This window comes from Roseivirga sp. BDSF3-8, from assembly GCF_041449215.1.
Lineage (GTDB): Bacteria > Bacteroidota > Bacteroidia > Cytophagales > Cyclobacteriaceae > JBGNFV01.
This window is the reverse complement of sequence record NZ_JBGNFV010000001.1, coordinates 3,033,358-3,264,043: the sequence shown is the minus strand read 5'-3', so window position 1 is coordinate 3,264,043 and position 230,686 is coordinate 3,033,358. Positions and strand designations below refer to the sequence as shown.

The 230,686-nt window shown below is 49.0% G+C and carries 209 protein-coding genes and 1 pseudogene (2 of these 210 running past the window's edge); 78 read left to right on the top strand and 132 right to left on the bottom strand.

Features of this window, described 5'->3' with window-relative positions:
• The 4 genes from AB9P05_RS13680 to AB9P05_RS13665 all read right to left on the bottom strand — a co-directional run.
• On the bottom strand, positions 1-173 hold the start of the coding sequence (locus tag AB9P05_RS13680; protein WP_371909384.1) for a GAF domain-containing protein. It extends 691 nt beyond the left edge of the window; the window shows 173 of its 864 coding nt (coding positions 1-173); its start codon is at positions 171-173; its stop codon lies off the left edge, out of view.
• Between the two features lie 4 nt (positions 174-177).
• Positions 178-774: a chemotaxis protein CheB gene (locus AB9P05_RS13675; protein ID WP_371909383.1), complete on the bottom strand. Its 597-nt coding sequence runs from the start codon at positions 772-774 to the stop codon at positions 178-180.
• 21 nt (positions 775-795) lie between these two features.
• Complete coding sequence (locus AB9P05_RS13670; RefSeq protein ID WP_371911359.1) at positions 796-1,620, bottom strand: protein-glutamate O-methyltransferase CheR; 825 nt, start codon at positions 1,618-1,620, stop codon at positions 796-798.
• Between the two features lie 389 nt (positions 1,621-2,009).
• Complete coding sequence (locus tag AB9P05_RS13665; protein ID WP_371909382.1) at positions 2,010-2,525, bottom strand: cytidine deaminase; 516 nt, start codon at positions 2,523-2,525, stop codon at positions 2,010-2,012.
• A gap of 145 nt (positions 2,526-2,670) precedes the next feature.
• On the opposite strand from AB9P05_RS13665, the gene AB9P05_RS13660 reads away from it, so the two are divergent.
• Positions 2,671-4,023, top strand: a complete 1,353-nt coding sequence (locus AB9P05_RS13660) for a saccharopine dehydrogenase C-terminal domain-containing protein (RefSeq protein WP_371909381.1) — start codon at positions 2,671-2,673, stop codon at positions 4,021-4,023.
• Here AB9P05_RS13660 and AB9P05_RS13655 read toward each other — a convergent pair whose 3' ends face one another.
• Positions 4,024-4,758 carry a tRNA1(Val) (adenine(37)-N6)-methyltransferase gene (locus AB9P05_RS13655; protein WP_371909380.1) on the bottom strand — a complete coding sequence of 245 codons (735 nt, stop codon included), beginning with the start codon at positions 4,756-4,758 and terminating at the stop codon, positions 4,024-4,026.
• Positions 4,759-4,897: 139 nt separating this feature from the next.
• Between AB9P05_RS13655 and AB9P05_RS13650 the strand changes: the two genes are divergently transcribed.
• The gene (locus AB9P05_RS13650) at positions 4,898-5,518 is read left to right on the top strand and encodes a DUF4136 domain-containing protein (protein WP_371909379.1); all 621 of its coding nucleotides are present in this window, start codon (positions 4,898-4,900) and stop codon (positions 5,516-5,518) included.
• A 62-nt stretch (positions 5,519-5,580) separates the two neighbouring features.
• Here the strand turns inward: AB9P05_RS13650 and AB9P05_RS13645 are convergent, their stop codons facing one another.
• The 7 genes from AB9P05_RS13645 to AB9P05_RS13615 form a co-directional block, all read right to left on the bottom strand.
• Complete coding sequence (locus AB9P05_RS13645; RefSeq protein WP_371909378.1) at positions 5,581-6,096, bottom strand: GNAT family N-acetyltransferase; 516 nt, start codon at positions 6,094-6,096, stop codon at positions 5,581-5,583.
• A 10-nt stretch (positions 6,097-6,106) separates the two neighbouring features.
• Complete coding sequence (gene murA / locus AB9P05_RS13640) at positions 6,107-7,414, bottom strand: UDP-N-acetylglucosamine 1-carboxyvinyltransferase (protein WP_371909377.1); 1,308 nt, start codon at positions 7,412-7,414, stop codon at positions 6,107-6,109.
• Positions 7,414-8,037 (bottom strand): DUF4290 domain-containing protein, encoded by a 624-nt coding sequence (locus AB9P05_RS13635; RefSeq protein WP_371909376.1) that lies wholly within the window; start codon positions 8,035-8,037, stop codon positions 7,414-7,416. The genes murA and AB9P05_RS13635 overlap by 1 nt, the downstream gene beginning before the upstream one ends.
• A gap of 101 nt (positions 8,038-8,138) precedes the next feature.
• Positions 8,139-10,460, bottom strand: coding sequence for an ATP-dependent helicase (locus AB9P05_RS13630; protein ID WP_371909375.1), 2,322 nt, complete (start codon positions 10,458-10,460; stop codon positions 8,139-8,141).
• A 131-nt stretch (positions 10,461-10,591) separates the two neighbouring features.
• The gene (locus AB9P05_RS13625; RefSeq protein ID WP_371909374.1) at positions 10,592-11,569 is read right to left on the bottom strand and encodes an ABC transporter ATP-binding protein; all 978 of its coding nucleotides are present in this window, start codon (positions 11,567-11,569) and stop codon (positions 10,592-10,594) included.
• On the bottom strand, positions 11,566-12,672 hold the full coding sequence (locus AB9P05_RS13620; RefSeq protein WP_371909373.1) for a FecCD family ABC transporter permease: 1,107 nt from the start codon (positions 12,670-12,672) through the stop codon (positions 11,566-11,568). The genes AB9P05_RS13625 and AB9P05_RS13620 overlap by 4 nt, the downstream gene beginning before the upstream one ends.
• 43 nt (positions 12,673-12,715) lie before the next feature.
• Entirely contained in the window at positions 12,716-13,357 is a 642-nt protein-coding gene (locus AB9P05_RS13615) for a hypothetical protein (protein WP_371909372.1), read from the bottom strand.
• A gap of 111 nt (positions 13,358-13,468) precedes the next feature.
• On the opposite strand from AB9P05_RS13615, the gene AB9P05_RS13610 reads away from it, so the two are divergent.
• Positions 13,469-13,678, top strand: coding sequence for a hypothetical protein (locus AB9P05_RS13610; RefSeq protein WP_371909371.1), 210 nt, complete (start codon positions 13,469-13,471; stop codon positions 13,676-13,678).
• Here the strand turns inward: AB9P05_RS13610 and AB9P05_RS13605 are convergent, their stop codons facing one another.
• Positions 13,679-18,670, bottom strand: coding sequence for a C25 family cysteine peptidase (locus tag AB9P05_RS13605; protein ID WP_371909370.1), 4,992 nt, complete (start codon positions 18,668-18,670; stop codon positions 13,679-13,681).
• A 262-nt stretch (positions 18,671-18,932) separates the two neighbouring features.
• Positions 18,933-19,757, bottom strand: a complete 825-nt coding sequence (locus AB9P05_RS13600; RefSeq protein WP_371909369.1) for a purine-nucleoside phosphorylase — start codon at positions 19,755-19,757, stop codon at positions 18,933-18,935.
• A 211-nt stretch (positions 19,758-19,968) separates the two neighbouring features.
• On the opposite strand from AB9P05_RS13600, the gene AB9P05_RS13595 reads away from it, so the two are divergent.
• From AB9P05_RS13595 to AB9P05_RS13585, 3 genes are all read left to right on the top strand, one after another.
• The gene (locus AB9P05_RS13595) at positions 19,969-20,682 is read left to right on the top strand and encodes a pirin family protein (protein WP_371909368.1); all 714 of its coding nucleotides are present in this window, start codon (positions 19,969-19,971) and stop codon (positions 20,680-20,682) included.
• A gap of 215 nt (positions 20,683-20,897) precedes the next feature.
• Positions 20,898-21,554, top strand: coding sequence for a YceI family protein (locus AB9P05_RS13590; protein ID WP_371909367.1), 657 nt, complete (start codon positions 20,898-20,900; stop codon positions 21,552-21,554).
• A 186-nt stretch (positions 21,555-21,740) separates the two neighbouring features.
• The gene (locus AB9P05_RS13585) at positions 21,741-22,265 is read left to right on the top strand and encodes an NADPH-dependent FMN reductase (protein WP_371909366.1); all 525 of its coding nucleotides are present in this window, start codon (positions 21,741-21,743) and stop codon (positions 22,263-22,265) included.
• 5 nt (positions 22,266-22,270) lie between these two features.
• Here AB9P05_RS13585 and ftsZ read toward each other — a convergent pair whose 3' ends face one another.
• The 14 genes from ftsZ to AB9P05_RS13515 form a co-directional block, all read right to left on the bottom strand.
• On the bottom strand, positions 22,271-23,848 hold the full coding sequence (ftsZ, locus tag AB9P05_RS13580; RefSeq protein ID WP_371909365.1) for a cell division protein FtsZ: 1,578 nt from the start codon (positions 23,846-23,848) through the stop codon (positions 22,271-22,273).
• A 108-nt stretch (positions 23,849-23,956) separates the two neighbouring features.
• A complete protein-coding gene (gene ftsA, locus AB9P05_RS13575) occupies positions 23,957-25,258 on the bottom strand; it encodes a cell division protein FtsA (protein ID WP_371909364.1) in 1,302 nt (433 codons plus the stop codon).
• Between the two features lie 60 nt (positions 25,259-25,318).
• On the bottom strand, positions 25,319-26,080 hold the full coding sequence (locus AB9P05_RS13570; RefSeq protein WP_371909363.1) for a cell division protein FtsQ/DivIB: 762 nt from the start codon (positions 26,078-26,080) through the stop codon (positions 25,319-25,321).
• The gene (murC, locus tag AB9P05_RS13565) at positions 26,067-27,464 is read right to left on the bottom strand and encodes a UDP-N-acetylmuramate--L-alanine ligase (protein ID WP_371909362.1); all 1,398 of its coding nucleotides are present in this window, start codon (positions 27,462-27,464) and stop codon (positions 26,067-26,069) included. Before murC ends, AB9P05_RS13570 begins: the two co-directional genes overlap by 14 nt.
• Before the next feature lie 79 nt (positions 27,465-27,543).
• Positions 27,544-28,641, bottom strand: coding sequence for an undecaprenyldiphospho-muramoylpentapeptide beta-N-acetylglucosaminyltransferase (murG, locus tag AB9P05_RS13560; protein ID WP_371911358.1), 1,098 nt, complete (start codon positions 28,639-28,641; stop codon positions 27,544-27,546).
• Between the two features lie 39 nt (positions 28,642-28,680).
• Positions 28,681-29,844, bottom strand: coding sequence for an FtsW/RodA/SpoVE family cell cycle protein (locus tag AB9P05_RS13555; RefSeq protein WP_371911357.1), 1,164 nt, complete (start codon positions 29,842-29,844; stop codon positions 28,681-28,683).
• Positions 29,844-31,226, bottom strand: a complete 1,383-nt coding sequence (gene murD, locus AB9P05_RS13550; protein ID WP_371909361.1) for a UDP-N-acetylmuramoyl-L-alanine--D-glutamate ligase — start codon at positions 31,224-31,226, stop codon at positions 29,844-29,846. The genes AB9P05_RS13555 and murD overlap by 1 nt, the downstream gene beginning before the upstream one ends.
• Entirely contained in the window at positions 31,226-32,437 is a 1,212-nt protein-coding gene (mraY, locus tag AB9P05_RS13545; protein ID WP_371909360.1) for a phospho-N-acetylmuramoyl-pentapeptide-transferase, read from the bottom strand. The genes murD and mraY overlap by 1 nt, the downstream gene beginning before the upstream one ends.
• A 9-nt stretch (positions 32,438-32,446) precedes the next feature.
• Positions 32,447-33,913 carry a UDP-N-acetylmuramoyl-L-alanyl-D-glutamate--2,6-diaminopimelate ligase gene (locus AB9P05_RS13540; RefSeq protein WP_371909359.1) on the bottom strand — a complete coding sequence of 489 codons (1,467 nt, stop codon included), beginning with the start codon at positions 33,911-33,913 and terminating at the stop codon, positions 32,447-32,449.
• Positions 33,910-36,003 carry a penicillin-binding protein gene (locus AB9P05_RS13535; protein ID WP_371909358.1) on the bottom strand — a complete coding sequence of 698 codons (2,094 nt, stop codon included), beginning with the start codon at positions 36,001-36,003 and terminating at the stop codon, positions 33,910-33,912. Before AB9P05_RS13535 ends, AB9P05_RS13540 begins: the two co-directional genes overlap by 4 nt.
• A gap of 1 nt (position 36,004) precedes the next feature.
• Positions 36,005-36,385, bottom strand: coding sequence for an FtsL-like putative cell division protein (locus AB9P05_RS13530; protein WP_371909357.1), 381 nt, complete (start codon positions 36,383-36,385; stop codon positions 36,005-36,007).
• On the bottom strand, positions 36,385-37,296 hold the full coding sequence (gene rsmH / locus AB9P05_RS13525) for a 16S rRNA (cytosine(1402)-N(4))-methyltransferase RsmH (protein ID WP_371909356.1): 912 nt from the start codon (positions 37,294-37,296) through the stop codon (positions 36,385-36,387). Before rsmH ends, AB9P05_RS13530 begins: the two co-directional genes overlap by 1 nt.
• Positions 37,297-37,320: 24 nt before the next feature.
• A complete protein-coding gene (gene mraZ, locus AB9P05_RS13520; RefSeq protein ID WP_371909355.1) occupies positions 37,321-37,764 on the bottom strand; it encodes a division/cell wall cluster transcriptional repressor MraZ in 444 nt (147 codons plus the stop codon).
• Between the two features lie 251 nt (positions 37,765-38,015).
• Positions 38,016-39,239 (bottom strand): CaiB/BaiF CoA transferase family protein, encoded by a 1,224-nt coding sequence (locus tag AB9P05_RS13515; protein WP_371909354.1) that lies wholly within the window; start codon positions 39,237-39,239, stop codon positions 38,016-38,018.
• A 106-nt stretch (positions 39,240-39,345) separates the two neighbouring features.
• Between AB9P05_RS13515 and AB9P05_RS13510 the strand changes: the two genes are divergently transcribed.
• From AB9P05_RS13510 to AB9P05_RS13490, 5 genes are all read left to right on the top strand, one after another.
• Positions 39,346-40,614: a TlpA disulfide reductase family protein gene (locus AB9P05_RS13510; protein WP_371909353.1), complete on the top strand. Its 1,269-nt coding sequence runs from the start codon at positions 39,346-39,348 to the stop codon at positions 40,612-40,614.
• Positions 40,615-41,330: 716 nt separating this feature from the next.
• A complete protein-coding gene (locus tag AB9P05_RS13505; protein ID WP_371909352.1) occupies positions 41,331-41,642 on the top strand; it encodes a hypothetical protein in 312 nt (103 codons plus the stop codon).
• Between the two features lie 844 nt (positions 41,643-42,486).
• The gene (locus tag AB9P05_RS13500) at positions 42,487-43,803 is read left to right on the top strand and encodes a DUF3103 family protein (protein ID WP_371909351.1); all 1,317 of its coding nucleotides are present in this window, start codon (positions 42,487-42,489) and stop codon (positions 43,801-43,803) included.
• Positions 43,804-43,807: 4 nt separating this feature from the next.
• The gene (locus tag AB9P05_RS13495) at positions 43,808-44,518 is read left to right on the top strand and encodes a hypothetical protein (protein ID WP_371909350.1); all 711 of its coding nucleotides are present in this window, start codon (positions 43,808-43,810) and stop codon (positions 44,516-44,518) included.
• Between the two features lie 139 nt (positions 44,519-44,657).
• Entirely contained in the window at positions 44,658-45,368 is a 711-nt protein-coding gene (locus AB9P05_RS13490) for a hypothetical protein (protein ID WP_371909349.1), read from the top strand.
• 218 nt (positions 45,369-45,586) lie between these two features.
• Here the strand turns inward: AB9P05_RS13490 and AB9P05_RS13485 are convergent, their stop codons facing one another.
• From AB9P05_RS13485 to AB9P05_RS13475, 3 genes are all read right to left on the bottom strand, one after another.
• A complete protein-coding gene (locus AB9P05_RS13485; RefSeq protein WP_371909348.1) occupies positions 45,587-45,832 on the bottom strand; it encodes a hypothetical protein in 246 nt (81 codons plus the stop codon).
• 177 nt (positions 45,833-46,009) lie between these two features.
• Positions 46,010-46,603: a hypothetical protein gene (locus tag AB9P05_RS13480; protein WP_371909347.1), complete on the bottom strand. Its 594-nt coding sequence runs from the start codon at positions 46,601-46,603 to the stop codon at positions 46,010-46,012.
• Between the two features lie 89 nt (positions 46,604-46,692).
• The gene (locus tag AB9P05_RS13475; protein WP_371909346.1) at positions 46,693-47,667 is read right to left on the bottom strand and encodes a polyprenyl synthetase family protein; all 975 of its coding nucleotides are present in this window, start codon (positions 47,665-47,667) and stop codon (positions 46,693-46,695) included.
• A 66-nt stretch (positions 47,668-47,733) separates the two neighbouring features.
• Between AB9P05_RS13475 and AB9P05_RS13470 the strand changes: the two genes are divergently transcribed.
• From AB9P05_RS13470 to AB9P05_RS13460, 3 genes are all read left to right on the top strand, one after another.
• Positions 47,734-48,609: an alpha/beta hydrolase family protein gene (locus AB9P05_RS13470; RefSeq protein WP_371909345.1), complete on the top strand. Its 876-nt coding sequence runs from the start codon at positions 47,734-47,736 to the stop codon at positions 48,607-48,609.
• 85 nt (positions 48,610-48,694) lie between these two features.
• A complete protein-coding gene (locus AB9P05_RS13465; RefSeq protein WP_371909344.1) occupies positions 48,695-50,395 on the top strand; it encodes an ATP-binding protein in 1,701 nt (566 codons plus the stop codon).
• Between the two features lie 58 nt (positions 50,396-50,453).
• Positions 50,454-50,702 carry a hypothetical protein gene (locus AB9P05_RS13460; RefSeq protein ID WP_371909343.1) on the top strand — a complete coding sequence of 83 codons (249 nt, stop codon included), beginning with the start codon at positions 50,454-50,456 and terminating at the stop codon, positions 50,700-50,702.
• A 526-nt stretch (positions 50,703-51,228) separates the two neighbouring features.
• Here the strand turns inward: AB9P05_RS13460 and AB9P05_RS13455 are convergent.
• The 3 genes from AB9P05_RS13455 to AB9P05_RS13445 form a co-directional block, all read right to left on the bottom strand.
• Entirely contained in the window at positions 51,229-52,134 is a 906-nt protein-coding gene (locus AB9P05_RS13455) for a flavin reductase family protein (protein WP_371911356.1), read from the bottom strand.
• Positions 52,135-52,139: 5 nt separating this feature from the next.
• Positions 52,140-53,414, bottom strand: a complete 1,275-nt coding sequence (gene fahA / locus AB9P05_RS13450) for a fumarylacetoacetase (RefSeq protein ID WP_371909342.1) — start codon at positions 53,412-53,414, stop codon at positions 52,140-52,142.
• 599 nt (positions 53,415-54,013) lie between these two features.
• Entirely contained in the window at positions 54,014-54,295 is a 282-nt protein-coding gene (locus AB9P05_RS13445) for a putative quinol monooxygenase (protein WP_371909341.1), read from the bottom strand.
• 373 nt (positions 54,296-54,668) lie between these two features.
• Here AB9P05_RS13445 and AB9P05_RS13440 point away from each other — a divergent pair, with 373 nt between their 5' ends.
• Complete coding sequence (locus AB9P05_RS13440; RefSeq protein WP_371909340.1) at positions 54,669-55,178, top strand: GNAT family N-acetyltransferase; 510 nt, start codon at positions 54,669-54,671, stop codon at positions 55,176-55,178.
• Positions 55,179-55,372: 194 nt separating this feature from the next.
• Here the strand turns inward: AB9P05_RS13440 and AB9P05_RS13435 are convergent, their stop codons facing one another.
• From AB9P05_RS13435 to AB9P05_RS13420, 4 genes are all read right to left on the bottom strand, one after another.
• A complete protein-coding gene (locus AB9P05_RS13435) occupies positions 55,373-56,569 on the bottom strand; it encodes a serine hydrolase domain-containing protein (RefSeq protein WP_371909339.1) in 1,197 nt (398 codons plus the stop codon).
• A gap of 113 nt (positions 56,570-56,682) precedes the next feature.
• Positions 56,683-57,729, bottom strand: coding sequence for a VWA domain-containing protein (locus AB9P05_RS13430; protein ID WP_371909338.1), 1,047 nt, complete (start codon positions 57,727-57,729; stop codon positions 56,683-56,685).
• Positions 57,726-58,631 carry a hypothetical protein gene (locus AB9P05_RS13425; protein WP_371909337.1) on the bottom strand — a complete coding sequence of 302 codons (906 nt, stop codon included), beginning with the start codon at positions 58,629-58,631 and terminating at the stop codon, positions 57,726-57,728. The genes AB9P05_RS13430 and AB9P05_RS13425 overlap by 4 nt, the downstream gene beginning before the upstream one ends.
• Positions 58,624-59,514, bottom strand: a complete 891-nt coding sequence (locus AB9P05_RS13420) for a DUF58 domain-containing protein (RefSeq protein WP_371909336.1) — start codon at positions 59,512-59,514, stop codon at positions 58,624-58,626. The genes AB9P05_RS13425 and AB9P05_RS13420 overlap by 8 nt, the downstream gene beginning before the upstream one ends.
• A 39-nt stretch (positions 59,515-59,553) precedes the next feature.
• Here AB9P05_RS13420 and AB9P05_RS13415 point away from each other — a divergent pair, with 39 nt between their 5' ends.
• Both AB9P05_RS13415 and AB9P05_RS13410 read left to right on the top strand, forming a co-directional pair.
• On the top strand, positions 59,554-60,063 hold the full coding sequence (locus AB9P05_RS13415; RefSeq protein WP_371909335.1) for a DUF4296 domain-containing protein: 510 nt from the start codon (positions 59,554-59,556) through the stop codon (positions 60,061-60,063).
• Positions 60,064-60,221: 158 nt separating this feature from the next.
• Positions 60,222-62,624, top strand: coding sequence for an endonuclease MutS2 (locus AB9P05_RS13410; protein WP_371909334.1), 2,403 nt, complete (start codon positions 60,222-60,224; stop codon positions 62,622-62,624).
• A gap of 1,239 nt (positions 62,625-63,863) precedes the next feature.
• Here the strand turns inward: AB9P05_RS13410 and folB are convergent.
• The 3 genes from folB to AB9P05_RS13395 are packed head-to-tail and all read right to left on the bottom strand — an operon-like array spanning position 63,864 to position 65,948.
• The gene (folB, locus tag AB9P05_RS13405; RefSeq protein ID WP_371909333.1) at positions 63,864-64,223 is read right to left on the bottom strand and encodes a dihydroneopterin aldolase; all 360 of its coding nucleotides are present in this window, start codon (positions 64,221-64,223) and stop codon (positions 63,864-63,866) included.
• 1 nt (position 64,224) lies between these two features.
• Positions 64,225-65,022: a DivIVA domain-containing protein gene (locus AB9P05_RS13400; RefSeq protein ID WP_371909332.1), complete on the bottom strand. Its 798-nt coding sequence runs from the start codon at positions 65,020-65,022 to the stop codon at positions 64,225-64,227.
• Complete coding sequence (locus tag AB9P05_RS13395) at positions 65,019-65,948, bottom strand: WD40 repeat domain-containing protein (RefSeq protein WP_371909331.1); 930 nt, start codon at positions 65,946-65,948, stop codon at positions 65,019-65,021. Before AB9P05_RS13395 ends, AB9P05_RS13400 begins: the two co-directional genes overlap by 4 nt.
• Before the next feature lie 94 nt (positions 65,949-66,042).
• Here AB9P05_RS13395 and AB9P05_RS13390 point away from each other — a divergent pair, with 94 nt between their 5' ends.
• Positions 66,043-66,678: a 4'-phosphopantetheinyl transferase superfamily protein gene (locus AB9P05_RS13390; RefSeq protein ID WP_371909330.1), complete on the top strand. Its 636-nt coding sequence runs from the start codon at positions 66,043-66,045 to the stop codon at positions 66,676-66,678.
• A gap of 140 nt (positions 66,679-66,818) precedes the next feature.
• Positions 66,819-67,361 (top strand): thioredoxin family protein, encoded by a 543-nt coding sequence (locus AB9P05_RS13385; protein WP_371909329.1) that lies wholly within the window; start codon positions 66,819-66,821, stop codon positions 67,359-67,361.
• 544 nt (positions 67,362-67,905) lie between these two features.
• Here the strand turns inward: AB9P05_RS13385 and murI are convergent.
• Together murI and AB9P05_RS13375 are read right to left on the bottom strand one after the other, a co-directional pair.
• Positions 67,906-68,721: a glutamate racemase gene (gene murI / locus AB9P05_RS13380; protein WP_371909328.1), complete on the bottom strand. Its 816-nt coding sequence runs from the start codon at positions 68,719-68,721 to the stop codon at positions 67,906-67,908.
• 620 nt (positions 68,722-69,341) lie between these two features.
• Complete coding sequence (locus AB9P05_RS13375; RefSeq protein WP_371909327.1) at positions 69,342-69,749, bottom strand: hypothetical protein; 408 nt, start codon at positions 69,747-69,749, stop codon at positions 69,342-69,344.
• 413 nt (positions 69,750-70,162) lie between these two features.
• Between AB9P05_RS13375 and AB9P05_RS13370 the strand changes: the two genes are divergently transcribed.
• The 8 genes from AB9P05_RS13370 (at position 70,163) to AB9P05_RS13335 (ending at position 81,910) form a co-directional block, all read left to right on the top strand.
• Entirely contained in the window at positions 70,163-71,422 is a 1,260-nt protein-coding gene (locus AB9P05_RS13370) for a hypothetical protein (RefSeq protein ID WP_371909326.1), read from the top strand.
• Between the two features lie 404 nt (positions 71,423-71,826).
• Complete coding sequence (locus tag AB9P05_RS13365) at positions 71,827-72,252, top strand: very short patch repair endonuclease (RefSeq protein WP_371909325.1); 426 nt, start codon at positions 71,827-71,829, stop codon at positions 72,250-72,252.
• Positions 72,249-73,493 carry a DNA cytosine methyltransferase gene (locus tag AB9P05_RS13360; protein ID WP_371909324.1) on the top strand — a complete coding sequence of 415 codons (1,245 nt, stop codon included), beginning with the start codon at positions 72,249-72,251 and terminating at the stop codon, positions 73,491-73,493. The genes AB9P05_RS13365 and AB9P05_RS13360 overlap by 4 nt, the downstream gene beginning before the upstream one ends.
• 26 nt (positions 73,494-73,519) lie before the next feature.
• Entirely contained in the window at positions 73,520-74,986 is a 1,467-nt protein-coding gene (locus tag AB9P05_RS13355) for an ATP-binding protein (RefSeq protein ID WP_371909323.1), read from the top strand.
• On the top strand, positions 74,980-77,739 hold the full coding sequence (locus tag AB9P05_RS13350; RefSeq protein WP_371909322.1) for a Z1 domain-containing protein: 2,760 nt from the start codon (positions 74,980-74,982) through the stop codon (positions 77,737-77,739). Before AB9P05_RS13355 ends, AB9P05_RS13350 begins: the two co-directional genes overlap by 7 nt.
• Positions 77,717-78,715 carry a PD-(D/E)XK motif protein gene (locus tag AB9P05_RS13345; protein WP_371909321.1) on the top strand — a complete coding sequence of 333 codons (999 nt, stop codon included), beginning with the start codon at positions 77,717-77,719 and terminating at the stop codon, positions 78,713-78,715. The genes AB9P05_RS13350 and AB9P05_RS13345 overlap by 23 nt, the downstream gene beginning before the upstream one ends.
• A 4-nt stretch (positions 78,716-78,719) precedes the next feature.
• The gene (locus AB9P05_RS13340) at positions 78,720-81,044 is read left to right on the top strand and encodes an AIPR family protein (protein ID WP_371909320.1); all 2,325 of its coding nucleotides are present in this window, start codon (positions 78,720-78,722) and stop codon (positions 81,042-81,044) included.
• A 221-nt stretch (positions 81,045-81,265) separates the two neighbouring features.
• Positions 81,266-81,910: a hypothetical protein gene (locus AB9P05_RS13335; RefSeq protein WP_371909319.1), complete on the top strand. Its 645-nt coding sequence runs from the start codon at positions 81,266-81,268 to the stop codon at positions 81,908-81,910.
• A gap of 281 nt (positions 81,911-82,191) precedes the next feature.
• Here the strand turns inward: AB9P05_RS13335 and AB9P05_RS13330 are convergent, their stop codons facing one another.
• From AB9P05_RS13330 to AB9P05_RS13320, 3 genes are read right to left on the bottom strand one after another with little or no spacing between them, the layout of a single operon-like run.
• Positions 82,192-82,497 (bottom strand): DUF6156 family protein, encoded by a 306-nt coding sequence (locus tag AB9P05_RS13330; protein WP_371909318.1) that lies wholly within the window; start codon positions 82,495-82,497, stop codon positions 82,192-82,194.
• Positions 82,498-82,556: 59 nt separating this feature from the next.
• The gene (locus tag AB9P05_RS13325) at positions 82,557-83,054 is read right to left on the bottom strand and encodes a hypothetical protein (RefSeq protein ID WP_371909317.1); all 498 of its coding nucleotides are present in this window, start codon (positions 83,052-83,054) and stop codon (positions 82,557-82,559) included.
• A complete protein-coding gene (locus AB9P05_RS13320; protein WP_371909316.1) occupies positions 83,051-83,620 on the bottom strand; it encodes a hypothetical protein in 570 nt (189 codons plus the stop codon). The genes AB9P05_RS13325 and AB9P05_RS13320 overlap by 4 nt, the downstream gene beginning before the upstream one ends.
• A gap of 447 nt (positions 83,621-84,067) precedes the next feature.
• On the opposite strand from AB9P05_RS13320, the gene glpK reads away from it, so the two are divergent.
• A complete protein-coding gene (gene glpK / locus AB9P05_RS13315; RefSeq protein ID WP_371909315.1) occupies positions 84,068-85,564 on the top strand; it encodes a glycerol kinase GlpK in 1,497 nt (498 codons plus the stop codon).
• Between the two features lie 133 nt (positions 85,565-85,697).
• Positions 85,698-87,266 (top strand): glycerol-3-phosphate dehydrogenase/oxidase, encoded by a 1,569-nt coding sequence (locus AB9P05_RS13310; RefSeq protein ID WP_371909314.1) that lies wholly within the window; start codon positions 85,698-85,700, stop codon positions 87,264-87,266.
• Between the two features lie 331 nt (positions 87,267-87,597).
• Here the strand turns inward: AB9P05_RS13310 and AB9P05_RS13305 are convergent, their stop codons facing one another.
• The 8 genes from AB9P05_RS13305 to AB9P05_RS13270 form a co-directional block, all read right to left on the bottom strand.
• Positions 87,598-88,587, bottom strand: coding sequence for a phosphotransferase (locus tag AB9P05_RS13305; RefSeq protein ID WP_371909313.1), 990 nt, complete (start codon positions 88,585-88,587; stop codon positions 87,598-87,600).
• A 635-nt stretch (positions 88,588-89,222) separates the two neighbouring features.
• Positions 89,223-90,089 (bottom strand): IS3 family transposase, encoded by an 867-nt coding sequence (locus AB9P05_RS13300; protein WP_371911355.1) that lies wholly within the window; start codon positions 90,087-90,089, stop codon positions 89,223-89,225.
• Positions 90,086-90,400: a transposase gene (locus AB9P05_RS13295; protein ID WP_371909312.1), complete on the bottom strand. Its 315-nt coding sequence runs from the start codon at positions 90,398-90,400 to the stop codon at positions 90,086-90,088. The genes AB9P05_RS13300 and AB9P05_RS13295 overlap by 4 nt, the downstream gene beginning before the upstream one ends.
• 417 nt (positions 90,401-90,817) lie before the next feature.
• Entirely contained in the window at positions 90,818-91,576 is a 759-nt protein-coding gene (locus tag AB9P05_RS13290) for a hypothetical protein (RefSeq protein ID WP_371909311.1), read from the bottom strand.
• Positions 91,563-92,834 carry an APC family permease gene (locus AB9P05_RS13285; protein WP_371909310.1) on the bottom strand — a complete coding sequence of 424 codons (1,272 nt, stop codon included), beginning with the start codon at positions 92,832-92,834 and terminating at the stop codon, positions 91,563-91,565. Before AB9P05_RS13285 ends, AB9P05_RS13290 begins: the two co-directional genes overlap by 14 nt.
• 334 nt (positions 92,835-93,168) lie before the next feature.
• Positions 93,169-93,759: a hypothetical protein gene (locus AB9P05_RS13280; RefSeq protein WP_371909309.1), complete on the bottom strand. Its 591-nt coding sequence runs from the start codon at positions 93,757-93,759 to the stop codon at positions 93,169-93,171.
• Between the two features lie 59 nt (positions 93,760-93,818).
• Positions 93,819-94,442 carry a LysE family translocator gene (locus AB9P05_RS13275; protein WP_371909308.1) on the bottom strand — a complete coding sequence of 208 codons (624 nt, stop codon included), beginning with the start codon at positions 94,440-94,442 and terminating at the stop codon, positions 93,819-93,821.
• Between the two features lie 4 nt (positions 94,443-94,446).
• Positions 94,447-96,000 (bottom strand): GH3 auxin-responsive promoter family protein, encoded by a 1,554-nt coding sequence (locus AB9P05_RS13270; RefSeq protein WP_371909307.1) that lies wholly within the window; start codon positions 95,998-96,000, stop codon positions 94,447-94,449.
• A gap of 160 nt (positions 96,001-96,160) precedes the next feature.
• On the opposite strand from AB9P05_RS13270, the gene AB9P05_RS13265 reads away from it, so the two are divergent.
• The 4 genes from AB9P05_RS13265 (at position 96,161) to AB9P05_RS13250 (ending at position 99,394) form a co-directional block, all read left to right on the top strand.
• A complete protein-coding gene (locus AB9P05_RS13265; protein ID WP_371909306.1) occupies positions 96,161-96,835 on the top strand; it encodes a YggS family pyridoxal phosphate-dependent enzyme in 675 nt (224 codons plus the stop codon).
• Between the two features lie 126 nt (positions 96,836-96,961).
• Positions 96,962-97,126 carry a hypothetical protein gene (locus AB9P05_RS13260; protein ID WP_371909305.1) on the top strand — a complete coding sequence of 55 codons (165 nt, stop codon included), beginning with the start codon at positions 96,962-96,964 and terminating at the stop codon, positions 97,124-97,126.
• A 138-nt stretch (positions 97,127-97,264) separates the two neighbouring features.
• The gene (locus tag AB9P05_RS13255; protein ID WP_371909304.1) at positions 97,265-97,780 is read left to right on the top strand and encodes a DUF4199 domain-containing protein; all 516 of its coding nucleotides are present in this window, start codon (positions 97,265-97,267) and stop codon (positions 97,778-97,780) included.
• A gap of 912 nt (positions 97,781-98,692) precedes the next feature.
• Complete coding sequence (locus AB9P05_RS13250; protein ID WP_371909303.1) at positions 98,693-99,394, top strand: hypothetical protein; 702 nt, start codon at positions 98,693-98,695, stop codon at positions 99,392-99,394.
• Here the strand turns inward: AB9P05_RS13250 and AB9P05_RS13245 are convergent.
• Both AB9P05_RS13245 and AB9P05_RS13240 read right to left on the bottom strand, forming a co-directional pair.
• Positions 99,383-100,240, bottom strand: coding sequence for a polysaccharide deacetylase family protein (locus AB9P05_RS13245; protein ID WP_371909302.1), 858 nt, complete (start codon positions 100,238-100,240; stop codon positions 99,383-99,385). The genes AB9P05_RS13250 and AB9P05_RS13245 overlap by 12 nt on opposite strands.
• Before the next feature lie 184 nt (positions 100,241-100,424).
• The gene (locus tag AB9P05_RS13240; RefSeq protein WP_371909301.1) at positions 100,425-100,967 is read right to left on the bottom strand and encodes a peroxiredoxin-like family protein; all 543 of its coding nucleotides are present in this window, start codon (positions 100,965-100,967) and stop codon (positions 100,425-100,427) included.
• Between the two features lie 186 nt (positions 100,968-101,153).
• On the opposite strand from AB9P05_RS13240, the gene AB9P05_RS13235 reads away from it, so the two are divergent.
• Positions 101,154-101,768, top strand: coding sequence for an HAD family hydrolase (locus AB9P05_RS13235; RefSeq protein ID WP_371909300.1), 615 nt, complete (start codon positions 101,154-101,156; stop codon positions 101,766-101,768).
• 179 nt (positions 101,769-101,947) lie between these two features.
• Here AB9P05_RS13235 and AB9P05_RS13230 read toward each other — a convergent pair whose 3' ends face one another.
• Positions 101,948-103,105 (bottom strand): proline dehydrogenase family protein, encoded by a 1,158-nt coding sequence (locus AB9P05_RS13230; protein WP_371909299.1) that lies wholly within the window; start codon positions 103,103-103,105, stop codon positions 101,948-101,950.
• A 176-nt stretch (positions 103,106-103,281) separates the two neighbouring features.
• On the opposite strand from AB9P05_RS13230, the gene AB9P05_RS13225 reads away from it, so the two are divergent.
• Both AB9P05_RS13225 and aroB read left to right on the top strand, forming a co-directional pair.
• The gene (locus tag AB9P05_RS13225) at positions 103,282-104,421 is read left to right on the top strand and encodes a chorismate mutase (protein ID WP_371909298.1); all 1,140 of its coding nucleotides are present in this window, start codon (positions 103,282-103,284) and stop codon (positions 104,419-104,421) included.
• A 15-nt stretch (positions 104,422-104,436) separates the two neighbouring features.
• Positions 104,437-105,474: a 3-dehydroquinate synthase gene (aroB, locus tag AB9P05_RS13220; RefSeq protein ID WP_371909297.1), complete on the top strand. Its 1,038-nt coding sequence runs from the start codon at positions 104,437-104,439 to the stop codon at positions 105,472-105,474.
• A 54-nt stretch (positions 105,475-105,528) separates the two neighbouring features.
• On the opposite strand, the gene AB9P05_RS13215 is transcribed toward aroB, so the two are convergent.
• Positions 105,529-105,780: a YtxH domain-containing protein gene (locus AB9P05_RS13215; RefSeq protein WP_371909296.1), complete on the bottom strand. Its 252-nt coding sequence runs from the start codon at positions 105,778-105,780 to the stop codon at positions 105,529-105,531.
• Positions 105,781-105,952: 172 nt separating this feature from the next.
• Between AB9P05_RS13215 and AB9P05_RS13210 the strand changes: the two genes are divergently transcribed.
• The 7 genes from AB9P05_RS13210 (at position 105,953) to AB9P05_RS13180 (ending at position 112,350) form a co-directional block, all read left to right on the top strand.
• The gene (locus AB9P05_RS13210) at positions 105,953-107,200 is read left to right on the top strand and encodes a 3-phosphoshikimate 1-carboxyvinyltransferase (RefSeq protein WP_371909295.1); all 1,248 of its coding nucleotides are present in this window, start codon (positions 105,953-105,955) and stop codon (positions 107,198-107,200) included.
• 62 nt (positions 107,201-107,262) lie between these two features.
• Positions 107,263-108,204 (top strand): 3-oxoacyl-ACP synthase III family protein, encoded by a 942-nt coding sequence (locus AB9P05_RS13205; protein WP_371909294.1) that lies wholly within the window; start codon positions 107,263-107,265, stop codon positions 108,202-108,204.
• 78 nt (positions 108,205-108,282) lie between these two features.
• Positions 108,283-108,714: an antitoxin Xre/MbcA/ParS toxin-binding domain-containing protein gene (locus tag AB9P05_RS13200; protein WP_371909293.1), complete on the top strand. Its 432-nt coding sequence runs from the start codon at positions 108,283-108,285 to the stop codon at positions 108,712-108,714.
• A 3-nt stretch (positions 108,715-108,717) separates the two neighbouring features.
• Positions 108,718-109,170, top strand: coding sequence for an RES family NAD+ phosphorylase (locus AB9P05_RS13195; protein ID WP_371909292.1), 453 nt, complete (start codon positions 108,718-108,720; stop codon positions 109,168-109,170).
• Positions 109,171-109,269: 99 nt separating this feature from the next.
• Complete coding sequence (locus AB9P05_RS13190; RefSeq protein ID WP_371909291.1) at positions 109,270-110,175, top strand: DUF6585 family protein; 906 nt, start codon at positions 109,270-109,272, stop codon at positions 110,173-110,175.
• 34 nt (positions 110,176-110,209) lie between these two features.
• Positions 110,210-111,112 (top strand): hypothetical protein, encoded by a 903-nt coding sequence (locus AB9P05_RS13185; RefSeq protein WP_371909290.1) that lies wholly within the window; start codon positions 110,210-110,212, stop codon positions 111,110-111,112.
• Positions 111,113-111,159: 47 nt separating this feature from the next.
• On the top strand, positions 111,160-112,350 hold the full coding sequence (locus AB9P05_RS13180; protein WP_371909289.1) for a nitrate/nitrite transporter: 1,191 nt from the start codon (positions 111,160-111,162) through the stop codon (positions 112,348-112,350).
• A 287-nt stretch (positions 112,351-112,637) separates the two neighbouring features.
• On the opposite strand, the gene AB9P05_RS13175 is transcribed toward AB9P05_RS13180, so the two are convergent.
• The 8 genes from AB9P05_RS13175 to AB9P05_RS13140 form a co-directional block, all read right to left on the bottom strand.
• A complete protein-coding gene (locus tag AB9P05_RS13175) occupies positions 112,638-112,973 on the bottom strand; it encodes a nucleotide pyrophosphohydrolase (protein ID WP_371911354.1) in 336 nt (111 codons plus the stop codon).
• Positions 112,974-112,981: 8 nt separating this feature from the next.
• Positions 112,982-113,434: a D-aminoacyl-tRNA deacylase gene (gene dtd / locus AB9P05_RS13170; protein WP_371909288.1), complete on the bottom strand. Its 453-nt coding sequence runs from the start codon at positions 113,432-113,434 to the stop codon at positions 112,982-112,984.
• On the bottom strand, positions 113,431-113,925 hold the full coding sequence (locus AB9P05_RS13165) for a hypothetical protein (RefSeq protein WP_371909287.1): 495 nt from the start codon (positions 113,923-113,925) through the stop codon (positions 113,431-113,433). Before AB9P05_RS13165 ends, dtd begins: the two co-directional genes overlap by 4 nt.
• A gap of 12 nt (positions 113,926-113,937) precedes the next feature.
• Positions 113,938-114,633: an oxidoreductase gene (locus tag AB9P05_RS13160; protein WP_371909286.1), complete on the bottom strand. Its 696-nt coding sequence runs from the start codon at positions 114,631-114,633 to the stop codon at positions 113,938-113,940.
• 1 nt (position 114,634) lies between these two features.
• The gene (locus AB9P05_RS13155; protein WP_371909285.1) at positions 114,635-115,630 is read right to left on the bottom strand and encodes a metal-dependent hydrolase; all 996 of its coding nucleotides are present in this window, start codon (positions 115,628-115,630) and stop codon (positions 114,635-114,637) included.
• Positions 115,631-116,245: a thioredoxin family protein gene (locus AB9P05_RS13150; RefSeq protein WP_371909284.1), complete on the bottom strand. Its 615-nt coding sequence runs from the start codon at positions 116,243-116,245 to the stop codon at positions 115,631-115,633.
• Between the two features lie 42 nt (positions 116,246-116,287).
• The gene (locus tag AB9P05_RS13145; RefSeq protein WP_371909283.1) at positions 116,288-116,707 is read right to left on the bottom strand and encodes a YkvA family protein; all 420 of its coding nucleotides are present in this window, start codon (positions 116,705-116,707) and stop codon (positions 116,288-116,290) included.
• 96 nt (positions 116,708-116,803) lie between these two features.
• On the bottom strand, positions 116,804-117,325 hold the full coding sequence (locus AB9P05_RS13140; RefSeq protein ID WP_371909282.1) for a hypothetical protein: 522 nt from the start codon (positions 117,323-117,325) through the stop codon (positions 116,804-116,806).
• A gap of 100 nt (positions 117,326-117,425) precedes the next feature.
• Between AB9P05_RS13140 and AB9P05_RS13135 the strand changes: the two genes are divergently transcribed.
• A complete protein-coding gene (locus tag AB9P05_RS13135; protein ID WP_371909281.1) occupies positions 117,426-117,746 on the top strand; it encodes a HesB/IscA family protein in 321 nt (106 codons plus the stop codon).
• Positions 117,747-117,781: 35 nt separating this feature from the next.
• Here AB9P05_RS13135 and AB9P05_RS13130 read toward each other — a convergent pair whose 3' ends face one another.
• The 7 genes and pseudogenes from AB9P05_RS13130 to AB9P05_RS13100 form a co-directional block, all read right to left on the bottom strand.
• On the bottom strand, positions 117,782-118,609 hold the full coding sequence (locus AB9P05_RS13130; RefSeq protein ID WP_371909280.1) for a hypothetical protein: 828 nt from the start codon (positions 118,607-118,609) through the stop codon (positions 117,782-117,784).
• 185 nt (positions 118,610-118,794) lie between these two features.
• Entirely contained in the window at positions 118,795-119,238 is a 444-nt protein-coding gene (locus AB9P05_RS13125; protein WP_371909279.1) for a lipocalin family protein, read from the bottom strand.
• A 65-nt stretch (positions 119,239-119,303) separates the two neighbouring features.
• Positions 119,304-119,861 (bottom strand): annotated as a pseudogene (locus AB9P05_RS13120) (ATP-binding cassette domain-containing protein); the annotation flags it as partial.
• Between the two features lie 82 nt (positions 119,862-119,943).
• Positions 119,944-120,723, bottom strand: a complete 780-nt coding sequence (lpxA, locus tag AB9P05_RS13115) for an acyl-ACP--UDP-N-acetylglucosamine O-acyltransferase (RefSeq protein ID WP_371909278.1) — start codon at positions 120,721-120,723, stop codon at positions 119,944-119,946.
• Positions 120,720-122,114 carry a bifunctional UDP-3-O-[3-hydroxymyristoyl] N-acetylglucosamine deacetylase/3-hydroxyacyl-ACP dehydratase gene (locus tag AB9P05_RS13110; RefSeq protein ID WP_371909277.1) on the bottom strand — a complete coding sequence of 465 codons (1,395 nt, stop codon included), beginning with the start codon at positions 122,112-122,114 and terminating at the stop codon, positions 120,720-120,722. Before AB9P05_RS13110 ends, lpxA begins: the two co-directional genes overlap by 4 nt.
• On the bottom strand, positions 122,104-123,162 hold the full coding sequence (gene lpxD / locus AB9P05_RS13105) for a UDP-3-O-(3-hydroxymyristoyl)glucosamine N-acyltransferase (RefSeq protein WP_371909276.1): 1,059 nt from the start codon (positions 123,160-123,162) through the stop codon (positions 122,104-122,106). Before lpxD ends, AB9P05_RS13110 begins: the two co-directional genes overlap by 11 nt.
• 36 nt (positions 123,163-123,198) lie before the next feature.
• Complete coding sequence (locus tag AB9P05_RS13100) at positions 123,199-124,431, bottom strand: HD domain-containing protein (protein WP_371909275.1); 1,233 nt, start codon at positions 124,429-124,431, stop codon at positions 123,199-123,201.
• A gap of 83 nt (positions 124,432-124,514) precedes the next feature.
• On the opposite strand from AB9P05_RS13100, the gene AB9P05_RS13095 reads away from it, so the two are divergent.
• The 3 genes from AB9P05_RS13095 to AB9P05_RS13085 are packed head-to-tail and all read left to right on the top strand — an operon-like array spanning position 124,515 to position 127,738.
• Positions 124,515-126,074, top strand: a complete 1,560-nt coding sequence (locus tag AB9P05_RS13095) for a PglZ domain-containing protein (protein ID WP_371909274.1) — start codon at positions 124,515-124,517, stop codon at positions 126,072-126,074.
• Positions 126,067-126,519 (top strand): tRNA (adenosine(37)-N6)-threonylcarbamoyltransferase complex ATPase subunit type 1 TsaE, encoded by a 453-nt coding sequence (tsaE, locus tag AB9P05_RS13090; protein ID WP_371909273.1) that lies wholly within the window; start codon positions 126,067-126,069, stop codon positions 126,517-126,519. The genes AB9P05_RS13095 and tsaE overlap by 8 nt, the downstream gene beginning before the upstream one ends.
• Positions 126,512-127,738 (top strand): alanine dehydrogenase, encoded by a 1,227-nt coding sequence (locus tag AB9P05_RS13085; protein WP_371909272.1) that lies wholly within the window; start codon positions 126,512-126,514, stop codon positions 127,736-127,738. Before tsaE ends, AB9P05_RS13085 begins: the two co-directional genes overlap by 8 nt.
• A gap of 61 nt (positions 127,739-127,799) precedes the next feature.
• Here AB9P05_RS13085 and tnpA (AB9P05_RS13080) read toward each other — a convergent pair whose 3' ends face one another.
• The 3 genes from tnpA (AB9P05_RS13080) to AB9P05_RS13070 all read right to left on the bottom strand — a co-directional run bounded on the left by tnpA (AB9P05_RS13080) (position 127,800) and on the right by AB9P05_RS13070 (position 129,428).
• Entirely contained in the window at positions 127,800-128,246 is a 447-nt protein-coding gene (gene tnpA, locus AB9P05_RS13080) for an IS200/IS605 family transposase (protein ID WP_371906921.1), read from the bottom strand.
• 157 nt (positions 128,247-128,403) lie between these two features.
• Complete coding sequence (locus AB9P05_RS13075) at positions 128,404-128,844, bottom strand: hypothetical protein (protein ID WP_371909271.1); 441 nt, start codon at positions 128,842-128,844, stop codon at positions 128,404-128,406.
• Positions 128,845-128,852: 8 nt separating this feature from the next.
• The gene (locus tag AB9P05_RS13070) at positions 128,853-129,428 is read right to left on the bottom strand and encodes an RNA polymerase sigma factor (RefSeq protein WP_371909270.1); all 576 of its coding nucleotides are present in this window, start codon (positions 129,426-129,428) and stop codon (positions 128,853-128,855) included.
• Positions 129,429-129,592: 164 nt separating this feature from the next.
• Between AB9P05_RS13070 and AB9P05_RS13065 the strand changes: the two genes are divergently transcribed.
• Both AB9P05_RS13065 and AB9P05_RS13060 read left to right on the top strand, forming a co-directional pair.
• The gene (locus AB9P05_RS13065) at positions 129,593-129,931 is read left to right on the top strand and encodes a DUF6249 domain-containing protein (protein WP_371909269.1); all 339 of its coding nucleotides are present in this window, start codon (positions 129,593-129,595) and stop codon (positions 129,929-129,931) included.
• Between the two features lie 161 nt (positions 129,932-130,092).
• Positions 130,093-134,562: a CheR family methyltransferase gene (locus tag AB9P05_RS13060; RefSeq protein ID WP_371909268.1), complete on the top strand. Its 4,470-nt coding sequence runs from the start codon at positions 130,093-130,095 to the stop codon at positions 134,560-134,562.
• Positions 134,563-135,383: 821 nt separating this feature from the next.
• Here the strand turns inward: AB9P05_RS13060 and AB9P05_RS13055 are convergent.
• The 3 genes from AB9P05_RS13055 to AB9P05_RS13045 form a co-directional block, all read right to left on the bottom strand.
• Positions 135,384-138,029, bottom strand: coding sequence for a valine--tRNA ligase (locus AB9P05_RS13055; RefSeq protein ID WP_371909267.1), 2,646 nt, complete (start codon positions 138,027-138,029; stop codon positions 135,384-135,386).
• Positions 138,030-138,222: 193 nt separating this feature from the next.
• Positions 138,223-138,672, bottom strand: a complete 450-nt coding sequence (gene tnpA, locus AB9P05_RS13050; RefSeq protein WP_371909266.1) for an IS200/IS605 family transposase — start codon at positions 138,670-138,672, stop codon at positions 138,223-138,225.
• Between the two features lie 320 nt (positions 138,673-138,992).
• Positions 138,993-139,202 (bottom strand): hypothetical protein, encoded by a 210-nt coding sequence (locus AB9P05_RS13045; protein ID WP_371909265.1) that lies wholly within the window; start codon positions 139,200-139,202, stop codon positions 138,993-138,995.
• Between the two features lie 466 nt (positions 139,203-139,668).
• Here AB9P05_RS13045 and AB9P05_RS13040 point away from each other — a divergent pair, with 466 nt between their 5' ends.
• Both AB9P05_RS13040 and AB9P05_RS13035 read left to right on the top strand, forming a co-directional pair.
• Complete coding sequence (locus AB9P05_RS13040; protein ID WP_371909264.1) at positions 139,669-140,031, top strand: VOC family protein; 363 nt, start codon at positions 139,669-139,671, stop codon at positions 140,029-140,031.
• Positions 140,021-140,470: a septal ring lytic transglycosylase RlpA family protein gene (locus tag AB9P05_RS13035; RefSeq protein WP_371909263.1), complete on the top strand. Its 450-nt coding sequence runs from the start codon at positions 140,021-140,023 to the stop codon at positions 140,468-140,470. Before AB9P05_RS13040 ends, AB9P05_RS13035 begins: the two co-directional genes overlap by 11 nt.
• Before the next feature lie 17 nt (positions 140,471-140,487).
• Here the strand turns inward: AB9P05_RS13035 and AB9P05_RS13030 are convergent, their stop codons facing one another.
• The 4 genes from AB9P05_RS13030 to AB9P05_RS13015 form a co-directional block, all read right to left on the bottom strand.
• Positions 140,488-141,096 carry a hypothetical protein gene (locus AB9P05_RS13030; protein WP_371909262.1) on the bottom strand — a complete coding sequence of 203 codons (609 nt, stop codon included), beginning with the start codon at positions 141,094-141,096 and terminating at the stop codon, positions 140,488-140,490.
• The gene (locus AB9P05_RS13025; protein ID WP_371909261.1) at positions 141,089-141,574 is read right to left on the bottom strand and encodes an RNA polymerase sigma factor; all 486 of its coding nucleotides are present in this window, start codon (positions 141,572-141,574) and stop codon (positions 141,089-141,091) included. Before AB9P05_RS13025 ends, AB9P05_RS13030 begins: the two co-directional genes overlap by 8 nt.
• 10 nt (positions 141,575-141,584) lie before the next feature.
• Entirely contained in the window at positions 141,585-142,004 is a 420-nt protein-coding gene (locus AB9P05_RS13020) for a hypothetical protein (RefSeq protein ID WP_371909260.1), read from the bottom strand.
• Positions 142,005-142,179: 175 nt separating this feature from the next.
• Positions 142,180-145,629 carry a pyruvate carboxylase gene (locus AB9P05_RS13015; protein WP_371909259.1) on the bottom strand — a complete coding sequence of 1,150 codons (3,450 nt, stop codon included), beginning with the start codon at positions 145,627-145,629 and terminating at the stop codon, positions 142,180-142,182.
• A gap of 302 nt (positions 145,630-145,931) precedes the next feature.
• On the opposite strand from AB9P05_RS13015, the gene AB9P05_RS13010 reads away from it, so the two are divergent.
• From AB9P05_RS13010 to AB9P05_RS12995, 4 genes are all read left to right on the top strand, one after another.
• A complete protein-coding gene (locus AB9P05_RS13010; protein ID WP_371909258.1) occupies positions 145,932-146,441 on the top strand; it encodes a nuclear transport factor 2 family protein in 510 nt (169 codons plus the stop codon).
• A 519-nt stretch (positions 146,442-146,960) separates the two neighbouring features.
• The gene (locus AB9P05_RS13005; RefSeq protein ID WP_371909257.1) at positions 146,961-147,329 is read left to right on the top strand and encodes a hypothetical protein; all 369 of its coding nucleotides are present in this window, start codon (positions 146,961-146,963) and stop codon (positions 147,327-147,329) included.
• 83 nt (positions 147,330-147,412) lie between these two features.
• Positions 147,413-148,393, top strand: coding sequence for a hypothetical protein (locus tag AB9P05_RS13000; RefSeq protein WP_371909256.1), 981 nt, complete (start codon positions 147,413-147,415; stop codon positions 148,391-148,393).
• Positions 148,394-148,496: 103 nt separating this feature from the next.
• Complete coding sequence (locus AB9P05_RS12995; RefSeq protein WP_371909255.1) at positions 148,497-149,954, top strand: L-lactate permease; 1,458 nt, start codon at positions 148,497-148,499, stop codon at positions 149,952-149,954.
• 176 nt (positions 149,955-150,130) lie between these two features.
• On the opposite strand, the gene AB9P05_RS12990 is transcribed toward AB9P05_RS12995, so the two are convergent.
• Positions 150,131-150,616, bottom strand: a complete 486-nt coding sequence (locus AB9P05_RS12990) for a hypothetical protein (RefSeq protein ID WP_371909254.1) — start codon at positions 150,614-150,616, stop codon at positions 150,131-150,133.
• A 290-nt stretch (positions 150,617-150,906) separates the two neighbouring features.
• Between AB9P05_RS12990 and AB9P05_RS12985 the strand changes: the two genes are divergently transcribed.
• From AB9P05_RS12985 to AB9P05_RS12970, 4 genes are all read left to right on the top strand, one after another.
• Entirely contained in the window at positions 150,907-151,701 is a 795-nt protein-coding gene (locus AB9P05_RS12985; RefSeq protein WP_371909253.1) for a DUF4846 domain-containing protein, read from the top strand.
• Positions 151,702-151,747: 46 nt separating this feature from the next.
• Complete coding sequence (locus AB9P05_RS12980) at positions 151,748-152,119, top strand: DUF2237 family protein (RefSeq protein ID WP_371909252.1); 372 nt, start codon at positions 151,748-151,750, stop codon at positions 152,117-152,119.
• Positions 152,120-152,247: 128 nt separating this feature from the next.
• Positions 152,248-153,561, top strand: a complete 1,314-nt coding sequence (locus tag AB9P05_RS12975) for an amidohydrolase (protein WP_371909251.1) — start codon at positions 152,248-152,250, stop codon at positions 153,559-153,561.
• Positions 153,562-153,595: 34 nt separating this feature from the next.
• Positions 153,596-154,426: a DUF4393 domain-containing protein gene (locus tag AB9P05_RS12970; RefSeq protein WP_371909250.1), complete on the top strand. Its 831-nt coding sequence runs from the start codon at positions 153,596-153,598 to the stop codon at positions 154,424-154,426.
• 522 nt (positions 154,427-154,948) lie between these two features.
• Here the strand turns inward: AB9P05_RS12970 and AB9P05_RS12965 are convergent.
• From AB9P05_RS12965 to AB9P05_RS12955, 3 genes are all read right to left on the bottom strand, one after another.
• The gene (locus AB9P05_RS12965) at positions 154,949-155,419 is read right to left on the bottom strand and encodes a hypothetical protein (protein WP_371909249.1); all 471 of its coding nucleotides are present in this window, start codon (positions 155,417-155,419) and stop codon (positions 154,949-154,951) included.
• A gap of 68 nt (positions 155,420-155,487) precedes the next feature.
• Positions 155,488-156,105, bottom strand: a complete 618-nt coding sequence (locus AB9P05_RS12960; RefSeq protein WP_371909248.1) for a hypothetical protein — start codon at positions 156,103-156,105, stop codon at positions 155,488-155,490.
• Between the two features lie 46 nt (positions 156,106-156,151).
• On the bottom strand, positions 156,152-156,670 hold the full coding sequence (locus AB9P05_RS12955) for a hypothetical protein (RefSeq protein ID WP_371909247.1): 519 nt from the start codon (positions 156,668-156,670) through the stop codon (positions 156,152-156,154).
• A 128-nt stretch (positions 156,671-156,798) separates the two neighbouring features.
• Here AB9P05_RS12955 and AB9P05_RS12950 point away from each other — a divergent pair, with 128 nt between their 5' ends.
• Positions 156,799-156,918 carry a hypothetical protein gene (locus AB9P05_RS12950; RefSeq protein ID WP_371911353.1) on the top strand — a complete coding sequence of 40 codons (120 nt, stop codon included), beginning with the start codon at positions 156,799-156,801 and terminating at the stop codon, positions 156,916-156,918.
• A 1,392-nt stretch (positions 156,919-158,310) separates the two neighbouring features.
• Here AB9P05_RS12950 and AB9P05_RS12945 read toward each other — a convergent pair.
• Positions 158,311-158,547: a pentapeptide repeat-containing protein gene (locus tag AB9P05_RS12945; protein WP_371911352.1), complete on the bottom strand. Its 237-nt coding sequence runs from the start codon at positions 158,545-158,547 to the stop codon at positions 158,311-158,313.
• 406 nt (positions 158,548-158,953) lie between these two features.
• On the opposite strand from AB9P05_RS12945, the gene AB9P05_RS12940 reads away from it, so the two are divergent.
• The gene (locus tag AB9P05_RS12940; RefSeq protein ID WP_371909246.1) at positions 158,954-159,295 is read left to right on the top strand and encodes a hypothetical protein; all 342 of its coding nucleotides are present in this window, start codon (positions 158,954-158,956) and stop codon (positions 159,293-159,295) included.
• A 21-nt stretch (positions 159,296-159,316) separates the two neighbouring features.
• Entirely contained in the window at positions 159,317-159,607 is a 291-nt protein-coding gene (locus tag AB9P05_RS12935; protein ID WP_371909245.1) for a hypothetical protein, read from the top strand.
• A 71-nt stretch (positions 159,608-159,678) separates the two neighbouring features.
• Here AB9P05_RS12935 and AB9P05_RS12930 read toward each other — a convergent pair whose 3' ends face one another.
• The 11 genes from AB9P05_RS12930 to AB9P05_RS12880 form a co-directional block, all read right to left on the bottom strand.
• On the bottom strand, positions 159,679-160,194 hold the full coding sequence (locus AB9P05_RS12930) for a hypothetical protein (protein ID WP_371909244.1): 516 nt from the start codon (positions 160,192-160,194) through the stop codon (positions 159,679-159,681).
• A 42-nt stretch (positions 160,195-160,236) separates the two neighbouring features.
• The gene (locus tag AB9P05_RS12925; RefSeq protein WP_371911351.1) at positions 160,237-160,449 is read right to left on the bottom strand and encodes a helix-turn-helix domain-containing protein; all 213 of its coding nucleotides are present in this window, start codon (positions 160,447-160,449) and stop codon (positions 160,237-160,239) included.
• Between the two features lie 352 nt (positions 160,450-160,801).
• The gene (locus tag AB9P05_RS12920; protein ID WP_371909243.1) at positions 160,802-161,116 is read right to left on the bottom strand and encodes a hypothetical protein; all 315 of its coding nucleotides are present in this window, start codon (positions 161,114-161,116) and stop codon (positions 160,802-160,804) included.
• Positions 161,117-161,131: 15 nt separating this feature from the next.
• Positions 161,132-161,626, bottom strand: a complete 495-nt coding sequence (locus tag AB9P05_RS12915; RefSeq protein ID WP_371909242.1) for a hypothetical protein — start codon at positions 161,624-161,626, stop codon at positions 161,132-161,134.
• 78 nt (positions 161,627-161,704) lie between these two features.
• Complete coding sequence (gene mscL / locus AB9P05_RS12910; RefSeq protein WP_371909241.1) at positions 161,705-162,202, bottom strand: large-conductance mechanosensitive channel protein MscL; 498 nt, start codon at positions 162,200-162,202, stop codon at positions 161,705-161,707.
• Between the two features lie 129 nt (positions 162,203-162,331).
• Positions 162,332-162,850: a DUF1579 family protein gene (locus tag AB9P05_RS12905; RefSeq protein ID WP_371909240.1), complete on the bottom strand. Its 519-nt coding sequence runs from the start codon at positions 162,848-162,850 to the stop codon at positions 162,332-162,334.
• 63 nt (positions 162,851-162,913) lie between these two features.
• Positions 162,914-163,855: a hypothetical protein gene (locus tag AB9P05_RS12900; RefSeq protein ID WP_371909239.1), complete on the bottom strand. Its 942-nt coding sequence runs from the start codon at positions 163,853-163,855 to the stop codon at positions 162,914-162,916.
• Positions 163,856-163,863: 8 nt separating this feature from the next.
• Positions 163,864-165,465, bottom strand: coding sequence for a SusD/RagB family nutrient-binding outer membrane lipoprotein (locus AB9P05_RS12895; protein WP_371909238.1), 1,602 nt, complete (start codon positions 165,463-165,465; stop codon positions 163,864-163,866).
• Positions 165,466-165,477: 12 nt separating this feature from the next.
• Complete coding sequence (locus AB9P05_RS12890) at positions 165,478-168,789, bottom strand: SusC/RagA family TonB-linked outer membrane protein (RefSeq protein WP_371909237.1); 3,312 nt, start codon at positions 168,787-168,789, stop codon at positions 165,478-165,480.
• Positions 168,790-169,082: 293 nt separating this feature from the next.
• Positions 169,083-169,700 carry a response regulator gene (locus tag AB9P05_RS12885; protein ID WP_371909236.1) on the bottom strand — a complete coding sequence of 206 codons (618 nt, stop codon included), beginning with the start codon at positions 169,698-169,700 and terminating at the stop codon, positions 169,083-169,085.
• A gap of 65 nt (positions 169,701-169,765) precedes the next feature.
• Positions 169,766-172,699 (bottom strand): two-component regulator propeller domain-containing protein, encoded by a 2,934-nt coding sequence (locus tag AB9P05_RS12880; protein ID WP_371909235.1) that lies wholly within the window; start codon positions 172,697-172,699, stop codon positions 169,766-169,768.
• A 419-nt stretch (positions 172,700-173,118) separates the two neighbouring features.
• Between AB9P05_RS12880 and AB9P05_RS12875 the strand changes: the two genes are divergently transcribed.
• Positions 173,119-174,642 carry an IS1182 family transposase gene (locus tag AB9P05_RS12875; RefSeq protein WP_371911331.1) on the top strand — a complete coding sequence of 508 codons (1,524 nt, stop codon included), beginning with the start codon at positions 173,119-173,121 and terminating at the stop codon, positions 174,640-174,642.
• Positions 174,643-174,972: 330 nt separating this feature from the next.
• Here the strand turns inward: AB9P05_RS12875 and AB9P05_RS12870 are convergent, their stop codons facing one another.
• Entirely contained in the window at positions 174,973-175,227 is a 255-nt protein-coding gene (locus tag AB9P05_RS12870; RefSeq protein ID WP_371909234.1) for a hypothetical protein, read from the bottom strand.
• A gap of 39 nt (positions 175,228-175,266) precedes the next feature.
• Between AB9P05_RS12870 and AB9P05_RS12865 the strand changes: the two genes are divergently transcribed.
• On the top strand, positions 175,267-175,524 hold the full coding sequence (locus AB9P05_RS12865) for a hypothetical protein (RefSeq protein ID WP_371909233.1): 258 nt from the start codon (positions 175,267-175,269) through the stop codon (positions 175,522-175,524).
• A gap of 402 nt (positions 175,525-175,926) precedes the next feature.
• Positions 175,927-176,103, top strand: a complete 177-nt coding sequence (locus AB9P05_RS12860; protein WP_371909232.1) for a hypothetical protein — start codon at positions 175,927-175,929, stop codon at positions 176,101-176,103.
• 350 nt (positions 176,104-176,453) lie between these two features.
• On the opposite strand, the gene AB9P05_RS12855 is transcribed toward AB9P05_RS12860, so the two are convergent.
• From AB9P05_RS12855 to AB9P05_RS12825, 7 genes are all read right to left on the bottom strand, one after another.
• Complete coding sequence (locus tag AB9P05_RS12855; RefSeq protein WP_371909231.1) at positions 176,454-177,296, bottom strand: alpha/beta hydrolase; 843 nt, start codon at positions 177,294-177,296, stop codon at positions 176,454-176,456.
• Between the two features lie 187 nt (positions 177,297-177,483).
• Positions 177,484-178,302, bottom strand: coding sequence for a hypothetical protein (locus AB9P05_RS12850; protein ID WP_371909230.1), 819 nt, complete (start codon positions 178,300-178,302; stop codon positions 177,484-177,486).
• A gap of 86 nt (positions 178,303-178,388) precedes the next feature.
• Positions 178,389-178,661, bottom strand: coding sequence for a Txe/YoeB family addiction module toxin (locus AB9P05_RS12845; RefSeq protein ID WP_371909229.1), 273 nt, complete (start codon positions 178,659-178,661; stop codon positions 178,389-178,391).
• Positions 178,662-178,676: 15 nt separating this feature from the next.
• Positions 178,677-179,471, bottom strand: a complete 795-nt coding sequence (locus AB9P05_RS12840) for a hypothetical protein (RefSeq protein ID WP_371909228.1) — start codon at positions 179,469-179,471, stop codon at positions 178,677-178,679.
• Positions 179,472-179,520: 49 nt separating this feature from the next.
• Positions 179,521-179,904, bottom strand: a complete 384-nt coding sequence (gene crcB / locus AB9P05_RS12835) for a fluoride efflux transporter CrcB (RefSeq protein WP_371909227.1) — start codon at positions 179,902-179,904, stop codon at positions 179,521-179,523.
• A 30-nt stretch (positions 179,905-179,934) separates the two neighbouring features.
• Positions 179,935-180,105 carry a hypothetical protein gene (locus tag AB9P05_RS12830; protein WP_371909226.1) on the bottom strand — a complete coding sequence of 57 codons (171 nt, stop codon included), beginning with the start codon at positions 180,103-180,105 and terminating at the stop codon, positions 179,935-179,937.
• A gap of 285 nt (positions 180,106-180,390) precedes the next feature.
• A complete protein-coding gene (locus AB9P05_RS12825) occupies positions 180,391-180,837 on the bottom strand; it encodes a hypothetical protein (RefSeq protein ID WP_371909225.1) in 447 nt (148 codons plus the stop codon).
• Between the two features lie 132 nt (positions 180,838-180,969).
• On the opposite strand from AB9P05_RS12825, the gene AB9P05_RS12820 reads away from it, so the two are divergent.
• Positions 180,970-183,786: a WD40/YVTN/BNR-like repeat-containing protein gene (locus AB9P05_RS12820; protein WP_371909224.1), complete on the top strand. Its 2,817-nt coding sequence runs from the start codon at positions 180,970-180,972 to the stop codon at positions 183,784-183,786.
• Between the two features lie 87 nt (positions 183,787-183,873).
• Here the strand turns inward: AB9P05_RS12820 and AB9P05_RS12815 are convergent, their stop codons facing one another.
• The 9 genes from AB9P05_RS12815 to AB9P05_RS12775 all read right to left on the bottom strand — a co-directional run bounded on the left by AB9P05_RS12815 (position 183,874) and on the right by AB9P05_RS12775 (position 191,367).
• A complete protein-coding gene (locus AB9P05_RS12815; RefSeq protein ID WP_371909223.1) occupies positions 183,874-184,590 on the bottom strand; it encodes a hypothetical protein in 717 nt (238 codons plus the stop codon).
• A gap of 129 nt (positions 184,591-184,719) precedes the next feature.
• Positions 184,720-185,406, bottom strand: coding sequence for a hypothetical protein (locus AB9P05_RS12810; RefSeq protein WP_371909222.1), 687 nt, complete (start codon positions 185,404-185,406; stop codon positions 184,720-184,722).
• Positions 185,407-185,417: 11 nt separating this feature from the next.
• On the bottom strand, positions 185,418-186,167 hold the full coding sequence (locus AB9P05_RS12805) for a hypothetical protein (protein WP_371909221.1): 750 nt from the start codon (positions 186,165-186,167) through the stop codon (positions 185,418-185,420).
• A gap of 11 nt (positions 186,168-186,178) precedes the next feature.
• Positions 186,179-186,997 (bottom strand): hypothetical protein, encoded by an 819-nt coding sequence (locus AB9P05_RS12800; protein WP_371909220.1) that lies wholly within the window; start codon positions 186,995-186,997, stop codon positions 186,179-186,181.
• On the bottom strand, positions 186,994-187,485 hold the full coding sequence (locus AB9P05_RS12795; protein WP_371909219.1) for a hypothetical protein: 492 nt from the start codon (positions 187,483-187,485) through the stop codon (positions 186,994-186,996). Before AB9P05_RS12795 ends, AB9P05_RS12800 begins: the two co-directional genes overlap by 4 nt.
• A gap of 528 nt (positions 187,486-188,013) precedes the next feature.
• On the bottom strand, positions 188,014-188,517 hold the full coding sequence (locus AB9P05_RS12790; RefSeq protein WP_371909218.1) for a hypothetical protein: 504 nt from the start codon (positions 188,515-188,517) through the stop codon (positions 188,014-188,016).
• Positions 188,518-188,660: 143 nt separating this feature from the next.
• A complete protein-coding gene (locus AB9P05_RS12785; protein WP_371909217.1) occupies positions 188,661-189,734 on the bottom strand; it encodes a hypothetical protein in 1,074 nt (357 codons plus the stop codon).
• 438 nt (positions 189,735-190,172) lie between these two features.
• The gene (locus tag AB9P05_RS12780) at positions 190,173-190,358 is read right to left on the bottom strand and encodes a pinensin family lanthipeptide (RefSeq protein WP_371909216.1); all 186 of its coding nucleotides are present in this window, start codon (positions 190,356-190,358) and stop codon (positions 190,173-190,175) included.
• Positions 190,359-190,503: 145 nt separating this feature from the next.
• On the bottom strand, positions 190,504-191,367 hold the full coding sequence (locus AB9P05_RS12775) for an SDR family NAD(P)-dependent oxidoreductase (RefSeq protein WP_371909215.1): 864 nt from the start codon (positions 191,365-191,367) through the stop codon (positions 190,504-190,506).
• Between the two features lie 349 nt (positions 191,368-191,716).
• Between AB9P05_RS12775 and AB9P05_RS12770 the strand changes: the two genes are divergently transcribed.
• Together AB9P05_RS12770 and nuoL are read left to right on the top strand one after the other, a co-directional pair.
• On the top strand, positions 191,717-192,061 hold the full coding sequence (locus tag AB9P05_RS12770) for a cytochrome c (protein WP_371911350.1): 345 nt from the start codon (positions 191,717-191,719) through the stop codon (positions 192,059-192,061).
• A 55-nt stretch (positions 192,062-192,116) separates the two neighbouring features.
• Complete coding sequence (nuoL, locus tag AB9P05_RS12765) at positions 192,117-194,231, top strand: NADH-quinone oxidoreductase subunit L (protein ID WP_371909214.1); 2,115 nt, start codon at positions 192,117-192,119, stop codon at positions 194,229-194,231.
• 304 nt (positions 194,232-194,535) lie between these two features.
• Here the strand turns inward: nuoL and AB9P05_RS12760 are convergent, their stop codons facing one another.
• Positions 194,536-195,444: an SDR family oxidoreductase gene (locus AB9P05_RS12760; protein ID WP_371909213.1), complete on the bottom strand. Its 909-nt coding sequence runs from the start codon at positions 195,442-195,444 to the stop codon at positions 194,536-194,538.
• 187 nt (positions 195,445-195,631) lie between these two features.
• On the opposite strand from AB9P05_RS12760, the gene AB9P05_RS12755 reads away from it, so the two are divergent.
• Positions 195,632-196,105, top strand: coding sequence for a hypothetical protein (locus AB9P05_RS12755; protein WP_371909212.1), 474 nt, complete (start codon positions 195,632-195,634; stop codon positions 196,103-196,105).
• A gap of 318 nt (positions 196,106-196,423) precedes the next feature.
• On the opposite strand, the gene AB9P05_RS12750 is transcribed toward AB9P05_RS12755, so the two are convergent.
• The gene (locus tag AB9P05_RS12750; RefSeq protein ID WP_371909211.1) at positions 196,424-197,170 is read right to left on the bottom strand and encodes a hypothetical protein; all 747 of its coding nucleotides are present in this window, start codon (positions 197,168-197,170) and stop codon (positions 196,424-196,426) included.
• Between the two features lie 190 nt (positions 197,171-197,360).
• Positions 197,361-197,552 (bottom strand): hypothetical protein, encoded by a 192-nt coding sequence (locus AB9P05_RS12745; RefSeq protein WP_371909210.1) that lies wholly within the window; start codon positions 197,550-197,552, stop codon positions 197,361-197,363.
• 121 nt (positions 197,553-197,673) lie between these two features.
• Between AB9P05_RS12745 and AB9P05_RS12740 the strand changes: the two genes are divergently transcribed.
• Positions 197,674-197,940, top strand: a complete 267-nt coding sequence (locus AB9P05_RS12740; RefSeq protein ID WP_371909209.1) for a hypothetical protein — start codon at positions 197,674-197,676, stop codon at positions 197,938-197,940.
• On the opposite strand, the gene AB9P05_RS12735 is transcribed toward AB9P05_RS12740, so the two are convergent.
• The 7 genes from AB9P05_RS12735 to AB9P05_RS12705 all read right to left on the bottom strand — a co-directional run bounded on the left by AB9P05_RS12735 (position 197,933) and on the right by AB9P05_RS12705 (position 210,664).
• A complete protein-coding gene (locus tag AB9P05_RS12735) occupies positions 197,933-198,748 on the bottom strand; it encodes a hypothetical protein (RefSeq protein ID WP_371909208.1) in 816 nt (271 codons plus the stop codon). The genes AB9P05_RS12740 and AB9P05_RS12735 overlap by 8 nt on opposite strands.
• Complete coding sequence (locus tag AB9P05_RS12730) at positions 198,745-199,380, bottom strand: hypothetical protein (RefSeq protein ID WP_371909207.1); 636 nt, start codon at positions 199,378-199,380, stop codon at positions 198,745-198,747. Before AB9P05_RS12730 ends, AB9P05_RS12735 begins: the two co-directional genes overlap by 4 nt.
• Positions 199,367-203,113 (bottom strand): fibronectin type III domain-containing protein, encoded by a 3,747-nt coding sequence (locus tag AB9P05_RS12725; RefSeq protein ID WP_371909206.1) that lies wholly within the window; start codon positions 203,111-203,113, stop codon positions 199,367-199,369. The genes AB9P05_RS12730 and AB9P05_RS12725 overlap by 14 nt, the downstream gene beginning before the upstream one ends.
• A gap of 762 nt (positions 203,114-203,875) precedes the next feature.
• Complete coding sequence (locus tag AB9P05_RS12720; RefSeq protein WP_371909205.1) at positions 203,876-205,765, bottom strand: amidophosphoribosyltransferase; 1,890 nt, start codon at positions 205,763-205,765, stop codon at positions 203,876-203,878.
• A gap of 6 nt (positions 205,766-205,771) precedes the next feature.
• Positions 205,772-207,331 (bottom strand): NADH-quinone oxidoreductase subunit N, encoded by a 1,560-nt coding sequence (locus AB9P05_RS12715; RefSeq protein ID WP_371909204.1) that lies wholly within the window; start codon positions 207,329-207,331, stop codon positions 205,772-205,774.
• Between the two features lie 4 nt (positions 207,332-207,335).
• Complete coding sequence (locus AB9P05_RS12710; protein WP_371909203.1) at positions 207,336-209,066, bottom strand: NuoM family protein; 1,731 nt, start codon at positions 209,064-209,066, stop codon at positions 207,336-207,338.
• Between the two features lie 818 nt (positions 209,067-209,884).
• Complete coding sequence (locus AB9P05_RS12705; protein WP_371909202.1) at positions 209,885-210,664, bottom strand: murein L,D-transpeptidase catalytic domain family protein; 780 nt, start codon at positions 210,662-210,664, stop codon at positions 209,885-209,887.
• Positions 210,665-211,199: 535 nt separating this feature from the next.
• Here AB9P05_RS12705 and AB9P05_RS12700 point away from each other — a divergent pair.
• The 4 genes from AB9P05_RS12700 (at position 211,200) to AB9P05_RS12685 (ending at position 221,578) form a co-directional block, all read left to right on the top strand.
• Positions 211,200-214,694, top strand: a complete 3,495-nt coding sequence (locus tag AB9P05_RS12700) for a reprolysin-like metallopeptidase (RefSeq protein WP_371909201.1) — start codon at positions 211,200-211,202, stop codon at positions 214,692-214,694.
• 78 nt (positions 214,695-214,772) lie between these two features.
• Complete coding sequence (locus AB9P05_RS12695) at positions 214,773-215,552, top strand: enoyl-CoA hydratase-related protein (RefSeq protein ID WP_371909200.1); 780 nt, start codon at positions 214,773-214,775, stop codon at positions 215,550-215,552.
• A gap of 133 nt (positions 215,553-215,685) precedes the next feature.
• On the top strand, positions 215,686-217,278 hold the full coding sequence (locus AB9P05_RS12690) for a CHRD domain-containing protein (protein ID WP_371909199.1): 1,593 nt from the start codon (positions 215,686-215,688) through the stop codon (positions 217,276-217,278).
• A 199-nt stretch (positions 217,279-217,477) separates the two neighbouring features.
• Positions 217,478-221,578, top strand: a complete 4,101-nt coding sequence (locus AB9P05_RS12685) for a tetratricopeptide repeat protein (RefSeq protein ID WP_371909198.1) — start codon at positions 217,478-217,480, stop codon at positions 221,576-221,578.
• Positions 221,579-221,600: 22 nt separating this feature from the next.
• On the opposite strand, the gene AB9P05_RS12680 is transcribed toward AB9P05_RS12685, so the two are convergent.
• From AB9P05_RS12680 to AB9P05_RS12670, 3 genes are read right to left on the bottom strand one after another with little or no spacing between them, the layout of a single operon-like run.
• Positions 221,601-222,419, bottom strand: a complete 819-nt coding sequence (locus AB9P05_RS12680) for a DUF3108 domain-containing protein (RefSeq protein WP_371909197.1) — start codon at positions 222,417-222,419, stop codon at positions 221,601-221,603.
• A 54-nt stretch (positions 222,420-222,473) separates the two neighbouring features.
• Positions 222,474-223,505 carry an aminopeptidase gene (locus AB9P05_RS12675; protein ID WP_371909196.1) on the bottom strand — a complete coding sequence of 344 codons (1,032 nt, stop codon included), beginning with the start codon at positions 223,503-223,505 and terminating at the stop codon, positions 222,474-222,476.
• Entirely contained in the window at positions 223,502-224,635 is a 1,134-nt protein-coding gene (locus AB9P05_RS12670; RefSeq protein WP_371909195.1) for a hypothetical protein, read from the bottom strand. Before AB9P05_RS12670 ends, AB9P05_RS12675 begins: the two co-directional genes overlap by 4 nt.
• A 184-nt stretch (positions 224,636-224,819) precedes the next feature.
• Here AB9P05_RS12670 and recA point away from each other — a divergent pair, with 184 nt between their 5' ends.
• Positions 224,820-225,860, top strand: a complete 1,041-nt coding sequence (gene recA / locus AB9P05_RS12665; protein WP_371909194.1) for a recombinase RecA — start codon at positions 224,820-224,822, stop codon at positions 225,858-225,860.
• A gap of 69 nt (positions 225,861-225,929) precedes the next feature.
• Here the strand turns inward: recA and AB9P05_RS12660 are convergent, their stop codons facing one another.
• Positions 225,930-227,180, bottom strand: coding sequence for an ABC transporter permease (locus tag AB9P05_RS12660; protein ID WP_371909193.1), 1,251 nt, complete (start codon positions 227,178-227,180; stop codon positions 225,930-225,932).
• Between the two features lie 118 nt (positions 227,181-227,298).
• On the opposite strand from AB9P05_RS12660, the gene queA reads away from it, so the two are divergent.
• The 3 genes from queA to AB9P05_RS12645 all read left to right on the top strand — a co-directional run bounded on the left by queA (position 227,299) and on the right by AB9P05_RS12645 (position 229,419).
• The gene (gene queA / locus AB9P05_RS12655; RefSeq protein WP_371909192.1) at positions 227,299-228,345 is read left to right on the top strand and encodes a tRNA preQ1(34) S-adenosylmethionine ribosyltransferase-isomerase QueA; all 1,047 of its coding nucleotides are present in this window, start codon (positions 227,299-227,301) and stop codon (positions 228,343-228,345) included.
• A 109-nt stretch (positions 228,346-228,454) separates the two neighbouring features.
• Positions 228,455-228,643 (top strand): hypothetical protein, encoded by a 189-nt coding sequence (locus tag AB9P05_RS12650; protein WP_371909191.1) that lies wholly within the window; start codon positions 228,455-228,457, stop codon positions 228,641-228,643.
• A 107-nt stretch (positions 228,644-228,750) separates the two neighbouring features.
• The gene (locus AB9P05_RS12645; RefSeq protein WP_371909190.1) at positions 228,751-229,419 is read left to right on the top strand and encodes a 2-C-methyl-D-erythritol 4-phosphate cytidylyltransferase; all 669 of its coding nucleotides are present in this window, start codon (positions 228,751-228,753) and stop codon (positions 229,417-229,419) included.
• A 73-nt stretch (positions 229,420-229,492) separates the two neighbouring features.
• On the opposite strand, the gene AB9P05_RS12640 is transcribed toward AB9P05_RS12645, so the two are convergent.
• Both AB9P05_RS12640 and AB9P05_RS12635 read right to left on the bottom strand, forming a co-directional pair.
• The gene (locus tag AB9P05_RS12640) at positions 229,493-229,714 is read right to left on the bottom strand and encodes a DUF2795 domain-containing protein (protein ID WP_371909189.1); all 222 of its coding nucleotides are present in this window, start codon (positions 229,712-229,714) and stop codon (positions 229,493-229,495) included.
• Between the two features lie 224 nt (positions 229,715-229,938).
• Positions 229,939-230,686 carry the 3' portion of a DUF349 domain-containing protein gene (locus AB9P05_RS12635; protein ID WP_371909188.1) on the bottom strand. 554 nt of this gene lie beyond the right edge of the window, so only the last 748 of its 1,302 coding nucleotides appear in the window; the start codon falls outside the window, past its right edge — the gene reads right to left on this strand; its stop codon occupies positions 229,939-229,941.

The window sequence follows — 230,686 nt, the reverse complement described above, 5'->3', positions numbered from 1 at the left end:
ATATTCAGTCTGCTCAGAAAGGGGTCTACCTCAGCAATCTCGCTAAGATCTACCACACTGGTTTCTGTTACCAAATCGTCCGGCAGGGTATACATAAAGTAAGCCCCGGCCACGATGCCGGCAATAAAAAGCAGGATGAAAATAAGGCTCAGACTTTTGCTTAGGGCCTTCATATGATCAACTTTTATAACACTTATCTAATTCGAGCAGAAAGCTGATGATCTCATCTACTTTCAGCGTATAATCTATTTCTGTGAGCTTAAGGGCGGCCGCGGGCATGGTTTCGATCATGCACTCTGCCGGGTCCTGTACTATGGTCAGTCCGCCCCTGTCTTTGATGCGTTTCATCCCCATAGCGCCATCACGATTGGCTCCCGAAAGCAGGATTCCGATGAGCTTATTGCGATAAACATAAGCCGCCGTCTCCAGTGTGATGTCTATACTTGGCCTGCTGTTATTGACCATTTCCTCTGTACTCAATGAAAAGGTATGGCCAAGTTCCACGCTCAGGTGGTAGTTTGCAGGGGCCAGGTAGACATTCTTCTTCTTTACCGGTTCTTTATCATAAGGCTCCTTTACAGCATTTATGCTTTTAATAGAAAGGGCCTCTACAAAGCCATTGCGAACATGCTTAAGCCGGTGAAGGCACATGATAATGGGTAGGGTGAAGTCCTCAGGAATCGACGACAGTATGCGCGTAATACCCTGAAAGCTTCCGGCCGACCCGCCTATCACGATGGCCTTGTACTGATTATTAACGTTAAATCGTCCCATTGCCGGGCTTTAAGCTTGTTCTTAGTCTTTTATCTTTTTATAGATTTTTTCTTCGTTGTTTACCACGATAAACTTATTGGCTATCTCACACCATATGAGCGACTCCTTTGAGCCAATACACAGGTAGCTGTAGCGGAAAAGGCTTTCGTGAATTTTCTTAAGCACCACATTCTGAAGTGTCTGGTTAAAGTAGATCATGACATTGCGGCACAAAACGAGGTCGAACTTATTGAAAACCACACCCCGTACAAGGTCATGCTCACGCCACGAAACATTATTCACGAGGCTTTTATCCATATACACTTTTCCGTTATCTTCCTTGTAGTAGTCCTTTAGAGAACTCTTTCCCTGGAAGCGGATATAGTTCTTCTCATTCAGGTCCATGTGCTTTAGCTGGTACTCACCGGATTTAGCACGATCCAGAATGGCACGGTCAATGTCAGTGGCTATAATCTTCGCCTTGTGATGAATACCCATCTCTTTCAGCAATATCGCCATAGAAAACACTTCCTCACCACTGCTACAGCCAGCATGCCAGATAGATATCTGGTTATGGTTAAGCAGGATATTCGGTATCACCTGGTCGCGAATTTCCCTCCAGAAGCTGGGGTCACGGAACATCTCAGTAACATTCACCGTGAGCTCTTCAAGAAATGTATTGAAAAAGCCATCCTCTTCCCTGATCTTTTTAATCAGAAGGTCTACTGAAGGAATTTTATATAAATCCAGAATACGGGATACGCGCCTTTTGAAAGAGGAAATAGCATAATTGGTGAAGTCGTAATTGTGGTACAACTTAATTACCTCTGTCAATCGCCTCAACTCCGATATTTCGATCTCATGCATCTTGTTGCCCGTTTGCGGTACACCCGCGGTTCGATTTATACTCATTCTTATCTTAAGTCGAGCCCCGAAGCGAGCGAAAACTCTATATGCCGATGCTTACTTCGGAAGGCTTACGTGCAAAAATTGTTGATTCGATAGTAAAAAACCGTGTAATAATGGTGCATATATCACAATGGAAGGTTTTGTTCACATTGAGGAAATGAGGGGGAATAGAATGTCTGCGGCCCGTATGGTACAGGCCAAAACGTCAGGAGGAAGGGAAATGATTATAGCTAAATCTTCTTTTTACAAAAGATATTACATTTCCTGACTTGGAGCAACACATAAATAACCCATTGTAAAACACTGGCTACTACGGGGTTAATAAGAGCCAGCAACTGATGGGGAGATTAACCGATAGACTTCAGGTCGTTTTTAGTAAAGGAAAATGGCAAAAGAAAGGATGAGGAAGGAATACAGGCGTATTTATTCTCACTGGTATAGAACCATACCTCAAGAGGGCTGTCTTGTCGTACTTCATACTCCAGCAGACTTTGCCTGCAAATGCCACAGGGCGTAACAGGTACCGGAATATTACCTGAATCAGGAATAGCCACGATAGCAATCCGCATCATTTTAACTCCCGGATGCAGCGTACTTGCTTTAACCAGCCCTACCCGTTCAGAGCAGATGCCCGCAGGAAAACTGGCATTTTCCTGATTACTTCCCGTAACCACCTGTCCGTCTTCCATCGCAATGGCTGAACCAACGCGGAATGAAGAATATGGTACGTACGACTGGGCGGTTGCCTCCCTGGCACTGGCAAAAAGCCTGCTTATTTCTGCAGGCAGGTCTTCTTCGCTATATAATGTATAGGGTACATTCATTGCTTTGCTATCCGCGCCAGTCTTCTCATCTTTCATCATATTACCTTTAATAAAGTAAAAGGAAGTTATTGTACGGAAATAGGAGCGAATGGTTGCCTTTAATTTTGCAGCCTTTAAAAAGAGGGGTTTATTTGCCCGTCCGGCAAAATATCCCAAAATTGAGAGCCGACGAAAACAGGACCCAATGAAAAACATAGTGATATTCGGAGCCGGTAGATCCAGCTCTGTACTAATTGACTATTTGCTACAGGAAAGCGAAAAAAACAACTGGCAAATCACTCTCTGCGACCAATCGGAAGAACTGGCACTGGCTAAACTGGCCGGTAACAAAAACGGCACCGCCCAGGGCCTGGATATTCATGATGAGAATACCCGCGATGTGCTCATCATGAAGGCCGACCTGGTAATATCCATGTTACCGGTGTTTTTGCACACAGATGTCGCCAAATCATGCCTGAAACACGGAAAAAACATGCTCTCGGCAAGCTATGTGAATGAGGATATCCGGGGTATGGAAAAGGCGGTGAAAGATGCCGGTCTACTGTTCATTAAAGAATGTGGCCTGGACCCCGGAATAGATCATATGACAGCCATGCAGGCCATAGATGAAATCAGGGCAAAAGGGGGACGGCTTACTGGTTTCAGGTCATACACCGGCGGACTTATCGCACCTGAATCTGATAATAACCCCTGGCACTATAAATTCACATGGAACCCTCGTAATGTGGTACTGGCAGGTAAAGCAACAGCCCGTTATCTGCGGCACGGTAAGTATAAGTATATACCTTACCATCAACTATTTACCCGAACCGACCGAATGAGCGTGGAAGGATATGGTGACTTCGACGGCTATGCTAACCGGGATTCCCTTGCCTATCGGGAATTATATGGCATACAGGATACCACCACTATATTGAGAGGCACACTGCGGAGACCAGGGTACTGCCAGGCATGGCAAACGCTGATAGACCTGGGTATGACGGACGATTCATTTGAGATAGATTCGACACCGGACATGACTTATCGCGAATTTACTAACCTGTTCCTCCGCTACGATGAGGGCATGACGGTAGAGCAAAAAGTATGTGCGACTACAGGTATTGATGAAAACGGGGAAGTATTTAATGCCCTTCGCTGGCTTGGGCTTTTTGAAGAAAAGCCACTCCCTGTGGCCAAGGGCTCTCCTGCTCATATCCTGCAGCATATCCTGGAAGAGAAATGGACACTGAAGCCCGAAGATAAGGACATGATTGTGATGCAGCACATATTTGATTATGAACTGGAAGGGGCTGTACACCGGCTCACCAGCTCTATGGTGGTGCAAGGGGATGATCAGGTACGTACCGGAATGGCAAAAACGGTGGGTCTGCCACTGGGGATAACAGCCAAACTGATGCTGGAGGGCCGCATATCATTGAAAGGGGTGCACATTCCAATCCACAAAGAAATATATGACCCCGTACTCGCCGAACTGGAAACACTCGGAATGAAATTTACAGACCTGCATGAGATAGTTGACGAACCACAAACTGCCTGATTACAGCTTAAGATAAAAAGGCTTCAGGTAGCTTATATAGCGCGGATGATAACCGCCTCCTGCATCATGAATTATGATTTTTTCAGTGCGGGGGGCGGTTTTTTCTTTTTTAAACTCAGCCGCTACCCGCCACCGGGCGCTTGTCTCTTTCTGATGAATGTGCCAGAAGGAGGCGGGGTAGAGACCTGCCCTTTCGGCTAGGGGAAGAAAGATATCCATCTGAACGGAGGGGTAAATAACGAAAAAGCTACCTGTGAATTTCAGAAGCCTGTAAGCAATCGCAGCGAGTTCTTCATATCCAAGGCTAGTAGTGTGCATGGCCCGGGTTCGAGGAGCATTATTTTTATTTTGCAGGTACTGGTGATAAAAGGGCGGATTGGAAAAAATAAGTTCGTAAACCTCCTTAGCAGACCCATTTGAAAATTCTTTAATAGATTGGTTATATACCTTCACCCTTCTTTGCCAGGGACTGATTTGTATATTTTCACCTGCCTGCACGGCAGCCTCTGAAAATATCTCCACAGCATCAATATCAGCACCCATGCACTCCTGAGCTACCATGAGCGAAAGCAGGCCTGAACCCGCCCCAATGTCCAGCGCGGAAAAGGAGGAGGGTCCAGCATAAAAATGCTGTCCGATGATGGCTCCGAAAAGACAGGCTTCAGTGGTCACGGGAAGCCCCGATTTATCATGATAAACCCGGAATTGCTTAAAATCGAAATAGGGCGTAGGCATGGCTATATAGCGGAAAAGACCCGTTTTTTGAACTTCAAAAGACTTAAAACCAAGCTAATAGAATCAACACATCTTAAACAAATCATAAGCTAGGCTGTTGAAAGTACATATAGCGAATGTCTAATTTAAAGTCGTGATTATGAAACGAAATTTTTTAACCTTTTTAGTAATGGTAATGGCTATTCCGGCCATGGCACAAGATAAGACTATGAATCCTGCAGACCTTGACGTTGAAGTAAGGTACCTGGAGAATGGAGACTTTGAAGACTATGACACCTATAGCTTTATTACCGACATGGGAAATATGAACCAGGACAGCTGGTTAGCTATGAACGGTATACCTAGTGCTATGATAGAAGATGCCCTGGAGCATGAAATGGACGCCAGTGGTATGGCTAATGCAAACGGCCAGAATGCTGATGTCATTATTAACTATCATATGTTTGATAGCGAGTATGAAACACAAGCTTACATGGCTACCGAAGATGCCGTATTTTTATGGATGAGCGATAGCTATGCTGATAAAGCTACTCTTAATGAGGGTACTATAGTAATGAATGTAGTAGATGCTAATACCGGTGAAGTAGTGTGGGAAGGATATGCCTTAGGTGTAGTCGATGACAATGGCAGTCTTAGCGAACAGAGATCACAAATTCGTATGGGTGTAGCCCAACTTACCGAAAGATTTCTTGCCTTCCGTAATCTCGGTCCCACTGTAGCCGGTGAGAACGGAAGACCTTTCAAGTCAAATGATTACTAATCATCTAATATTTCACTGATTAAACATCAGGTGTAAGGGAGCATCTCAAACGGGGTGTTCCCTTATTTTTTGATCATGGCATAAATCAGCTCATCCCCTAACCTGCCATCCTTGACCACGTGTCTTTCCAACCTGGCTTCCAGATGAAAGCCACATTTGGTTAATACTTTACCTGAAGCCTTATTCCAGTCAAAACAACAGGCATATACCCTGATAGGGTCAAACTCTTTCCAGATGTAACTTACCATCGCCCTCACAGCACAGGTAGTGATGCCTTGTCCCCAAAACTCTTTTGCCAGCCAATAGCCCAGTTCGATACTATTAGCATATACGTCCTTTTTCAGGAGGAAGCCCACACTGCCTGCCGCACGGCCATTTACCTCAATGGCATAGTTGCAAAGTGGTTTTTGTGAATTGCTGAAGTTGATATACTGACGGGCATCGCCTTCAGTGTAAGGATGGGGAAAATGATTCCGCAGATTAGCCCAAACAGCCTTGTCATTCGCATACCTTACCAGATCCCGGACATCGGCTAATGTCCAGGGCCTGACGGTACATTTATCCAGTTCCAGCCTCACAGGGCAAATCCTATTCTTCTCTTTCGATCCTGGCACCCAGTGCCCTGAGTCGTTTATCGATATGCTGGTACCCGCGGTCTATCTGCTCCACATTATAAATGGTGCTCGTGCCACTGGCTGACATAGCCGCTATCAGTAGGGATACACCGGCACGAATGTCGGGTGAGGTCATGGAAATGCCTCGCAGAGGCTGCTTGCGATCCAGGCCGATAACAGTAGCCCTGTGAGGGTCACAAAGTATGATCTGCGCGCCCATGTCAATAAGTTTATCCACGAAGAAAAGCCGGCTTTCGAACATTTTCTGGTGGATGAGTACAGTACCTTTGGCCTGAGTGGCTACTACGAGGACTATGCTAAGCAAATCTGGCGTGAAACCAGGCCAGGGAGCATCCGCAATCGTCATGATGGAACCATCTATGAAGGTCTCTATCTCATAAGACTCCTGTGCAGGCACGAAGATATCGTCTCCTCGGATCTCCAGCTTAATACCTAATCTCCTGAAGATGTCAGGTATCATACCCAACTGATCCACCCGTGCGTCTTTGATAGTGATCTCGGACTGGGTCATGGCAGCCATACCAATGAATGAACCGATCTCGATCATATCGGGAAGCATAGTATGCTCCGTACCGCCGAGGTATTCCACACCTTCAATAGTAAGCAAGTTACTGCCTATGCCACTGATCTTAGCTCCCATCCTGTTGAGCATCTTACAGAGCTGCTGAATATAGGGCTCACAGGCAGCATTATAGATAGTGGTTTTTCCCTTTGCCATCACGGCAGACAGCAGTACGTTTGCCGTACCGGTTACCGAGGCCTCGTCCAGCAGCATGTAAGTGCCGCGAAGGTCGGAAGCATCTATGGTATAGAAACTGTCAGAAGAGTCATAATCAAAACGTGCCCCCAGTTTCTGAAACCCCAGAAAATGAGTATCCAGGCGGCGGCGACCAATTTTATCTCCTCCTGGCTTGGGTATTTTTCCTTTGCCAAAGCGCGCCAGTAGCGGGCCCAGTATCATGATGGACCCACGTAGTGAAGCAGCTTTTTGCTTAAACTCAGGTGACTCCAGGTAGGTAACATCCACGTTAGCAGCAGTGAACCGGTAGGACTCTTCACCCACCTTTTCCACCTGCACACCCATATCTCCCAAAAGTTCTATGAGCTTATTGACATCGCGGATGTCAGGGATTTTATGAATGGTTACGGGTTCGGGAGTGATAAGCACGGCACAGAGTATTTGTAGTGCCTCGTTTTTCGCTCCCTGTGGTACAATCTCGCCTTGTAAGCGGCTGCCGCCGTGTACTGTGAATGTTGCCATTAATTATGTCTTCTTCGCTGTTTTCCTCCGGACTTACGCTGGTAGTTCTTATGGTGACTTCTGTTTCTTTGTGAATCAAAAAGGTTGCCCTTATTCAATAATTCCTCATTCAGGTCAAGCTTACCTCCGGACAACTTACGGAGGTCGATCAGGATTTGCTTATCGTCACTTACCTCGCTGTTGTAAGCTGAGTAAAATGTCTTCATAAGCTTTCCTATCTGGATTATAGCCTGCTCTTTTTCCTGGGGGTCCTCTAGCTTTATGGCTTCCTCGATAAGTAATTCGATGTTTTTACCATAGTGCTTGTATTTGATATTGTAGAGGTTGTAATCCACACGCTGAGGCCTGCGGCCCAGCACCTCCTCTTCCGGCATGGGGTAGGGGCTGTCTACTTCCAGATCAAAGCCCGACATGATGTACAGGTCATCCCACAGCTTTTGCGCATACTCCGGAGAGTTTTGCATAGCAGGGTTTATCTGCTTCATCAGCTCAATAATGGTATACGCATAGCGGGTGCGCTTTTCGCGATCCTCCAGCGTTTTGATGTACTTAACGAGCCTTTGCACATTGCGTCCGTACTCTTTAAGTATGAGGTTAGATTGTTGGGTATTATATTCGAACATTAGGATATCATCCGGTTATGGTAGTAAGCAAAAATATAAAAATAATGTTTGGCCCTCCTAAAAATAGGGGAGATGCGGGCAATTAGTACTCCTATTTATCCCTAATCTACTATTCTGAGACGGGCAAAACTAAGTAGCAGTGTTTTTTCTCCCGCTTCTTCAAACAGCACACTGGCCTTTCTGTTGGCTCCGGCCGTGTCCATTTTGACCACAGTACCCATACCGAACTTGGCATGTTCCACACGCTGGCCTTCTTTCAGGTTAGAGGTATCGCTCGGGGTAAAGTCAGCACTTGGCTTATAGCGGGCGTTATTCGTCTGTTTTGCACTGCGGTTATTCTGGTGGTCACGTTGAGCCCCCCTGACCAGGTTGCGGGCATATCCGCTACCTTCAAAGCTTTTGCCAGCGGTGGCCCCACCCGGCAGCGTCCCTCCCCGGCGCAGCATACCGGCAGGACTTACCGTACCGCTACGGCGGTTAATTCGCACAAACGAAGGGTCTATTTCTTCCAGAAACCTGCTCGGCTCACAATTTTTCAGCCGGCCAAACCGGTAGCGAGAGAGGGCGTAGGTAAGAAACAGCTTATTCATAGCACGCGTAATAGCTACATAAAAAAGCCTCCTCTCCTCTTCCAGGTCAGCACGGCTTTCGAGCATCATCTGGCTTGGAAAGAGGTCTTCTTCCAGTCCTACTACAAACACGTTTTTGAACTCAAGGCCTTTAGCCATGTGAATGGTCATAAGGGTAACCTTCGGCAGGCCATCGTCCTTTTTCTTCTTATTATCGGCGTCTGTCAGCAGCGCTACCTCCTGCAGGAATGCTCCCAGACTCTTGTCTTCATTTTCAGGATTATCCACATATTCCTTAATGGCATTGAGGAGTTCCTGTACGTTCTCGTATCGGTTAAGCCCCTCCACCGTCTTGTCTTCGTAAAGCTCACGCAGCAGACCCGATACCTTGGCTACATGACTGGCCATCTCAAAGGCATCTTTGCGCTCCGTCATACTGCGGAAATTGTCTATCATTTCGGCAAATGAGGCAACAGCATTGGCTGCACGACCAGACATGTAAGCATGCACATTGGTGATCACATCCCACAGGGGCCGGTTATTCTCAAAGGTCGCATTTACGATCTTATCAACCGACGTCGCGCCTACCCCCCTCTTTGGCAGATTCACGATCCTGCGGAAGGCCTGCTCATCCAGCGGGTTTACCACAAAGCGTAAGTAAGCCAAAAGATCTTTTATCTCACGGCGCTGGTAAAAAGATACTCCTCCGATGATCACGTAAGGTATATTGCTGCGTCGCAAGGCCTCCTCTATCGCACGGGACTGGCTATTAGTACGGTACAGTACGGCAAAGTCATCGTAGCTGAGCTGCAGATTATTCTTTTCTTCAAAAATCTGGCTTGCCACAATCTTTCCCTCCTCATTGTCACTGGTAGTCTTAACCACCTCCACCAGTTCACCATCTGTATTAGCCGTCCATACATTCTTAGGAAGCTGGGCGCTGTTTTTGGCAATGACCGAGTTGGCTGCGTTTACGATATTCTGGGTAGAACGGTAGTTCTGCTCCAGTTTGATCACTTTTAGATCAGGATGATCTTTCTCAAAATTCAGGATATTCTGAATATTAGCCCCGCGGAATGCATAGATACTCTGGGCATCGTCCCCCACCACACAGATGTTCTGATGCACCTTGCTGAGGGTACGGGTGATCATGTACTGAGTAAGGTTAGTATCCTGAAACTCATCCACCAGAATATATTTGAAGCGGTGCTGATAGCGGTGCCTCACGTCATCATGATCACGCAGAAGTACGTGCATGTTAAACAGCAGGTCATCAAAGTCCATGGCACCCGACGTAAAGCAGCGTTCCTGGTAGGTTTTATATATTCTGCCTATTTCAGGTCTCATAGCCGCCTCGTCATCTGCCCGGTAAAGCGGGTTACGGACATACTCCTCCCAGCTTACCAGGTTATTCTTAGCCCCCGAAATACGGGACAGCACAGCGTTTGGCTTATACAGCTTATCATCAAGCCCCATTTCTTTTACTATAGCCTTGATAAGTGACTTGCTGTCGTCGGTATCGTAAATAGTGAAGTTATTAGGATAGCCTATCCGGTGAGCATCATGCCTGAGGATACGGGCAAATACGGAGTGAAAGGTCCCCATCCAGAGGTTACGCGCGTCACTGCCCACCACCCTTTCTATCCGCTGCTTCATCTCGTTAGCAGCCTTATTAGTAAAGGTGAGCGACAATATGGAAAAAGGATCAACATCATGAGCTTTCATGAGGTGCGCTATGCGGTAGGTAAGCACCCTTGTCTTACCCGAACCGGCACCTGCTATAATCATGCAGGGACCTTCCACATTGACTACGCCTTCTCTCTGAGGTTCATTTAGATGTTCGAGATATTCCATACGCCTTCTTTCGATCCGCAATTTACATTTTTTCCGGCCAAACCCTTACCGCCGGATGCTCTTAGAGCGAGTGTAACTATGATAAATGTGAAAATAATGAATAGATCGCGACATGCACAGGAATACCACAATCATCCTGAATTTTTCAAAAAACTCAGCAGGGAGTTAATTGATGTAAAGGTCTCTCTGCCAAAGCAGCTACTTTCGAGCACCAGTGACAGGTGACCATCTTTTTTGCCTGCTTCAATAATACCTGTGGTGGCAGGCAGGTTCTCCCCCTGCCGCCTGAGTGCCTGGACCAAAAGCCGTTTCAGGTGGTCCGGCCCCCTCACCTCCAGTCCTTTCGTATCATTCACCGGATAGTGTCCATGGACCAGCGTGCCCTCGGGTAAATCAAATGCCCGCTCCAATATACCAGAAAGAAGCATATCTTCTGGCAGGCCCGTAGTTATCCGGCCATTGTGCAGGAGCCAGAGCCTATCGGCCACGGGCAGGGCCATTTCCAGATCATGGCTGGCATAGATTACCGCCAGCCCCGTTTCCATGGCCAGTTTTCTAAGCATAGTAAAAGTACCTGCCTTACCTGGCCAGTCAAGAAAACTCGTAGGCTCATCTAACAGCAAAATGGCTGGCTCCTGGGCCAGAGCCCTCGCTATCATTACCCGTTGCCACTGCCCATCACTGAGCGTATAGGTAAAATGCCCTCCCAGGTCATCACAGCCAGTGATTTGCATCACCTTTTCCACCACTGCACGATCATGAGATGTAAGCCTGCCAAAGGGCCCCGTAAAAGGGTAACGGCCTAGTGCCACCAGCTCATGTACGCGAAGGTGACCCGCGGCAATACGCTCGGTGGTCACTATAGCAAGTTTGCGTGCCAGTTCACGCGGACTCATGTCATTCAAGCGCTTTCCCTGAACAGTCACCTGCCCCGCGAGAGGCTTTTGCATACCAGCCAGTGTGCGCATGAGAGTACTTTTTCCGGTGCCGTTACGTCCTGCTATACAGGCAATATTTCCCTCCGTCACGCTGAGGTTTACAGCCTCCAGTAATGGCGCCTTAGGCGGGTAGCCTACCGTAATATTTTCTACATGTACCACTTCTCTCATAGCCAACCTCCTTTCCTGCTCTTCAGTAACACCCAAGCCGCTACCGGAGCCCCCGCCAGAGCAGTGGCCGCATTTACCGGAAGGGACTGGCTGGCACCTGGCCACTCAGCAAGCAAGCCGCAGGCCAGTGCGAGGGCTATGCCCATAAAGCACGTAGCCGGCACAAGCCAGCGATGATCAGAAGTGTGAAACAGCGCACGGCATAGGTGAGGCACAGCAATACCTATAAACCCTATGGGCCCCGCATAGGCAATGACAGCTCCGGCGAGTATGCTCGCCCCAGCCATAATAATTAATCGGGTACGGGAAAGTGATACACCCAGCGAACGGGCATAACGCTCACCAAGCAAGAGGGCGTTCAGGGGCTTTATGGCCAGTATACAAAGAAACAGACCTATTGCTGCGGCAAGAGTAAAAAAGGGCAACTCAGCCCACCCTGCTTTATTAAAACTGCCAAATCCCCACTCAACGAAAGCCCTCGTTTCGCGTTCGTTACCAAAATAGACAAGCACCGTGACGAGAGCCCCTATCAGAGCACCGGCTATCACCCCGAATAAGAGCACAGTAGTCATATCCTTTACCCTGTAGGCTATGGCAAGCATAAGTCCCAGCATACCAAAGGCTCCGAGTGCAGCCCCGGAAATGGTACTTAGATTAGAGACCCACTCCACTCCCGCTTCACCAAAATAGGCCATTCCCGGCACCATCCATATGGTAAGAGCCACCCCCAGCGTGGCCCCGCTGGAAATACCAAGGGTAAAAGGACTTGCCAGGGGGTTTCTGAAAAGGGTTTGTAACTGCAGGCCGGCCAGCCCCAGACACAGACCTACCAGAGAAGCCGTTAGCAACCTCGGAAGCCTGATATTCCTTACGATGATATTCCAGGAAGCATGCTCACTGTCTTCTCCCGTTAGTATGCTAATGAGAGTACCGAAAGGAATGTCCACAGAAGCCCATAACAACGTAATAAGCCCCAGCATAAGGCAGCATATTATCAGCAGAGCGAGTCGCAGGACTCTGCTGCCTGATAAAGTTGAGCCGTACGGTCCTTCAGCTACTGCTTTTTGCGTTTTGTTGTATGAGGCAGGTTTGGATTCATCCATTGAATGGACAATCAGGGTTAATGCAGGGGATGATTATGCTTTCTTAGTTTCCGGGAAGAGTTAATCGGCCATCGCGAAACAGCATGAATGTTTCACACGCCATAGCACCATCATCTCCATAAGGGCAGGTCCGGTAGGTATTTTCAAACACCCCTTGGGTGATCACCACCCCCTCTCCATGACAGACAGGACACTTTACCTGCTGCCCTTTTTCACACGGGGCAGCTACGGAGTATTCTTCTGTAGAAGGCTCCGTTAAAGTCGAAACTTTTACCAATCCCTCCTTTTCCTGGCGAAGGCCACTTTCGGCTTTTTCAATAAACTTACCTGCTTCTGTAGAGTAACGTCCCTGGCTACCTTTCAGCTCCAGGTACTTGTATAGCCAGCTAAGGCTTTGTGAATATTTTTTGAGGTAGTAACTATTGCGCCCGAAGTGATAGCAAAGCTCAGGAGGTAACACTTCCAGCTGGTCCATAGCCTCCAGGAAATACCCGTTGGCTTCCGTATACTTACCTGCATCAGTCAGCGCGATAGCCTTATCCATTTTGGTCAGGGCTTCGGTTTTCTCAAGCCGGTAAGGGTCATATGGCAACCTACCCGGCTCGGTAGTCTGGGCAAATACTGCTGAACCTGAAACTAACAGTACAGAAACAAGCAGAAGGAACCGCGTGTATTTTAGAATCATAATCTGTAAAATCATTACCGCCGGTAATACAACAAAGACCGTACCTCTTCAGGATAAGTTGCCAACAATACCCCGGATACCTCAGTTATAGCAACAGTAAAGCATTAACATATGGAAAACGTAAGCACAATCATACTAGCCATACTGGCCGCGGCCATCCCCGTGGTCATCATTTTCTTTGTCATTTACCGCATTCGCCGAAAACGAGAGGACGGTACGGAGCGGCAAAACAGAAAACATGCAAACAATCCCACTGAAAAACTCAAATCAGTAAAAGAATCACGGTTAGAAGAGAAAGGAGCCTCAGGAAACAATTCCTGATCAGCGGATCAATACGATCTTCCCTATCCTGTCCGTGACGTCTTCACCGGACTCAGGACTACCCTGAGGAAGTTCAGCACCGTCTTTAAGTACAGTGAATCGGTAAATATACAAACCTGCGGGCAAATATTGCCCGCTTTTATTTTGCCCTGACCAATTCAGTGTCATCGTCCTGTCACCTGCCAGGCTGGTAGCAGGGTCATTCATCTCAATCTCATAAACTTTCCGCCCCTGCATATCCATTAATTCCAGCCTTACCTGATCAGGTCCACCTGCCCCGGTGACCCGTATAGGAAAGTGGATATCCTTACTAAAAGGATTTGGATAAGGTGCCATATATAGCACCGAAGGTTCGGAGTCTACCCTGAACCTGACCTCATAAGGCTCAGGCCCCAAAGCATTCCCTGCCGCATCAGATCCTATAAACCGCAACACGTAGGTACCGTCAGCCAGTACAGGGCTTTGATAAGAAACGGTAAAGGGGCTGTTTATTGTGGCGCCGGTCCAGTTCACTGCCGGGTCTGAAAAGCTGATCTTGGTAAATGAACAGCTATCGCAATCAGCCTTCAATAGCAACTGAGTACCCAGCGTATCCTGCTTAAGCCAGGCCTTATTTTCATCATATAGCATGATGTTTATCATCGGATCCGGCCGCACAAAGTCCATGTCACGGATATTTCGACCATCAAAAGTGATGTCCAGTACAGGCTGAAACTCATCACCCGCTACATGGATGGCATCTATCTGGTTCAGCACATTATTATTATAGTTCTGCTCGGGCTGCCTGCCGGAGTTAGCCTCGGTTTTGAGGTTATTAGTGCCAGCCATGTGCCGCGTATCCCAGGTGAGAGCAAAATCCACCGTGTCATATGCTGCAGGGGGTGAAACGCTGATTTCCTGGATGGCAGTCCGGCCACTTGTGGTATTATAAAGGGTAGCTTTTACGTAAAAAGGATCCGGGAAAGGCCTTTCCGTAAGATTCACAAATCTAAACCCCGTTTCAACTGAACGCCCCTCCTGTACTGCCTCAGACGGGGCAGCAGGCATACCGGTAAGGATTATCCCTTCAGGTGCAGGGGTGTAATCTACTAACCACATAGCTGGCTGGGGTGCGGACAGCTCTACGCTATCACTTGCCGTAGCCTCCAGACGAATGTAGGGGTAATCTCCCGCTTCAAGCTCAAGCGGATAAGTACCCAGGTTCTGGTAAGTATTCAGCAAGCGCTCATTAAACGCTGAGTCCACCCCGTATACACGTAATGATACATTATCATTTGATTCCTGCTTCCACCGTGCGGTTAGCTTCTTCCATTCCAGTGCAGGACCTATCAGAGGGCTGTACAGTGTGCCTGTATCACCGCTGCCCGTTATGATCGCATCCAGTGTGATCTGCTGCTCACTGGGAGGTAGGGCTGTATTTTCATCTCCCAGGATTACCTGGGCCGTGCCTGCAGCAGCTCCCTTTTTACCCAAAATGATAATAGGCTCATTTCGGTCGAAGGCTTCAAGCTGGGCAGGAGATACCCCTACGGAAGCTAACCTGTTCAGAACGGACTGCGGAAAATCCTCCCTGGGACCACTGGTAGAAAACATCACCACCTGGTCCCCTGTCTTTAGCGCGTCAAAATAAGTATTGATATAGGGAGTATTCACCACATGGTCAGAAGTGTAAGAAGCAATCACCTGGGGGAGGCGACCGCAGGCACTGCTATACACCACCTCATCGCCCATCGGCAGGTAGGGCCTGGCCGTATTACGGTCAAAAGCTATCAGATGGTAGGCATTCATGGCACATAGCCGGTTTTCTATTATATAAGCCAGGTTATTAATAGTAACCTCCACTCTATCAGGGGCCAGTTCCGGGTGGTATCTTCCTTGTGTAGTCACCTGCAGAAAAGTCTCAGCAGGCCGGAAAACCCAGTTCTGCTGAAAATTACGAGGAAAAAGACCTTCTGTAGTATTTTCACTGAGCTGGGGAAATGCCAGTTGGGCCCATCCCTCCGGACCATTACCAATATAAGAGAAGCTGCTGCTCGTCCACTCGTTAACTTCACCCTCGCGCGTCTCAGCAAATTTTGTACGCCAGTAATAAACCGTACTATCTTCAGTTACCGGCAGATTCATATCCATAAAGGCGAGTTGCTCACCGGTCACCGTTTCGCGAACCTTTAACTGGCTGTTGAAATTACTGCTGGTATCTATTTCAAAAATAAACCCCCTGCTATCGGCCTCAATAGCCCCCGACTGAGTAATCAGGCGCACCTGTTGCTCGTTTACAATAGCATAAGGGTTTGGCAAAAGATTAAGCGTACCCCTGCGAGGAATAAACACCTCATATACAAGGTCATTATTATTTTCATTAAGCTCGCTGATCTGGTCCTCCGCGTCGATGCTCACCTCAAAGCGGTTAGTTCCAAAGTTATTCGTTTGCGAGGCATCCACCTCTATATACAGAGTATCGGAATAGAAAAGCGGGCTGAAGGTGTATTCTTCCACAGGTAAACGAGTGTTGTCGCTCAGGGTACGGGTTACCTGTACATTTAGTGAGTCAGCTACCGCCCGGCCGTAGTTATGTGCCGGCACAGCAAGCACAAATGATTCATCATCTGCAAAAACCCCATCTCCCCCTTCAGAAGTCACAAAGGCCTGATCACCCTCCAGGTGATAGTCCGGAGAGGAGGCACCGAATATCCGGTAGGCAGGGTCACCCTGCAATACAATCTGCTGAACCTGAGCCCTTGCCTGCTCCAGGGGAGGGGCAAGCCTTAAAAAGCGACTGCTCACCTCTTTTTTTACATCCCCGATGCCCTTATGGCGGAACGCTTCGTCGGTAAATGCCACCTGGTAGAAAATGTCACTGTATAACCTGAGCAGGCTGGCGTAGCCCAGGTCACTATGAGCCATAAAGGCCATAGCCCCTTTATCCTTGGCCTGCAGCCAGTCTTCACCAAAGGTATAGTTAGTATTAAAGATATCACCCGCCTCACATCCATTGACCAGAAATACCGGGTACTTGCCCTTATTATTATAGCCAAGAACAGGATCTGTCACATACCCGATTTCAATATCAGTAACCGCCGGTGCTGAGTGTCCGAAAAAGGTCACCATACCCAGCCCTTTATTCACCTCATCAGATATATTGATGGCCTCAACCGTATTATTCGTTTTTTTACTGATGGTCGTTACCCTCCCTCCTAGGAAAGTACCCTCGGCAATGTCCTCAAACTGCTTTACGTAGTCCAGAAATATTGATTGCTCCTCATCGATACCACCGCTCAGATGCAATATGTCCTTACGCCACAAAAAAGCGTAGGGCTTCGCTTCCATCTCCCTAACCTTATCGAGGTAATGCGCCACCTCAGCGGGGCTGTTAGCATTCAGCCGGCCCGTAGGAATGGCTGCTTCCACCGTCGTGCTGCCAAGCCCTGCCGAAAAAGCATCATCAGAACCGGGTGAACCCGCAGTGGGCACAAACTCCCTCCTTTGGTACAATGCTGGCTCATCACGGTAAAAGATTCTTCTGCCCTGGCTCCGGTAGAAGGTATGCCAGTTCATGGATTTACCGACGATGAACAGATACCTCGGATCAGAGTTTTCGTAGAGGTATTTTACAAACCGGAATATAGCAACCGGCGTGCGCTCTCCATAGCTAAAGGCATTGTACAGATCATTGATATCTGCCACCAATACCTTATGCCCACCACCCTCGGGTGATTGCCTGTATGAGGCATAAGCTTCTATGACATCCCCGTATGATCCTCCCGGTTGCATCAGATCTTTGTGGGTAAGGATAATAAAACCCGCAGTACTGAGGTCGTACACAGGAAAGCTCACCTTCTTCAGCACAGGAACTTTATATCCGGGCCCGGAGCTAAGTATCCTGCGTCCGTTTTCAGTTTGCCTGATCACCGCATTGAACGAACTGTTTTGGTCGTTCAGTCCTATACGGCTTATGTTATGAGGATCCGTAATATCAAATAACCTGACCCCGGTAGGGCTGCTGCCTACTGAAAGGTAACTTTTACCATTGGCATCAGCAGGCAAATTGAATACATAACTATCCCTGCCTGCCATATCAGGTTGCTGAGGCATCACCACCTCAATATAGGAGACCCCAATAAAGTCACCAACGGTAGAGTTGACCCGGACAGTCACCTGAAGGCTTCCCCCTGAAAAATCCGAACGGCTCAGGTCAGTTTCATAAAGATGGCTTCCATAGCCCGTAAAAGTAGTATTTCCGCTGCTATTACCTGCCCTGATGGTCACATCGTGTGGATTGCTGGACTTTCCCAGCATTTTCACCCGCAACTTAGGAACAGGTCCGCCGCCGGCAGGAGCATGCAGGGAAGGGATGGTATAAGTGAAGGACTGACCGTTACCTATTGAATTGGCCTGCCACCCTTCTCCATCATCAAATACTGTAAGCAAGGTACGACCCGTGGTATTTTCAGGATAATGAACACCAAAGTTGTAAAACTCATGGTAGCTCTCCACCACCCTGTGGCTATGATATGCCACAGGAGGCAAACCTGCCGTATTATTTTCCTTATAGTAAGGCATACGCCGCCCATTTTCCGGCAAGAGGCTATAAGTCAGAAAATAAGCAGTGGTATCAGAATAGAGGTTAAAGTCAGGGTTCGCCTGGGATGCCTCGTTTTTATAGAGCTCTGTATCAAGTGTGCCATCATTCTTCCTCCCGTAAAACTCTACGTAATCAGATGGATCAAGGCGGGCATCTTCCTGACCCTGTACATGGATAGCAACCTCCTCACCACGGTGATACAGCCTGATCCGGCGGGGATCTGTCCCCAAAGGAAAACCCACCTGCATCAGGTCGTTATACGTAATGCGATGAATGCCATCAGCAGCAGTACTTACCTTAAAGTATTGCTGGTTAGGGTCTATCCACTCATTACCATACTGCCTCCCTAGCACTACACCTCCTATGAGACACAGAAACCAGGTTATGCCTAATGCCTTTACTTTGCCCATACTTTATACTCAATGCCGGAATCTGTACCCGGTAATTGCTTATCTATCTATTCAAAAAACGTGTCAGCCATAATAGACAGGTGATACCATCTTCACTAATTGCTGCTGCAGACACACAATTTCTTTACAAATATACCTCCTGCATCGTTCCGGTGCACAGATAATTAAAAAACCGGACCCTCCGCAGCATAAAGGCGCCACAGCCGGTCCGGCATTTAATAACGTCATCTTTTCTAAAAAAAATCTGGCAATTGACAGAATCTTAGTCCGTCTGTAAGGATATCAGCTCTTCCATGATTTTTTTCATACCAGGCTCTGCCCCCATCGCTGCTTTGATGACCTCCTCTACCGTTACTTTCCTTATCTTCTCAGGCGTACATAGGTCTGTAATTACCGACAACGCAAAAACCGGAAGCCCCATATGCCTCGCTACGATATTTTCAGGTACAGTAGACATGCCCACCGCATCAGCCCCTATGGTTCGCAGGTACTTGTACTCTGCCCTAGTCTCCAGGTTAGGGCCGGGTACTGCCACATAAACACCTTCATGAGCCCTTATACTGTACTTCGCAGCTATTTCCAGTCCCTTATCGATCATGGTCCGGTCATAAGGATCACTCATATCCGGGAAGCGGACACCAAATTCATCCTCATTAGGCCCCGTCAGCGGATTTTCAGGCTGCAGGTTAATGTGGTCATTGATGATCATAATATCGCTGATGTTATAATCAGGACTCAGCCCACCAGCCGCATTAGAGATAAATAGCCTGCGTATACCCAGTAGTTTCATGACCCGTACAGGGAAGGTCACCTGCTGCATCGTATAGCCTTCATAATAATGAAAGCGCCCTTGCATCACTACAAGCTTATGGCCATTAAGCACACCAAAGATAAGTTTGCCACTATGACTCTCCACTGTGGAAACAGGAAAGTGAGGAATGTCTTCGTATGATATACTGTGATAGATATCAATATCATCAAGAAGCCTTCCCAGGCCGGTGCCCAGCACTACCCCCGTATCAGGAACAAAAGAGCCTGTTTGGTTCTGTAAAAATTCTGTGGCTTCACGGGCTTCTTTAAGCAGCATATTCCTTATATCGTTATTGTAATTTCTTAAAAACTGTGAACCAACCCCTTGGTTTGGAACAGGACTCAAATATACGGCTGAGTGATCACTTTGTAAATGATCCGGGACATAATTGCCAACCCGGTTGCCCCACCACTGAAATTGTACAAAATAGAGAAACTAAAATTTTACATGTACGTACACATAAGCAGAGTAACAAGAATCTGAAGTTATGAAAACTATTGAATATAAATCCGATACGAGGGGAGCAGCAAACCACGGCTGGCTCAATGCGAAACACACCTTCAGTTTTGCCAACTACTATGATCCTTCGCGCATGCACTTCGGAGCCCTTAGAGTATTCAATGATGATATCGTTCAGGGAGGCACGGGCTTTGGAAAGCATCCGCACGATAATATGGAGATTGTCACCCTGGTGCTGGATGGAAGGCTTCGTCACAAAGACAGCACAGGCCACGAGGGCGTAATATCCCCCGGTGAAGTGCAGTTTATGAGCGCCGGCACAGGCGTATATCACTCAGAGATGAATGCGTCGGAAAAGGAGCAGGTAAATTTGCTGCAAACCTGGGTGTTTCCTAAAAAAAGAGACATAGAGCCACGCTATGGTCAGAAGAAGTTTGATTTTGAAGGTCAAAAAAACAGCCTCGTGGAAGTAGTATCACCTGACGGGAACGCTCCCTCACTTACCCTGAATCAGGATGCGTGGTACCATGTGGGTTACTTTGATAAGCAGACAGAATTAAGCTATGAACTGCATGGTTCAGGCAATGGAGTCTTTGCCTTTGTCATAGAAGGTCAAGCTGAAATTGCAGGCAAAAAGCTGGAAAAACGTGACGCACTAGGAGTCTCTGAAACTAATGACATTCTACTGAAGGTAAGCGAGAATACCAGACTATTGCTTATTGAAGTTCCAATGAAGTTTTAACCCAATGCTAAAACCGGATGGGTCCGGCCTGGATAGGCCCGGCCTGGATGGGTCCGGCCTGGATAGGCCCGGCCTGGATGGGCCCGGCCTGGATAGGCCAGTCTCATCCGGTTTACCAAAAAAAAACAGCAGAATCTCAGGGAATATTAGGTCAGAAAATCGTTTATGGTAATATGAATGCTACACCATTTTTTGAACTGGGGAATGAAAAGAGGATGAAGAAGAATATACTATTCCTTGTATTACTGGCATTTTCAGTAACCGCTATTTTTTTAAATTTTAACACCCCTGAGAATAGCCGGAGCTCAGATTTCCGGCACATGTCCTTCACAGGATTGTTTCAAGAAGACTCATATCAGGTAGACGCTGAGGCATCAGAAGTAAAATGGACAGGCCGTAAACTAACAGGCAACCATACAGGCACTGTCAAAATTAAGTCCGGCAATCTCAATGTGGATGGTGATAAGCTTGAAGGGGGCATGTTTATCATTGACATGACTAGCATGGAGAATGAAGACATAGAAGACCCAGACTCCCGCGCCAAGCTAATGGGCCATCTCAGAAGTGAAGACTTTTTTGGTACCGCCACCCATCCCGAAGCAAAACTGGTAATTACCAATGTCACATATGAGGAAGAAACGGAACAGTATCGGGTAACGGGAGACCTGACCATAAAAGGCAAAACAAACAGCATCACCTTTCCTGCCGGGCTGAGCAATAATGGCAACACAGTGACCGCCTCTGCAGATATAACGTTTGACCGGACCAAGTGGGATGTACGCTACGGCTCAGGCAGTATATTTAAAAGTCTCGGAGATAAAGCAATCTACGATGATGTGGATATCTCCGTAAGATTAGTGGCCCGGCAATAATTCCAATACTTACCATTCCCCTTTATTTACCCCTCTAAATATAGTATTCCTCTACCGGAAACCTGCCCGGTAGGTTTTTTTCCATAGATCACTTTTACTTCTATAGTCTCCCCCCTAAACCCGCTAAGAAAAAGCGTCCTTACTATTTTATTTTCAGGAAAAAATATACTGCCTTAAATTAGCGGCATGTACACCATTATCTCAGGAACCAACCGCAATAACTCAGTATCGGCAAAGGTAAGTGAAATGTATCGTGATATACTTAAGGATCACGGCATTGAGGCCAATATTATCTACCTCACAGACCTCCCGGATGACTTCCTTTTTTCTGCCCTTTACGAGAATACAGGCAAACACAAAAAATTTAATGAGTTCACCAAGGTGGTAAACGAATCTGAGAAATTCGTATTTGTAGTCGCCGAATACAACGGCTCCTTCCCCGGCGTACTCAAGGCTTTTATTGATGGCCTGGACTATCAGTCCAGTCTTAAAAACAAAAAATGCGCCCTGGTAGGAATATCGGCAGGAGACCAGGGGGGAGGTTTAGCCCTTAGCCACCTGACCGATATCCTTAATTACCTGGGCATGCATGTACTCGCTCTCAAACCCCGCATGGGAAAGATTGGGAGCGCGTTGACAGAGAACAAAATTACAAACCCTCTTTACAAAGATTTGCTATTAACGCAGGCTGAACAGCTAATCGGTTTTTAGCCCCATCAGTCCACATTATCGTGCAGGAAACGGTTGTTTCCCAGTATCTCGTTATCATCGTTCAGGTTAAACCGGGACACCTGGCTTTCACTTGAGTGGGGAGGTTCGCTAAGGCGCACATTCCTTCTCAGGTAAGCAGGTACTTCCAGTTTTTCTCTGAATTTTTCTGTGTTGTTCTCTTTTGCGGGCATCCCGTGCGAAAGCCCTTTAAGCCGCTGCACACGCTCCCGTGCCTGGTCAGCCAGACGGCGGCGTTTCATCTCCAGGTAGTCCTCATCAGCCTGGGTATTCTCCACCTTCTCATCATCGCGTGAGTGGTCAGACTCTTCGATGATCTCATACTCCTCTCCCAGCTCTATAAAGTTGCGGGGCTCAGGCTGAGACTCCTGTCCGGCTTCAGCCCTGGCGTCTCTGCCAGACTCGTCTGCCGATGCACGGGGTGAATCAAACGTATAGGTGCTCCCTGTTCTTGGCCGCTCTTCCGCCTGAGCAGAAGATGAAGTGGACGCTTTCTCCGCTTTTTCTTCCTCAAAAAGACTGATCTGCTTATTGCTCTCCAGGTCATAGACCTTACGGCCCGCGTTAGCCCCCTGGTCATCACTGCGGTAGTCACTGTCAAAGCCCGTAGCAATCACCGTAACACGCAGGCTATGACCCAGATCCGTATCTATACCGTGACCGAATATTACCTCAGCATCGTCACCCGCTTTATCCTGGATGTATTCAGTGATCTCCGTAAGCTCATCCATCTGAAGTTCAGCCTCTTCACCGGACATGATACTAAGCAGGATTTTCTGAGCACCATGTATGTCCTTGTTATTAAGAAGCGGAGAAGCAAGAGCCTCTTCGGCAGCACGCAGGGCACGGCCGTCTCCATCAGTTTGAGAGGAGCCCATTACAGCGGCACCGGCCTCTTTCATTACTGTTTTAACGTCCTCAAAGTCAACGTTAACGTAGCCGGGCACAGTAATGATTTCAGCGATGCCTTTAGCAGCAGTAGTGAGCACGTTATCAGCCTGGGCAAAGGCACTGCTGATCGAGAGGTTCCCGAAGATCTCCCTCAACTTATCATTGAGAATGACCAGTACGGTATCGCAGTTCTCTCTCAGCTCACGAATACCCAACTCCGCTGCTTTCATTTTTTTTCTTCCTTCAAATCCGAAAGGAGCCGTTACAATACCCACAGTCAGGATATCAAGTTCACGGGCCACCTTGGAAATGACCGGTGCCGCACCCGTACCGGTACCACCACCCATACCAGCAGTGATGAATACCATTTTGGTGTTTTCGCTCAACAGGTCGCGAATGTCTTCCTTGCTTTCCAGCGCGGCATTTTTTCCCTTTTCAGGATTGGCTCCGGCTCCCAGACCTTCCGTCAGGTGAGTGCCTATTTGCAGTCTGTTAGGTACAGGACTGCTTTTCAGAGCCTGGGCATCGGTATTACAGACGATAAATTCTACGTCTTTGATACCTTGGTTATACATGTGGTTGACGGCGTTACTGCCACCGCCACCTACGCCGATCACTTTTATAATGGATTTGTGATGATCTGGCAGGTCGAATTGATAGCTATTCTCTGTCATGTCTTCGAATTAGGTTTGTCTGTTCAGGACTGTCTATGCATTTAAGGTTTAGTAATCCCGGAGCAGGTATTTAACCTCCTTACCTGGTCCCGGGACGTTTTTTTACGATTAATATTCTTCGTCTATATCGTCAGTAAGCAGCTCCTTGGTCTTATCCAGTATGCGCTTGAAGAAGTCTCCTCCCCCGCTGCGCGCACGTGCCCGTGTATTTTCCCCTACGCTGGACTTACGCTCCTGGTAGCGGTTCTCACGCTCATCTACCGAGCGGAATCCGGTTAGTACCAGGCCTACGGATGTGGCATACATAGGGCTCTTAACCAGTTCCAGCTTAGTCTTACCCAGGTGTTCGTTAGGGTAGCCTATACGCGCATCCATTCCCGTCATGTACTCAAACAGGTGCTTCACAAAGTTAAGCTGTGAGCCACCTCCTGTGATGACCAGTCCCCCGGCAAGCTTGTTCTCATAGCCACTGGTGATGATCTCACTGTGTACATGCTCGATAATTTCCTCCATACGAGCCTCAATGATGTGAGAAAGGTTGCGTACGCTGATCTCTTTAGGAGGCCGGTTACGCAGACCGGGTATACTTACGATCTCATTAGGGCTGGCCTCTTCAGCTATAGCCTTACCAAACTTGGTCTTGAGCAGTTCCGCCTGGTGTTGCATTACCATGCAGCCCTGCTTGATATCTGAAGTAAGGATATTGCCTCCGAAAGGAATAACTGCGGTATGACGGATGATATTTTCATGGAAGATCGCAATATCAGTCGTACCACCTCCTATATCTACCAGGCATATACCAGCCTCTTTCTCCTCATCACTAAGCACGGCAAGGCTGGAAGCAAGGGGCTCCAGTATGAGGTTCTCCACCTCAAGGCCCGCCCTCTTCACACACTTATGAATGTTATTGATAGCGTTTGTCTGTGCCGTGATGATATGGAAATCCGCCTCCAGTTTCACACCAGACATACCCACAGGGTCCCGGATACCCTCCTCATAATCCACGATATAATCCTGTGGCATCACATGAATGATCTCGCTGCCGGGAGGTATCACTATACGATACATGTCCTGGTTCAGGCGATTTACGTCTTCCACCGTAATCTCATCATCCGTACTGGCACGCGTAATACTGCCGTGGTGAATAGAGCTTCTGATGTGCTGACCGGCAATGCCGACATTGACCACTTTGATGTCAATGCCTGAGGTACTCTCGGCCTCGGCTATGGCCTTTTCGATCGCGGTTACCGTGCGATCGATGTTGGTAACGATGCCACGAATGACTCCGTCTGAGACAGCCTTGCCCATGCCCAGTACTTCCAGCTTGCCAAACTCGTTTTTCCGGCCCACGATCGCGCAGATCTTAGTGGTACCGATATCTAGTCCGACTACTATTTTTTCCTGTTGCATAAATTGTTAGGTATTGATTGAGTGACTGTGGTAGCTGCGATTCTACGGCAAGCCCTCTTTTTATTCACAAACTATTTGATTCTCGTACTTAAGACTCACTCGCTCGTAGTGATTCCATCCTTTACGGGGCAGTACGTCTTTATAGAAAATCCGCAACTTTTTCAGCTTCTGGCGGTATCCGGCTGCGGTCCCGAATTCCACTATTTGCTTCGTTACCTGAGGATAAAGTATCATCTCTCCCTCACGGTCAATTTCCAGCCCGGCTACCTGCGCCACCCAAAACGGGTCGCGGTCAATATAGCTGAGCATATCCACCAGCTCTTTACCGGTTTCAGTATCGAGCTTCTTCACGATCAGTTCAGTGACCCCGCTTCCCGTAATCACCGGCACCCGGGCAGTAAAACGGGCACTTACCGGAAGCAACTCACCATCTGCACTGATGTAGGCATCCGGGCCGTCAGCCCGCATAAGCCGGGCAAGCGGTCTGTTCTGCTGTACCCTGATCACCAGGTTACCCTTCAGGTCCTTGTATACCTGAGCATCCTTCACAAAATCATGTGTTCTGATCTGCGCCTCCAGGTCTTTAAGCTTCACATTTTCCAGGCTGACACCAGTATTCAGCTGCCCCTCACCATTCTGGATAAGCGCATGTACATCCGCCTCCTCCACAAAATAGTTATCGTAGGCCTTATCTATCTCCACGAAAATGTTGTTCACCGTAGTGCCTTCAGCCTTCTTCTCCACAAACCCAATGCTACCGCTAAGCAATACCAGCAGCAGTAGCGCTTTAAGTACGTTTCCGGTTTTCTTATTGAGCTTCATCTATTCCTTCTGTTAAGCATTCCCTGATCACAGGTACAAGCCGGTCTATATCTCCGGCCCCTATCGTAAGTACCACACCCGAGGCGTTAGCAAGAGCACCTTTAAGGTCACCGGCCGACACCCTCTTTTTCTCCGGAGCCGTGATCCCCTCCATCAGCATGTCACTTGACACACCCGGAATAGGCTTTTCTCTCGCGGGATAAATATCCATAAGCAGCACCTCATCGGCCAGGCTCAGGCTGTGGCTAAAGCCTGAGGCAAAGTCACGGGTACGGCTGTACAGGTGGGGCTGAAAAATAGCCGTCACCTTCTTACCGGGATACAATGCCCTGACAGACCTGAGCAGTGCAGTGATTTCTCCGGGGTGGTGAGCATAGTCATCTATGTACACCACCTTGTCTTCATTTACGATGTATTCAAAGCGTCTCTTTATGCCCCTGAAGGACCGTATAGCGCTTCTTATAGCCTCTTCCTGTACGCCCAGCTCCAGCGCTACCGCTATGGCCGCAGTAGCGTTTTCCACATTGTGAAAGCCGGGCATGTACAGCTCCAGGTCTTTTATCTGCCGGTCATACACCTGCACATCAAACAGGCAGCGCCTGCCCTCCGGGCGAATGTTCTCTGGCCGGATGAGATCGTCCTCCCTGCCATATGTTTCCGTATGCACCCAGCCCGTGCGGCCCTTGAGTGCCGAGGCTCCCGGCCCCAGCAGTATCCTCCCCTGGCTATTTACCCTGCCGGCAAACTGCAGGAAAGCCTCCTTCATGTGCTCATGGTCACCATAGATATCCAGATGATCGGCATCCGTACTCGTGATCACAGCGATGTTAGGCACCAGCGTCAGGAAGCTGCGGTCAAATTCGTCAGCTTCCACCACGATCGTGTAGGGCAATTCCTCATCCCGGCTCAGCAGGAGGTTAGAACTGTAGTTCTGAGAGATCCCCCCCATGAAAGCAGCCGTAGGGTGTCCCGAGTCATATAGCAGATGACTAATCATAGTGGAAGTAGTAGTCTTGCCATGAGTACCCGCTACAGCCACCGTCGGGTGACCTTCAGTGAGTGCACCAAGCACCTCAGAGCGTTTATAGATGGCATATCCATTCTCCCTTAAAAAATTAAGCTCCAGATGATCACCAGGTACTGCCGGTGTGTATACCACCAGCGTCTTATCCTTCTGATCTTTCACCTCCTGCGGAATCCGGTCCGGATGATCTTCGAAGTGAACCCTGATCCCTTCAGCCTCCAGCGCATCCGTAAGAGCACTTGCCGTACGGTCGTAGCCGCTTACGCGTAGTCCGTGGGCATTAAACCAGCGGGCCAGGGCACTCATGCCAATGCCCCCTATGCCTAAGAAGTATGCGATATGGTAGTTACTCAGTGTCAAGGTTTCCTTTTTAAAAAAAGTAGTGTCTCTTCGTGTTAAATAAGTAGTGTGTCTCTCCGGTCTGTGTCTCTATATTCTTCTATCTGTTTCTGTATCTATCCGCCAGCTTCAGCACCTCATCCGCAATCCTCTCGTCTGCATCAGGCATAGCCAGTTTTTTCAGGTTTTGGCTGAATGTCTCCTGCCTCTTAGCGTCATTTAGCAGAGCGATGGCCTCATCGGCCAGGTTCTTCACTGCTTCACCATCCCTCACCATAGCGGCAGCCCCTTCCTCTACCAGCGACTGAGCATTTTTAGTCTGATGGTCCTCAGCCACATTGGGGCTCGGTACGAATACCGTGGGCCTGCCCGTCAGGGCAATCTCACTGATACTCAGCGCACCCGCACGGGATACCACCACATCAGCCACCGCATAGGCAAGATCCATCTCCCGGATGAACTGCCTCGGGTGAATGTGGCTGCGCATTGCCTCCGGCAAACGCTGCTCCATCTCCTCAATGTAGAACTTACCGGTCTGCCACAACACCTGAACATCATGACCTTTGAGCTTTTCAGCCCCCGCCAGGATGCCTTCATTCAGGGTACGGGCTCCCAGGCTGCCCCCCAGTACCAGTACGGTCTTTTTGTCAGGATCAAGGCCAAAAGCTTTCATGCCTTCAGCTCTTTTCTCCTCCGATATGCGAATATCCTTCCGTACCGGATTGCCCGTAAATACGATCTTTTCAGGCGCAAAAAACTTGTCCATGCCCTTATGAGCTACACACACAGTCTGCACCTTAGGTCCCAGCAGCTTATTCGTAAGGCCGGCAAAGCTGTTCTGCTCCTGTACCAGCGCCGGTATCTTACGCCCCGTAGCCGCATAGAGTAGCGGTCCGCTCGCATAGCCCCCCACCCCTACCACAGCATCTGGCTGAAACCGGCTCAGTATACCGCGCGACTTCATGATGCTACTCATCACCTTCAGTGGGAAAGACAGATTGTCCAGCGTAAGCCGGCGCTGAATACCGCTGATCCAAAGACCCTCTATCTCATACCCGGCTTCGGGTACCTTTTCCATCTCCATGCGCCCCTTGGCTCCTACAAACAGGATCTCCGTATCTGCATGCCGGGCACGCAGCGCATGGGCGATGGCAATGGCAGGATATACATGTCCCCCCGTGCCCCCTCCGCTGATGATGATGCGATATGGTCGGTTCGTTGCGATTCCTTTATTTATTTATGCAGCGGCCGCCTTTACTGAAGGCACCTCCGCCACGTTTCCTGATTCTTTATTTCTGTTTTCGCGGCTCACACTCAGAATAATACCGAGAGAAAGACCGGTAAACAGCAGGCTGGTCCCCCCCATGCTCACAAAAGGCAGGGGAAGCCCCGTAATGGGGCCAAGCCCTACGGCTACGCCCATGTTAACCATGGCCTGTATCACCAGCGCAAAGCTTAACCCTGCCGAAAGCAACCCGCCGAAAGTACCTTCACTCTGGGCTGCGATCACCATGCCTCTGTATAAGAGAGCAAGGTAGAGAAACAGCAATACCCCCCCTCCGAACAGTCCGTACTCCTCTAATACAATAGCAAAGATGAAGTCGGAATAAGGGTGTGGCAAAAAGTTGCGCTGGTCACTATGGCCGGCGCCCTTGCCAAATATGCCTCCCGTAGCAATGGCTATATAGCTCTGCTCTGCCTGGAAGGGAATATTATCATCATCCCAGAAAGCCAGCACACGGTTTACAAGCGTAGTACCGCGCTCACCTACGCTAAAGGCTACGCCCCCCGCCATAACCCCCACCAGCATAAGCATCGCAAGGTACTTTACAGGTACCCGGCCTATGAACATCAGCAGCATACAGGTAGCAAACAGCAGAATGGCCGTGGAGAAGTTACTCAGGGCAATGAGTCCGCAGATAACGCCACACCACAGCAGGATGGGAATAAGCGACTCGCGCACATCCCCTATATTATTTTGCCGCTTACTGAGCATACTGGCCAGGTTTGCAATAAGGGCCAGCTTCGCAAGGTCGGATGGCTGAAAGGCCTGATTGATTACCGGTATCGTGATCCACCGTGAGGCCTCGTTCAGGTTCGTTCCGAACTTATAAGTAATAAATAGCAAAGGCACAGAAAGCCACAGCGCCATCCTCGATAAACGGCTGTAGTAGCGGTAATCCAGCTTATGCGCGATCCACATAGCAAAAAAGCTGACAAACACCAGCATGCTATGCTTGATGAGGTAATGCTCCGTATTGCCCTGCATCTTCTTATAGGCAAGCGTACCCGTAGCGCTGTACACCACCAGTACACTGAGTATCGCCAGACCAAATACGATAAACCAGATCACAGGATCTCCCTGCAAATGGCGGTCCGTCCAGCTTTTCACCCGTGTCATCATTGCTCCCTCCTTTCTTCTTCCATCATCCTGTTCACAACAGCCTTAAACTGTTCCCCACGGTCTTCATAGTTTTTAAAAAGGTCGAAGCTGGCACAGGCCGGAGACAGCAATACCGCTTCCCCCTCAATAGCCAGAGCTGCCGCCTTTTCTACAGCTTCCTCCATAGAAGAAGCCTCCTCTATCCTTTCCAGCTTTCCGCCGAAGTAGCCCTTAAGCTTGGCATTATCCTTACCCAGGCATACCAGTGCCTTTACATTATTAGCCACCAGCCTGTCCAGCTGGCTGTAATCATTGCCCTTATCCACCCCGCCGGCTATCCATACCACAGGCTTGCTGAAGCTGTCCAGGGCATACCATACAGAATCCACATTAGTGGCCTTACTGTCATTGACAAAGCTCACCCCCGCAATAGTACCCGCATCTTCCATACGGTGGGGTACACTGCGAAAGCTACGCACAGCCCCCGGTATACCTGCTTTAGGCGCACCGGCTATACCGGCAGCCAGCACGGCAGCCATGGCATTCGTCGTATTGTGTCTTCCTTGCAAAGGCAGGTCGGATACAGGCATAATCAGTTCGTTTTTGTCCACTCCCCATTTGATCTTCATGGTCCCTTCTTCTACAAAGGCACCACGGCCAGAGGCCACATCCCCGGGGGTGGAGTAGGACACCGGGTATATAGTCGCCGGAATGTCCCTATGGCTGGTTTCATTTCTTGTCACCTCATCATCATGCACATAGATGAAGTGGTCATTAGCTGTCATATTCCGGACAATGCGAAACTTAGAAGCCGTATAAGCTTCCATGCTTCCCTCATAGCGGTCCAGATGGTCAGGCGTGATATTCAGCAGTATGCCTACATCCGCCTTAAAGTCATACATATCATCGAGCTGGAAGCTACTCACCTCCACCACATACCACCCCGGTTGCTCCTTCTGCGCTACCTGCCTGGCCAGGCTCGTCCCTACATTACCTGCCAGCGCCACCGACTGCAGGTTCTCCTTCAGCAGGTGGTACGTAAGCATAGTAGTCGTCGTCTTACCATTCGTACCCGTTATGGCCACGAACCTCGCCTTTGTATAGCGGGCAGCAAACTCCAGCTCCCCTATCACAGGCGTTCCCCTTTCCCGCAGCTTTTGCACCACCGGCGCATTAGGGGGAATACCCGGGCTCTTAATCACTTCATCAGCATTCAGAATAAGGTGCTCCGTGTGCCCGTTCTCCTCGAACATGATGCGCTCATCCCCCAGCTCGGTTTTATATTTTTCGGCAATAGGTCCCCGGTCAGATACGAAGACATCGTAGCCGTTGGCTTGTGCCAGCAGCGCCGCGCCCGTTCCGCTTTCTCCTCCTCCGAGTATGACCAGCCGTTTTTTCATTATCTCAGTTTCAATGTGACCAGAGCCAGGATAGCGAGGATAATCCCCACCGTCCAGAACCTGGTTACGATTTTGCTCTCATGCAGTCCCCTTTTCTGATAGTGATGATGAAGAGGAGACATCAGAAATATTCTGCGGCCTTCGCCGAATTTCTTTTTCGTGTATTTAAAATAGCTTACCTGCGTCATCACAGAGACCACCTCTATCAGGAATATCCCACAGAGCACAGGCAGCAATAATTCCTTGCGTATACACAGGGCCAGCACCGCAATGGCACTGCCAATAGCCAGGCTCCCGGTATCACCCATAAATACCTGCGCCGGGTAGCTGTTAAACCACAGGAAGCCAACGCACGCGCCTACAAAGGCAGTACAGAAGATCACCAGTTCACCCGTATTGGGGATAAACATGATGTTCAGGTACTCCGAAAAGATCATATTACCCGACAGGTAGGCAAATATCGCCAGTGCCAGCCCGATAATCGCCGAGCTGCCTGCGGCCAGACCGTCTATCCCATCAGTGATATTAGCCCCGTTAGACACGGCCGTCACGATAAATATCACTGCCAGCACGTAGATGATCCACGTATAATCTTCCGGCACAAAGGGAATCAGGTTATAGTCAAACTCATTGTCCTTCAGGAAAGGCAGCGTGGTTTTAGTGCTCTTTACATCCTCATAAGGAATGGAGCTGATAATCTGTCCTTCATCTACGGATACAGGTTCAGCAAACTCCCTGATAACAACATCATTATGGAAGTATAGCGTGAGGCCTACTATGAGGCCGAGGCCTATCTGGCCTACAATCTTGAATTTGCCCGCCAGCCCCTCTTTATTCTTTTTAAAGACCTTGATATAGTCATCCAAAAAGCCCACCAGGCCCATCCACGTGATGGATACCACCATGAGAATGATGTAGATATTGTCCAGCCGGGCAAAGAGTAAGACAGGGATAACCACCGCCGCAATGATGATGATACCCCCCATCGTAGGCGTACCCTTCTTCTCCATCTGGCCATGCAGGCCGAGGTCACGTATGGTCTCCCCAACCTGCTTGCGACGCAGAATATTAATCAGTGACTTGCCGAACAGAATAGTAATGACCAGCGAAAAGAAAGCTGCCATACCAGCACGGAACGTAATAAACTGAAAGACGCTGGCGCCTATCAGGTCATATTCACGGTCTAAGTAGTCAAATAGATAATACAGCATTCTTTACTCTTATTCGGACGATAGCCTCGCCAATACGTCTGCAATTACTTTTTTATCATCAAAATCGTGACGTATGCCATCGATCTCCTGGTACGTCTCGTGGCCTTTACCCGCCACCAGTACGATATCTCCCGCCTGCGCCATGCCCAGAGCAGCCTTAATGGCTTCCCTGCGGTTTGTAATGGACATCGCCTTACGGTAGTTGGAGGCACTTACCCCCTCCTGCATGTCTTTTATGATCCTTTCAGGGTCTTCCGTCCGCGGATTATCCGAAGTAAGAATGACCTTGTCGCTAAACCGGCAGGCTATCTCAGCCATCAGGGGCCTCTTAGCCTTATCACGGTCCCCGCCGCAGCCCACCACAGTGATCACCTGCTCATTAGTGGTACGCACCTCCTTAATCGTAGCAAGCACATTTTCCAGTGCATCGGGCGTGTGCGCATAATCCACTATGGCCGTTATGCCCAGCTTATTAGGCACATGCTCAAAGCGCCCCGGAGCTGGCTTAAGCTCGCTTAAAGCCGTAAGCACCTCCTCAGGGTCTTCCCCCAACTCCACCGCCACACTGTAGACAGCCAGCAGGTTATAGGCATTGAAATCGCCGATAAGGCGGTACCACCCTACCTTATTATCAATATCCAGCTCCAGCCCCTCAAGTGTGTTACTCAGCACCCGCGCCTTGTAGTCACTCATAGACTTCAGGCTGAATGATTTTTTAGAGGCTTTAGTATTCTGAAGCATCACATTCGCCCGGCGATCATCGGCATTTACCAGCGCAAAAGCGCCTTTAGGCAGTTCATCAAACAGCTTCTTCTTCGCCTTGATGTACTCCTCGAAAGTACCGTGATAGTCCAGGTGGTCATGGCTTATGTTAGAGAAAACTGCCCCTCTAAAGGCCAGCCCGGCCATACGCTCCTGCACCAGGGCGTGCGAACTGGCTTCCATAAATACATGGGTGCATCCCTCCTTGGCCATGCGGTCCAGCAACTCATTTAGCTGCAGCGCGTCCGGCGTGGTATGCGTGGCTTTGACCTCCTCCGTACCTATGCGGTTCACCACCGTGCTCAGCAGGCCGCACTTATATCCCAGCTTACTGAAAAGCCGGAAAAGCAGGCTTACCGTGGTAGTCTTACCATTAGTACCCGTGACACCGATGATAGAAAGCCGTGAAGAAGGGTTGTTATAATAGTTAGATGCGATGAGCCCCAGCGCCTTTGCAGAGTTCTCCACCTCTATCCACGTAACCCCTTCCTTAAGATCAGCAGGCAGTTCTTCACAGACGATCGCTGAGGCACCTTTTTCCAGTGCCTTATCTATATAGAGGTGCCCGTCAGTAGCCGTGCCGCGTACAGCCACGAATAAATCGCCTTTGTTCACAGCCCGTGAATCAAAGGTAATTCCGGTGACAGAATCATTCATGTCACCGGATACCGATTTAAGCGAAACTCTATATACTATGTCTTTAAGCGCCATCATCCGAGGCTCAGCTTTATTACTTGTGTCTTATCTATTTGCTGGCCGGGCAGGAGACTTTGCGTCCTCACCCTTCCATTACCGTTAAAGTGTACCTGCAGCCCGCAGTTTTCCAGCAGGTATACAGCGTCCCGCAGCGTCATCCCCCTTACGTCAGGCACTATGCCCTTGCGCACATTATGCGTCGCCAGCATCACCGTATCCCCCTCAAGCTTAGTATGCACCCACTCTTCCGTACCCGGTGCCACCACCTTATCTATTCCCATTTCCCTCGTAATACGGAGCAGGTCATCCCGGCGACCTGCCCTCATCACAGGCCAGGTGCTGGTATCTGCCACAAACTCCGTAGGAAGCGGCGGGTGTAGCTGCACGTTACGGGCGAATATCTTATTGGCAATCTCTTCAAATACCGGAGCCGCCACGTCACTACCGTACTGGTTGTATCCCTTAGGCTCATCGATCACCACAATGCAGCTATAGCGGGGCGCCTCCGCAGGGAAGTACCCTACAAACGAGGTATAATACTTCCGTGAGTAGCGTCCGTTTATCAACTTCTGAGCAGTACCCGTCTTGCCCGCTATTTTGTAGTAGGCATCATTGATATTCTGCGCCGTGCCGTACTCCACCACCGCCTCAAGCATACGACGTACCTTTTTAAGAGTCTCGCGGCTACAGATAGAGCTGTTGATCACAGCCGGTTCAAATTCCTTTTCCAGCCGGCCGTTGTTAAACAGCTTTTTGACAATGATGGGCGTGATCATTTTCCCGTCATTCGCTATCGCATTATAAAAGGCCAACGTCTGCAGAGGTGTCTGCTCTACCTCATAGCCATGTGATATCCACGGGAGCGAAATACCGCTCCATGTCGGGTCACCCGGCGTCTTTAGCTTTGGCACACCTTCACCCACCATCTGGAATCCAAGAGGCCTGTCCAGCCCCATATCCTTTATGTAGTCCATGTACCGCTGAGGATTAAGTCCGAAGCGGGCATCCACCATTTTAGCAATGGCAATGTTAGAGGAATAAGCAAAAGCCTCCTCTATACTAATCTTGCCATATCCACCCGGCTTATGGTCGCGCATGGTCTGGTTATGGAACATGTACTTGCCATCACCGGTATCAATACTGTCGTTCAGGTTCAGGTGACTGTCTTCCAGCAGCGCGATCATGGAGGCAAGCTTAAAGGTAGAACCGGGCTCACGCACCCCCTGCACCGCATAGTTATACCGCTCCACATAGTACTCCTTATCGTTTAGCGACAGGTTACTTATAGCCTTGATCTCCCCGGTCTGCACCTCCATCACCACCGCGCAGCCATATTCGGCCCGGTGGGCCGTCAGGTGCTTAAGCAGGGAAGTCTGCACCACATCCTGCAGGTTTATATCCAGAGTGGTCTCTATGTCCAGCCCTTCAATAGGTTTTACCTCGCTGCCATCAAATACCGGCTTCCAGTTACCTCCGGATATTTTCTGATACAGAGCCTCCCCGTCTCTTCCGCTCAGCTTCTCATTAAAGCTGTACTCCAGGCCCGCACCGTATTCATTTTCATTGAGATAGCCGATCGTACGCGCAGCCAGGCTTCGGAAAGGTTTAAATCGCTGCTCATCTTTTTGGAAGATGACCCCACCTTTGAGTCTGCCCTTACGGAAAATAGGCCACTCGGCCATTTTCTTCTTGTCCACATAGTTTATCATGCGCCGATTCAGCACTAAATATTCCTGGTTTTTAGCACGGGCATTTACAATGCGGCGCTTATACTCCTGCGGGCTGCGGTCACCATAGTAGCGGCTCAGATTCAGGCACAGGCTGTCTATTCCATTCCGGAACATCTCATCGTCTGCGATAGTGGGGTCAAAGGCCACCCGGTAAAAGGGAAGGCTCGTAGCGAGCAGGCTGCCGTTATCAGAATATATATTTCCCCTGGTAGCCCGTACCGTCCGGAACTTAAGACCGATATTCTCCGCCTTCTGACGCCACCTTTCGCCCTCCACCTGCTGTATATGCACAATGCGGAACACGATGGCTCCCGCAAACAGCACAATCAGCAGAAAAGCGATGCGTACACGTAGTAATATGGACTTCTTAATATTCACCTTATTGCACTACCAGTTTTTTAGGTGGCTCCGGGCTTTCTATCAGCCCTATATCTTTTACCCTTTTAGCGACACTGCTAAGTTTACTTTCTACCTCATAGTCGGCCTTCATGGTCGTATAGTCAGCCTTCATGTCTTCCACCTCCACCTCCAGCACATTCACCTTGCGGGTGGTGCGCTCAGCGTAGTGGGTATTCCAGATATAAAAAACGAGCAGAAACGCCAGGAACATCCCATACGGCATAAACTTCACAGGCACACCCTGCTCAAAGAGGGCCCCTATTTTCAGTGCGCGCTCTATAGAGCCGAATATGCCGCGGCCCAGGCCACCACCCCCTCCGTTGCTCTTTTTCTCTTTTTTCTTAAATCTGTTTTCAGCCATTATGCTCCTGTCTTCTCAGCCACCCTCAGCTTTGCACTACGTGCGCGCGGGTTAGCCTTTACCTCTTCTTCACCAGCCATCACCGGCTTTCGCGTGATGGCGCTCAATGGTTTATCCACATTTCCGTACACGTCTTTCTCCACCTCGCCATGGAACACCCCTTTGTTGATGAAGTTTTTCACCAGGCGGTCCTCCAGCGAGTGGTAAGACATAACGACAAGTCTGCCTTCCGGCGCCAGCATTTCTGCTGACTGCTCGAGCAGGTCTTTCAGCGCCCCCATCTCATCATTAAGCTCTATGCGCAGGGCCTGAAATACCTGGGCATAGTAGCGAAACTCCTTGCGGCGCGGTGCATAGCGGTCGAGAATACGTTTAAGGTCGGCGACAGTGACGATAGGCTCATTTACCCGTGCCGCCACTATGGCCGCAGCCAGCGTTTTGGCATTTCGCACTTCACCATACATACCGAGTATGCGGTGCAGGTCCTTCTCATCATACTCCTGCAGCAGGTCGGCGGCCGTTTTTTTCATGCCCTTATCCATGCGCATGTCCAGCCGGGCATCGAAGCGGGTACTGAAGCCCCGGTCCGCATCATCTATCTGGTGACTGGACACCCCCAGGTCGGCCAGCAGACCATCTATCTGGTCTATCCGGTGCAGTCTCAGGTAGCGCTTGAGGTACCTGAAGTTGGCCGGCGCAAATATGAGGCGCTCATCATCTATTGCCTCTGCATTGGCTTTAGCATCGGCGTCCTGATCAAAAACCACAAGCCTGCCGCCCTGCAACTGCTCCAGTATAGCACGGCTGTGCCCGCCACCTCCAAAGGTGACGTCTACATAGGTGCCGCCGGGCTTAAGGGCCAGCCCCTCAAGGCATTCCTGCAGCATGACGGGATTGTGATACGCTTCCATACTTATTAAAGAACCTTAAGGGCGCTATTCGTCCAGAAACTTTTGCGCCAATTGAGACATCTCCTTCGGATCCTGGATGAGATACTCCTCATACTTATCCGGGTTCCATATTTCCACCCGCTTACCGGTACCTACCACTATCGCCTCCTTATCAAGACCGGCGTACTGCAGCAGAGCTTTGGGTATATTCAGACGGTTATTGCTATCAAGTTCCACCTGCACATTTCCCCTGAAAAAATTTCGCTGCAGCTTACGGTATTCTTCATTGAACTCGTTAAGCCCGGCAATTTTGGCAAATGTCTTTTTATACTCGACCATCGGATACAATACAAGGCAAGGCTCGAAGCCACGACGGAGCACGAGCTCATCGCCATTGCTGTCGGGCAGGCTGGACTTTATCTTAGCCGGTAGCGTCAGACGCCCCTTGCTGTCCAGTTTGCACTCATATTCACTTGTAAAAAATGCCATGGTCCTGTTTGTGGCCACTCCGTCGGGAATGACATCTGCAAAGCTAATTATTTAACTTCCAAAAGTCACCACTTTCCCCCACTTCTTACCACTTTTTTAGAAAAATAACATTTCACCCCCTCAAATCCAATGTAAAGAGAGAAAAGTTTTGGGCTAAATGGCTGAAAATTAAACAGAGAGGCAGAATCTGGGGGTCATCGGATTACAGGAAAGAGAATTGGATTTATGGCAATTTAATTGGTAAAAAAGGGCTATTTAATTACTTTTTCGTCAAATAAAGTACGTACCTCTTCAGACGAAAACCCCAGACTATCAAGTAAAACGTCCTTAGTATGGGCACCTAGGGAAGGTGGTGGGGCAATGTGGGAGATATTTTCCAAATCTGTAGCTGACTTACCAGATGTAGCAATAAAATGAGGCACGCCGGTGAGCCCTTTTTTTTCTCCCGGAGTCGTTTCCAGAAGAAGCTTTTTACCATACGTCTGCATCACATCCGGCATATCACGCACGATACCCGCAGGTACCCGCGCAGCGGTCAGGCGATTCAGCAAGTCTTCCCCCTCGCACCGGCCAATGGCAGGCATTAACTCCGCCAGCAGCTCTTCGCGGTGGCGTACACGCAGGGTATTGGTGGTAAAAAGTGGGGACTGTGGGAGAAAGTGGAGGCCCAGTACCTCACACAGCGAGCCAAACTGCCGGTCGGTACCCACCGCAAGGATCACCTCCTTCCCATCAGCCGTGGTAAAGGTATCACCGTAAGGAGCAATATTCGGGTGCCGCGAGCCTTCCTTTTGCGGCACATGCCCTGCCACCAGCCAGTTAGCCGCCTGGTTGACAAGACTGGAAACAGCAGCATCCACCAAAGACACCTCCACCTGGCCACCCTCACCGGTGCGCTCCTTTTGCAGTACCGCTAGCAGCAAGGCCTCCTTAAGCTGGTGTGCCGCCAGCACATCCATGAGCGCCACTGGCATTTTCGTAGAGGGGCCACCAGGCTGCCCGTTCATGTACATAAAGCCCGCCTCCGCCTGCACCAGTGCATCAAAAGCAGGCCGCCCCTCCCCTGCATCTCCAAAGCCGGTGATACGGCCAAAAATAATGCCGGGCTTATGCTCCCGCAGCGTCTCATACCCCATACCCAGCCGGGCCGCGGTCGCATCAGTGTAGCTGCTCAGCACAATATCCGAGCACTGTACCAGCCGGTAAATAATGTCGCGTCCCTTCGCCTGCTTCAGGTCGATCGCGATGCTTTTCTTTCCCCAGTTGATGGAGCTAAAGTAAGCGCTCCTGTCATCTCCCGTATCCTCTGCCGGCAGCTTCCACTGCCTCGTCATATCTCCCCCCGCAGGCAGGCTCTCCACCTTGATCACCTCCGCCCCGCACTCGGCAAAAAACTGTCCTACAGCAGGCCCTGCCAGAACGGATGCCAGCTCTAGCACACGGTAACCCTGCAGGGAATCAGAAAAGTTAGCCATACGACATATTGGGGTTTAAAGGGCCAATTACGGCAATTTTTAAGAATTTTATGTATCCTTACAACTTGGTTTGCACGTAAAAAAGCTAAACAGACACGTATACATCATGACCTTTCAGCGCTTACTTCCTTTCCTTTCCCTTTTTATAATAACTACCCTGCTCACAGCCTGTGGCTCCGAAAGCCAGCAGCAAGAAGAGGAAGCCGCCATATTACCGGCTGAAGGAATGTGGCGCGGCGTGTTGAAGACTGAGCCTGAAACCATCCCCTTTCAGTTTACCCTCACCAAAGCAACAGGCAGTACCTATAAAGTTGAGCTCGTAAACGGAGAGGAGCGCATAGAGACAGAGGCCACCCTCACCCCAGGCGACAGCCTCATCATCCCTATGCACATATTCGATACCAGCCTCGAAGCCGTGCTCACCGGCGAGGGGCATATGGAAGGCATATTTGTGAAAAACTACCTCGACAATTATGAAATAGCCTTTGAGGCAGAAGCCGGGGTAGACGAGCGCTTTGTAAGGCAGACCGACCCCAGCGGTATGCCCCAGGGCAAATATGCCGTAACCTTTACCGAAGAAAATGGCGAAACCTATGAGGCCGTAGGGGTATTTGAGTCCACAGGTGATGAGCTCTCCGGTACATTTCTTACCACTACAGGCGACTACCGCTACCTGCAGGGCACTATGGCAGGTGATAAGCTGCTGCTAAGTGCCTTTGACGGAGAGCACGCCTTCCTCTTTACAGGCAAAGTATCAGGTGACAGCCTCACCGACGGGCACTTTTATTCAGGACGCCACTATCACGCTACCTGGACAGGCGCCAAGGATGCAGAGGCCTCCCTGCCAGAGCCGGAATCACTCACCTACCTGAAAGAAGGCTATGACCAGATAGCATTCACCTTCCCCGACCTCCAGGGGGATATGGTCACCCTCGAAGACCAGCGATTTGATAATAAGGTCGTCATCCTCCAGCTATTTGGTACCTGGTGCCCCAATTGCATGGATGAGACGAAGTATCTGGCTGAGTGGTACACGGAAAATCAAGACCGGGGCGTGGAGATCCTTGGCCTCGCCTACGAAAAGAAAGCCGACTTCGAGTACGCAAAAAACAGGGTCAAGAAAATGACCCAAAGAATGGACGTACCATACGACTTCGTGATAGCGGGCACCTCCGATAAAAAAGAAGCGGCAAAAACCCTCCCCATGCTTAATCACGTGATGTCATTCCCTACCACCATCTTTATAGACCGCCAAGGCCGCGTACGCCGCATCCATACAGGCTTCAGCGGCCCCGGCACCGGCGAGTACTTCGAGCGTTGGAAAGAAGACTTCAACAGGTTTATGGATAAGTTGATTGCGGAGGAAAAAAGTTAACCAGATGCATTATTCACGCTAATAGGCTTAAATATTCCAACCATATCACAGCAATTCAGGCAACTTTTAGTGATAGTGTATCGTGTAAATAATATAAACCAAATTAAAAGAAAATGACTAAAGCCAAATTAAAACTCAACCAACTACGCGTAAAAAGCTTTAAAACGGGGGCCGTTGATTTCAGAGGAGGAAGCGAAAATTCTGTAACTTTCTGTATGAATCAACAGGCGGAGCCCTGTTACTCGGGGACCCTTTTAAGGTGCCACTTATCTGCATGCATTTGTGATTAATAATTGATCACCTAATCTCCGTAAATATTAATAGGTAGTGGAACTATACATCAGACTACACTGCCTTTTTTGATTCACGGTGAATGCTTCAGCGGCCCAGGCACCGGCGAGTACTTCGAGCGTTGGAAAGAAGACTTAAACAGGTTTATGGATAAGTTGATTGCGGAGGAAGGGTAAGACCTGTTGCAGGTTCCGCGCCATAATGTAAACAGCCTTATGTATTTGCTAAGCACCATATTGCTCCTTTAACTATCAGCCGAAGACGGACAGGATCATGCTTATTACAAACAAGCTATAGAACATATAGTACGTACCCCGCAGTACCAAGAAATCATAAACCAATCAGCCTATTCAGTTGCTCCGGAGATAGGCTCCTATGACATATGGAATGATTTGTTTGCCAGAGAGTTGGGAGATACCTCTTCCATGTGGAAGTGTACCCAATACTCACACGATACCATAGGCACAGACACTTCGCTGCAAGCATTGGGCACCAGGAAAAAAGCAAAGACACTGGTTACATTTTCACCTATCGAAAATCGGCATTTTATAGTGAACCTATCATATCATACTAAGAAGGTCGCTCACTATGAGATGAATGCCTCCTCCTTGTATGATCTCAATTTTCTATTTCAGATAGAGGGTCAGAATATTATGGAAAAGGGATATTCGCTTACTTTACACGGTAGAGTTGATGATCATATAATAGAAGACGACTTTATAGAGGATTTATTCTGACTTACCCCCTTCCATATCCATAGCCGTCAAGTTAAGAACTTAAACAGCTCAAAAATAGCACATTAGTAATTCCCCACCCTCTGGGAGGGGACGGTTCAAAAAGGCTACAGCACTTTTTGAACCACAGGGTTGGACCGGCATTCCGGCGGGACCGAAATTAGAATTTACCGTTCCTGGCTGCTTTAAGAAGCATTCTGCACGGACCAGCCCCAAAAAGCTCTGCGGCTTCTTGCGCCCTCCTATGCTCCGCAGGAGAGGTCCGACTTTCGGGGAATTGGTGCTTAGCTTCACGGCTATGCTTCCATAACCCACCATCCATATTTCATAAATAGTCATTACCCCCGCCAGTCAGATACTTTTACATTTCAGTATTTTTTGTACTTTTACCACATCAGGCATTCAGCCACCAGGCTATTTTACACCTGCCTTTCACCCTATCCACCTCTCTTCTCCTTCGCTTCTCCAACGGTTCTGCTTCGCTACTCCTTCGCTATGAATATAGCATGAGTCCACCCTCGCTAAGGAGCAGGCCTACTCAGCATATACCATACAAGGTTATTGCATTTTTCTAATCGTGGCACAGCCCCTTCATCTCACCCCTACAGGCCCCCGCTGAGCTACAGCATATTCATTGTTCTTGTACCATGAGACTATTTTAAAAGGGCTGAAATAAACTGTGTAAGCCCCTCCCTAAAAGACTATAAGTACCTGGCTATCCATAAAAAAACAAGCACCATTGCCTCCCCCTAGCCGTAGATTATACAAAAAAAGGGTAAAACCACTATTACCTTGTATTTCCCCCGTGAAATACTGATATTGTTATACCAAAAATATAAATAATATAATGCTATTCAACCAGCCTATTAAAAAGATCACCCTGGCCGTACTGGGGGTCATTATAGCCTTTGGCTGTCAGGAAGAATTTCAAGAACCAGCCACCCCCAACCCCCTCCCTGCCGCCACTTACACCACACAAGACAGAGGCTATGCCCTGGCACAAGCACTGGCAACCGCTATGGCAAGCCAGGAGCTAAGGCATTTTGTAAAGCAAAAGATTGATCAGCGCTTTGACGGAGACGCAAACTTTCTGTATGCCCTGCAGGAGCAGCAGCCGGTCAGCGAAGGCGAGGCCCTGCGTAGCCTTACCTTTGGGCAGGCGCTGTTTGGTAAAGACCAAGCAGGCCAGCGCCGCGCCCGTAGCCTGGAGGCAGAACCCCTCCTTCAGATAGCCTTACGCAAGCCCCCAGGGGTCACAAAAGACTGGGACCCGGCGCGTGAGCACCCTGTCGTCGTCTACCTCCCCTATGGCACAGATGCCCGCCGCGTAAGCACCCTGCCCGCCTTTGACAGCCAGGGCCACTATATAGACTTTCAGGTAGATAAACTGCCCACCGAGCCCATACTGGTGATAAGCCACAATGAGCGGGTAAGGCCTGTACCCCGCCACCACGTAGATAAGCTACGTCACCAGGCAGCACAGGGCCAATTAGCCCCGGATGATGGCTGCATACTCACCACCGACCCCATACTGGTAACAGACGATGCCTACTACTACATGACTACAGACCTCAACTGCGGCGGCACAGGTGGCTATGTACCCGGCGGCCTCGATGGCGGTTCCGGCACCAACGACACCCAGGACGACTGCGACCGCGACGGCAGCCCCCTCTACGACCACATCAGCCGCGTGAAGTTTGTGAATATGAAAGAGTTTAAAGCAGCAGAAAACTATTTGGACGGGGCTCCTGAGGTTTACTTCTTTGTTTTTACCGGGTCAAATCAGGCCCATTTACAGTCTTTTAGGAAAAACATACCCCTCGTTGACCGAAGTGAATGGAAAGACTGCCCTCTGCTTAGCGACTGCTATACCGAGTGGCATTATCCCGATTTGGAAGTGATGTTCTGGGATAAAGAAGAGTTTGGTGAAATACTGGAATATCAATGGTTCGAAGCAGATAATGGTGACCCGATCAAATTTACGACTACTGTAAACAAAGAGCTTGATGATGGCACCACATTGAGTAGTACGTTAGAAGTAACTGTATCAGATAACGATTATAACCTTGGGAATGCCCTTGTTTACTTTTGTGAGGATGCTACTCAAGCAGCCTACAAGTTAAATGAGACAGGGAGCTTAGACTTTGCACTTGAACTAAGATAATCCTATGAAATATTTATCAGCTATACTGTTTATCCTATTTACCTGGCAAACGGGCAATTGCCAGCAATTACAGATAGGCTCAGGGATGGTTTTGGCAGAAAATGAGTATTATCCTGCTACAGCGCAAATAGATTCAGTTATCGTATTCAGGAGAAACTATCATGGCGGCAAACAATTGGTACCCTTCTTACGGTATATATCCCCTGCCATTGGACATTTCACCTTTTCAGGTGGGGTAAGCTACTATGCTAACCATGCAGGCTTATCAGCATATAAAATAATTGATTCTTCCACCCGATCAGGTATCAAAACCACCACTATCGGCATTAAATCGCTTGAAGTCCCTTTAATGGTTAACTATTCCCTTTTTCCCGAATCTGATTTAACCTTAAAGATTTTCGCGGGTGTGATACCTGTGTTTTCACACATCAATTTCGATCCTGTTTACAAGGGCGACAATAGTTCTATAGACTTTCCACAGAAGGTAGCAGATGTGCTTAACAAAGCAGGCACCCTGCCAAAACGATATTATACCGACTATCAGTATGGGGCAAATATCAGCTATAAGCGCTTTGGGCTGGATGTGTTTATACAACAGAACCTCACCTCCAATATCAATAACAACCTGAAGATATGGGATCAGGAGGCGCTTTTTACCCGCAAGAATGAGACACTGAGACTCTTACTATCTTATACGCTACCCTTAGGTAACTAAAACCCCACCGGAAAATAGTAGAGCCCGGGTATGCTGGTAAAAACTAATAGCAATAAATCAGATAAGCAGTGTACTTTACAATAGATACTTTATACCGAAATAGCCAGCATCTACTTTGCATTAGAACTTAGATAATATCATGAAATACTTATCGGCTATAGTTTTATTCATTCTGATTACACAAACCTGCCTTGGGCAGAAGCTGCAATTTGGTATGGGTGTCCCACTCTCCGAACGTGAATATTATCCGGCCGTAGCCCAAATTGATTCGGTAGTAATCTATAGGCGGGACTATTATGGGAAAGGTGAATTTACTCCCTTTGTACGTTTCACTATGCCTCTTTATAAAAACATTTCATTATCAGGAGGACTGACTTATTGCTCAACCTCTGCTGGCATAACAGCCTATAAGCAACTAGGCCCAAATAGCCGAACAGCCGCTACCGGGACGCTGGCGGGCCTTAGATCATTCGAATGCCCGGTTTTGGTGCACTATGCCCCTTTTGGCGAATCTGACTTTAGCATAAGTGTATTTGCCGGTATCATACCCGTATTTGCCACCGTAACCTTCGATGCACGGTACCAAGCTCTGGAAAACCCTATGAACAGGCCACAAGAAGTGGCAGATGTGCTTAACAAAGCAGGCACCCTGCCAAAACGATTTTATACCGACTATCAGTATGGGGCCAATGTCAGCTATAAGCGCTTTGGGCTGGATGTGTTTATACAACAGAACCTCACCTCTAATATTAATAACAACCTGAAGATATGGGACCAGGAGGCGCTTTTCACTCGCAAAACGGAAAGCCTGAGACTCTTACTATCCTATACGATACCATTAGGAAACTAAAACCCGCTAGAAAATACTGAGGGCCGGCCATCCCCGGAGGGGCATATTTTTAGATGCCCCGGGCGGCTTATCAGCGCTCAACCCAGATCAAGGATGGATCGCGTGCCGACTGCCTGCCGGACGTAAGGGGCAAAAGATGAGTCTTTCCCATCCATATCATATCAGGAGGGGCCTTCAAGCACAGGTAGGCAGCTACTTGTCAGGAGTAAGGTTTATACCTATAGGCCCTCACGCATTTCAGTAGAATAGACACTCCCCTCTTTTGGTTCGAATCTAATCTCAAGGTATATGATTTGGGTGGGGTCAATGTCTGTCTCATACACCTCCTTTACGAGATAATAGAATGCAGAGGAATCCACCTTATCAGGCGGCCCGAGCTCTTCGATTACTTCACTCCGGGTAAGTCCTCTCAGGGCGGCTCCGGTTATTAGATCATCCAGCATATTATAGCGGACATCAGTCATTAGCCAGTCCGTCACGCCAGGGCGCTTCCATTCCCTTGCATTGAAGGGCTTTTTTTCCTGCCCATGTCCGCAAGTGTCCCAGGGCCAGGCAAGCCCACAGCCCCATTATAACTAAGTCACGCTTCATCATTCGTATACTGCCGTAGTAGTGAGCCACTTCTCTCCTGCCAGATTACCTTATAGCAATCTGTTTAAAGGCTCCGGCTGAGGATCATAGTCCCCCTCCATAATACGGTTGATCCGTGGCTGAAGTACCCACAGGCCTATACCAAACATCATGATGAAAATAAACTCCCCTGAATACTCGCCAAAGCTCAGGCCACTTTGCCGTTCTATAGACTTAATGGTCTTGGCGGCTATCCTCACGCCCTGGATCCAGCTAACGAAACTAAACACACATACAGCCAATATGATATACCCAAAGCCATTAGGCAGAGAAAAACCAGGCGCAAAATCACCACCACTATTAGAATATATAACACTGAAAAGCATCGCTAAAAAAAGTATCCCCAGGCATACCATGGGCACGAGGTACATGGCGCGAAATGCCGTGAGATCAATCTCGCTACCCAAGGGAAGCTTGTCGTTTAGCCCGGAAAACACACTATATACCCAGAACATTATCGTAAGCTGGGACAAGAGGTAAGCAGCAGGAAATAATATGAAGGCGTAGCTATTAACCAGAACCAGAAGCGAAACGAATATCGCAGGGGCGGTGATAAGTAAAAACACCTGCCAGTGCTTCATTCTCAGCATGTAATCGATCATCATATCTTATTTATTCCGGCTATAAAAATAGCATAATGGCAAGTACCATAAGGAAATAGGTAAGAAAACGAGAGGAAAAGTATAATTTAAAATTACTTAGTACGCTCTATGGTGAAGGTAACCAGGTCACCTAGTGACTTCCGGTAGATATTGTCAGGGAATCGCTCGAGCATGGCCATCGCGTCACGGTAGTACTGTTCCATAATGCCTTCGGCATACGTAAGTCCACCCTGTTGCTTAACAAAGTCTATCACTTCGCGTACCACCGCATTGCTGTCACTTTTTTTCTTTATCAGCTTAAGTATATGCTTGCGGTCAGTCTTATCGGCTTTATTGAGGGCATGGATGAGCGGCAGGGTCATCTTTTTTTCACGAATGTCTATGCCACGGGGCTTACCTATCTCATTGTTGCCGTAGTCGAAAAGGTCGTCCTTTATCTGAAAGGCCATGCCGATCTTCTCGCCAAAGTCGCGCAGGTGCTGCACGGTTTCTTCATCGGCACCGGCACTCGCTGCACCCACCGCACAGCATGAAGAGATAAGAGAGGCAGTCTTCTGGCGGATAATGTCGTAGTAGACCTCCTCAGTAATGTCCAGCTTGCGCGCCTTTTCCATTTGCAGCAGCTCGCCTTCGCTCATTTCACGCACGGCATTAGACACGATACGCAGCAGGCTGAAGTCGCCATGATCCACAGAGAGTAGCAGCCCGCGGCTGAGGAGGTAATCCCCTACAAGTACCGCGATCTTATTTTTCCAGAGAGCATTAACAGAAAAGAATCCGCGACGATAGCCCGCATCATCCACCACATCATCGTGAACCAGGGTCGCAGTATGGAGCAGTTCGATAAGAGCGGCTCCGCGGTATGACGCCTCCGTGATATCGCCCACTACTCCTGAACAGAGAAATACGAACATCGGGCGCATCTGCTTTCCTTTGCGCTTTACGATGTAACTCGTTATTTTGTCCAGCAACAGGACCTTGCTCTTCATAAACTCCCTGAACTTCTTTTCGAAGTCGGTCATTTCAGAAGAAATAGGGGCCTGAATGTCTTTTAGTTTAAGCGTCATTTATCGCTCGCAATTATACGACGAAATAAGCATAACCAAAACCGCTAAACCGTAAAAAACCCCGTTTTGTCCAACTATTCAACATCACCCTCGATCGTCCGCAGTGGTAACCTCAGCCTGACCGGCACCAAACATGGCAGGGCATTTCTGTACGACTTCCGCTTTGTTCCTACCGGCCAGCCAAAGCCCATCGTCATCTTTGTGCACGGATTCAAAGGCTTTAAAGACTGGGGATACTTCAATATGATGGCCGACCATATGGCTACCCACGGGCTGGTAGTGGCAAAACTGAACCTCTCACATAATGGCACCACACCAGACAGCCCCGTCGATTTTGCCGACCTGGAGGCTTTTGGGCAGAACAACTTCGGCCTGGAACTTGATGATCTCGGCCAGCTTATCGATACACTTACCGATACCGGCAGCAGGCTACCCGATAATGAAGCAGATAAATCAGGCCTGCACCTGATAGGCCACAGCCGGGGCGGTTCGCTCGTCCTGCTAAAAGCAGCGGAAGATAAGCGCGTGAAAAAGGTAGTGACCTGGGCGGCGGTGCATGACCTGGCTAAGCGCTGGGGTAGCGACTTTCTTGATGAGTGGGAAAAGAAAGGCGTGCAGTACATCCCAAACGCCCGCACCGGGCAGGAAATGCCCCTTTACTATCAATTAGTAGAAGACTTCAAAGCAAATGAACCCCGCTACAGCATACCCCACCTGCTGCCTAACCTGGAGGCTCCCCTGCTTATCGTACATGGTACAGCCGACCCCTCGGTAGATGTGGAGGCAGCAAAGCAGCTTAAAAAATGGAAACCCACGGCAGAGATGGCGTTAGTAGAAGGCGGCGATCATGTGTTCGGCGGAGGCCACCCATGGGAGGAAAACGAACTTCCCGGACCTGCTGCGGATGTCATAGAAAAAACCATCGCTTTTCTCACTAGGTAACCACCAAAAATGGGCTTTACATAGCGTAAGGACCATATTGATGAGCCTATTTAAACCATTGATAAAGAGTGATGGTTGTACCTGAATGGTAGGTTTTCGTATCCCCCCCTGGCTTTACCGGCTGGTGTGCTACACGCTTTTCCTTACCCTGCTGGTTCTGCCGGTCCGGGCACAGGAAACCCCGCAGGTAGTACGGGTGGGTATCTATGAAAATGAACCCAAAATTTTCATAGATGAAGACGGAAACCCTGCAGGTTTCTTTGTGGACCTGCTCTTCCACCTCAGCCATAGGCTAAACTTCGAAATACAGTATGTAGAAGTGACATGGGATGAGGGCATGAGCCTCCTTAAAAAAGGGCGTATTGACCTGATGCCTGATGTAACAGTGACTCCTGAGCGGCTGGAGAAATACGTTTTTAACGAGGTAGCTATACTGGAAAACTGGGCCAGCCTGTACATTCATGCAGATGCCGAGCCCTCGTACTACACCCTGCAGGACATTCATCATAAGTCTATAGCAGTGATGGAAGGTGATGGCAACCTGCTAGACCTGAAGCAGGAACTGGGCAAAGATACCAGCCTGGTAAATTTCATCGAATTATCGAATTATCAGAAGACTTTTGCCGCGGTAGAGGACGAAAAGGCAGATATGGCACTGGTTAGTTACTATTTCGGCATCTACCGCCGGGCAGACTTTGATGTGCAGCCCCTGCAGCTGGTTATTAACCCCAATACCGTCCACTTCGCAGGCAGCCCCGGCCCTATACGCAGCCTTATCGGCAAAATAGACCAGGAGCTGGTAATCATGAAAAGGGATGAAGACTCTGCTTACTACCGGCTTTTGGACAAGTGGCTCACCCGGGATAACTACTTCAGGTTTCCCAGATGGCTAAGCTGGCTCCTGGCCGGCATGGTTACCAGCCTGCTGATATTACTTATCGCTATCCTCGCCCTGCAGGTTCGGTTGAGAAGAAGAAAAGGTGAACTGTCACGGATCAATAAAAAGCTTACCCAAAACATCCGGGTGAAAACCAGAATAGAAGAGAGCCTGCGCAACCGGAATCAGGAGCTTGCCAAAACGAACGAGGCCATGGACCAGCTCATATACCAGGTATCGCATAACCTTCGGTCGCCTATTGCGTCAGTGCTGGGCCTTATAAATATCCTGCGCCTGGAACTGCCGAATGAGGCCATAACCGGTCAGCCAATCAGTAAAATGGAGAGCAGCATGCAGCGGCTCGACACCATTATCAGTGACATACTTGACTACTACCGTAACTCTCGCATGGACATAGCCCTTAATGAGGTGGATCTAAAGGAAATGGCCAGCGATATATTTGAGAGCATGGCACACGTACATGCCGCAGGCCGGGTAAAAACAGAGATAAGTATATCACAGACCATCCCCCTCTATACAGATAAACGCAGAATAAAATCCATACTTCATAACCTTATCAGCAATGCCCTGAAGTACGCTGATCAGGCCCGGGATAATCCCTACGTAAAAGTAATTGCCGAGATCACACCTACTTACGCAGACATCCGGGTAGAAGATAACGGACTGGGCATAGCCCCGGATCAGCAGGATAAAATCTTCTCCATGTTTTACCGTGCTACCACCCAGGGACACGGGGCAGGGCTGGGCCTGTATATCATAAAAGAGACCATAGAAAAATTGGAGGGGCGGATAACGGTTGACTCTGTCCCAGGCAGAGGCACTACCTTTACCTTTCGCATACCCAACCTGCACCAGACTCAGGAGGTACCAGAAGATATATCCCTCTGAATTGTGTTATGTATATTGAGCTCCCACCAGGGATTAATCAAGAAACTATTGCTGAAGTATGTTCGGACTATTCAGAAAAAAGAAGAAGCAAAACAGTCTGCCTGAGTTATTTGACCTTAATGAGCAAAGGCTGCACGAAGGAGACGAAGTAATGGCCCATCGGTATGAATTAGGCAAGTCTGTGGTAGTACTGGAAGACAATACGTATTTTTACAGGTCAGTTGAAACCGGTAAAATGATCCGGTTTAACCTGATGATAGATGCAACCACACAGCGACAAAAGGTGGAAAAAATCCAACGTAACTGAAACTTTCTCCTGTAAAAACCCTACCAAACAGTACATAATTTACAGTAAAACAATCAGATAATTTCTCCCCGAATAGTCATATCTAATTAAACTTTACCAAATCTAAAAACCCAGGCCAAAATGCAGCCAATAAATGTTATTTATCGTAGGGTTTCAGGCAATTATGCATTCGAAAGACTAGCAAGATTAAATTAAGATAAATTGAAGACTACTTTTTCTTACTTTTGTCTAAGTTACCCAGCAGGTATTATTTCCTTTTCATAATCAAAGGATTACACTAACTATGCATTATCAAATAAATGATTTTTGATCAGGGAAATATCTCTCCAGAGTCATTTATATTTTTTTGCACTAAAAAGTTGCAAAAATTTTAATTATATTACCTTTAAGAAATCTATTCTTATTAGATAAAAAGTCTGATCTGTTCTGGCAAACAGATTAGAAATGGCTTCAATTTAAAGTTCATTAGGTTAAATGGAAGGCTATAATCAGTAATGATCATAGCCTTTTCCTTTTTATATACCCTCTATTTCTGAACTTCAGGGTCTTGTAGCAGCACCTGCCATGCCTGGGCAGTCTCCCCTTTCTCCAGGTACTTTTGAGCCAGTTTGTGCAATTCCCTTCTGTATGTAGAAGCCGTATTACCAAAGCGGTTCGCCATCTCTTTCACTTCCGGATCCTGTGCCATGGCCTTCACCTCATCATCAGAAGGCAATCGCTCCACATTACCAAGACGCCCCAGGTTATTTCCCGTAAGTACATCACTGTAGCGGATGGGCTCAGGTATACCATCCACACCAATCCCCTTGGTTTGCAGAGGCTTTTCTATTTCAAAGATACTGTCCGGCGTGGAGCGGCAGTAATAGTTACCTCCCATCCGTGACACAGCATCAAGCTTATAAGGATCTATCCGTTTGTTCTCATCCAGGATGTCCTCACGAATATGGGCAAGCACCACCTCACAGATAACGAGGTTACCGGCCCCGCCATCCTGCCCCGTCTCTATCACTTCTTTTACCACACACTCAAAGCTGGCGGGGGCATCTTTTACCCGCGGAGGCTTTACCCGCTGGCTGGGGGCTTCCTCAAAGCCTGCTTTCACAAACTCGTTCACGCCCTTATCATACTCCGTACTCGCCAGGCTCATCTGCTCCACCATGGGGTAGTTCGCAATATTGATGACCACCTCCGGTACCTCGCGAATATTTTCCAGCGTGTGCTTTATTGTGTTGTCACGCACCCGGCGCGCCGGTGAAAACACCAGGGTGGGCGGGTTGGCCCCAAAGCAGTTAAAGAAACTGTAAGGGCTCAGGTTTACGTTTCCGTCCTTATCTATCGTACTCGCAAAGGCAATAGGCCGGGGGGCAATCGCCCCCAGCAGGTAGCCATGTACTTTGGCTACGGCCTCTTCTTTTGGATCAAACGTCAGCATACCCATCACTCTGCAGGTAGTACTTTACTACGCACCTCACCAAAGCCAATACGCAGGCCGTCCTTTTCACAGTGGCCGCGCATGATCACCGTATCACCATCATGGATGAAGCGGCGCTCAGTACCGTCAGGCATCTGCACCGGTTTCGTGCCCTTCCAGGCTATCTCCAGCATACTACCAAATGCGGACTCCTCCGGGCCACTGATGGTACCGGAAGCATACATATCGCCTACCCCAATGTTACACCCATTCACCGTATGGTGGGCCAGTTGCTGGTTAATGTTCCAGTACATGTGCTTAAAGTTACTGTGGCACACTACTTTTTCCTCGCCTCCGTCGGGCTGTATACCTACTTCCAGGTCAATGTCGATATTTTTCTTCCCGGACGTTTTCAGGTAAGGCAGGGGCTCAGGGCGCTGCTCCGGACCTGCCACACGGAAAGGCTCCAGCGCATCCATAGTCACCACCCAGGGGCTTACCACAGAGGAGAAGTTTTTGCCCAGGAAGGGACCGAGGGGAACGTACTCCCACTTCTGTATGTCACGGGCCGACCAGTCATTAAACAGCACCATGCCGAAGATGTAGTTTTCGGCCTCATCGGCAGCAATGGACTCACCCATGGCTGTGGCCTGGCTGGTGATGAAGGCCATCTCCAGTTCAAAATCCAGGCGTTTCGTAGGGCCGAATGACGGCTGCTCCTCATCGTCATTCTTCGTCTGGCCTTTGGGACGCTTAGTAGGCGTACCGCTTACCACAATGGATGAAGCGCGGCCGTGGTAGCCTACAGGCAGGTGCAGCCAGTTAGGCATCAGGGCATTGTCCTTACCCCGGAACATGGTACCCACGTTGGTGGCATGCTCGCGGCTGCTGTAAAAGTCCGTGTAGTCCCGTACAAACACAGGCATAAGCATCTCTACATCAGCCTGCTTCAGCAGAAACTTGTCGTACACCCCGGGTGCAGAGGCCAGCTCATCGTTGCTGTCCAGCAGCAGTTGAGAGACACGCTCACGCACGTCGCGGGTGATGGCCTTGCCCAGCTCCATGAAGGGGTTCAGGTACTGATTTTTGAAAATACCAGCCGGCAACTGGCCTATATTAAAGTATCCGGCCTCCTGTACGGCAGCGAGGTCCAGCACATACTCACCGATGGCTACCCCGATACGGGCATCGCCTCCGCTTACGCGGAACACGCCGAAAGGCAGGTTTTGGATAGGGAAATCACTGTTTGGTTCTACGGTGACCCATGACTTGCGGCTTGGGTCGTTGGCTTTGAGCGTCATAAGCTATGGAAAAAATTTTGGGTTCTATACCTGGATAACGGCCCGCAGGCCGGAAAGTCCCAAAGTTATAAAAAATGAAGGAGGATGACAGCAGACGCAGCCTGGGGGAAGTAATGAGTGAAGGATTGAATAACAGAAAATCATCACCCGTAGAGGCGCGATTCATCGCGACTTGTCCCGTATACCAGAAAATCAGATTGAAAAACAGCGCAAAAGCTAGTCCCCCTTTCGGCAGTAATTTCCAATTCAACCTACACCGCTGTCCGATAGGGGCGGTCCCGCAATCGCGGCATACGCAAATGGGTAACAAGTGAATGTTGAAGTAGAGAATGGTGAATAATTGAGTAGCAGAATTATAGAGTGTTGAGTTATGAGTTTTTAGTTGAGAGCGTTAAGTTTTAAGTAACAGAGTTATTGAACAACAGGAAATTACACCCTGTAGAGGGACGATTTATCGCGACTTGTCCCGTATAGCAGAATGATGGGAAATAAAAACAGAACTATTGATTAGTAGAGTAATTGAGTTGTTGAACAACAGAAAATCATCACCCGTAGAGGCGCGATTCATCGCGACTTGTTCCGTATAGCAACAGTCAACCTTATTTTTTCACACCGCCAAGCACAATGGTCTCAACGCCTTTCTTCGGAGGACCATCCATCAGGGGCATGGCTCTGCCGATCAGCTCATGGACGCCCGGGTAGTTCAGGGAATTATCATGGTCTTCTTTACTATCCCACACTTCGGTGATTCGCACCAGGTCGCGCTCTTCAGCATCAAGGGCTACCAGGTAGAGGTGGCACCCTTTGGCGTTTTGCATCAGGTCGGAGGCCTCCTTAAGAATTGCAGCGAGCTCCTCTCCTTTTCCATTTTGAGCTTTCATAGCTCCTTGTAGTCCGTAATAGCGCATGTGGGTATGGTTATTTCTCCGGCAAGATACGTTTTGAATTTTGAATGAGAGAAGGATTGAATGAGAGAATTATAGAGTGTTGAGTTATTAGTTTTTAGTTGGGAGTTTTAAGTAATAAAGTTATTCAATGAAAATTACCACTCGTGGAGGCGTGCCATAGGATGCCTATGTTACGATTTATCGCGACTTGATGAGTTTGGCAAGAGGCAAGGTTAATAGGCAACAGAGTTTGAGTCCACTGGTGCCTTGATGGGTTTTCGTGCCATTTTTTGTTCTTTCTGAGGTATCAGGTATAGGTTTGGTAAGGTGAAAGTCTTACTATAAAAAAAACAGACATGAAACGCATATGAAGATCAGGCAGGAAAAAGCGGAGGACCAGTCTTTTGTCTACGAGGTGAATGAGGAGGCTTTTGGGCGGAAGGACGAAGCCGGGCTGGTCAATGCCCTGCGAAAAGATCAGGCGTTTATTCCGGAACTGTCGCTGGTGGCTGAAAATGATGGACAGCTAGTGGGCCACATCCTTTTCACGCGCCTTGAGATCATACAGGAGGGCCACACCTACCCGAGCCTGGCCCTGGCTCCGATGGCTGTACTGTCGGCCTGCCAACACAGTGGCATAGGCAGCAAACTGATTAAAGAGGGGCTGAAACGTGCCCGTCAGGCCGGGTACCGCTCGGTGATCGTACTGGGCCACGAAAGCTATTACCCCCGCTTTGGCTTTGAGCCAGCCTCGCGGTGGGGCATCAAAGCCCCCTTTGAGGTCCCGGACGCTGCCTTTATGGCCCTGCCTTTAGCTGAAGACGGGCTGGAAGGCGTAAGCGGCACCGTTCGCTATGCTGCTTCTTTCGGCATATAGCCAAAAAATATCCTTGGTTAAGCAGCCTAGGCGAAAGGGTTCCCTGGTCAGGACAGCAACTTTACCGTGCCTCATTCCTACCTATGGTATAAAGAAAAGCCCCTTCTCGCAGCAGGGTTCCAAAAAGGTAACTGCTTACGGAAAGGGGCTTGGACTAATTTCAATTGGTGCAGTCCGGAGACTGAAACGGCACCTTACTCATACACCACATCCAGTATGCGACCGATCATATCGGGGGTATTGAAGGGAGGAGTTGACTGATTGAAGTGAGTAGCAATGAACACCTTGTTTTCCGGATCATAGGCCAGGTCTGAGCCAAAGAATCCGCTGTGGCCGTAAAGCACACGGGGGCCGTCTTTACCCGGCAGCTTGTATTGGAAAATACCCCGGCCATAGTCATCGCCTCCTACACTCGTGGCCAGTGAGGTGTCCAGCATCTTTTCCAGCGTGCTTTCATTCTCAAACAGTTCCCCGTTCATCAGGGCTTTGATGTAAGTAACCATGTCTTCTGTGGTAGACACAAGGCCGCCCCCACCCCACTCATATGAGGTATTCACATTCTCAGTGATGTTCATATCAAAGTAGTAGGCATCTGTACGGCGGCCGTCGGTGATGGCCTCTTCGTAGTACTCAAAGTAGGTATCATCCATGCCCAGGGGCTCCAATACGCGGGTACGGATAGCCTGGGGCAGGGTTTTTCCTGTGATCTCCTGTATGATGAGGCCCAGCAGGTTGTAGTTGATATCAGAGTAGTGATAGCCTTCGCCCGGCGCGTTGGCCGGCTTGCGGTTAAGCCCGTAGTCGTAGTAGATACCGGCCAGTTTTTCCGGAGTAAAGCCCTGCTGCGGGTCGGCCAGCAGGCTGCGGTTAAAGCGCATGGCCGCATCGGAGAAGATATCGGCCACACCTGAGGTATGGGTCAGCAACATGTCGATGGTGATCCGGTCGCTCATAGACTCACCGTTCATTACGTGCAGGCTGTCAAAGTGCAGGAATTCCACATCGCCCAGGTATTTAGAGGCTTTATCATCCAGGTCCAGCTTACCCTCTTCGTAAAGCTGGAGGATCACGGTGGCCACTACTGGCTTGGTCACGCTGGCAATGTTGTACTGGTAGTCTGCCTCTACAGGTGTTTCATCTCGGCCTTTTATACCGAAGGCACTTTTGTAGGTAAAATCTTCGTCGCCGGTATACACGAGGATGGAATGAATGGGGTTTTTACCCTCGTGCTGCACATAGCTACTTACTATGGTATCCAGCCGCTCGGTTTTCGCCTCATGGCCGGCACTGGCTTCCACACTGCTGGCGGTGGCAGTACCGGTAGACTGTGCATTTCCATTACAGGCTGCCAGAGTCAGCAGCACGGCAAGGTTTAAAAGCAGTTTCTTCATTTCTCTATAGGATTGTCGTACGGTTGTGCGGGTAAGATACGAATATCTGCAGGATTGTACGAGTGGACCTTTTCCAGAAAAATAAAGAAAAAATACAGGGAGGGGACTAACCGCTAGTCTCTGAGCACATTGTTCATGAAGGTGCTTTTCACCAGGAGCCACACCATAAAAAAGGCCAGCGCCCACAGCAGGTAGGTGGGGTAGTAGTCTGCCGTCTCGCGGTAGCGGTTTTCCTTGATCTCTGCTTTCTCCAGTTGGTCTATCTCTTCAAATACCTTCTCCAGGGCCTCATTGTCCGACACACGGTAAAACTTGCCTTCGCCTATGGTCGCTATTTCCCGCAGGGTGGTCTCATCCAGCGTATTATTCATATACTGGCGGGCGCCGTAGTAGCTGCGGCCCATGGGTACGCGGCCTTCGCGGCCGATGGCGATGGTGTAGATTTTAATGCCATAGGCCTGGGCCAGTTGGGCCGCGGTAATGGGGTCGATGTTACCCGCATTGTTATCACCATCGCTGAGGAGGATCATCACCTTAGACTTGCTCTTGGACTCCTGCATGCGGTTGGTGGCGGTGGCCAGAGCGGAGCCAATGGCGGTGCCACTCTTGCTGATGTCTCCGAAGCCCACATCGGCAATGAAGTCACGCAGCAGCTCATAGTCAGTGGTGAGGGGGGACACGGAAAAGGCCTCCCCGCTGAAGATGACGAGGCCGATACGGTCCTGAAAGCGGCCCTCGATAAAGTCGCGGGCCACATCTTTGGCAGCCTCCAGCCGGTTGGGGTTAAAGTCTTCCCCCCGCATGGATTCGGAGATGTCCATCACCAGCATGATGTCGATGCCCTCCGTCCAGCGATCTACGCGCTCATTGGTGATCTGGGGACGTGCTGCAGCCACGATAAGCATGATAAGGAAGAGCGCGAAAAAGACAGGCGGAATGAAGCGGAGCAGGGTGATGGGGCTGCTCTTAATGTCGCTCTTCTTCAGGGCCACATTGAGCCGCTGACGGGTAAAGTAGCCGATAAGCCACCGGATAACGAAGAAGAGAGCCACAGCACCAAGCAGAAAGAACATCCCGGGGTACTCCCATACATAGCGGTTGTACACCTCGGGGGTGAACCAGCGGAGTGAATACCAGGGCAAGCCACTTAGTTCATTCATTTTTTCACCTCCTTAAGCTTTTTATCATAACTTTCTTCCACTATCCGAACGAGCACCCGGTAGCTTTCCGTGTGCTCCCCGTTATAGGCCTGCCTTCCGTAGATGTGGCGGTCTATATCACGCAGGGCCTGGCTCAGGTCCTGCTCGGGGCGCTCGCGGCTTATTTCCCGCGTAGTCATCTTGGCGTAGGGCTTGTTTTCAAGCTGCTCCAGGTAGCGCTTCCATGTGGCCAGGGCGCCCTCGGGGTCATTGGGGGTGCCCTGAGCCAGACCGGCCTGCTCATCGAAGTGACTTCTGAAGCGGGCATGGTCTCTGTTAAGCTTACGAAGCAGGTACCACCGGCGCAACGGCCTGGCCAGCGCCAGGGAAACTACGGCTATGAGCACAAACGCGAGACCAGCCACCAGGTAGATGAGGGGCCAGTTGGTGCGGTCGGGCACCTCGGCCAGTTCCACAGACTCCCTAAGGGCCAGCGTATCCGGAAAGGCGGTAACAATTCTTTTCAGGAAAATATCATCCCCTTCCGAGGGCAACATGAGGCTGTCTTCTCCGGCCACGCGTATGGCGGGGAGGGCCAGCTTCTGCACCGTGTCCAGCTCAAAGGTGGTAACGTAATACACCACAGAGTCTACCAGCAGGCTGTCCTGCTGCCGTGTGGGAAAGTATTTTTTTCGAAGATAATGAAAGTCCCCATAATCAAAGGCACTGTCGGGCAGCAGCAGCATCTGCTCTGCGGGGTAGGTAACGGTGAGGCTATACGGTACCGGCTCGCCCACTTTGAGGCTATCCGCCAGAAAGCGTCCGGTCACCTGCGCAGAGGCACCTTCCTGCCTGGCCTCAGAGGTGGTTCCGGCCAGCAGTATGGTCGCGGTCAGTATAAGTATGCGAAGCGTTTTACCCACGTTTCATCTGTTTGTTTCGCACGAGGAACAGGCGAGTGAGCCTGGGGACGTAGTCCTCATCTGTGCGGATAGATATATAGTCTGCCTGGTTGCGGCGGCACAGCTGCTCAAGGCTACCCTGGCTGCCGCTGACTCTCTCCCTTACACTTTTTTTGAAGGAAGATGAGGAGGTATTGAGCCAAAGAGTCTTCCCTGACTCCTTGTCGTGCAGGGGCACGATGCCCAGATTGGGCAGGTTGGTTTCCTGCGGATCGTGCAGGTGCACCACCACCAGGTCGTGCTTACGTGCCAGCGCCTTAAGATTCTTTTCGTAGCCCTCATCAATAAAGTCGGAGACGAGCACGACTACGGCACGCCTTTTGATCATTCCCAGGGCAAAACGGATGGCGGAAGAAAGGTCGGTACCTTTGCTGCGGGGCTGCAGGCGAAACATCCTGCCAATAAGCTGGTAGGCATGGCGCGGCCCTTTGCCAGGTTTAATATACAGTTCTTTTTCTTCAGAATACCCGATAAGGCCTACCTGGCTGGACTCGCGGATGGCGCTAAGGCTCAGCACCCCGCATATCTCACGGGCCACGTCCATTTTCTGACGTCCTTCGCGGCCTATCTCCTGCGAGGCACTTACGTCCAGCAGGAAAAAGACGGTCTGCTCTTTTTCTTCCTTAAAGGTATTAACGAAGCTGCCGTGGCCTTTTGCCGTTACGATCCAGTTGATGGTACGTACGTCATCACCATACTGGTAGGACCGTACATCGTCAAACTCAAGGCCCGCACCCTTGAACAGGGAATGGAAGTCTCCGTGCATGGGACCATTCACTGTTTTGCGGATACGGATCTCGTATTTACGCAGTCGTTTCAGTATTTGCTGGATCGGTGTGGGCATTACGTTTCAAAATTATTAACAAATGCGTAATTTTCAGCCGTGAAACATACTTTTTGGATAATTCTCTTACTACTCGCCATTTCCTGCACCGGTGAGGACCGCCCGCCAGAGGGTGTAGTGAGCCAGGAAAAGATGGTAAGCTTTCTTAAAGAAGCCTACCTGGCGGAGACAAAAGTAAAAAATCTCCACCTTTCCCGCGATTCCTCGGCGCTGCTTTTCAGACATTACGAACTGGCTCTGTATGAGAAGTACGGTATCTCCGAGGAGGAGTTTACCCTTAGCTACAATTACTACCTGCAGAACCCTACCCAACTGGAGGACATCAATGGTGCCATACTGGACAGCCTGGGGGTAATGGAAAGCCTGCTGGAAAAGGAGGGCCGCGACCGCCCCGGAGAGGGTAACGAAGAAGAGGAGGAAACTGATACCGGCAAGCAAAAAAGACTTCCCCTTGACCCTGAGGAGATGGAGCAGGACCCGGAAGGGGCCATGCCGGACCCTGAAGAGGGGGAACAGCCAGCGGCGGAAGAAGACCCCGAAGGTGCGTAAGGTAGTCCCCCTGGAAAGGGCGGCATTGCTTTGGCGCACTGTATTTTAAAAAAGAATAACCCCTGCTTCTTATTAGCGGTTTACTACTATATCGCGCTCTGTGCAGCCGGTTCAAGGGCCTGCGGGGTGCTACTCTATTGAAGATTGCCTCATAATTAATGCTATACCCGGAAAATTTAGAAGATAAGATTGGATTCGATAAGATCCGGAACCTGCTCAGGGAACGCTGCCTGAGCGGACCGGGCCGGACCTTTGTGGACAAGATGCGGTTTAGTGACGATGCGGGCCAGGTGGACAAACTGGTGTCGCAGACGGAGGAGTTCCGTCAGATTTTAGCCTCGGAAGAGCCTTTCCCTGCCTCGCACTACCTGGACACGAGCACCATACTGGACAAGAGCCGGGCGGAAGGGGCGTACCTGGATACGGAGGAGTTTTACGACCTGAAGCGCTCGCTGGAGACGATCCTGCGGATACATGAGTTTTTCCGGCGCTTTCCGGAATCTTACCCGCTGCTACATGACCTCTCGGGCATGGTGACGCTGGATAAATCTCTCCTGAAAAAGATAGAGGAGAAAATAGACGAGAAGGGTCAGCTACGAAATAACGCGAGCCGGGAGCTGCAGAACATACGGCAGCGGATGCAACAGGAGCAGGTACGGGCACGCCGCCTGCTGGACAGCATGATGAGGAGTGCCCGCGGTGAGGGCTATACCCCGGAAGATGCCACGCTTACGGTGCGGGGCGGCCGCCTGGTGATACCGGTACTGGCCGAGCATAAGCGCCGCATCAAGGGCTTTATCCATGACGAGTCGGCCACGGGGCAGACGGTGTACCTGGAACCAGCGGAGGTGCTGGAGATCAATAACGACATACGGGACCTGGAGTACCAGGAGCGCCGGGAGATCATCCGTATCCTGCGGGCGCTTACGGACGAGGTACGGCCGAATATACAGCCACTGAAGCGGGCGTATCACTTCCTGGGGATGATAGACTTCATCCGGGCGAAGGCGATACTGGCGGGCGACCTGGAGGCAACGCGGCCGGAAAGTGTGAAGCACACACATGTAGAATGGTACGGGGCCCGGCACCCGCTGCTTTTCCTGGCGCACCAGGCGGCAGGGAAGCCGGTGGTACCGCTGCACATTACACTGAATAAGCAGCAGCGCATCATCCTTATCTCGGGGCCTAACGCAGGGGGTAAGTCGGTAACGTTGAAGACGGTGGGGCTGGTACAGTACATGTGGCAGTGCGGCATGCTGGTGCCGGTGGACGGCCACTCGAAGATGGGCACCTTCAAAAGCCTATTTATTGATATAGGGGATGAGCAGTCCATAGAGAATGACCTGAGTACGTATAGCTCGCACCTGACGAATATGAGGAAGTTCCTGACGCTGGCAGACAAGCGCTCGCTCTTCCTGATCGATGAGTTTGGTACGGGTACGGAGCCGCAGTTTGGCGGCGCGATAGCGGAGGCTATCCTGGAGGAGATGAACCAACTGAAGGCGTACGGGGTGATCACGACGCACTACTCTAACCTGAAAAAGTACGGGGAGGACCACCCGGGCATCGTCAATGCCGCGATGCAGTTTGACCTGGACGACCTGGAGCCGCTGTACGAGCTGGAGATAGGCAAGCCGGGTAGTAGCTACGCGCTGGAAATAGCCCGGAAGATAGGCCTGCCGGGGCCGGTACTGAAGAAGGCACGCACCCTGGTGGGAATAGAGCAGGTACGCTACGACCGCCTGCTGAACCGCCTGGAGGAGGAGAAGCGCAAGTATAATAAGCTGACGAAAGGAGCGGAAAAGGAAAAGGAACGCCTGGAATCTTCTGCCCGGGAGTATGAGAGCCTGCGGGAGTTTCTGGACGAGGAGCGCAAAAAGATCATACAGGAGGCTAAGGCGGACGCTAAGCGCCTGCTGAAGGAGACGAACCAGCGCATCGAAAACACGATCCGGGAGATACGGGAGCAGGGCGCGGAGAAGCTGAAGACGCGCGAGCTGCGGAAGGAGCTGGAGGAGTATGGCGAGGAGATAGCGCCGGAAGAGGCACCCAGGCCAAAGCCGAAGCCTAAAGAGGAGGTGCAGGTGATTGATGGCCCTATCAACCCGGGGGACTACGTGCGCCTGAAGGGCCAGGAGGTGACGGGCGAGGTGCTGGCACTGGCGGGTAAGGACGCGGAGATACGCATCGGGGGACTGAAGTCTAAGGTGAAGCTGAAGCGGCTGGAGAAGATCAGCAAGCGTACCTTTAAGAAAAGCACAGACCGCTCATCATCCCCCTCAAAGGGGCTGGACCTGACGGAAAAGCGGGCGCACTTTAAAAGCGACCTGGACCTGCGCGGCAAGCGCGGCGAAGAGGCCATGGGAGAGCTGGAGCGCTTCATGGATACGGCCCTGATACTGGGTGAAAGGGAGGTGCGCATCGTGCATGGTAAGGGCGACGGGATACTGAAAGACCTGGTACGTAATCAGCTACGGCAACAGCGCCACGTGCAGAGCGTCCGCGACGAGCACCCTGAGCGCGGCGGCGCAGGGGTGACGATCGTAGAGATGAAGGACTGAGGTTTTTGGGGTGGGCTGCCGGTAGCCTCTCCCCTGGTTAGCCGTTCGTGCTAACCGGCCCCCTTCCGCTCGTTAGCCGTAGCGGTCAAGCTAGGGATGTAAAAAGTCTTAAAAATAGCCTATCAGCCAATCCCAGCTCTCTGGGTGGTAACGGTTCAAAAAGGACGTTGTGCTTCATGGGTCAGGATTGGGCCGACATTCCGCTGCTGACCTGTATTCCCCTACTTTTCAAGGAGATAAAAGGGGGCGCACCTTTATTTGACAGGGTGGTTTGGTGCCCTTTGGCGTTAGAGTCAGCTGCTCTTACCCTACTCAAGGCTGACTGCTATCCGGGTTACCCCTCCGTCCGCAAGGCGTGATTTGCGGTACTTTCATCGTGTTATCTTCACCTGATTTTAAGTCTATACGCTTCTTCTTCTCTGCGGCCCCCCCTGCCAGGGCATAGCCGTCTAGCTAAGCTATGTTGCTTATTATTAAAAGGTTGACACTTGTTACAAAGCTCAGTGTATTAAACAAGCATCCTGCATGGGGAGGTACAACCTCCCGTAAATGGCAACCACGGGGTACAACCCCGCGGTAGTTTTAGGTTGACGACTATGTCGTTCCGGGGGAGGATTTTTTTGCTGATCAGCTTTATCCCCCTACTTTTCAAGGAGATAAAGGGGGCGTACCTTTATTTGACAGGGTGGTTTGGTGCCGTTTGGCGTTAGAGTCAGCTGCTCTTACCCTACTCAAGGCTGACTGCTATCCGGGTTACCCCTCCGTCCGCAAGGCGTGATTTGCGGTACTTTTCATCGTGTTATCTTTACCTGATTTTAAGTCTATACGCTTCATATTACTCTGCGGCCACCTCTCCGCTGGCTAGCGGAGCAGGGATTTTTTGCGGCTCACCTGTCGAGGCTAGACCAGGGATGGATAACAGGGCCTGTGTTTTAATCGTAATTCTGTTACTTGACTATTTAATCCTTCTCCCATTCAAAAATTCCCTCATTACCCATCTGTGTCTGCCCGATTGCGGGAGCACCCCTACCGGCCAGCGGTCTGCGCTTTATTGATATTACTGCCGGCAGGAGGACTGGGTTTGGTGCTGTTTGGGACGCTTCCCATCAAAGGTAGACCAAGAAAAAGGCCTCTGGTTCATGATTGTCCGATTGGTAATAGTTAGTAAAAACGTTCAACGCTATTTAGGGATTGACAATAATTAACAACTCACCATTGACAATTGACCATTAAAAATGGTTACTGCCTTTCTTCGCGGATGCGGATACGGCTGCGCTGGCAGATGCCGCCGAGGGGCGGGTTGAATTTGGATACGCTTACTTCTACTCTTTGTACCTGGGGAAACTCATCGAATACGCGGCGCATGATACGCATGGCCACGTTTTCCAGTAGCTTGGATTTGATGAGCATTTCCTCGCGGACTATTTCATAGAGGTTCTGGTAGTTTACGGTGCCTTTGATGGAATCGCGCTTACTGGCTTCGGAAAAGTCCAGGTCTACATAAATGTCTACTTCAAAGCGGTTGCCCTTTTGCCGTTCGGCGGCATGAAAGCCGTGGTAGGCAAAAAACTCTAATTTCTCCAGAGAGACTTGCTGCATATTATTCTATATCGTCAAAGAAGGAGCCTTTGCCCTTGTTCTTCTGTTCTTCTTCCTGGTTGGTTTCTTCGGCGCTGTAGGTATCCCCGGTGGTATAGGTATCTTCCTCTTCTGTAGGGGAGGTCTCCTCTCCGGGGGTAGAGCTGTGCTGCTGGGTTCGCGGATTCTCCATAGGGGGAGGGGCCACACGCTGCATTTCTTCTTTTTCAAAAGAAAGCTTATTGAGGCTCTCGCGCTGGCTGTGGCGGGCTGAGCCTATCCGCTCGTCCAGGTTAAAATCGCGGCGGCTGTTCTTAGCCTTTTCCACGCGCTCTATGGTGCTTTCGGCCAGGTGGCGCATTTCGCTCAGCAGCGTATCGCGGTAGTCTTCCAGCTTGCGGCAGTTATCTTCCAGGTGGCGGGCATCGTCTTCCATGTGCTCCAGCACCTGGCGGCTCTTGGATTCTGCCTCTTCCATAATGGCGCGGGCGCGGTTCTTGGCGTCGTTCAGCAGGCCGTCTGCCTTCATCTGGGTTTCTTTCAGGTGCAGCTCGGCCGTTTTGTTAGCCTGCTCGATCATGTTGGCGCCGGTATCCTCGGCCGTTTTCAGCGTTTTGAACAGCGAGCTTTCCACTTCACGCAGCTTCTCCACTTCCTCGCGGCTGTTTTCCAGCTTTATACGCATCTCCTTGTGCTCATCCACCAGGCGTTCCCACTCCTGCGAGAGGGTGAGTAAAAAGGCGTTTACCTCGTCCTTATCGTATCCGCGAAAGACCTTTTCGAAGGTTTTCTGGCGAATTTCTAAAGGTGTTACTTTCATTTTCCGTCGTTAAATTCTATATCCCACACCGATATGGTGCGGTCGTCGCTACAGGACACCAATCTATTGTCAAGTCCTGCCCATAGCAGTTTGTTTACCGAAGTGCCGTGTCCGGCATGGCGCGCCTTGTCTATCACCTTCAGCAGCCTGAAGGCGGCTGCGTCCCATATCTTTATGGACTTATCCATGCTACAGGTCACGAAGTGGCGCCCGTCGGGGCTGTAGGTGACATTATTAATGGCATACATGTGGGCCACTATACTATCTGCCAGGGCATAGCCTGCCTCTGCGTCCCACACCTTGAGGTGGGCGTCACGGCTCCCGCTAAGCAGGTAACGGTTATCTGGTGAGTAGCGTACGGTAAACACGCTCTTTGTGTGGTCCGCAAGCCGTTTTTTTTCTTCTAAAGAGGTCAGATCCAGTATGCGGATGGTGTTATCGCTAAGCCCTGCCGCCAGTTCACGGGTGTCGGGGTTTACAGACAGGGAGCGTACGCTCTTATCTGACAGCGTTATTTTCTTTATGACCTGCAGGTGCTCGAGGTCTATGACGGTGAGCACCCCGTCCCCCGTAGCGGCAAACAGCCTGTTGCCATGGCTGGTAAGGTCAAAGATGGCGGCTGTGGTAAACCTGAGGCTGCCTTTCTCCTTTCGCTCGGTCAGGTCTACCAGGTGGATGCCCTCAAAGTTCTGGCCTACCACGAGGGTATTGGTTTGGGGCATATGGTGCAGGCCATACACGGAGGCGGGTAACTTTGCCAGTAGTCTGCCATTTTCAGGATCAGAAAGATCCCACTCGGCTACAAGGCCGTCGCCCCCGCCGGAGTAAAAGTGCTTGCCGTCACTGCCTGCTTCGAGTGTATAAATACAATCGCGGTGACCGGTAAGGGTTTGCTTTTTCTCTACTTTAACAGGGCTTGAGGCCATTTTGACAACCTGATTTGACGTTATTTAATATAAAAATAGCATTTTTGACCCGCTAAGGGCCGCCGTGCTAAGTGTGTGGCAAAAAATATAGGCTATGCCGCTATCAAAAATAGAAAATATAACCGGAAATATATGGAAAGGCTACTGGCACCTTTCGGAAAGGACTGATGATTTGCAAAAAATGCTGGCAGACCGGGGCCTGCCGGCAGGGGAGGGCCTGGCGATAGCGCACCCCCGGCGCCGTGCGGAGTGGATGGCGGGACGCCTGCTGGTGGCGGGGCTGCTGGACAAGGCGGGCCTGGAACCGGAGCCATTGGATAAGGATAGTTACGGCAAACCTTACCTTCATAAAGCGCCTTACCAACCTGCGCTGAGCCACCGGAGCCCCTGGGTGGTGGGCCTTTTACACCCTGAAGGGGAAGCGGGCATTGATGTAGAGAAACCGGACAACAAGCTTAAGCGGCTATCGCACAAGTTCTTATGCAACCCGGAGCGTGAGCACGCGGCAGACGACCCGGAGCGGCTCTGCATTTACTGGGCAGCGAAGGAGACGTTATATAAGATGTATGGCCGAAAAGGGGTCATTTTTAGCGAACAACTGCACATAGACCCGTTCGAGCCGGGTGAGAGGGGCCTGATCACGGGGCACATACGCATGCCGGACATGGAGCGTACGGTACGGCTGCATTTTGAGAAACTAGATGAACTTTTCCTGGTTCATAATTTGTAATTACCCCGGTGACCTTACATAGCCCGAAGGGTAGAGTAAGAATTTCCTCATTTTATTTTTTTATATTTTCAGGAAAGAAGCCTACGCTTATGAAAGCTTTTGCTATAATCCTCTTAACCTTTTTTGCTTTTGCGGGCACTATGGAGCGCAGTCAAGTTATATCTGACTTTGCACTAAAAGACGCACGCACACAGCAGCAGGTGAGCCTCAAAGACTTTGGCAGTGCCAAAGGCATTGTGGTGATATTTACGAGTAACTACTGCCCTTACTCTAAACTGTATGATAACCGTATCAAGAATATGGCGAACGCATACAGCGGCAAGGGCATACAGTTTCTATTGGTAAACCCTAACACGGGTGTGAATAATGACCACGAGTCTATCGGCGAGATGGCCCGCAAGGCACGCGAGGAGGGATATGACTTCCCTTACCTGGCAGATGCCACACAGGAGGCTGTACGCCAGCTCGGCGCACAGAAGACACCCGAAGCCTTCTTACTGACCCCGCAGGGCAACGGCTTCCGGGTTGTATACTCGGGCGCCATAGACGATAACCCGCAGGTGGAGCAGGATGTGAAGGAGGCTTATCTCAGAAACGCGATCGACGCACTACTGTCAAATAACACGGCTGGCATAAGCCCGCAACGCCCTACGGGCTGCATGATCAAGAAAAAGCGCCAGTAAGGCCTTAAGACATACTTTGATTTACGATGGGAAGCCTTCTGCCAAAAGCGGAGGGCTTTTTTAATGAGTGAATTTTGAATGAGAGAATGGGTGAATGGTATTAGTCATTGAATAATAGAATTAATGAGTAATAGAGTAATAGAGTGTTGGAGTTTTGAGTTTTGAGTTTTGAGTTTTGAGTTTTTGTAGACGCTACTACTTGCACACAATGACATCTATAGTGGCGCGATTTATCGCGACTTGCATCGTCTGATAGAATGATGGGGGTAATGAGTGAATTTTGAATGAGAGAATGAGTGAATGGTATCAGTCACTGAATCACAGAATTATTGAATAATAGGGCTTTTAAAGAAGCTACTACCTGCAGAAGCCTCCTTTTCACCCTAAGAAATAATCCATAGCACGAATATTCCCCTCCTTTCAGGAAGGGGACCGGTTGAAAAACGCCAAGGCGTATTTTCAAATCAGGTGGTCCGACATTCGGTGGTCCGACTTTCGGAGGTCCTCCCGCGTCTGGCAGCCCGCACCCTGCTCCCCACCTACCTCATTCCCAGAGCTTGTACTTTTCCAGTTGGACTTCTGTGCCGAAGAAGAGCTTGGTGCTGTGCTCGAAGTTATCGGTGTAGTCGGAGACCATGAACCGGTGAGCAGGGGGCTGGGTGGGCTGGGCGAGCAGGTTATTGTACTCGAGGTAGCCGCGGAGGGCACGGGCCACTATCTCGCTGCTGTCGAGCACGGCTACATTGCCCTGGTAATATTCTGAAATCTCTTTTTTGATGAGGGGGTAATGGGTGCAGCCCAGAATAATGGCCTCTATCCCCTGTAGCATTTCCTCACTGAGGTAGGTATCAATGATCTGCCGGCTGATCTTATTGTGCAAAAACCCCTCCTCTATCATAGGCACGAGCAATGGCGTGGCCATGGCGCGCAGGTCGATGCCCTCGCCCAGGGCTTCCACCTTCCGCTGGTAGGTCTGGCTGGCTATGGTCTGTTTGGTGGCAATAAGGCCGATACGCTTCTGAGCAAAGTGCTCGCGGGCGTAGTCCACCACGGGGTCTATCACATTAAATACGCGGGCCCTGCTGCCGGCATACTCGCGCACGAGTTCGAAAGCGGCGGCGGAAGCGGTATTACAGGCAATAAGGATCACCTTGCACCCTGCCTGCAGGAGCACATCGGTGATCTTGACGGAATAGGCTTGTATGGCGGCAAGGGATTTATCGCCATAAGGAAGGTGGGCGGTATCGCCAAAGTAGATCAGCTTTTCATCAGGCAGCAGCTTATTTACGGCATGGGCCACAGTGAGGCCGCCCACACCACTATCGAACAGGCCTATGGGAGATTTTGAGGTCAGGGACATGGGGCAAAGATAAATGATTGAATGAGAGAATGGGTGAATTATTGAATGATAGAATAATTGAGTAATAGAATTATTGAGTAACAGAGTTTTTGTAGACTTCACTTTCTGCAATAGCCCCCTTTTACCCTCAGAAATAATCTATAGCACGAAAATTCCCCTCCTGATTTCAGGCAGGGGACCGGTTGAAAAACGCGAAGGCGTATTTTCAACCCAGGGGAGGTCTTCCGCGTCTGGCAGGCCGCACCGAGCCGCGTAGGCCTTGCAGGCCGCGCCTTGCAGGCAGCGCCCAATGGATTGGCTCTGGCGGAGGTTGCTGGTACTGGGTGAATAAGAATAGTGCAAAAAGGAGGGGTACAGGTTTTCCACAGGTTGACTATAGGATGACTATACAATGACTATAGGATAGCTATAGGGTGGATACAGGCATGTACTACGGAATAGTACTAATAATGGGGAATGGATAGTGGATAATTGATGTCAGTCCTTAAATAGTGTTGACCGTTTTTACTAACAATTACCTATCGGCCATTTATGAACGGGAGGCTCTATCCTTGTTCTGACGTTGATTGGGCGCCAAGGAGAATCGAGGGATGGTTCGTTATTCACTGCCTTGGCCCTACTCACCGGGTAAACCGGTAGCGCATACCCCAGCTACCGCGGAGTATGTCGGCATCGCCGATGATGGGGGCGACCTCGATATGAAACCCGAAGCGCTTATTGTCAAAGGGGTAGACATTAAGGCCGATGGGGATGACGGCGCCCTCAAAGCCGTTGATCCGGCCGCCGAGGCCTGCGTAAAACTCGTAGTCTTCCCTATCAAGGATGTCGTAAGTGATGGCAAGCTCCAGGGGAAAGTTATCAAAAAAGCTGTCGACGCCGGGTCTGAACAGGGGCCGCACACGCTCGCCAAACTCATAATGCACTTCGGCAAAGGGCAATCCCGACTGGTGGTACGCTACGCCTACCTGGGCAAAGGCGGCCGTACCAAGACTCAATAGTAATAGGGTAAAGAACAGGCGAAGTTTCATAGCGGTAGATTTTAATAGGTAATTAACGGATAATTAGCCTGCTGCACAAGTCCTAACGGACTACGCTCCCCTACTCCACCAGGCCGCTACCCTACCGGCTGAATTATGCGCGCGCGGATGGCCACGCATATTTTTTTTGAGGCTACGCATAATTTGGGATAAGAAGGAGAGACGCCTTTTTCACATGTGAACACCTGCAGGTCTGGTATTTCTTAATAGAGTAATACCTTGCCCCAAGTGCTTCATTAGGAATCTGTACAGATGCCCTTCCACTTTTAACCTTGTCCTCCCTGTAATGAATTCAGTCACCTTTAGGTATTTTGAAGCTATTTATTTCCACAGAATAAGGGCTTGGTTTCTTATTAAGATTGTGAAATCTTATATTCAGTCGACTATAACCACCTGAATAACCTATGAAACTCTATTTTTTGAGCCTAAGCTTTATTATTCTTTCCGTATTATTCCCTTTAAATGCTGCGAGCCAATCTAGCGGGTATGACGCCAGCGATCTAAAGGGCAACAAGGAGGGATACATTGCTTTATCAGATAACCCGGAAGTCTTTTTCGGAGTGTATCCCGGCAAAAAAGAAATTGTACTGGTAAAGTATGATTCCGCCCTTAATAAGTTAGATACCTTCATCCTGGATAACCCTCTCGGTAAGCTCAAAGACATTGTAGGAGCCACTGTGAAAAATGACCTTATATACCTATATAGTTATGATAAAAAGTGGGGCAACCATAAGCTAGATTTATCTGTATTTATAATAGACCCGGTCGCAGGAACTCTTACCAGACAAGAATTGCCCACCAACAATGATGAGGCCCAGGCTTCTTTTGTTAGCATCAATGATGGCAAATTCATCGGTATGTCTATCCGAATCAATATACTTAAGATCTATATGTTCGATGGAAAGGATGCCGTGTTTACCAAGGAACTGAATATTGCTGACTATATCACCCCCTCGGGTAGTGATACCACAGTAATGGCTCTGCCACTAATCAAAACCACCGAACAAATTGCCTATACTGACGAGGCTATCTTTATACAGATAGAGGATGCCCTTATAAAGGTACCGCTAAATGCCCAAAAGGCAGTTTTTTACACTCCAACATCAAATTGTAAAAAATGCAGTACCACGAGCCGGTTTTTTGGTAATATGTTGATTACTGCTGAAAAGCAGGATGGCAAAGTTAGTTTTGTCACCTACCAACTGCCCGAAATGAAGGTGATAGATAAGCTGAGGTTTACATCGAAACTGTCCATTGAGCCATACGACAAGTATACAGGTCATACTACCGTCAAAAATTACAGTTCGGTTTTAAAAATCTTTGAAAAAGGAGACCACGAGATCAGTTTGCAAAACCTGGGGAATATGGGGGCTTTTATCAACATATCATCATATGAAATGAGGATAGGCAATACCAATCCGATTACAAATGTTCAGACCAGCGATAGCCGGTCTGCAGAAATTACGCTTGCCGTAGATAAAGAGGGTAATTTCAAAAAGGGAGAGCCTACGGCGGAGGAGTTTGAATTTTACAATACCATGAAAGGTGTTGCCGAGTCCCAACACTACAACTCCTTCCTGCTTGACGGAAAAGTCTATTTGCACGGTAAAGTTAATGGTCCCTCCGGTCTAAAAGATTACTACAAGATCAAAAGGGCGAAGTAGCGGAAACGCACCATAAGATTTTATAAAATGAAATAAATATTTCTTCTGAGCCCCATCCGTGGCTTTAACTGTTCTACCGACCAGGTAACAGTATTATGCGTGCGCGCCGAGGACATTCACGCATATTTTTTCATTACTCGTCGCGCATAATTCCAAATGGTGGATTAACGCATAATTTTTTTTTGGGGGGGGGATTAGTGAATTTCTCTTGGGATCATCTTAGGCAGCTTTGGGAAAAAAATTAGCCTGGTTGGAATGTTTTCTATGGATGTAAAACGATTAACCATTATTTTGCCGAGGAAGATTACAACCTATGAAAAGACTAAACCCTATGAGATTAAAAGTAAAAACCGAATAAAAAGAAAAGTTGCAGGAGGATCGCGAGCCGGATACGTTAGGAAAATATGACCGACGTACATTCGAAAGAAACCCGTAGCTATAACATGAGCCGTATTCGCGGCAAAGACACAAAGCCTGAAATGGTAGTGCGTAAATATCTGCACAGCCAGGGGTTTCGGTATCGTCTTCATGACAAAAAACTTCCTGGTAAACCTGACCTCGTTCTCCCAAAATATAAGACTGTCATCTTTGTTCACGGCTGTTTCTGGCACGGACATGAAGGGTGTAAATACCATAAACTTCCCAAAACCCGTACGGAGTGGTGGCGCGAAAAACTACAAGGAAATATCTCCCGTGATGAAAGGGCTTACGACCAGCTTAAAGAGAACAGATGGCAGGTGCTTGTAATCTGGGAGTGTGAATTGAAAAGTAAAAATAAAGATAAAGCGCTATCTTTGATTGCTAAAAAAATTAGAAATCAACGGGAATGAAATACATAGATTTATTTGCTGGTGCAGGGGGGCTTTCTGAAGGATTTATCAGAGCCGGTTTTGAGCCTGTAGCACATATTGAATCTGATAGAGCGGCTTGCTATACCTTAAAAACCCGAACAGCCTACCATTACCTGAAAAATGCAGGACAAGAAGATATATACCATAAATACCTGAAAAAAGAAATATCAAGGACTGAGCTCTATAGCCATGTCCCCCCCGAAAAGCTCAATTCAGTTATCAATGAAGAGATAGGTGCTGAAAATGTTCATTCTCTCATTGAGCGTATAAAAGAACTTAATGGTGGCACTGATAAAGTAGACCTCATAGTTGGTGGGCCTCCCTGCCAGGCGTACTCCGTGATTGGTCGTGCCCGTCATCAGAACGGCATGAAAGGCGACCCACGAAACTTCCTCTATAAGTTTTATGCCGAATTCCTAAGGGCATTTCAGCCTGAGATGTTCGTATTTGAGAACGTAAAAGGTCTAAGAAGTGCAGGAGGTGGTAAGTTCCTTGAAAATATAGAAAATATAGTCGATAAATCTGACTATCATATGGAGTGCAGGGAACAAAACTCTATCAATTATGGAGTACTTCAAAACCGTGAAAGACTGATAATTATAGGGTGGAAAAAGACCAGTAACCATAGATACCCAATATTCAATCCTATACATCATGACTTTAAAGTGAAAGATGCTTTAACTGATCTTCCCAAAATTAAAGCTGGCGAAAAATATACTGGGGATTACGAAGCTCCTACAAATGACTACCTGAATAAATTCAGTATAAGAAACGGACTGCCATTTGTTACCCAACACGAAGCAAGAAATCACACCGATCAGGACCTTGAAATATATAGAAGGGCTATTCGCCTGTGGAAGGATAAGCAACAACGCCTGAATTATGCAGACTTACCTAAGCACCTACGGACACATAAAAATACTACATCATTCACTGACAGGTTCAAAGTTGTTGCTCCGGAGCTTACTTATTCTCACACTGTAGTAGCTCATATAAGTAAGGATGGACATTACTACATACATCCAGACGAAGAGCAGTGTCGATCTCTATCTATAAGGGAAGCTGCCAGACTGCAATCTTTTCCCGACGACTATTATTTTGAAGGAGTTAAAGAGGGGATAAACAGAACACCTGCTTTCCGACAAATAGGGAATGCTGTTCCGCCCTTAATGGCCGAGGTTATTGCCAGGACACTCAGGAAGAGGCTTGCCAGGGTTTAAATATATGTTTCAACCAACTATATTGAATGACTGACTATTCCAAATTTGCCTCAATAGGTGCCGAGCCTGAAGCCAGCTCTATGATAGAGACATTCAGAGCAATTGGTTACTCTGTTGAAACCGCTCTCGCAGATATAATAGATAATTCAATATCTGCACAGGCAAAAAATATATGGATAGATTATGAATGGGCAGGTGCTGATACTGTTATCGCTATTGCAGATGATGGCATAGGCATGAATAATGAGGAGCTGATACGCGCAATGCGACCCGGCAGCTTCAATCCTAAAGCCAATAGAAGTCCAACCGATCTCGGGCGTTTTGGATTAGGTTTAAAAACGGCATCTTTCTCCCAATGCCGTAAATTTTGCGTCTATTCAAAGAAAAAGGATTATCACTCTGTATACTGGACCTGGGACCTTGATTATGTAGAAGAGGTTAAAGGCTGGCAGCTTATTCAATTCTGCCCGCACTCTTTAGTGGCCGATAAATATTTAGATGATTTAGAGGCCGGAACCTGTGTGCTTTGGTGGGACCTGGATAGGTTGACTAAACACACTTTATCAGATAGCCAAAGCTCCAAAATGAAATTTATGCAAACTATGGATAAGGTAAAAAAACACTTGTCTATGGTTTTTCATCGATACATTGATAAGAGTGTAAGCATATTTTTTAGAGGTAGGAAAATTGAAAGCTGGGACCCCTACATGATTGGGTGTATTGGATTACAGCCCAGACCTAGATCAATAATTGACGAATCTGTAAGTGTAAAACCTTATATACTGCCTCATAGGACTAAACTAAATCCGGAAGAGTACGAGAAAGGCAAAGGACCGAGAGATAGCTGGACAGCTCACCAAGGCTTTTATGTGTATAGAAATGACAGGCTATTAGTATGTGGTGACTGGTTAGGAATGTTTAAACGAGAGGTTCACTATGATCTGTGCAGGATAAGTATTGAGCTACCTAATAATATGGATGAAGAGTGGCAAATTGACATTAAAAAATCAGTTGCCAGACCCCCTTCACGACTTAAAGATACAATTCGCGCTATTGCCGCTGATGCCAGAAATCAGGCTGTGGATGTTTACCGGCATCGTGGCAAGGTATTACAACGCAGCCTCGGATCTTCAAAATCTATATATATATGGGAAGAATTAGTTAAGCATGGCAAGAGGTTCTATAAAATTAACAGAGACCATCCCATTATTCAGAACTTACTGGCTGAGAACAGCAATAAATCGGTTATTGAGAATGTATTGTGTTGTATAGAAGAAACCGTTCCGGTTCCTTTAATTACCCTGTCTGAAAATGAGAATATACAGCCTCAGGCTGAGCCTTTTGAGAATGATGTAAAAGTAATAACTGACCTTATCTATGATTTTGCAAAATCACTATTAGACAGAGGCGAGTCATTAAGTCAAATTAAAAAGATTATTATTCAAATTGAGCCCTTCGATAAATATCCGGAAATTATTGATTCCCTATGTTAGATACAGCCATTAATATTGCTATTGAATTATTGTCTTATAATGAAAAAGCTTCTTTTACTAAAAAGGAAATTGAAAGTGTAGTTGAGGAGGTTTTAGGGATGGGAAGGTTTCAAGCAGCAAACCTAGATAAAAAAGAGTTTATAAGACACTTAGAGGCGAAGGTTAATATAAAAATCGATGACTTTCTCATTTTAGAAGATGAATCCATAAAAAAACCATGGATTCATCAAATCAATGCTGATAATTGGAAGTTTTGGAATTCGTATAAGAGATATCTTTCTTCAAAACAGAAGCTTTCAAAAAAAATCATATTGAAGCTTGATAAGCTTACTGACTCAATACTTGATAATACATTCAATCCCGAAAAGAAAATCGTTGCAAACAAAAAGGGACTTGTAGTTGGGCAGGTGCAATCTGGGAAAACAGCTAATTACATTGGTTTAATCTGTAAAGCTGCTGATGCAGGGTATGGACTAATAATCGTACTAGCCGGTATTCATGATAATTTACGTACTCAAACTCAATTACGAATTGATCAAGGATTTTTAGGGTATGACACACAAACAGTAAGAAAGCTAAATAGAATAGGTGACAAAATAGGAGTGGGAGAATATCGGGATCACCCAAACGCCTTATCTGTTACATCAAGTCACAGCGATGGTGACTTCACATCAATTCCACATGGTTTTAATTTTCATCATCATTATCCTATAGTCGCTGTTGTAAAAAAAAACACACACGTTTTAGCCCGATTACATTCTTGGCTCAAGGGTTTCGCAGGAATTAATAAAGGAGAAAGAACCATTTCAAGCAAATCACTATTGTTGATAGATGACGAAGCAGATAATGCCTCTATCAACATTTCTAAAGACTCTGACAGAGCCGCCATCAATGGACACATTAATAATATAATAAATGTCTTTGATAAAAGCGCGTATGTAGGATACACTGCCACACCTTTTGCAAACGTTTTCATCCCTCTTGATGACTATGATTTGTTTCCAAAAGATTTCATAATAAACTTACCTACACCATCCAATTACATAGGGGCCAGTAAGATATTTGGTATAAGGTCTGATAGTAACGAAGCTGATGACGTTGAACCATACCCATTCATTTGTAAGATTACAGATTACACTAATTTTGTACCCGACAAGCACAAAAAAGATGGAGTTTTACCTAAAGAGGTTCCAGATTCATTAAAAATAGCTGTAAAGTGTTTTATAATAAATTGTGCCATAAGACGCTTGAGAGGACAGGAAACTGAACATAACTCTATGCTAATTCATGTCTCCCGTTTTCAGCGATGGCAGGATAAAATTACTGCTTTAGTTGATGAGGTAGTAACCAATTACAGAATTGCAATCGAGGATGGTGATGAAAGTATTTTAAAAGAGTTTCAGAAGGTTTACGAGCATGATATTGCATACTATAAATCATATACAACAATATATGGTAAATTAAAGACTAGCTCTCTAGCCGAAATTGAACCATCGTTACAATGTCATGACTTTAGAGAAATACAGCTTCAGTTGTACGATGCAGTTAAAAAAATAGATGTAAAAGCAATACATGGTGGATCAAAAGAGGTGCTGGATTATTTTGACCATCCTGATGGACTTTCTGTAATAGCAATTGGAGGTAATAAGTTGTCCAGAGGGCTAACACTGGAGGGACTTTCTGTAAGTTATTTTCTAAGGGCATCAAAGATGTATGATACTCTAATGCAAATGGGACGGTGGTTTGGCTACCGTAAAGGTTATTCTGACTTATGCAGGTTATTTACGAGTTCAGAAATAACAGAATGGTTTACACTTATCACTAATGCATCAGAGGAACTGCGGGAAGAATTTAACTACATGACTAAGGTTGCAGGTACTACCCCTTCCGAATACAACTTAAAAGTACGCTCTCACCCAGGGATACTTCAAATATCTGCCGCCAATAAATTAAAAAGTGCTATTGATATTGCTGTTTCATGGGATGGAAGGTTAGTTGAGTCATACATTTTTCATAAAGATTATTTAATAAAGAAGCAAAATTATGAAGGTTTAACATTCCTTATCAAAAATCTAGGCGAGTATGTTCGTAATAAGGGTAATTTTGTATGGTATAATATTCCATTTGAGAAAATCGAAAGTTTCTTATCCACATATAAACTTCCTGAACAAATGATCTCAGGAAAGATTGAGTATCTCATAGAATATGTAAATAAAAGAATTTCTAAAGGCGAGCTAAAAACTTGGAGGGTGGCTTTGATGTCGAGCAACTCCCCTCAAGGCAATTACGATTTTGAGTGTTATACCGAAAATATTCGGGTAAATAGTTATTTACGAAATAGGGATGAAAGCAATTCAGATAATAATATATATTATTTAGTACGATCTAGACTTATCAGTCCGCGACATGAATTAGTTGATATTCCTGAAAAGTATGGCGAAGCCCTTAAAAGAACGTCAGAACTAAATAAAATTTCTAAAAAGGGATCCCTAAACCCTTCTTATCCTTCAGGTAATGTAGTGAGAAACGAATTTAGAAAGCCTGATGAGCCGCTTATTCTGTTATATCTATTATCACCTTCAGGTGCAATATCTACTGACGAACCGCTTAATGATAATTTGCCCTTTGTTGGGTATGCAATAAGCTTTCCTGGTAATAAAAATAAGACCACAGTAGTTTATAAAGGAAATAGAGACCTGTTTCTTCGCAATTTTCAAACTGATGATGAAGATGAACTGGAGTACGAGGATTAAAAGCATTTGGAAAGACTTGGAGATAGAATCATCATCCTCAATCGTATATAAGCGACTTTCCCCTGAAATTAAGCCGGATATTTATGTTGCGATTAATGCAAGAGAGAAAAAAAAATGCTTGGTAGCTCATGCAATATTCTCAGATTATTATTCCAATATTATAATGGTGCATCATAAGTCCTTTAAAGTTGATTTTATTGAAGGGAATTTCGATACTTTGAAGAAATATTTGATTATTCAGCTAGAAGATGAAGAACATGCAGATGTCTTTTCAGTACTGTGTGCTGATTTATTTCAGGAAGTTCGTGATATAAATACAAATGAGAAATTAGTTCAGGTTTTAATTCATAGAATAAGTAAATGGAGCATTCTTTTTCAGAAGATAAATGCTGGGGGCCTTTCTGCCGAAAAGCAGAGAGGCTTATATGGAGAGTTATATTTTCTTAATAAATTCTTATCTTATAACTCAGACTCCAACCAGGTTCTATCTAGCTGGAAGGGTATGGAAGGTGCTGTGCAGGATTTTGATAATTCGGGATGGGCAGTAGAAGTTAAAACTACCATAACTAAGAAGCATCAAAAGATAAATATCTCCAATGAACGACAATTGGATACTTCTATAGTATCGGAGATTTATTTGTATCACCTATCCTTAGAAGCGAGAGATAATTTTGGCGAGTCGCTTAACGACATGGTGGATCGTACATTTGCGATACTTGACGACGGCATATTTAATGAGAACCTTTTACGAATGAAGCTTTATCAAGCCGGCTATTTTGAAAAGGACAAATTTTTATATGATGTAAAAGGATACACCGTTCGAGAGCAAAACATATTTTCTGTTAAAGATGAGTTCCCACGAATAGAAGAGAAGGATTTGCCTAACGGTGTTGGTGATGTGAAGTATTCCATAATGTTGCCTATCAATGATAACTGGAGAATTACAGAAGAAGAATTGTTAAGAAAAATCAGTTAGAAGTATGTATGACAATAAAGAACTTAAAAGTTTTAATGAAAAAATAGTTGAAGAAGTAAAAGCACAGGTTATATCTGATGAAGATGGTGCTGTTCCTGTACAGCTTTTTACTGAAAATATCCTTGAGATGCTTTCAGATGCAGGGGAGACTGAAAACTATAGGTCCTGCTATGATGAGAAGGTAACAAAAAGAGGAGTTGAGCATCAGATTAATGGATATGCACTATATGAAAATTATGAAACGCTTGATCTTTTTATAACTATTTATTCAGGTAGCGATGAGGTACAATCTATTAACAAGGCTGACTTATCAAAATCTTTTAACAGGCTTGAGAAATTTTTCCGAAATGCAGTTTATGGTGATTACGTAAACCTGATAGAAGAAAGTTCAGAAGTATTTGATCTATCTCATACCTTATCAAAGTCTAAGGAAGTAAAGAAATTCTTAACCAGGGTAAATTTATTTTTAATAACCAATGGCCAGGTAAAAGCTGAGTTCAAGACTAAAGAAACTATTGGGGGGTATTCAGTCTTTTACAGGGTAATTGATTTGGCATACATACTTAATATTACTAACCATGATCGCCTTCCTTTAGAAATCGATTTTCAAAGTGATAGAGTCGAGGTACCCTGCATAGGCAGTAACGAGAATAATGAACTGTACCATTCTTACCTGGCAATAGTACCTGGGAATGCCTTGGCATCAATCTATGAAAAGTATGGCCCCAGGTTGCTTGAGCAAAATGTAAGATCCTTTCTTCAGTTTTCCGGAAAGATAAATAAGGGCATCAGGAAGACAATTCTGGATGAGCCTCATATGTTTCTGGCCTTTAATAATGGCATTGCGGCTACTGCAGAGTCTGTGGAAATTATTGATACACCCCAGGGGAAGGCTATAGGGAAAGTGAAAGATTTTCAGATCGTGAATGGTGGTCAGACAACAGCTTCTATATATCACACGTGGAAAAAGAATAAGGTAGATATATCTAAGGTTTTTGTTCAGTTGAAACTGAATATAATAAATGATAAGGAAAACTTTGCTGAAACTGTTGGCAGGATAGCTGAATATGCGAATACCCAAAACAGGATATCTGCTTCCGACTTAAGTAGTAATAAAGAGAATCATGTAATTCTTGAGAAGCTTTCGCGTACCACTTTTGCAGCACCTAAAGATGGAGAGTTGCATCAGACCCGATGGTTTTATGAAAGATCCAGAGGCCAATACCGGAATGAAAAGAACAGGTTTGGTACTACACCGGCAAGAAGAAAACAATTTGATAAACAAAATCCGCGTACCCAATTAGTTACTAAAGAATTTCTTGCTAAGTATATAAACTCTTACAAAGAAGTTGCATCAGGAAAGAAGATTTTAATTGGCCCTCATATTGTGGTAAAAGGAAGTCAAAAAAACTATGCCCAGTTTTTAATGCATAACTTCAAAAATAAGCCTGATCAGAGTTTCTACGAAGACGCTATTGCCCAGGCTATTTTGTTTAAGACTGCAGAGAAAATTTATGGAGTAAAGCCAAATGCTTTGGGTGATATGCGATATATAACTGTTCCGTATGCAATTGCTTGGCTTGGCTATAGACTGGAGTACAAACTAAATCTTCATAAAATTTGGAAAAAGCAGGAAATTAGCTCCTCCTTGAAGGAGGTGATCAAATTAGCCTTGGTTTGTATAGAAAAATATATAAAGGAAAAAGCTGATGGATCACTATACGGAGAGTGGGCGAAAAAGGAAGTATGCTGGCAATCTATTAAAAGTGAAAGTTTTGACATATCCCTTGAGGATATTAAAGAAGAATTATACACAGATGATGACTTGAATAAAAGATATTCTGAAAGTCTGGATTACGAAGAGTACAAGGTTAGGGAAGAAGTAGAAAGAATCAAATCTGTAAATCCGGAGACTTGGGGAAAAATAGAAAGCTGGGGCCGTTTAGCTAAAAGCCTGTCTACTTACCAGGGGAATATAGCATATAGATTAAGTAGAAGTAAAAAACACAATGGAGAGCTTAGTGAAGTTGAAATTCGTGTAGGTAATGAAATTTTGGACGTAGTTGTTGAACAGGCTAGTGAACTTCTCTTTGATGTTGCAGAGGATTCCCATGATGAAGTAAGTGTTAGCCCTGCTGTAGAGATATCACCTGAACTAGTGGAATCAATTGTGAAGTGGGATAAAAAAAACAGGCGGTTGCAAGATTTTGAATTTATTTTCATGCTGAAGCTGATGAAAGGAGAGAAGGAATTAAATGACTATAATAAAAGTCTGGCTTTAAAAAACTATTATAAAGTTAAACGCTTTGGTTTTAAGTTAGAAGCTTAATCTTCCACATCTGAGGAACCGCGACGAAGGAGCGGCGGGCACGCCCAAATCCTACTCCTTATCTGATACATTCACTGAGGGCTATAGCTAAAAGAAGGTGCTGGTGCAGGCGCTTTGGTAATACTGGTGCTTATGAGATTATATAGTACCCGGGTATGATGAATAATATACGGGGAATCATTTATCTTAACTGAAGGATAAGCTATTAACCTTAAAAAAATATGTCAGCAGCCTGGAGGTTTTATTCATTTGATGTGGACCGCTTCGAAAAGGAGGTGGCAAACCCGGACAAGGGGCCTGATCTGCTACGGCAGCATCTGGAGACTGTGGCAGCGAATGGGGAGGAGCACCTGAGTGCGGCCCAACTGCAGCACCTGAAAGGGGCGCGCCTGGACTATAAGCAGTTGGAACAGAAGGAATGGAAATGGCTGGACCTGTACTACCACCGCGCGATAGATACGGGCGGGGAGGTGCCGGGGGTGATACCGGCAGAGGAGGAGAGCTACGAGTTTGCTCATAATAATGTGTGGGCGGAGCTGGAAGGGCTGATCGGGATAAACAGGGGTGGCAAGGCGGTGGTGGAGGCACTATTGAACATGGGCCGCAGGCACGGCTACACTCCGGTAAAGAGATCTTTTTTTGCCAGGCTATTCGGCGGGGGCACGGCGGGCTACTGTGACTATATGATTACGTATGGGGAGGAGCTAAAGGAATTTGTGGCAGGGCTGGACAATGCCTTCAGGGCTGAGGTATATAACCTGCCGGAAGAGGACTTTGGCAGCAAGGAGGAGATAAAAAAGGACTTTTACGACCCCTTTGCGCGAGCGCTGGCAGCCAGGCGGGGTATAGTGGGGACCTTTGGCTAGACAAGTGCGTGCCGGGCGAAGTGTAGAAGGAAAACAAAAAAATGGAGGCCGGAGCCTCCATCATTATTATATCTTTAGCCTCAGCACATGGTAGAGCAGGCCATGGGGTCTCCGAAAGTCGGACCACCCCGAAATAAAACACGCCTTCGCGTTTTTATTTCCCCCCTCCTAGAATAGGAGGAGAATTACTTGTACCTATCGCTGCAGAGCGCCATATTTTTAAAAGCAACTTATTCATAATCAGCAAAATAGAAGCTTAGCTATGCCTTAATAAAAAGCCTCTACTCCTCTATACGCTTACCCTTTTCATCGAATTGGTTTACGCGCTTTTCGCCGTCGGCATTAAGCAGCGTCTGGGTTTTTACCTTCTCGGTGCCTTCGTAGTACTCGTAGGCATCGTAGCCCTCGAGGTCGCCATCGATATACTTTTCGAACCTGGCAAGGCGGCCTTCCTCATCATAGTGAGCCTTGTAGTAGGTAGGGTAGTCGCTAAGCTCGCTTTCCTGTATCTCCTTCTGCGGCTTTTTGGGGACGCTGTAGCTTCCCCAACTGGCAAAATACTTGACGCTGTTTGGTTCGTTTTTCATATTGTGTTTGCAGCTAGTAAGGCCCAGAGACACTAGCAGGATGATGGCAAGCCTCCTGATCATTTCTTTTTAATACTGAGGTTAGACTTCTTCAACATGTCTTCCTGGAAGGTGTGACAGTTTTGCCCCCATCCGAAGGTCCAGCGCCACTCGCCGCTATAAGCTCTGGCAAATGAGCGCATGTCTGCCTGTATCTGGGTCTCTGTTTTACTTCCGTCTGAAAATACCTCGTACTCATCGCCGGTGGTATCTCCGTGGTGGGGGTCTTTAGTGGATGAACCGCCAAAACTGGTGATACCGTTTAGCTCACCGTCGGTGCCAAAAAGGGTGTCTCCAAGCCCTACCGGGTTTTTGGGCCACCATCCGTAGCTCTCTGCGGGTGACAGGTTCGTCCACCAGTGGCCGTATTTATCCTCGGCCCCCAGGTCTATATCCTTTCTGAAGACGGTAATGTTTGTTAAAGCGGTCTTAGTACCGGTTTTTTTCTTGGACTGGGCCACGTTATTTCTGCTGCCGGTACTGGTAGCGTTTTGCTGCTGGCTCTTCTTTGTTTTCATGAGGATTCAGGTAAAAAGGATGATTGATTAAGCGTAAAGGCCAGTACGTACTGCTGGCTTATGGCAAGGATGTTACTTAGTATAGGATCGTAGCCATTGTTCTGCACGGGCTTGATGATATCCCGCGAAACGAGGGTATACCGGTTTTGGTAGATATGGCCGATATGCTCGGCACGCAGACCCAGGTGCTGCCCCGCCACCAGGTACAGAAAAGTCTGCCCGGTAGGCAGAAAGGAATCGGAAGTGGGTGACTTAACGACACCAAAGTGGTACTTCTGAAACTCGCCTTTGGACAGGTGCGGGGGCAAATGACTGATGGGGGTTTCGCTGGTCTTTTTGTGAAGGAAGACGGGGTACAGGTGAGGTACGAGTACCAGGATAAGCAGAAGCCGCTCGGCGGGGCTGAGCTGGTTTTCACTGATGAAATCTGCCAGGACACTGCCGGCGGGCAGCTCGGGCGGAGCAATAGCCTCAAAATCGGCGCCTTCGTCCTTAACGCGGGCCTCTATGACACGCGACAGCCAGTCGATCTCGGCCTGCAAACCGGTGATATAGTCTTTACTCACAATATGACGGAATGGATTCCCTTTTATTGATCCGATCCTGAATTTAATAAGCCTGTACGAATCTTTAAAAATGACTACTCCGTAGGGACGTAATTTTTGGGCGGCATGATTATAGGATTAATCCTTGTTGAGATAGTTAGTTGCTTACAGGATAGGACCTGCGGACTTGGATTATTTACTAATTAGCTAAGGATGAATAAGCTAACATTCCTGCAGAGGGCATCTGCCGGGGATTCGGGTAGGTGTAAGAACAGGCTTTTTTCTACAGGACGTTTTGTAAGAATGGGGGGGGAAATGCCGGAAGCAGGTCACCCTCATTTTAAGAAAAGTACACTGACGCTAACCTGCGAGGGGCGCGGGCGGGAAGTTGAAAACCTCTTTTTCCGCTTACCGGTTGCTTACCAGAGGCATAGCAGCTAATTTATCAGTGAAACCAACCCAAACCTTGTGAGTACACAATACATTTTAGCACTGGACCAGGGCACCACGAGCTCGCGGGCGATACTTTTTGACCATAGCGGAAAAATAGCGGGCATAGCCCGGAAGGAATTTAAGCAGTACTACCCCCACAGCGGATGGGTGGAGCACGATGCGGAGGAAATATGGCAATCGCAACTGCAGGTGGCCCAGGAGGTGCTGAAGGAGACGGGTACGGCGGCCGGGCAGGTGGCGGCGATAGGGATCACAAACCAGCGGGAGACGACCATTGTGTGGGACCGTGATACGGGAAAGCCTATACACCGGGCCATCGTATGGCAGGACCGCCGCACGAGCCAGGTGTGTGACCGCCTGAAGGCAAAGGGGCTTACGCGCAGGGTGCAGCAAAAGACGGGGCTGCTGATAGATGCGTACTTTTCGGGAACGAAGATAGCGTGGCTGCTGGACCATGTGGAGGGTGCCCGGGAAAAGGCGCGGCAGGGCAGGCTGGCTTTTGGCACCATCGATAGCTGGCTGGTGTATAACCTGACGGGGGGCAAAACGCACGTGACGGATGTGACGAACGCGAGCCGCACGATGCTGTACAATATCAAAGAACTGAACTGGGACGAGGAACTGCTGGAGCTGCTGCAGGTGCCGGAGACGATGCTGCCGGAGGTGGTGGCCTCATCAGAGGTGTATGCGCACACCCTGCACAGCCTCTTTGACCGGGAGATACCGATAGCGGGTATGGCAGGCGATCAGCAGGCAGCGCTCTTTGGCCAGCTATGCACAGAACCGGGGATGGTGAAGAATACCTACGGCACGGGCTGCTTTGTGGTGATGAATACGGGAGACAAGCCAATCTCATCTGACAATAACCTGCTAAGCACCATTGCATGGCAGATAGAAGGCAAAACGACCTATGCGCTGGAGGGGAGTATTTTTATAGCAGGCGCGATTGTACAGTGGCTGCGGGACGGCCTGCACCTGATAGAGGACTCGGCAGAAATAGAGGCGCTGGCAAAGACGGTGAAAGACAACGGGGATGTGTACCTGGTACCGGCCCTGACAGGACTGGGGGCGCCGCACTGGGACCAGTATGCGCGGGGCGTCATCGTGGGGCTTAGCCGCGGTACGGAGGCGGGCCACATCGCGCGGGCGGCGCTGGAAAGTATGGCGTACCAGACCATGGATGTGATGCGGGCGATGCAAAAGGATGCGGAAATGCCCTTTAAGGAGCTGCGCGTAGATGGCGGGGCGAGTGCAAACGACCTGTTGATGCAGTTTCAGTCGGATATACTGGACCTGGTGGTGAAGCGACCGGAGGTGATGGAGACGACAGCCCTGGGGGCGGCGTACCTTGCAGGGCTGGCGGTAGGCTTCTGGAAAGACCACGAAGACCTGAAAGCACAGTGGCAGGCAGACCGAACGTTCACCCCGGAGGAGGGTTTTGATGCGGGGCATCTGCTCTCGCGATGGGATGAGGCGGTGGGCCGCTCTAAGAACTGGGCGGCGCGAAACTGAGAAGATACCTGATTCCGTATATAATAAACCATACCGCGGTGATACAAAAAAGCACCGGACTACCCGGCCTGAAAAGAAAAAACCACTACCCGAAAGACATTCACTCTAACCACTAATTTTTTAACAGAATACTATGAAGCTGGACCGTGAGATCATGCTGGACACGCTGGAGGACTTTGAGAGCGTGTGGGATGTAATAGTGATTGGCGGCGGCGCCACAGGGCTGGGCACTGCCGTAGAGGCCGCCAGCCGGGGCTACAGTACGCTGCTGCTGGAGCAGGCGGACTTTGCCAAGGGTACAAGCAGCCGCAGCACCAAGCTGGCCCACGGGGGGGTACGCTACCTGAAACAGGGAGATGTGAGCCTGGTGATAGAGGCGCTGGAGGAGCGGGGCCTGATGATGCAGAATGCGCCGCACCTGGTGCGTAACCAGGCCTTTGTGATCCCTACCTACGACTGGTGGGGTGGCCCCTTCTACACAGTGGGGATGAAGGTGTATGATATGCTGGCGGGAAAGCTGGGCCTGGGGCCCTCCAAGAGCCTGAGCAAGGAGGAAACGCTGGAGCTGATACCCACGGTGAAGCAGGAGGGCCTGCGCGGCGGGGTGATCTACTACGACGGACAGTTTGACGACTCGCGCCTGGCGGTGAACCTGGCGCAAACCTGTGCGGAAAACGGGGGCACGCTGCTGAACTACATGAAGGTGACGGGCCTGCTGAAACGTAAGGACATGGTGAGCGGCGTGGTGGCGGAAGACCTGGAGACGGGTCGCTCATATAAGATAGAGGGCCGGGTGGTGATAAATGCCACGGGGGTGTTTGTGGATGACATCATACAGATGGACGAGCCGGAGGCGAAGCGGATGGTGCAGCCGAGCCAGGGGGTGCACCTGGTGCTAGACAAGAGCTTCCTGCCGGGAGACTCGGCGATCATGGTGCCTAAGACGGCGGACGGAAGGGTGCTGTTTGCGGTGCCCTGGAATAACAAGGTGGTGGTGGGCACCACGGACACGCCGGTGAAAAACGTGACGCTGGAGCCGCGGGCGCTGGAGGAGGAGGTGAACTTCATCTTGCAGGAGGCGGCGCGCTACCTGACGAAGGACCCTAAGCGCACGGATGTGTGCAGTGTATTTGCGGGTCTGCGCCCGCTGGTGAAAACGGAAGACGGGGAGAGCACGGCAAACCTGAGCCGGAGCCACTCCATCATAGTATCAGTCTCCGGCCTGGTGACAATAACGGGAGGCAAGTGGACGACGTACCGGAAAATGGGCGAGGATGCCGTGGATAAAGCAGCGCTGATCGCGGGGCTGGAGAGCCGCCCGAGCCGCACCCGGGAGCTGCGTATACACGGCTGGCTGAAGCACCCAGACCCGGCAGACAGCCTCTTCTTCTACGGCTCGGACGGGGTGGCTATCCGCAAAATGATGGAACGGAAGCCAGAACTGGAGGAGCAATTGCACGCGAACTTACCCATAGTCAAAGCGCAGGTGGTATGGGCAGCAAAAAGCGAAATGTGTCGTACCGTGGAGGACTTCTTGGCGCGCCGCACGCGGGCGCTGCTACTGGATGCCCGCGCTAGCCTGGAAATGGCCCCGGCAGTAGCGCAGATAATCGCCGACACACACAAACGCGACGAGGCCTGGCAAAAAGAACAGGTGGCACAATACCGTAAGCTGGCGGAAGGGTATATTCTTAATGAGTGAAGGATTGAATTGTTGAATAATAGAGTTATTGATTTACAGAATCGTAGAGACGCGATTCATCGCGACTTGTGGCGGATAGCACGAGGATACCAGAGTTATAAGTTTTGAGTGGTAAGTTTTTAGTTGCGAAGCGGTGCGTGGACGAAGATGGGTAATGATAAAGTAGTTTTAAGTGCTTAGTTATTAGTGGTGAGTCGGAGGAAATTTAATTTGAATAGCACACATCTGTAGAGGCGTCCCATGGGGATGCCTTTGGTACGATTCATCGCGACTTGTGGCGGATAGCACGAGGGTAATGATAGAATAATTGAATAGGGTGGACATTTCTGCCTTACTCCCACTCTATGCCGTTGTACTTGAGGTAGTCTTTGATCATGCCCATGAAGCGGATGAGGTAGTTCTCTGACAGAAAGACATTGGACCAGTTATCGAAGCGGCGGCTCTGTACGCCAAGGTAGAATATCCATATGCTGAGGCTGGACCAGGGCAGGAGGGCGATCTCCTCATCGCTGAGGCTGTTGGTACGGGTATAGCCCCTGAGAAAGGCGGCTTTCTTGCCTTCGTACACTTGCTTGTCGGCTTCCTGAAAGTACATCTGCGTCAGGAAGTAGGCCACATCGTGCAGCAGCCAGCCATTGCCACAAAAATCAAAATCGAAGAAGGTGAATGTCTCCTCGGGGGTGATGTTCATATTATCATACCAGATATCCAGGTGCACAATACCGCTACGCAGCTTAGCCTGATCTGCCTGGCCGAACAACTCACTGATCTTATCGCCGGAGCGCCTGATGAACTGCATCTCGTTATTTTCCGCACGGAAAAACCGCCCTGCATAGGTGTAAGGATCCTGGGCCAGGGTCCTGGCCGTATAGGTGATGCGCTGTACCTCCTCCCCTTCCGTAGCAGCATGCCAGCGCCCCATAGTCTCGCCCAGCCGCTCGCAGAGGCGCTCGCTAAAGTGCCGCACCTTTTTGCCCTCCGCAAAGGTAAAGAGCATAGCAAAGCGCTGCCCCTCGGGAGCTTCCAGCGTTTGCAGGTAGTTGCCGTCCTTATCAGGCATCGGCAGGGACACAGGCACCCCGGCCCTATCTGCCATCTGCAGCACCCGTATTTCTTCCCTTATCTGCGTTTCGGTACGCCACTGGTAGCTGTATATCCTGAGCACAGACTTCTCGGCCCCTGCCGTTACAAAGTACGAGTGGTTTATGCCGGTACGAAACAACTTCACCTCCGGTGCCTGCGAAAAGGGGTATGCCTCCCCCAGCCATTCGCTAAGTGCTTCGGGTGAAATAGTGGAGTCGATTACTGGAAGGGCCGCCATGGTAGTTCAGGTTATTTGAGGGAAATGGGCGACGAAGATAATAGATAATTATTGAGATGCTGAGTTATTGAGTTTTGAGTGATGAGATGGGGAGTAATGAGTGAATTTTGAATGAGTGAATGAGTGAATGTTATCAGTAATTGAGTAACAGAGTCATCGAGTTCTGAGTGATGAGTGTTAAGTTTTTAGTTAGGAAGCGGTACGTAGACGGAAATGGGGGTGATAGAATTGTTGAGTAATTGAATAACAGAGTCATCGAGTTCTGAGTGATGAGTGTTGAGTTTTTAGTTCTTTAAAGAGTTTACGTAGACGCTACTGCCTGCACACAGCCTCCTTTCACCCTCAGAAATAATCTATAGCACGAAAATTCCCCTCCTGATCTCAGGCAGGGGACAGAATGAAAAAGGTGCCACACTTTTTCTTTCAGGGAGGTCCGACATTCGGTGGTCCCTGCAGCGTCTGGCAGCCCCCACCGGGACACTTAGGCTTGGTATTAATGAGTGAATGGTATCAGTCATTGAGTAACAGAATTATTGATTTACATAATCGTAGAGGCGCGATTCATCGCGACTTGCCTCGTCTACCTCATTGATGAAAAACAGCACTGGACTTGCAACAAAAAAGTGGACAGAAACTTAAGCGGCAATCGGTATTTGATTTAGTTCGTATTCTTTCTGTTTAGGAGTTTTATAGCCTAGTGCTGAATGAAGCCTTTTCCTATTGTACCATAGCTCTATATATTGAAAGAGAGTCGCGTTTATCTGTGTTTTGGATAGTTTGGGTCGTCCGTATATTGCTTCCACCTTAAGGCTCTTAAAGAAGCTTTCTGCCACTGCATTATCCCAGCAATTAGCTCTTCTACTCATACTTTGCCTGACAACCTTCAATGACTTTAAATAGCTTCTAAAAGCTGTACACGCGTACTGAACGCCCCGGTCTGAATGAAAGATCATATTCTCTTTAGGCCGCCTGTTGGTGATAGCCATCTTTATAGCTGGTAATACTGTTTTACTTGCGTGCATCGAGTTGGCAATCGACCAACCTATAACCTGTCTGTCAGCCAGGTCCATCACTACCGTCAGGTATCGCCAGCCTTCCTTTATCTTAATATAAGTAATATCTGATACCCACACTTTGCCAGTCTCTTCAACGGAAAACTCCCTGTTCAATAGATTAGGAGACAGTCTAAAGTTGTGTTTGCTGTCAGTAGTTATTCTGAACTTCTTTTTGTGCCTGCTTCTTAAAGCTAACTTCTTCATTAGCCTGGCTACTCGAGGTCTGGATACCTTAATACCTTGCTCCAGAAGAGCCATGGTCATTCGGGGCGAACCATAAGAACTATCACTTTCGATATAGAGCTTTTTAATGTGCTTAGTCAGCTCCAGGTTTTCTTCTGACCTTTGTGAGGCAGGACTACTCAGCCATTTATAATAGCCACTTCTGCTAACTTTAAAGCATTTACACATCTTCTCAATGGGAAATTGGTGGCGGTGATCAGCTATGAATTGGAAGATCTCCCATCGTTCTTGGAGAAGATGCTTATGGCCTTTTTTAAGATATCACGCTCCATCTTAGCATCCCTTAACTCCTTTTCCAGTTGCTTAATCTTCTTCTCTTCAGGAGTTAATTTAGCCTTTCCATGACCAGGAAAACTCTTGTCAGAACTTCGTTCATACTCACTGCGCCATCTATAAATCAACTCTGGACGAAGGCCGAGGTCATTAGCCAGTTCTTTGATATTATCCCGCTGATAGCTCATTTCTACTACTTCCTTCTTAAAAGCAGCATCATAACTCTTACGTTCGTAACTCATATTCTAAAGGTAATAAGATCACCCTTAACTTACTGTCTACTCAAATGTAGCAACTCTAGACGCAGGACGGATCACCGGAAGACAAAAGTCAGGGTCGGGGGATGTCAGTGGAATAATGAGTGAATTTTGAATGGGAGAATGAGCGAATGGCATCAGTCATTGAGTAACAGAATTATTGATTTACATAATCGTAGAGGCGCGATTCATCGCGACTTGTGGCGGATAGCACGAGGATACCAGAGTGTTGAGTGATGAGTGGTAAGTTTTTAGTTGAGAAGTGGTAGATAGACGGAGATGGGGAATAATGAGTGAATTTTGAATGGGAGAATGAGTGAATGGTATCAGCCATTGAATAACAGAATTATTGATTTACATAATCGTAGGGGCGCGATTCATCGTGACTTGTGGCGGATGGAGCTATGGCTCTGTGCTTTTCTCCATGGTGACGACCTGTACCTTATCTGCATAGCTGCTGCGCCTGGGTATGATGGCCAGGGTAGTAAGTACGCCGGGGTCTATCCTGAGCTGGCCGGAGTAGAGCACAAGAGGTGAACCGGCGTAGCGCACTTCCACTTCGTAGCTCCCGGGTTTTATGGATTTCATATCTGTGGTTTTCGGGTAGGCCGCTTTTCCCACGGACTTCATGCCTTCTTTTTTCCTTATAAATACTTCCAGGGGGGCAAAGCCGGGCGTAAGATGAGTGATCTTAAGCTGGCCGCTCTCCTTTGCCCCTTCGAAGCGGTCGCAGTAAGTATTGAGCATCGGCAGAGCGCCGTTTGCGGGGCTGCCGGTAGCGCCTTCGAATACTTCCAGCAGCTGCGCCTTCGTAGTGAGTCGCTCCGTCTCCCGCTGTTCCTTGGCAAGGCCCCTGACGGCAAGCGTAAAGCTACTCCCCTTGCCTATACCCAGTTCGGTGGTTAGCACGAGCCTGTCTTTTGCCTTTACCCGGACCTTAGCCACCCCCTCAGGCACCTCCATATATTCCCCATAGCTGCCATAGTCCAGTTTGGTGGAGTGGGTGTTACCCTCCCCGTCTGTAAGCTCTATGGTGGCGGACGCCGGCCCCACAAGAAAGTTTGCCAGCCGTACCTCTACCGGCGGCTTGTCCTTTTTGGTGCCACAGCCTGCCACCATGCATAGTCCGATGAGTAAAAAAAGCAGCTTAGTCCTGGTCATCTTTGGTTCCGGTTATTTTTAACAGATAAGGGCGGCCGAGTATGATGAGTAGTGAAACCACTACCAGGCCGGTAAGGGCTATGGGTTTGGTAATGATGAGCCTGCCTATGAGCGCCAGCCCGATGAGTAGGGTAAATGCTATGCCTGTAACGGGTATCCACCGGCGCTTCTCCAAATTACGGTAAGCCAGCAGGTTTACCGTACCGAAGGTGATCAGGAAGACCACGCTGGCCGCCTCCACCAGGGCAGAGAGGGAGCCGATCACTGCCAATATACCGGCCAGGCTACCGATGAGGATCACCGCCCGGTCGGGTACATCATTGCTGTTGGTATGTGAAAACCACTGCGGCAGTTCCTTACGGTTAGCAATGCTGCGGCTCAGGGAGGCGGTGGAAAACAGGGTGCTGTTGATGGCCGCCGTAGTCGCAAAACCTGCGGCTATGGTCATGACCCACAGGCCTGTCTGGCCAAAGGTTTTCTTAGCAGCCACAGAAAGGGCTACCTGCTTAAAGCTGACCAGGTCATAAGCACCGCCGAGCATGGTGGCACCCACGCTCACGATAATGTAGATAAATATGACGCAGCCTACCGCAGATACCAGGGTGGGCACAAAGATCTTTTCCGGGTTTTTGATCTTATCGTACTCATAGGTAAGTAGCTGAAAGCCCTCATAGGCCATGAAGATGGCCGCTCCACCTATAAGGGAGGCCCAGGCCGGCTTTGGGGCTATACCCGAGGTAAGCTGGTGGGAATCCCACTGGGTAAGGCCGTAGATGCCCAGCCCCAGCAGTATGAGCAGATTGACAGATACAATGGTAATCTCCACCTTGGTCATCTTACCCACACCAGACAGATTCAGCATAATGAGGCCAATGGTGATGCCTATAGCCAGTCCCCGCGTAAGCATGGGGGTACCATGAAAGGCAAAGGAAAGATAATGGCCAAAAGCATAGCAGTACACGGAGATGGTAAATATGTAGCCGAGGATAAGCAGCCAGGCTATATTGCCGCCAATGTTCTTATCGTCCAGCTCCTCCAGAAAACCGAAGGCACCCCCGCTTTCATTAAACTTATTAGACAAGCTGGCATAGCTGTAGGCTGAGGCGAGGGCTATGATACCTGTGAGCAAAAAGCCCAGCCAGGTCCACTGCCCGGCGGCGGCAATGACCACCCCTAATACGGTATAAATTCCTCCACCTACCATACCCCCCGCAGCCAATGCCCATACGGAGGGTACACTTAGTTTGGAACTACTCATTTAATCCTTTTATGAATGCTATAGTGTGTTATCAGGTTCTATAACAGTCTTAAAATCAAATTGTGAGCAATAAAAAAGAAACCCGGCACAGGGCTGTGCCGGGCTGTCATGGCTCCAATGGTTAAAGTTAGATTTTGCGATGCGGAAGGGTCATCATCCCAAGCCCGGCTACCTTTGGCTGGCACCGCAGGCAAGCAGGCCGTTACAGCAGGACAGGCCCATCCGACAAAATATTTTCACCATTATTTCTTAAAAATATACAATAAAACAGGTAAATAAAAAATGATGTAAGAATTGAATGCAGATTAATCAAATTATACTATTAAAACCTGCATCAGAATTGAAATACGAGGGACATGCCACCGGGGTACGGCCTGAGGGCTGTAAGAAATGGCGCCAGGTCCTGCCCGTGCGTATTATGAATGTAAAAGAGAATGGCATCGAAAGCCAGCAGGAAACCGCCCTGCAGAACCAGCGAACGGCCATACCCGCGCCAGCGGTCCTCATCCAGCCGCTCCCCTCTTTCCTTCAGGTAAAAGCCCCCGGCCATGTAAGCCACATCCAGCCCGGCATTTACCAGCAGTAGTTTTTTCACCCCGTATTGCTCCTGCATGGTCTCAAACAGAGAGAAGGCGGCCGGATCTGCTGTGGCGGCGCCGTAGTAGCCAAAGCCTGCCAGGGCCAGGTTCACCACGTTCCAGTAGGTATTCATCTGGTAAAAATACTTGTCCGGACCGGAGGCATTCCGGCCCAGCAGCGGACTACCCACCATGTTGGCTACCGCCCAGCCGCCGAGCACCAGCATACCCGTTTGCGTTATATCCAGGCGCTTTTCATTGTATGATTCTAGTGAGGGGCTTACTGACTGGGCCATGACAGTGGCCGCAAAAATACACAAGGCAAGGGTGAGCAGGGTTCGCTTCATAAGATTGGGGTGAGTGATTAAAGCCCAAACCCCGGCACAAGCCGTATTGTTAGCCCCCATCAAAAACCAGGGGCAGCGGCAAAGAGAAAGAGGCGCAGGGAAAACCCGATCAGCAGCACGCCCACCACACGGTTCATGATCTTCATAAAGCGGGGGGTGACCACAGACTGCAGCAGATTAGCCAGCCAGCTTTTGAGGATATCCGTAAGGAAAACAGTACCTACTATGGCGGCAAAAAAGGTGACCGTGTCAGCGGAAGAGAAGCCCAGATTAAGCCGGGCCATACTCATAATGCCCACCCAAAAGAGCAGCACAAAGGGATTAATGCCATTGAGCAAAAAGCCTTTGACCACCTGCCGGGTGAGGGTGCCTTTTTCCACCCTGATGCGGGCACCCTCGTTTGGAGAGGTGGGCTTTATAAGATATACTATCCCGAAAATGAGCATGATGGCCCCGCCGGCCGCCCCCAAAAACATCTGAAAGCCCTCGCTGTCCATAAAACGGCTCACCCCGTAATAAGTGATGAGAATGTAGAGACTGTCACTAATACTGATACCCAGGGCCATGCACACCCCCGCCAGCATCCCCTTGCTAATACTCGTCTGTATAAGCGAGAAGAAGACCGGCCCCACCAGCGCTGCCAGCAATAGCCCCATCAGTATACCCTGTAGCAGTGCGTCCATCGTATCAGGCAGATTTGCCCTCTTGTGCCAAAAAGGCCTTCCAGGCCTCGTACTTATCTTTTTTCATCACCCGGGGAAATTTATTCTGCCCCCCTTCCTTGCCCTGCAGCTTCATATATTGGTAAAAGGTGCTGCTGGGCAGCATGTCCAGGTATACATCCTTTAAGGCAGCGCTACGCTCCACCCTGTAGTCATCATTAAGCTCTTTCAGCTTTTCATCCAGCATGTTGCGGAAAGTGTCAGGGTCGGCTTCATTGTCTGTACCTATGTACCAGTGATGGGCGAAAAGCGTGCCGTGGGGTATGCCCGCCACAGTAAACTCTTTCACATTGATATTAAGCTCATCAGCCACCAGCCTTACCGCCTTGTTCATATTGTCCACGCTAAGGTGCTCACCGCACAGGCTCAGAAAGTGCTTCGTACGGCCCGTGATGATCAGTTCGCACTGCTCCTTGTCAGTGAATTTCACCGTGTCCCCTATCAGGTAGCGCCATGCCCCCGAGCACGTGCTCAGCAGTATGGCATACTCCTTTCCCTCTTCCACCTGGTCTATCATCACCGTTTCCGGATTAGAGATCAGGCTGCCGTCGCTATCGAAATTATCGTCTGTAAAAGGCACAAACTCATAGAAGATGCCATTATTAAGCACCAGCTTCATACTATTCGTATTCGGCCGGGCCTGGAAGGCAATGAACCCCTCACTGGCCAGGTAAGTCTCTATATAGTCTATACGCTTGCCCAGCAGCGTGGCAAACCCCTTCCGGTAAGGCTCGAAAGACACCCCCCCGTGCACATATATCTGCAGGTTAGGCCATATGTCATGGATGTTATCCACCCCGTAGTGAGCAATGATCTTTTCCAGCAATATCTGTATCCAGGCCGGTACCCCTACTATGATGCCTATGTTCCACTTGCTGGCATTGAGCACGATATCATCCAGCTTTTGGTCCCACTCGCGGGTGGCGGCTATCTTTTGCCCCGGTTTATAAAAATGCTGAAACCAAAAGGGTATCTGGCTGGCCGTAATGCCACTCAGGTCTCCTTCGAAGTAGCGGCCGTTATAGTTCAGGTGGGTAGAACCTCCCAGCATCAGTATGCCCGACTCAAACAGGGAATCGGGCAGATCATACCGGCCCAGGCTCAGTATCTGCCGGATACTGGTCTTGCGGATGGCCCGGATCATGTCCTTAGTAACCGGTATGTACTTGGACGAAGCCTCCGAAGTACCGGAGCTGAGGGCAAAATACCGCACCTTGCCCGGCCACGAGACACGGCGCTGGCCCTCGCGGGTCTTATGCCACCACCGGCTGTACATAGCATTATAGTCATGTACCGGTACGGATTTGCTATAGGCCGTGTAGAATTTCTTTACATCCTGGGAGCGAAAGGAGTTAAGTACTTTTCTGAACCCATAGGTTCTGCCAAACTCTGTGCCTTTGGCCAGGATCATCAGCTTGCGCAGCTCAGCCTTTTGCAGATCGAAGGCAGAGGTGTACTCCTGCTCCAGGCTTTCGCGGATGCGTATACCGTTTTTTAAAAGTGTGCCCAGTATAGCCATAAATATTTCTTGCTAAAAAATAAGGTTAGTGGCTTTGTCTGTTATGCCTTATCGGACTGTTTCCTGTTCGAATGTCCGAATTATTGCTAATTTCGGCCATTATCCGAAAAATATCGGATCATTCAGTTACAATTATACAAGAGGTTCCATTTTTTTATCTATGAATATTCGCGAAAACATAGAGAGATTCACAGAAGAACTGGAAAAAAACGGTACTCGCCTGTGTGCGGTTAGTAAAACCAAGCCGGTAGAAGACATTAAAGAGGCCTACGAGGCCGGCCAGCGCGTGTTTGGAGAAAATAAGGCGCAGGAAATGGCCGCCAAGCAGGAAGAACTACCCGATGACATCCAGTGGCACATGATAGGCCACCTCCAGCGTAATAAGGTCAAGTACATTGCCCCCTTCGTGAGCCTCATCCACTCCGTAGACAGTGAGCGCCTGCTGAGGGAAGTAAATAAGCAGGGCGCCAAAGCAGAGCGGGTAATCCCCTGCCTGCTGCAGGTACACATCGCCGAAGAAGAAACCAAATTTGGTCTGGACCGTGAGGAGGTACTCGCCCTGCTAAAGCCGGAAACCCTGCAGGAGCTACCTAACGTGGAGATCCGCGGACTGATGGGCATGGCCACTAATACAGACGATGAGGCCTTGGTGCGAAAGGAGTTCAAATCACTGAAGGGCCTTTTTGACGAAATAAAAGAGAACCACAGCAGTGAACAGGTGACCATGAAAGAGCTTAGCATGGGCATGAGTGGTGACTACCAGATCGCTATGGAAGAGGGCAGCACACTGGTACGAATAGGCAGCGCCATATTCGGCGCACGCAATTACGATTAATAACCCCGGGGGACCAGCCCGCAAACCTCCTGTTGAATCAGTTTCTGTGCTTTATATATTCTCCCCGTGTGGGTATACTGCCGGGATTTTAGTATTTTCATGGGTGTAACTAAACATTAGACTACCATGAAAAAGAAAATCGCACTTGACAAACTGTCTGTTTCCAGCTTCGTCACTCAGGATGTAACCCTGGTAAAAGGCGGAGTAACCGGAACCTGCAAAACAAACGGTATCGAAACCTGTGAGCCATGTACCGGCTGGTGGTGCCCCAGCAACCCGGAGCAATGCTAGTAAATGGCTAAGTAAATATCTGATAGTCAGGGCTGTTCCGACAAGGGACAGCCCTTCGTTTTTTAACCCCTATCTCTGTCTAAAGTGAGAAAGTTTGTCTATTTTGATTAAAACAAACCTGACCAAACCATTAAAATCATGAAAAAGCGTGCGATCGAGATCAAATGGGGCCTTATCTTTTTTGTAGTGGCCCTGCTATGGATGGTACTGGAAAAGGGCCTGGGCCTCCACGATAAGTACATAAGCCAGCATGCCATCTATACCAACCTTTTTGCCATACCGGCCATCCTTCTCTATGTGTTTGCCCTGCTGGATAAGCGCAGGAATTTCTATTACGGCCATATAACTTACCGTCAGGCCTTTACAAGCGGGGCTATCATTACCGCCATTGTCATGGTCCTTAGTCCCGTAAGCCAGCTTATTGTACACTACCTCATCACACCCGACTACTTTGCTACGGTGAGTAAGTATGCCGTAAGCACAGGCCAGATGACCCCCCCGGAGGCAGAAAACTACTTTAACCTGCCCAGCTACATGATGCAGGCAATAATAGGTGCCGCCGTACTGGGGTTGCTTACCAGTGCACTGGTAGCCCTTTTTGTCAAGCGTACTACTCACCGCCACCCTGCAGACGTGGAATACGCAGGTAAGTAACCATCTTGCCAGCGTGTGCACCATTCATTGCTTTACATAGCGATGGATTGCCTCTGCCTTTTCACCTGCTGTGATGAGGGGGCCGTCAAGCTAAAAATAAAAGCATGGCAATCTTGCGTAAGATTTAGTTTGATTACTTACCTGTAAATTGTACTTTTACCATACACCCTTCACACATACCCCCAAAAACTTTCGCCCTTTTTTTCACGAAAACCAACCCGGTACTGAACCGTTTCTGAACCGTCTTTAAACCATGTAGGGGAGGGTATTCCTTCGCCTATCGTTCGGTAAGGCCAGACATTGAGCATACTACCTGATAATTGTACATTATCAGTTTTTGTGCATTTCCCTTGATACGCTCAATGCTTAAGAAGAAAAAGCCTGCCTTTATTTTCTATCCACATGCAGATAAGTCCGCCTGAGCCTAAAGCGCCCCAGGCACTATAGATGTCAAACCAAGCTCAAATTGCTTAAAATCAATTAGTAATGGCAAATACCCTCCGAGGAGGGGCAGACGCAGAAAGGTGGCTATAGAAAGATATGACTACCCTGGAGGCTGGGCCGGCAATCCGGTGAGTAAGGCTATGCCCCAAGGGACGGGGCTTTTTAGCCATTAAAGTCAAAGCCACCCTGAGTACCGCAGAACGCACCCGGCAGCTAACAATCCGTCCAACCCGTTCGGATATACCCTGAAAAATCAGTATATTCAACTATAAATCAGATGATTAATATAGATCTCAAAAGAAACTGGCTACCACTATTCATGCCACCGCTATAGACTTTAAAGAGGTCTTTCCTGTATCTGCAGAAAGAACACGGCTGAAGCATGTCCGGGTCTTCCGGCTTATTGACAAGCTAAGAGCCAACTACTACCGCCTGTTTCCTCCCACACATCTGATAGATAGAAGCAAGTTGCTACCAGGCACCATCCCTGTCATTATCAATAACTTTAACCGCTATGCCTCCGTGAGGGCTCTTGTGCAATGGCTGCAACACCTCAGCGTGCCTACCTCTCTGGTTATTCTTGACAATCACTCCACCTATCCGCCCCTGCTGGAGTATTACGATACGCTTAACGAACCGGGCCTACAGGTAGTAAGGCTAAAAAAGAACCATGAACTGGGGATGGTACTGCCTTCAACGATGGTATTGAATGAGTTTGAAAAATATGTGGTCACGGATGCCGACCTGCTGCCCTACCCTTCTACCCCTCCCGATATGCTGGAACAAATGATGCTGGCCCTGGACAAGTACCCATACCTTAATCACGTAGGAGCTTCCCTGGAGGTACAGGATATTCCGGCACACTATCCGCTTTGTAAGGAAGTAAGGCGCTGGGAACAACAATACTGGTGCCACAAGGCTGAGCCGGAGGGCTACCGGGCCTGCATTGATACTACCTTTGCCATGTACAGGCGCACCTCACAGGTAAACCTGGTGGCACCCGCCATGCGGCTGGACAGGCCCTACACCCTTCGCCACCTTGACTGGTACATAGACCCGGACGACATGACGGAAGAATACCGCTATTACCTGCACCACTGTACCACTATCTCTACCTGGAATACCAAGCTGCGCACAGAGCTCTCTGCCAAAGCGGCCCTACCTGCCTGATAGCGGATCCAGAAAGGTAACATGCTGTCCCTGCAGGTAATCCATAATTTCGTAAAACAGGGATTCGGTCTCTTCATGATCATGGATCAGCAGCACCTCATCCGAAAGCAGGTTTGGCATGCCATGACCCTCTTTTACCGGACCAAAAGCCAGCGGTGGGTCGTTCATTACCAGCCTGTCCTGTAGCTCAGCACCTGCCTCTTCTGGTATTTGCGAAGCGTATTTATACCGCCACTCTTCTGCGTCCAGCGTCCACAGCCAGTCCGCATCTTCCGCAAATTCTTTGAAAAACCGGTAATGGATGGAAAATGAGGGGGGAGTGTAGCCTTTACCTACCAGGTGCTGCTGGATAATGATCTTCTTTCGCCGGCCCTCTTCCTCCCAGCGGTGGAGGATCCTGCTTTTCATAGCCCCGGGCATGCTATTGGCTACCTGGTACCGCCACCGCACAAAATGTTTAAGTCCGGACAGACAGGCTTCTTTAAAAGGGTAGAAATGCAGGCCAAACCGGTTATCCCCTTTATCACCGTATGGGAAACGAAACAGGCGCGGCGGGGCTTGTATGCCACAGGCTTCATATGCCTTGCTGATGAGCTCATGCGTTTTATCAATTTCCCGGCAGCAGGCCTGCGGGCTTAGTGTAGAAAAATGACGGTGGCTGTACCCGTGATTACCTATCACATACCCCATCTGTATCGCCTTCAGTACATCCGGCAACTGCTTTTGTAGCCGGTCACCGCGGCAAAAGAATACAGCGGGGATATTCCTTTCGTGCAGGTATTTCAACTTCCGCCCAAATCCTGCTGAAGGGCTGTCATCTATGGTCAGGTAAATTCCTTTGGACATAATACGGCCTGTTTTATTCCCGGGTCATATTATCAAAAGTCGCCTGGCCCCAATATGTTGAGCAGCACCCCTATAGTTTTTAAAAGAACAGGCAAAAAAAGATGGCCGGCTCACGCAGGTCATCTTACTATTTATCTCAATAACAGAAGCTTACCAATGTCCTGAACGCTCAGGAGCACCCCCGCTATGCGACTCCTCTCGCCGGATAGCCGTTCTCCGCCACCCACGACAGGCTTTTGAGCACTTCCTCACCCCCCGGGCGGGTAAAGGGCATAGACTGTATCGTCAGGCCAAAGACAGTCCCGTCAGGTCTTAGAATGAACATGCCAGGTTCGGAGAACACCTCCGGCTCCCCGTCTTTTACAGCGGTGGATATGTAGAGCCCCCACTTTCTGGCTACCTCTTCCGGCAGGCTGTGAGCCATTTTTAAGTCCTGCAGCCCCCAGTCCGCACGGCTTTTCCGTGCCCGTGCCTCTTCATCCATACTTATGGCTACCACGTTTATCCCCGCTTCTTTAAATTTATCCTCATGTGCCTGCATATCCAGTAATTGCTTTTTACAAATAGGACAGTGCAGCCCGCGGTAAAACAATACCACCAGGAAATTTTTAGCCCCGGAGGCCTCCTCATGCAAATCCAGCGTACCGCCACCCAGCAGGGGCAGGGTCAGTTGTGGTGCTTTCGTATCTGGTAATACTCTTCCCGTAGATTGGTTTTTATCCCTCATAATTATTTGCTGTTTTATTCGCTACCCTTCTAACAGTCTCACACAAAAACGGCTGGAAATAATAAGCTATTCTGCCAGTCACTGATAACTTACTGGTTACCTCATAGAAACTATCTGCTGACTGCCGGCAACTATTTCCCGGCAGAGGGGTTGGTAAAGGCATTTGCAACCTAATACTATCCCTCTATGAGTGAACCGGTTAGAATGGCTGTGTTCGACCTGAACAGCACCGTCTACAGCCTTTCTTCTAAAGAAATCTTCTTCAAGTTTGTGTGCTTCAGAAGGAACTACAAACTGATCAATATTTTTCACCTGGGGATGTTCAAAGCCCTCGGAAAGTTCAGAATGGTTTCTCATACAGAATTCAAAGAGAACTTCTTTAACTACCTGAATAAACTGCCTCCAAAAAAGGTATACGAGTTTGCCGCTGACTTCTGGCGGATAGAATACCCCAAGCACTTCAACAAGAACCTGCTGAAACGTATAGACGAACTTCGCAGCCAGGGGGTGGCCATCGTGTTTGCCACCGGCGCCCTGGAGGTGTATGCCGCTCCCTTGTTTGATAACCACCTCAAGGTAGACGCCTGGGTAGGCACACGCGCCGAATACGAAAACGGAACCTATAAAGTGCAGGGCAAGGCCTGCAAGCAGGAAGAAAAGACCCGCCGCATCCGTGAACACTACCATGAGCGCGACATCCATATAGTAGAGGCCTACTCAGACGACGTCGAGCACATGTTTCAGTTAGCAGAGGTGTCTTATCTGGTGAATGACGGAGAGATAGAGCGGTACGAAGGCTAGGCTATCTGAGCTTACAGCGTTCGATAATTAAATACGGGGATAGTTTAAAGACTTAACCTGACTGGTAAAGGGCCCAGAGCCCTTTACTATATATTAAAAGAACGTACTTTCTAAAAAGAAAAAAGGGATGCCTCTATGATGAAGTCATCCCTTTTGTATTGATATTGGTCTATCGGGTCTTATGCCGTCCTAAGAGGATCGGAAACAGCAGGCTGCTCTTCTACCTCTACGCCCATAGTCACCAGCTTACCCTGTTCATCGCCTTTTCTCCTCTTTATTTCTTTCCTGATAAGCATAAACTCGCGGCTGGACTGACCCGCAATACTGGTATTTTCGTCCGCACGCCTCATCAGGTAGGGCATCACCGCTTTCACAGGGCCGTAGGGCACATACTTGGCCACATTATAGCCACCCTTTGCCAGGTTGAAGCTAATATTGTCGCTCATGCCATAAAGCTGGGCAAACCACACACGGTCATCATCCGGCCGCATGCCATAGTCATTCATCAGCTTCATAAGCAGGTAATTGCTGCTGTCATTATGAGAGCCGGAACACAGCCTTACCGTATCATTGTGCTCAAGGCAATAAGCCAGGGCTGCGTCAAAATCCTGATCAGTATCTGCCTTAGTAGGCTGAATAGGGTCAGTATACCCTTCCTCCTCAGCGCGGTCACGCTCCTTTTCCATATAGGCACCACGCACCAGCTTTACACCAAGGTAATAGCCCTCACTTTTGGCATCGGTATGAGCCTCTTTAAGCAGGCCCAGCATATCGTGCCGGTACATCTGGAAAGTATTATATACGATGCAGCGCTCACGGTTGTAGCGCCTCATCATCTCATAGGTGATCTCGTCTATCGTATGCTGAAACCAGCTTTCCTCACCATCTATAAATAAGCGGACCTTTTTCTCATGGGCCGTACGGCAGATCTCATCCACGCGCTGCCATACCCTGTCCATAGCGGCTTTATCCTTTTCGCTAAGCTGCTTATTCTTCTGATAGCGTGTAAGCAGGGCAGAGTCGGCCAGGCCGCTCACTTTAAATACACAGTAAGGTATGCGTGCGTCTCCTTCGGAGCGCACGATTGTTTTTATAATCTCGTCTTTAGTCTTATCAAAGCCCTTTTGAGATTTCTCACCTTCGACTGAGTAGTCGAGTATGGTGCCGATCTCATATTTGGCAAGTTGCTTAATGGTGGCTTCACTATCTGCAATGGTTTCTCCACCACAAAACAAGTCAAAAAGGGTGCTTCTCACGATGCCCCTTACCGGAAGCCCCACTTTGAAAGCCAACTTTAGCATTTTTTGGCCTACCTTTACTACCGATGCGTTGTTCATGATAGAATATATAAGATACGCCTTCCTCAATTCCTTATCGGATTTGTAGGAAAATGCTACAGAAGTGTCTTCAAACGAAACAATGGGATAACTTTCCATATAACCAATATCAAACGTTTGCAATATAATAGAAACACGCTGACGGCAACTTGTTCACGGAGAAAAAAAACTTTGCCATGACAGAAAATTCTAGCAGCATGCCGAAAATTGCTGATTGGTGGCCGAAAACGTCGGATAAAAACGCCCCGTGGGAAGCTAATCCGTGGGTAGTAGCCGGCCCCTGCAGCGCAGAAACTGAAGAGCAACTGAGGGAAACTGCCACGGCCGTTTATCATAAAGGCATACGCACCATTCGCGCCGGTGTGTGGAAGCCCCGCACCCGTCCGGATAGCTTTGAAGGGATTGGTGAAGAGGCCCTGGTGTGGCTTTCGGATCTCAAAAAAGACCTGGACATACGCACCGCCACCGAAGTAGCCACCCCGGAGCACGTGGAGCTGGCACTCAAGCATGGCGTGGACATTCTATGGATAGGCGCACGCTCTACCGTGAACCCATTTACCGTACAAGCCATAGCCGAAGCCCTCAGAGGCGTGGACAAGCCGGTGCTAGTCAAAAACCCCATCAATCCCGACCTCACCCTGTGGATAGGCGCCCTGGAGCGCCTCATACGCTGTGGCGCAACCAAGCTGGGGGCAATACACCGCGGCTTTAGCTCCTTCCAGAAGACACGCTTCCGCAACGTACCCATGTGGAAGATCCCCATAGAACTGAAACGGCTGTGGCCCGAGCTACCCCTCATGGCCGATCCAAGCCACATAGGCGGTGACCGCAGCATGATAGCCGATATATCGCAGGTGGCACTGGACCTGAACTATGACGGCCTTATGATCGAAACGCACCGCGACCCTGATCACGCCTGGAGCGATGCCAAGCAACAGGTAACACCCGACGCGCTGCAGGAAATACTTCAGGGACTGAAGGTGCGAAAGCCAGCCGCGGAAGATGCAGGCTTTACCAGTCTCCTGGAAGAACTGAGAGAACAGATAGACCACGCCGACCAGGAAATACTGGAGGCCATGGCGCGGCGTATGAGCCTGGTACAGCGTATAGGTGAGTATAAAAAAACCAATAACGTAGCCGTATTGCAGATAGAGCGCTGGAAGGAAATATTCCACAGCCGCCAGGAGTGGGCCGAGGCGCTGCACCTGAACAAAGACTTTGTGGCGGAATTTTACCGGATGATGCACCAGGAATCCATCCGCCGCCAGACCAACCTGATGACGGACGACGAGACGTCCGGCGAAAATACTGACTGAAAAAGAACCCCTGAGATGACCATCCAAAACGTACAGATAGAAAAGGACCTGGACAGCCTGTCCGCACATATTGCCACCATGGACTTTACCTCTTTGGCTGTACTCGTAGATGAAAATACGGAAGCCCACTGCTACCCTTGGGTAAAGCGCTACCTGCCAGAACACACCCTGATCCGGATCACCAGCGGAGAAAAAAATAAAACGCTGGACACCTGCCAGAAAATATGGCAGGCAATGACCGACGCAAAAATGGACCGTCGCGGCCTGATGCTGAACCTGGGCGGTGGCGTGATCGGTGACATGGGCGGCTTCTGTGCGGCTACCTATAAGCGCGGCATCAACTTCATCAATGTGCCCACTACCCTGCTGGCCCAGGTAGATGCAAGTGTAGGGGGCAAGCTGGGGATAGACTTCGGGGCACTGAAAAACCACATCGGCATATTTCGTATTCCCGACCGGGTACTTATCTATCCGGTCCTTCTACAGACGCTACCCGAACGCGAACTGAGATCGGGCTTTGCCGAAGTGCTCAAACATGGCCTTATAGCAGATGCAGCCTACTGGGAAAGGTCTCGAAACCTGAGTCTGGCCAGTGCGGACTGGACAGAAGTGGTAGCCGCTTCGGTAAAGATAAAAAAGGAGGTGGTGGAGAATGACCCCACCGAAAAGGGCCTGCGCAAGATCCTGAACTTCGGCCATACAGTGGGCCATGCTGTGGAAAGCTATTTTCTGGATACCGAAAACCATCTGCTACACGGTGAGGCCATTGCCATTGGTATGGTGGCAGAAGCCTACCTATCGGCCAGCCGGTGCGGCCTGCAGCCTGAAGAATGCGACATGATTCGTGATACCATGCTATCCGTATATGGCCACGCACCCATAGGCACCGAACACTTCGATGCCATTACGGCACTTACTGTGCAGGATAAAAAGAATGAAGGGGGAAATGTGCTTGCAGCGCTGCTTAATGGAATAGGAAAAGCACGCTACGATGTACAGATCAGTGCAGAGGAAGTGAGAAAATCCCTGATCTATTACAATGAAGGGAAATAAAAAAACCTGCAAAAGATCCGAAGTGGTCTTTTGCAGGTTTTGAAGCTGGCTGAATTAGTTCTTAATATTATCAGCTACCTTCTTGCTGTATCCGTCCAGATCTTCAAGGACAGAATCAGTCAGATCACTGATTTTCAATGCAGTTTTATCCCACGTGGTCTCGAGTTCATCTTTCCACGTGTCTATATTTTTACCTAGCTTTTTACGGGTTTTTTCTCCCGAATCAGGGGCCAGTAACAGACCGGTTAATGCGCCTGCAGCTGCACCTGCTAAAAATGCTATCAAAGTTTTTTCGGTATTATCCATGTGCTGAAAAGTGGTTAAATGATGCAATCAATGCTTAATTATAACGTGCCCGTCGGGCAAATGTTTAAAAAATCCTGAATGAAGGGTGAACTTCCCTCCTCCCGGCTGTTGTGATAACAGTAATTTACGATATTTAGATCAACTTTCTAAACCTGAGAACTGAACTGACCTCATGTCTGTCTTATTGAAAAAGAGCCCTGCGCTTACCGATACATCCATCTCCCTGCCTTCATCCAAGAGCGAAAGCAATCGCGCATTGGTCATTAAAGCCTACAGCCACAGCACTATAAGCCTGAGCAATCTGAGCCCGGCCCGGGACACCCGCACCATGCTGCGCCTGCTGGACGAGGACCCTGACGTATACGATGTGCTGGATGCAGGTACCACCATGCGCTTTCTTACCGCCTTCTGTGCGGTGATGGGGAAAAAGAAATTGCTCACCGGCACAGACCGGATGAAGGAAAGACCCATTGGCTTGCTGGCAGATGCCCTGCGGCACCTCGGGGCAGATATCAGTTATGAGGGACAGAAGGGTTATCCGCCCCTTCGTACCAATGGATTTGACCGTGACAGCCTGGTACATGAAGTCAGCATCCGTGGCGATGTAAGCAGCCAGTTTATCTCCGCCTTGCTCATGGCCGGCCCCGTGCTACCCGTAGGCCTTACGCTTAAGCTTACGGACAAGATAGGCAGCCGGCCCTATATAGATATGACGCTGGCCCTGATGAACCGCTTCGGTGCCACCGCCATGTGGGAGTCTAATGATGTAGTGCGCGTCTTACCTACTGGATACAGCGGTGGCTCATACGAAATAGAGTCTGACTGGTCAGGCGCCAGCTACTGGTATAGCCTGATGGCCATAGCGCGTAATGGCCGCCTCCTGCTCAAAGGACTCCGTGATGTGTCTATGCAGGGCGACCGGGAGATAGCCAATATCATGGAAAAACTTGGGGTACACTCTTCTTTTACCAATGAGGGAGTCGTTCTTACCCCCGGCCCTGAGCCAGATCCTAAGCAGGCGCTGGAAATAGACTTTACCGGCTGCCCCGACCTGGCACAGACAGTAGCCGTAACCTGTACGGCACTGGGCATTAAATGCACCATGAATGGGGTGGAAAGCCTGCGCATTAAAGAGACAGACCGGATCAAAGCCCTGCAGCAGGAAATAGAAAAGACCGGCGAGAGCCGCCTCTACGCCATAAGCGATACCACCTGCGTGCTGCAGCCAGGTGAGGTACGCCTACCGGAAAAACCTCTTTTCATAAACACCTATGATGATCACCGCATGGCCATGGCCTTTGCCCCCCTGTCGGTACTCATGCCCCTGGAAATAGAAGATCCGGCCGTGACGGCCAAATCATATCCTGATTTTTGGAAGGATTTTGAATCTGCAGGCATCTCTCTGACGTTCAACCAATAGACCGGGGATTCTCAAAAAATACCTGTAGATTTCGCCCGGTAACATAAACCAAAACCGCTATCATGTATATAGACGCTATGGCCAGTTACGTGCCCCAGGAAGTAGTGCCCAACGCATACTTCGAGCAGGTGGCAGGCCTTACGAATGACTGGATCGTAGAACGGACCGGTATAAGAGAAAGACGCAAAGCCGGTGAGGGCGAAAACACGAACACAATGGGGGTAAAGGCTGTGGAGACAGGCCTGGACCTTATAAGCTTTTCACCTGACAAGATCGACCTTATTGTAGGAGCTACCTACACCCCTCATGACACCATTGTGACCCTGGCCCACGCCATACAGCACCGCCTGGATATACACGACGTGCCTTCATTTTCGGTATCCTCTGCCTGCAGCTCCCTGGTAAACGCAGTAGAAATAGTGGAAGGGTACTTTGCCATGAACAAAGCCACCCATGCCGTGGTAGTGGTGAGCGACCACAATACTGCCTACAGCAATGACGAGGACCCTAAATCCGGCCCGCTCTGGGGAGACGGGGCAGCCGCCCTCTTTATCACAAAAGAAAAACATCACGACCGCGCCATCAGGATCACCGACGTGCTTACCGGTGGTGCCGCTACCCGTGGCAAGGCCACCCAGGCCATTACCCTCCGTCCTCTCGCCGGCTTTGATATGCCCTTTGGCAAAGATGTGTTCATTCATGCCTGCCAGTACATGCCTTCAGCCACCAATGACCTGCTGAAAAGGAATGGCAAAACAGTGGAAGACATCCGCTTTCTGATTCCGCACCAGGCTAACCTGCGTATCACAAAAAACGTAATGGAAACCCTGAAACTACCCGAAGAAAAGGCGCTGGGCAACATTCAGATACGCGGCAACACAGGCTGCGCAGGCTGTGGTATTGTATTAGATGAAAACAAAGACCGCTACCAGCCCGGCGATCTCATCGTGATCACAGTATTTGGTGGTGGCTATTCCTATGGCGCCATGTTGCTTGAGGTATAGACGGCAACCAATAGGTAAATTTTCTCGTATACAAAGGTAAAATTACCTATTTTTGCAAGACACCTGACGGGAGGAATTATGACCGAGTTAGAAGCTGTTCATCGCCAGATTCTCAGGAGAATACCGAAGAGGATAAACGATATGGACGTACTGCTGTATCTGCAAAAGAATACAGTGAACTACGAGTACGTCCAGACGCTGAAACGAACCACCCGCTTCAACGATGAATTGCTCTCCGGCTGGCTCAACGTGAATATTAAAACCTTTCGTACTTACAAAAAGGCCGACCAGGAAATAAATATCAGCACCAGGGAGCACGTACTAATGCTCCTTTCCCTGACCCAGCATGGCATAGCCGTATTCGGCTCCATTGAGAAATTCCAGGAGTGGCTGGACAAAGAAAACTTTTACTTTAATAACCAGGCGCCGAAGGCTTACCTGAATACGGTCACCGGCATCCGCTTCGTAGACGGCAGGCTCACCGCTATGGAGTACGGCGACAACGTGTAAGGAATGGAGTTATTCCGGATTTCAGCCGAAAAATTTTCCCACCAGCTTTCTGCCTCCGGGGCATCCAACCGGTGGAACAAAAGAGGCGAATTCGTGATCTATACGGGGGGCTCCAGGTCCCTGTCAACATTAGAATTAGTCGTGCATCGCAATGCCGTAAGGCCCGACATTCCATACAGGCTCATGATCATCTCGGTGCCCGATGCCGATACCTACCTCAAAACATTACCCACAACCGACCTGCCAGCCAACTGGCGAAAATTTGAAGCTTACTCACGCCTGCAGGAAATCGGCAGCCGCTGGTATGCCTCCCGCGAGTCGCTGATCCTGAAAGTGCCCTCGGCTATCATCCCTTCGGAGCACAACTATATCATTAACACCAAGCACGAAGCTTTTGAAGAACACGTCAAACTGGTCAGGACCGAAAAGTATTTCTGGGATGACAGGTTGCTGTAGCCCTGCCATTGAAAAAGCATTATTTCCATCTATTCAATGATTACCATCAAAAGTAAGTTTTCGATTGGCTAGGTATTTATTGGGCCTGCGCTTATCCTTTTGTTCACCTTAGGACTCGGCATACTTCTTCTATGGAAAGAAAGTATGAATGATGAAAAAGCCGCCTCCGGTGAAATGGTGCAGTTCCTACCCGGCATCGGCATGCTGGTATTTGGCCTTTTGGTAGCCGTTTATTACCTGAAGACACTCAGGAAAATCAAGCTGACCGATAGCGGAATTCACCTTTCAGGCATTCTATCATCTTCTTTTATTGCATGGAACGAGATTCAGGAAACATATCTTTCAGGCAAGCAGGGAGAGAGTTTTTTGTGGATTACGATGCCTTTTGAGGCCATCACTGTAGTTCTGAAAAATGATGAGCCGGTTATCCTACTAAAGAATTACTACCGGAATAATGAGGAATTATGCCAGGCCATAAACCATATCAACCAACAGAAAAAACAGCAGGTCAGGCCGAACCTGACAGGTTTTAAGCCGAGCCGGCTGTCTCTTCCCGGTTATGTAAACCCTGCAGGCCTTACCTCATATAAGGGCAATCACTTTTTTACCTTCAATTGGTTATTCGTGTATGCTTGTCTTACAGCCTCTTTTTTTATTCTGTTTTTAGATATTCCCATCGTAAGCAAATTAATAATGACAGGGATGGTCCTGCTGTTGTGTGTTTTACTTTCTATACAACTTTATTATTTCGAAGCTGATAAAGATTTCCTGATCGTCAAAAACCATATCTGGCCTTTTCATCAACGTGCTTTCCGGCTTTCAGACATTACAGAGCTCGTTATCGAATCTCCCCATCAGAGGTCTCATACACTACGGATTATTACTTCTGATTTCAAAAACAGAGTCTATGGTGCCGGCAGCCTAAGAAACAAAACGTGGAGGCAATTTATTGTGGATATGGAAAAACAAGGCATAAGGGTGCGAAATGAAGCCATCTTTTTTTAACATCAGGTACCGTACGCGAGACTGAACATATACTATGAGCTACGACCTTTACTTTTTTAAAAAACCGGACAATCCCGTATCGGGAGAGGAGATAAAGGCTTACCTGGACGGGGTGGTAGACCCGAACCTGCCCCAGCCGGAAGAAGATAGCTGGGATTACCTGAATGAAGATACAGGGGCCTATTGCCGCTTTACCTATTATGAAGATGAAGATAGTAATGATGAGGAAGCGGAGGAAGATGAAGGATTTGAAGGGTTTGAAGACACAAGCCTGAGTATTAGCCTCAACTTTCTCCGGCCAGACTTTTTTGCCTTCGAATGCTTTCCCCTGGTAGAAAAGCTCTGCTCAGCCCTTAACCTCTATGTCTCAGACCCGCAGCGGGACGGCACCCCCCGCCCCTATGACAATGGGATAGTAGAAAGCTGGCTCACATCTAACCGCAAAGTAGCGGAGGCTGGATTTGAGGAGTATGGGCTTTACTACATGGATAAGCAAACTTCTGACGATATATGGCAGTATAACTTTAACAGGAATAAGCTTCAGGAAGAGATGGGTGAGGAAGTATTCGTACCCCGCATCATGTTTGTGAACAAACATGACACCAAAACCATAGAGCTACTGACGGTATGGCCTTCTAATATCCCTTACCTGCTACCAAAAACCGACCTCGTCCTGATCCGCCGTGAGGTAAAAAAAATTTTCTGGACCAAAGAGGAAGAAGGCTTCGTACGCTATGAGGATTTAATAGAAGCCCTGGGCCTGCACTTTGTCCCCAGAGGTGAGCACCTCTACCTGCCGCCCGGACGTGTAAATGCCGAAGTAAAACGAAAGTTTAAGAAACTGCCTATCATAAGCAGCCTGGATGACTACGGCACCCCTATCGCTCCGGATCATTTTGTGAATGTGAAACCCGGCAGCGAACCAGAAGAGGCCTAAGCTCGCGCGTAAAATCCTTTTATATTAGGGCGGCCAAATAGCATATCGTGAAAGAAAGAGAATCAGCCTCCCCCCTGCTCGTTGCGCTCATCGTATTAGCACAGTTTGCCTGCACCTCCCTCTGGTTTGCAGGCAATGCCGTAGTGCCTGAGTTGCAGGCCTATCTAAAACTTGGGCCTGAGGCAGTAGGGCAGGTAACTTCCTCCGTACAGTTTGGCTTTATTACCGGCACCCTCGTTTTTGCTATGCTTGGCATAGCCGATCGTTTCTCACCTTCCCGGGTGTTTCTCATATCCGCCATACTGGGGGCTGCCGCTAATTTGGGCGTCGTTTTTCTCAGCGGAGGCCTCATTCCGCTTCTCTTGCTCCGCTTTCTCACCGGCTTTTTTCTTGCAGGCATTTACCCCGTAGGCATGAAAATCGCCTCTGACCACCACAAGCGCGGGCTTGGGCTCGCCCTGGGCTTCCTCGTGGGTGCACTCGTCATGGGTACGGCCTTTCCGCATTTCGTGCGCGGCTTCCTGCAGGATGTGCCCTGGCGTACCGTCTTTTATACCACCACTGCCATGGCACTGGCAGGCGGCCTCGTGGTAGGGCTACTGGTACCGGACGGCCCCTTTCGCAAGCCCGTAGCCAGGCCGGACTTTACCGCTTTTTTCAGGGTATTTGCCAAAAAAGATTTTCGTGCAGCAGCATTTGGATATTTTGGCCACATGTGGGAACTGTATGCTTTCTGGGCTTTTGTCCCCGTAGCCGTAGCCGCCTATGAGGCCATGCATCCCGGTCAGGAGTGGAACATACCGCTTTTCACCTTTGCCGTTATCGCCATAGGTGGCGTCACCTGTGCGCTCGGGGGCATCCTATCGTCCCGCTTTGGCAGTGGCCGTGTGGCATTCATGGCATTATCCCTTTCCGGCCTTTGCTGCCTGCTGTCCCCCCTGTTTTACCTATTGCCTCCTCCGTTTTTCGGGTCCCTCCTTATCATATGGGGAATGACCGTATCCCCGGACTCACCACAGTTTTCCACCCTGGTGGCTACTACAGCGCCGGAAGCTTCCAAAGGCACCGCCCTCACCATTGTCAACAGCATCGGCTTTGCCATCACTATACCATCCATTCTGCTACTTGGCAAAGCTTTTAAAGTTCTCCCCGTAGAGTACGCCTTTCTCGTACTCGTACCCGGCCCGCTATTTGGCCTTATTGGTACCGCCCGGTTGTTAAAAAAAGAAAAAAACTGACCCGGCAGAGGCCACAACCTAAGGTGTACTATCCACAAGGCTGATAGGGCATTTGTATGGAGCTTGGAAATTAAAATTATACTACAATGGATTTTCTACAGACAGGTCACCCCTCCGGGGGTTAGAGGTACTTAGAAACTTTGAGTGAGACGGAACAAGACACCTGTCTGACATCTATGCTAAGATGTTGTGCAGAATATCACGTTTACAGGAAAACCAAAACTCTATTATCCTGTAAATCAATAACTCTATTAATCAATTATTCTGTAATTCAACAACTCTGTTACTCAATCATTTCCCCTCAGCTTCTCATTGTTCTTATGCCGGTCCTTATCCCGTGAGGTCTTTTTGGCCATGTTCTTTTGAAAAGCTTCCGTGAGGTCTACCCCCGTTTGGTTGGCCAGGCAGATCAGTACCCACAGCACATCCGCCATCTCATTGCCCAGGTCACGGTCTTTGTCCGACTCCTTAAAGCTCTGCTCACCATAGGTACGCGCCATCAGCCGGGCAAGTTCGCCCACCTCTTCCGTAAGTATAGTCATATTGGTGAGCTCATTAAAGTAGCGCACACCCGTAGTACGGATCCACTCATCCACCCTTTCCTGCGCCTCTTTCAGGCTTATCTCTTCCATTATTTCTTATCCTTAGTGTCGATAATGATCGTCACAGGCCCGTCATTTAACAGGCGTACTTTCATGTCTGCACCAAACTCTCCGGTCTGTACCCTCTTGCCCCCGTCCTTCTCCAGGCGCGCCACCATTTGTTCATAAAGCGGAATGGCTACATCCGGCTTAGCCGCTTTGATATAGCTGGGCCGGTTACCCTTTTTGGTACTGGCATGGAGGGTAAACTGGCTCACCACAATCATCTCCCCGTCTACATCCTTAAGGCTCTTATTCATCACCCCCTCTTCATCATTAAATATGCGCAGGTTCACAATCTTGCGGGAGAGCCACTCAATGTCCTCCTTGTCGTCAGCCTCTTCAATACCCAGCAGCACCAGCATGCCGGGGCCGATCGCGCTTTTTTCTATCCCCTCAATGGTAACGGAGGCCTCCGTCACCCGCTGTATGACGGCGATCATGAGCGCATGCCCTCTTCATGAGGACGCTCCATAAGGCCAAATTGCTGAAAGTGGTGGCGAAAGTGCTTAAAGTGAAACTGCTGCCACTCTTCGTAATTCAGTGCCCCGAACACCGCGTTATTAGTCTGCGTACCGGGGTTTTTCACGAAGTAATCATCGTATTCCTCCATGGCTTTCGATAGGGAGGTCCTGGCTTCATCCAGGTTACTATGCCGCAGCTCCCGCAGTTTATCCTGCTCCAGCAGGGGTGAGCGTGTATTTACCGGCCAGTTGTCCGGCGAGAGTAGCCCTTTTTCCTTATAGCGTGCCAGTTTATCCTCGGGTGTCACCACCTCAAGAGGAATTTTGTTGCTGCTGGCATTTACCACATCCTCCAGGTGCTCCACCATGTGCTGTGGGGTCATCATGCCCCAGCGTGGCTGCTGACCCGGCTCCAACTTAGCCAGGTAGTCATTCACCTTATCTCTGTTAAGCTCCTCTTTGTTCTTCATGCAAAAATTGGTTTATAAGTCCGTGCCAGAAGTCCGTAAGTTTCCGACCTCTTCTTCTATTTCGTTAGATTCAAAGATACAAACCCCTTGCAGGTCACTTTTAGCCACCTGCCTCATCGCAGTCGCTACCTTATGCCCTTCTATTGCCTGGTATTTTTTGAGGCCACCTTTAAACAGAAATGAAAATGTGGTGGCAAACCATTGAGCAATACGCTCGCCGGTTCGTTTTTCGTTACGGTCACCCAGCAGTAGTGAGGGCCGGAAAATATACACCCCTTTATAGTCGTCCAGGTGAGTAATAGTATATTCCATCTCTCCCTTAACCTGGTTATAAAACACTGAACTGGTGCGGTTGGCACCTAGTGCTGAAACGACCAGGAAGCGGCTGGCGCCTAATCGTATACACTGCCTGGCCAGTTCTACCACATAGTGATAGTCTACCTTATGAAAGGCCTCTTTAGAGCCTGCTTTTTTGCGCGTGGTGCCCAGGCAGCAGAATACATGATCCGCTTTCAGGTCATCGCCAGCCTGCTCCAGATTATCGAAATCCACGATTACCTCCTTCAACTTCGGATGGGCCTCACTGGTAGGCCTCCGGGTAAGGGATATGACCTGGCTGTACGCAGGATCATCCAGTAGCTGTAGCAGCAGATGGCCGCCAATTAAGCCGGTGCTACCGGCAATGAGTGCAGTTTTGCCATTTGTCATATCAGTCACCTTTTATTCGTTCAATTAATCGATTCAGCGTTTGCGGTCCATTCATTTGAGGGGGTACCCGCTTTATCGTTATATCATCTTTGCCGTTTCCAGCAACGGAAAAAGCAAATATGAAGTCCGAAGCCGGGTCCATCCATCCCCCCGAGGGACCAAAGCGCAGGTCATTATAAATAAGCGAATCCCCCTGCAGACGGTAGGCGTAATACCCCTTACTAAACTGCCTGAGAGAAGATAGTTCTTCACTTTCAGCGTATTCTGCCGCAAGGTTTCTGTTTTTAGGGATTACCTTAAATGCTATCTGCCGGTCTGCGTCCAGCATACTGTAATATCCTGCTTCATAGTGACCTTCCTTTTCCACGATCACATTCCACAGCACATTGGTAAAAAGCGCCGGGGTGGTAAATACCCGGCCGCCTTCTCCTGCATTGGCCTTCGCTACCCGGTGAATATTATACTTGTTGAGAACAGTAAGAAAAAGGTAAACATGGCTGATGGCAAGACAGACCATAGTCCAGCGCCAGCGCTTTTGCCGGTTTTTGATGATTAGTACAGCCACAAACGTTACCAGCAAAGGCAGTGTGTATAGCGGATCGACTATAGAAATGGTGTTAAAGGCAATGCGGGCATCCCACAAAGGATACAGCAACTGGGTACCATAGTTAGTAAAAATATCCAGTAGCGGATGCGTAAAAAGGCACCAGAAAAACATAATAGTCCATTGCCTCAAAGTAGCTCTTCCCCTGCCGTGAATGGTTATCGCCAGCCAGGCAAGCAATGGCGCCATGAGTAGGGCAAAAAACAAACTGTGGCTGAACCCTCGGTGAAAGAGCAACGCCTGCAGGTCGTTCAGAAAATTATTGGCTATGACATCCAGGTCAGGAATGGTACCAGCCACGGCCCCCCAGACCAGAGCCTTGCGGCCCTCTTTTTTCCCTAAGAGAGCCTCCCCTACTGCTGCACCTAGTACAAATTGGGTCAGACTATCCATCTAACCCCTTCTAAGCCATTGCTCCATAGTTTCTGCCAGCTCAGCCTGGGAGGTAAGCGTCTTGTCTTTGGCATACCAGCCATGCAACTTTTCTACCATCTCTTCCCGAGATCCGGAGGGGTTCTCTTTAAAGTCCAGCACCATTTGCTGAGCGGTTGAAGGTCGAGGGCCCCATTTACCCAGCACCTCCAGCATATTTTGCTCCAGACACACCAGTATCGGAATCGATTTACCCCCATTGGTCAGGAAGGCATCCATCACCTCCGGGTTCTCATCACGCAGGATCAGGCGCAGCGAGATCATGTCAGAGTATTCGGCAATTTTATTGAATAAGGGCACTATCTGAGCCGCGTCACCACACCAGCCCTCCGTAATGACCAGCCATACCCAAGGCTGGGTTATCCGGTCCGCCACTGCCTTAAGCTCATCGCTCAGTACGATAGTCTTATCCAGCCGGTTCATCCGTTTTTCATTCAGGCGAGTGTAGTCAGTCAGAAATTCGCCCTGGTTAGGTCCGGTTACCTTACCTTCTGCCAGCAAGTCCGCTATCAGCGCCCTGTACTGGCGGTAGGTCATCCCCTTATCTATAACCGGCTGAGTTATTACTTTGGTCATGCATTTACTGTTGATTGGGACAGGCCCCTTCCCGGCATGCTATCAGGCATGTTTTTTCTCCCAGGTCTTAAACTCGTCTATCTCTTCGTTTAGTTTTTTAAATACATACATCACGATAGTGAAGTCATCCAGCAGACCAACAACAGGAATAAAATCGGGGATAAGGTCTATTGGCATGATAAAATATAGCAGGGCTGCCACTATAATCACGACAGACTTCACATTTATTCCCCTGTAGGTACCTTTGCGGTAAGCCGAAATCATTCGAATAAACGTCTGCACCTGGCTCATGAATGACTCAATTTTATCACCATTGCCCGTGACCTCCTCAAGTTTACCCAGGGTAGCATCCAGAAGGTTACCCAGCTTTTTATCATCGCCTGCTACGTCTTTGGCTTTTTTGCGTGCAAACTTAAAGGCCTTACTCGCCTTGATATTTTCGACGGTTACTTTTTCTGCCATGAAAAAATGAATTATGATAAATTAAAAAATTCTACTCTATACAAAATACCGATTTAAGACGGTATTACAAAAGTCTTTAACAGATGCCGGAAGCAATTAGTAAATCCTCCTCAGTTCGTCCTTTACTTCAGTCAGAGCCTGCTGTATCGGATCAGGATCCTTAGCCAGCATCTTCTCAAATATCCGGCGGCTCAGCTCTATTGATTTCCCTTCGGGGTCTACCTCCTTAGCCGATTCATTGATAACGGAGATTACTTCCTGCATGGCATTTTTAACCATGATCCAGGCATCGTCACTCATGTATAACTGCTGGCTCAGATTGTGGTTAAATTCATCCCTTACCTCGCTCACAAGTATCTGCTGAAACTGACGGGCTGTATAAGAGCCATCGTTTAGTCTGATGAGCAGGTTATTAGGCGTTATTCTTTCCAGGAATAAGCAAATACGCTCGTAAGCCTGCATCCGAACCGGAAGTATAATCTCTGCGTTCTTGCTACGTACGTCCAGTATTTTCTTTTCCATTTCCTTGTCGAGAAAAGATTTTACCACCAGGTACATAGCGTATAGTACAGCCAGTGCAGGCAAAAGGACTTTCAGTAGTTCTTGAAGAAGCTCCATATTTTAATTGTTCGCGTGAGCTAAATTATAAAACATTTCCGATAAGCGAAGATGTTTTACCTTTGCACAGCGTAGTTTTATATCATTTTAAGGCAAAAGGATGTTTATACCGGTTTCCATTACTCCCAAAGCAGCTGAGGAGGTTAAAAATATACTAGAAAAGAAGAATATACCTGAGGGTTATGGTCTGCGAATAGGCGTACGGGGTGCCGGATGCGGTGGCATGAGTTACGTACTTGGGTTTGATAAAAAAAAGGAGGCAGACGAACAGTATACCATTGAGGATATCCCTGTGTACGTAGAAAAAAAACACGTAATGTACCTGGCCGGCCTGGAAGTGGATTTTTATGAAGGCTCGGACGCCCGCGGATTTCTCTTCACAGACCCTAAGAAAAAAGCAGCCGAAGAAGCTACGTCATAATAAAAAGGGCTTCTCAGAAGCCCTCTATCCTTATATCAATATACCTCGGCAATGCTTTCACCTTCTTTATAGGTTTTGTTCCAGTGAACGTTCCTGAAGAAAGGCCCCTCCAGCTCATCTTCACGCATGCGGTCATATATCACCTTACGTGGATGTACCGGGTCATAAGTACCATCATAACCATATAGTAGAAAATGGTCGCCGGTTGTATTATCAATAACCAGCCCTGACGTAAGTTCTACCTTACAGGCAAATATCACAGAGTCCGAGTCCTCACTACCGGAGGCACACTCTTCCAGGGCTTCTCTGTCTGTAAAATAGAAATCACCCGTTTGCTTCTCGGTCATTTCCAGCATTTTGCCGAGAGTCTCGGTTAAGGCACTAAACTCCCTTTTACTTACCATACGGTAACTCTTCTCCACAAATCGGTCTTTTTCAAGATAACTTTTTACAGCCAGGTAACCATTATCCATTTTACGGTACACAATCACCTCAAACGAAAAGTCATGGATAATATTCGGCCCCTTGATGATCACCATATCATAAGTCTCATTATCACTGAAATAGTCCAGCAAATCCACTTTATCAAGAGTATACTTCCTTTTGAATTTACCCGCCCACTCCGGGGTGAATGGTGTGGCAAAAGGATAGGTAATTTCCTCTAACCAAAAAGCGCGGTTTTCACGGGCAAACTGCCTGCGGTCCTTACGGGCCATAGGACTCATATCTGCATACTCGTAACCATACTGCTTCAAGCTGTCCAGAGAATGCATGATGTGCTTGCCAACACCTCCCCCGTACGCTACAGTACCCGCCGGTAGTAAGATGAATAGTAGCAACACAATACATATCCCTGATCTCATAATGTGGAAATTAGTTAAGATGAAAAAATGGTAATTCAGGTGAATCAACCTGCACTTAAACAACTCCACTGAGGGGATATTGTTAAAATAAACCACATAAATAACTGGCAAACAAATAGTTACAATAAAAAAAGAGAGGCCCTCCATGAAGGCCTCTCTCTTTAATATTTTAGTATGATTATATCTTACTGGCTCACCAGGTCATAACGGACAGTTCTGTCAGGATCAGTCGCTTTCACACCAGGTCCTGCTACGTTAAATACGAAAGCGGTTTCGGATAAGGTCACGATATCGACTTCCACAGTATTCCCATTATCGGTAAGTGTAAGCGCAGTCAGGTCATTGCTATCGATAGACCATGAGCCACTGGAAGGCAGGTAAGACACCCCAGCCTGTCCACCGGAAGTTGAGAAAGTACCGGTGCTGTTAAAAGTGATGCTAAAGTCATCGAAACCAGCAAGCGGGGTAGACTCTTCTGTATAGCTTACAGAGCCTGTAGCCCATGTCTTAGAAACCAGCCTCTGCTGACGCTCAGCCTCAGTCTCTCCCGGATCATCGTCCTTTTTACAACCGGAAACAAGAACCAGCACAAATACCAGCAGGCTGAAGAGTTTGAAATAAGTTTTCATGTATATCGATATCTGATTTTGAGTTTTTTTACGCTTCACTAACAAGGGGTTAATTTAACTAAAAATTAGCCTTTGCGCTTAAAGTTTGTAAGATTAATAATGTTTTTGCAAAAATCGTATTCATAAGGCTGATTAGATCCGACCAGGATCAGCTTGGATTTTAGAGCCTTTTCCACGTTTTCATGATACCAGGATATGCCTTTTTCATCCAGATTGCTGGTGGGCTCATCAAGTATGAGAAAAGGCGCTGAGGAAAAAAAGGCCAGAGCAAGTCTGAGACGTTGCTTCATACCGGAACTAAAAAAGCGCACCTGTTTATTCAGGGCATCTTCCAGATAGGCATGTGCGGCAAAATTCTCTCTGGAGTATCCGGGCGCCGGGGACTTGAATTGAAAATGAAATCTAATTAACTCATTGAGTGTAAGCTCTTCTACCAGCTCTAGGTAGGGCGAGGCATAGCTCAGGTATCGATACACATCCCCGCCTTCCACCGGTTTGTCTTTATACCTGTAGGCCAGACTACCACTGGTGGGAGGCATCAGGCCGCTCAGCACCCGTAGCAGGGTACTCTTTCCACTGCCATTAGGGCCTGTTACAGCCCACGGCTCACCGGGCTGGAAAGTCGCATTAAGGTCACGAAATATCCATTCACGCTGAAACCGCTTGGATAATTTCGCTACTTCGATGTGCATGCACAGAAAATTACTAGAACAAGCCTCTCAGAATACCCCGGCCGGATTCACGCACGAACTTTACGATCTCATCCCGCTCGACACTGTCCGGAAATTCTCCTTCTATCTGGTCAAGGGCCTTCGTGTTATTTAGTCCGGTTTGGTAGATGATCCGGTAAATCTCCTGGATCTCCTGGATTTTATCCGCGCTGTAGCCACGGCGACGCAGTCCGGTGGAATTCACACCGCAGTATGCCAGTGGCTCTCTGCCTGCTGTAACGTAGGGAGGAACGTCCTTACGTACCAGGGAGCCCCCGCTTACCATCACATGGGCACCCACATGTACAAACTGATGTACCGCACTGGTACCACCGATAATGGCAAAATCATCTATCCTGACATGCCCTGCCACCTGCACGGCATTCACCAGTATGCAGTTATTTCCTATCTGGCAATCATGAGCCACATGGGTATAGGCCATCAGCAGGCAGTTTTTCCCGATGGTAGTCTTATGAATACCGGCAGCCGTACCCCGGCTCACCGTAACAAACTCCCTTATAACAGTATTGTCACCTACTTCCAGAATAGTCTCCTCTCCCTGAAACTTCAGGTCCTGAGGCTCGCCTGATATAACGGCACCGGGAAAAACCTTAACATTCTTACCTAATCGCGCCCCTTTCATCACCACGGCATTAGGGTAGATCTTTGACCCTTCGCCGATTACCACATCATCTTCGATGGTGGCAAATGGCATAATTTCTACGCCGTCGGCAATTTTTGCGCCGGGATGTATGTTCGCTTGGGGATGCTTCATGAATTCTTTTTACGGATCTGAGCCGATAAGGTAGCCTCTGATACTACGGAATTACCAACATATGCGACACCTTTCATTTTAGCAATGCCCCGCTTTATTGGATGAAGCAGTTCACACTTGATAAGAATCGTGTCACCGGGTACCACTTGCTGTCTGAACTTACAGTTATCGATGCTCAGGAAGTAAGTCAGGTACTCGCTAGGGTCTTCCACAGTATTAAGTACAAGGATACCACCCGTTTGTGCCATGGCTTCTATCTGCAGTACGCCGGGCATAACAGGTTTTCCGGGGAAGTGCCCCTGGAAGAACGGCTCATTGATAGTTACATTTTTCACACCTGCCACATATTTATCGTCCAGGTGTATAATTTTATCTACAAGCTGAAAAGGATAGCGGTGGGGCAGCATGCTGGTGATCTTGGTGATGTCCAGCACAGGAGGCAATTTAGGATCGTAGTGAGGGATATTTTCCGCACCTGAGCGCTGCATGGCCTTCTTGATCTTCTTAGCAAAGGCTACGTTTGCCGCGTGGCCTGGTCTGGCAGCAAGTATCTGCGCTTTTACAGGACGGCCGGCCAGAGCCAGGTCACCCATCAGGTCAAGAAGCTTATGGCGGGCAGGCTCGTTCTTATATCTTAGATCGACATTATTCAGGATACCCTCTTTCTTTACCTCTACCTTGGGCTTGTTAAAGAGTGAGGCAAGGTGATCCAGCTCATGGTCCTCAACCTTACGGTCTACCACCACGATGGCGTTATTCAGGTCACCGCCACGGATCAGGTTATTTTTATACAGCATCTCCAGCTCATGCAGGAAACAGAAAGTCCGGCATGAAGATATCTCTTCTTTAAACTGGCCGATATTATTCAGAGAAGCATGCTGGCTGCCGAGCACAGGTGAATTATAGTCCACCATCACCGTCACGCGGTAGTCGTCAAGAGGCAGGGCGGCTATCTCCACATTTCTGTCGGGCTCACGGTAAAAGATGCCTTCGGAAACGTCAAAGAAATTACGCAGTGCATTCTGCTCTTCCAGTCCCGCACTTTCCAGTGCTTCCACAAACTGTGCCGAGCTACCATCCATGATAGGAGGCTCAGGACCATCGAGCTGGATAAGTATATTATCTATCTCCAGTCCGACCAAAGCCGCCAGGGTATGTTCCACTGTATTGATGCGTGCACCGCTCTGCTCAATGGTTGTGCCCCGGCTAAGGTCCACCACATTATCTACATCAGCGTCTACTATGGGTTCGCCTTCCAGATCGATGCGTTGAAATTTTATGCCGTGATTAGGTTTAGCGGGCAGGAACGTCATATTGGCATGAACGCCGGTATGCAATCCTACGCCGGAAATAGTCACGGACTTCTGAATGGTATGCTGCTTAATTTTCATTACCTGGATTAATCGAGGGCAAATTTAAGATTTTTTCCTCAAGTTCCTTTACGCGCCTGTTCAAATCAGGCAATTTCTTGAATACGGCATAGGTACGCAGGTATTTTCCATGCTCGAAAGCCGGACTTCCCATCAGTGTAGATCCGGGTTCCTCTATGGTCTTCGGCACACCCGACTGGGCCGCCACTGTGGTCTTATCGGCTACCTTTATATGGCCCACCACGCCTACCTGTCCGGCAATCACGCAGTTCCTGCCCAGTTTGGCAGAGCCGGAGATACCTGCCTGCGCCGCAATCACAGTATTTTCACCTACTTCTACATTATGGGCGATCTGAATAAGGTTATCCAGCTTGGCACCCTTGCGGATCAGCGTTTCTCCCATAGTCGCACGATCTATGGTAGTATTAGCCCCTATATCCACATTATCTTCTATTATTACCACCCCCACCTGCGGTATAGGCTTATACGTACCGTCCTTCTGAGGAGCAAAGCCAAAGCCATCACTACCTACTACCGTGCCCGAATGTATAGTGCAGTTACTACCCACCTTACACCCGCTGTATATTTTCACCCCACTGTATAAAACGGTATCGTCACCCACGGTAACACCATCACCAATATATACGTGCGGATAGATCTTCACATTGTTGCCTACCTTAGCGCCATTACCTATATAACTAAAAGCACCCCGGTACACATTCTCTCCTACCGTAGCGTCTTTCGCCATATAGGCCGGGTCCTCCACTCCAGTCTTGGCGCTGAGAGTCGCTTTATGATAGGCTTCCAGCAGAGCTGTAAAAGCCAGATAGGGATCCTCTACCCGGATAAGGGCAGGTTTCACCGGCTTTTTCAGCGTCAGGTCTTTACGCACGATAACTGCTGCGGCATCGGTTTCGTAAAGAAAAGGCTCGTATTTAGGATTGGACAGGAAAGAAATACCCGTTGGAGTCGCCTCCTCTATTTTGGTAAGCTCAGACACGCGCGTGTCTCCGTCACCCTCGAGGGTTCCATCAAGTATTTGTGCTATTTGGTTTACAGTGAATTCCATCAGGCAGCCGGGTAATAATTATGTTAAGCCCAAAAATCAGTCGAACGGCACACTCTTTGGCCAGCAAATGTAATACTTCCTGACAATTTTACTCATTGCTTTAATGTTTGGAAGGTCGGAGGCTGCCGCCACATCCATTACATCACCGCTCTTCGTGAGTACATTGATCGTCTGTCCGCCGGCCAGATAAGCAGAATTACTCATGGAGCCATATACCAGGAAGTACCCTACCTCTTCTTCAGAAATAGAAAATGCCTCCATAATTCGCTCTTTTAATCTATCCAGATCCTCCTGCTCGGCCTCTTCATTGGATAATATTACTTTAAATAACTTTCTATGCAACAACATGTTGCTGAGCCTGCTAAGGATAGCATCCTCATGCCGGCTCCATATTTTTATACCTCCCCAGATGTCATAATCATCCAGTTGGCAAAAAGCCTCCAGAAAATGAGGCTCCTCCTTAAATCGCGAAAGCGTCACCTCTTCTTCTAAAAAAAGCTTTAAGGCAGGACTGGCAAACACCTCATGCCCCGATCGTACCAAATCCCGTGCCCGTTTTATCACAGATATCAGCATTTTTTCTGCACTCACCGTGGCTTTGTGCAGATACACCTGCCAATACATTAGTCGCCTGGCACTTAAAAAGTTCTCTATACTATAAATGCCCTTCTCCTCTACTACCAGGGCGTCTTCGTGTACTTCCAGCATTTTAATGATGCGGTCCGCACCTATCGTACCCTCGCTTACTCCTGTAAAAAAGCTGTCCCGCTTCAGGTAGTCCAGGCGGTCTATATCCAGCTGGCTGCTTACCAGTTCATTGAAAAACTTTCGCGGATAGCGTCCGGTAAATATCTGTATGGCCAGGTCAAGCTTTCCCTTAAAATGCCGGTTCAGCTCTTCCATGATCTGAAGAGAAAGTTTTTCATGAGGAATCCCCTTCAGCAGGCTGAACTCCAGCGCATGACTGAAAGGACCATGACCAATATCGTGCAGCAGAATAGCGATCTGGGCCGCCTCCATCTCCTGGTCCCAAAGAAAGTGCCCCTTGCTGCGCAGGTTATCCAGCGTGTTGCGCATCAGGTGCATGGCCCCTATGGCATGGTGAAATCGTGTGTGCAGGGCTCCCGGATAGACAAGGTCCGTTAAACCCAACTGCTTGATCCTGCGTAACCTTTGGAAATACGGATGCTCGATTATATCGAACACCAGGTCACTATGTATGGTTACAAACCCATACACGGGGTCATTAAGTATTTTATTTTTATTCAAAGGTCCGGAATCGATACGGTGCAGGATTTTTTTAATTTAAGCTGACTATATAAAGAAGCCACACATAAAGGCAAAATAATCGGATGCAAAGATATACCATTTTATGGGCAGACGACGAGATCGATCTGCTTAAACCACATATACTGTTTTTAGAAAAGAAGGGTTACGACGTAACGCCGGTAAACAGCGGTGCCGACGCAGTAGAAGCGTGCGAAGATTCATCCTTCGACCTGGTTTTCCTGGATGAGAATATGCCGGGCATGACCGGGCTGGAAACACTTACGCAGATAAAGAGCCTGCGTCCCTCCACACCAGTGGTGATGATCACCAAAAGTGAGGAAGAGCACATCATGGAGGAGGCTATCGGTTCCAAGATTGCCGATTATCTTATCAAGCCGGTAAATCCGAATCAGATACTGCTCAGCGCTAAAAAACTGCTCGAAAATAAGCGGCTGGTATCCGAACGCACCAACATCGGCTACCAGCAGGACTTCCGTAATATCAGTATGGCCTTTAGTGAGCAAATGAATCATGAAGACTGGGCGGACGTATATAAAAAGCTGATATACTGGGAGCTGGAGATCGAGAATACGGAAGACAAAAGCATGTTTGAAGTACTGGACATGCAGAAGACCGAGGCCAACGCCAACTTTACCAAATTCATTATAGACAACTACGAAGAGTGGCTGAACGACCCGGACAGCGACCGGCCGGTGATGAGCCACCAGCTTATGCGCAAAAAGGTATTTCCTGCCTTACAGGAAAATAAAAGCCTGTGGTTTCTGGTAATAGATAACCTGCGCTATGATCAGTGGAAGGTGCTGCAGCCCGTGATCAGTGAATATTTCCGCGTAGAGGAGGAAGAATCATACTACTCCATCCTGCCCACCACCACCGCCTACTCCCGCAATGCCATTTTCTCCGGCATGATGCCTACGGATATGGCCAAGTTTCACCCGGACATCTGGAAAGGGGAAGACGACGACGAAGGTAAGAACATGCACGAGGAAGACTTCCTGCTGCGTCAGATCGAAAAGAATAAGCTCAACATCAAGTCTAGCTATCACAAGATACTGCACGTAAACCAGGGCCGCCAACTGGTGGAAAATGTGCACAACCTGATGAGCAATGACCTGAACGTAGTGGTGTATAATTTCGTGGACATGCTAAGCCATGCGCGCACTGACCTGGAGATGATTAGGGAGCTGGCTCCGGACGAGGCCGCCTATCGCTCACTTACTCATAGCTGGTTTCAGCACTCACCCCTGCTGGACCTGATCCGCAGCATCGGTGAAAAGGGCGGTCAGCTTATGATCACCACAGACCATGGAACCATTCGGGTCAAAAAACCCTTCAAAATCATTGGCGACCGTAACGTGAATACCAACCTGCGCTACAAACAGGGCAAAAACCTTGGCTACGACGGAGAAAATGTATTCTCAGTATACAAGCCTGAAGACCTTTTCCTGCCAAAGGTAAATGTATCCACATCCTATGTATTTGCAGTAGAAGACTATTTCTTTGCCTACCCGAATAACTATAATTATTACGTAAACCACTATAAGGACACCTTCCAGCACGGTGGCGTGAGCATGGAAGAGATGATTATCCCCTTTATTACGCTGAGTTCTAAAAATGGATAGTAGTAAACAGAAACAAGGCATACCCGCATGGCAATGTAAGAATCCGGAGGATCTGCCAAGAGTAGCCCAGGAGCTGATAGACGCTGCCGGAGATAAAAAGGTCTGGCTTCTTGAGGGAGAAATGGGCGCCGGAAAGACCACCCTTATCAAGACCCTTGCTCAGGTATTCGGCGTTACGGATACCGTTAGCAGCCCTACTTACTCCCTGGTGAATGAATACGGAAATGAATCCGGGCAAACCTTTTATCATTTTGACCTGTACCGCATCAACGATCAGGAAGAGGCCCAGGACATAGGTATCGGAGAGTATTTTTACTCAGGAAACCTGTGCTGGGTAGAGTGGCCCTCTAAAATTCCCGACCTGCTGCCTGATCGGTACTTCAAAATTACTATTTTTGTTAGCGCTGACGATCGCAGAATGTTCCAAGTGTCGCACCATGAGTAGGAAAATGACCTCAGGCTTTGAGGAACTGGCAAAAGAAACAACGCTATACCCTCAAGAGCAACTTCAGAAAATTCGCACCGGCAATACGTCATTGCTGATAGGCATACCCAAAGAAAACTCCCTACAGGAGAACAGGGTCGCACTGACCCCCGAGTCGGTGGCACTGCTGGTAAACAACGGCCACCAGATAGTGGTAGAGGCCGGAGCAGGTGCTACCTCCAAGTTCAGTGATAACGAATACAGTGATGCAGGCGCCAAGATCGCCTACAGTACCAAAGAGGTATTCGAATGCAACATTGTGCTTAAGGTGGAGCCTCCGAATGAGGAAGAGATAGACTACCTCAAACCAGGCACTACACTCATCTCCGCCCTGCAGATAGGCAACCGCAAAAGCTCATACATTGACGACCTCAACCGTAAAAAGGTAACAGGTATCGCTTTTGAGCTGATAGAAGATAAGGTAGGCGGCATGCCGGTCGTCCGCGCCATGAGTGAGATAGCAGGCAGTACCGTCATGCTGATAGCGGCAGAGAACCTGAGCACGGCCACTCAGGGCAAAGGTGTCATCCTGGGGGGTATTACCGGTGTTCCTCCTACTAAGGTGGTCATACTTGGCGCCGGCACTGTGGCTGAATATGCCGCCCGTGCAGCCCTGGGCCTGGGTGCACGAATAGAGATTTACGATAATCACATTTATAAACTGCGCCGTGTGAAACAGTTGCTGGGCCAGCAGGTGTATACCAGTGTGCTGGATACAGCCACCCTCGCCCAATCACTTAAAACAGCAGACGTACTCATCGGGGCCATCCGGATGGAGAAGGGACGCTACCGCTGTATCATTTCTGAGGAAATGGTGATGCAAATGCCACCTGAGTCTATCATAATCGATGTTAGTATAGACCAGGGCGGCTGTGTCGAAACCTCAGAGATCACCACACACCGAAACCCCGTATTCCGGAAGCATGGCGTCATCCATTACTGCGTGCCTAATATACCTTCAAGAGTGGCACGCACAGCCACTACCGCCTTTAGCAACATCTTCACCCCCATACTTATCCAGGCCGGAGAAGTAGGCGGCATTGAAGACCTCGTGTTTACCCACAATTGGTTTATGCGCGGCGTTTATACGTACAAAGGCAACCTCACCAATAAGCATGTGGCTAATAAGTTCGGCATGAAGCATAAGGACCTCGAGCTGTTCAGAGCCGCAAGGATGTAGAATAAATTACCCCCACCAAAGGAGGGGGTTTTCAATGGTTATTACCCCCAAAGGGGGATAGTCAGTTATCGAATAGCGGGATATCTATATCCCCATCCTCTTTCTTATCTTCCTTCTCCTGATACTTAACATACCGCTTTATCTTTTCTTCATCTATGCCTACCGTACTTACAAAATAGCCTCGTGACCAAAAATGATTGCCCCAATAGGGTTTTCTGCGAAGACTCTTGAAGTTCTTAAACATCATGATCGCTGTCTTACCCTTGAGAATACCCATGAAGTCTGATACACTAAGTTTCGGAGGTATACTACATACCAAATGAACGTGATCTGGCTGAATGTTCAACTCTTCTACCTTGACCTCCTTCCATTCACATATCGTCTTTATCTTATTCTCCAACGTATCTGCAACAATATCACGAAGTATACGGTGGCGGTACTTCGGGGTCCATACTACATGATAGACACAATAGTAAAAGCTATGCGATAGCTTACGATACTTGCTCATTCCACAATATACCCCTACTGGCATAGCCCTCAAACATGACCACCGTCTAAGACGGTGGTTTTAATTCGATTAATAAAATAAAAGGAATCTCTAATAGAAAAGGGCAGTCTGCAGACTGCCCTTTTTATTTAGTGGGTTGGTTTACAGAAATGATACGTTAGTATTTCAATCCTCCGAAAAACCGGGAGATCACCTTATCAGTAAAGAGCAGCCCGGTGATAGCGGCAATAGCTAACGCCGTCATGTAAAGCAAGTGTGAGGAAAAGTTAATAGAAAATGATACCTCAGGTAAGGTGACGCCATCAAGATAAGCCGTCAGCTGATCCAGGTAGTTCAGGCCGCCTTCCCCATCACTAAGGGAGAACCCAAACCCTATCAGCGCCACGCAGATAAGCAGGATGAACCACCTGCCCCTGCTACCCAGTAGTGAGTAGTCCTTTACCTCTATCTCCTTTGCTGAAGCTGAAGGAGCCATCTCCGCGTTCATCCGTTTCATAAGTCGCAGGCTGAAGTCATCCGGCGCCTTATCCGTGCTTGCCTTGCGGATTTCCTCCCCCAGCAGGTCGTCGAATTTCCAGTCGTCTCGTTCGTCCATCATGACCTATATTAAAGCAATTCCTTTAGTTCTGTTTCTAATAAGCCCGCCAGGGCTGTGTGCAGTTTCTTACGCGCCCTGTGTATCCGTACCTTGACAGTGTTAGCCTCCTGCCCGGTTACCTCAGCCACCTCAGCCACAGACTGCTCCTGCAGGTAGTATAACGAGATCAGGAGCCGGTCGTTATCAGGCAGCCTGTCCAGTGCCATACGTATATATTTCTGTCGCGTTTTGTGCTCGAGCTGTTTATACTGGTCAGCAAAACTATCCCAGGGCAGCTTTACCTCCTCCACATCATCTATATCCACCGCATAGCGCTTCTTTTTACGCGCCCTGGCCAGTGCTTCATTACACGCGATACGGTAGAGCCAGGTAGAGAATTTAGACTGGCCGCTAAATGAGCCCAGCCCCTGAAAAGCCTTCATAAATGCATCCTGGGCCGCTTCTTCAGCCTCTTCCCGGTGAGATAGTATCCTGAGCGCAATACTAAAGACATAGTCCTTGTACCGGTCTATCAGGTAACGGCACCCCGCCGGGTTCCCCTTTCGCGCATTTTCAATAGCTATCGATTCTAATTCCTCCTGCATCGCATTAGCTTAGATGCTGTCCGGTGGCCGCTGGTTACATTACTCCCGGGAATATTTTTTCAGAAGTTCGTCATTTTTTTTCTCATAAGCTGTAACCGCCCTGCATTTACCTGCATCTAAGCAGGTACAAGGTCAAAAACTTAAACATTTAAAAATTTACAGTTATGGACAGCCATGTAGTATTTATACCCATCGTACTGTTTTTATCCGTATTCGGCATCGTGTACGTAGCTATATCCGCCAGGCATAAAGAGCGTATGGCATTAATAGATAAAGGACTGGACGCAAATATTCTGCATCCAAAACAGGAAAAGAAAGGCAGGTACGGAGCGCTCAAATTCGGGCTTTTACTTATAGGTGCCGCTCTCGGTCTGCTGGTAGGCTCTTCCCTCGCCAACTATACCTTGATGGAAGAGGAAGTGGCATTCTTAAGTATGCTATTCCTCTTCGGTGGCCTCGGACTCGTTTCTTTTTACTTTTTAGTAAGAAACAATAAGGTTTGACATCTAATTAGCTACATCGATTTAACCCGCCTCCGGCGGGTTTTTTTGTGCAAATATTTTCTACCTCAACTTAAACAAGACCTATAATGTCTGTATCTTTAGCCGTTTAGCTTTGGGCCAATTCAGGCCATTTTTTTGCTAAATAAGGCTAATAATTTTTTATGAGCGACTTCAGAAACGACATGTACTACATAGGTATTGGATCATCAGCAGGCGGCCTCTCGGCGCTAAAAGATTTTTTTTCCAATGTCCCCGGTGGTATCAACGCTTGTTTTATCGTAGCCCAGCACCTTTCACCTAATTACAAGAGTAATTTAACAGAGATACTTACCAGGGTGGATATGCCCCTGTCCGTATCGGTACTGGAAGGTCCTGTACGGCCGGAAGCAGGTAAGATCTATGTGACCCCTCCTAACCATGATGTGATCATCCGCAATAAAATGCTGGTGTTGGTTTCATCAGATGGCATCGGGCCCAAGCCAAGTGTGGACCGGCTCCTGCACTCCATGGGAGAGAACCTGGGGTCCCACGCCATTGCCGTTATCTTTAGCGGCACCGGCAGCGATGGCAGCAGGGGTATATTGAAAGTACATGAGATGGGCGGCCTCGTAATCGTACAAAACCCCGAAGAGGCTGAGCATGACGGCATGCCCATGGCCAGTATTCGCACAGAAGCCGTGGATTTCACCATGCATGCTGCTGAAATAGGCAACAAGATATATGAGATAACGAAAAACCAGCCCCCCAGCATCAGTAGCCTGGATGAGGGCGAGGCCAAGGTGCAGCAATTGCTTAAAAAAGTATTCAGAAATATTCACCGGGATTTTGGCGTAAACCTGAGTGACTATAAAGAAACCACCATTACCAGGAGGCTGCAGCGCCGTATGGTGGCCACCGGTAAACTGGAGCTGGAAGAGTACCTGAAGTACAGCCTCGAACATCCTGATGAGCAGAGTGAGTTCTATCACGACATGATTATCAGTGTCACTGAGTACTTCCGGGACACAGAAGCCTTCAAAGCAATAGACAAGAACATCCGTAAGCTGGTAAATGAAAAAGAAGATAATGCCAGCTTCAGAGTGTGGGTGCCAGGATGTGCCACCGGTGAGGAAGCCTACTCACTCGCTTGTCTTTTTGGTGAAATACTCGGCGGACTGGATGCCCTCACCGACAAGCGGGTACAGATATTTGCTACAGATATAGACGACAAAGCCCTTAATGTGGGGCGCAGAGGGGTGTATGAAGCCAAAAACCTGTATGCCATTTCCAGCCACATGCTGGAAAAGTATTTTGTTGGTCAGGGCAGAACCTTCAGGGTACGTAAAGAACTACGCGACTGCATTCTCTTTAACCGGCATAATATTATTGAAAACCCGCCCTTTAAGCGGCTGGACATGGTGAGCTGTCGTAACCTGCTCATCTATCTGCAGCCGGACATACAAGCCAAACTTATCAACCTCTTTCATTATGCACTGAATGACGACGGCCTGCTATTTTTGGGTAAATCCGAAAACCTGAGCCGCCACGAAGATCTGTTTACCAGCTTAGACTCTACCAACCGGATATTCCGGAAACGCGCAGGCTACAACACCAGCCCCTCCTCATTCAACTCGCCTGTTTCCCTGCAAAATAAGTATACAGGCAATATGCATTCCATTTCCAGACCTGAAAAGAAAAACCTGGAAAGGATGTTCGATGACCTTATAGAAAGCATTGCGCCTAACAGCATCCTGGTCAATGACCGCTTCATGGTAAAAAAGATCATGGGTACCGCCCATGAGTTTGTGAGCATACAGAAGGGAAACTTTACATCTAACCTGATAGACCTCCTGTTGCCTGACCTCAAGAGCATCGTACAGGTGCTCCTCATGAAAGCCCAGCGAAATAATAAGCCTGTAAAAAACAAAATCCTCCGTAAGATGGATGGCGACCAGGTATTTGCGCTCAAGATGGAGGTCAAGCCCATTCGCGAAATAAAAGCCATGGGCAAGATGATGCTTATCTCCTTTGAGAAGGAGAAGGTAGAACTCGATACTGAAAATATAGTAGGAGCCGGTGACGGCGAAGAGGTACAACAGCTCAACGAAGAGGTAAGCTCCCTGCGCGAGCACCTGCGCAGTGTAGTAGAAGAACTGGAAAGCAGCAATGAGGAGCTGCAGCTTTCAAATGAAGAAATGCAGAGCAGTAACGAAGAGCTGCAAAGCACCAACGAAGAGCTCGAAACCGCCAACCAGGAACTACAAAGTACAAACGAAGAGCTGTCTACCGTTAATGATGAGCTGAATAGCAAAACCCAGGAGCTCGAAAAGCAAACTGCTGAGCTGGAGCAACTGGTAAATTCCCTGCACTACCCGGTGATGCGAATAAATCAGGAATACCAGGTTAAACGCTTCAACCTCGCAGCTCAGGAGACATTTAATATCCGCAAAAACACCCCCGAAACACTTCCCCTCTTTGCGATACTGCCGCACGAGCTCAACTTTGACGACATGCGGAAAAAGATGCAGCAGGCCATGCTCGAAAGAAAGAGCCATGAAGAGGAAGTATCCTTCAATGGCCGCTACTATGAAATGGAGCTGCAGCCTATTATTCAGAAGAATAATAAAGAAGAAAAAGAGATTCTCCTCCTCTTTAAAGACCGTACGGAACTGATAAAAGAGCGCCGTATGGTAAAAGACAGCGAGCGAAGGCTAAAAGCCATTCTGGACAATACCACCACCCCCATCTACATCAAAGACCTCGCCGGCCGGTATATATTAGTTAATGAGGCTTTCCTTGAACTTTTTAATCTTAGTGAAGAAAAAGTACTGGGATCGAAAGACAAAGATCTCTTTCCTAAAGAGATGGCCGACAAGGTGGCCCAGAACGACCTGCAGACCTTACAAAAAGAAGAAGTGCTGCAGCTGGAAGAGGAGATTCTTGACAAAGAAGGCCACAGGGTCACTTACCTGTCAGTCAAATTCCCCATGCAGAACCAGGAGGGTGAGATAATCGCTCTCTGCGGTATTTCTACCGATATCACAGAAAAGGTAGAATTTGAAGACTACCTCAGAATGTACCAGCGCATCATCACCTCCATGAACGATATGGTGGTAGTCGCCGAGCGGCCTGCTAAGAGCAAAGACCCCATGCAGATCGTCTATGCAAACCCTGAACTGCTGGAACAAACCGGGTACGCTGAGGATGAGATCAAGAAATTAAACCTGAAGGACATACTTCCCCTTATAGACTTCAGTAACAAAGTCGAGTATGGCACATCCAGCCCGCAGGAGATGCCACTCGTAGACCGGGATGGCAAAGAACTGCTGATAGAGCGACAGGTAGTAAACGTTAATAATAAGCTATCTCAGAAGCAATCGATAGCCGTTATTATCCGGGACATCAGCGTACGGAAGAAGCACGAAAATCGCCTGATGGAAGAGAAGGTCGCTGCCGAGGCGGCTAGTGTGGCCAAGTCTGCCTTCCTCGCCAATATGAGCCACGAGATAAGGACGCCCATGAGTGCCATACACGGCATCACCAACATCCTTACCAAGATGGAGGTGGAAGAGGACCGTAAGAAAAAACTGCTGGACACGCTCAAGACCAGTTCTGACAGGTTGCTCAGTCTTATCAATGACATCCTGGACTACGCAAAGATGGAAGCAGGCCAGCTCAATCTGGAGATCACCACCTTTGACCTCTACAAAGAGCTCAACCAACAGGTGGAAATGGCAAGTGCAGCCGGCCAGAACAAAAGCCTGGAGTTTATTCTGAATATAGACCCCAACCTTCCACGCACCTATTTGGGTGACCCGATGAGAATAAGCCAGGTATTACAAAATCTGCTGAGCAATGCCATCAAGTTTACCGAAAGAGGTAAAATCACCCTATCTGCCACATCAGAAGGCAATAGTGAGGATAATCACCTTGTTAAAATAACCGTGGCCGATACCGGCATAGGCATCTCTAAAGACCAGAAGAACCTCATTTTTGAGAAATTCAGCCAGGCAGATGTCAGTACCAGCCGTAAGTTTGGGGGTACAGGGCTCGGACTTGCAATAGTCAAGGAACTTCTGGAGCTAATGAATGGCACCATAGAGCTAGATAGCTCTCTTGGCAATGGGTCCACCTTTACTGTTATCATCCCATTGGGTAAAACCGAAGAAACAGAAGTAGAAAATTCATTAGAATCTCACGTAATCACAGAAGACCTTTCGCCCATCTTCACTGATCCGAAAGAGGCGGCCGAATACCCCATACTCGTGGTAGAAGATCAGCTTACCAATGTGACCGTTATGGAGCACTATCTGAAAAACCTTGGTTGCCGCTACGACATAGCCATGAATGGCAAGAGCGGCCTGCAAAAGGTGTTGAGAAAGAACTTCTCCCTCCTGCTGCTTGATATTCAAATGAATGAGATGGATGGCCTCGAACTATCACAGATCATCAGGATGCTTCCTGATGAGAAAAAGCGCAGTGTCCCTATTGTCGGCGTGACAGCACACGTGCATTCAGAGTATCAGCAGCTCAGCCGGAAGGCAGGCATGAACGGCTACCTCTCCAAGCCCGTAGAGCCCTCCCTGCTGAAACAGCAAATTATGAAGCAGCTAGGCCTGAGCGCAGAAAAACAATCCGAACCGGGCGAATAATATAAAGGCCGCCGGCGAAATTCACCGGCGGCCTTTTATTTTGACTTTTCGTGAAGAATAACCTCACCTCATTCACTCAAAATGCTAAGCTCTGTTACCCAAAACTATCTTATTCTATTACTCACCCACCGCCTCCAACTCTTAACTCAACAGAAAACCCATCACCCCCCATTCCTCCCATCTCCATCAAACTACCACTCTCCAACTCATAACTAAAAACTCAACACTCAATTACTCTGTTACTCATCAATTCTATCATTCACTCATTAAAAAAGAACATCTTCACAATTTTTCAACCTGCTAAACGCCACTTATTACCCTTGTTATTAACCCACTTTTTTGTACTTTTAAAACATACCAACATAGCTTATCCAGAGTTTTGCGGGCCATTACCGCCAAATATCCTTTCTAATACTTCCCATCTCCTTCGCTTCTCCTTCGCTTATCGTTTTAGTATAGTTCATAGTGCGTTCGTCATAGCTTCGCCCCTCCTCCGGCAAAACCCATAAATTGAACTATTCTTATAAAGCCGCATTCATTTCCGGCAACCTCAATATTCAATTACTCTGCAACCCTCCCCCACCCATAACTTAACACTCAAAACTAATCACTCCCCCCATCCTCATCAAACTACCACTCCCCAATTCATAACTCAACACTCACAACTCCTCACGCCTACTTCCCCCACCTCCGTCTATCTACCACTTCCACTCAAAACGCTATTATTCTGTAATTCTATTACTCATCAATTCTCACATTAACCCATTAAAAAAGGCCACCCTCAGGGCAGCCTTTTGTAAGTTATATAATGTGAAGACCTGTTAAAGCCTCGCCAAACTCTCCTCCAGCGCTTTGATTTTAGCCTCAGTGTCCTCCTTCTTCTTCTTTTCCATCGCCACTACCTCCTCAGGTGCATTAGACACAAAACGCTCATTGCTCAGCTTTTTCTCTACTGTGCGCAGGAAGCCCTTAGCGTATTCCAGCTCTTTTTCCAGCGCTTTCTTTTCCTCTTCCACATCCACCTGTCCGGCGAGAGGCACGCTGCACTCATCAGGCCCTACCATAAAGGTAGCCGCCCCTTCCGAGCGTTCGCCGTTATAGGCAATCCCCTCCAGGTTCGCCAGCTTACGTATGATCTCTTCCCAGTCCTTGTACACCCCCTGGCGCTCCGTGGTGAGCTCCAGTTTCAGCGCCTCTTTAGGAGAAAGCCCCTTACTGTTTCTCAGGTTACGCACTTGTGCGATAGCCTCAAAGGCCACCTCACCTTTCTGCAGCACCTCTTTATCATAGGTCCCTGCCTCAGGGTAAGCTGCTACACAGATGCTTTCACCTGCACCACGCTCCTGCATATGCTGCCATATCTCTTCCGTGATAAAAGGCATAAACGGATGCAGCACCCGCAGCAGGTCATCCAGGAATCCAAGCGTAGCATTATACGTTTCCCGGTCTATGGGATCGCCGTAAGGAGGTTTCACCATCTCCAGGTACCACGAGCAGAAATCGTCCCACGCCAGCTTGTACACTATGTGCAGCGCATCACTGATGCGGAAGTTATCAAAAGCCTCATTCAGATCAGCCATGGCACGGTTAAACCGGTTACCAAACCACTCGATAGCCTTCTTGCTACCTTTATCCGAAGAGCCTTCACTTACCTCCCATCCTTTAATAAGGCGGAAGGCATTCCATATCTTGTTGTTAAAGTTACGGCCCTGCTCACACAGCTTTTCGTCAAACAGCAAGTCGTTACCCGCCGGAGAACTGAACAGCATGCCTGTGCGTACGCCGTCAGCGCCGTAAACATCGATAAGTCCGAGCGGATCAGGACTGTTACCAAGCGACTTGCTCATCTTACGGCCCAGCTTGTCCCGTACGATACCCGTTAGGTACACGTTAGAGAAAGGCTTTTCCCCGCGATACTCATAGCCGGCGATGATCATACGCGCCACCCAGAAGAAGAGGATCTCAGGCGCCGTTACCAAATCATTAGTCGGGTAGTAGTACTTCATTTCCTCACTGTCCGGGTCCAGTATGCCATCAAAGACACTGATAGGCCACAGCCATGAGCTAAACCACGTATCCAGCACGTCCGGATCCTGGTGCAGGCGCTCCGCCGTCAGCGAAGTGTCACCGGTCTTTTCACGGGCCCGCTCCACAGCCTGTTCCTCAGTTTCCGCCACTACATAGTCACGCGTATCATCTATATACCAGGCAGGAATACGATGCCCCCACCATAGCTGGCGGCTGATGCACCAGTCGCGTACATTCTCCATCCAACTCCGGTACATGTTCTTAAACTTCGGCGGGTGCAGCCTGATCGTATCGTCCATCACGTGTTCCAATGCAGGCTTCGTCAGCTCCTCCATTTTCACAAACCACTGCATGGAAATACGCGGCTCTACCACCGCATTAGTACGCTCGCTGTAGCCTACATTACTCTTATAATCCTCTGTTTTGGTAAGGAAGCCCTTCTCCTCCAGCTCCTTCACAATCTTTTTGCGTACTACGAAGCGGTCCTCCCCTACGTATAGCTGAGCCGCCTCATTGAGCGAGCCATCCTCATTCAGGATGTCCACTACCTCCAGATCATGCTTTATCCCCAGCTCATAGTCATTAGGGTCGTGCGCAGGCGTTACCTTCAGGGCACCCGTACCAAACTCCATCTCCACATACGTGTCAGGGATGATAGGTATCGCCCGGTCGATAAGAGGTACCAGCGCCTTTTTGCCATGCAGGTGCTTATAGCGGTCATCATCCGGGTGCACACATATCGCCGTATCACCCAGAATAGTTTCCGGACGTACCGTAGCAATCGTGATCGTCTCGTCGCTACCCTCTATTTTATAGGCCAGATGGTACAGTTTGGCATTCGTTTCCTTATGGATTACCTCATCGTCAGACAGGGCCGTCTTACCCTCAGGGTCCCAGTTTACCATACGCATGCCGCGGTATATCTGCCCCTTATCATGCAGGTCCACAAACACCTTTATTACCTGCTCACTCATGTTAGCATCCATAGTGAAGCGGGTACGCTCCCAGTCGCATGAAGCCCCCAGTTTCTTAAGCTGCTCCAGTATGATGCCACCATATTTCTCTTTCCACTCCCAGGCATGCTTGAGGAAGTCCTCACGGCTAAGCTGGTCCTTGCTTATGCCCTGCTCCTTGAGCATAGCCACTACCCTCGCCTCCGTAGCAATGGAAGCATGGTCAGTACCCGGCACCCAGCAGGCTTCCTTACCCTGCATACGCGCCCGGCGCACCAGCACATCCTGGATGGTATTATTGAGCATATGGCCCATATGCAATACACCCGTTACGTTTGGGGGGGGTATCGTGATACAGAATGGCTCCTTATCAGGATCAGGCTTGCTGGCAAAGTAGTTTTGCTCAAGCCAGTATGCATACCACTTGTCCTCTACCTCTGTCGGGCTATACTTAGCAGGCAGGTCGGTTTGTTTTTGCGTAGACATAAAGCGTTCGTCTGGTAATGATGCTCTTTCGAAGGCGCAAAATTAAGGAATTAATGGCAGAGGAGTGAATAAAGAATAAGCGAATCCGAGAATTATTGGCTCCTGCAGACAGAAAAGGGCACAAAAAAACCAGAGCATTTGCGAATAGGTTGCTCTGGTTATCGTGTAAAATTAATACCGGTCAGGATCTCTCTCAGGCAGGTACCAGCCCGGCACGCTGGTATAAGCCATTTTCTATAAGCAGAGATTGTCTTTCATCTTCGAAGGGCACATAACGGTGATGCTCTTCCTGGTTTCTTATGTACATGATGAGTTGTTCCTTATCTTTGGCCGAAACGGTAAAGGCACAAAAGCCACTTTCCCAGCCTCTGAAATCCGGAAACAACTCCTTCTCCTTAATAAAGCGCGTGCTCGCATTCTTAATATCCCTAACCACCCTGTTTACAGGCATATCCGTAGGTATGCTGAGCAGTATATGTACATGATCATCCACGCCATTGATACGCAGAAGAGTACAGTTACGATTTTTCAGTATACCGGTGATGTATCTGAATAGTTCAGACCGGTTAGATTTATGTAGCACAGGCTTTTGATAGGCAGTACTAAAAACCAGATGATACAGTGGTCGCGTGTAGATGTTCATATTGCTGGTTATTCCTGAATTCTGGCCTTGAATTTAATTGGTTAAACACAAAAATCATATTAGTATTCGACAAAAAAATACCCGATTAGTATTAATCACGTCATTTTCAGTGAACTATAATTGAATAAATAGGTGAAAAAATAGCCTGAATTTAACAAGAATCATCTTCTGGCAGGGATAAACAGATCTGGCTGGGAAGAGGGCAAAAAAAAAGCCCGGATAGTTCCGGGCCTGTGCAAGCAGAGAGTTAATCAGGTTTGTTTTACAAATGTAAAATATAAAACGGTATTTGGATAAACAAGTTTCGGAGTAAGCAGAAATTAATTTTGAAACCTGTTCACCGTATCGAGCAAATAATTAGGAGACTCGTAGTTGCTCCCAATATTTTCCTGCAGCACCTTTCCATGCTGCTCCTGTAAGTGCCGGTTCACCACTTCCATATCGCGGTTTAGCCGGGCGAGAATATCCTGCAGAGACTGATTGAGCCCCGACAGACTATTCACGATCTGTTTAAATTTATATGCTTCCATAGAACGAAAAATAGGTGTTTTCTTACGTCAGTATGACTATTGTAAAGATGAAAAAACGCCTATGTATAGTCAAATTATATGCATGTTAAATTTCGGGCATAATCGACCATTCGTCGAAAAATACGGCTGTTTATCTAATGAAAAATGGGTTTCCATTGACTTATAGGGACTTACAAGAATAAAAACTCCACTCTCATAGTACCCCACCCATTTCCCCTTACTCATATAATGAATGTATATAGATAATTACGTGCTTAGAAGGCCTTTCTGTTTCAGCCTATTAACACATTCTAACCACCCAAAACATTACATAATAGTATAAAGATGAACATGCCTCAACCGGGTAAAATCGGAACGGAACCCTAGATTTGTATGTCGTATTCAACATACCAACACAGGGTAGCCGGCCGGTAATTGTGACCAGGCATAAGGCATCCTGATTTTGTAAACCCGAAAATGTGAAGTTATGAATAAGATACTTCTGACCGTACCTCAACTGAGATCAGCGGTAGCATTTTACACTGAACTCTTTAATACTCAGGGACAGTCCCTGTCGGAAAACTCCCACGTGTTCGACTATGGTAATACTCAGCTTGTATGCACCACGGATAGCAGAGAAACAGACAATGATAACAATGCCTTCCGGCAGAAGGTGTACCTGATCACCACCGACCACCTGGAGAGCTTCCACCAAACGGCTACAGAGCTACTCTGTCAGGAGGTGGACGAGTCCCTGACCACTGGCCCTGAAGGCAACCTTTCATTCTCCCTCACAGACCCATATGGAAATAAGCTCCGGTTTGTAAAAGCCAGGGCCTGTGCAGCCTGAACAGAACATAAAAGTTCTGTTTGCAGCACTGCTGCTTTGTTTAGGACTGGCAAAGACAGCTCAGGCTCAGGAATGCACCGAGCAGGGGCTTGCCAGCTACTATGCTGCACGCTTTGAAGGCCGCCCTACCGCCAGCGGACAGCCATACAGAGGGAGCCTGTACACCGCAGCCCATAAAACCCTCCCTTTTGGCACCCTGCTCCTGGTGAAAAACCCGGAGACCGGCCACTCGCTTACCGTAGTCGTTACAGACCGGGGTCCCTTCGTGAACGGCAGAATAATAGACCTGTCGCTGGCAGCAGCCAAAGAGCTGGACATCGTCCGGCGGGGAGTCGGCAGGGTAGAGGTCTATTGCCTGCCCAAGACCCTGCCTCTACTGCTGCGAAAGAAAGCCGATCGAGGAAATTTAAAATGGCAGGCCCCCACCATTACCCCCTGATGCCTTCAGCTGGTAAATCAGCCTTCTTCTGCCCTTAGCTCAGCAATCAACCGATCCATCTCCTGCAGTTTCTTACCATAAAAGGTCTGCACCCAAAGCCGGAGCCACAGGCGTGAAACCAGGATACCCCCCACAGCCGCCAGTCCGGCCACGCCCAATACCACCGGGTCCGTAAAGGTAGTGGACAGAGAAGCGCCCGACTTATAAGCCCCTAAAGCAATACCTCCCAATACAGACACAGGCGTCAGCAGACCAAAACCTATGCGGTATACCTTCATGAACCACTGCAGAAGCCGCCTTACCCTCATCAGGTAGTCACACGTGCTCCCCTGTATACGGATGCGCTTCATCATCCTCATCTCAGCCACATACTTCCATATGATCAGGCCCGTAAAGAGGGCTATACCTGCCGCCGTAAGGTAGTAAGTGGTACCCAGTGCCACAGCAATACCTATAGCCGCTACGGCAAGGAAAAGCCGGTGCTCGCGCCGCGCCGTTCTCATAATACGGTCCACCACGTTACCTGACCGGTTACGATAAGCTTCCGCCGTCTCCGCCACCCCGGGAAGAGAGACGGCAGACCGGCTATTACTTTTCCAGATAGTTTCTATGCTCAGATTATCCATTAGTGATCAGTTCCGTCAGTTTCGTTTTGATACGGTTTATCTTCACCCCTACATTGCTCAGGCTTATACCCAGTATTTCCGCTATCTCCTTGTAGCTTTTTTCTTCCAGGTACAGAAGGATAACAGCCCGGTCCGCTTCGGACAGCTTCTTCAGAGCGGCGTAGAGCGCCTCCAGCCGCAGGCTCTCCTCATCCGGCTCCGCCGGACCGGTTACCACGTCAGTCTCCCTCACCGCTACCTTAGCCGGCTCCCTCCTCTCATGGCGGGTCATCGTAAGGCAGGTATTCAGCGTCACCCGATATATCCACGTGCTCAGTTTACTGCTGTTATCAAAGCGGTCGCGGCTTTTCCATAGCTGCAGGCACACCTCCTGAAACAAGTCCTGGAAGTCCGCCTCGCTACGGGCATAGGCACGGCATATCTTATAAATAATGGCGCGGTTGTTCTCTATATACTCTTCGTAAAATTCTGCTGACATCAGTCGGCTTTCACAGGTTAGTCGCCGTTTTCAGGTAAGCAATAAAGCGGTTTAACCTGGCTTCTAAAACCTCCCTGTACACCTTACGCTCCGCAGGGGTGCCTGCTATGATGCGCTCATGCGATTCTACCAGGAGGCCACCCTCCCCCGTGTCAGTCACCGTAAGGTAAGAGTGCAGGCGCTCGTAGCATTCCCGGTCAGGCTTCAGGCCCAGTACTACCTTAGTCTGGCTCAGCGGCACTACAGGCATACCCTCTACCTGCAGCTTCCAGTTATTTTCACCCTTTTCGATCATACGCAGCCCATATTTATTCACTACCTGCTGTATAAGGCCCGCCGTATCCGCAGCAGATACCTGAACTCTTCCTAAAACCGAAATACCAGGAGCGATAAAGTTCTTCAAAGATGAAAGTGAAATGGATGTACTCATAATTCTGTGTTGTTTATAAGGTTAATAGCAAGCCCGGCAGGTTTCTTACAGAATTTTTAAGAAATCTTTTAAAAAAATCATTTCAGGCTCACAATCAGACCATTGTCTTCAAAAAATAAAAGGCTGCCGGCACAGAGCCGGCAGCCTTCAGGTATCATAATAACAGGATGTGAGTCTACCCAACGGCAATTACTAGGTCATCCTGCTCCACCATTTCCCCTTCCGTAAGCACGATCTCCTCTACCGTACCACTTACCGGTGAGGTCACCGTACTTTCCATCTTCATCGCTTCAATAGTAAACAGGGCCGCTCCTTCCTGTACCGCGTCGCCTTTTTGTACCAGTATACTGGCAATACGTCCCTGCAGCGGTGAGCCTACTTCGCCCGTATCCTTAGCCTTACGGTGCAGGGCCTTGGTTACCTGGAAGGTATTATCTCTTACCCTGATACGGCGCGTCTGGCCATTCAGCTCAAAGGATACCGTACGCATACCCTCCTCATCAGGCTCACTACTGTACAGCATCTTTACGATGATAGACTTACCAGGGCCTATTTCCACCAGCACCTCTTCATTGTTTTTAAGGCCGTAGAAGAAGGCAGGCGTCGGCAGATTCATCACCTCACCGTAGCGCATAAAGTGCTCATGGTATTGGCGGAATACCCTTGGGTAGAGCTTGTAGCTCAGGAAGTCAAGGAAGTTAGTCCGCTCAAACTCCTTCTCAAACGCTTCAAATTCCTTGTCGAAATCCACAGGTTCCAGGTGCGCATTGGGGCGGTCCGTAAAAGGCTTCTCATTCTTCAGAATGATATCGCTCAGCTTCTCTGGCCATCCGCCCGGAGGCTGTCCCAGGTTGCCACGGAACATGTCCACTACGCTATCAGGAAAGCTCAGGCTTTGTCCCTTCTTATAAATATCCTGCTCGGTAAGACCGTTAGAGGTCATGAACATGGCCATGTCCCCCACCACCTTAGAGCTGGGCGTTACCTTGACTATGTCACCAAACATCTTATTCACGATGGCGTAGTTCCGCTTGATCTCCTCAAACTTATGCTCAAGCCCGAGGCCACGTGCCTGCGGCCGCAGGTTAGAGTACTGCCCGCCGGGAATCTCATGGTCATACACCTCCGCCGTGCCGGCTTTCAGCTCACTCTCAAACGGATAGTAGTACTCACGTACGTCCAGCCAGTAGTTTGCATAGTCATTCAGGCTCTGCAGGTTAAAAGGCGTCTCGCGCTTACTCCCCTGCATAAAAGCCACTACCGAGTTAAAGTTAGGCTGTGAGGTAAGGCCACTGAGTGAGCTAAGCGCCACATCCACCACATCCACGCCAGCCTCTATCGCCTGCAGGTAAGTAGCAGACTGTACGCTGCTCGTGTCATGCGTATGCAGGTGGATCGGTATATCCACCGCCTTCTTCAGTTCGCTCACCAGCACTTGCGCCGCGTAAGGCTTCAGCAGACCCGCCATGTCTTTAATCGCCAGGATGTGCGCACCCTCATCCTCCAGCTGGCGCGCCAGGTCCAGGTAGTACTGCAGCGTATACTTTGTATTGTTCTTGTCGCTAAGCTCGCCTGTATAGCATATAGCCGCCTCCGCCAGGGCGTCCGTCCGCTCGCGTACCGTGCGGATACTCACCTTCATATTCTCCACCCAGTTCAGCGAGTCGAATATGCGGAAGATATCGATGCCCGTTTCCGCCGCCTTTTCAATGAAGTTCTCAATCAGGTTATCAGGGTATGCCTTATACCCCACCCCGTTAGAGCCGCGAAGCAGCATCTGGAAGAGGATATTAGGAATAGCCTCCCGCAGCATCGCCAGCCGTTTCCAGGGGCTTTCATGCAGGAAGCGCATAGCCACATCAAAAGTAGCGCCCCCCCATACCTCCATACTAAAGGTCTTCGGGTGGTTTTTCGCAAACCCTTCCGCCACCTTCATCATATCGATCGTACGTACCCGCGTAGCCAGCAGGCTCTGGTGCGCATCGCGGAAGGTCGTATCCGTATACTGAATCTGACGACTTTCCTTCAGCCAGTTGATAAAGCCATCGCGGCCCAGCTCCTTCAGCTTGTCACGCGTACCTTTCGGGTATTCACCAAAACGGTCAAAGTCAGGCACCTTAGGCGTTCTGAAAGTACGCCCAGGCTCCACCTTGCCCGCCACATCAGGGTTCCCGTTTACCGATACATCCGCCAGGTAGCGCAGCATACGCGTACCGCGGTCCAGCTTAGGCGAAATACTGAACAGGTCCGGGTGATTATCGATGAACTTCACCGTAGCCTCACCATTATAAAATACCGGGTTCGAGATCACATTCTCCAGGAAGCCGATATTCGTTTTCACTCCCCTGATCCTGAACTCACGCAGCGCACGGTGCAGCCGCTGGCTCGCCCCCTTCAGCGTACGGCCGCTCGCGCTGATCTTCACCAGCATAGAGTCAAAGAAAGGCGAGATCGTTACGCCAGGGTAACTACTACCCTCGTCCAGTCGGATACCGAAGCCACCCGCATTCCGGTAGGCAATGATGGTACCGTAATCCGGCCGGAAATTATTCTCCGGATCTTCCGTAGTAATCCGGCACTGTATCGCAAAGCCGTTACACTTCACATCCTCCTGGCTATTGATAAAGATCCGGGGGTCCGTAAGAGCATGCCCGCGCGCGATCAGTATCTGTGAGCGTACAATGTCTATGCCCGTCACCTCCTCCGTGATCGTGTGCTCTACCTGTATCCGGGGGTTTACTTCTATAAAGTAGATGTTCTCATCCTTATCCACCAGGAACTCCACCGTACCTACGTTATTGTAGTTTACACTGCGGGCTATGGAAAGCGCATATTCGTATATCCTGTCTTTGGCTTCCTGGCTCAGGGTAGCACAGGGCGCTACCTCCACCACCTTCTGAAAGCGGCGCTGTACAGAACAGTCGCGCTCATACAGGTGCACAATATTGCCGTAGTTATCACCCATGATCTGCACCTCTATGTGCTTGGGTGAGTCAATGAACTTCTCCAGGAATACCGTACTGTCACCAAAGGCCTTTTCCGCCTCCTTACGCGCTTCCGAGTAGCCATTTTTAAGCTCCTGGTCATTTTTTACCACACGCATACCACGACCGCCGCCGCCGGAGGCTGCCTTGATCATGATCGGGTAACCTATCCGGTTAGCCTCCTTCTGTGCGATCTCATAAGTAGTCAGCTTCTCTTTGCTGTCCTCTATCACCGGCACATTCGCCTCTATCGCCACCTCCTTGGCCATTACCTTATCGCCCAGGCGCTGCATCACTTCCGGTACAGGCCCTACGAATACGATACCTTCCTCACGGCAGCGCTGTGCAAAGCGGGTGTTTTCAGACAAAAAGCCGTATCCCGGGTGTATCGCGTCGATGCCGTTCCGCTTGGCCACACTGATGATCTCCTCTATGTCCAGGTAAGGCTTTAGCGGGTCATCATCGCGACCGATCTGGTAAGCCTCATCCGCCTTATAGCGGTGCAGACTGTAGCGGTCCTCGTAGGTATACATCGCAACGGTGTTAATCCGGAGTTCGGAAGCTGCGCGAAGGATCCGGATGGCAATCTCGCCCCGGTTCGCCACCAGCAGCTTATCAATTTTCTTGAGCTCTTCGGTCATGTAAAAAGATAGGTCAATTTATGTCAGCAAAAAATGGGCGGGTGCCACGACTATGAGACCGCTTTACCCAGGCTGTTGTTCATTCTGCTCTAAAATTAAAAAAAATCTTCAGGGTAAAAGGACTTTGCAAACGTTTTCGGTGAGATAATGTCTGTACCGTCCATAGAAAGACAAATGGCCACGTATTAAAATAAGAAACGCCACCTTTCTACCCCACTTTGAAGTCAGAAATATGTTATTTTAAGAGACTGCCCTTAAAATAAGAGCGCCTACATCTCCTGAAAAATAAACCGAATGCAAACATGAAGAATGCAGCCCTTCTCCTGATCCTTATCAGTGTGCTGACCGGCGGAGCCGGATGCATCAATGATCAAAAAGAAGCACCTCATGATATAATAAGCCCGGCACCCGACCTTCGGCAAGAAAAGGATGCCATTATCCAAACCCTGAATAATGAAACCAGGGCCGCTTTCCAGAGAGATTATCAAGCCTGGCAGGAGTATTGGGTTCACTCCCCTGCCGTATCCAAAACCTATATCAACTTTGCAGACAACAGCCACTCCGAATCAATCGGATGGCAGGAGATCAGCCGCTTCGTAAAGGAATTTATAGAGGCACACCCCGAACCGGAACCCCTCCCATCTTTGGTTGATGACATCGATGTACGTCTATATGATGACGGGGCCTGGGTCAGCTACCAGCAGCAGGACTCAATTCGCGGACGTAAGCGCGAAACCCGCCTCATGGAAAAAGTAGACGGCCAATGGAAAATCGCCGGCATGCACACAACTATTTATGGGATTGATGAGTGACTTTGGTAAACTTTTGAAGGGAAGACCTTGTCGGAAGGTCTCTTTTCTATATTATTTCTTCTTCCGGAAACCTAAGGAGGTTATTTTAATATAAAATGGAAATACATTTAGTTAAAGCCGTCCTTAAAGAAATCTTTATTGATTGGATCTGCCAATAAGCTACAATTATAATTTTAGCTAAGCTTAAATTATTTCAATCCCACTTACCAACCATCTATTCCCTTTCTGCCGCGAAGTTAATCTCCTCCTGAAAGCATCGTTTTATCATTTCCACAGGGTTGTACCCGGCCTGGCAGCATGTAGCCCCCCCTTCATCTACTTTTCAGCCACCGTCTGCAGGAATAGCTCAGACATAAGCCCTACCTACTACCCCTTTCAAAAACCATCAACTTTCTGCATTTTTACCCTGGAGAAATGATGATGGTACAACAGTGCCGGTATATTTCTGAGACCTTCAAAGTACTCAACTTGGATAAAAGAAAAATAATCTGGCACACCCTCAAATACCCTTTTTTTTGGATGTGTATTTTCCTTCTCACTTACTTTATTCCTGGGTTTCCATTTCATTTGGGAGCCTCAATAGGCTTATTCATAGGGTCACTTCTCAGACTATTAATTCGCTCAGATAATTTCCTTACCGACATCACATGGCATGAGGAGAAACTACAGCTACATTGGCTCACAACTTTCCTGACACACAAAACCGCTACCTACAGTGTACATGAACTGGTAAAACTGGACTATAAAAAAAGAAACTTCTTCACCCGTGAATTCGATGAGATTCAATTGAAAAAGAAGTACGAACTTTTAGACTTCCTTATAATAGAAAAAACAACCACGAATAAAGCCCGGGAAATAGAAAGAAGCCTACAACCAGAACTTTCTTAATTAACCACAGAAACCCGATCGCAGTAAACTCCTAAATACACAGGACCCCTGGGCCGACCCACTGTACCAACTACAGCAGCACCTTGAAAAAGAAATACACACTTTTACTCACAGGCATAGCCATAGGGGTAGCCTATGGAATAATAACCAGGCTCGTGTTTGGTCAGCAAGCCACCCTTGCTTCCATTACCTACCTCTTCTTCATCCCCACCATTCTCGGCATCATTCCCCTCATCTTCGCCAACGATGAGCAGATAAAGTCCTACCGGAATATCATATTTGTGCCCTGGCTCTGTATAGCCACCTTCTTTCTCACTATGTACCTCATGGGTATAGAAGACATCATCTGCCTGCTCATCCTGGGCGGCCCTTTCTTCATACTGGCCACCGTAGGCGCATTGATTTACAAACTAATTAAGCTCCATCGGCAGAAGAGAAAGAACACCCTCCTCACCGTAATCCTGCTGCCCTTTTTACTCGCCCCGGTTGAAGAGCTCATTAGCACCCCCTCACACGAGTACCACGTAGTCAGTGAAATAAGCATCGCCTCTGCCCCCGAATCCATCTGGAAAAAGATCATCCGCGTACCAGCCATATCCGAAGCAGAATATCAGCCCGGCATCTTCCATTCCCTGGGCATACCCCGGCCGGTGGAAGCCACCCTATCTGGCGAAAGGCCGGGCGGACAAAGGACCGGTATATTTCAAGGCGGTCTGCGCTTCAATGAAACCATCCAGGACTGGGAGCCCCACAGGCGCGTATCATTTGCTATTGTCGTAGACCCCGCCACCGTCGGGCCTAAAGTGCTTGACCAGCACGTACTGAACGGCAACTACTTCCATTTTACCAATGCCACCTACGAACTGCAAAAGCAGGAAAACGGCCAGACCATACTACGCCTCACCTCAGGCTACAAACTAACCTCCAGGGTCAACTTTTACGGTAAGCTCTGGGGCGAGTGGATACTTTCGGATTTCCAAAACCGGCTGCTGGAAGTCATCAAACACCGGTGTGAAGCGGAAGAGAAATTAAATGCAGAACAGAATCATCCGGTTATCAAATAAAGAACCCGTACAACAGTCGGCTCCAACCAGTCCCTACACTGGCAAAAGCCAACAAATATCATAGCTTTACCATAAGAGAAATGAGTAACATTAAAGTCTGCTTATGGACACCCTGTTTTCAAGCCTTTCATTACTCCCTATTATTATCCTCCTGGTTGTAAGCCTGCTCCGCGGAGTCAGATTTGGCGTATATGCCGGCCTGGCCCTTACCATTGTACTCTTCTTTGTGTGGGAAAGCCACCTCATAGCCCTACCCGCCGCCCTCGTGGCCGCACTTGTAGACACCATCTCCATACTCATGATCGTATTTGGAGCCCTGTTTCTTCACCAGCATATGGAGCAGACCGGTTTCATAACCAGAATTAAGGCCTCACTGGCTACCGTCCACCACCACCCGGGCTTTCAGTTCTATTTCCTCGCTTTTTTCCTCACCGCCTTTTTCGAAAGCGTCGCCGGCTTCGGTACACCCGGTGCCATTGTGCCACTGCTCCTGATATCCATGGGCTTTTCGCCCATCCTGTCCATTGTCGTCGTATTACTAATAGATGGCCTCTTTGCCATCACCGGCGCTATCGGCACACCCGTCACCGCAGGGCTGGCAGGTCCCTTAGACCTCAGCCCGCAACAGGTCAGCCACATATACCTCTATGCGGCCGGCTTTATGATACTGTCAGGCTGTATCACCCTATCCTTTATCCGGCACTTTGTAAAAAATGAACGCCCCGCCGCTGCCGGCACCCATGGCTGGAAGCTGTTTTTCGCTCTTGCCATACCCTTCGCGGGCCTCTCCTATTTTCTTCAGGAGCTTACCGGCGTTATAGCTTCCGCCATTATGGGCGCTTTGTCATACTTTTTCCTGTTCACAAACAGGAAAATAGACTGGCAGCCCTGGCTCCCCTATGCCCTCCTGCTAGTCCTACTGCTGCTGCCAAAACTCTTCGCACCACTAGCCTCCTTTATTGCCCTCCCCCTCTCCTTCCACGAAATATTTTCCTCCTCTGTAAGTGCCTCACTCCAGCCCCTCAAGTCACCCCTCCTCCCCTTCATACTTGCCTCTTTCATGGCCCTCTGGCTAGGCAAAAGCCACAAAATCAACCTCAAGCCCGTATTGAAAAAAACCTCCGCCGTATTTCTCGTGCTCTTCCCTTCCCTCGCCATCACCCGGCTCATGCTAGCCAGCGGCAACCCCGGTACACCCTCCATGGTAGAATCTATGTCCCTATTATTCGCCCGCACAGGCGACCTATACCCCCTCCTAAGCCCCTTTATCGGCGTAATGGGCACATTCATTACGGGCAGCACCACCGTATCCAACATCATCTTTGGGCCCGTTCAGTTCACTGCTGCCCAAAACCTTGGCCTAACCCATGAGCTTATCCTCGCCATGCAGCTAAACGGCGCCTCACTCGGTAATGCCATTTGCCTTTTTAATATCATTGCCGCTGCCGCCGTGGCCGGTGTAGAAAATTATTCAGCCGTGCTCAATAAAAACATCCTCCCCGTCCTATGCGCCGCCCTGGCCACCTCCCTCACAGGCATAGCCCTCATTACTCTCTTATAAAGTGAGATGTTCCTCCAGGAACTCAAAAATTCCCCGCCTCAAGCCAGGAGGCGACCGATGAAAAAACGCGAAGGCCTGTTTTTCAGCAGGGGTGGTCCTCAAAATGCACACCCCGAACCCCATCTCCTGCCTAACCATAACCTCCTAACCCCCTATACTTTACCCTTACCCCCTTTTCAGTCTGCCTGTTCGTAAGGCATGTTACCACCTTTTTTGCCTACCAGTCTGTCCGTTTTTTCTAAAAACATACCGAAGATAATGTGAGCAATTACAATATGTAACAGGTAGGAGCTAAGGTTAATACGCGGCGGCTTGGGATGTGCGGCAAAGGTGACCTTCCACACACCTGCCCCCAGCAGACCGCAAAGGCCTCCAAAGGCAACCCCACCTGTCCATGAAGGTGATTTGATCCGCCGCCACAGAGAGTGATACAATGCAGAGAACCACACCCCTACGAAATAGTGCAACAAGAAGCCTACAATGGGAGGCCTATTTACCTTCTTTTGCCTGGGATGTACAAATAGCCGGTTCAGATGCTCTGGCTCTTTAAAGGTATTCTTCCTCACATAAGAAGCCCCATAGCTAAAGGCAGTCATAGCGGTAGTAGCAGTGATACCCGGCAGAAATATCCTTTTCAGGATCACCTTAATAATAGTAGTCATAAAATAACAGTCTGATAGTCAATACATGATGCGTAAATTGACAATCAGACCACGTTAATAATGTTTGCCGGTGAACCGCATCATAACGTTGCCCGAAACTCCCCGCCTCAAGCCAGCAGGCGACCGATGAAAAAACGCGAAGGCATATTTTTCAGCAAGGGTGGTCCTGAAAATGCAGACCCCGAACCACGGAATTCCTTCTCAGCTACCATCCTGCGCCTAACCTCCTAATTACCTACATTTTACCCCACCCACATACAATTTTCCCCAAGCGCCGCGTTAAGCAGATCATGAAAGCGACTTTTCCGGTTATTTTCTCTACTCTCCTGGCCTCCGCAGGAGCCCTTTACTTCCCCGCCTGCCAGATGGCCGTACAGGCAAACGAAAGGCCCTCCCCCTCCTCCACCGTACAGAGTCGGTATACCCCCCCGGCAGGCTATGAGCGTATACCGCTGGACAAGCTCAGCTTTGGCCACTACCTGCGTACCCTGCCGCTTAAACCCGAAGGCAGCCAGGTCCACTACTACGACGGCGACACCAAATACCACCGCGGCGTATATGATGCCGTGGTAGATATGGAACTCGACCCGCGCGACCTGCAGCAGTGCGCCGATGCAGTCATGCGGCTGCGCGGTGAGTACCTCTACAGCCAGAACCGCTATGACCAGATCCATTTTAATTTCCTCTCAGACGGTAAGCCCCGTCACTTCCTTACCCACTCCGGTGGTGATACCTCCTACCCCGCCTTCAGAAAATACATGCGCCACATATTTGCCTACGCCAATACCTCCAGCCTGCACGATGAGCTACAGCCCGTTGCAAATAGTCAGGATGTGATGCCAGGTGACGTATTCATTCAGAAAGGTAAGCCCTACGGCCACGCCGTTATCGTGCTCGATGTGGTGCAAAATGAAGCGGGCCATAAAAAAATGCTGCTCGCCCAAAGCTACATGCCCGCCCAGGATACCCAGGTACTCATAAACCCCTCTGCCAATAACCCCACCTGCTGGTACCCCGTACAGGAAGGCAAGCTCATTACACCCGAGTGGCGCTTCCACAGCAGCGACCTTAGACGGTTCAGATAAACAAGCCATACCCTGGCGCGTTTCCTTCAAAACAACCCCCTACCCTATGTCAGAAAACGGCTATGCCCGCAACATCCTCGGTCAGCGACTAGAGCTATGCTGTACAGCCCCTATGACCGGCTTTTACCGCAATGGCTACTGCCTCACCGGCCCCCGGGATCGTGGCACTCATGTAGTCTGTGCCATCATGACCGAAGCCTTTCTCTCCTACACCAGGAGCCGGGGCAATGACCTCAGCACCCCCATGCCCGCCTATGATTTTCCCGGCCTCAAGCCTGGCGATAAATGGTGTCTTTGCGTTAGCCGCTGGAAAGAAGCCCATCAGGCAGGGGCCGCCCCTCCCATCATCGCTGAAAGCACCCACATCAATGCACTGGAAGTTGTAGACAAAGAAACCCTTCTGCAGTACCTAGCGTAGAGACCCGATTTATCCCGTCTCATGCCCCGACTGGCACCATATCACCTAAAGCTTCAGCCCCAATTCCCTTTCATTCTATTCACCAATCAGTTATTTTACCACCTTCCCGAAAAGAAACGCTTACCCGTATGAAGAGAACAACCCTACTGGCCATAGCCCTGCTCATAGTGATGCCCATAATCCCAGGCCTCACACAGGCGCAGGACCTTAAAAAGAAAGCCGAACCCCTTATCGAAGACGTGGAAGAGGAAATGATCCGCTGGCGCAGGCACCTGCACGAGCACCCCGAGCTCAGCAACCGGGAGGAAGAAACCGCCGCCTATATAGCCGATCGGCTCAGGGAAATGGGCATAGACGTACAGGAAAACATCGCCCGCCATGGCGTGGTAGGCACCCTGAAAGGCGGCAAACCCGGCCGCGTGGTAGGCCTGCGGGCAGACATTGACGCCCTGCCCGTAAAGGAAATGACCGACGTGCCCTTTAAGTCTACTGCCGTAGCCGAGTTCAACGGACAGGAGACCGGCGTCATGCACGCCTGCGGGCACGATGCACACATGGCCATACTCCTCGCCACGGCCAAGGTGCTTTCAGAAATGAAAAAAGACATACCCGGTACCGTTGTATTCGTGTTCCAGCCTGCCGAGGAAGGTCCCCCTCCCGGTGAGGAAGGCGGCGCCAGCCTCATGATCAAAGAAGGGCTTCTTGATGGCCCCGATGCCCCCGAGGTCATGTTTGGCCTGCACGTATGGCCCGAACCCCCCGGACAGCTTTCCTACCGCAGCGAAGGCACCATGGCCGCCAGTGACCGACTCGTCATTAAGATTACAGGTAAGCAGACCCACGGCAGTTCTCCCTGGGCTGGCATAGACCCCGTCATAGTAGCCGGACAGGTCATGGAAGCGGTGCAGATGATCCCCAGCCGCCAACTCGATGTCACCAAAGCCCCCGCCGTAGTCTCCATTGGTAGAATAAATGGCGGTATCCGCTTCAACATCATACCCGATGAGGTAGAAATGCAGGGCACCATACGCACCTTCGACAGCGAAATGCGCGAAGACCTGCTCATGCGCATACGCCGCACCGCCGAGAAAACCGCCGAAGCCGCCGGTGCTACCGCAGAGGTAAGCATACAAAACATGGCCCCTGTCACCTACAACGACCCCGCCCTGGTACAGCACATGCTGCCAACCCTTGAGTGGGCCGCGAATGAAAATCAGGTTACCGAAACACCCCTCATCATGGGCGCCGAAGATTTCGCCTTCTTCCAGGAGAAGATCCCCGGCTTCTACTTCTTCCTCGGCGTAAACAAGGAAGGGGCAGACAAGAATACAGTGCCGCGCAACCATTCGCCCTACTTCTATGTCAATGAAGATGCCCTCCTCACCGGTGTCCGCGCCATGACCGGCATGGCCCTCGACTACCTCAAAAGCCAGGATTACTGAGTGGAAAATGATTAGGTGAAAAGACAATACTCCTATGAATGATAAGTCCATTATTAAAGAAGTAGTTGATTCGGCAACAGCACTTGCTTCTGCTATGCCAATCTATCAAGACCTGGCACAGCCAGCAGCAAAACAACTCGGCAAATCCCTGGAAGTCGTTGCTAAAACTGTAAACATGGCATTAGCTCCTCTTTCCGCAGCCGTTTGGGGCTACGAAAAAATTCAGATTTGGCTAGAGTCAAAACTGGTCAACGAACTAAAAGATATAACTCCCGACCAAATTACACCACCTAACCCCCATGTAGTGGGACCTGCAATTGAAGCCCTGAGATATGCAGGAGAAAGCAAACAGCTAAGGGAAATGTTCGCTAAACTCATCGCTACCTCTATGACAAAAGATATTGCAGAAAATGCCCATCCAACATTCGTTGAAATTTTAAAGCAAATTTCCTCAGACGAAGCAAAAGTTATCACAGGATTTTTGAACAACGAAATCCATCCATTCATAACTGTACATGAGCATTTTAATGATGGTGGTTCCAGGGTAGTAATGGCACACTGGACTAGCCTTGCCATTGAAAAAGAATGCGATCACCCGGCTTTTGCTTCAATTTATATGGAAAATCTAGCCAGGCTTGGAGTTCTTGAATTTAACGATAATGCAGAAGTAGAAAGCGGTTATTATGATGAGTTGATAAGATATGAGTCTATCAGAACCTTAATGAAAGAATTAAAAAAACATAAAGACTGTAGTCACACGATTGAAAAAGGGATTGTTTCCAGAACTATGCTTGGCTCCGTATTTATGGACGCCTGTATTGGTGGAATAAGTGGATCTCAAGCCACATTAGTAAACGTTGGTTAAAAGAAAAAAACAGGCAATACCCTATGCTGGGTGAGACTCCGAACTATTATTGCGAACCTGGGGTCGTAATCAATTCCCTCCAATAGCCACATTCCTATACCTGCCCCACCTTTACGTCCCCAGCCCCAAAAGTATAGCACCCAGGTTTAGCTTGTAAATACTCGTACAAAGCTGAATAACCTCCTGGGAGGGTCGGCTTGGAAAGACAGGTAAGAATACAAATGACCTCTCCGGGGTGGGTTTTAGTTCGCCTGTATAGGCATTAATGGTATTTTAGGCTACATTTCTGCACGTACCCATACCGTTGCGGCAGATAACATCAAGCCGTATTTTTATATGGTTCAGCATTCCGCTGGGCGGCACTCCGCTGGGCGGCACTCCGCTGGGCGGCACTCCGCTGGGCGGCACTCCGCTGGGCGGCACTCCGCTGGGCGGCACTCCGCTGGGCGGCTCCCCGCTGGGCCCGGTTGCGAATTAGCCCGAAACAGAACATACCTTCGCCTCTCTACTGTTGCAATAATATCAGCCTCTCGCAAGCTCCCTCTGTACCGCAGGCTTACCCTCAAGTAATATATAGGATAATGTCTTAAAGCTCTGAAACTCCTGGTAAACGATTAGCTGTTCTTGTCTATTATAGAAACTTATGCCTTTTGGAGGCCCCAGTAGCAAGTCACCGTTCTTCAGGATTGTTACCGATAAGTCCTCCCATGCAATATCCTCACTGGTTAAAAGAGATTTATACCTTATAAAATCTTCGGTAAGCAATATGGTGACCTTCGTTCCTATAAAGAGGTAGGTGGTCCCCGCTACCAGCAAAATAAACCCTGACATCCACAAGAACAGGCTATCTGCCATTTCACCAAATTGCAGCAACGATAGTATATATACGAGCACAATTGCTCCTATAAAGTGGTAGATTTTTCCCTTGTAAAACCTTTTATTGACCACACGCCATTTTTTATCCGGGTCTATGCTGAATTGAAGAGCTTCCATGAGAGAAAAGTAATTATAGATAGGTTTTCGATAACTAATAGTAACCATTTCCAGGCATCCACCACCTATTAAGATGATTCCATCCCCGTTTTTGACACAATGTCCTTTACCATTTGCCTGTACATCTCTCCGTAGTTTACATATTCAACGGATTCATGGTCTGCGTATTCTTTGAAACCAGAGGCTACAGATCCTTTGGTATCATACGCATTGCTGGTTCTCTTTTTGATCTCAGTCTTTATCTGGTCAAAATTCTCATACTCAGGGTAAATAACAATTGTATTTTCCTGGTCGTCTGATACATTCTTATCACCAAATCTTTTTAGCAACAGCCCTCCATCCCCTGTTTCGGTCACTCTCATAAAGATATAATCTATATAGATATTCTTCATGGTTAAATTCAAGGTCACCCCCGCCGGGCCTATCGACAGCACTGAGTTCTTAATCACTTGATAATTAATAAGACTACGTACTCCCCACCATATGAATGCTATTCCTACAGGTATCAGGAGGTACAATAGCCGACTGGCGTAATCCTCAATGTTCAAAAAACCTGTTAAAGCTACTATGAATGCAATTATACCCCCAGCCGTACATATGATTACGATTGCACGCGGAACGTCCAGAAACTTTTTAAAAAGCTGTTTCTCCTTGGAGGGCTCGATGATGAAAAGTAAATCTTTCATGTTCTTTAGTTCATTAGTGAAGTTTTCTTCAATGGTACCGGATTAGTCACCAGCTCATGGCTTTCTCGGTAAGGTATTCCCCTACCGCCGTCTGCCCTTTCAGAATGATCGCCTTTATTTGATTATAGTCTGCGTATTCCGAATAGACCTGTACATCATATTTTCCTTTTATAAGTATCCTTGTAAACTTATTCACTGACTTATCTTTCAACAGCAAGTCACCATCCTTACTTTCTTTTATTAACAGATCGTCCCAGCCTACGAATTTAGTATACCACAACATTTTCTGTCCTATTCCTGAGGCATTAATCCACAGTTCAGAATTCACTGACATTACATACCGCATTCCTGTCATCGCGGCAAACACTATCAATCCTGAGATTACTAACTGCGCCACGACCACCCATTTCATCGCAGACCCCAGATCCGCCAGAAAAACACCTGGTATTAATAATACATACATTGGAATCAATGCAACAGACAATGCTTTCAACGAAAATTTTATACTCTTAATTAAAAGACCCTTTTTATGAGTTGGTCTAATGGTACTGGTAATCGCTTTCATGTTTATCAATTAGGTTATTATATTTCCACCCATATTGAGTGTCCAAACACTTAAATAGCCACCCAAATTACCTTTTAAATATAAGGATTAATAAATAATAACTACCGCGGGGTTGTACCGGGTCGCGCCTGACCGGGTCGCGCCTGACCGGGTCGCGTCTGACCGGGTCGCGCCTGACCGGGTCGCGCCTGACTTCGTATGCACTAAGGTTGGTTTATGCTCCCCAGGCATCGAACAGCCAGGATTAGCTGTTCAGCTACTAGCCCCTTGGGGGAGTGCGGTCTGCAAGACTGTGCAGTTACAAACTAAACTTAAATAATAGGTCCAATCCACTCAGGACGAGATACACTTGGCTAATCCGGAACCAGTTAAATTAAAGTAATTTGTGTGCTTAGCTTGACGGCTATGCGCTGTAGGGTGTGATAAAGGGGCTGTGCCACGATTAGAAAAATGCAATAACTTTGTGTGGTATATGCTAAGTAGGCCTGCCCCCTAGCGAGGATGGACTCAAGCTATACTCATAGCGAAGGAGTAACGAAGCAGAACCGTCGTAGAAGCGAAGGAGAAGAGGGATGGATAGGGTGAAAGGCAGGTGTGAAATAGCCTGGTGGCCAAATGCGCGATGTGGTAAAAGTACAAAAAATAAGGAAATGTAAAAGTGTCTGACTGGCGGGGGTAATGGCTATTTTTGAAATATGGATGGTGCGTTATGGAAGCATAGCTGTCAAGTTAAAAGTAGAAGTACACTGAAATGATCTGCGTGTACCACTGAAATGTCAGCCCAGCGGTGTGCCGCCCAGCGGTGTGCCGCCCAGCGGTGTGCCGCCCAGCGGTGTGCCGCCCAGCGGTGTGCCGCCCAGCGAAATGCCGCCCAGCGAAAGTCGGGCCTCTCCCCGGGGGAGGGGAATGAGGTTGAAAGACTCCGTATCCAGGTAGAGTTAAGAATTGCCGTGATGCTAATTGACTTTCCGGGGGCTAAGGCAGCGTGCCTATGGCACTGTTGGTTGCTTTGGCTTTATTGGGCTACAAAGACGACGTCCCGATGGGACTAGCATTAGAATTTGCATCACTGACTGCTATAAAGATTCTGGAAGGCCCAGCGGTGTGCCGCCCAGCGGTGTGCCGCCCAGCGGAATGCCGCCCAGCCTAATGAGAAAACGCTGGAAGGTTTTTTCATCTGTCCCCGAAAGTCGGACCTCGAAAGTCGGACCTCTCCCTGGGGGCGTATCTAGCATGGCTCAATAGCATATTATCCTCTTTGGAGCTGGGCTTGCAGGCGACTGGGGTGGATTCCCTTTCCGTCCGCGAATCAATTTTTGAGGGAAGGTAACTACATCTCTTCGATATGCTTCCTGCAGTACTTATGCTTACCACCGCGGCCACCTTTCCCTAAGTAGTCTTGTAATTCATTCGGCTTCTCTTGGGGAAAGGAATTTTGCGGAGGGGAGGGCACATACAATATCACCCGCAAGTCGGACCCCGAGAGTCGGACCTCGAAAGTCGGACCCCCGTATGCGGGCCCAGCGAAAGTCGGACCTCGAAAGTCGGACCTCTCCCTGGGTGCGCATAGCCGTCAAGCTAAGCTCAAATTTTTCTGATTATTAATTACTTAAAAATAGGATTGAAGTGCTTTGTAGCCACTAGCCCCAACCAATTCCCCTCCTGGGATTGGGGTCGCATACGATGGGTGCAGGGGTGGGTAAGCATTGCCTTTTTAAAAAAACTGCTTGGAAAAACATCCTGCAATGCCGGACCACCGAAAGTCGGACCACCGAAAGTCGGGCCTCCGAAAGTCGGGCCTCCGAAAGTCGGGCCTCCGAAAGTCGGGCCTCCGAAAGTCGGGCCTCCGAAAGTCGGGCCTCCGAAAGTCGGACCACCCCGAAATAAAACACGCCTTCGCGTTTTTATTTCCCCCCTCCTGGGCCCAGGAGGGGAATTGGTGCTTAACTTGACGGCTATGCCTGGGGGCGGGGAATTATTCGTGCCTGTTTCTGCAGAGTGCTATATTTTTAAAAACAAGTTATTCATAATGAGCAAAACAGGACCCACCCTGGCATGGATTTTTGAGTTTTATAGCAACGTTTCTGGGCCTGCCCCTCCGGTGGAGGGGAATGACATAGCTGCCTGAATGATAGGATTTTGCATTCTTAACTTGACGGCTATGGCCCGCATACCAGGCCCACCCAATCAACTTACCTTTTGCCAAAATTTCGTTAGCTTATGGATGAACGGGCGCTTTTTACCCGATCAGCTTTTGTAAATAAAAACTAAACAACAAACCCTATGAAAATCCTAAGTATGGTGCTCATTGCAGCATTCTCAAGCCTTTTTGCACCCGAACAGCCAGACAGCCCTGAAGACACGGCCTTATCAGAATCAATGGATCAAACCAGCTACATACGCATTTGGGGTACGCTACCTGCCGGTGGCAGCCTGGGCGGTAGCTGCTTCACCATTACCGATTGCCAGTATGGTGTAGATTATGACGTATATGCCTCCGGTGTATTTTACGAACCCGGTGAGATATACGAGATTTACCTCTCCCCCGGTTCCAGCTCATCCTGTGCAGATTATGAACTGGTGGGTGCCGATGGACCCATCGCATGCGGTGTGCATCAGATATAAACCTTAAACCAAACCAATTTTATGAAAAAGCTAAGTGTTCTTCTGTTTATCATGTGCTGCACCTTTATTTTACTAGGGTCGGCTACAGAAAAAAAGCGTAGTACCGTAGTGTATTATGCAGAGTATAACCCCACGCCAGGGTGTCAGGATATGTTCGTAACATGCCCTGATGGCTATATTTTGGGAGTGGTGGGAGTACCCTCAGGCTTAACCCCCGGACAAACTTACCGGATAGAGCTTCAGAAAAGGTTAAACCCCACCATATGCCAACATTATAACCTGGTGTCTATTTCTTTGGGCTTCTGTCCTTAACTGATTATTGATAATAAGCCTGTGTGAAGGGCTAAACCCTTTGCACAGGTTATACTAACCATTCCTGTTATCTACTTTAGTAAAATAGTCAATATCATCACCAGAAAAAAAATTAGTATAAACCCTATAGCCCACCAAAGTTTCCTCGTCTTCTTGATGGTATAAACTGAATACTTATATGAATTTGGTATAGCATACCTCTCAGACAGCCGGCCCAATATCATGCTCGTCAGGCGATACGCTTCCGACTTGCTACTTAGTTTGTGGCCTTCCTTTACTGGCATAGAAAATAGCTCCTGCGGAACTTCCTGTCCCTTAAATACCACATAAGCATTAGCAATGTGGACTAAATTTTCCAAATGTCCATAGGGCTCAATTTCGAAGATCAACTCCTGGATATCAGCTTTAGCATAGTGCCTTTCCCCCTTTCTGTCACTTATAGTAAAATACTCCGGATCACGCAGATCTATTGTCCACCTCTCTGGCCTTCCCAGAGTATTCTGGCACCTGCACTCGATAGCCTGCGCTTGATTAATAAGACAGACGTTATACGTCTCAATTATTTGCTGCTGATTTTCACTTTTCATACCTACACCTTATCATTCCGTCTCTTGAGAATATCAAGGATTTCAGCAAGTTCTTCGATGTCTTAGGGCCAATCTATAATTGATACTGATATTTACCTTGCCTCCCAGACCTTTTTCCACAATTTCGAAAAGGGTATTTAGCGCAAGATTACTCCCATCATTCTCCACTCTGGAAATATAAAACCTCTTTTTGTCAATCAAATCTTCCAACTGCTGTTGGGTAAGGTGTTTTCTGAGTTTTCTATTGAAACCCATTGAGCAACAAAACCAGTCTGCCTTCATCAAAAAGCAAAGCACTCTCCAAATATTAGACCCAAGCTGTATTAGAGGATTAAAATGTAGTAAAGGTCACCCGGTGGCTATCGTAAGATAAGTAAACCCATTATAATAATTAATAATACACCTATAGCTAACATAACATTCTCCGAATACTTATTAAGTGTCCGCCCATATATGCCGTGTTTGTAGCCGCTGGGTTTATCATACTTATTACCCAGTTCATTCACTACCATACCCATAACCTCGTAGGCTTTAGACTTAGAGGCGAGGTCCACGGTTTCCAAAACGGAAATCCGGCATAGCTCAGTGGGCTTGTCCTGGTGGTCAATTACATAGGCGATGGCGGTTTGCCCCCAACATTTTCAGTCCAGAATCTTCTGTCTCCATATGGCTCTAATACATAAGCGAATTCTTTTATGGAAGCTACGTCAAAGGTTTTCTCCTTATGCAATTCCTGGCAGATCAGAGTATCTCCTGTTTCTAAAATCCAGGTATATTTAATACCCCTTACATACTCATACCGGCAAAAGATAGACCTATCAAACACATGCATGAAACCTCCTTTCCACTTAGCAGTGGTATTACTCTCGGGCAGTTGCTCCAGATAGTCTTCAATTTCACTCCAGGCTTTACGAGGTTTCATATCACAGTACTTATTTTAGACGTCAAACATCCATTCTAACAGCACGAGAAGCGATACTACGAGGATAAAAATAATGATATGCCAGGGATTATAAGCCTTCTCTTCTGTCCATACTGCAGTATTGTAGCTGTAGGGCTTTTGGTACCTGGCAGCCACTGCTTTCAGGGTATGGTCCATTAGCTCATAGGCTTTTGTATGCTCATGGTTTTGGTGCTCTTCGGTTACAAACACCCGGCATAGTTCTGCAGGCTTTCCGTTTTGGTCTATAACATAGGCGATTGCCTCACAGCCGGCAGCAGGTAATTCATATTTGCGGTTTTTAACCTTAAAAGCAAATTCTTTGATATCGGCTGGGGTATAATCTTTTACATTTTTACCTGTCCGGCAGCGCAGCTTATCCTTACATTCCAGTGTCCAGGTAGTCTCTTCCTCAAATACATCGCGGTAGCTACACCTTATTTCTTCCTGGTCTATATGCAGGTGCCCATGCTCAAACTGATACTCTTTCACTTAAAAAAAGACAAATGCGAACCTCCAATATACGCAATCAGGGCTTTTTTTCTATGAAAAGGGCTAATTGTAAGCCCGCTAGACTTTGGCAGGAGGAGTGGAATCAGGCGGATTGGTAGAAGTAGCGGTCTGATTGCCATTGCTCTGTGTCTTCAGGATATCACGAATCTCAGATAGCAGTTCGATATCCTTCGGCGTTGGGGCTGCCGGGTTTTTAGGATCCTCGGCCTTGTCCTTCCAGCTATTAGCGATCTTAATAAACACAAATATGACCAGCGCAATCAGGAAAAAGTCAAAGCCTGCCTGAATAAAGTTGCCGTACTTCACGATCACCGCCTCGCGCACCACCTCACCCGCTTCATTTACACGGGCCTCCTGCAACTCATACTGCAGCGTGCTGAAATCGATCTTGCCCAGCACCATGCCCAGCGAAGGCATTATCACATCAGACACCAGCGAATTAACGATCTTGGTAAAAGCCGTACCGATAATGATACCCACCGCCAGGTCGATCATGTTGCCCTTAACAGCAAACTTCTTAAACTCCTGGTAGACACTACGCTTCTTATTAGCCATAAAAAAAATTGTAAAGTAGGACATATAACCAAGCCTCATATTAATGGTTTTATGCCAAAAAAGCAGCCTGACCGCAAGGCGATCAGGCTGCCGGAACACTATGAAAAAACGAAAATCTGTCAATCATCCTTACCTTTTACGCCGGTAGGCAATCTGCCATACCGTCTCCCACGTACCTCCCCTATCACCGCTCACCTGCCAGTCCCAGTCCAAAGAATCCTCTCGGATATGGTAAAAGACCATACGCGCATGCCGTTCATTTCCTGCAGTATCAGTCGATACCCGGTAAAAGATCCGCTTGTCGCCTTCAGTACGGCCCTCAAAGTCGAGGTAGCTGCCATGGTTATCTACCCAGGTCTGCTTCCACAGCCCGGTCTGTGTATCATACACGCTCCAGCTTTTCCCTTCAAAACCTTCAAGCCCGCCATCCAGTGCGTGGAAATTTTCCTCAATCACCTTACCACCCATAATTTTACGGACCGTATTCTCCCCATGACGTTGCTCCCCGTCCCTATCCGTCCAGGTCAGGTCCCACTCCCCTATCCAGAAGTCATACAGTGTCTCCGGAGGCATGTACCCCGCCCCTGTGGCGGAGGGTTCTGTAAAAGAAAACAGCGCCATAAAGGCCAGTAAATACAAAGACTGCATTGTAGTATTGATTAGTAGAAAACAACGAACAGCAAGGCGGCCATCCGGCCGCCTTGCCCCTCATTACTGCGGCGTTAGGGTTATCTGTGCCTCGTCCCCAAAAGGGTTTGACCAGCTCAGCGTGATCACCCCCGTATCAGGGTCGTAGCTTCCGCCCCCACTCAGCGCGTCCCCGCAGCAGGACGTGAATACCGTCGCCTGCCCGTTTATGCTCAGGTCATTACACACATCGATAAAGTTACCCGGCTGCGCACCGCACGCCGCGTACGGGTCACAGTACCAGTAGTCATACAGCCCTGCCGAAAGGTCAGAAAGCGTATACGTGCCATTACCGCCGCTTAGCTCCACCGTGCCCGTCACATTACTTGGGTTCGCATCCGATACATTCGGATCCGTCGATGAACCCGAAGCCACATACGCATACGTACCAGTAGGAATAGCCGAGGGGCACGCAATGCCCCAGGCATAGCTACAGCCACCGAAACCCGGCTGCGCAGGCTGCTGGCACAGGTCCGAACTAAGCGGTACCGTCAGCCTTCTGCCATCTGCTGTATTAATGGGGAAAGTAAGCTGAAAGCGGTCTCCCACCTCCAAGGCATCCACCGAAATGCCCAGGGCACCGGCAGCCTCCTGCCCCGTCACCGTCACGTCAGAAGGGAAAGACCCCACCTCCCTCAGGAGGATAGGCGCATACACGCTGTCTACCGGGTTGCCCTCCTCATCCACCGTACCGTTACTTTCGATAAAGGTCAGTATCAACTCCACGCTGTTCACCTCCGTTACCCCGAAGCCGTCCACATCCAGCACAAAGTTCACCTCCTCATTACCCAGCGGGTTCAGCGCATTAAAAAAGCTCTCGTCAGGATTAGGAGTCAGCAGCGTCACCGCCCCTATGTTTTCATTCCAGTCAGGTATACTGCCCAGATCATCTTCGCTGTCGCATCCCATAGCCAGCAGGGCCAGCCCCAAAAGGGATGTCGTATATCGGTTTATTAAATGTCTCATACTCTTCATTAGTTAGCGTCCCAGAAAATAGGTGTGGTCAGAGGGGGTTGTTCTACATTCCCCGAGTTACTGTTTATCTCCGTAGAGGGATAAGGCAGCCTCAGCGGGAAAGGCGCCGCAGGCGCAATGCTTGCCGGCAGGTCATTCGGCATACCCGTCCTGCGCAAGTCCGTGTACACCTCCATGCCATTGCCAAACTGCGCAAAGTACTTCTCCTCAATGATCACATTCAGCCGTCCCGCATCGCTCGTCGCTTCACCGTACCGGATGCTCACCGCCTGCAGGTAAGTCTCCATGGCCTCCTCGCTTATCGGCTCCGCATCACTGTCCAGTGCCACCCCCAGGGCCGACACCTTGCGCAGCGACGCCTCCACACCCTCCAGCAGGTAGTCCAGCGGATCACCGTTCACATTTAGGGTTAGCGCAGCCTCTGCCAGGATAAAGTCCCCCATGAAATTTGTCATCATAGGCATAATCCCCGCACCCATGCCCCCGTTGCTCGACTGCAGAGCCTCATCATAGTCCCCGTCGTCATAAAGGCCCCCTATCGGGTACACCCCGAACGTTGCCCGCAGATTACCGTCGCCCGGTATACCACTCGGGTCCCCATGGTCGCGGCCCACATAGCCCGCCGCTTCCGGCCCTATAAAAGTACCCAGATAGCCATACGGGCAGTCCGACCGCTGGGAGCATGGCGTCGTCTGAAAGTCCAGCGCACTCCCGTCACTCTGGCGGTACACATAAAAGGGCAGCCTCGGATCCTCCTTAGTGATCAGCTTGTACATAAAGTAATTGCTCATGTAAAAGCCCTTGCTCGCCTGCCCCGCATACTCCTGCTGGTGTAGCGGATGCCGCGTAATAGGGGCGATGGATGTACCGAACTGAAACTGGAAGTCCTCATCATTATCAGTGATATACGCGTCACTGCCAATAATGCCGTTGATCCCTGCCGCCGCCCCGCCCGGGTCTACCAGGCGCAGGTTCAGATACAACCTCAGTTTGATGCTGTTTGCCGCCTTGATCCATAGCACCTTGTCACCGCCGTAGATCAGGTCATTAAGCACCGCCGGGCTTTCCCGCTCCAGGTCAGCAATGCCCTCATCCAGCAGGGCAAACAGGTTCGTGTATATGTCCGCCGCATCATCATATTCCGGGAAGAACAGGCCATCATCTCCCTGCAGCGCCTGCACAAAGGGCAGGTCCCCCCACAGGTCCACCATCACCCCGTACGTGTACGCCTTCATCACCTTCGCCATGCCTACATAGCCATAGTTCTCCTCGGCCGTACCCTGGTCTATAATCACCTGCAGGTCCTTTAGTGCCCCGGACATAAGCCCCGTAAAGTCCGCATTGTAAGACTGAGGGCTCTGCGTATACTGGCTCGGCGCCAGCGCATAATACTGCCTGGCAAATACAGACGTATTCTCATTGATCGTGCGTGCCATCCGGAAGCCCAGCGTACTCTCCGCCACCGGTAGCAGCAGCGGCAGCTCCGCCGTCGTCGGGCTGTTCGGGTTCTCATTTATGTCCAGGTAATCGTCGCAACCCGCCAGCGGCAATAGCAGCAAAGCAAGTGCACCGATACGCGATATATATGTTCCTATGTTCATATCGATTCTCATTTAAAAAGTGATGGAAAGATTGACACCATAGCGCTTAGCCGTAGGCACTACGCCGAAGTCCACCCCCTGCGCATTGCCCGAAGAGGCACCGCCTCCGCCTGTAGACCGCACATTACCCGCCCCCAGTGAGCTCGTCTCAGGGTCAAAGTTCAGGTCATCCGGAAAGTGCAGCGCTTTAAACCACAGGTTGCGGCCACTCAGCGTAATGCGGGCACTGCCAAAGGGCGTTTTCTCCAGTACGGAAGCAGGCAGCGAGTAGCCCAGCGTCACCTCGCGCAGGCGTATAGTCGTCGCATCGAATACCGAGAACTCATTAGGCCCCGCCGAACCAAAGGTGTTGATGAACCACCAGTCATTCGTCGTAAGCTGCGTGCCGTTCCGTATCGTATTCCCGTTCTCATCCAGCACCGCCTCCAATGTACTCGGGTCACCTACCACACCAGGTATTACCAGCGTCACCTCCCGGCCGTCCGGGTGGTCAGGAATCGTACCCGTCGTTACCCCCCGTCCGTAGAGCTGGTTAAAGGTAGCCGACCACATGTCCCCGCCGTGGCGGTAGTCGATAAGGAAGCCAAGCTCCAGCCCCTTGTAGCTGAAAGTATTAGTCACCCCCAGCAGAAAGTCCGGATTCGGGTTACCGATGATATCAGGCTGCAGTGCCGTGATCAGCTTACCCGTAGTAGGATCCACCAGCAGCTCACCATTAGGTCCCCTTGCGGCCACGCTGCCCTGTATCAGACCAAACTCCTCGCCCACACGGTGAACCACCTGCACACCGTTACCAAACCCCGCCACGAATATCTCGTTCACGCCCGGGCCCAGGTCTTCCACCACATTCTTGTTCCTCGTAAACGCCGAGTAGATACTCCAGCGAAAGCTGTTTTCCAGCTCTACCGGCACCAGGTTCAGGCCTATCTCCACGCCCTTGTTACTTACCTCGCCTATATTGCCTATGCGGCTCGTAAAGCCCGAGGAAGCAGGCAGCGATATCGGCACAATCTGGTCCTTTGACCGCCTGTCGTAATAAGTAAAGTCAAGGCCGATCCTGCCCCTCAGGAATCTCAGCTCCGTGCCCAGTTCCAGTTCCGCCGTAATCTCCGGCCGTAGCGCGTCATTACCCAGCACCCCGCTCAGCGTCTGCCCGTTCGTGTTCTGGAAAGGAAAGACAAAATCAGCTATGTTATTGCCCAGCGAAGGGTTAGTACCGAAGATCGTACTGGTCAGGTAAGCGTCCGTGTCATTACCCACCGAGGCATAGCCCGCACGCAACTTGCCATACTCAAACCAGTCGCTTTCCAGCCCCAGCGCCCGGCTGAAGATCACCGAGCCGCTCACCCCGCCGTAAAAGTACGAGCGTTCATCCGGCGGCAGGGCAGACGTCCAGTCATTACGCGCCGTCACATTCAGGTACGCCCAGTTCATGTAGCTAAGCGACACATCACCAAACACCCCGTGGTAGCGGCGGCGCTCAAAGCCCCCGCCATTCGGCGTTACCGTACTCGTATTATCAATGTCATTGATGCCCCTTACGATGATGCTGTTACCCACCACACTCTGGCGGTTAAACGTCCGCTGGTTTACCTGGTGCCCCAGTATCACCCGCAGATTCAGCTTTTCATTCAGGTCCCGGTTACCCGTGATTAGCAGGTTTCCGTCCAGTTCCTCATAGCGAATCTCATCCAGCGTCACCTGCCCCTGCAGCACCCCTACCGTAGAGATAGGAAGCGTATAGTTGCGCTTGTCCGTATACGTATTGAAGCCCATCTGGTACTCCGCCGTCAGCCAGTCCGTAAAGTCAAAACCCACACTCAGCTTGCCATAGTAGCGGTCCACCAGTGAGTTATGCGGCGCATTATTGATCAGAAAGTACGGATTGTTATTGCTAGGCCGGTACATAAGCTGGTCCCCGTTCACATCCTGGTAAGGGTATGATTTCAGGCCCAGGTTTGGCGGCAGCCACAGGATACGCTCCGTGATACTCACCCCGCCGGTAAAAAAACCCGTGGTCGGGAAGCCATCCAGTTCGTTACGCGTATACGTAATGCTACCACGGCTAAAGAGACCATTGTCCAGCTGCACATTACCCCCGATATTCACATTGGTACGTTCCGCCTTGTTGCCCGGCACAATCCCCTCATTATCCATCCGGCTTATACCCGCCACAAAGTTCGCCTTAGGGCCGCCACCGCTTATCGTCAGGCCGTTTTCCAGCAGGTACCCCGTCTGGAAGAAGTCCTCTGCATTATTATGAGGCACCAGGGGCACCCGCGCATCGGTAAACTCCGGTGCCCGGTCCGCATACTGGTCGTAGGGGTGAGCCACCAGCGGGTTCCCATTGTCATCATATCCCAGGATAAGGTTCTTATTATCATTTACCGCCCAGGCACCCGAAGTCGTATCCACCGCAAAAGGCGCCCCCCACGTACCAAAGTTTCCATCCACATACAGGAAGTTATTTCCCCCCGTATAGCGCATCTGCAGATCAGGCAGGTTAGCCACCTCTTCCACAATAAAACTGCTGTTGAAAGACACCTCCAGACCCTTCTTCGTGCCTTTACGTCCCGTTTTGGTCGTGATCACCACCACCCCGTTCGCCGCACGTGAGCCATACAAGGCCGCAGCCGCAGCCCCCTTCAGCACATTCACCGACTCAATATTATTCGGGTCCAGGTCAAAAGAGCGGCTACTGCTCGCCGTTCCTGACGTAAAGCTTCCTGTTTCATAAGACGTATTATCAAAAGGCACACCGTCCACCACAAACAGCGGCTGGTTGTTGCCCAGCAGCGAGCTGTTGCCCCGTATCGTGATGTTCGTACCCGAACCCACGGAGCCACCCCCCCCTATAATATTCACCCCCGGCACCTTGCCCTGCAGCGTCCGCACCGGGTCAGGCTCCGCCTTCTTTTGTATCCTTTCCGCATCCAGGCTCTCACTCGCATAGCCTATGGCATCCTTCTCACGTTCTATACCGATCGCCGTGATCACCACCTCCGACGTTACCAGAGAGGCTTCCTCCATCGCGATATTGATGGTCGTGCGGCCGTTCACCGCTTCCTCTACCGTCTCATAGCCTACATAGCTAAACACGATCACGTCACCACTGCCCTCCGGCAGGTTCAGCCGGTAGTTGCCATCCACGTCCGTTACCGTGCCCCGTGTAGTCCCTTTTATCACTACTGAGGCTCCCGGCAGGCCCGAACCGTCTGCCGCATCAGTCACCTTGCCCGACACCGGGCGCTGCTGCTGGGCCATGGCCTCCTGCATCAGCAGTGCCAGAGCCAGCAAACTGAGAATAAGTAGTTTTACTCGCATAAACATTAGTTATTAGTTGGTAAAAAAATACCCCCTGCGCATACCTCACCCGGTCACAGTTTATGCCGTGTCGTTTCCACATGACAAAACGCAGTGTTTGCTAAGAAATCAGGTGATGGGTTTTTGCAGAAGGGTTAAAACTCAATATCCGTAATATTATGGTGCCGTGGCATCCCCCACATTACGGGTATTTATATAATAGATGCGAGAGGTTATGCTATTCCATAAATAAAAAGCGCCGGTATTTAAAAAAATACCGGCGCTCCATGCGAATGTAATTTACAATGTATGGTTCAAATCAATCTATTCTTCAGTGCGATCTCAATGGCATCTGCCTTACAGTTCACGTTTAGCTTATAATATATATTCTTAATATGGCTCTTCACCGTCTCCCGGTGCACAAACAGGTCATCCGCTACCACAGAGTAGCTTTTTCCCTTAGCCAGCAAGCTCAACACCTCCGTTTCACGAGGCGTAAGCGGGCTGTCGTGGTTTTTCTGAAAAGATTCCACCACCATACGGGCAATGTTGCTGCTCATAGGAGCCCCCCCATTTTGCGTTTCCCTGATGGCCTCCAGCAGCCTCGCGTGATCGGCGCTTTTGGTCATATACCCACTGGCCCCGGCACATAAGGCCCTAAATACCAAATCACTATTCTCATGCACCGTAATCACGATGATATTCACCTCCGGCCGTATACGCTTTAATTTCTCTATCGCCTCCACCCCGTGCATACCCGGCAGTTCCAGGTCCATCAGCACCACATCCGGTTCGTCAAGGGACACACGTTTCAGCGCCGCTTCCGCATTACCATAGGCACCCGTTACCCTGAGGTTCTCCTCCCCTTTTATCAAAAAAGAAAAGCCTTCCCGGACGATCTCATTATCTTCTACTATTACTACATTTATCATTAGACACAGTGGTATTACTATAAATACATTCCGTATTTATATTTATTTCAATAGATAAATATTCATTATATCGTATTGACCGGCAATACGACTATTACAGACAGACCCTCTTTATCCTGAGACAAGTAACTAAGCTTTCCCCCCACCCTTTCCGCTCTTTTTTTCATATTTTCCAATCCCCTTACATGACCTTTACTATTATACATCAGGCCACAGCCATTATCCTTTATCTCCATCGTCACCTCTTTTCCTTCGTACCGTACCCCCATAGTAACCACGGCAGCCCCGCTATGCTTCATCGCATTCGTCATTGCCTCCTTTGCTATCATGATCACCTGCCTGTTCGCCCCCGCAGGCAGCTTCACATTGTCCAGTTCGCCATTTTCCGGGATGTCCGAGCGAAACTCTATCGGACTGTTCTCAAATAGCTCCTCACCAAAGTCCTTTATGTAGAGAATCATCTCATTTACACGCTCGCTTTCCGGCTCTATGGACCATATAAAATCCCGTCCCCCAAGGTACAGTGACCGCGAGAGCTGTTCCAGCTTTCCTATAATACCCGCCGCCTCCTTATTATCTGTAAAGCGCGCACTCAGCATCTGCACCAGCACCGATATACTCGCAAAGTGATTCCCTATCTCATCGTGAAAGTCCCGCGCCAGTTCCTTGCGCAGGCGGGTCATCTCTGTCGCTTTTACCTTCTCCACCAGCAGCGCCTTTTCCAGCTTTACCCGTACACGGTTATCAGATATCAGCTTGATAATGAGTAATGCAGCCAGAACCATCAACAGCATAAACCACCAGCGCCCCCAGATGGGCGGCTCTATCACAAACGAGTAGGCCAGTGCCTTACCCAGTCGTCCGGCCCCCTCATCCATAGCCTCCACATGCAGCGTATACTCCCCTGGTGGCAGATTAGCATACATCGCCTGCCCCCTCTCCACCGGCGGCGACCACACCTCCTCCAGCCCCTCCAGCCGGTAGCGGTAGCGCAGCCGCTCCGGAGCCAGAAAGGTACTTCCCCCGAAATCAAACACCAGGTGGTTTTGATCATAGGAGAAAACCGGACCTACAGGCACATTATGCCAGCTATCTACAGAATCTGCAAATTCCGCCCAGTCCGGAACCTCATAAAATAGGCGAACCGCATTAAGCGCCAGGGCCGGCTCCGGCATATCCGGACGGTCCTTTGCAGGATCATACAGCGCCACCCCCCGCACATTGCCAAACCATATGCGCCCCAGGCTATCCTCCATCACCGCATTGCGGTTTGCCTCCACCCCTTTAAAGCCTTCACTGCGGCCATAGTTCCGCACATCACTCAGCAGTCCCCCGCTTGTAAATGTCAGCCGGTCCACCCCCCGCTCCGTACCCAGGTACAGGTATTGATCTGCCGCTATCACACTATAGATCAGATTAGAAGTAAGCCCCGAGGAAGTAGTCAGGTAAAAGCCCTCTGCCTTGTCAGGGTTTAGTACATACAGTCCGGCATTATAGACATTACAGTACAGCCGGTCACCCGGCCCTTTAAAAATCCCCAGCACAGCTTTACCCTCCATCAGTTCCGCTCCCGGCACACGATGGAAAGTTTCTCCGTCAAAGTACCGCAGCCCGCCGCCAAAGCCCACCAGCACCCCATCCTTATACGGCATCAGGCCCCACACTACACGCAGCGGCTCACCTTCAGGCTGTAACAAGTCAAAGCCATCCTCACCCTGCCTTATCAGCCCTTCGCCGCTTCCTATCCATAGCCTGCCCTCTTCGTCCAGCCTACCTATCGTCAGGTAGTTATCCTGCAGGCCATTGTCCTTATTATAGAAGCGGATCCCCCCACGGCCATAGTGAATCAGCCCGCCGCCACGGCTCAGCACCCACATGCCCCCGGTTGTGTCCGGCAGTAGCGTAGAAATGTAAACCCCCTCCAGGGGCAGATCCTCTTTAGGCCGTATCTGCTCACCGTCAAACGTAAATAGCCCCCTGCTTGTACCTATCCACAAGCTCTCCGGACCCTGCGCCAGCGCCATTACCACCTCATGGCTCAGGCCCTGGGCCTCACCAAAGTGCGTAAACCGCTCCCCCCTGAACAGAAACACCCCCGCCCCGTCTGTCGCTATCCATAAGTTGCCCTCACGGTCATTGAAAAAGCACGTTACCGGCAAGTCCGTCAGTCCCGATTTCTTATTAATATGCTCCCAGGCTCCTGTACTATAGCGCCACAAGCCCGCCATCGTACCCGCCCACAACTCACCCGCAGGAGATACATGCACCGAAGTGATCCTTTCCCTGAGTCCCAGGTACTGCCACTGCTCTTCACTATAGCGGTATACCCCGCCATTAGTACCCAGGTACATACCCCCCTCGTGCGCTATAATATCCGCCACATAGTGCCCACCGGGCACACGCGCCACAAGGCTGAACCGGTCATTCTCCAGCCGGTACACATTACCATCGCGGCGGCTCATCAGCAGGTACCCTTCACCCGACAGCCTCACTGTCGTCAGCGAGTCCGGCGTACCCGCCACCTGCTTCATATGCCTTCCGTCAGCCGTGAGCTTATACATCCCCCCCTTCAGGTAGGCCGCATACAGCACACCTGCCTTGTCCAGGCACATCCCGGTTAGAATCTTAGGCGCCGGGGTACTATCAGCTACAGGTATCTCCGTAAAGCGGTCCCCGTCATACCGGCTAATCAACCCGTTTTCCGCGCTCACATACATTGTTCGCGTCAGGCTGTCAAAAGCCAGGTGTTCCAGCGAGTTATTTGGCAGCCCCTCCTCCCGCCTCAGTACCTCCATCTTTTGCCCATCAAAGCGACACAGCCCCCCACCCGTAGTACCAAACCACATCCTGCCCGAGGCATCCTGCGCCATACCCTTTACCTGAGACTGGCTCAAGCCCTTATCTATTGAGTACTGCGCAAAGTCATACGCCTGCCCCTGCACCAGCAAAGGCAGCGAAATCGCCATCATAGCTATACACGTCTGAAGGAAATATTTCATGGGGTACAATGTCCAATACGCCATACACACAGCAGAATCAAATATGCGGCAGAAAACGCTCGCCCGAAATCCCCCTCTTTTGGTGATTTCGACGAACGCCCTTATTCCCTACCTTTGGCTAAAACCCATTCAACCCGCTGCCTTCCGGTGCCCTGTTTCCTTAGTAGCATCCTCTTCATACACTTTCCTGCACCGGAAGGTATTTTCACCATTAAGACACCCTGGCACCGGCTTTCCTTTATATAGCGCCCCCATTCCTACAGCCGTATGGGAGACCCTGCTCTGTACCAGCTACCTCCATGAATAAAAAGAAAGAGGCTGTCTCAAAAGACAGCCTCTTTTTTTTTGGAGTTGGCCATAAAAAAAGCGAGGGCATTACTACCCCCGCTTTCCAAGATGTGATATCTTGAGTTGTGTCAATAAGCGAAAAGATAGTTTTTAAAGACTACAACCCCAAGCAAATTATGCTTTTACCTCCGAGCCTGGAGGAGTTAATAGAGGCAGACCATCCAGTTCGGGTGGTCAACGAAGTGGTCGATCGTCTTGATATTGCCCCTCTATTGACTGGTTATAAGCCTGGCGGTACATCAGTATATCATCCAAGGATGCTGCTTAAAATATTGATTTACGGGTATATGAGTAATATCTACTCTACCCGCAAGTTGGAGGCAGCTATTGGTCAAAACGTTCACTTCATGTGGTTGGCAGGTATGAACAAGCCTGACCATAACACTATTGCCCGTTTTCGATGCGATCGGTTGAAAGATAGCCTGAAGGTGATCTTTGCTCAGATTGTAATGTTCTTAGTTGATGAGGGCCTACTGGACTTAAAGACAGTTTACACCGACGGCACCAAGATAGAAGCCCAGGCTAATCGCTACACGTTTGTGTGGGGCAGGTCTATTAAGACCAATACCGAAAAGATAAGCCAACAGCTTGAAGAGTTGTGGGACTATACCCAGCGGGTGGCAGAAGACGAGTTATATCAGGAAAAGCCTGATTTTAGCAAAATCGATGCTCGAAAGGTTAGTGATACTATTGATAGGATTGACCAGGCACTCACGGGCAAGAAGATAGCAAAAGGGAAGAGGCAGAAGCTTACCTATGCACGAAAAAACTGGCCTGGGAAGCTGGCTGAATACCAGCAGAAGCAAGCTATACTGGGACAACGAAACAGCTATTCAAAGACTGACCACGATGCAACCTTTATGATGATGAAGGAAGACCATATGCGAAATGGACAGCTCAAGCCGGGCTATAACCTTCAGATCAGCACCTCCAATCAATACTTGGTAAACTACACGATCCATCAAAATCCTACCGACACCCTAACGTTACAACCCCATCTTAAGAACTATCAGCAGTTATATAACACCCTGCCTGACACTATATGCGCTGATGCAGGATATGGTAGCGAAGAGAACTATGACTATCTGAAAGATAAAGTAGAGAAGGCCTATGTAAAGTATAATTACTTCCATAAGGAGCAAACCAGAAAATGGAAGCAAGACATATCTAAATCTCAGAACCTGCATTACAACGAAGAGCAGGATAAGGTCTATTGCCCGGCAGGCCAGCCAATGGATCATATAGGAAAGCGAAAAACAAAAACTAAGTCGGGTTATGAACAAACTTATGCACAATATCAGGCCAGAAACTGCCTGGAGTGTCCATTAAGGAGCGGTTGTTTTAAAGCAAAAGGCAACCGGATAGTTGAGATCAATCATAACCTTAGAACTCACAAGCAAAAAGTGCGGGATATGCTTATGAGTGACCAGGGAATAGCTCATCGCAAGCAGCGACCGGCAGATGTAGAAACTGTGTTCGCAGCCATCAAACACAACCGGGGCTTCCGCAGATTTATGATGCGGGGAACAGAGAAAGTCGAAATAGAAGCCGGACTACTGGCTATTGCACATAACCTGCTCAAAAAGGCTTCATAGAGAGCCTGTTTTCTTCGCCAAAAGAAAACAGATCATCAATAGCATTTACAGCAGATGAGCCTGGAAAGAAAAAAGTAAAGGCTGCCTCAACACTTTTGAGACAGCCTCTTTCTTTTTATTCAAAATGTAAATTTGTATTTGGTAAACTACCGCGAGGTGGTACCGGGTCGCGTTCGACCGGGTCGCGCCTGACCGGGTCGTGCCTGACCGGGTCGCGTCCGACTTCGCTATGCAGAGTGTTTGAAGTAATTCTCCAATTATTATTTGGTGTGAAAAAGGCCTTTCTACTTTTGAGACAGCCTATCATCTATGTGCTATATACTGCTTAGCCTAGCGACCCCGGTTTATCCGGAAGCGGCCACTACCCAGGGAGTGCACCGTGTAATGCGTGCGCGTATCATCGCCCGGGTGTGAGAACGTTCTGAAGTTACCCGGCGACTCAAAGTCACCGAAGCTTAGACCGGCAGAGCTTATCATGCCCTCGTCCAGCTCTATGTATTCTCCATGGTCGCCCGTTTTGGCATTCGCCTTATGGCTTTCCCATGTATTATGTAGTCTGTCGTATTGATCGTTATGTTTGTCCATAATTAATTCTCCTTTTTAAAAAAACAGTGACGCAGGCAAATGGTTTTTCATTTATTTTACGCCATTAAAGATAAAAGCACCTCGTTTATGCCCATAGCCAAAGACGTACTCAGAGTAGGTAAGTATTACGGGATCAGGAACTTCAGCGACGAGCACCGCTTCGAGGTACTCGAAATCCAGGCCGATGGTGACGTGCTCGCCAAAGACCTCGACACCCTTGAGAAGTTCACCCTAAACGAGCTCATGCAGTACGGCCGCGCCGAGAATTACGATATGTGGGAGATAAGAAAGGACTAGTTTAGCCTGTCCGCCCGGCTGCATTATCAACACATTGATTTTAACCAAAAGCGACCAGCTTTCTTTTAGGCAGCCCATCTGCTCAGTCGGCCGGATCGGTCCTTATTAACCGCACCTCATAGTGTTTTTATCTGCTTTATATCATCCCTGACTCTATAATGGTAAGTTGCCGGCAAGGTATATCATATCTTATCGTATAATTCTATGTCAGTTCCCCTAGGGCCGTCGTATTTGTAGCCCAATAAAGCGAAAGCAACCCTGAGTGCCGTAGGCACACAGCCCCCTCCCTTATTTCCGGCTTCTGCAATCCCCATTTGAATACGGCCCGTGTTGCCCGCTTTTTTTGAATCAAAAGGGCATTAGCGTATCTTAGGTAGTAACTAATACTAAATAATGATACCTATGAAGAAAAACGTAGAACTAAAGTCTCTCACTATTAAGAGTTTCGTCACAAACCTAAAGGAGATCAAGGGCGGATATGATACAGAAAGCGGTTGCTACTATCCTACCTACGACAATGTAAACTGTCATGACTCCTGTGCTGAAGGCTGCCCTTGTTATACCGAAACCTGTGAATAACAGCCCACTATCTTTTAAGTAAGACTCCACGCAACAACCAGCCAGGTACACAGGTGTACCCGGCTGGTTGTTTTTATACCCGCTTACACTACTTACAGGCAGTTTACATTTTTGCTAGGTTGAACCTCGCTTAATCTCCGTAGCTATTGTGCAAAAAGGAAAAAAATGGCTATTCCTAAAGACAGTATACTTAGCCATGCACGGTTGTCGCTACTGGTTTTAGGGAAGTGCAGACGCAAATCCCCCTTGGGGGCACTCGTGCCAGTCAGGAGCAATAGGTAGCTAAACGCTTGTTTTAGCCCAAGCGGGCGCTTTAATTAATTTGAATGCCTGCCTTCCAATCGGGCTCCTCACTCCTCCCCCTGCGCCTCCATAAACTCCAGTATCTCATCATACCGTTTATTCCACGGCCACACATATTGAGTCACCATAGGAATATGCTTCTTGTCAATGATGATGGGAGTAATACCGGGCTGATGAGGCTTTAGCTCTTTCAGAAAACGCTCGTTTGCCGTTTTTATCGAATTATACGTTTTACTCCCCAGGTAGATCATGAATGGAGGGGAGGCCGCATCCACATAGTTAATAGGCGAAGCCTCTTCCCATACCTCCGGGTACTTCGTCCACGTGGTAAGGTAATGCTCATTGGTCGTGGGCGGATTATTCGTCAGGTAGTGGTGCATGTCCAGCCCTGCCGCATCGTTCAGAATAATGCCCGCTATATCATCCGGATCGATGTCGTAATCAGGATTAGTAGCCACCAAAGCCACCAAGTGTCCCCCGGCCGAGTGTCCGGTAAGGTATACCCGCTGCGGATCACCCTTATACTTCCCAATGCTATCCAGTGTCCACCTCACCGCCTCCGCTATCTGCTGTGCCATCTCCTCATAGCTGGCATCCGGGCTCAGAGTATAGCCTGGTATCACCGTCACCACGTCCTTCCTGGCAAAGTTTCGGCCCAGGATATTATAGGTCTCCTTATTGCCGCTGTTCCAGTTGCCGCCGTGCACGAATAGTAAGACAGGCGCCTTTCCTTCCTCTATTTTCTTAGGCACAAATACATTCAGCGTCGGCCTCTCCCCATTCTCAACCCCACCGGTCAGGTAGTCAATATCCTTGTATTTCCTGGATGAGAGGCAGCCCGTCAAACACAGCATTGCCACTAACCCAATGAAAAGATGGTGTCTGCTCATTTAGTAATTTTTGCCTGATAACAGGGGGTAATGTAGAAAGTTTTGTCACCCGGATACAGTAGACCCTCATTGGCTTTTGTATGCCAGCGTAAGCACTGAATTACCCGGTATAGTTTGGGACAAGTGTGTTAATAAGAGGTGCTTAGATGGCTCTACAAATCCACTTACGCGGTGACACCGAGAGAACTTATCCATTATTCAGCATGTGTCTCATCTCTTCCTCAGATGACCTTTGAGTAATACCCTCATTAATATCATCCATGGCCTTCCTGATCTTAATATTGCGGATGATCTGATTAGGCTCATCTTCTGGTATCGCCCAAAAGCCGGCTTTAAGTGAAGAAAGACCAAACCCTTCGATAGCAGTCAGTAAAGATCTGGATAAGTCATTCATTCCTGAATTATCGAGCTCTATCACGTGATCTTCGTGCATATCAGCAACCAGCAACGCGATTTCAAGACTCAGCGAATGCTTAAGCATAGGAATCAGATACCCGGTATTCACTCCGAACATATCTAACATCCTGGCAAAATCAGAAATAGAGGGTATGGAAGAGATCGCATTAATTATAGTCGGCATCTGTGACACGCTTTCATAAAGTGTCTCCGGCTCGTTAAGCATCTCGCCGGCCTCCATATCACTTTCATCATCAGGGCTGTTCCCGCCCACTATGAGCTGATAGACTTCCATGCTCTGTCTCAACGCCTTATTCAACCGGCTGTTATAGGCTTCATGTTCATAAAGGTAGCTTTCACCCAACTCAGCAACGGTATCCTCTACCTCCTCAAATAGACTTCCATCGGTAAGCATTTGACTCATCATATCCATGCGGGCCTGAAAGCCCTTATCCAGCAAAGAGTTTATACCCTCCGAAACACCTAAGGAACTCACGCGGTCTTTGACTATTTGAGTAAAAGATGCCGCTTTACCAGAGAGCACCCCGTCATTAACCTTATCGAGGGCGAGAAGCAGAAAAGAGGTAAATGTCGTATGAGAGAGGTTCATCGCTTTAATTAAAAATCGGGCTAAACTTGGTTCAAGATCTGATTTGATAAGAGATTAGGGGGGATTTATCTTTCTTTTTCATTTACCTAGCGATCATCGTAATGACCGTAGCATGAAATGATGCAAATACCTTCCGCCAGGTAACTATATATCAGCCGGTGCTTTTCTGTGATCCGCCTGCTATAGAATTCAGAAGGGTTACCCCGTAGTCGTTCAGGCTTGCCTTTGCCCTGCAGGGGACTATCCGAATACTTATCGATATCCAATAGCAACTCCAGCACCTTGGCACCCAGCTTCCTGTTTTCCTGTAGCAGTTTCTCCAAGCCAGGCTTACTCTCCCTCGTCCAGTAAGTTTTCATAAACCTGATCGATGCTTAGGAAAGCAGCTCTTTGAGGCTTTGGAAAGAAACTTCTTTAAGGCTGCCTATTTGGCTTGCCTCATAAGCAGCTACCCGTATTTTAATATTACGGATGGTCTGCACATGATCATGATAGGGCAACTGCCAGAAGCCCTGCGTGTGGGCTTCCAAACCAAAATCTTCTATAGAAAGAAACAGCTGGCGCGAAAGCTCCTTCAGCTCCGCCGGGCTAAGGAAAAGCTCACCTGCTCTGTGAAGTTCTGCAAGTATTAATCCGGTTTCAAATGCAAGCGATGATCGTAACAGGGAAATAATAGAGGTACTACCAAACCCAAACGTCTTAAGAATTAGTTCCAGGTCGGCAAGTGAAGGAAGGGTATCGACTTTGCCGGGATGCACCGGTACCGGCATATAGTCGGACATAGGCTCTTTTACCACGGTACCGCTTTCACCTTCTGTTTCTAAGCCTGCAATGAACCTGTATACCGTCATGCATTCGGGAAGAGCCTTATTAAGATCGGGCCCCAGAGAGGCGGCCGGCTTATCGAATCGCTGATAGAGCCTTTCTATGCCTTCAGGTAGCCGGTCTGTAATCTCATTTTCTGAAAACAAGTTCAGGATGAGCAGCCTCATCTGGAAGGCATCTTCCTGCAATGAGGCTAAAGCACGCTCTACCCCATCGGATTGAACCCGCTGCTTAATCAGGCCGATAAAAGCTGCCATCTTATGCTGTACCAGCGGGTTGCTAATCTGGTCCTTATCCAGTGCATAGAGGATAAAGGCGGAGAAAGTGGTATTGGCGAGGTTCATGCCCAAAATAAGCACAATCCCTCTAAAATAAATAGCTTTACTAAGATATTTAGGCATTAAGCTGACGCCCAAGCCATAAGCCTGCGCCGGCCAAAAGGAGGCCACCCGCTACGCTGCCAGCAAGGTAGAGCAGCCCTAGCATAGAGAGGTCTTTTTCAAAAAGCCCGAAGCCTTCTGCCGAGAAAGTAGAAAAGGTAGTAAAACTGCCGCAGAAGCCGACAGCCAGAAAGAGGCGCCAGCGCTCAGACAGGAACTGGCTTCCCGCCAGGCCAATAAGAAAGCCCAGTAGCAGGCAACCGAGCATATTTACCGTAAAGGTGCCCCAGGGGTAAACGGACTGTGTCCACCGGCTAAGCCAAATAGTACAGAGGTGCCGGCTAATACTGCCCAGAAACCCACCAAGGCCGATAATGATAATTTGCTGCCAAGCCATGGCAGCAAATTAAGCAAAATAAGGGGAAAGCTATACGTACAGGTTAGCCTGTGCTCTGTGGCGCTTCTGCTGTAGTCTGCGCTCGATCTCACGTACCGGTGGCGCATCCTTTTTAAACAGCAACCAAAATAAACCACCGATAAAAGCAAAAGAACCGGCGATAAGGACAAAAAATAGCAAAAATTGCATTACCAAATCCATAGTTCAAAAAAGTTTGGTAGATAAAAAAATGTTACATCCTTCACCTAACGCATAGATCAGCGTGAAGGTTTCGTTTATATAATATATGCTTTTGCCGGAAAATTATCAAGAGAATCTGACAATGATAGGTCAAGGGCTTCTATAAATTATTATAATAACCTATTATACAGATACTTACATATCAACCAAAGACACCCATACAGGATTGATTTTTTACGCGCAGATTGCGGGAAAAGAAGGTTGTATGAATATCAAAATGTGGGAAAACTGACTAAAAAAACCTTCTCAGGAGCGTTTTTTCTTACCTGCATGGCGCTCCAGCGCCCGCACCACTTTAGCGTACTCAGTATATTCCTGCATGCTTACCCTTAGCTTCTTGCCTGAGATAAACACAGCCAGCAGTTCCTTATACTGCGTACCGCCGGTTTTTACCGTCTCCTCTTTCCAAAAGTCCACCTCCCGGTATTTTTCCTGCCAGTTGCCACCCGGCCTGAAGGGGTGCGTTACCACAAACCGGTCCTTGCGTACCTCCACTTTCTTATAGGAGAAGACCACCCGGGTGAGCAAGCCCAGCCCTGTAGGGGCCAGCAGCAGCACCAGCAGAAGGCGCCACGTTTCCATGCTATGGCCTGTAATAAGCGGAATGGCCAGATAAATAGCTGCAGTAAGCGTAAGGAGAATAAATACCCCCAGAGCGAAGAGGGTGGACGGTTTTGGGCGGCTAACTGTCATACAGGAGCAGTTTTACGAATTTTATGAATTATAGGGCAATTTTTTAAATTCTGGCGTAATTTAAGACCCTTTTACAGAGTTAAGTCAAACCGGCAGCATAAACCGTTGAATTCTGCTATCAACTTATACACTATGAAGCGAACTCTATCTATAGCGCTCAGGCTATTTCTGGTATTCATACTCCCTGTCCAGGCTTTTGCACAGGAAGCCTCTTCGGCTACGGAGATCATGAATGCCATTGACAAAAGAAAAACAATGGGTGAGAACAGCCTCCTGAAAAATTACCCCGTCCGTAGCATAGGACCGGTAGTACAGGGCGCACGTATCGTAGACCTTGCGGTAAACGAGGACAATCCCAGAGAATTTTATGTCGCCTTTGCCTCTGGCGGCGTATTTTACACAAAAAATAACGGCATCACCCTGGAGCCCGTCTTTGATAATGAGGGCGCCCTCACTATTGGTGACATCACCCTGGCGCCTTCCGACCCCAAGGTGCTGTACGTAGGTACCGGTGAGAACAACAGCTCGCGAAGCAGCTACGCCGGATCCGGTGTATACAAAACCACGGACGGCGGCAAGACCTGGGAGCACCTGGGGCTGGACGCCATACACCACACAGGGCGCATCATTGTGCACCCTGAAAACCCCGACGTGGCCTGGGTGGGCGCTATGGGGGCGCTGTACTCAACTAACTCTGAACGTGGCGTATACAAAACCACGGACGGCGGCAAGACCTGGGACAAAACCCTGTATGTAAACGACAGCACAGGCATCATAGACCTGATCATACACCCGGAAGACCCTGACAGGCTATGGGCCGCAAGCTGGGACCGTATTCGTTACGCCTGGGACTTCCGCGGCGAGGGCGAAGGCTCGGCCATATACTATAGTGAAGACGGCGGCGAGACCTGGACTGTGCAGATGGAGGGTATTCCCCATAATGAAAAAACAGGCCGCATAGGCCTGGATATAAGCCGCTCTAACCCGGACATCATCTACGCCATACTGGATAACCAGGGCACCATGGAACGGGAAGAGGATAAAGAGAAGCAGGGAGATGACCTGCGCATGGCTGACTTTAATGAGATGACCAGGGAGGAGTTTATGGATCTGGATACTACCAGGCTTAATAAATTCCTGAAAGACCAGGGCTTTCCTGAAAAATATGATGCCGCCAAGGTGCGCCAGGAGATCCGGGACGGAAAATATGAGATAAAGGCCCTGGCCGAGTACTTTGGCGATGCCAATGAGGCATTGTTCAATACAAGCATCATCGGTACAGAGATATACCGCAGCGAAGACGCAGGCAAAACCTGGAATAAGGTAAATGAGATGGACCTGCAGGGCGTATACTTTACCTATGGCTACTACTTCGGCGAGATCCGGGTAAACCCTACCAACCCGGAGCATATCTATATCATGGGCGTGCCTATGCTGGCCAGCCGTGATGGCGGTAAGAACTTTGCCCGGGCCGATACCATAGGCGATGTGCACAGCGACCACCACAGCATGTGGATAGACCCCAGTGACAGCGAACACGTAATACTCGGTAATGACGGTGGTCTGTACATGAGCTATGATGCCGGTGCCACCTGGGACCATATCAATAACACCTCAGTGGGCCAGTTCTATACCGTAAATGTGGATATGGAAAAGCCCTACAATGTGTACGGTGGCCTGCAGGATAATGGTACGCTGGTGGGCTCATCGGAGAGCGTGCCTAACGAAACCGAAAAGTGGGAGCGCATATTCGGCGGCGACGGTATGTATGTGGCCCCCGATCCGCGCAACCCCAGCGTAGTGTATGCTGGTTTCCAGTTCGGTAACTACTACCGTATAGACCGCGACAAGAATTCTTACACGTATATCTCGCCCAAACACGACATAGGCGAGCCCACCCTGCGCTACAACTGGCGCACACCCCTCATACTGAGCCCGCACAACCCCGAAATTGTGTACATAGGCGCGCAGAAGGTATACCGCTCGCTGGACCGTGGGGATAACTGGCAGGCCATATCAGGCGACCTGACGCGTGACCTGCCCCAGGGCAATGTGCCGCACAGCACCATCACCTCACTGGCCGAAAGCCCGCTGAGCTTCGGACTGATCTACGCCGGAACCGATGATGGCAAGCTGCAGGTGACGCGAAACGGCGGAGCGACCTGGACAGATGTAAGCAACGGCCTGCCGGATAACCTGTGGGTGAGCAGTGTATTCCCATCACCCCATGACGAGGCTACGGTATTTGCCACCCTCACCGGCTACCGCTACGACGACTTCCATGCCTACCTGTACAAGAGTACGGACTACGGCCGGAACTGGACGAGCGTAAAAGGCGACCTGCCGGAAGAGGCGATAAACGTACTGATACAGGATCCTGTAAACCCCGAGCTGCTATACACAGGCACCGATCTGGGTACCTACGTGAGCATGAATGGCGGCGATAACTGGCAGCACCTGGGCACCGTGCCTAACGTAGCCAGCTACGACATGATCGTACACCCCCGCGAAAACGAGTTGGTAATCGCTACTCATGGCCGTAGCATATACGTAATGGATGTAAAACCTCTCCAGCAGATAGCGGGTAAAGGCAAAGCGGTAGCGGTATACGCGCCCGCCATGTTCCGCCACTCCGAACGGTGGGGCGAACGTCAGTATGACTTTAGCTCACCCTTCCTGCCGGAACTGAACCTGCTGTACTATGCAGAAGAAGCGGGTACGGTTACGCTAGAGGTATTGAATGAGAACGGCACCGTACTGCGTGAGGAAGAAGTACAGGCTAATGCCGGATTTAACAGCTACAAGTGGAACCTGAAGGTGGAAGGAACGCCTAAGGGACGCCGCCGCAAAAAGGACAACGTAGATATGGTGTACGCCGGTAAAGGCAAATACACACTCCGCGTGAAAAAAGGTAGCGCTTCAGATAGTACCAAAGTAGAGATTAAGTAAGACACACATCCCTATTAAAAAAACGGGCCGCCCGCGTAATTGCAGGCGGCCCGTTTTGGTTTAATTGCACCACTGCCCGGCAATAGTTTATTTTTTGTCAGTACGAGGAGGCAACGTACCCAAATCCCAGCCGCCATGTAAAAGTGACCCGTCCGAAAAGACACGGTCATATTGTAAATAAAAAGCACTATCCAGATATGGTCCAAAGAAATCATCCTTGGTTCTGGATATAACGTTGAAACGCTTTCCATAATCCGGGTTTCCGTACAAATACCTCACCTGTCGGGCACTTCTCAATTCCAGATCTTTCTGTGCGTTACTTTGAAAGTCATAACCGGTTTTAATGTAATTTAATATACCCTTAGTCAATGCCATAAACCGGGTTTCGGAGCCTCTGGCCAAGACCAGGTTTGCCCCAATAGCAGCAGCCACCTCTGCCGCTTCTTCTGTTATCTGGCTCCTACTCTCCTGTTCTATTTTTTTAGATACTCCTTTTAGCTCCGATAGAAGCCTGTCTTTGAGTTTGTTCCCTTTATGATTGAGCCTGTAGGTAGTTCTAACCTTTTGCCAGAAGTTTTGAGTAATGAAGGGCTCGATGGATTTTACTACGCTAGCTCTGAACTTCTCCCTTCTGACAATCCGAAAAACCTCAAGTACGTAGGCCTCCAGTAGCCAGTCAGTTTCGGGTGCGGTATGAAAGGGATGAAAAAAAGGAGTATGTGGGAAATGTGGGCTTTCCAGGCATTTCTTGTCCGCCAGCCCTAAAAAACAGCGAATTCTGCCATCTTTTTCAGCCTTGAACAATAGGTGTTTTCTCAGGACCAAATCCTGTAAAGTATACCTGACACATTCTTTTAGCCTCGGAGGCTTCCCATTGATTATAGCAAGAACCTGGACCGGACTTAGTTTATGTAGTTTATCAAAGTCTGTCATCTAATCTCCTCCGCAGCCGATAGAATCACCATTACAGCCAAAGTCCCCGCCGCATCCAAATCCACCAAAATCAGGTTCACCATTACGAGCCCTCCTGCCTTCAGCTACTTTTCCGAGTGCGCCATCTACCTGTTTCATCAGGTTAGAATCCTCACCTAATGCAATCATCAGGTTAGCCCCTCTCTGAATAGTTAATGCTTTAATCTTATTATTAGAACGTAAATAATGATCTTCCACATATCCCCTTACTGCATGCTTTTCAGCGAGAATGGAAGCTTTGACCGAATGCCCGCGTGGGTTCAGACTAAAGTCACCGGTAACCTTATGGATGAAAGTCTTCTGAATATATGGCGCAAGGGCCTTATCTATTTCTCTCTTCACTAATCTATTCTTCCAGGTACGGCCCAGTTCATTAATAAAGGTCTTTACGGGCCATTCCAAATCAGGATCATTTTTAAAGTATTTGAGGATCATCCCCTCATACTCTCTTACATTTTCCGGAATACTCTGCTCATTCAAACTCAGGTATAACCTGTCAGGTGCGGCCTTTCGCATGAGCAATTTCTCACGTAAAATCAGGTCCTGCAGGGTAAATTTCAGATAGGTAACCGACTGCCTGTAGCCTTCAATCAGAAGGCTCAGCACCTCCGCAGGCCTTAGCGTACTCAGGTGGTCCGTCAGTAGCATAAGCAGAGGTATTAATTGAAATCCATGTTACTTAAAAAGCCATTCATAAAACCACTGGCCGCATTACCAACGGAATCGGCCATGCTACTTCCTATATCCCATACCATCTCCATAGCGACCTCCCCTGCCTTATCCTTTGCCATATCGCGCATATAATCCGAGGCCCCATAGGTCTCCCTATTTATCAATGATGATGCTGGTATAGCCAGGTTTGTTATAAAAGCATTGGCCCCCATTTTTGCCACCAGTGCTTTCTGCTCGTTGTGTGACAAATAAAGACGCATCTTATTTTCTATGTAGTCAAGCTCATTCCCGAGCCTTTTTTTAATGACCTTTCCTCTCCGGTTAAACCCGTCACTGAATATCCGGCTGCTAAAAAAGCCGGTTGCTCTATAGCGGATCAGTTCATGGTTCAGGCGTTCTACCCACTCACCTTTGTCCCCGTGTTGTTTGTATACCCCTCCCACCATGGTTTTTACATAGTATGCCACGTCGGGGTCTTTCTGCCAAAGACTGTAAAAGGGCTGCTCGTATGATTTAGGTGTCCACTGCTTGTAGTTTTCGCCAGTACAAATAACGTAAATGGATCTCACCTGTCCGTTTGGGTGGTTTTGTTCTTCCTGCTTTTGTACCTGCAGTACTTTCCTGAAGAGCAGGTCCATCATGGTAAGGAAAATAAGTTGCGGCACTTTCCAGTCAGTACCTTTTGTCAGGTACAGGACTTCTGCCGGTGGCAGGGAGGTGAAGTATTTTATTTTCATGGGGCTTGGCATTAATCTCCTCCGCAGCCTCCCCCACACCCGCTTCCGCAACCGGAGCAGCCACCTCCGTCACCGGCATCACCGGAACAGCCCCCGCCGCTGCTCCATCCTGAGGTCTCGGAGCAGCTTGCGTCGTAACAGGAGTTGAGGCTACTGTCGAAAACGGTATCATACACGATGGCGCCCAGGAATACATCCCCCATGGTGTAGGAGTCGGAGGTCTCATACATCCGTTCCCCGTGCTGTGACCTCATGGCACTTTCTACACGGCCCATGAGTTCGGTGTCTGTGCTAATGGCCACCATCAGGTTAGCACCGATGGCAGAGGAAAGCGCGGCGAGCTTTTCCGTTTCATCCTCGCCTGTTTCAGCCACCAGCTTTCTTACAGCTTCCAGCTCGCGGGTAAGCTCAGCGTGCAGGCGCTCGCCCTGCCGGTTTAGGGTATAGCCACCGGTAAGTTTCTGCCAGAAACTGCGCGTGATGTAGGGTGCAATAGCCTCGCGCACTTCTTTGCGAAGCGCATGATTTGGGCGGCCATTACGAACTACTTCCTTTATCATGTCTTTGAGAGGCCAGGCTATCTCTTCATCAGACGCATAAAGCTTAAGGAAGCGGTACTCCACCGGGGTGCAACTTTCTATCCTGGACCGGTCAGTAATTTCCACATAGTAAATGGGAACACCATCCTCTGAGCCTTCCGTGTACACATTCAGGTGATTGCGAAGCACCAGGTCCTGCAGGGTATACTTGACACATTCTTTGAATGCAGGCAACTGGCCGGAAGTGATAGCCAGCACCTCCGTGGGGCTCATTTTTTCAAGATTTTTCATGTTTTGAAAGGTTTCTTTATCAGGTAGTAGTCTGATCGCGCTATACGCAGCCAGTCTTTTTTCTCGTATTGCTTGCCGGGCTCAGGCCAGATATCCGCAGGCGATTCTTTCCGGAAGGTTTCTCTGTACAGGGCCAGGGTATTGGCATAAAGATTTTCATGCTTTTGCCCTTCCGCCTGTCCCCCTCTGGTAGGGCCATGGTGTATGTCCTGCTGCAGGGTATGCCGGCAGAAGTCTATCCAGTAGGAGCGGGTGTAGAGTAAGTGAAGGTGCCACACCTGGTCTACAGGGTCTGAGGGGGCGCAGGTACTTCCTGTATGGCAGATGAGGAATATGAAGCGCTTATACTCCAGCATGGCCCGGAGGGTATATTCTGCAGTCCATCCGTTTTCCTTTGCCAGCCTTGCCGAAAAGGGAAACGCGGCCCCCGCTTCATCCAGAGGAAAGCGCTTTACTTTCTGCCAAAAAGCCTGCTCTTTATCCGTCATGTCATTCAGAGTCTTTACAATGATAAGCCTTTCTGACCCTGACTTTTCCAGGAAAATAGGCGATAAGCTTAGTTTCCAGTATACTGATTTATACGATTAAAATGGAAGAGAAAATTGGTTAAGCGGTCAGGATTTTTATTTATCATCCTGTTTGCCACAGCGTTAACTATTCTTTTATGCAATGAAACTGGCTGAGCTGGTACAGGACCTGCCGGATAGAGACAACGGTAAGGGGCAATGACCCTTCGGAGGCTAATGTGGACCTATGGGGGACCAACCTGCCCGTGATACCAGACTCGGCTGTGTATGCATACGCATGGACAAGGAGTATAATGGAAATTCGGACATGCCTCAGTAATATACTGCAGGCCTGTGCCTGCGGCTGGTGATACCGGTAGAAGGGATTAATGATTGAATTTTATTTGGCAGGCTCATCTAGTCAATCAATATATATAAATCACATTGCTAAAATAAAAGCATTAAAAAAGCCAGCGATTAGGCTGGCCTCATAATTTCATAATGCTTATCTTATTGTAAGCATGGATTAGCTAGTGTAGTCTCTTCTAAGGTACAACCAAAACAGCCACACCTATTAGTTACTGATCCATCTGTGTTAGTAGTTGTAGATATCTGACAGCAGTTATTACCATAACATTGGTAAGCCTTAACTTCACAACTGCTTTCATTTTCTCCGCCTTTTTTGTGTTTGTAATACGAGAGCACCACGTTACTATCATACCCATCTAAAGTAACATATGGAATATTAACCTGAAGGACAAAGTCAGTTTCATAATATTGTATATCCACATAGTTTATGGTGAAATCCACAGCACGGCCAAAACGAGACTTAATAGGAACTCTTAATAGGTCTTTTAGATCACTCGCTTTTTCAGCGATTATACGCCCTGAGGGGAAGGCTATAGGCTCAGTGGGAAGGGTCTCTTCAACTACTTGTTGGGGATCATCCTGGCAGGAAAGTAGTGGCATAGCAAGCACCAGAGCCAGAATTAAGCTGGTTAGTTTCTTTTTCATTACATGTTTAGTTTCTTTCTTCCTGTTATCCTCTTTTAGGTTGTTTTCGGAATAACAAATTGAATTTAGTGAAAAATAGTCCATTATTCAAATTTCATTGAATTGATTGCATTAGTATATTGATTTTAAGGTAGATATCTGCGTTATTTCAATAGTCCTTGGCTTTTTGCGGCGCCAGAAACCTTCTCATTTATAACTTTTCGTTGTTTATCATTGACAATATCGGAATTAATTGCAGAAAATGCAAATAACGAATCTGACTCTACTCCAATTTTATTGGAGATGTAAGCACCAAAATTAGAATAAGAGGAAAACAGGCCTGTGGTATCCCATTCCGCTACCATAGATTTGGTATACATATCATGAATAAGAACTGAGTTAATTAATGGCGAAAGATATATATTAGGAGAACTGTCAGGTACCGGATCGGTAAATATATCTATTCTACTTTCATTACCCAATATAATATAATTGTGCGAGTTATTTACCACTGCTAATTCGCCATAAGAGTAACCGAAGTATACAAAAATATCACTTCCGGAGTTTAAATATAAGCCTTTAACTCTCGACTGGTGAAGTTCAATCCTTGAGATATAGGCAGTACTATCAATAGACATATTATCTATTATACAATACCTGAAATCAATACGATTAGCCGGCACATGTAATAGCTCCAGGTTGTGAATGTACAGGTACTCGAGCTCTATAGGAGGACCTTCGGGGAGTGAAATCTTAGGATATAGTTTACTGTACAACTTAAGACCGGTGAGCCTGCTCACTGGATGAGGATCTGTGAGCATAGCTGAAATATAATTATTGGCACTTACGCTGTCGATATTTGCCAATAGGGCTATTTGCTCTTCAAATAATGGGGCAGAGCGAAATAACCCCCTTTTACTATCCCAGTTTAAAGAAAACTCACGTTTTTGGGCGTAACTAGCTTCATACAGATTTGATACAGATTGAAGGGACACAAGTCTATTTTGCTCTTCTAGTTTTTCAATCTGGGTAATACCGATAAATATTTCAACAATCAGGGCGATAAGCCCACCGCCGGCAATAATCCGGAGCACGAGTTTACGAGCTAATAAAGCAGATAACAGGCCTTCCAGCTTATACCGGTTAATCTTTTCACCTCTCGGTTTATGAACCAAATCGTTAGCAATACCAGATAATGACCTCCTGATTGATGTTTCTCTCCTTTGGATTTGTGCCATCCAGGGAAAAGGTTTATTACACTCCTTACAATCTTCTTTGGTTAAGTCTGTGGGATTTCCGCATAAGGGGCATCGCATTTTCTCCATGTGCTGGCTACTTTCTTCCAAAAATAGATAAAAATATAACCAAATAAAGATTATTCTAAATTATTAGAGTAAAAAGATCATCACATCAGTACTTATTGCGGGAGTAGCTGATAGACTTTTTGTGACGAGTAAAAAAGGTGAATAGGTGAGCTAAATATTTGATGCAAAATACATACAATTTACTATCCTAGTGGGAATTACGTCTACTTAAGTAGGCACAGGCCTCTGCTACCGGTATAAAATTATTTCCGCAAGCCCTACAACCCCTTGTCCCACACCCTGAGAGATAAGATTTATCATAAAAAAAGCCCCTCACCGGAGGGGCTTTTTGCATTAGCAGATACGAAAAAATTAATATTCCTGGCACATAGCGTCGCAGGTACCGAAGCAGGAGCAAACACCGCCGCAGTCGCTCACGCCTTCACTGAATTTCTTCAGCTCATCAATGGTATTAAGACCACCGCGTGATTTAATCTCTTTAGCATCAGTGACGAAGCTTTTGACCTTTAAGTCATTGAGCGATAATTTCTTTTTCATTTTAAATGATGGTTAGGATAAAAACCTAAGATGTGAATCACATACCAAATAATCAAATTTAATTAGACTTTAATTTAAAATAATTCAATAAAAAAGGACTGCCAAAACTGGCAGTCCTTTTTCTAAAATCCGCTAACCTTATTAATTATCTTGTCATATCGGTAGCTCCCTGGTACTCATGCTTAAGCTCCAGTTCGCCTGCCGGTTCTTTTCTGAGTTCATCGGGCACTTGCTCGCCTATCATGCCTTTGGAGATGGTAATGCCCCCATCCACGGATAGCAGTGAGCCGGTGATGTAGCTGGCCTCGTCACTGGCCAGGAAGAGGTAGGCATTGGCTATTTCCTCTGTAGAGCCGCGACGTCCCATAACGGTCGCGCCTTTTACGGTCTTTTCCATCTGTTCATCCATAGGCCCCTGCTCTTTGTGCGTCCAGGCGGTATCTATAGGGCCGGGGCATACACAGTTTGCCCTGATGCCGTGTTTTGCCTGTTCATTGGCTATGCCGCGCATAAAAGCGTGCATAAACCCTTTAGTACCGCCGTAGGGTGCGTTTTGGGCAATACCTATCTTTCCGGCTTCTGATCCTGCGGATACAATGTTTCCTTTGGTCTTCTGCAGTTCGGGCAGGGCATAGCGGATCATAAGGAAGGCACTGCGGAGGTTATTGCGGATCATATAGTCGAATACCTCGATATCGTAATTCTCGAGGGTATCCATATCGGGAAATACCCCGGCATTATTAATGAGTATGTTAAGCTTGCCATAGGTTTGGATACAGTGCGAAATGCAATGGCGGGCATTTTCCTCATCGCTGAGGTCGCCTTTAAAGGCTACGGCCTTGCCACCTTTTCCTTTTATCTCTTCCACTACCGCATCTACGGGGTCTTCCCCATAGCCAGCGACTACTACGGAAGCTCCATGTAGGGCAAATTTTTTACTGATGGCTTCGCCTATTCCTGTGGCTCCGCCGGTTACTATTGCTACTTTATCTTTAAGTCTGTTATCCATTAGTCAAAAAAATGATTTAGTTAGAAAAATCTATTTAACTACTTAATAACCAACAGATTACACACTATAGTGTTTAAACTAACTCTCTGACTGCCAAGGCCTTTTATTGCATTATCAGAACAAAAACACCTTTTGCAAAGGCTTGAAAATTGGAGGTGAGACAGAAAAGACACAAGACCATTTTTTTGTACCTTGAGGATTCATGAATGTGTTTTCACGTATCGGCACCTTGCTCGGCCTTACAGCGGTTTGTGTTTTTGGCCTGATGGCTTCTTACCCTTTATGGATCGTTCCGAAGCTACCGCCAGAGTTTGGTTGGGGAACAATAGCCCCATATTGATCACCTGTTATAAACCCGGCTGATAAGCTACCGGGATTCGAGATTTATATTAATAATTGTACAGTTTGCCACGACATGAAGGTACAGGTAGTCGGCCCGGCGCTGGTGGATGTTCACGAGAGGATGGACTCTCTTTCCCTACGGGCGTGGATTCGCAATAGCCAGGCCCTGATTGAGTCGGACGATGAGTATGCGGTAAACCTCTATGAGGAATACAACCGGACGATGATGCCTGCCTTTGACTTTACAGATGAGCAACTGACGCAGCTAATCGACTACCTGGAGGCTTACAGCGAGGCGTACGTGCCGGAAGTCATAGAGACCCGGGCTGAACCTGAAATAACGGCAGAGTAATACCTTATACCGGTTATCATTCCGAATCCCCCCTTTTTGATTAAATTTGTCAGCTATGGAGACGGACATACCTACAGACATTGCCTTACAGGCGGGTGCCGGACCGGCACTGGCTTTGCTGGCCTGTCCGCTACTGGCCTTTCTTTTACTATTGGTATTTAGAAAAAATACCGCCTCCGGGTTAATAGGCACGGCTTTTCAGGCCATGGCCTTTGTGCTGGCGCTGGTGGTTTTTAACAATGTCTGGCTACAGGATACTGTCATGGGTACTTCTGTGCAGTGGCTGCAAGTGGGTAAAACCACGCTGAGGGCCGGACTGCTGGCAGACCGCGCGGCGGCGCTTATGCTGGTAATCGTTACGTTCATTTCCCTACTAGTGCATATTTTCAGCCTTAGCTACATGGCAGCCGACAAGGGCAAAAGCCGCTACTTTGCCTGGCTGGGGCTCTTTACCTTCTCTATGCTGATCATAGTACTGGCCGATAGCCTGCTATGGCTTTTCATCGGATGGGAGCTGGTAGGCTTCAGCTCTTACCTGCTTATAGGCTTCTGGTACCGGAAAAAGGCAGCGGCAGCGGCTTCTAAGAAAGCCTTTATCATGAACCGGGTGGGTGACCTGGGTTTCCTGGCGGGACTTATGCTCCTATGGGCGCAATACGGCACGCTGGAACTGGATGTGCTGACTACTCAAATAGGGGCAGAGAAATGGGTTCCCTTAGCCGTTTCTTTTGCCGGCTTTGGCCTGTTTTGCGGTGCTATCGGCAAAAGTGCCCAGTTTCCGCTCTTTACCTGGCTGCCGGACGCCATGCAGGGCCCCACGCCTGTATCGGCCCTGATCCACGCGGCTACTATGGTAGCGGCCGGAGTGTATCTGCTCTTCAAGGTATCGTTTATCCTTACCCCGCCGGTACTTACCATCATCGCTTTTACCGGGGCGCTCACGGCAATAATGGGAGCCGTGGCGGCTCTTTATCAGAATGACATTAAGAAAGTACTGGCCTACTCTACGGTATCGCAGCTGGGCTATATGGTAATGGGCATAGGAGTGGGAGCCTACGAGGCGGCCATGTTTCACCTCACCACGCATGCTTTTTTCAAGGCCTGCCTTTTCCTTTGTGCAGGAGCGGTGATACATGCCCTGCACCGTATGGAACATGATATGGAACATGCTGGCCACGGCCTTAGCCGCTACAATGCGCAGGATATGCGCCTGATGGGTGGCTTACGTAAAAAACTGCCGCTTACGTTTATTGCCTATACGGTATCGGCTGCAGCACTGGCGGGCCTTCCACTATTCTCAGGCTTTTTATCTAAAGATGCCTTGCTAACGGGGGCCACGGGCTGGGCCATTCGTGAAAGTGAGGCGGGAATAGCGCTTAGCTGGCTGGTGCCTGTACTGGGCTTTGCCTCTGCGCTGCTTACGGCGCTGTATATGGGCAAGCAGTGGTTGCTGGTGTTCTTCGGGGAGCTACGCCTGCCCCGTACCCGCGAGGCACTGTCTGTAGCGCGCGGATACATAAATGAAAATCCGCTGACAGTGACAGGCCCTATTCTTCTGCTGGCCTTACTGAGTGGCTTCTATGTGTTTAGCCTGAATCCTATCGATAGTGGCCGTAGCTGGCTGATGACGGGGCTTACTATACCGGTTGGCGAGAGCCAACCCAGCGGTGCCTACCATGGGCCTGCCTCGGGTTTCTTTAACTTCCAGTTGCATACAGTCGTGGCCCTTATCTCGGCTTTGCTTGCCTTTACAGGCCTGTTCATCGCCTGGAGGAAGTACCGCCCGGGCTCCTCATTTGAAGAGGACTACCACCGCCAGAAGGAGCAGGAGGGCTTCTTTGCCGGCCTGGGGCTGAATAACTGGTACCTGGACAGGGCGTATAAACTTACTTTGATTAAAGGTACGCACGCGCTGGCGATGGTGAGCGACTTTACGGACCGGGTGATCATCAACCGCTGGGTGGACCGCTTTGCGGTAGCCCAGGTGGTATTGGCCCACATTTCTCACTGGGTAGACCGTACCTTTATAGATGGTACTGTCCGGGGCGCTGCGTGGGTAGCCAGCCGCACCGGCAAGCACCTGCGCACCTACCAGAGCGGCAATATCCAGACATACCTGATCACAGCGCTGGTGGTGATCCTGCTGGTGCTGGTGTGGGTGAGTTTATAATGCATCAGAGTGTCAAACTCTCCGTCATCCATATTTTTGAGTAGCACAAGTGTACTGAAATAACAAGAGGCTGTCTCAAAAGTAGAGAGGCCTTTTTTCATACCAAATAATATTTGGAGAATCACTTCAAACACTCTGCATAGCGAAGTCGGACGCGACCCGGCCGAACGCGGCCCGGCCGAACGCGGCCCGGTACAACCTCGCGGTAGTTACTAGGGATGCAAAATTATATTTTGAACAAAAAGAAAGAGGCTGCCTTTTGAGGCAGCCTCTTCTCTGACATATTTCTTTGATAAACGCCTAATTAGTAAGGCATCTTACCTCCGGTCACGCCTACCACTTCGCCTGTCATGTAGCTGGCCTCCTGTGAGGCGAGCATAACATAGGCAGGAGCAATCTCGGCAGGCTGTCCGGGACGCCCGTAGGGAGTAGTAGAGCCGAACTCTTCTATCTTCTCCTGGGGCTGGCCGCCGGATGGCTGTAGCGGTGTCCAGAAGGGGCCCGGAGCTACGGAATTCACGCGAATGCCTTTATTCATCACCTGCTTACTGAGGGCCTTGGTAAAGGCTACGTTACAGGCCTTGGTCTGGGCATAGTCCAGCAGATTAGGCGAGGGATTAAAGGCCTGTATGGATGAGGTAATAATGATGGACGCCCCCGGCTTCATGTGCGGAAGGGCGGCCTTGCATATCCAGAACTGGGCAAAGGCATTTACCTTAAACGTATTTTCATACTGTTCAGTAGTTAGCTCGGCAATATCATCCACCGCGGTCTGCCGGCCGGAGTTGGAAACGAGTATATCCAACCCACCCAATTCGGAGGCGGCCTTGTCTACCATTTCTTTGCAAAATGCCTCTTTCGACACGTCGCCAGGAATGGCTACGGCCTTTTGTCCGGCCTCTTCGATGAGTTTGATTACCTGCTTTCCGTTTTCTTCTTCCTCGGGGAGGTAGTTGATAGCTACGTCAGCCCCTTCCCGCGCATAGGCGATGGCGGTGGCGCGTCCAATGCCGGAGTCACCCCCTGTCACGAGGGCCTTACGTCCTTTGAGCCGACCGGTGCCCTGGTAGCTTTCCTCCCCATGGTCAGGTTTCGGGTCCATCTCATGCGTTAGCCCGGGGCGTGGCTGGGGCTGCTTAGGGAAGGGGGGCTTAGGGTACTGCTCACGTGGATCCTGTATATCAAATTGGTTCTTTATCTTTCCTTTACTCATTTGAAAAAATCGGTTAGAAGTATAAAAAATACAACTTATCAACTATCTGATTTTCATTTGGTTATCAGCAATTAAAAATACTTCTCACTATGAATAAGATGCCTATTTGGGAAAAAGAAACTGCCTTTTAAAAAGGAGCATCGGATGGATAGCCCTATTTTTGGGTATGCCAGGAACCAACTATATTATGGCTATCTTATCCGTACCGCTATTACTTGGCTGTGGAGATAATAAGCTCCTCAGCATGGAGGAAGCTGCATTGAATCACTTTATGAAAGAGGTATGGAAAGAAGGAGTGCTGGAGTTCGAGTGCTCGGGCCTGACATATGATGCGGAAAAAAGGATCATGGTATCCCTGACACCTTACCAGTCAGGAGAGGATTCTGAGCAGATAGGGCCATGCTCCTCTCCTATGCTTACGATGAATTTGGTGACCCTTGACCCGCGCCTCACATTGGCCCGTACTGCCACTCCCCGACGTACTTCAGAAACATATTTTCTCAGGTTTTCAAACAAGTGTTCAGTGCAAGGCAGGGTCCAAGTGGTGCTTTGGATTAAAGGGGGCTACTACACGTCTGGCCTGCGGTATGTTTACCTGATGGATGCCTCCGGAAGCCTAAAACTGGAAAGTACTTTATACGGATGTGATGACTGGGGCTAAGTCTAAGGGATTGTTGTTTTTGGCTACATCAAATTTGCTCAGGAAATTCGGGTCTTTTCGTAAGGCATCTGGAATGACATCCGTACCTATATCATCTAACCGCTTCCACGCCTCAACCAACCCGGCTCGGCTTCAAATTTAGCCAAAAGGCTGGCATCTGAATGCCTTTGACACACTTTGTGTCATACTCCCTTGCAAGCTGCCTGATGATAAAAAAACAGAACTCTTTAATGTGATGGATGCCTACCTGAGAGATTTTAAAACTAGTAGGGCGTATTCAAAGTAAAAAGCCCGATCTCTCGATCAGGCTTTTAAATGTCATAATGAGTACTCAGGCACTCTCTCTTTTACTTCTTTCATGATTGCTAACAGCTTATCTCGCTGAACCTCATAAGCTTCTTTACTAACTGTAAAATCTTCTCTTGTTAGAATAATATACTTACCTTTCTCCGTATGCTCATATTCAACCCCTTCTAAGTCGTCAGGGATTTGTATTTCATTATCATTGGAAAAATAGGTAAGCCAACCAAAAGGTTGATTTACTTTTAAAGGGCGTAGTAAATCTAAAAACGTAGATAAAGTTACTGTTATTCCTGCATAAGATGCATTAGATTCATTTACTAAGCATTTTAAAACTGATTCATACCAATCTTGAGAACACTCAAATTCCCTATTAAAATATTCTAATCTTACACCTTGGTAATTAGTCCCCCCAAGTTCAGCTGTCAATGAAAAATTTTTCTTGCCATTAACTTCATAGTTGAATAATAACCTAAAGCCAAAATCTCTGGAAAAATTGACTGTTGGGTTCTCTTCTTTTTCATGCTGTTTTATATCTGATCTATTAGTCTCTAGCACTAACTCAGAAAGCTTTTCAATTATGTCTGGATGATTAATGTCTAATTTTTCGTCCTTAAACCCTTGTTTAGCATGAATTGGATTAGAAAAAGTATCATCAAAAAGAGACAACTGTTTGATGATACTTACTATAAATTCGGACACCTCTCGGATACTTTTTTTTTCACCTTGAAATTTTGAACGAATTATAAAAATGCTTTTAGCCATTTATGGAATAATTGTTACTTGTGGCACATAAACTACTTCTATTGCTTTTATAAGATCATTATCTGAGTTCTCAAACACTTGCCTTAGTCCTTTAGCTCCTAATTCTGTAGAAATTTCCCATTTGACAGGCTTTCCGGGTTGTCGCTACCTTTCAGTGTGGCAATCAGTTTTTCTCTATCCAGGCCACTCTTCATCCATTCATCCGCTTTGCTGAGAAAGTCTTTATTAGTTCGGATAAAAAGTGGCAAGAGGCATCGTCTAAAAGCCTCCAGCCTCCCATAGCGCCGGAGTTCTCTGCCAGTGCAACTGCCAGCTCCTTACCATGCGGGGTCGACTCGTCCAGGTCTGCCTTAAATCGTAGTTCCTGGGGACACTGACTCAAAACAGTCAGGTGGACAAGGCAAAGCCAGAAAAATGGCCTATTTGTAGTCTTTCAACTTTTCAAACTACGTTAGCACAACCCCAAATTTTGATTTACTTTTAGAGTGTTAAAAAGAATTACCATGAATGAAATAACTGTAGAAATTAAAGATTTGATCAATAAGTTAGATCAACTGTTAAAAGTTGAAAGATTTTCAGCATACGCAAAAATAAAAGAACACTATCAAATAGCCCTTAAGCTGATAAATAGCGACAATATACCTGCGGCAAAAACTGAGATTTCCAATACAATACGCATTTTCATGGAAGCCCCTCCAGCTGATAAAGAACTAGGGCAAAAAATTTTAATACTTATGGACAAAATTTATAATAAAATAAACATTATTTAGCAAGATCTTTAAACTCTTCAGAAAACTCTTCTACCGAATTATAAACCTTCCCAGTTTCTTTATCTATTATTTCTATTACCCAATTAGTATCCCACTGGAAAGGCAAGATTATTTGATCCTCTCCACCCTTCAAAATCAATCCTGTTTTCTCACTCTCTTGGGGACCTACTTTACCTATATTCATTTTAGTCCCGCTGGGAACTTCAATTTTAGCTTCAAACCTCATTGAGTTATTCCATTCCTCTAGTAAGGCTAATTCATTCCTAGTAGCATTTTTAGTTGTTGTTACAAAGCTACCACCAACTTTAGCATCTCCACCAAAAGTCCGATATAAAGTTATACTTCTGTTTGATTGAACAGTTCGATATTGAGCGTCTAAAAAAGTTAGGGCTTGATCCCCAAATAAGTTTTCACGTTCTAATAAAACGATATAATTGTCGATACGTGTTGAGTATCTTATATATGTAGCATTGATATCGTATATCCATTTTCCCCATCCTTTGACAGTTATATCATCAGCAATTTGAGCTAGGGGAATTTCTGGATTGTTCTTAATATAATCACTTACTTTTTCTAAGCTAGGTAGGTCCCCTGATAAATTTGGGAGGCCTGTTTCGTATAGAACTTCATGAGCATCTAATAAACCTTCGTCATGTTTAATGGCAATAGATAATTCTAATCCTTTCTCGGTAGTTTCATCAGTATTCTTTATTAGTCTATCTATCCAGCAATCAGGTTGTCCATATGAGTACTGACAGATGAAGAATAGTACAAATGATATAAATATAGATTTGAATAGTTTCATCATAATTTACAAGCTTTAGCTCTTGATCTTTTCAGTATTTCTACGTTCCGGCTTAATCTACTCCCTAAGCCTTTTTGAGTAACCTTTAGCCATTCCATTAGCAAATCCGGATCGGTATTCAGAGCCTCAATCAGCTCATCGGACAGGTCCATATCCAGCCTTGCCAGGGTGGCATGGTCAAGGTTGAGCTCATTAATCTTCCGTAAGGCTTCGCTGTTGGTTATTCTTTCGATGTTGGGGTAGACAAGCTCCAGGTACCTTTCCACGCCGGTCAGGTTATTCGCACGGGCCATGTCAGTAATCTCATCGTAATGCCTTCTTCCCAGGCGTATCTTATCTGCTTTTACCATGACGCGCATTTTGGCCACGTTGATGGTACTGGTGACTCTTCCAGAGTAGGAGATCGCTCTGGCCAACAGGAAGAACTCATCAATGGGTGTGACAATGCCCAGGGTCATCCAGGCAGCATCTATGGCATCGAATAGCTGTTCATTTTGCCTGGCATCCAGTAGCTGGAAGTAGATGAAGGCGGGCATGATATAGTACCTTACTTCTGACCTGGTGACAAGGTCGTCTTCATACAGGACAAGGACCACATCGTCAAAACTGAACGTCAGTGGCTTAGGGTCTTCCACATACCCGCAATCGGTAGTAATATGTTGCCTGCACACCGCCCATCTGGCCTCTGTCGATGTAGGCACCATGTCCCTGTCTGCTTATCCCGGTTTTGTGCTGCCCGGTAATGGTGAAGGAAAAGTTGCCTTTACGCTCTACGCTGGCGATATAAGGGCAAATAGCACCATCAACTGTTGCCGGCATGGTTAGGCTGTCGGTTATATCCTGACGGGTGACCAATTTGTCATATCCATTCAGGAATAGCCGATAGACCTCGGTCCCTAGCCTGTCATAGTTATCCTCTTCACCGCCTATGTTATCAATGCCGTTCATAAGCTTATTCAGAAGGTTACCCTCGTTTTTCGTTATCTCCCGGTACACATATGCCGCATCATGTTCGGGGGTGGTGTGCAGGATGTCCAGAATCAGGTTTTCATAGTTTTCATTCAGGACAGGCTCCTCGATCATGATCAGTCTGACCAGCTTTATCCGGTCTTCTTTACTAAGAAACCGGGTCTCGCAGTTGGCTATGGCCCAAAGCTGGTCAAACGACCTGCCGGAGATGTCTTGGCCGTCCAGGTCTATACCGGCCATCACTTCTCTTAGCTGTCCTTTGACTTCGCTTTCTGCAGGTTTTAAATACTCCAGCAGCTCAGGGCTTCTTTCTGCTGTATTGATGTACAGGTCGCCTAACTTATGCTGATAATACCCTGACAATGTGGTCTCCACATAGGTGGGCTCAATAGAAGTGGGCAGTTCGGTGGAAAGGCTTCGGCCTGTGTAGTACATGTCAATATCTTTGATGACTACAGCGCCAACCTCTACTTCCTCTTCATCAAGGTAAGATCTGTCATTGTCTAATTTGCCCAGCATGTCCGAGCTGTAGGTAGTCTCGCCTATCAGGTAGGCACACCTTATTTCCTGAAGGATTTTTTGGTATTTCTCATCATCGGTAGTCATCGCCACCTCCTCATCCCCGGTCAGCAGCCCCCATACCGGGCGGGGGTTGTGGATGAGGTCCCACTGGTGTTTGTGCAGCTCGGTACCGAAAAAGGTGTAGTCCATCAGGTTTTTGGTGGCCCACTCCTCCAGGGCGGGAGTCTCCACGAAGGTGTGCTGGAGGCGGAAGGCGCCATGGCCCAGCTCGTGGGCGATGGTCTTGTCGAAGTGGTCGGGGTTACCGATGCGGGAGGTGAAGATAAAGCCGAACTGCCGCTTGTAGGGCATAAAGCCGGCTTTGGCGTTGTCCGTTCCGTCTTCGTCTATGGCGCTTTTGGGGGTATGGACCAGGAAGAGGTAGTAGGTGCCGTCTGCTGTCTTATGTGCCTGCTCATAGCGCCTGATGAGCTTCTTCATCTCAGGGGTGTAGTTGGAGAGCATGCCGGTACTCCCGTCGTCCAAAGCGCCGTCTCCGTCAGTGTCGTAGTCGGCGGTAAAGGCTTTCTCGTAAGTGACGGTCCAGTTGACTACGGCAGGGCCGTAGGTTTCCTTCAGGGCCTTGAGGATGTCTTTCCCACGGCCGGGCTTCATGTAGCCCGCCCCGTTGACGGGCACTACCTTCAGGGTGAGGTGCTCGGGAGCGTAGCTTACCGTATTGAGCTGGCCGCTGAGTACGTCGGTGCTATCTTCAGCATTGGTGCGTATGGCCTGCAGGTAGCTTTCTTCTTTATCGCCCTGGCCGGTGAGCAGCAGGGTATAGTGCTCATCATCGGTCTTTTCGAGGATGGGTACGTGCTGACCAGATTGGGTGAGCAGCTTCAGGCCGGTGGTATCGCCCTGTAGGGTGACTCTGTCGGTCTGACCGGTGGCCAGGGCTTTCCAGGCGATGGGGTAGGTGTCTGTTCCTTCACTTCTGTTGGTTACGGGCAGGCTTTCATAGTGTGCGGAGTAGACCTCATGCAATTGGGTATCAAAGCCGTAGCGCTGGCCTTCGTAGGCGGTGAAGTAGACGGGCTGGCTGATGCGGTCGCCAGTGGCGAGTACAGGCGTGTCTGCCTCGGGCTCGAGGATGGGGCCTATGCGGCCTTCCTCATCGATCACGATGGTACGGCCCTGGCTGTCAATCACGGCCACACTCTGGCCGGGGGGCTGCTGGATCTCGAGGGTCTCCCCGCTGGCGAGGGTGACCACGTAGGTGCGTGAGTCGGTGGTCGCTTCGCTATTCCCTTCTGCCGGTTCTTTCAGGGTGACGGCTTCAAGGTAGCCGGAGACGGTGATGGTGGTATCGGCCAGCTGTTGCCGGTCTTCCCAAAATTCTTCTATGCCTTCCCGCCACTCATCAAGGGGCTTGCTGAGGGCATGGACGAGCCCGTCGGTCATCCGGTAGTCGGTGTTGATGGCGATGCGGTCGAACTGTACGGGAAGGGTGAGGCCCATCCAGGGGACGTAGATGGTGCCTCTTCCGCTGAACACCCCGTCACCCCCGCGGACTTCCTGCAGGCGCATGGTGAACTTGCCCACGGCGATCTGGTCACCGACCAGGGCATTGGGCAGAGGTTCCCGGTTGGTGATTTCGGGCAGGGGGCCTTCATCGTCATAGCAGGCTTGCTCAGGCGGGGCCTGGGTGGTAAAGGGGGTGACCTGGCTCCATTGGCTGGCGATACCGTTGCGCACCACGCCGGCCTTTACTTCGTAGGGGGTGCCGGGAGCAAGCTCCCGGGCGATGTAGACGGTGTCGGTGATATCGACGCTGCGCCAGGGCCAGTCGGACTGGTGGGTGGGGCGGTACTGCAGCCGGTAGGTGGTGGCCTGGCGGCGGCGGTTGTCTCTGTGGTAACCCGCAAAGGAGAACCTGGCGTGGACGTGACTGAGGGCCTCGGCAGTAAGGTCGCTGAGGGGAGGCAGATCGGCCACGGGGGTACCGGGCACAAAGGCGCAGACCCGGCTGTAACCCTGGTTTTTGAAGGTCTCTTCGGGGGAACCGGTAAGCTGAGGGCCGCTTTCATTTACCTGCGCACGCACGCGCCAGGCGTAGGTGAGGCCCTCCTGCAGGGGCGGTAGCTCGAGGCCGTAGGTGAGGCTGGTCTGGCGGGTGACGGTCTGGTAGAGGGGTGACAGGGTACGCATGGCTTCGTCGGGCGGCAGGCCGCCGCGCACTTCTACCAGGGTGAACTCATAGGCGATGCCGCTAAGGCCGCTACCCCGGTGCATGGGGGTCCACTGGAAGAGCAAAGGCTGGCCGGTCTGCCAGGTGAGCTGGCTGTGGCAGGCGGGCAGGTTGAGCAGGGGCGGGTCGGCAAGAACGAGCCAGGCGGTGGTAGTAGCGGGAGCAGAAAGGGGGACGTCGGGCCGGCGGAAGTCGTAGGCCTGTACGGTGAAGCGGTAGAAGCCTTCGGGGAGCTGGCCGCCGCTCTGGGTAAATTGCCCGCGGTCGTAGCCGCTGAAGTCTAGTGCGTCGGCAGAGAGTCCGCTAGCGAGCTCGGGGGCGGAGAGCAGGCGGGGCATGCCGCCCTGCAGGGTGATGATGTTGCCCTGGTAGCCCTGTCGCGTGCTGAGCCGTATGCCGGGGCCTTCGATGGTCCAGCGGAGTTGTATGGGGTAGCTGGCCTCGCTGAGGTCGCGCAGCAGGAGCTGCACCTGCAGGCTGCCGGGCTGGCCGTAGTGGCTCAGGTAGACGCTGTTGGGCGGAAAGATTTGCAGGCTGGCCTGCACGGCGGACTGGGCAGCGGCTTGCCCAAACACGCCCAACAGGCAGAGCACCATACACACCCATACCTTCGTCCACAGCCGTAGAACCGGCCTCCCTTTCATCATAGCTCCCATGGTACTGTCACCGGATAATTTTGCACAATAAAAACAGTACGCAAATTAGGAGACGCCGGTACACTAATGCACGACAATATGAGCGGATTACTTACCTGACTGGGGAGAAAGCGCACTACACGGGGGATATAGGATAGGCCGAATTCCTCACCTACCTAGTATGGTTTGAGAAACTTACCAAGGAACCCTGGTGGCAGATCATTGAATCATGCAAAAATGAGAGATGGATGTTATCCACACCCTGACTATAGTTTCACTATGGGATCACTACAGATTCTCTATAGGATAGCCTTGAGAGGGCAAATAAGATAAATACAATTTCCTGCACGCCTTACATAATATGCAGCCAATGACTACACTACTTCTACTACCTCATTCTACCCTCACATAAAACCTACCTGGAAGGATGTGGGGTGAAAGGGTAATAGTCATTCCCGCTCAGGAAGGTGCTTTAACGAAGGCTAGGCACATAACCAGACCAATACAGCAGCTTATCACTAGATGCAATCTCGCGATAGGACGAAAAGCTAATTTTATGCTCGTTGAGGTAATGTATTTTGAGCGGACTGGATAGCTACACCGGGAGAACCCGCCCCGGCATGGTCTTTTGCTTTCCATAGCAACAGTACTGCGCCTGTCCGTCGTGTGCGACCCCAGTCCCGGGCTCGGATTTGCTGGCTACATTTTGTTCAATAAAAAAGGATGAGCCTCTTGACCCATCCTTTTTTAACACAAAATACTTTACACCTCTAATCAATACGCCCTTACGAGCTTGCCTTCCATGAAGTTGATGAAGGAGCGGTTTACCACGCGGTTGCCGCCGCGGGTGGGGTATTCGCCGGTGAAGTACCAATCGCCGTTGTCCTGTGGGCAGGCACGGTGCAGGTTATCTACTGTCTGGTAGACTACCTCTACTTCGGCTTTGATATCGTCGGGCCGTACAATGTCGGATATTTTATTACTGACCTCGTTGTAGCTGAAGCTGTCGTAGATGCCCTTTACAAAGTTGGGAGCATCGGGATCGTCCTTGGCGGCCATGCACTGATCGTATACCTGCTCGAGCACGTACTCCTTACCTTGCTCTTTGAGCAGGGCGAGGGCGGCACGGAAAGCGATGAAGTCCTTCATCTTACTCATGTCGATGCCATAGCAGTCGGGGAACCTGATCTGCGGGGCTGAGCTAACGATAACGATCTTCTTAGGGCCGAGGCGGTCGAGCATCCGGAGAATGGACTTCTCCAGGGTGGTACCGCGTACGATGCTATCATCAATCACGACTACGGTATCGACGCCCTTACGGATCACTTCGTAGGTGGTATCGTAGACGTGGGCGACAAGCTCATCGCGGTGCTCATCATCGGTAATGAAGGTACGGAGCTTGGCATCTTTAATTACGAGCTTTTCGATCCTGGGCTTAAAGCTAAGGATATCATCGAGGCTATCGAGGTGGGGCTTATGGTCAAGAATAACCTCTTTACGCTGGCGTACGAGGTAGTCTTCTATGCCTTCCATCATACCGAGAAAAGAGGTCTCGGCGGTGTTAGGAATATAGCTGAAGACGGTATTCTTCAGGTCAAAATTAATGCTTTTGAGTATCTGGGGCACGACGTACTTGCCGAGGTTTTTACGCTCCTGGTAGATATTGGGGTCAGATCCACGGCTGAAGTAAATACGCTCGAAGCTGCATGAGCGCTTAGGTAGCTGCTCGATGTAGGGCTTCTCTTCATAGCTGCCATCGCGGTTCATGATAAGGGCATGGCCGCGCTCAATGCTTTTGATCTGGCTATAGTCGATATTAAAAGCGGTCTTAATGGCGGGCTTCTCACTGGCAACCACTACGACTTCATCATCAGCATAGTAATAGGCCGGACGAATACCGGCCGGGTCGCGGGCGACAAAAGAGGCACCGGAGCCGATCATACCGGCCATGACGTAGCCGCCGTCAAAGTCTTTACAGGCACGGCGAAGCACGCGCTGCAGATCCAGGGTATCACTGATTAGCTCGGAGATCTTGGTATTGCTCTCTCCCAGCTTTTTATACTCGGTAAATTGCTTCTCAACCTCTTCATCGATAAAGTGGCCGATCTTTTCCATCACGGTGATGGTATCTACCCGCTCCTTAGGATGCTGACCAAGGCTCACGAGCTTATCAAAAAGCTCGTCGTTATTGGTCATGTTAAAGTTACCGGCCATAACGAGGTTACGGTTGCGCCAGTTGTTCTGCCGAAGGAAGGGGTGTGTGCTTTCGATACTGTTTTCGCCATGGGTACCGTAGCGGAGGTGACCAAGCCATACTTCACCGGTAAAGGCGCAGTTCTGTTGCAGCCACTTAGCATCATAGAAGAGGTCGCCGCCTTCTTTCATGGCTTTTTTATACTTCTTGCTCACTTTTTTGAAAATGTGGGCAATGGGCTGCTGATCTACGGAACGGTAACGGCTGATGTAGCGAACGCCGGGTGGTACGTTGAGCTTAATGTTGGCCACTCCTACCCCATCCTGTCCGCGATTGTGCTGCTTCTCCATAAGGAGGTAGAGCTTGTTCATGGCGTAAGTGGGGGAGCCGTACTTTTCTATATAGTACGACAGGGGCTTGCGCAGACGGATCATCGCAATGCCACATTCATGTTTTATTTCGTCACTCATCCCGGGTTATTGTAGTACAAAGTTCACCATCCGGATTATATCCGACAGCCAGTCTGCTTTTACAAAAAAGAGTAACAGCGGAAGGGTAAAAATAGTGCCGGCCCAAAGCCCGCTTTTGCTATCTCTTCCGCCTGCTGCCGCTGGTACGGCGTGCTCTTTTTCAGGCATACGGAAAAACAGGAAGTAGGGTATTTTTAGATAATAAAATAATGCTGCAATAGTAGAGAATAAGCCGGTTAAAAGAAGGGCCATAAGGGCCGATTGCCCGGTAGCGGAGTAGCTGTCCCACAGGCCGCCGAACACGAGTAGCTTGGCGGTAAATCCTGCGGTGGGAGGTAATCCGGTGAGGGCAATCATGACGATGAGGAGACACACGGCAGCCAGGGGTTCCTGCCGGAAAAGGCCGGCAAAACCGCGTACGTGACGCACTCCGTATTTATTTTCAAAATAGGCCAGCCACTGAAAGGCGGCGAGGTTCATAATGAGGTATATGGCTGCATAAAAGAGCAGGCTCTCGGTGCCCGTGTCGCTGTAGGCAAGCAGGGCGGCAAGCATAAAGCCTCCGTGGGCGATGGAGGAATAGGCCATGAGCCGGCGTACGCTCTGCTGCCAGAGGGCGGCAAGGTTACCAACGAGGAGGGTGGCGATACCGGCAAAGACAAGCAGGGTCTGCCAGTCCATGGTATCGGGCAGGGGGCTTGCTGTGCTCATTATGATGGCGAAAAAGCGCAGGAGGACGGCCAGCCCGGCAAGCTTGGGCACTATGGAAAAGAGGGCTACCGCTGGCAGGGGACCGCCTTCGTATACATCGGGCGCCCATATGTGGAGTGGTATGAGGCTGATCTTGAAGAAGAGGCCGCAAAGCACCAGCAGGTTACCAATGAGCACAGGGATGGGGGGTACTTCGGCAAGGTTTTGCACAAAAACGGAATCGGTGAAGGTAAGGGTGCCGGAAAATCCGTAGAGGAGGGACATGCCAAAGAGCATAAGGCTGCTGGCGGTGGCGCCGAAAATGAGGTATTTGATGCCTGCTTCGGCGCTTCGTGCATTCCGCAGAAAGCCTGTGAGGAGGTAGGCGCTGATAGATACGATCTCGATACTGAGAAAGAGCAGCAGCATATTGGTGGCCATACTCATGACCATAGAGCCGAGGAGCAGACCGGTAAGCAGCAGGTAGAATTCGGGGGTACGGGCGGCATGCTCGGGGTGCCGGTGATAACTCCTGTTGATAATGACGGTGCCGGCGGTAGCAAGCAGAAAAAGGCCTTTCATAAACACACTGAGGCGATCTGCATGGGCCATTTGCAGAAAGATATCCGCAGGTTCAGCCAGGATATGCCACTGACCGGCGAGAAAATAAAAGGCAGCTCCCAGGCCACATAGCATAAGCAGGGGAAGTGTAGCCTGAGGCAGGCCTTTTTTTCCTTCCTTTTTTACCAGCAGACCAGTCACAAGCACGAGGATGAAAGTGGCTATAATGGTGAACTCTGGAAGAAACAGGGGCAGGCTGTCTGTGATGGCATCCAGTTTCGAAGACAGGGGCGATATGGACGCGGTGTGTTGCATGGGCTCAGCGCTCACCATTTAGTATGCTAAGATTCTCCAGGCCATTCTCCATCACTACTTCCTGAAAGCGCACAATAGAATGGTCCATGTAATCGATGAGCAGATCAGGGAAGATGCCAAGTAGCAGGGCACCTACTGCCAGCGGTGTCATCATGAGCCACTCGCGGGCGGTGAGGTCGGGTATCTTCCATTGCTTATCATAAAGATGAAAAGGGCCGAAGAACATGCGCTGTAGCGTCCACAGGTAGTAAGCAGCGGAGAGCACAAGGCCGAGGGTACCGAGCAGGGGAATCCAGGCACTAAGCAGGGCATCGCTGCCGGTAGTGGCTCTGAATGAGCCGAGGAATACGAGCAGCTCTGAAACAAAGCCGGAGAAGCCGGGCAGGCCAAGGCTGGCAAAACAGGCGACTACGGCAAAGGCGGTAAAGTAGGGCATGCGGGAGGCCAGGCCGCTATAGTGGTCTATAATACGGTCGTGGGTGCGGTCGTAAATAACGCCGGCTACCAGAAAGAGCAGCGGTGAGATAAGGCCGTGGCTTACCATCATGTAGAGTGCACCGGTGATGCCTTCGGTGGTCATGGAGGCAAGGCCGAGCAGGACAAAGCCCATGTGGCTTACGGAGGAGTAGGCCACGAGTTTCTTAATGTCTTTCTGTGCAAGGGCATTGAGGGCGCCGTATAAAATGGTGATGACGCCGAGCAGGCCAATGTACCAGGCGTAGTGTATGGCACCTTCGGGAAATATGAGCCAGGCGGTACGGATGAAGCCATAGCCACCAATCTTAAGCAGGAGACCGGCCAGCAGGACTGACACGGGCGTGGGGGCCTCAACGTGGGCATCGGGCAGCCAGGTATGTACGGGCACGGCTGGTAGCTTGACGGCAAACCCAATAAACAGGGCAAGGAAGGCAAGGAGCCTGAGCGAAACGCCCCAAAGTTCCTTATCGGTACCGGGAGACAGTACCTTACCGGGGAGGAAGTTGTCGGCGTCTGTCATCTGCACCATGTTGAATGTGTGCACGAGGGTCTCGGCGGGTAGCCCGCCTTCATCTTGTCCAAGGCTGATGTGTTCCTGCACGGTGGCCACGCCTTCTCCTAAACCAGCCAGTTGGGCGGTCTTGACCGGATCAATGGCTGACAGGTATAAGCCTACCATTACCACGAGGATAAAAAGAGAGCCGGCAAGGGTATAAAGGAAGAACTTGATACTGGCATACTCTCTCCGCGGTCCGCCCCAAAGGCCGATAAGGAAGTACATGGGCAGCAGCATGAACTCGAAAAAGAGGTAGAACAGGAAGAAGTCGAGGGCAAGAAAACAGCCCATAATGGTGCTGCTGAGCAGAAGGTAAAGGGCAAAGTAACCTTTGCGGAGCTTATCTATCTTCCATGAACTGACGGCACCTATAAGAAGGATAAGGGCTGAAAGTACTACAAGAGGGAGATTGAGGCCGTCGGCCCCTACAAAATAGTCTACGGAAAGGCGACCCAGGGAGCCGAGACTCAGGGTAAACCACTCAGCTTTCTCCACAGCCTGAAAGGCTTGCACGTCATCCACACCGGCAGGAGCAGCCTGGCCGGTCTGGTAGCCGGCCAACAAGGCCAGGCTAAGTACTAGCTGGATGGAGGTGGTGGCAATGGCGATGATCCTGTATGCCCGCCAAAACCGCGACGGGATGAGCAGGACGACCAATGCACCTAATAACGGAAAGCCAATAATCAGCGATAAAAGGCCCATGCAGATCGTTTGCGCTAAAACAAGCCCAAAAGTAGGGACATTTGAACTAAAAACCGAACGGAGATAATTAATGAGTGAATTTTGAATGGGGGAAGGGGTGAGTAATAGAGTAATTGAATAATAGAATTACAGAGTTTTGAGTGATGAGTTCTCAGTTTTAAGTTTTGAGTCTTTGAATGACGGAGTGGTTCTTGGGTGTGGAGGGTAGAGGCGCGATTGATCGGAGCTTGTGGCGGATGGCACCAGGGTAATGAATGAATTTTGAATGAGGGGATGAGTGAATTGAGGAATAATAGAATTATTGAGTAACAGAGTAATAGAATTACAGAGTTTTGAGTTTTGAGTGATGAGTTTTGAGTGATGAGTTTTGAGTTGGGCGAAATTTAATTGTGAATGATAGATCCGTAGAGGCGCGATGATTTTTCAGGATGAAACCCTTGAACGGCAACGGTACTTGAAATGTACAATTCACATGACGCTATAACCGGTGCTTACCTGCGTAGAGAATAACTGAAGGAGACCCTTACTCCTGATGGATTAAAGACGGTTAAGAAACGGTTCAGTACCGGACGAAGCCGGGTCAAAAAATCAGGGGATGTAAGGCAGGAAGACGGAAATAACTGTATTGTGAAAGTACAATTTTAGGGTAATAAACCAAAGCAGTTTCTGTACAAGAATAGCCTGCCATACTTTCCTCATTGAGATTATACCGGGAAGGGTGCAGGATATCCTCTCCTTTCCTGAAAATGAAAAAAGCCGTCCGCTGCTGGCGGCCGGCTTATCTATGGCTCCTGTATCAAAGTTCTTGTATCGGCTACTTACAGCGAGGTAAGCAGTCCTGTGTAATCGAAAAGGTTGCTGCCGCTCTCATAATCCTTATCAGGATAGTAGATAAAGAGGCAGGTCTTATCTGCTATAGTCTTTATGATGTCGTCACGTAGTGCCATGGGGATGGAAGGGCACCCGAAACTGCGGCCGAGTCTGCCTACGCGCTTAATGAAAGCCTCACTTACGTAATCGGCACCGTGCATGACGATGGCCCGACGGCGGGCGTTGTCATTAATGCCTTTTTCCTGACCATCCAGCCTTAGTGAGAGGCCATGTTTTCCATGATATGTCTCCGCCGTAACATAAAAGCCGAGGCTGCTCATGTTACTGTTTACGGTATTGCTGAAGGTCTTGGCAAATACATTACCTGTATTGCGGCCATGGGCGACATAGGTATTAAAGAGGGTTTTCTTATTAGTAAGGTCGATTACCCAGAGCCTTTTTTCATTAGCACTCTTAGAAAAATCGGCGATGGTAATGATCTTTCTGTCTTTATCCAGGCGATTTTTCAGCTCCAGGTTATAAAAGCCTACGACGGCTTTTCTGAACACTTCGGGGGAAGGCTTCGCACCATCTATGCTTGTATAGAGTGCTTCGAAGCGGCTGTTAATAGCCTCTATCTCTGCATCTGCTGAGGACACAGCGGTGACCACGGCATTTCCGGACTCTTCGCCGGAGCCTCCGGTGGCAAAAGCGGGCATGACACCCACCAACATACACACAAATAAAATTCTCAACCCTGACTTAAATCCGTTTAGTGTTTTGATCATACGCTTTACTGTCTGATTGTTTTTCTGTGGTTCGAATGGGAAACGACTATAGCAAAAAAGAAGTTCAGTGCAGGATTTAACTGGTGCTAGGGGGCATGTAGGGTTTTCCGGACAGATTGATATGCGTTGACACAATACCTACCGGGAGGCCAAAAAAATCCTCACGTTGCGGTTAATAATGAGATAATTACAAAACAGGATTCATTCCGTTTAAGGGGTCATTTTCTACATTTCTCACCAATGAAATACCTACCTGCTGAAACAATTTACCCGGAGAGGGGAGTTTAACCCGATAAAAATTACAGACACAGGAACTTACAGCTTTCATTTTAGATTAAGTCCGATGTATGTAATTGACCAAATTTTTAGAAAGACTGAAGTCAACAAACTCATACTTATTGCGTAAATTCAGTCCAAGGACACCACTAACCTGTTTATTTTATTACTGCAATGACGCTACCCAAATCAAACGGATGTAATAAACAGGGTAATATTTCAACATTCTAATTTCATTTGGCCCAGAAATCTATACCGCATGAAAAAAATATTACTCCTGTCCCTGCTTTTTTGCACCAGTGCATTTTTTCTCCCTACCGCCTTTAGTCAATCTACCGGCAACTCCTTATGGTCACCATCCTCTCAGACTTATCAGCGCGCCCACACTACTGAAGCCTCACTCCGGCACATGTCGCTGAATGTAGACGCATTCAAAAGCCTACTCCTGACAAAAGCCTCGACCCTGACTGTCCCCTCTCCTAATGGGGGTTACATGTCATTTATTATTAAGGAAAATAGCGTGATGGCGCGGGACCTGGCAAAAAGATACCCGAACCTGAAGGCTTTTTCAGGCTATGATACTTCCGATCCGCGCAACAGGATAAGGCTGGACTTTGATGGCTATCAGACTCATATCGCTGTTTCTACCCCGGAAGGGGCTTTTATGGTAGACCCCAAAGGCCTGGGGAATCAATACATTATATATAATGAGGGCCGGGACCCGCAGACAGCCACTCGTGAAGGAGGCTGTACCAGCCTGGCCGGTTCCCAACCGATAAAAAAAGACATGGCAGCAGCAGATGCTTACCTCTCTTGGGAAAGCCAGGCCGTGCAGAGTTCCGGCGGAGCGTACCTGAAGGAGTTTCGGCTGGCCCTGGCGGCTACCGGCGAATATACTCAGCTCAGGGGAAGTAAAGAGGATGCGCTGGCCGCTATGGTAACTACGGTAAACCGGGCCAACCTGGTATTGGAAAGGGACTTGGGCATTCGCTTTGTACTAAGCAGCGAAACTGACCGGCTGATCTATACGGACCCGGCGACCGATCCTTTTCCTGATACCCCCTCGGACGAAAGCGAATGGCTATCACAGGCACAGCAGGCTATAGATGACAGCCTTGGTAGTTCTGCCTATGACCTTGGCCATGTGCTAACGCTTGGCGGTGGCGGAGCGGCTTTTACGGGCACGGTATGCCGTGAAGGGGAAAAAGCCATGGGCCGAAGTGGCCAGCGCTACGCTCCGGGTCACTCTGCTGACATATACACTTTCCTGCACGAAACCGGGCACCAGCTTGGCGGTACGCATACTTTTAACGGGGATGAAATGGAATGTAACACCAGTCACTTTGCTCCTACCGCGTGGGAGCCGGGCAGTGGTACCACCCTTATGTCATACGCTTACTTTTGTGGCAGCCAGCGGCTGGAAACTGACGGCAGCCTGCTGGTGAATTACTTTCACGGTGGCACGATAGAACAGATAAACCAGGTAACGGAAGCCGCCTGCCCCAGAATGGTACCGGTGGACAACAGTGCTCCTCAGGCCAATCTTCCTGCAGAGATGGAAGGAAGAATATTACCAAAAGGCACTCCTTTTGTGCTGAGGGGCAGTCACTATGATCCTGACGGCGACCGGGTAACTTATACATGGGAGCAGATGGATACGGGGCCACAGGGCGCTCCTGACAATGTGGAAGGGAGTGCGCCTCTCTTCAGAAGTTTGCCTCCCTCCGGTGAGGCACACAGGGAATTTCCCCGTATGGAAGGTTTGCTTTCCGGTACGCCCGGGGCAGGGGAAATGCTACCCGGCTACGGCCGCGATCTGTCATTCCGCCTCACTGTGCGTGACGGTGCAGGTGCACAAGGCTGGGCAGACCTCACTATGAGCATATCTGATACAATAGGCCCGCTGGCATTTACCTACCCTGCCAGGGGGACAGTATTGGCACCCGGCAGCGAAGCTACCCTTACCTGGCTGGTTAATGATACGGACAAAGCTCCTGTAAATCTCACAGAACTGAACCTGCTCTTTAGTGCAGACGACGGCAATACATGGGACATCCTCACCTTCTTCACACCCAATGACGGGGAGCAGGGCATTATGGTACCTGATGTGAGCACCCGGTCTGCCAGACTGAAACTTGAAAGTACTGATGGGGTAGTGTATACGCTGAGCGAGCGCTTTGCCATCGAAAGCACAGGCCCTGATCCATGCGAAACCATTGCAGCCACTACCGGAAAGGTGTATGTGGAAGAGTGGCATAACCGCTCGGGAAGCACTATCCCCTCCACACTGCCATTTGAGGGTGACACGTACGTGAGCCTGCCCGATACGTTCGGCAGCCTGGACCTGATGGAGGCTCCGCGTAACTCAGGGGACTATTACCTGCGCAGGATGCGGGCGGCTTTCTGTGCCCCGCAGCCTGGTGACTATACCTTTTATATATATGGTGATGACCAATGCCGCCTGTACATATACCCGCAGGATGATCCTGCCGAGAGGCAGCAACTGGCCGCTGTGGATACGTATGCTTTCTTCAGAGAGTGGAACAGGCACGCCTCACAGCAAAGTGCGCCGGTGAGCCTGGAGCAGGGCACGGTATACGTACTGGAGGCGGTACATAAGGACAATAAGGGCCAGGACCATGTGGGGGTGGGCTGGAGACTGCCCGATGGCCAGTCTGAGCTACCCATACCGGCCAGCCGGCTGAGCCCTGTAATTCCTAACCCCGCTACGGCTACCCCTGCCCTTCGCCAGGTGTGCGAAAACAACCAGACTACCTGGTACCTGGACAATCCCGGTTCTGAGGTACTGGTGCGCTGGCAGGCTGACGAAGCGGAGCAAACGCTGATGGCCGGACCGGGCAGCACCAACCTACCGGAAACAGATGCCTACCAGGTGACTGTATCATGGCTTAATGAAGCCGGACTTAAACAAACCGCACAGCAAGCCAGGGGATGTGCCTCAGAAACCACGGAACAGCCTGCCATCCTTGCTGAAATATGGGAGAACGTATCGGGCACCACTGTGGATAAGATTCCTGTGAATACTGCGGCCAGCCGGATGATAGAACTATCCGAACTGAAGTCGGATGATCTGGGGAGTACTTATGGCGAGCGGATCAGGGTATTATTTCACCCCTCCACATCGGGCATCTATCGCTTCATGATCGCAGGTGATGATGAGTCTGTACTATACCTTTCTGCGGACGACCAGGCTGCGGGCAGGCAGGAGGTTGCCCGGGTAAGTACGTGGTCACTTGCAGGGGAATTTACCCGCTACCCTGAGCAGATATCACAGGAAGTATACCTTACGCAGGGAGCCTCTTACTACCTGGAGGTGCTTCATAAGGAGAATTATGGCGGCGGCCATGTGCAGGTAGGTATGGAAAATATGGATACCGGGGAAAAGTATGCCTCTATACCCTCCTCGATGCTATCCGGCTATAATTCGGGCCAGAGCAAGCTGATGGCGACTGCTCCTGCGGGTCAGGAAGCTGAAGCCTTCCACACTGCCGGGCAGGTATCCCTGGATGCTTATCCTAACCCTTCTGAGGGGATCATAACGATCAGAACTGTCTCGGGAAATATGCCTGATGGCTGGGTAACTGTGATGGACGCCAGCGGCCGCGAGGTTACCGAACTCGCATATACCGGCTCTCCTGTACAGATAGACCTGAGTGATAGGCGCCCCGGTCTGTACCTTCTCAGGTTACGGGCCGGTGACCAGACATGGACGGAAAGAATCCTGATCCGGTAGGCGAGAGCCCGTACGGGCGCGGTTTTTCATCGCTATTTTTCTTAAGTTTGGCGTCTACATAAACTCCCAACAGAACCTATGTTTGAATATTTAGCATACGATATACAGGAGGGCATAGCCACCATTACGCTGAACAGACCTGACCGCTATAATGCCTTTAATGACGGCATGAGCTATGAGCTACAGGACGCGCTGAAGCAAGCCACCCGTGACAATGAGGTGCGGGTAGTCGTGCTCACCGGAGCGGGAAAGGCCTTTTGTTCGGGGCAAGACCTGAAGGCCTCAGGCGGAGACCCTGACCGCTCGTTTTCGGACTCTCTGCATAAGCGGTACAATCCTATTATCAGGGCCATACGAAATATGCCCAAGCCTGTGATAGCACGGCTGAATGGCGTAGCGGCAGGCGCAGGTTGCTCACTGGCACTAGCCTGTGATGTACTGATTGCTGCAGAACAGGTACAGATGATCGAGGTGTTTGTAAATGTAGGGCTCGTGCTGGACTCGGGGTCCTCTTACTTCCTGCCGAAGCTGGTAGGCTACCATAAAGCGTTTGAACTGGCTACGCGCGCCTCACGCATTACAGCCGCCGAAGCGCACGAACTGGGCATTATCAATAAAGTGGTTCCTGCAGAAGCGCTTGATGCGGCCGTTGCAGAATTTGCCGGCCACTATGCCAAAGCACCTACCAAGGCGATCGGTCTTATTAAGAAAATGCTGAATAAAGGGGAACGTTCTTCACTGGATGACATTCTGGAATATGAGGCTTACTGCCAGGAGATAGCCGGCCGCTCGGAAGATTACCGCGAAGGGGTTAATGCATTTCTTGAAAAAAGAAAACCGGAGTTCAGGGGTAAGTGACTTCCGTTCACTACAATAAAATAACAATCCAGGCTACTCACCTGGATTTTTTTATTGGATTTATTCTAACAATAATATTTCTAAATTCTTGTAAGATAAGAGATTAAGAAATTGAGAATTAGATGCACGTAAAATGAAGAAAAACCTTTATCAACTATCTTACTGGACGAAATATCTGGGGATATTTCTGATTTTACCTTTCGTGTTTGCATCGTGTGATGACGATGATGATGGGAATGTAAATCCGGATGACGGCCTTACCGGTGAAGTGGTTATATATAACCTGGACGAGCGTAATGGCAGTGGTGTAAGCGGTACGGCTACTTTTGCCGAGCGTAATGACGGAAGTGCTATCATCACTCTGGACCTGGATGGTACCAGCGCAGGTAATTCACACCCTGCTCATATTCATATGAATACGGCCGCAGAGACTGGCGCTATCGTAATTTCACTGGATGCTGTAAACGGAGACGATGGCATGAGTGTAACGGAAGTAGACGAGACTGACGATGGTACTGATATCTCTTATGAGGAGCTCATCGTATATGACGGCTACATAAATGTGCACCTGAGTGCAAGTGACCTCACGGTAGTAGCTCAGGGTGACATTGGAGAAAACGCGCTGACCGGTGTAAGTGAAACTTACCCTCTGGATGAAAGAAACGGCAGCGGAGTGAGCGGAGAGGTAACCTTCTCAGAAAGACTTGATGGTACCGCCCTGGTAACTATTGATGTGGAAGGAACTCCTGTAGACGGCGACCATCCTGCCCATATTCACACGAATACTGCTGCAGAGACCGGCGCTATTGTGGTAAGCTTAAATAATGTAAATGGTGGTACTGGCATGAGCTATACTACCGTAGAGGAATTTGATGACGGAACTGCGCTTACCTATGCTGAACTGGTAGACTATGAAGGCTATGTAAATGTACACCTTAGCGCAAATGACCTTACTGTGGTATCACAGGGGGACATTGGAGCTAATGCTCTTACCGGTGAAAGTACTGTCTATGAGCTAGGTGAAAGAAACAGCAGTCAAGTAAACGGAACAGCTACCTTTTACGAACGTGAAAACGGTAATACGCTGATTGTGCTTGATGTAGAGAACACTCCTGCGGATGGAGACCACCCTGCACATATACATGCTCAATCAGCAGAAGAAACCGGGCCTATCGTTCTGAGCCTTAACAATGTAGATGGTGCTACAGGTATGAGTATGACCAGTGCCGGAGAACTAGACGATGGTACACCGGTGACTTACACTGACCTTACAAGTTATGACGGATATATCAATATACACCTGAGCCCAAGTAACCTGATGGTGGTATCACAAGGGAATATTGGCCTTAATGCACCTACCGGAGAAACGATGACGTATAACTTCACTGCCCAGAATGGTAGCGGTGTAGATGGTACGGTGACTATTTATGAAAGAGTAGACGGGCATGCAATTGTGGTACTGGATATGAATAACACCCCTGCCGGTGGAGATCATCCCGCACACATACATGCTAACTCTGCAGCCGAAACCGGCCCCATTGTCATCTCACTGAATAACGTAAATGGAGATACAGGCAATAGTGCTACCGCTGTGATTGAATTTGACGACGGAACTCCCGTTTTCTATTCTGACCTGCTGAATTATGATGGTTACATCAATGTACACCTGAGCCCATCCGACCTTACGGTGGTATCTCAAACCAATATTGGCTCTAACGCTAATTAAGATTACCTATCAACCAAACCGAGGGAGGCTTATTAACATGAGTCTCCCTTTTTTTATACAAGGAATCAAAATATTACGTAGTCTTTCTACTCACTTCAGGATGAATTAGGGCCAATTACTACATGCTCCCCCCTCACGCTCTTCTTAAAGGTATATTTGTTACTGCTTCATTACTAAAGCTGTAGACTATACCTGCAACATGAAACGATTGCCATATATCCTTATCCTGCTTTGCTTATTATTGGTATCTGCTACCAGCCTGCTCGCACAGCCGGACAAGACACTGGTGGATAAAAGCACCTTCACCATTATTACTAAAGACGCCTCCGGAAAGGTTATAAACTACGGAAGCGGTTTTTTTACTGATCACCAGGGCTCGGGCCTTTCTCACGCCAGTGTATTTGACCGGGCGGTATCGGCCGAGATAATTACCACAGACAGTACGGTACACCGTATTACCCGGATCAAATCAGAGGACCCACTCACTGGCCTGATAAGCTTTTCGGTAGATAACGCTCTGACGCTGTCTGTTAAAAAACTGGAGCCAGGCTCAAAATTCTTTGGAAAAGGAAGCAAAGCTTACGTGTTGACAGCGAAGGATATCCGCCAAAATGCGGCCTTGTCTGTAAGTCCTGAGCCACTGGATATGGCGGGGGTTACTCCCCTCGCATCGCTGGCAGGAGGCGCCCCTCCCGAGCGGTCAAACGGCGCGGCGGTTGCTACAGCCAGCGGGGAGCTGGCAGGTGTGTATCACGAGGGCTCAGGCCTTATTATCTCCACGGAGCGTCTGGCTAAAATGACTACGCGTAGTCAGCTTTTTGTGGACTGGGTGAAAAAATACAAGGCAGACTATCCTTACCTGGAGGGCCGCAAGGCGCTGGCATCGGGCAATAGCAGCCAGGCTGCAGAGCAATTTCAGCAGGCTGCCAAGAGTGTAAAAGATGGAGAGGCCTTTTACCTGGCTGCACGTACAGCTCATGAAAACAATGACATGGATAAGGCTTACCAATGGTACGAGCTGAGCTTAAAGGAGAATCCCGGCTTTGCTCCTGCCCATGCAGGCAGGGGTCTTATTCTGGTGGAAAGGGGCAAATACAATGAGGCGATAGCTGACCTGGACAAGGGCATTGAGACTGGCAAGGAAATGAGGCTTGTAAAGGCCCGTGGCATAGCTAACTATGAAGCAGGCAATAAAGAACAGGCATTAGCTGACCTGGAAAAGGCGGCTGATGATGAAGGAAGCTATTATCGACTAGGCAACCTTCTTTTTCAGAAGGAGGCGTACGCTAAGGCCATTGCCGCTTATGACAAAGCGGCTGCTTCAGGCAGTAACAATCATCTGCTATATAACAGCCGGGGAAAAGCACACCTACTGCTGGGCCAGTACCAAAAGGCTGTGATCGACCTGGGAAAGGCTCTTTCACTGGAAAGCACCTACGGCAAGGCCTACCTGAACCGGGCAGAGGCTTACGGCGGCCTGAAAGAATATGGCAAAGCTGCGGAAGACTATAAAAAGGCGATTGCGGCAGGTGAAAATGATAAAGAGATAAGCATGAAACTGGCGAACAGTCTGTATCTGGCAAGGGATTACCAGGCGGCTGTTAATGCTTATGACCAGGCCGCCACGGCGGGTGCCGGAGGGGCAGAGCTGTACGGAAACAGAGGGCTTAGCTACTTTGCCCTGGAAAATCATGCTAAGGCGGCCTCTGACCTGGACAAGGCGGCCTCATCAAACGACAAGCTGTACCGCCCGCTGGGCATAAGCCTCTATAAGACTGAGAAATATGCTCCTGCTGAAGAGGCCCTCACAAAAGCGCTATCACAACAAAGCGAACCTGAACTACTGGTATACAGGGGGGTAGCGCGGTATCACCTGAAAAATAAGGCGGCTGCAGATGATCTGGCCAGCGGCCTGGCATCCTTTGATGGTCCTGGGGAGGCATGGTATTACCTGGGCAACCTCCGCTTTATGGAGGAACAATATGCACAGGCTGTGACGGCGTACGACAAAGCGCTGGCGAAAGGTATGCAGGACTACCTGCTGCATAATAACAAAGGAAAGGCGCTGCTAATGCAGGATAAGCCGGCGGCTGCAATAGCCGACCTGAAAAAGGCTACCGACCTGGAGCCTGGGTATGGAAAAGGGTGGCTAAACCTGGGGGAAGCGTACTTTCTGACCAATAGCGACCAGCCGGCTATTAATGCGTTAAACAAAGCGGCTGAGTTGGGACAGAAGTCTGCTGAGTCAGCCCGGATGCTGGCCTTCCTTTATGACCGTAACGGCGAAGGGGAGAAAGCGCTGGGTATGTATCGTGAGGCGATAAAAGGTGGCCTGGACGATAGCAAGTTGTTTGAGCGCGGCGCATTGCTAGCTTATAAAGCCGGTGAAGAAAAAGAGGCCCTTGGATATGCTGACCGTGCGATATCAGCCGGAGCCACTAACCCCGGGCTCTATAAAGTACGCGGTATGGTTCGCTACAAAGGCAAGTCATACCCTGCCGCCATTGATGACCTGAATAAAGTTCTCTCTGCTGATGCCGGTGACCAGGAGGCACGCACTTACCGCGGACTGGCTCACTATGAAACGGATAATATGGACGGTGCCATCGCTGACCTCTCTAAGGCTGAACCGGGCGATGAGGTGAGCTACAAACTGGGTAATGCTTACTTCCGCAAGGAAAACTATGCCGGAGCGGAGAGCGCATATGATAAAGCCATAGGAGCTGGCCGTAAAGAGGCCCTGGTGTATAATAACCGGGGAAAGGCACGTGCCATGCAGGAAAAATGGGACGCGGCCATAGCTGATTATGGAAGTGCGATAAGTGTGGATGAAGGATATGCCAAAGCCTACCTGAACCGGGGAGAGGCTTACTTTAAACTAGGAAAATATGCTGAGGCTGCCCCCGACCTGGAGCAGGCGGTAAAAAAAGGGGAAGGCGATACGGAAACGCTCTACAACCTGGGGGCCTCATATGCACGGACAGACCAGTCAGAAAAGGCAATTACTTACCTGGGACAGGCGATAGATAAAGGCTACCGGGAGCCCCGCGCTTTTGCCATGCGCGGCCTGGCCTACTACGAATCGGGCCAGTACCCGCCGGCAGTGAGTGACCTGAGCCGGGCACTGGAAGGCGGCTTGTCCGACCCGAGACTGGTTCAGGCCCGGGGGCGCAGCCGGTTCCTGACTGAGGACTATACGGGTGCTTCGCAGGATCTGGGTAAATTCCTGTCTGCAGAAGATGGTGAAGCGAAGGACCACTACTATCTCGGTGCCAGCTATTATGAAGGTAAGGCGTATGACAAAGCGGAAAAAGCACTTTCTGATGCCATAAGCCGGGACAAAAGCCTTACTGATGCCTACCAGTACCGGGGAAATACGCGCTACCGGCTGGAAAACTTTGCCGGAGCGGTTCAGGACTATGATATGGTGATAAAAGCAGGCAGCGAAGACGCTGTCTTATTCAATAACCGCGGTAAGGCTAAGCAGAACATGGGGAATACTGATGGGGCCATGGCTGACTATGACAAGGCTATAGCACTGGACCCTGAGTATGTAAGGGCCTACGAAAACCGTGCGGCGGCCCGCCTGGATGCAGGTGAGTATGAAGGGGTGATAGAGGACATAAGCTCCCTGCAGGAGATGGGTGAGGCTGAACCGGGCCTGCTGGTAATCAAAGGTGATGCATTCGTAGCCCTAGATGACCAGACGGGGGCTGCCCGGGCATACTCTCAGGCAATAGAGAGAGGGCTGAAAACCCAGGAGGTCTATGGTAAGCGGGCAATAGCCTATGAGAAAATGGAGGACTATATAGCGGCCTCGGAAGACTATAGCACACTGATAGAAATGGGAGCCAAGACGGCTGAGAACTATAACGGGCGTGCTATTTGCCACCTGGTACTTGGTAATGACCGCGCCGCTATGGGTGACCTGGACATCGTGATCCAGCTTGATCCTGAGAACTTTGACGCCTACTACAACCGCTCGCTGCTGAAAGAACAAAATGAGGACTACGAGGGTATGTTGATGGATCTGAACAGTGCCATAAAGGTAAAAGATGATGATGCTATGGCTTACTATGGGCGCTCTAATGCACGGGTGGCCCTGGAACAACTAGGAGCTGCTTTAAATGACCTGGATAAAGCGATAGAGCTTAATAAGGAGGATGCCAGATTTTACAGAAGCCGTGGCAACGTACGCTACCAGATGGGGGACGAGGACGGAGGCTGCTCAGACTGGTCAGAAGCAAACCGGCTGGGTGACCGAAAGGCGGGCTTCTTTGTGAAAGAATACTGTAACTAAAGCAAAAGAGGTAGCGTCACTGCTACCTTTTTTTTCTTTTCAGGCCTTTACCTTCTCTATATTGTTTAATATCAATTTCGATCGCTCCTACAAACATGTTCGCTTTGATCTTTAGCGGAATCTTGTGCTCATCATCACTAAGCCATATCTCAATGGCATCCTCTCCGTCAAAAAGCTCATTTTCAGGCATACGGGGCGACAGTTTAATTGCTTTAAAGGTGCCTATCTTGGTGTCAAGCTCTTCACGCCCCATAAATACGAGGTTCATTTTGTATGTCTCCTCATCAAAAAAGCCTTCGATATTTACCCCCTGGCCTTCCTTAAGCCTTGAAAAGTCCATTGTGCGGAGAAAGTAATAGCCACTGACAATGTCCTGCACATTGACCGGCACAGGAAAGGTCTCAGTCTTTTTCAGGCGCTTTGCATCTTTACTAAGGCTACCAACCAGGGCGCTGCCTTTTTTATGGTCGAATGTCACAATCTCATTCTTCCGGTATTTTCCTTCTTTTATGTAGCGATAAGAACGCTGGGGTATAATAGCTGCGGTATCGATGTACGAGCCCCAGTTATTATCCACCCCAAACATGGCATCTACCATGCCTGTGGTCTCCCCAAACACATCCACGCGGTAGCAGGGACGGTCATTGATGGTAAACACATCATTGCTTATGACCAGTTTAGCCTCGCCGCCGGTGATGAATCCATAGTGTACACGGTATTGAATTTCTTCACCAAATGAGAAACTATCGTTCGGGATAGACCGGTAGGCCGAATCACCGGGACTTATGAAGGCGCATAGTGCGAGTGCCAGGAGCACAATTGCTGATCGTCTTCTTTTCATACTCAGGTTTCTACTTGATTGTCCTTAGGTTGAAAAACAAGCTTCATACCAAATTTACAATGAAGGATAATTTTTCTTAAAGAAGGACAATAAAGCATCCAGGTTTTCATTAAACTTTCGCCTATACAACGAATCAAGGTCGCCCTGTTGTTCACGGTACCGTAAAAATGACAGGAAATAGGCGTTATTGATGTCGTATCTGTCCAGCGACTCTATATAAATGTCCTTCTGATAAAGAGAAAGGGTGTCCACTTTCCGGACAATTTCGCCGATCAATGCATTTTTCTGCCTTCTCTTTTCCTTAGTAGGCATTTCTTCATTGAATCCGGCATACAGTTCGTTCAGCGCGTCTGCTCCGCGCAGCATATGACTGGTAAACTTTTCGTAGTCCTCCTCCATAAGCAGGTACTCTCTCAACTGTGTGCTTTCCGCGCCATAAGTATCTTTCAAAAAACGTAATGCGCCCTTCTCGCCTATGAAGGTGGCCAGGTTCTCATTAAAATCGACACTGTCCTTTACGTAAATAGTCGCATGAGTAAGCTCATGAATGATCAGTTCAGCCAGCCTCCCGTCGCCACGGTACAGCATATTACTCAGAATAGGGTCCTTCAGGTACCCGAGGGTGGACCAGCCTCCGGGGTTACGAATGGTCACATCCAGCCCCTTTTTCCTGAGTTTATCAGCTTCTTTAAAGGCCATTTCCTTATCGAAATAGCCTTTATAGGAAAAGCTTCCCACTACAGGAAATCGCCATTCATAAGCTTCCAGATTAAATGGCTTACTACCTGTAACCACCCACATGAGCGGGTCGTCCTTCTGATCAAAATAGGTGGTGTAATTTTCAGAGGGGTTTATGCCAAGCGAATCCACTGCGTAGCTCCGCACATTCTGGACAAGTTCCAGCTTACGGCGCAGGCTGTCGGGAGTGGCAGGGTCATTCAGTACTTCACTAACGGGACGGGCATTCCATACTATGCTTAACTGACCTGTAGCCTGTTTTACTCCATATACGATAAGACTCCACTGCCATACTGTGACAATCACAATGAGGATAAGCAGTATCGTAAAAATGCGTTTTCTCTTCATAGGTTGTTTTCTGCCAGCCTGAACCCACCATCGTAAAGGATATACAGGCCATAATTGATATCGAAGCCCCCCCCATTGAGGTTCCAGAAGGGCTCTGCTCTGGCCGAAAGGCGAATACCATCTACCAGCTTTACATCTTTCATAAACCTCAGGATGAATAACTCACGGTCGGGCTCTACGGCCAGCGGATTAACCACACTCCGCGAGTCTGAAACATATCGGTCGCCCCCCAGGTAAGAAATATACTCCGAACCCTTCCAGTAACTGGCCATTACATCCACTACCGAACTTTCCGCATATGCATTCACATAGAGGCCAGCCCCGCTGCTATAGGCAAAAAGGCCGTCAGGAATATTACCACCATACATCACGGCATAGGACTGCACGGCCCAGGAGCTTATAAATCCTTTTTCCCGGACGCGAAAATCCAGCCCTGCAGCTCCATTAGCCAGGGTAAATACCGGGTCCGTGTTGGCCGTGTTGGTTTGCCCGCCCTGATGAGCCAGTATAAGCTGAACCGGGACGGACAGGCTGGCCCTTTCCATGTCAACAATCTTATAGCTGAATGATAGTCCGCCGGTGATAATCTCCTGCTCGTCATCCCCCGGCACAATAGCCTGCTGCCAGTCCACCCACACATCGGCAAAAAGGCGGTCATCATGGTACCGGAACTGCATGCCGTTCTCCAGTGGGTTCAGGAGCCTTCTTTCAAAATCATACAGGGGCTCGATGAGGCGGTGATCCAGGCTACCGTCTAAGGTACCGAAGGCGGCAAACCAGGGCCCGTGCTTATACCGTATGGAAAAGAGGGGGTCAATAGTGGAAAAGCCTTCTATTCCGAAATCCTTTTGCAGATAGATACCTCCCAGGGCCGACCAGTGATCGTTTACCTGGTAATGTAGCGCTATGGGAGCCTGGTACCCAAACAGGGTGTACCCATCCAGTGTAGGGGCGAAATACTCATTATTCTTAAAATACCCCATCAGGTCCCACTGCACGCTGAGTGTTTTTTGCCGGGCTGAGTCCGGTCCTGCCGATAGGTAAAAGGCAGAATTATCCTGCTGGGCAACAGCAGTAAATGCTAAGAAAAGAAGCAGACCACCGGCTATAAGTCTTAGAAAAAATGACATGACCAGCAATTTAATGAAGGGCTGGCACAAAATCACAACCCACAGCAGATTGGCCGAGATAAGAACACTATTCTTATCAAACAACCCCATTAGCAAAGGCCAAAATTTTTAGCCAATACAGGTAGTGATATTGCTAATTGCTAAGGAAGATTGTACCTTTACCCACATAACAGCCCGATTTAAAATGAGCGATAAGAACGAAAAACTCAAAGCCCTAGAACTCACCATAGGCAAGCTGGAGAAGGACCACGGAAAAGGCATCATCATGAAGCTGAGCGACGAACGGGTCCAGGATATCCCCTCCATCCCTACCGGCTCACTAAGCCTTGATATTGCGCTCGGTATTGGCGGTATCCCCCGTGGCCGTGTGATCGAAGTGTATGGTCCTGAATCATCCGGTAAGACTACTCTGGCCATGCACTGTATAGCGGAGGCCCAACGCAAAGGAGGTATTGCCGCCTTTATCGATGCAGAGCATGCCTTTGATAAGGTATATGCCGAAAAACTGGGCATAGATACAGAGAACCTGCTTATTTCACAACCGGATCATGGTGAGCAGGCACTGGAGATTGCCGATACTCTTATCCGTTCCGGTGCTATAGACATTATCGTAATTGACTCCGTAGCCGCCCTTGTTCCCAAAGGTGAACTTGAAGGCGAAATGGGTGAAAGCAAGATGGGACTGCAAGCCAGACTCATGTCTCAGGCCCTGAGAAAACTTACAGGTACGCTTAATAAAACCGGCTGCGCGTGTATCTTCATTAACCAGTTACGTGAAAAGATCGGTGTGATGTTCGGCAACCCCGAAACCACTACCGGTGGTAATGCCCTTAAGTTCTACTCATCCGTAAGGCTGGACATCCGCCGTATTGGTCAGATCAAAGAAGGTGCTGACAATATTCTTGGCAACCGTACCAGGGTCAAGGTGGTGAAAAATAAAGTAGCCCCTCCCTTTAAAGTGGTCGAGTTCGACATCATGTACGGACAAGGCATATCTAAAGTCGGGGAAATCATTGACCTGGGGGTGGAACTTGGCATTATTAAGAAAGCCGGCTCATGGTTCTCCTACAAGGATGATAAGCTAGGTCAGGGTCGTGACTCTGTAAAAAACCTTATACAGGACAACCCTGAACTAATGGAAGAGCTCGAGTTTAAGATCCGCAAAAAGGTAAAAGGAGAGGAAATCGAGGAAGAAGAGAAACAACCTGTAGAGGCTACTAAGTAATTACCTCTGTCATTTATCCTGATAAACCGAAAGAGGCTGTCCCTGTAGTGAGGCAGCCTCTTTCTTTTGTTATTTAAAGCGAATGGCTGTGACGGGATTCATATTAGAAGCCATTACAGCTGGAACCATTCCGGATATTACCCCGATAGAAATAGCGATAAGCAGGCCGGTGATGAGGTTACCCAGGCTCATGGTGATCACAAAGGTGCCGATCTGCACAAAGGATATTAAGTATACGAGCAGCGAGCCCACTAACGCCCCTATCAGGGATAGCAGGATAGCCTCAAAGAGAAATTGGAGCAGGATAAAATAGTTTTTCGCCCCAAGCGACTTCTGAATGCCAATAATCGGTGTGCGCTCTCTTACACTCACAAACATGATATTAGCAATACCAAAGCCCCCCACCAGGGTGGCAAAACCTCCGATGACCATGCCGGCAATAGTGAGCGACTGGAAGATTACATCAAGGAAGCTGGAAAGAAATTCGGGACGATTCAGGGCAAAATTATCTTCTTCCTTTGGCCGCAGCCCACGGGAAGCCCGCAAGTGACCCCGCACCTCGGCTTCCACTTCTTCGATAGGAATCTCCTCAACGCGGCTTTTTACTGCCAGTGTGGCAGAAGCTCCCCTGCCAGAGCTTTGAAAGAGCTTAGCATAGGCCCCATAGGGAATAATGGCCTTTTCGTCATTACTGGGAGTACCCAATAAATTGGTGCCCTGCTTTTCCAGCAAGCCTATCACGGTAAACCGCAGTCCTTTGATCTTGATATTCTGGCCAATAACATTTTCAATACCGGCAAAAAGATTGTCTTTGATCTCCTGCCCTATGATTACCACTGGCCGGGCACTGGACAACTCCACAGGACTAAAGTACCGCCCCTCTTCTATTGGCAATTCAAAAACCTCCTCATAGCCATCGCTACCTCCGGTGAGAGCGACCCCTTCTGAGCTATTATTCCGATACTTAATAGTCACGGAACGGCTGTCAAAAATAGTAACTGCCGCATTTACCCCCATTCGTTCTTTCATGTAGCGATACTCATCGACATCAGGGTGAGGGCGCTGAAAATACTTCCACCAGGGGTAGTTCTCATTATCAAACTCCCATGGAAACTGTGCTACATAGATCGTGTTCTCTCCAAGGAATGAAAGACTCTCACGCATATTTCGCTCGAGGCTGTCTACCATGGTGAGTACACCAATGATGCTGAATATACCCACAGCCACTCCACCCAGGGAAAGCAGCGTACGCAACCTGTTCACCTTAAGCGCATTTAAGGCAAAACGGAAGCTTTCCAGAACTAATTTCAGTGTTTTCAAGGTTGGATTATTAGCGAATGGCAAAATGACAAGCCGGAGATTTATTTATTTCGCCTGCTTTTCATATCTTTGCCGACTTTAATTAATACTTACTGTATTTAATACCGTAATATTAAATATGAAATTATCAGAATTCAAGTTCGACCTGCCCCCCGGTCTATTGGCCTTATATCCGGCCGAAAACAGGGATGAATCCCGTCTTATGGTAGTCCATAAGGACAGCGGCAAAATCGAGCACAAAGTCTTTAAAGACGTAGTAGATTACTTTGATGAAGGCGACGTAATGGTCGTAAACAATACAAAGGTATTTCCTGCCCGTCTTTACGGAAACAAAGAAAAAACCGGTGCCAAGATAGAAGTATTCCTACTCAGGGAACTGAACAAGGAAATGCATCTTTGGGACGTGCTGGTAGACCCCGCCCGGAAGATCCGTGTGGGCAACAAGCTGTATTTCGGAGATGGTGAGCTAGTTGCCGAAGTAATTGATAATACCACCTCCCGTGGCCGGACTATCCGGTTCCTTTTTGACGGAACGGACGAGGAGTTTTACAAGACTATCGATGAGCTTGGTGAGACCCCTCTACCCAAATACATCAAACGTGACGCAGAGCCTGAGGACAGAGAGCGTTTTCAGACAATCTTTGCTGAGCATAAAGGTGCTGTAGCAGCCCCTACTGCAGGTCTCCACTTTACCGAGCACGTGATTAAGCGCCTTCAGATCAAAGGCGTGGAACTCGAGCCCATTACCCTGCATATTGGTCTGGGTACTTTCCGCCCTGTAGATGTGGAAGACCTTACCAAGCATAAAATGGACAGCGAGAATTTCCGCGTATATGACAAGACTGCCGACATGGTAAATGACGCACTTGATCATAAGCGCAGAGTGGTAGCGGTAGGTACTACCACCATGCGATCCCTGGAAAGCTCAGTATCTGCTAGCGGAAGGCTAAAAGCTAATGAAGGGTGGACGGATAAATTCATCTTCCCTCCTTATGAGTTCAAGATATGTAATTCTCTGATCACCAACTTCCATATGCCAGAGTCAACGTTGCTTATGATGGCAGCTGCCTTTGGTGGATACGATCTGATCATGGAAGCGTATCAGACGGCTATCAAAGAAAAGTATCGCTTCTTCAGCTATGGAGATGCCATGCTTATTCTTTAATTAACCGTGCCAGAAAAATGCAGAAAGGCTGCCCGGGAAATCCCTGGCAGCCTTTTTCAATATAAAGCCGGAAGGATCGTTAGTAGGTGGAAACCAACTTTTAACAATTATGAAAAAGAAGAATTTTTCCCTCGACCAACTAAAGGTAAAAAGCTTTATAACGGGCACTACTGACAAAGTAAAAGGAGGGACCGCCCAAGAGATAAGCAAACAGTGTGAGGAAAGCTTTTACACAGATTGCCCCACTCATTTGTATTGCCCATCCCTGCAAACAAACTGTAACGAATGCTTTAGCTAAAAATTAATTCAGGACTCAAAAAGGCTGCAAAAGCAGCCTTTTTTGTTTCCCTCTTTTTATGTTAGGCTACTTGCCACTAATTTTGAACTACAAAATGCCTTGTCATTATGAAAAAGTATGCGCTGTTAGTGGCAGGTGGCGTTGGCCGCCGCATGAAATCCCCTACCCCGAAGCAGTTTCTGATTATCGGGACTAAACCTGTAATTATTCACACCATAGAGGCATTTTTAGGGTATGATTCAGGCATTGAGATAATACTTGTTTTACCTCAGGACCATGTGGGCGAATGGCAAAGGCTTGCTGAGACCTATCATTTATCAGAGTCGGTAAAGACTTGTGTGGGAGGAGGGACACGCTTTCAAAGCGTACAAGCGGGGCTGGAACTGGTAGCACCGGATAGTCTGGTGGCCATACATGATGGGGTAAGACCGCTTATAGCCCGCAAAGTGATTGAGGAGGGGTATACAGTGGCCCGCAAGAAAGGAAGCGCCATAGCTTCGGTGCCATTGAGAGAAAGCATACGAAAAGTGGGGGAACAGGGGTCAGAAGCTCTGGATCGTTCACAGTATCGGCTAATACAAACGCCGCAGACCTTTACAAGTGACCTGATTAAGAAGGCATACAGTCAGAGGGAATTGGCGGTGTTTACCGATTGTGCGAGTGTAGCCGAATACACCGGCCATGAGGTCACCCTGATCGACAGTGATTACACTAACCTTAAAATTACCGGCCCGGAAGATATACCACTGGCAGAGGCATTGCTCGCCATGAAATAAGTAGCCTCAGGCATCAAAACACAACGACGTTGCTTCGGGCGCCACATTGAAGGTCGCCCGTAAGCATGTCTATTTAGTATTCGTCTTCGTTGAAGAAAAAGTCCTCTTTAGTAGGGTAATCAGGCCATATCTCCTCGATATTCTCATATGGTTGCCCATCGTCTTCCAACTCCTGCAGGTTCTCCATCACTTCCAACGGTGCTCCAGACCTGATTGAAAAGTCGATCAACTCATCCTTAGTAGCAGGCCATGGGGCGTCTTCAAGATATGAAGCTAATTCTAATGTCCAGTACATGATCTATTTTCCTTAGTGTTTATACCCTTTTTTAATTTTCCGCGAAAATAATGATTTCGCGCTCACTTCCTATGAAGTGATAAAATAAAAACAAAGGCAAATTTTAAACCTATTTTGTAACGTCGAAAACGTACATTGTTTGATAAGGTTGCAATTACCACAACCTTCTCACCGTGCAAATAGGCTTTGCAGGGAAAAAGTTCAGAAACTGATTAAAAAAAAGATCAGATAGATGCGAGCTCTGAGCGCAACTCATCCATGATACGCCGCTTTACAGTCACTTTACGTTGCTGCAGGCTCAGTTTTCCGTCCAGCATTCTGTTAAAGCTGTTAGTATCACTATTGAGCTTATTGACGTTATCCTGGAACAGGTCCAGCTCACGCTCATCACGGCTCAGCAGATCCTGGAGAATTTTTATCTTCAGTTCAAGTTCATCCTTTTTGGCCGGCGTATCGCCCAAGCGAGAGTGAGTGAGCTTATCCAGGAAGTTTCTTTCACGAACCAGGTCACAGATAATGTGGAAGTTCTCAGCTAGTTTACGGCCTTCTTCGGGCGGCACGCTACCGATAGACTTCCAGGTAGTCTGTAATCTTTTCACTTCCTCCACCGAATCACGATCACTTCTGTCTTCCAGGGTTTTAGCCCTTTCCAGAAGCTCTTTTTTCGCCATCAGGTTCTGCTCACGATTCTGATAATTTCCCTGACCTCCCTGTCTTCTGTTCGGAGCACCACCGGGACCACGTCGCTCCCCCTGCTGTTTGAATCTTCTGTAGATGTAATCGTTATTGCGCTTAAAGGTAGCCCACAGTTCATTTCTTACACTGGCAGGAATACGATCCAGTCGCCTCCACTGTTGTTGCAGCCTGCGGCTTTCGTCTACGGCTTTGCGTGGATCCAGTTCTCTTTTCAGGCTTTCAGTACGGTCTACCAGCTCCCGGTACTGATCTATTTTACGATCCATCATTTTCTGG

Coding starts and splice junctions, on each gene's coding strand:
- AB9P05_RS13675 (WP_371909383.1), bottom strand. CDS start 774: ATGGGACGATTTAACGTTAATAATCAGTACAAGGCCATCGTGATAGGC.
- AB9P05_RS13670 (WP_371911359.1), bottom strand. CDS start 1,620: ATGCATGAGATCGAAATATCGGAGTTGAGGCGATTGACAGAGGTAATT.
- AB9P05_RS13665 (WP_371909382.1), bottom strand. CDS start 2,525: ATGATGAAAGATGAGAAGACTGGCGCGGATAGCAAAGCAATGAATGTA.
- AB9P05_RS13660 (WP_371909381.1), top strand. CDS start 2,671: ATGAAAAACATAGTGATATTCGGAGCCGGTAGATCCAGCTCTGTACTA.
- AB9P05_RS13655 (WP_371909380.1), bottom strand. CDS start 4,758: ATGCCTACGCCCTATTTCGATTTTAAGCAATTCCGGGTTTATCATGAT.
- AB9P05_RS13650 (WP_371909379.1), top strand. CDS start 4,898: ATGAAACGAAATTTTTTAACCTTTTTAGTAATGGTAATGGCTATTCCG.
- murA (WP_371909377.1), bottom strand. CDS start 7,414: ATGGCAACATTCACAGTACACGGCGGCAGCCGCTTACAAGGCGAGATT.
- AB9P05_RS13635 (WP_371909376.1), bottom strand. CDS start 8,037: ATGTTCGAATATAATACCCAACAATCTAACCTCATACTTAAAGAGTAC.
- AB9P05_RS13630 (WP_371909375.1), bottom strand. CDS start 10,460: ATGGAATATCTCGAACATCTAAATGAACCTCAGAGAGAAGGCGTAGTC.
- AB9P05_RS13625 (WP_371909374.1), bottom strand. CDS start 11,569: ATGAGAGAAGTGGTACATGTAGAAAATATTACGGTAGGCTACCCGCCT.
- AB9P05_RS13620 (WP_371909373.1), bottom strand. CDS start 12,672: ATGGATGAATCCAAACCTGCCTCATACAACAAAACGCAAAAAGCAGTA.
- AB9P05_RS13615 (WP_371909372.1), bottom strand. CDS start 13,357: ATGATTCTAAAATACACGCGGTTCCTTCTGCTTGTTTCTGTACTGTTA.
- AB9P05_RS13610 (WP_371909371.1), top strand. CDS start 13,469: ATGGAAAACGTAAGCACAATCATACTAGCCATACTGGCCGCGGCCATC.
- AB9P05_RS13605 (WP_371909370.1), bottom strand. CDS start 18,670: ATGGGCAAAGTAAAGGCATTAGGCATAACCTGGTTTCTGTGTCTCATA.
- AB9P05_RS13600 (WP_371909369.1), bottom strand. CDS start 19,757: ATGCTGCTTAAAGAAGCCCGTGAAGCCACAGAATTTTTACAGAACCAA.
- AB9P05_RS13595 (WP_371909368.1), top strand. CDS start 19,969: ATGAAAACTATTGAATATAAATCCGATACGAGGGGAGCAGCAAACCAC.
- AB9P05_RS13590 (WP_371909367.1), top strand. CDS start 20,898: ATGAAGAAGAATATACTATTCCTTGTATTACTGGCATTTTCAGTAACC.
- AB9P05_RS13585 (WP_371909366.1), top strand. CDS start 21,741: ATGTACACCATTATCTCAGGAACCAACCGCAATAACTCAGTATCGGCA.
- ftsZ (WP_371909365.1), bottom strand. CDS start 23,848: ATGACAGAGAATAGCTATCAATTCGACCTGCCAGATCATCACAAATCC.
- ftsA (WP_371909364.1), bottom strand. CDS start 25,258: ATGCAACAGGAAAAAATAGTAGTCGGACTAGATATCGGTACCACTAAG.
- AB9P05_RS13570 (WP_371909363.1), bottom strand. CDS start 26,080: ATGAAGCTCAATAAGAAAACCGGAAACGTACTTAAAGCGCTACTGCTG.
- AB9P05_RS13555 (WP_371911357.1), bottom strand. CDS start 29,844: ATGACACGGGTGAAAAGCTGGACGGACCGCCATTTGCAGGGAGATCCT.
- murD (WP_371909361.1), bottom strand. CDS start 31,226: ATGAAAAAACGGCTGGTCATACTCGGAGGAGGAGAAAGCGGAACGGGC.
- mraY (WP_371909360.1), bottom strand. CDS start 32,437: ATGCTGTATTATCTATTTGACTACTTAGACCGTGAATATGACCTGATA.
- AB9P05_RS13540 (WP_371909359.1), bottom strand. CDS start 33,913: ATGATGGCGCTTAAAGACATAGTATATAGAGTTTCGCTTAAATCGGTA.
- AB9P05_RS13530 (WP_371909357.1), bottom strand. CDS start 36,385: ATGGCTGAAAACAGATTTAAGAAAAAAGAGAAAAAGAGCAACGGAGGG.
- rsmH (WP_371909356.1), bottom strand. CDS start 37,296: ATGGAAGCGTATCACAATCCCGTCATGCTGCAGGAATGCCTTGAGGGG.
- mraZ (WP_371909355.1), bottom strand. CDS start 37,764: ATGGCATTTTTTACAAGTGAATATGAGTGCAAACTGGACAGCAAGGGG.
- AB9P05_RS13515 (WP_371909354.1), bottom strand. CDS start 39,239: ATGGCTAACTTTTCTGATTCCCTGCAGGGTTACCGTGTGCTAGAGCTG.
- AB9P05_RS13510 (WP_371909353.1), top strand. CDS start 39,346: ATGACCTTTCAGCGCTTACTTCCTTTCCTTTCCCTTTTTATAATAACT.
- AB9P05_RS13505 (WP_371909352.1), top strand. CDS start 41,331: ATGTGGAAGTGTACCCAATACTCACACGATACCATAGGCACAGACACT.
- AB9P05_RS13500 (WP_371909351.1), top strand. CDS start 42,487: ATGCTATTCAACCAGCCTATTAAAAAGATCACCCTGGCCGTACTGGGG.
- AB9P05_RS13495 (WP_371909350.1), top strand. CDS start 43,808: ATGAAATATTTATCAGCTATACTGTTTATCCTATTTACCTGGCAAACG.
- AB9P05_RS13490 (WP_371909349.1), top strand. CDS start 44,658: ATGAAATACTTATCGGCTATAGTTTTATTCATTCTGATTACACAAACC.
- AB9P05_RS13485 (WP_371909348.1), bottom strand. CDS start 45,832: ATGACTGATGTCCGCTATAATATGCTGGATGATCTAATAACCGGAGCC.
- AB9P05_RS13480 (WP_371909347.1), bottom strand. CDS start 46,603: ATGATGATCGATTACATGCTGAGAATGAAGCACTGGCAGGTGTTTTTA.
- AB9P05_RS13475 (WP_371909346.1), bottom strand. CDS start 47,667: ATGACGCTTAAACTAAAAGACATTCAGGCCCCTATTTCTTCTGAAATG.
- AB9P05_RS13465 (WP_371909344.1), top strand. CDS start 48,695: ATGGTAGGTTTTCGTATCCCCCCCTGGCTTTACCGGCTGGTGTGCTAC.
- AB9P05_RS13460 (WP_371909343.1), top strand. CDS start 50,454: ATGTTCGGACTATTCAGAAAAAAGAAGAAGCAAAACAGTCTGCCTGAG.
- AB9P05_RS13455 (WP_371911356.1), bottom strand. CDS start 52,134: ATGCTGACGTTTGATCCAAAAGAAGAGGCCGTAGCCAAAGTACATGGC.
- fahA (WP_371909342.1), bottom strand. CDS start 53,414: ATGACGCTCAAAGCCAACGACCCAAGCCGCAAGTCATGGGTCACCGTA.
- AB9P05_RS13445 (WP_371909341.1), bottom strand. CDS start 54,295: ATGAAAGCTCAAAATGGAAAAGGAGAGGAGCTCGCTGCAATTCTTAAG.
- AB9P05_RS13440 (WP_371909340.1), top strand. CDS start 54,669: ATGAAGATCAGGCAGGAAAAAGCGGAGGACCAGTCTTTTGTCTACGAG.
- AB9P05_RS13435 (WP_371909339.1), bottom strand. CDS start 56,569: ATGAAGAAACTGCTTTTAAACCTTGCCGTGCTGCTGACTCTGGCAGCC.
- AB9P05_RS13430 (WP_371909338.1), bottom strand. CDS start 57,729: ATGAATGAACTAAGTGGCTTGCCCTGGTATTCACTCCGCTGGTTCACC.
- AB9P05_RS13420 (WP_371909336.1), bottom strand. CDS start 59,514: ATGCCCACACCGATCCAGCAAATACTGAAACGACTGCGTAAATACGAG.
- AB9P05_RS13410 (WP_371909334.1), top strand. CDS start 60,222: ATGCTATACCCGGAAAATTTAGAAGATAAGATTGGATTCGATAAGATC.
- folB (WP_371909333.1), bottom strand. CDS start 64,223: ATGCAGCAAGTCTCTCTGGAGAAATTAGAGTTTTTTGCCTACCACGGC.
- AB9P05_RS13400 (WP_371909332.1), bottom strand. CDS start 65,022: ATGAAAGTAACACCTTTAGAAATTCGCCAGAAAACCTTCGAAAAGGTC.
- AB9P05_RS13395 (WP_371909331.1), bottom strand. CDS start 65,948: ATGGCCTCAAGCCCTGTTAAAGTAGAGAAAAAGCAAACCCTTACCGGT.
- AB9P05_RS13390 (WP_371909330.1), top strand. CDS start 66,043: ATGCCGCTATCAAAAATAGAAAATATAACCGGAAATATATGGAAAGGC.
- AB9P05_RS13385 (WP_371909329.1), top strand. CDS start 66,819: ATGGAGCGCAGTCAAGTTATATCTGACTTTGCACTAAAAGACGCACGC.
- murI (WP_371909328.1), bottom strand. CDS start 68,721: ATGTCCCTGACCTCAAAATCTCCCATAGGCCTGTTCGATAGTGGTGTG.
- AB9P05_RS13375 (WP_371909327.1), bottom strand. CDS start 69,749: ATGAAACTTCGCCTGTTCTTTACCCTATTACTATTGAGTCTTGGTACG.
- AB9P05_RS13370 (WP_371909326.1), top strand. CDS start 70,163: ATGAAACTCTATTTTTTGAGCCTAAGCTTTATTATTCTTTCCGTATTA.
- AB9P05_RS13365 (WP_371909325.1), top strand. CDS start 71,827: ATGACCGACGTACATTCGAAAGAAACCCGTAGCTATAACATGAGCCGT.
- AB9P05_RS13360 (WP_371909324.1), top strand. CDS start 72,249: ATGAAATACATAGATTTATTTGCTGGTGCAGGGGGGCTTTCTGAAGGA.
- AB9P05_RS13355 (WP_371909323.1), top strand. CDS start 73,520: ATGACTGACTATTCCAAATTTGCCTCAATAGGTGCCGAGCCTGAAGCC.
- AB9P05_RS13350 (WP_371909322.1), top strand. CDS start 74,980: ATGTTAGATACAGCCATTAATATTGCTATTGAATTATTGTCTTATAAT.
- AB9P05_RS13345 (WP_371909321.1), top strand. CDS start 77,717: ATGAACTGGAGTACGAGGATTAAAAGCATTTGGAAAGACTTGGAGATA.
- AB9P05_RS13340 (WP_371909320.1), top strand. CDS start 78,720: ATGTATGACAATAAAGAACTTAAAAGTTTTAATGAAAAAATAGTTGAA.
- AB9P05_RS13335 (WP_371909319.1), top strand. CDS start 81,266: ATGTCAGCAGCCTGGAGGTTTTATTCATTTGATGTGGACCGCTTCGAA.
- AB9P05_RS13330 (WP_371909318.1), bottom strand. CDS start 82,497: ATGAAAAACGAACCAAACAGCGTCAAGTATTTTGCCAGTTGGGGAAGC.
- AB9P05_RS13325 (WP_371909317.1), bottom strand. CDS start 83,054: ATGAAAACAAAGAAGAGCCAGCAGCAAAACGCTACCAGTACCGGCAGC.
- AB9P05_RS13310 (WP_371909314.1), top strand. CDS start 85,698: ATGAAGCTGGACCGTGAGATCATGCTGGACACGCTGGAGGACTTTGAG.
- AB9P05_RS13305 (WP_371909313.1), bottom strand. CDS start 88,587: ATGGCGGCCCTTCCAGTAATCGACTCCACTATTTCACCCGAAGCACTT.
- AB9P05_RS13295 (WP_371909312.1), bottom strand. CDS start 90,400: ATGAGTTACGAACGTAAGAGTTATGATGCTGCTTTTAAGAAGGAAGTA.
- AB9P05_RS13290 (WP_371909311.1), bottom strand. CDS start 91,576: ATGACCAGGACTAAGCTGCTTTTTTTACTCATCGGACTATGCATGGTG.
- AB9P05_RS13285 (WP_371909310.1), bottom strand. CDS start 92,834: ATGAGTAGTTCCAAACTAAGTGTACCCTCCGTATGGGCATTGGCTGCG.
- AB9P05_RS13280 (WP_371909309.1), bottom strand. CDS start 93,759: ATGAAGCGAACCCTGCTCACCCTTGCCTTGTGTATTTTTGCGGCCACT.
- AB9P05_RS13275 (WP_371909308.1), bottom strand. CDS start 94,442: ATGGACGCACTGCTACAGGGTATACTGATGGGGCTATTGCTGGCAGCG.
- AB9P05_RS13270 (WP_371909307.1), bottom strand. CDS start 96,000: ATGGCTATACTGGGCACACTTTTAAAAAACGGTATACGCATCCGCGAA.
- AB9P05_RS13265 (WP_371909306.1), top strand. CDS start 96,161: ATGAATATTCGCGAAAACATAGAGAGATTCACAGAAGAACTGGAAAAA.
- AB9P05_RS13260 (WP_371909305.1), top strand. CDS start 96,962: ATGAAAAAGAAAATCGCACTTGACAAACTGTCTGTTTCCAGCTTCGTC.
- AB9P05_RS13255 (WP_371909304.1), top strand. CDS start 97,265: ATGAAAAAGCGTGCGATCGAGATCAAATGGGGCCTTATCTTTTTTGTA.
- AB9P05_RS13245 (WP_371909302.1), bottom strand. CDS start 100,240: ATGTCCAAAGGAATTTACCTGACCATAGATGACAGCCCTTCAGCAGGA.
- AB9P05_RS13240 (WP_371909301.1), bottom strand. CDS start 100,967: ATGAGGGATAAAAACCAATCTACGGGAAGAGTATTACCAGATACGAAA.
- AB9P05_RS13235 (WP_371909300.1), top strand. CDS start 101,154: ATGAGTGAACCGGTTAGAATGGCTGTGTTCGACCTGAACAGCACCGTC.
- AB9P05_RS13230 (WP_371909299.1), bottom strand. CDS start 103,105: ATGAACAACGCATCGGTAGTAAAGGTAGGCCAAAAAATGCTAAAGTTG.
- AB9P05_RS13225 (WP_371909298.1), top strand. CDS start 103,282: ATGACAGAAAATTCTAGCAGCATGCCGAAAATTGCTGATTGGTGGCCG.
- aroB (WP_371909297.1), top strand. CDS start 104,437: ATGACCATCCAAAACGTACAGATAGAAAAGGACCTGGACAGCCTGTCC.
- AB9P05_RS13215 (WP_371909296.1), bottom strand. CDS start 105,780: ATGGATAATACCGAAAAAACTTTGATAGCATTTTTAGCAGGTGCAGCT.
- AB9P05_RS13210 (WP_371909295.1), top strand. CDS start 105,953: ATGTCTGTCTTATTGAAAAAGAGCCCTGCGCTTACCGATACATCCATC.
- AB9P05_RS13205 (WP_371909294.1), top strand. CDS start 107,263: ATGTATATAGACGCTATGGCCAGTTACGTGCCCCAGGAAGTAGTGCCC.
- AB9P05_RS13200 (WP_371909293.1), top strand. CDS start 108,283: ATGACCGAGTTAGAAGCTGTTCATCGCCAGATTCTCAGGAGAATACCG.
- AB9P05_RS13195 (WP_371909292.1), top strand. CDS start 108,718: ATGGAGTTATTCCGGATTTCAGCCGAAAAATTTTCCCACCAGCTTTCT.
- AB9P05_RS13185 (WP_371909290.1), top strand. CDS start 110,210: ATGAGCTACGACCTTTACTTTTTTAAAAAACCGGACAATCCCGTATCG.
- dtd (WP_371909288.1), bottom strand. CDS start 113,434: ATGATCGCCGTCATACAGCGGGTGACGGAGGCCTCCGTTACCATTGAG.
- AB9P05_RS13165 (WP_371909287.1), bottom strand. CDS start 113,925: ATGAAGAACAAAGAGGAGCTTAACAGAGATAAGGTGAATGACTACCTG.
- AB9P05_RS13160 (WP_371909286.1), bottom strand. CDS start 114,633: ATGACAAATGGCAAAACTGCACTCATTGCCGGTAGCACCGGCTTAATT.
- AB9P05_RS13155 (WP_371909285.1), bottom strand. CDS start 115,630: ATGGATAGTCTGACCCAATTTGTACTAGGTGCAGCAGTAGGGGAGGCT.
- AB9P05_RS13150 (WP_371909284.1), bottom strand. CDS start 116,245: ATGACCAAAGTAATAACTCAGCCGGTTATAGATAAGGGGATGACCTAC.
- AB9P05_RS13145 (WP_371909283.1), bottom strand. CDS start 116,707: ATGGCAGAAAAAGTAACCGTCGAAAATATCAAGGCGAGTAAGGCCTTT.
- AB9P05_RS13140 (WP_371909282.1), bottom strand. CDS start 117,325: ATGGAGCTTCTTCAAGAACTACTGAAAGTCCTTTTGCCTGCACTGGCT.
- AB9P05_RS13135 (WP_371909281.1), top strand. CDS start 117,426: ATGTTTATACCGGTTTCCATTACTCCCAAAGCAGCTGAGGAGGTTAAA.
- AB9P05_RS13130 (WP_371909280.1), bottom strand. CDS start 118,609: ATGAGATCAGGGATATGTATTGTGTTGCTACTATTCATCTTACTACCG.
- AB9P05_RS13125 (WP_371909279.1), bottom strand. CDS start 119,238: ATGAAAACTTATTTCAAACTCTTCAGCCTGCTGGTATTTGTGCTGGTT.
- lpxA (WP_371909278.1), bottom strand. CDS start 120,723: ATGAAGCATCCCCAAGCGAACATACATCCCGGCGCAAAAATTGCCGAC.
- AB9P05_RS13110 (WP_371909277.1), bottom strand. CDS start 122,114: ATGAAAATTAAGCAGCATACCATTCAGAAGTCCGTGACTATTTCCGGC.
- lpxD (WP_371909276.1), bottom strand. CDS start 123,162: ATGGAATTCACTGTAAACCAAATAGCACAAATACTTGATGGAACCCTC.
- AB9P05_RS13095 (WP_371909274.1), top strand. CDS start 124,515: ATGCAAAGATATACCATTTTATGGGCAGACGACGAGATCGATCTGCTT.
- tsaE (WP_371909273.1), top strand. CDS start 126,067: ATGGATAGTAGTAAACAGAAACAAGGCATACCCGCATGGCAATGTAAG.
- AB9P05_RS13085 (WP_371909272.1), top strand. CDS start 126,512: ATGAGTAGGAAAATGACCTCAGGCTTTGAGGAACTGGCAAAAGAAACA.
- tnpA (WP_371906921.1), bottom strand. CDS start 128,246: ATGAGCAAGTATCGTAAGCTATCGCATAGCTTTTACTATTGTGTCTAT.
- AB9P05_RS13075 (WP_371909271.1), bottom strand. CDS start 128,844: ATGATGGACGAACGAGACGACTGGAAATTCGACGACCTGCTGGGGGAG.
- AB9P05_RS13070 (WP_371909270.1), bottom strand. CDS start 129,428: ATGCAGGAGGAATTAGAATCGATAGCTATTGAAAATGCGCGAAAGGGG.
- AB9P05_RS13065 (WP_371909269.1), top strand. CDS start 129,593: ATGGACAGCCATGTAGTATTTATACCCATCGTACTGTTTTTATCCGTA.
- AB9P05_RS13060 (WP_371909268.1), top strand. CDS start 130,093: ATGAGCGACTTCAGAAACGACATGTACTACATAGGTATTGGATCATCA.
- AB9P05_RS13055 (WP_371909267.1), bottom strand. CDS start 138,029: ATGTCTACGCAAAAACAAACCGACCTGCCTGCTAAGTATAGCCCGACA.
- tnpA (WP_371909266.1), bottom strand. CDS start 138,672: ATGAACATCTACACGCGACCACTGTATCATCTGGTTTTTAGTACTGCC.
- AB9P05_RS13045 (WP_371909265.1), bottom strand. CDS start 139,202: ATGGAAGCATATAAATTTAAACAGATCGTGAATAGTCTGTCGGGGCTC.
- AB9P05_RS13040 (WP_371909264.1), top strand. CDS start 139,669: ATGAATAAGATACTTCTGACCGTACCTCAACTGAGATCAGCGGTAGCA.
- AB9P05_RS13030 (WP_371909262.1), bottom strand. CDS start 141,096: ATGGATAATCTGAGCATAGAAACTATCTGGAAAAGTAATAGCCGGTCT.
- AB9P05_RS13025 (WP_371909261.1), bottom strand. CDS start 141,574: ATGTCAGCAGAATTTTACGAAGAGTATATAGAGAACAACCGCGCCATT.
- AB9P05_RS13020 (WP_371909260.1), bottom strand. CDS start 142,004: ATGAGTACATCCATTTCACTTTCATCTTTGAAGAACTTTATCGCTCCT.
- AB9P05_RS13015 (WP_371909259.1), bottom strand. CDS start 145,629: ATGACCGAAGAGCTCAAGAAAATTGATAAGCTGCTGGTGGCGAACCGG.
- AB9P05_RS13010 (WP_371909258.1), top strand. CDS start 145,932: ATGAAGAATGCAGCCCTTCTCCTGATCCTTATCAGTGTGCTGACCGGC.
- AB9P05_RS13005 (WP_371909257.1), top strand. CDS start 146,961: ATGTGTATTTTCCTTCTCACTTACTTTATTCCTGGGTTTCCATTTCAT.
- AB9P05_RS12995 (WP_371909255.1), top strand. CDS start 148,497: ATGGACACCCTGTTTTCAAGCCTTTCATTACTCCCTATTATTATCCTC.
- AB9P05_RS12990 (WP_371909254.1), bottom strand. CDS start 150,616: ATGACTACTATTATTAAGGTGATCCTGAAAAGGATATTTCTGCCGGGT.
- AB9P05_RS12985 (WP_371909253.1), top strand. CDS start 150,907: ATGAAAGCGACTTTTCCGGTTATTTTCTCTACTCTCCTGGCCTCCGCA.
- AB9P05_RS12980 (WP_371909252.1), top strand. CDS start 151,748: ATGTCAGAAAACGGCTATGCCCGCAACATCCTCGGTCAGCGACTAGAG.
- AB9P05_RS12975 (WP_371909251.1), top strand. CDS start 152,248: ATGAAGAGAACAACCCTACTGGCCATAGCCCTGCTCATAGTGATGCCC.
- AB9P05_RS12970 (WP_371909250.1), top strand. CDS start 153,596: ATGAATGATAAGTCCATTATTAAAGAAGTAGTTGATTCGGCAACAGCA.
- AB9P05_RS12965 (WP_371909249.1), bottom strand. CDS start 155,419: ATGGAAGCTCTTCAATTCAGCATAGACCCGGATAAAAAATGGCGTGTG.
- AB9P05_RS12960 (WP_371909248.1), bottom strand. CDS start 156,105: ATGAAAGATTTACTTTTCATCATCGAGCCCTCCAAGGAGAAACAGCTT.
- AB9P05_RS12955 (WP_371909247.1), bottom strand. CDS start 156,670: ATGAAAGCGATTACCAGTACCATTAGACCAACTCATAAAAAGGGTCTT.
- AB9P05_RS12940 (WP_371909246.1), top strand. CDS start 158,954: ATGAAAATCCTAAGTATGGTGCTCATTGCAGCATTCTCAAGCCTTTTT.
- AB9P05_RS12935 (WP_371909245.1), top strand. CDS start 159,317: ATGAAAAAGCTAAGTGTTCTTCTGTTTATCATGTGCTGCACCTTTATT.
- AB9P05_RS12930 (WP_371909244.1), bottom strand. CDS start 160,194: ATGAAAAGTGAAAATCAGCAGCAAATAATTGAGACGTATAACGTCTGT.
- AB9P05_RS12925 (WP_371911351.1), bottom strand. CDS start 160,449: ATGGGTTTCAATAGAAAACTCAGAAAACACCTTACCCAACAGCAGTTG.
- AB9P05_RS12920 (WP_371909243.1), bottom strand. CDS start 161,116: ATGAAACCTCGTAAAGCCTGGAGTGAAATTGAAGACTATCTGGAGCAA.
- mscL (WP_371909241.1), bottom strand. CDS start 162,202: ATGGCTAATAAGAAGCGTAGTGTCTACCAGGAGTTTAAGAAGTTTGCT.
- AB9P05_RS12905 (WP_371909240.1), bottom strand. CDS start 162,850: ATGCAGTCTTTGTATTTACTGGCCTTTATGGCGCTGTTTTCTTTTACA.
- AB9P05_RS12900 (WP_371909239.1), bottom strand. CDS start 163,855: ATGAGACATTTAATAAACCGATATACGACATCCCTTTTGGGGCTGGCC.
- AB9P05_RS12895 (WP_371909238.1), bottom strand. CDS start 165,465: ATGAACATAGGAACATATATATCGCGTATCGGTGCACTTGCTTTGCTG.
- AB9P05_RS12890 (WP_371909237.1), bottom strand. CDS start 168,789: ATGCGAGTAAAACTACTTATTCTCAGTTTGCTGGCTCTGGCACTGCTG.
- AB9P05_RS12885 (WP_371909236.1), bottom strand. CDS start 169,700: ATGATAAATGTAGTAATAGTAGAAGATAATGAGATCGTCCGGGAAGGC.
- AB9P05_RS12880 (WP_371909235.1), bottom strand. CDS start 172,699: ATGAAATATTTCCTTCAGACGTGTATAGCTATGATGGCGATTTCGCTG.
- AB9P05_RS12870 (WP_371909234.1), bottom strand. CDS start 175,227: ATGGACAAACATAACGATCAATACGACAGACTACATAATACATGGGAA.
- AB9P05_RS12865 (WP_371909233.1), top strand. CDS start 175,267: ATGGTTTTTCATTTATTTTACGCCATTAAAGATAAAAGCACCTCGTTT.
- AB9P05_RS12860 (WP_371909232.1), top strand. CDS start 175,927: ATGAAGAAAAACGTAGAACTAAAGTCTCTCACTATTAAGAGTTTCGTC.
- AB9P05_RS12855 (WP_371909231.1), bottom strand. CDS start 177,296: ATGAGCAGACACCATCTTTTCATTGGGTTAGTGGCAATGCTGTGTTTG.
- AB9P05_RS12850 (WP_371909230.1), bottom strand. CDS start 178,302: ATGAACCTCTCTCATACGACATTTACCTCTTTTCTGCTTCTCGCCCTC.
- AB9P05_RS12845 (WP_371909229.1), bottom strand. CDS start 178,661: ATGAAAACTTACTGGACGAGGGAGAGTAAGCCTGGCTTGGAGAAACTG.
- AB9P05_RS12840 (WP_371909228.1), bottom strand. CDS start 179,471: ATGAACCTCGCCAATACCACTTTCTCCGCCTTTATCCTCTATGCACTG.
- crcB (WP_371909227.1), bottom strand. CDS start 179,904: ATGGCTTGGCAGCAAATTATCATTATCGGCCTTGGTGGGTTTCTGGGC.
- AB9P05_RS12830 (WP_371909226.1), bottom strand. CDS start 180,105: ATGGATTTGGTAATGCAATTTTTGCTATTTTTTGTCCTTATCGCCGGT.
- AB9P05_RS12825 (WP_371909225.1), bottom strand. CDS start 180,837: ATGACAGTTAGCCGCCCAAAACCGTCCACCCTCTTCGCTCTGGGGGTA.
- AB9P05_RS12820 (WP_371909224.1), top strand. CDS start 180,970: ATGAAGCGAACTCTATCTATAGCGCTCAGGCTATTTCTGGTATTCATA.
- AB9P05_RS12810 (WP_371909222.1), bottom strand. CDS start 185,406: ATGCTACTGACGGACCACCTGAGTACGCTAAGGCCTGCGGAGGTGCTG.
- AB9P05_RS12805 (WP_371909221.1), bottom strand. CDS start 186,167: ATGAAAATAAAATACTTCACCTCCCTGCCACCGGCAGAAGTCCTGTAC.
- AB9P05_RS12800 (WP_371909220.1), bottom strand. CDS start 186,997: ATGAAAAATCTTGAAAAAATGAGCCCCACGGAGGTGCTGGCTATCACT.
- AB9P05_RS12795 (WP_371909219.1), bottom strand. CDS start 187,485: ATGACGGATAAAGAGCAGGCTTTTTGGCAGAAAGTAAAGCGCTTTCCT.
- AB9P05_RS12790 (WP_371909218.1), bottom strand. CDS start 188,517: ATGAAAAAGAAACTAACCAGCTTAATTCTGGCTCTGGTGCTTGCTATG.
- AB9P05_RS12785 (WP_371909217.1), bottom strand. CDS start 189,734: ATGGCACAAATCCAAAGGAGAGAAACATCAATCAGGAGGTCATTATCT.
- AB9P05_RS12780 (WP_371909216.1), bottom strand. CDS start 190,358: ATGAAAAAGAAATTATCGCTCAATGACTTAAAGGTCAAAAGCTTCGTC.
- AB9P05_RS12775 (WP_371909215.1), bottom strand. CDS start 191,367: ATGGATAACAGACTTAAAGATAAAGTAGCAATAGTAACCGGCGGAGCC.
- nuoL (WP_371909214.1), top strand. CDS start 192,117: ATGGAGACGGACATACCTACAGACATTGCCTTACAGGCGGGTGCCGGA.
- AB9P05_RS12760 (WP_371909213.1), bottom strand. CDS start 195,444: ATGAGTAAAGGAAAGATAAAGAACCAATTTGATATACAGGATCCACGT.
- AB9P05_RS12755 (WP_371909212.1), top strand. CDS start 195,632: ATGGCTATCTTATCCGTACCGCTATTACTTGGCTGTGGAGATAATAAG.
- AB9P05_RS12750 (WP_371909211.1), bottom strand. CDS start 197,170: ATGGCTAAAAGCATTTTTATAATTCGTTCAAAATTTCAAGGTGAAAAA.
- AB9P05_RS12740 (WP_371909209.1), top strand. CDS start 197,674: ATGAATGAAATAACTGTAGAAATTAAAGATTTGATCAATAAGTTAGAT.
- AB9P05_RS12735 (WP_371909208.1), bottom strand. CDS start 198,748: ATGATGAAACTATTCAAATCTATATTTATATCATTTGTACTATTCTTC.
- AB9P05_RS12725 (WP_371909206.1), bottom strand. CDS start 203,113: ATGATGAAAGGGAGGCCGGTTCTACGGCTGTGGACGAAGGTATGGGTG.
- AB9P05_RS12720 (WP_371909205.1), bottom strand. CDS start 205,765: ATGAGTGACGAAATAAAACATGAATGTGGCATTGCGATGATCCGTCTG.
- AB9P05_RS12715 (WP_371909204.1), bottom strand. CDS start 207,331: ATGCAACACACCGCGTCCATATCGCCCCTGTCTTCGAAACTGGATGCC.
- AB9P05_RS12710 (WP_371909203.1), bottom strand. CDS start 209,066: ATGGGCCTTTTATCGCTGATTATTGGCTTTCCGTTATTAGGTGCATTG.
- AB9P05_RS12705 (WP_371909202.1), bottom strand. CDS start 210,664: ATGATCAAAACACTAAACGGATTTAAGTCAGGGTTGAGAATTTTATTT.
- AB9P05_RS12700 (WP_371909201.1), top strand. CDS start 211,200: ATGAAAAAAATATTACTCCTGTCCCTGCTTTTTTGCACCAGTGCATTT.
- AB9P05_RS12695 (WP_371909200.1), top strand. CDS start 214,773: ATGTTTGAATATTTAGCATACGATATACAGGAGGGCATAGCCACCATT.
- AB9P05_RS12690 (WP_371909199.1), top strand. CDS start 215,686: ATGAAGAAAAACCTTTATCAACTATCTTACTGGACGAAATATCTGGGG.
- AB9P05_RS12685 (WP_371909198.1), top strand. CDS start 217,478: ATGAAACGATTGCCATATATCCTTATCCTGCTTTGCTTATTATTGGTA.
- AB9P05_RS12680 (WP_371909197.1), bottom strand. CDS start 222,419: ATGAAAAGAAGACGATCAGCAATTGTGCTCCTGGCACTCGCACTATGC.
- AB9P05_RS12675 (WP_371909196.1), bottom strand. CDS start 223,505: ATGAAGAGAAAACGCATTTTTACGATACTGCTTATCCTCATTGTGATT.
- AB9P05_RS12670 (WP_371909195.1), bottom strand. CDS start 224,635: ATGTCATTTTTTCTAAGACTTATAGCCGGTGGTCTGCTTCTTTTCTTA.
- recA (WP_371909194.1), top strand. CDS start 224,820: ATGAGCGATAAGAACGAAAAACTCAAAGCCCTAGAACTCACCATAGGC.
- queA (WP_371909192.1), top strand. CDS start 227,299: ATGAAATTATCAGAATTCAAGTTCGACCTGCCCCCCGGTCTATTGGCC.
- AB9P05_RS12650 (WP_371909191.1), top strand. CDS start 228,455: ATGAAAAAGAAGAATTTTTCCCTCGACCAACTAAAGGTAAAAAGCTTT.
- AB9P05_RS12645 (WP_371909190.1), top strand. CDS start 228,751: ATGAAAAAGTATGCGCTGTTAGTGGCAGGTGGCGTTGGCCGCCGCATG.
- AB9P05_RS12640 (WP_371909189.1), bottom strand. CDS start 229,714: ATGTACTGGACATTAGAATTAGCTTCATATCTTGAAGACGCCCCATGG.